The organism is Nisaea sp., assembly GCF_017640745.1.
In the GTDB taxonomy this organism is placed as follows: Bacteria; Pseudomonadota; Alphaproteobacteria; order Thalassobaculales; family Thalassobaculaceae; genus Nisaea.
Genome location: NZ_JAEPQA010000003.1, coordinates 1 through 227,802, shown reverse-complemented (window position 1 = coordinate 227,802; position 227,802 = coordinate 1). Strand labels below are relative to the sequence as shown.

Annotated in this window: 205 protein-coding genes, 2 tRNA genes and 1 riboswitch (1 of these 208 only partly in view); of the genes, 93 read left to right on the top strand and 114 right to left on the bottom strand. The window is 64.1% G+C overall.

The genetic code is table 11. The annotated features are described in order from the left end of the window. The 6 genes from JJ959_RS04215 to JJ959_RS04190 all read left to right on the top strand — a co-directional run. Positions 1-361 carry the 3' portion of an ABC transporter substrate-binding protein gene (locus JJ959_RS04215; RefSeq protein WP_292880018.1) on the top strand. 1,376 nt of this gene lie to the left of the window's left edge, so 361 of the gene's 1,737 nt are visible here — the last part of the coding sequence; the start codon falls outside the window, past its left edge; its stop codon occupies positions 359-361. A 178-nt stretch (positions 362-539) separates the two neighbouring features. Then, positions 540-1,622 carry an ABC transporter ATP-binding protein gene (locus tag JJ959_RS04210; RefSeq protein WP_292880017.1) on the top strand — a complete coding sequence of 361 codons (1,083 nt, stop codon included), beginning with the start codon at positions 540-542 and terminating at the stop codon, positions 1,620-1,622. A 10-nt stretch (positions 1,623-1,632) separates the two neighbouring features. Then, a complete protein-coding gene (locus JJ959_RS04205; protein WP_292880016.1) occupies positions 1,633-2,718 on the top strand; it encodes an ABC transporter ATP-binding protein in 1,086 nt (361 codons plus the stop codon). Then, positions 2,715-3,578, top strand: coding sequence for a sugar ABC transporter permease (locus JJ959_RS04200; protein WP_193179669.1), 864 nt, complete (start codon positions 2,715-2,717; stop codon positions 3,576-3,578). The genes JJ959_RS04205 and JJ959_RS04200 overlap by 4 nt, the downstream gene beginning before the upstream one ends. A gap of 1 nt (position 3,579) precedes the next feature. Then, positions 3,580-4,389, top strand: a complete 810-nt coding sequence (locus JJ959_RS04195; protein WP_292880015.1) for a carbohydrate ABC transporter permease — start codon at positions 3,580-3,582, stop codon at positions 4,387-4,389. 18 nt (positions 4,390-4,407) lie between these two features. Continuing rightward, positions 4,408-4,689, top strand: coding sequence for a DUF2160 domain-containing protein (locus JJ959_RS04190; protein WP_292880014.1), 282 nt, complete (start codon positions 4,408-4,410; stop codon positions 4,687-4,689). Between the two features lie 69 nt (positions 4,690-4,758). Here JJ959_RS04190 and JJ959_RS04185 read toward each other — a convergent pair whose 3' ends face one another. Further along, positions 4,759-6,312 (bottom strand): trimethylamine methyltransferase family protein, encoded by a 1,554-nt coding sequence (locus tag JJ959_RS04185; RefSeq protein ID WP_292880013.1) that lies wholly within the window; start codon positions 6,310-6,312, stop codon positions 4,759-4,761. A 267-nt stretch (positions 6,313-6,579) separates the two neighbouring features. Here JJ959_RS04185 and JJ959_RS04180 point away from each other — a divergent pair, with 267 nt between their 5' ends. Continuing rightward, positions 6,580-7,167, top strand: coding sequence for a carboxymuconolactone decarboxylase family protein (locus JJ959_RS04180; RefSeq protein ID WP_292880012.1), 588 nt, complete (start codon positions 6,580-6,582; stop codon positions 7,165-7,167). Positions 7,168-7,244: 77 nt separating this feature from the next. Beyond that, on the top strand, positions 7,245-8,069 hold the full coding sequence (locus JJ959_RS04175) for an ion transporter (RefSeq protein ID WP_292880011.1): 825 nt from the start codon (positions 7,245-7,247) through the stop codon (positions 8,067-8,069). A gap of 113 nt (positions 8,070-8,182) precedes the next feature. On the opposite strand, the gene JJ959_RS04170 is transcribed toward JJ959_RS04175, so the two are convergent. Both JJ959_RS04170 and JJ959_RS04165 read right to left on the bottom strand, forming a co-directional pair. Further along, positions 8,183-8,458 carry an HU family DNA-binding protein gene (locus JJ959_RS04170; RefSeq protein ID WP_193179659.1) on the bottom strand — a complete coding sequence of 92 codons (276 nt, stop codon included), beginning with the start codon at positions 8,456-8,458 and terminating at the stop codon, positions 8,183-8,185. A gap of 323 nt (positions 8,459-8,781) precedes the next feature. Further along, complete coding sequence (locus JJ959_RS04165; RefSeq protein ID WP_292880010.1) at positions 8,782-9,633, bottom strand: amidohydrolase family protein; 852 nt, start codon at positions 9,631-9,633, stop codon at positions 8,782-8,784. On the opposite strand from JJ959_RS04165, the gene JJ959_RS04160 reads away from it, so the two are divergent. After that, entirely contained in the window at positions 9,602-10,558 is a 957-nt protein-coding gene (locus tag JJ959_RS04160; protein ID WP_366816908.1) for an enoyl-CoA hydratase, read from the top strand. The two genes, JJ959_RS04165 and JJ959_RS04160, sit on opposite strands and share 32 nt — an antisense overlap. A 31-nt stretch (positions 10,559-10,589) precedes the next feature. Continuing rightward, positions 10,590-11,018, top strand: coding sequence for a PaaI family thioesterase (locus JJ959_RS04155; protein WP_292880008.1), 429 nt, complete (start codon positions 10,590-10,592; stop codon positions 11,016-11,018). A 6-nt stretch (positions 11,019-11,024) separates the two neighbouring features. Here JJ959_RS04155 and JJ959_RS04150 read toward each other — a convergent pair whose 3' ends face one another. The 4 genes from JJ959_RS04150 to JJ959_RS04135 all read right to left on the bottom strand — a co-directional run bounded on the left by JJ959_RS04150 (position 11,025) and on the right by JJ959_RS04135 (position 14,093). Then, entirely contained in the window at positions 11,025-11,582 is a 558-nt protein-coding gene (locus JJ959_RS04150; RefSeq protein ID WP_292880007.1) for a PAS domain-containing protein, read from the bottom strand. 133 nt (positions 11,583-11,715) lie between these two features. Next, on the bottom strand, positions 11,716-12,258 hold the full coding sequence (locus JJ959_RS04145) for a PAS domain-containing protein (RefSeq protein WP_292880006.1): 543 nt from the start codon (positions 12,256-12,258) through the stop codon (positions 11,716-11,718). A gap of 100 nt (positions 12,259-12,358) precedes the next feature. After that, positions 12,359-13,255, bottom strand: a complete 897-nt coding sequence (locus JJ959_RS04140; RefSeq protein ID WP_292880005.1) for an alpha/beta hydrolase — start codon at positions 13,253-13,255, stop codon at positions 12,359-12,361. Then, positions 13,233-14,093: an alpha/beta hydrolase gene (locus JJ959_RS04135; protein WP_292880004.1), complete on the bottom strand. Its 861-nt coding sequence runs from the start codon at positions 14,091-14,093 to the stop codon at positions 13,233-13,235. Before JJ959_RS04135 ends, JJ959_RS04140 begins: the two co-directional genes overlap by 23 nt. A gap of 228 nt (positions 14,094-14,321) precedes the next feature. Between JJ959_RS04135 and JJ959_RS04130 the strand changes: the two genes are divergently transcribed. Further along, positions 14,322-15,413 (top strand): isocitrate/isopropylmalate dehydrogenase family protein, encoded by a 1,092-nt coding sequence (locus JJ959_RS04130; protein ID WP_292880003.1) that lies wholly within the window; start codon positions 14,322-14,324, stop codon positions 15,411-15,413. 34 nt (positions 15,414-15,447) lie between these two features. Next, positions 15,448-16,119, top strand: coding sequence for a GntR family transcriptional regulator (locus JJ959_RS04125; RefSeq protein WP_292880002.1), 672 nt, complete (start codon positions 15,448-15,450; stop codon positions 16,117-16,119). Positions 16,120-16,150: 31 nt separating this feature from the next. Here JJ959_RS04125 and JJ959_RS04120 read toward each other — a convergent pair whose 3' ends face one another. Beyond that, entirely contained in the window at positions 16,151-17,134 is a 984-nt protein-coding gene (locus JJ959_RS04120; protein ID WP_292880001.1) for a glucosaminidase domain-containing protein, read from the bottom strand. A gap of 279 nt (positions 17,135-17,413) precedes the next feature. Here JJ959_RS04120 and JJ959_RS04115 point away from each other — a divergent pair, with 279 nt between their 5' ends. Both JJ959_RS04115 and JJ959_RS04110 read left to right on the top strand, forming a co-directional pair. Beyond that, the gene (locus JJ959_RS04115; RefSeq protein WP_292880000.1) at positions 17,414-17,812 is read left to right on the top strand and encodes a thiol-disulfide oxidoreductase DCC family protein; all 399 of its coding nucleotides are present in this window, start codon (positions 17,414-17,416) and stop codon (positions 17,810-17,812) included. Further along, positions 17,802-18,752 (top strand): FAD-dependent oxidoreductase, encoded by a 951-nt coding sequence (locus JJ959_RS04110; RefSeq protein ID WP_292879999.1) that lies wholly within the window; start codon positions 17,802-17,804, stop codon positions 18,750-18,752. The genes JJ959_RS04115 and JJ959_RS04110 overlap by 11 nt, the downstream gene beginning before the upstream one ends. Before the next feature lie 7 nt (positions 18,753-18,759). Here JJ959_RS04110 and ureG read toward each other — a convergent pair whose 3' ends face one another. The 7 genes from ureG to JJ959_RS04075 are packed head-to-tail and all read right to left on the bottom strand — an operon-like array spanning position 18,760 to position 23,895. Next, positions 18,760-19,404, bottom strand: a complete 645-nt coding sequence (gene ureG / locus JJ959_RS04105; RefSeq protein ID WP_292879998.1) for an urease accessory protein UreG — start codon at positions 19,402-19,404, stop codon at positions 18,760-18,762. Between the two features lie 11 nt (positions 19,405-19,415). Next, positions 19,416-20,126, bottom strand: a complete 711-nt coding sequence (locus tag JJ959_RS04100; protein ID WP_292879997.1) for an urease accessory UreF family protein — start codon at positions 20,124-20,126, stop codon at positions 19,416-19,418. Then, entirely contained in the window at positions 20,089-20,637 is a 549-nt protein-coding gene (gene ureE, locus JJ959_RS04095) for an urease accessory protein UreE (protein ID WP_292879996.1), read from the bottom strand. The genes JJ959_RS04100 and ureE overlap by 38 nt, the downstream gene beginning before the upstream one ends. A 7-nt stretch (positions 20,638-20,644) precedes the next feature. After that, on the bottom strand, positions 20,645-22,357 hold the full coding sequence (gene ureC, locus JJ959_RS04090) for an urease subunit alpha (protein ID WP_292879995.1): 1,713 nt from the start codon (positions 22,355-22,357) through the stop codon (positions 20,645-20,647). 1 nt (position 22,358) lies between these two features. Further along, complete coding sequence (locus JJ959_RS04085; protein WP_292879994.1) at positions 22,359-22,694, bottom strand: urease subunit beta; 336 nt, start codon at positions 22,692-22,694, stop codon at positions 22,359-22,361. A gap of 9 nt (positions 22,695-22,703) precedes the next feature. Beyond that, positions 22,704-23,006 (bottom strand): urease subunit gamma, encoded by a 303-nt coding sequence (locus JJ959_RS04080; RefSeq protein WP_193179624.1) that lies wholly within the window; start codon positions 23,004-23,006, stop codon positions 22,704-22,706. A 25-nt stretch (positions 23,007-23,031) separates the two neighbouring features. Further along, positions 23,032-23,895, bottom strand: a complete 864-nt coding sequence (locus JJ959_RS04075; protein WP_292879993.1) for an urease accessory protein UreD — start codon at positions 23,893-23,895, stop codon at positions 23,032-23,034. A 326-nt stretch (positions 23,896-24,221) separates the two neighbouring features. On the opposite strand from JJ959_RS04075, the gene fabI reads away from it, so the two are divergent. Together fabI and JJ959_RS04065 are read left to right on the top strand one after the other, a co-directional pair. Further along, positions 24,222-24,986 carry an enoyl-ACP reductase FabI gene (gene fabI, locus JJ959_RS04070; RefSeq protein ID WP_292879992.1) on the top strand — a complete coding sequence of 255 codons (765 nt, stop codon included), beginning with the start codon at positions 24,222-24,224 and terminating at the stop codon, positions 24,984-24,986. 313 nt (positions 24,987-25,299) lie between these two features. Beyond that, entirely contained in the window at positions 25,300-27,177 is a 1,878-nt protein-coding gene (locus JJ959_RS04065; RefSeq protein ID WP_292879991.1) for a PAS domain-containing sensor histidine kinase, read from the top strand. Positions 27,178-27,181: 4 nt separating this feature from the next. Here the strand turns inward: JJ959_RS04065 and urtE are convergent, their stop codons facing one another. The 5 genes from urtE to urtA form a co-directional block, all read right to left on the bottom strand. Next, positions 27,182-27,877, bottom strand: a complete 696-nt coding sequence (gene urtE / locus JJ959_RS04060; RefSeq protein ID WP_292879990.1) for an urea ABC transporter ATP-binding subunit UrtE — start codon at positions 27,875-27,877, stop codon at positions 27,182-27,184. 1 nt (position 27,878) lies between these two features. Further along, complete coding sequence (urtD, locus tag JJ959_RS04055; RefSeq protein ID WP_292879989.1) at positions 27,879-28,643, bottom strand: urea ABC transporter ATP-binding protein UrtD; 765 nt, start codon at positions 28,641-28,643, stop codon at positions 27,879-27,881. Further along, entirely contained in the window at positions 28,640-29,821 is a 1,182-nt protein-coding gene (gene urtC / locus JJ959_RS04050; RefSeq protein ID WP_292879988.1) for an urea ABC transporter permease subunit UrtC, read from the bottom strand. The genes urtD and urtC overlap by 4 nt, the downstream gene beginning before the upstream one ends. A 4-nt stretch (positions 29,822-29,825) precedes the next feature. After that, positions 29,826-31,484: an urea ABC transporter permease subunit UrtB gene (urtB, locus tag JJ959_RS04045; RefSeq protein WP_292879987.1), complete on the bottom strand. Its 1,659-nt coding sequence runs from the start codon at positions 31,482-31,484 to the stop codon at positions 29,826-29,828. Between the two features lie 83 nt (positions 31,485-31,567). Beyond that, positions 31,568-32,800 carry an urea ABC transporter substrate-binding protein gene (gene urtA / locus JJ959_RS04040; RefSeq protein WP_292880030.1) on the bottom strand — a complete coding sequence of 411 codons (1,233 nt, stop codon included), beginning with the start codon at positions 32,798-32,800 and terminating at the stop codon, positions 31,568-31,570. Between the two features lie 702 nt (positions 32,801-33,502). On the opposite strand from urtA, the gene JJ959_RS04035 reads away from it, so the two are divergent. From JJ959_RS04035 to JJ959_RS04025, 3 genes are read left to right on the top strand one after another with little or no spacing between them, the layout of a single operon-like run. Further along, positions 33,503-35,191, top strand: coding sequence for a methyl-accepting chemotaxis protein (locus JJ959_RS04035; protein WP_292879986.1), 1,689 nt, complete (start codon positions 33,503-33,505; stop codon positions 35,189-35,191). Continuing rightward, positions 35,178-36,017, top strand: a complete 840-nt coding sequence (locus tag JJ959_RS04030) for a protein-glutamate O-methyltransferase CheR (protein WP_292879985.1) — start codon at positions 35,178-35,180, stop codon at positions 36,015-36,017. Before JJ959_RS04035 ends, JJ959_RS04030 begins: the two co-directional genes overlap by 14 nt. Then, positions 36,014-37,099: a CheB methylesterase domain-containing protein gene (locus JJ959_RS04025; RefSeq protein ID WP_292879984.1), complete on the top strand. Its 1,086-nt coding sequence runs from the start codon at positions 36,014-36,016 to the stop codon at positions 37,097-37,099. Before JJ959_RS04030 ends, JJ959_RS04025 begins: the two co-directional genes overlap by 4 nt. Positions 37,100-37,106: 7 nt before the next feature. Here JJ959_RS04025 and JJ959_RS04020 read toward each other — a convergent pair whose 3' ends face one another. Genes JJ959_RS04020 through JJ959_RS04010 form a run of 3 tightly spaced genes read right to left on the bottom strand, consistent with a single transcriptional unit; the run spans position 37,107 to position 41,636 of the window. Further along, positions 37,107-40,301 carry an Hpt domain-containing protein gene (locus JJ959_RS04020; RefSeq protein ID WP_292879983.1) on the bottom strand — a complete coding sequence of 1,065 codons (3,195 nt, stop codon included), beginning with the start codon at positions 40,299-40,301 and terminating at the stop codon, positions 37,107-37,109. A gap of 4 nt (positions 40,302-40,305) precedes the next feature. Continuing rightward, on the bottom strand, positions 40,306-41,223 hold the full coding sequence (locus JJ959_RS04015; RefSeq protein WP_292879982.1) for a chemotaxis protein CheW: 918 nt from the start codon (positions 41,221-41,223) through the stop codon (positions 40,306-40,308). Next, positions 41,220-41,636, bottom strand: a complete 417-nt coding sequence (locus JJ959_RS04010; protein ID WP_292879981.1) for a response regulator — start codon at positions 41,634-41,636, stop codon at positions 41,220-41,222. Before JJ959_RS04010 ends, JJ959_RS04015 begins: the two co-directional genes overlap by 4 nt. Positions 41,637-41,863: 227 nt before the next feature. Between JJ959_RS04010 and JJ959_RS04005 the strand changes: the two genes are divergently transcribed. Next, the gene (locus tag JJ959_RS04005; protein WP_292879980.1) at positions 41,864-42,544 is read left to right on the top strand and encodes a hypothetical protein; all 681 of its coding nucleotides are present in this window, start codon (positions 41,864-41,866) and stop codon (positions 42,542-42,544) included. Positions 42,545-42,547: 3 nt separating this feature from the next. Here JJ959_RS04005 and JJ959_RS04000 read toward each other — a convergent pair whose 3' ends face one another. The 9 genes from JJ959_RS04000 to JJ959_RS03960 form a co-directional block, all read right to left on the bottom strand. Further along, positions 42,548-44,221, bottom strand: coding sequence for a hypothetical protein (locus JJ959_RS04000; protein ID WP_292879979.1), 1,674 nt, complete (start codon positions 44,219-44,221; stop codon positions 42,548-42,550). 323 nt (positions 44,222-44,544) lie between these two features. After that, entirely contained in the window at positions 44,545-45,528 is a 984-nt protein-coding gene (locus tag JJ959_RS03995) for an oligopeptide/dipeptide ABC transporter ATP-binding protein (protein ID WP_292879978.1), read from the bottom strand. Next, positions 45,525-46,532: an ABC transporter ATP-binding protein gene (locus JJ959_RS03990; protein ID WP_292879977.1), complete on the bottom strand. Its 1,008-nt coding sequence runs from the start codon at positions 46,530-46,532 to the stop codon at positions 45,525-45,527. The genes JJ959_RS03995 and JJ959_RS03990 overlap by 4 nt, the downstream gene beginning before the upstream one ends. Continuing rightward, positions 46,532-47,728: an ABC transporter permease gene (locus tag JJ959_RS03985; RefSeq protein WP_292879976.1), complete on the bottom strand. Its 1,197-nt coding sequence runs from the start codon at positions 47,726-47,728 to the stop codon at positions 46,532-46,534. Before JJ959_RS03985 ends, JJ959_RS03990 begins: the two co-directional genes overlap by 1 nt. A 4-nt stretch (positions 47,729-47,732) precedes the next feature. Beyond that, positions 47,733-48,743 (bottom strand): ABC transporter permease, encoded by a 1,011-nt coding sequence (locus JJ959_RS03980; RefSeq protein WP_292879975.1) that lies wholly within the window; start codon positions 48,741-48,743, stop codon positions 47,733-47,735. Between the two features lie 103 nt (positions 48,744-48,846). Next, on the bottom strand, positions 48,847-50,895 hold the full coding sequence (locus JJ959_RS03975; protein WP_292879974.1) for an ABC transporter substrate-binding protein: 2,049 nt from the start codon (positions 50,893-50,895) through the stop codon (positions 48,847-48,849). Positions 50,896-51,185: 290 nt separating this feature from the next. After that, complete coding sequence (locus JJ959_RS03970; RefSeq protein ID WP_292879973.1) at positions 51,186-54,098, bottom strand: hybrid sensor histidine kinase/response regulator; 2,913 nt, start codon at positions 54,096-54,098, stop codon at positions 51,186-51,188. Positions 54,099-54,344: 246 nt separating this feature from the next. Beyond that, on the bottom strand, positions 54,345-54,836 hold the full coding sequence (locus tag JJ959_RS03965) for a bacterioferritin (protein ID WP_292879972.1): 492 nt from the start codon (positions 54,834-54,836) through the stop codon (positions 54,345-54,347). Positions 54,837-54,963: 127 nt separating this feature from the next. Next, a complete protein-coding gene (locus tag JJ959_RS03960; protein WP_292879971.1) occupies positions 54,964-55,575 on the bottom strand; it encodes an HD domain-containing protein in 612 nt (203 codons plus the stop codon). Between the two features lie 179 nt (positions 55,576-55,754). On the opposite strand from JJ959_RS03960, the gene JJ959_RS03955 reads away from it, so the two are divergent. Beyond that, positions 55,755-56,618, top strand: a complete 864-nt coding sequence (locus JJ959_RS03955; RefSeq protein ID WP_292879970.1) for an HAD family acid phosphatase — start codon at positions 55,755-55,757, stop codon at positions 56,616-56,618. 104 nt (positions 56,619-56,722) lie between these two features. Here the strand turns inward: JJ959_RS03955 and JJ959_RS03950 are convergent, their stop codons facing one another. Both JJ959_RS03950 and JJ959_RS03945 read right to left on the bottom strand, forming a co-directional pair. Beyond that, positions 56,723-58,162, bottom strand: a complete 1,440-nt coding sequence (locus JJ959_RS03950) for a HAMP domain-containing sensor histidine kinase (protein WP_292879969.1) — start codon at positions 58,160-58,162, stop codon at positions 56,723-56,725. Then, on the bottom strand, positions 58,159-58,743 hold the full coding sequence (locus tag JJ959_RS03945; RefSeq protein ID WP_292879968.1) for a hypothetical protein: 585 nt from the start codon (positions 58,741-58,743) through the stop codon (positions 58,159-58,161). The genes JJ959_RS03950 and JJ959_RS03945 overlap by 4 nt, the downstream gene beginning before the upstream one ends. Positions 58,744-58,956: 213 nt before the next feature. Between JJ959_RS03945 and JJ959_RS03940 the strand changes: the two genes are divergently transcribed. Genes JJ959_RS03940 through JJ959_RS03925 form a run of 4 tightly spaced genes read left to right on the top strand, consistent with a single transcriptional unit; the run spans position 58,957 to position 62,311 of the window. Beyond that, complete coding sequence (locus JJ959_RS03940; protein WP_292879967.1) at positions 58,957-59,625, top strand: haloacid dehalogenase type II; 669 nt, start codon at positions 58,957-58,959, stop codon at positions 59,623-59,625. A 2-nt stretch (positions 59,626-59,627) separates the two neighbouring features. Next, the gene (locus JJ959_RS03935) at positions 59,628-60,302 is read left to right on the top strand and encodes a GntR family transcriptional regulator (RefSeq protein WP_292879966.1); all 675 of its coding nucleotides are present in this window, start codon (positions 59,628-59,630) and stop codon (positions 60,300-60,302) included. Then, positions 60,299-61,135, top strand: coding sequence for a GNAT family N-acetyltransferase (locus JJ959_RS03930; RefSeq protein WP_292879965.1), 837 nt, complete (start codon positions 60,299-60,301; stop codon positions 61,133-61,135). The genes JJ959_RS03935 and JJ959_RS03930 overlap by 4 nt, the downstream gene beginning before the upstream one ends. A gap of 9 nt (positions 61,136-61,144) precedes the next feature. Then, on the top strand, positions 61,145-62,311 hold the full coding sequence (locus JJ959_RS03925; protein WP_292879964.1) for an FAD-dependent oxidoreductase: 1,167 nt from the start codon (positions 61,145-61,147) through the stop codon (positions 62,309-62,311). Between the two features lie 4 nt (positions 62,312-62,315). On the opposite strand, the gene JJ959_RS03920 is transcribed toward JJ959_RS03925, so the two are convergent. The 5 genes from JJ959_RS03920 to JJ959_RS03900 all read right to left on the bottom strand — a co-directional run bounded on the left by JJ959_RS03920 (position 62,316) and on the right by JJ959_RS03900 (position 68,688). Then, positions 62,316-63,683, bottom strand: a complete 1,368-nt coding sequence (locus JJ959_RS03920) for a trehalose-6-phosphate synthase (RefSeq protein WP_292879963.1) — start codon at positions 63,681-63,683, stop codon at positions 62,316-62,318. Then, the gene (locus JJ959_RS03915; RefSeq protein ID WP_292879962.1) at positions 63,680-65,467 is read right to left on the bottom strand and encodes a glycoside hydrolase family 15 protein; all 1,788 of its coding nucleotides are present in this window, start codon (positions 65,465-65,467) and stop codon (positions 63,680-63,682) included. The genes JJ959_RS03920 and JJ959_RS03915 overlap by 4 nt, the downstream gene beginning before the upstream one ends. Next, on the bottom strand, positions 65,464-66,231 hold the full coding sequence (gene otsB, locus JJ959_RS03910) for a trehalose-phosphatase (protein WP_292879961.1): 768 nt from the start codon (positions 66,229-66,231) through the stop codon (positions 65,464-65,466). Before otsB ends, JJ959_RS03915 begins: the two co-directional genes overlap by 4 nt. A 117-nt stretch (positions 66,232-66,348) precedes the next feature. After that, positions 66,349-67,002 (bottom strand): PAS domain-containing protein, encoded by a 654-nt coding sequence (locus tag JJ959_RS03905; RefSeq protein WP_292879960.1) that lies wholly within the window; start codon positions 67,000-67,002, stop codon positions 66,349-66,351. A 93-nt stretch (positions 67,003-67,095) separates the two neighbouring features. Beyond that, positions 67,096-68,688: a protoglobin domain-containing protein gene (locus tag JJ959_RS03900; RefSeq protein WP_292879959.1), complete on the bottom strand. Its 1,593-nt coding sequence runs from the start codon at positions 68,686-68,688 to the stop codon at positions 67,096-67,098. 523 nt (positions 68,689-69,211) lie between these two features. On the opposite strand from JJ959_RS03900, the gene JJ959_RS03895 reads away from it, so the two are divergent. The 3 genes from JJ959_RS03895 (at position 69,212) to JJ959_RS03885 (ending at position 74,216) form a co-directional block, all read left to right on the top strand. Next, on the top strand, positions 69,212-69,805 hold the full coding sequence (locus tag JJ959_RS03895; RefSeq protein WP_292879958.1) for a TetR/AcrR family transcriptional regulator: 594 nt from the start codon (positions 69,212-69,214) through the stop codon (positions 69,803-69,805). An 85-nt stretch (positions 69,806-69,890) separates the two neighbouring features. Continuing rightward, positions 69,891-71,078 (top strand): efflux RND transporter periplasmic adaptor subunit, encoded by a 1,188-nt coding sequence (locus JJ959_RS03890; protein WP_292879957.1) that lies wholly within the window; start codon positions 69,891-69,893, stop codon positions 71,076-71,078. Positions 71,079-71,090: 12 nt separating this feature from the next. After that, complete coding sequence (locus JJ959_RS03885; RefSeq protein ID WP_292879956.1) at positions 71,091-74,216, top strand: efflux RND transporter permease subunit; 3,126 nt, start codon at positions 71,091-71,093, stop codon at positions 74,214-74,216. A 9-nt stretch (positions 74,217-74,225) separates the two neighbouring features. On the opposite strand, the gene JJ959_RS03880 is transcribed toward JJ959_RS03885, so the two are convergent. Next, complete coding sequence (locus JJ959_RS03880; protein WP_292879955.1) at positions 74,226-74,843, bottom strand: TetR/AcrR family transcriptional regulator; 618 nt, start codon at positions 74,841-74,843, stop codon at positions 74,226-74,228. Between the two features lie 154 nt (positions 74,844-74,997). On the opposite strand from JJ959_RS03880, the gene JJ959_RS03875 reads away from it, so the two are divergent. Next, positions 74,998-75,648 carry a polysaccharide deacetylase family protein gene (locus JJ959_RS03875; RefSeq protein WP_292879954.1) on the top strand — a complete coding sequence of 217 codons (651 nt, stop codon included), beginning with the start codon at positions 74,998-75,000 and terminating at the stop codon, positions 75,646-75,648. Positions 75,649-75,654: 6 nt separating this feature from the next. On the opposite strand, the gene JJ959_RS03870 is transcribed toward JJ959_RS03875, so the two are convergent. Continuing rightward, positions 75,655-76,062, bottom strand: coding sequence for a GFA family protein (locus JJ959_RS03870; RefSeq protein ID WP_292879953.1), 408 nt, complete (start codon positions 76,060-76,062; stop codon positions 75,655-75,657). A gap of 151 nt (positions 76,063-76,213) precedes the next feature. Between JJ959_RS03870 and JJ959_RS03865 the strand changes: the two genes are divergently transcribed. The 3 genes from JJ959_RS03865 (at position 76,214) to JJ959_RS03855 (ending at position 80,144) form a co-directional block, all read left to right on the top strand. Beyond that, positions 76,214-77,260: a DUF2817 domain-containing protein gene (locus tag JJ959_RS03865; protein ID WP_292879952.1), complete on the top strand. Its 1,047-nt coding sequence runs from the start codon at positions 76,214-76,216 to the stop codon at positions 77,258-77,260. 205 nt (positions 77,261-77,465) lie between these two features. Further along, entirely contained in the window at positions 77,466-79,139 is a 1,674-nt protein-coding gene (locus tag JJ959_RS03860) for a formate--tetrahydrofolate ligase (RefSeq protein ID WP_292879951.1), read from the top strand. 87 nt (positions 79,140-79,226) lie between these two features. Continuing rightward, positions 79,227-80,144, top strand: coding sequence for a methionyl-tRNA formyltransferase (locus JJ959_RS03855; RefSeq protein WP_292879950.1), 918 nt, complete (start codon positions 79,227-79,229; stop codon positions 80,142-80,144). A 94-nt stretch (positions 80,145-80,238) separates the two neighbouring features. Here JJ959_RS03855 and ggt read toward each other — a convergent pair whose 3' ends face one another. After that, positions 80,239-81,951, bottom strand: a complete 1,713-nt coding sequence (ggt, locus tag JJ959_RS03850) for a gamma-glutamyltransferase (protein WP_292879949.1) — start codon at positions 81,949-81,951, stop codon at positions 80,239-80,241. Between the two features lie 222 nt (positions 81,952-82,173). Between ggt and pncA the strand changes: the two genes are divergently transcribed. From pncA to JJ959_RS03835, 3 genes are read left to right on the top strand one after another with little or no spacing between them, the layout of a single operon-like run. Then, the gene (pncA, locus tag JJ959_RS03845) at positions 82,174-82,806 is read left to right on the top strand and encodes a bifunctional nicotinamidase/pyrazinamidase (RefSeq protein ID WP_292879948.1); all 633 of its coding nucleotides are present in this window, start codon (positions 82,174-82,176) and stop codon (positions 82,804-82,806) included. Then, a complete protein-coding gene (locus JJ959_RS03840; protein WP_292879947.1) occupies positions 82,806-83,519 on the top strand; it encodes a type 1 glutamine amidotransferase in 714 nt (237 codons plus the stop codon). The genes pncA and JJ959_RS03840 overlap by 1 nt, the downstream gene beginning before the upstream one ends. Before the next feature lie 51 nt (positions 83,520-83,570). Next, complete coding sequence (locus JJ959_RS03835) at positions 83,571-84,326, top strand: SDR family oxidoreductase (protein WP_292879946.1); 756 nt, start codon at positions 83,571-83,573, stop codon at positions 84,324-84,326. Between the two features lie 55 nt (positions 84,327-84,381). Here the strand turns inward: JJ959_RS03835 and JJ959_RS03830 are convergent, their stop codons facing one another. Next, entirely contained in the window at positions 84,382-85,998 is a 1,617-nt protein-coding gene (locus JJ959_RS03830; protein ID WP_292879945.1) for a BCCT family transporter, read from the bottom strand. 232 nt (positions 85,999-86,230) lie between these two features. Then, positions 86,231-87,172 (bottom strand): LysR substrate-binding domain-containing protein, encoded by a 942-nt coding sequence (locus JJ959_RS03825; RefSeq protein ID WP_292879944.1) that lies wholly within the window; start codon positions 87,170-87,172, stop codon positions 86,231-86,233. Between the two features lie 119 nt (positions 87,173-87,291). On the opposite strand from JJ959_RS03825, the gene JJ959_RS03820 reads away from it, so the two are divergent. Next, positions 87,292-87,567: a hypothetical protein gene (locus tag JJ959_RS03820; protein ID WP_292879943.1), complete on the top strand. Its 276-nt coding sequence runs from the start codon at positions 87,292-87,294 to the stop codon at positions 87,565-87,567. 76 nt (positions 87,568-87,643) lie between these two features. Here the strand turns inward: JJ959_RS03820 and JJ959_RS03815 are convergent, their stop codons facing one another. From JJ959_RS03815 to JJ959_RS03790, 6 genes are all read right to left on the bottom strand, one after another. Continuing rightward, positions 87,644-88,588 (bottom strand): DUF2806 domain-containing protein, encoded by a 945-nt coding sequence (locus JJ959_RS03815; protein WP_292879942.1) that lies wholly within the window; start codon positions 88,586-88,588, stop codon positions 87,644-87,646. A gap of 30 nt (positions 88,589-88,618) precedes the next feature. Beyond that, positions 88,619-89,359, bottom strand: a complete 741-nt coding sequence (locus JJ959_RS03810) for a TlyA family RNA methyltransferase (RefSeq protein ID WP_292879941.1) — start codon at positions 89,357-89,359, stop codon at positions 88,619-88,621. Positions 89,360-89,365: 6 nt separating this feature from the next. Beyond that, entirely contained in the window at positions 89,366-91,285 is a 1,920-nt protein-coding gene (gene dxs / locus JJ959_RS03805; protein WP_292879940.1) for a 1-deoxy-D-xylulose-5-phosphate synthase, read from the bottom strand. A 20-nt stretch (positions 91,286-91,305) separates the two neighbouring features. Beyond that, complete coding sequence (locus JJ959_RS03800; protein ID WP_292879939.1) at positions 91,306-92,193, bottom strand: polyprenyl synthetase family protein; 888 nt, start codon at positions 92,191-92,193, stop codon at positions 91,306-91,308. Between the two features lie 41 nt (positions 92,194-92,234). Beyond that, positions 92,235-92,483, bottom strand: a complete 249-nt coding sequence (locus JJ959_RS03795; protein ID WP_292879938.1) for an exodeoxyribonuclease VII small subunit — start codon at positions 92,481-92,483, stop codon at positions 92,235-92,237. Positions 92,484-92,562: 79 nt separating this feature from the next. Continuing rightward, entirely contained in the window at positions 92,563-93,489 is a 927-nt protein-coding gene (locus tag JJ959_RS03790; protein WP_292879937.1) for a histone deacetylase family protein, read from the bottom strand. Positions 93,490-93,736: 247 nt separating this feature from the next. Between JJ959_RS03790 and JJ959_RS03785 the strand changes: the two genes are divergently transcribed. The 5 genes from JJ959_RS03785 to JJ959_RS03765 all read left to right on the top strand — a co-directional run bounded on the left by JJ959_RS03785 (position 93,737) and on the right by JJ959_RS03765 (position 101,405). Continuing rightward, on the top strand, positions 93,737-94,864 hold the full coding sequence (locus tag JJ959_RS03785; protein WP_292879936.1) for an efflux RND transporter periplasmic adaptor subunit: 1,128 nt from the start codon (positions 93,737-93,739) through the stop codon (positions 94,862-94,864). Positions 94,865-94,868: 4 nt separating this feature from the next. Then, positions 94,869-98,063: an efflux RND transporter permease subunit gene (locus JJ959_RS03780; RefSeq protein WP_292879935.1), complete on the top strand. Its 3,195-nt coding sequence runs from the start codon at positions 94,869-94,871 to the stop codon at positions 98,061-98,063. A 234-nt stretch (positions 98,064-98,297) separates the two neighbouring features. Further along, entirely contained in the window at positions 98,298-99,557 is a 1,260-nt protein-coding gene (locus tag JJ959_RS03775; RefSeq protein WP_292879934.1) for a pentapeptide repeat-containing protein, read from the top strand. Between the two features lie 158 nt (positions 99,558-99,715). Then, entirely contained in the window at positions 99,716-100,066 is a 351-nt protein-coding gene (locus JJ959_RS03770) for a hypothetical protein (protein ID WP_292879933.1), read from the top strand. A gap of 88 nt (positions 100,067-100,154) precedes the next feature. Further along, positions 100,155-101,405, top strand: a complete 1,251-nt coding sequence (locus JJ959_RS03765; RefSeq protein WP_292879932.1) for a pentapeptide repeat-containing protein — start codon at positions 100,155-100,157, stop codon at positions 101,403-101,405. A 6-nt stretch (positions 101,406-101,411) separates the two neighbouring features. Here JJ959_RS03765 and JJ959_RS03760 read toward each other — a convergent pair whose 3' ends face one another. Next, complete coding sequence (locus tag JJ959_RS03760) at positions 101,412-102,476, bottom strand: GntG family PLP-dependent aldolase (RefSeq protein WP_292879931.1); 1,065 nt, start codon at positions 102,474-102,476, stop codon at positions 101,412-101,414. A 103-nt stretch (positions 102,477-102,579) separates the two neighbouring features. Here JJ959_RS03760 and JJ959_RS03755 point away from each other — a divergent pair, with 103 nt between their 5' ends. Continuing rightward, positions 102,580-102,993 carry a hypothetical protein gene (locus JJ959_RS03755; protein WP_292879930.1) on the top strand — a complete coding sequence of 138 codons (414 nt, stop codon included), beginning with the start codon at positions 102,580-102,582 and terminating at the stop codon, positions 102,991-102,993. Here JJ959_RS03755 and JJ959_RS03750 read toward each other — a convergent pair. Then, on the bottom strand, positions 102,978-103,460 hold the full coding sequence (locus tag JJ959_RS03750; protein WP_292879929.1) for a GNAT family N-acetyltransferase: 483 nt from the start codon (positions 103,458-103,460) through the stop codon (positions 102,978-102,980). The genes JJ959_RS03755 and JJ959_RS03750 overlap by 16 nt on opposite strands. Positions 103,461-103,951: 491 nt before the next feature. On the opposite strand from JJ959_RS03750, the gene JJ959_RS03745 reads away from it, so the two are divergent. From JJ959_RS03745 to JJ959_RS03730, 4 genes are all read left to right on the top strand, one after another. Next, positions 103,952-105,604: an ABC transporter substrate-binding protein gene (locus JJ959_RS03745; protein ID WP_292879928.1), complete on the top strand. Its 1,653-nt coding sequence runs from the start codon at positions 103,952-103,954 to the stop codon at positions 105,602-105,604. A 108-nt stretch (positions 105,605-105,712) separates the two neighbouring features. Beyond that, a complete protein-coding gene (locus tag JJ959_RS03740; protein WP_292879927.1) occupies positions 105,713-106,648 on the top strand; it encodes an ABC transporter permease in 936 nt (311 codons plus the stop codon). 14 nt (positions 106,649-106,662) lie between these two features. Then, entirely contained in the window at positions 106,663-107,817 is a 1,155-nt protein-coding gene (locus JJ959_RS03735; RefSeq protein ID WP_292879926.1) for an ABC transporter permease, read from the top strand. Positions 107,818-107,830: 13 nt separating this feature from the next. Further along, on the top strand, positions 107,831-109,894 hold the full coding sequence (locus JJ959_RS03730) for an ABC transporter ATP-binding protein (RefSeq protein ID WP_292879925.1): 2,064 nt from the start codon (positions 107,831-107,833) through the stop codon (positions 109,892-109,894). Between the two features lie 93 nt (positions 109,895-109,987). Here the strand turns inward: JJ959_RS03730 and JJ959_RS03725 are convergent, their stop codons facing one another. Beyond that, entirely contained in the window at positions 109,988-110,443 is a 456-nt protein-coding gene (locus JJ959_RS03725; protein WP_193180417.1) for a helix-turn-helix transcriptional regulator, read from the bottom strand. 503 nt (positions 110,444-110,946) lie between these two features. Between JJ959_RS03725 and JJ959_RS03720 the strand changes: the two genes are divergently transcribed. Then, on the top strand, positions 110,947-112,497 hold the full coding sequence (locus JJ959_RS03720; protein ID WP_292879924.1) for a trimethylamine methyltransferase family protein: 1,551 nt from the start codon (positions 110,947-110,949) through the stop codon (positions 112,495-112,497). A gap of 13 nt (positions 112,498-112,510) precedes the next feature. On the opposite strand, the gene JJ959_RS03715 is transcribed toward JJ959_RS03720, so the two are convergent. Then, positions 112,511-113,302: a fatty acid desaturase gene (locus tag JJ959_RS03715; RefSeq protein ID WP_292879923.1), complete on the bottom strand. Its 792-nt coding sequence runs from the start codon at positions 113,300-113,302 to the stop codon at positions 112,511-112,513. Between the two features lie 291 nt (positions 113,303-113,593). Between JJ959_RS03715 and JJ959_RS03710 the strand changes: the two genes are divergently transcribed. From JJ959_RS03710 to JJ959_RS03695, 4 genes are all read left to right on the top strand, one after another. Beyond that, positions 113,594-114,457, top strand: coding sequence for a helix-turn-helix transcriptional regulator (locus tag JJ959_RS03710; RefSeq protein WP_292879922.1), 864 nt, complete (start codon positions 113,594-113,596; stop codon positions 114,455-114,457). After that, positions 114,454-115,257 (top strand): PhnD/SsuA/transferrin family substrate-binding protein, encoded by an 804-nt coding sequence (locus JJ959_RS03705; RefSeq protein WP_292879921.1) that lies wholly within the window; start codon positions 114,454-114,456, stop codon positions 115,255-115,257. Before JJ959_RS03710 ends, JJ959_RS03705 begins: the two co-directional genes overlap by 4 nt. A 75-nt stretch (positions 115,258-115,332) precedes the next feature. Next, positions 115,333-116,037, top strand: a complete 705-nt coding sequence (locus tag JJ959_RS03700) for a glutathione S-transferase N-terminal domain-containing protein (RefSeq protein WP_292879920.1) — start codon at positions 115,333-115,335, stop codon at positions 116,035-116,037. Between the two features lie 10 nt (positions 116,038-116,047). After that, on the top strand, positions 116,048-116,596 hold the full coding sequence (locus JJ959_RS03695; protein ID WP_292879919.1) for a carboxymuconolactone decarboxylase family protein: 549 nt from the start codon (positions 116,048-116,050) through the stop codon (positions 116,594-116,596). Between the two features lie 288 nt (positions 116,597-116,884). Here JJ959_RS03695 and phnE read toward each other — a convergent pair whose 3' ends face one another. The 3 genes from phnE to phnC form a co-directional block, all read right to left on the bottom strand. After that, positions 116,885-117,805 carry a phosphonate ABC transporter, permease protein PhnE gene (gene phnE, locus JJ959_RS03690; protein ID WP_292879918.1) on the bottom strand — a complete coding sequence of 307 codons (921 nt, stop codon included), beginning with the start codon at positions 117,803-117,805 and terminating at the stop codon, positions 116,885-116,887. Positions 117,806-117,882: 77 nt separating this feature from the next. Further along, entirely contained in the window at positions 117,883-118,899 is a 1,017-nt protein-coding gene (gene phnD, locus JJ959_RS03685; RefSeq protein WP_292879917.1) for a phosphonate ABC transporter substrate-binding protein, read from the bottom strand. 34 nt (positions 118,900-118,933) lie between these two features. Further along, positions 118,934-119,794, bottom strand: coding sequence for a phosphonate ABC transporter ATP-binding protein (gene phnC, locus JJ959_RS03680; RefSeq protein WP_292879916.1), 861 nt, complete (start codon positions 119,792-119,794; stop codon positions 118,934-118,936). 272 nt (positions 119,795-120,066) lie between these two features. Between phnC and JJ959_RS03675 the strand changes: the two genes are divergently transcribed. Then, the gene (locus tag JJ959_RS03675; protein ID WP_292879915.1) at positions 120,067-120,738 is read left to right on the top strand and encodes a DUF533 domain-containing protein; all 672 of its coding nucleotides are present in this window, start codon (positions 120,067-120,069) and stop codon (positions 120,736-120,738) included. 14 nt (positions 120,739-120,752) lie between these two features. Here JJ959_RS03675 and JJ959_RS03670 read toward each other — a convergent pair whose 3' ends face one another. From JJ959_RS03670 to JJ959_RS03650, 5 genes are all read right to left on the bottom strand, one after another. Continuing rightward, positions 120,753-121,208, bottom strand: a complete 456-nt coding sequence (locus JJ959_RS03670; protein WP_292879914.1) for a MaoC family dehydratase — start codon at positions 121,206-121,208, stop codon at positions 120,753-120,755. A 10-nt stretch (positions 121,209-121,218) separates the two neighbouring features. Further along, positions 121,219-122,277, bottom strand: coding sequence for a tartrate dehydrogenase (locus JJ959_RS03665; RefSeq protein WP_292879913.1), 1,059 nt, complete (start codon positions 122,275-122,277; stop codon positions 121,219-121,221). Positions 122,278-122,414: 137 nt separating this feature from the next. Then, positions 122,415-123,650, bottom strand: coding sequence for a M48 family metalloprotease (locus tag JJ959_RS03660; protein ID WP_292879912.1), 1,236 nt, complete (start codon positions 123,648-123,650; stop codon positions 122,415-122,417). Beyond that, positions 123,647-124,039 (bottom strand): hypothetical protein, encoded by a 393-nt coding sequence (locus tag JJ959_RS03655; RefSeq protein WP_292879911.1) that lies wholly within the window; start codon positions 124,037-124,039, stop codon positions 123,647-123,649. Before JJ959_RS03655 ends, JJ959_RS03660 begins: the two co-directional genes overlap by 4 nt. Next, the gene (locus tag JJ959_RS03650; protein WP_292879910.1) at positions 124,036-125,526 is read right to left on the bottom strand and encodes a CHASE2 domain-containing protein; all 1,491 of its coding nucleotides are present in this window, start codon (positions 125,524-125,526) and stop codon (positions 124,036-124,038) included. The genes JJ959_RS03655 and JJ959_RS03650 overlap by 4 nt, the downstream gene beginning before the upstream one ends. A gap of 223 nt (positions 125,527-125,749) precedes the next feature. Continuing rightward, a riboswitch (TPP riboswitch) is annotated at positions 125,750-125,852 on the top strand. An 83-nt stretch (positions 125,853-125,935) separates the two neighbouring features. Here JJ959_RS03650 and JJ959_RS03645 point away from each other — a divergent pair. The 10 genes from JJ959_RS03645 to JJ959_RS03600 all read left to right on the top strand — a co-directional run bounded on the left by JJ959_RS03645 (position 125,936) and on the right by JJ959_RS03600 (position 135,867). Continuing rightward, complete coding sequence (locus JJ959_RS03645) at positions 125,936-127,051, top strand: ABC transporter substrate-binding protein (RefSeq protein WP_292879909.1); 1,116 nt, start codon at positions 125,936-125,938, stop codon at positions 127,049-127,051. Between the two features lie 18 nt (positions 127,052-127,069). Further along, positions 127,070-127,963: a branched-chain amino acid ABC transporter permease gene (locus tag JJ959_RS03640; protein ID WP_292879908.1), complete on the top strand. Its 894-nt coding sequence runs from the start codon at positions 127,070-127,072 to the stop codon at positions 127,961-127,963. Continuing rightward, complete coding sequence (locus JJ959_RS03635) at positions 127,956-129,611, top strand: branched-chain amino acid ABC transporter ATP-binding protein/permease (RefSeq protein WP_292879907.1); 1,656 nt, start codon at positions 127,956-127,958, stop codon at positions 129,609-129,611. Before JJ959_RS03640 ends, JJ959_RS03635 begins: the two co-directional genes overlap by 8 nt. Continuing rightward, the gene (locus JJ959_RS03630) at positions 129,608-130,327 is read left to right on the top strand and encodes an ABC transporter ATP-binding protein (protein WP_292879906.1); all 720 of its coding nucleotides are present in this window, start codon (positions 129,608-129,610) and stop codon (positions 130,325-130,327) included. The genes JJ959_RS03635 and JJ959_RS03630 overlap by 4 nt, the downstream gene beginning before the upstream one ends. A 55-nt stretch (positions 130,328-130,382) precedes the next feature. Continuing rightward, the gene (locus JJ959_RS03625) at positions 130,383-131,069 is read left to right on the top strand and encodes an orotate phosphoribosyltransferase (RefSeq protein WP_292879905.1); all 687 of its coding nucleotides are present in this window, start codon (positions 130,383-130,385) and stop codon (positions 131,067-131,069) included. Positions 131,070-131,106: 37 nt separating this feature from the next. Beyond that, positions 131,107-131,730 carry a glutathione S-transferase family protein gene (locus JJ959_RS03620; RefSeq protein ID WP_292879904.1) on the top strand — a complete coding sequence of 208 codons (624 nt, stop codon included), beginning with the start codon at positions 131,107-131,109 and terminating at the stop codon, positions 131,728-131,730. 84 nt (positions 131,731-131,814) lie between these two features. Beyond that, entirely contained in the window at positions 131,815-133,512 is a 1,698-nt protein-coding gene (locus JJ959_RS03615) for a peptide ABC transporter substrate-binding protein (protein WP_292879903.1), read from the top strand. A 7-nt stretch (positions 133,513-133,519) separates the two neighbouring features. After that, entirely contained in the window at positions 133,520-134,488 is a 969-nt protein-coding gene (locus JJ959_RS03610; protein WP_292879902.1) for an ABC transporter permease, read from the top strand. Then, positions 134,485-135,405: an ABC transporter permease gene (locus tag JJ959_RS03605; protein ID WP_292879901.1), complete on the top strand. Its 921-nt coding sequence runs from the start codon at positions 134,485-134,487 to the stop codon at positions 135,403-135,405. The genes JJ959_RS03610 and JJ959_RS03605 overlap by 4 nt, the downstream gene beginning before the upstream one ends. 48 nt (positions 135,406-135,453) lie before the next feature. After that, positions 135,454-135,867 carry a hypothetical protein gene (locus JJ959_RS03600; protein ID WP_292879900.1) on the top strand — a complete coding sequence of 138 codons (414 nt, stop codon included), beginning with the start codon at positions 135,454-135,456 and terminating at the stop codon, positions 135,865-135,867. Positions 135,868-135,880: 13 nt separating this feature from the next. Here JJ959_RS03600 and JJ959_RS03595 read toward each other — a convergent pair whose 3' ends face one another. From JJ959_RS03595 to JJ959_RS03585, 3 genes are all read right to left on the bottom strand, one after another. Beyond that, the gene (locus JJ959_RS03595; protein WP_292879899.1) at positions 135,881-136,324 is read right to left on the bottom strand and encodes a hypothetical protein; all 444 of its coding nucleotides are present in this window, start codon (positions 136,322-136,324) and stop codon (positions 135,881-135,883) included. Positions 136,325-136,593: 269 nt separating this feature from the next. Then, positions 136,594-137,388 carry an ABC transporter permease gene (locus tag JJ959_RS03590; RefSeq protein WP_292879898.1) on the bottom strand — a complete coding sequence of 265 codons (795 nt, stop codon included), beginning with the start codon at positions 137,386-137,388 and terminating at the stop codon, positions 136,594-136,596. After that, on the bottom strand, positions 137,385-137,966 hold the full coding sequence (locus JJ959_RS03585; protein ID WP_292879897.1) for an ABC transporter ATP-binding protein: 582 nt from the start codon (positions 137,964-137,966) through the stop codon (positions 137,385-137,387). The genes JJ959_RS03590 and JJ959_RS03585 overlap by 4 nt, the downstream gene beginning before the upstream one ends. 283 nt (positions 137,967-138,249) lie before the next feature. On the opposite strand from JJ959_RS03585, the gene JJ959_RS03580 reads away from it, so the two are divergent. Further along, a complete protein-coding gene (locus tag JJ959_RS03580) occupies positions 138,250-139,350 on the top strand; it encodes a lipase family protein (RefSeq protein ID WP_292879896.1) in 1,101 nt (366 codons plus the stop codon). A gap of 9 nt (positions 139,351-139,359) precedes the next feature. Here JJ959_RS03580 and JJ959_RS03575 read toward each other — a convergent pair whose 3' ends face one another. Genes JJ959_RS03575 through JJ959_RS03565 form a run of 3 tightly spaced genes read right to left on the bottom strand, consistent with a single transcriptional unit; the run spans position 139,360 to position 142,792 of the window. Next, positions 139,360-140,532 carry a M20 aminoacylase family protein gene (locus JJ959_RS03575; RefSeq protein ID WP_292879895.1) on the bottom strand — a complete coding sequence of 391 codons (1,173 nt, stop codon included), beginning with the start codon at positions 140,530-140,532 and terminating at the stop codon, positions 139,360-139,362. 26 nt (positions 140,533-140,558) lie between these two features. Further along, the gene (locus JJ959_RS03570; RefSeq protein ID WP_292879894.1) at positions 140,559-141,830 is read right to left on the bottom strand and encodes an amidohydrolase family protein; all 1,272 of its coding nucleotides are present in this window, start codon (positions 141,828-141,830) and stop codon (positions 140,559-140,561) included. 47 nt (positions 141,831-141,877) lie between these two features. Next, positions 141,878-142,792, bottom strand: a complete 915-nt coding sequence (locus JJ959_RS03565) for a ribokinase (protein WP_292879893.1) — start codon at positions 142,790-142,792, stop codon at positions 141,878-141,880. Positions 142,793-142,859: 67 nt separating this feature from the next. Here JJ959_RS03565 and JJ959_RS03560 point away from each other — a divergent pair, with 67 nt between their 5' ends. Continuing rightward, positions 142,860-144,287: a mannose-1-phosphate guanylyltransferase/mannose-6-phosphate isomerase gene (locus JJ959_RS03560; RefSeq protein ID WP_292879892.1), complete on the top strand. Its 1,428-nt coding sequence runs from the start codon at positions 142,860-142,862 to the stop codon at positions 144,285-144,287. Beyond that, positions 144,284-144,934, top strand: coding sequence for a 5,6-dimethylbenzimidazole synthase (bluB, locus tag JJ959_RS03555; RefSeq protein WP_292879891.1), 651 nt, complete (start codon positions 144,284-144,286; stop codon positions 144,932-144,934). Before JJ959_RS03560 ends, bluB begins: the two co-directional genes overlap by 4 nt. A gap of 7 nt (positions 144,935-144,941) precedes the next feature. On the opposite strand, the gene JJ959_RS03550 is transcribed toward bluB, so the two are convergent. From JJ959_RS03550 to pobA, 4 genes are all read right to left on the bottom strand, one after another. Beyond that, entirely contained in the window at positions 144,942-146,570 is a 1,629-nt protein-coding gene (locus JJ959_RS03550; protein ID WP_292879890.1) for a hypothetical protein, read from the bottom strand. A gap of 156 nt (positions 146,571-146,726) precedes the next feature. Beyond that, entirely contained in the window at positions 146,727-148,289 is a 1,563-nt protein-coding gene (locus JJ959_RS03545) for a hypothetical protein (RefSeq protein ID WP_292879889.1), read from the bottom strand. Further along, positions 148,276-149,931: a tetratricopeptide repeat protein gene (locus JJ959_RS03540; RefSeq protein ID WP_292879888.1), complete on the bottom strand. Its 1,656-nt coding sequence runs from the start codon at positions 149,929-149,931 to the stop codon at positions 148,276-148,278. The genes JJ959_RS03545 and JJ959_RS03540 overlap by 14 nt, the downstream gene beginning before the upstream one ends. A 54-nt stretch (positions 149,932-149,985) precedes the next feature. After that, the gene (gene pobA, locus JJ959_RS03535; RefSeq protein ID WP_292879887.1) at positions 149,986-151,176 is read right to left on the bottom strand and encodes a 4-hydroxybenzoate 3-monooxygenase; all 1,191 of its coding nucleotides are present in this window, start codon (positions 151,174-151,176) and stop codon (positions 149,986-149,988) included. Positions 151,177-151,330: 154 nt separating this feature from the next. On the opposite strand from pobA, the gene JJ959_RS03530 reads away from it, so the two are divergent. Next, positions 151,331-152,236, top strand: a complete 906-nt coding sequence (locus JJ959_RS03530) for a helix-turn-helix domain-containing protein (protein ID WP_292879886.1) — start codon at positions 151,331-151,333, stop codon at positions 152,234-152,236. Here JJ959_RS03530 and JJ959_RS03525 read toward each other — a convergent pair. From JJ959_RS03525 to JJ959_RS03505, 5 genes are all read right to left on the bottom strand, one after another. Beyond that, positions 152,233-154,173: a nucleoside-diphosphate sugar epimerase/dehydratase gene (locus JJ959_RS03525; protein WP_292879885.1), complete on the bottom strand. Its 1,941-nt coding sequence runs from the start codon at positions 154,171-154,173 to the stop codon at positions 152,233-152,235. The genes JJ959_RS03530 and JJ959_RS03525 overlap by 4 nt on opposite strands. A gap of 101 nt (positions 154,174-154,274) precedes the next feature. Then, positions 154,275-155,300, bottom strand: coding sequence for a glycosyltransferase family 4 protein (locus tag JJ959_RS03520; protein ID WP_292879884.1), 1,026 nt, complete (start codon positions 155,298-155,300; stop codon positions 154,275-154,277). 43 nt (positions 155,301-155,343) lie between these two features. After that, positions 155,344-156,966, bottom strand: coding sequence for a heparinase II/III family protein (locus JJ959_RS03515; RefSeq protein WP_292879883.1), 1,623 nt, complete (start codon positions 156,964-156,966; stop codon positions 155,344-155,346). A 28-nt stretch (positions 156,967-156,994) separates the two neighbouring features. Further along, positions 156,995-157,660 carry a ribulose-phosphate 3-epimerase gene (rpe, locus tag JJ959_RS03510; protein ID WP_292879882.1) on the bottom strand — a complete coding sequence of 222 codons (666 nt, stop codon included), beginning with the start codon at positions 157,658-157,660 and terminating at the stop codon, positions 156,995-156,997. 41 nt (positions 157,661-157,701) lie between these two features. Continuing rightward, on the bottom strand, positions 157,702-159,000 hold the full coding sequence (locus tag JJ959_RS03505; protein WP_292879881.1) for an RsmB/NOP family class I SAM-dependent RNA methyltransferase: 1,299 nt from the start codon (positions 158,998-159,000) through the stop codon (positions 157,702-157,704). Between the two features lie 179 nt (positions 159,001-159,179). On the opposite strand from JJ959_RS03505, the gene JJ959_RS03500 reads away from it, so the two are divergent. Then, the gene (locus JJ959_RS03500; protein WP_292879880.1) at positions 159,180-160,514 is read left to right on the top strand and encodes a methyl-accepting chemotaxis protein; all 1,335 of its coding nucleotides are present in this window, start codon (positions 159,180-159,182) and stop codon (positions 160,512-160,514) included. A gap of 26 nt (positions 160,515-160,540) precedes the next feature. Here the strand turns inward: JJ959_RS03500 and htpX are convergent, their stop codons facing one another. Continuing rightward, on the bottom strand, positions 160,541-161,404 hold the full coding sequence (gene htpX / locus JJ959_RS03495) for a zinc metalloprotease HtpX (protein WP_292879879.1): 864 nt from the start codon (positions 161,402-161,404) through the stop codon (positions 160,541-160,543). Between the two features lie 120 nt (positions 161,405-161,524). On the opposite strand from htpX, the gene JJ959_RS03490 reads away from it, so the two are divergent. Then, a complete protein-coding gene (locus JJ959_RS03490) occupies positions 161,525-161,737 on the top strand; it encodes a DUF1674 domain-containing protein (protein WP_292879878.1) in 213 nt (70 codons plus the stop codon). A gap of 35 nt (positions 161,738-161,772) precedes the next feature. Here JJ959_RS03490 and JJ959_RS03485 read toward each other — a convergent pair whose 3' ends face one another. The 3 genes from JJ959_RS03485 to JJ959_RS03475 are packed head-to-tail and all read right to left on the bottom strand — an operon-like array spanning position 161,773 to position 164,836. Then, positions 161,773-162,735, bottom strand: a complete 963-nt coding sequence (locus JJ959_RS03485) for an arginine deiminase family protein (RefSeq protein ID WP_292879877.1) — start codon at positions 162,733-162,735, stop codon at positions 161,773-161,775. Next, positions 162,732-163,892 carry a CoA transferase gene (locus tag JJ959_RS03480; RefSeq protein WP_292879876.1) on the bottom strand — a complete coding sequence of 387 codons (1,161 nt, stop codon included), beginning with the start codon at positions 163,890-163,892 and terminating at the stop codon, positions 162,732-162,734. Before JJ959_RS03480 ends, JJ959_RS03485 begins: the two co-directional genes overlap by 4 nt. 5 nt (positions 163,893-163,897) lie before the next feature. Continuing rightward, positions 163,898-164,836: a hydroxymethylglutaryl-CoA lyase gene (locus JJ959_RS03475; protein ID WP_292879875.1), complete on the bottom strand. Its 939-nt coding sequence runs from the start codon at positions 164,834-164,836 to the stop codon at positions 163,898-163,900. A gap of 192 nt (positions 164,837-165,028) precedes the next feature. Here JJ959_RS03475 and JJ959_RS03470 point away from each other — a divergent pair, with 192 nt between their 5' ends. After that, positions 165,029-165,535, top strand: coding sequence for a YHS domain-containing (seleno)protein (locus JJ959_RS03470; protein ID WP_292879874.1), 507 nt, complete (start codon positions 165,029-165,031; stop codon positions 165,533-165,535). Then, the gene (locus JJ959_RS03465; RefSeq protein WP_292879873.1) at positions 165,528-167,066 is read left to right on the top strand and encodes a HAMP domain-containing sensor histidine kinase; all 1,539 of its coding nucleotides are present in this window, start codon (positions 165,528-165,530) and stop codon (positions 167,064-167,066) included. The genes JJ959_RS03470 and JJ959_RS03465 overlap by 8 nt, the downstream gene beginning before the upstream one ends. Here the strand turns inward: JJ959_RS03465 and JJ959_RS03460 are convergent. Next, on the bottom strand, positions 166,986-167,597 hold the full coding sequence (locus JJ959_RS03460; RefSeq protein WP_292879872.1) for a LysE family translocator: 612 nt from the start codon (positions 167,595-167,597) through the stop codon (positions 166,986-166,988). The genes JJ959_RS03465 and JJ959_RS03460 overlap by 81 nt on opposite strands. Positions 167,598-167,943: 346 nt before the next feature. Between JJ959_RS03460 and JJ959_RS03455 the strand changes: the two genes are divergently transcribed. Continuing rightward, on the top strand, positions 167,944-169,341 hold the full coding sequence (locus JJ959_RS03455) for an MATE family efflux transporter (RefSeq protein ID WP_292879871.1): 1,398 nt from the start codon (positions 167,944-167,946) through the stop codon (positions 169,339-169,341). A gap of 3 nt (positions 169,342-169,344) precedes the next feature. Here JJ959_RS03455 and JJ959_RS03450 read toward each other — a convergent pair whose 3' ends face one another. Next, the gene (locus JJ959_RS03450; protein WP_292879870.1) at positions 169,345-170,838 is read right to left on the bottom strand and encodes an alkaline phosphatase family protein; all 1,494 of its coding nucleotides are present in this window, start codon (positions 170,836-170,838) and stop codon (positions 169,345-169,347) included. Positions 170,839-171,021: 183 nt separating this feature from the next. On the opposite strand from JJ959_RS03450, the gene JJ959_RS03445 reads away from it, so the two are divergent. From JJ959_RS03445 to cysE, 3 genes are all read left to right on the top strand, one after another. After that, positions 171,022-171,342 carry a helix-turn-helix domain-containing protein gene (locus JJ959_RS03445; RefSeq protein WP_292879869.1) on the top strand — a complete coding sequence of 107 codons (321 nt, stop codon included), beginning with the start codon at positions 171,022-171,024 and terminating at the stop codon, positions 171,340-171,342. A 53-nt stretch (positions 171,343-171,395) separates the two neighbouring features. Beyond that, positions 171,396-172,442: a permease gene (locus tag JJ959_RS03440; RefSeq protein WP_292879868.1), complete on the top strand. Its 1,047-nt coding sequence runs from the start codon at positions 171,396-171,398 to the stop codon at positions 172,440-172,442. Between the two features lie 173 nt (positions 172,443-172,615). Then, on the top strand, positions 172,616-173,380 hold the full coding sequence (cysE, locus tag JJ959_RS03435; protein ID WP_366816909.1) for a serine O-acetyltransferase: 765 nt from the start codon (positions 172,616-172,618) through the stop codon (positions 173,378-173,380). Positions 173,381-173,409: 29 nt separating this feature from the next. Here the strand turns inward: cysE and JJ959_RS03430 are convergent, their stop codons facing one another. Then, a complete protein-coding gene (locus JJ959_RS03430) occupies positions 173,410-174,219 on the bottom strand; it encodes an IclR family transcriptional regulator C-terminal domain-containing protein (RefSeq protein WP_193179399.1) in 810 nt (269 codons plus the stop codon). 202 nt (positions 174,220-174,421) lie between these two features. On the opposite strand from JJ959_RS03430, the gene JJ959_RS03425 reads away from it, so the two are divergent. Genes JJ959_RS03425 through JJ959_RS03415 form a run of 3 tightly spaced genes read left to right on the top strand, consistent with a single transcriptional unit; the run spans position 174,422 to position 177,631 of the window. Beyond that, the gene (locus JJ959_RS03425) at positions 174,422-175,483 is read left to right on the top strand and encodes an NAD-dependent epimerase/dehydratase family protein (RefSeq protein WP_292879866.1); all 1,062 of its coding nucleotides are present in this window, start codon (positions 174,422-174,424) and stop codon (positions 175,481-175,483) included. 28 nt (positions 175,484-175,511) lie between these two features. Beyond that, a complete protein-coding gene (locus JJ959_RS03420; protein ID WP_292879865.1) occupies positions 175,512-176,756 on the top strand; it encodes a TIGR04372 family glycosyltransferase in 1,245 nt (414 codons plus the stop codon). Continuing rightward, positions 176,753-177,631 carry a DMT family transporter gene (locus JJ959_RS03415; protein WP_292879864.1) on the top strand — a complete coding sequence of 293 codons (879 nt, stop codon included), beginning with the start codon at positions 176,753-176,755 and terminating at the stop codon, positions 177,629-177,631. The genes JJ959_RS03420 and JJ959_RS03415 overlap by 4 nt, the downstream gene beginning before the upstream one ends. Before the next feature lie 13 nt (positions 177,632-177,644). On the opposite strand, the gene JJ959_RS03410 is transcribed toward JJ959_RS03415, so the two are convergent. Together JJ959_RS03410 and JJ959_RS03405 are read right to left on the bottom strand one after the other, a co-directional pair. Continuing rightward, positions 177,645-178,877, bottom strand: coding sequence for a hypothetical protein (locus JJ959_RS03410; protein WP_292879863.1), 1,233 nt, complete (start codon positions 178,875-178,877; stop codon positions 177,645-177,647). A gap of 285 nt (positions 178,878-179,162) precedes the next feature. Further along, positions 179,163-179,249, bottom strand: a tRNA-Leu gene (locus JJ959_RS03405). Between the two features lie 141 nt (positions 179,250-179,390). Here JJ959_RS03405 and JJ959_RS03400 point away from each other — a divergent pair. Then, entirely contained in the window at positions 179,391-179,972 is a 582-nt protein-coding gene (locus tag JJ959_RS03400; protein ID WP_292879862.1) for a YqaA family protein, read from the top strand. Positions 179,973-179,978: 6 nt separating this feature from the next. Here JJ959_RS03400 and mnmA read toward each other — a convergent pair whose 3' ends face one another. The 5 genes from mnmA to JJ959_RS03375 all read right to left on the bottom strand — a co-directional run bounded on the left by mnmA (position 179,979) and on the right by JJ959_RS03375 (position 183,864). Further along, positions 179,979-181,154 carry a tRNA 2-thiouridine(34) synthase MnmA gene (mnmA, locus tag JJ959_RS03395; RefSeq protein WP_292879861.1) on the bottom strand — a complete coding sequence of 392 codons (1,176 nt, stop codon included), beginning with the start codon at positions 181,152-181,154 and terminating at the stop codon, positions 179,979-179,981. A gap of 66 nt (positions 181,155-181,220) precedes the next feature. After that, positions 181,221-181,913, bottom strand: a complete 693-nt coding sequence (tenA, locus tag JJ959_RS03390) for a thiaminase II (RefSeq protein WP_292879860.1) — start codon at positions 181,911-181,913, stop codon at positions 181,221-181,223. Further along, positions 181,910-182,230, bottom strand: coding sequence for a ferredoxin family 2Fe-2S iron-sulfur cluster binding protein (locus tag JJ959_RS03385; RefSeq protein ID WP_292879859.1), 321 nt, complete (start codon positions 182,228-182,230; stop codon positions 181,910-181,912). The genes tenA and JJ959_RS03385 overlap by 4 nt, the downstream gene beginning before the upstream one ends. A gap of 25 nt (positions 182,231-182,255) precedes the next feature. Next, a complete protein-coding gene (locus tag JJ959_RS03380; RefSeq protein ID WP_292879858.1) occupies positions 182,256-183,377 on the bottom strand; it encodes a cysteine desulfurase family protein in 1,122 nt (373 codons plus the stop codon). Positions 183,378-183,450: 73 nt separating this feature from the next. Further along, positions 183,451-183,864, bottom strand: a complete 414-nt coding sequence (locus JJ959_RS03375; RefSeq protein WP_292879857.1) for an Rrf2 family transcriptional regulator — start codon at positions 183,862-183,864, stop codon at positions 183,451-183,453. 356 nt (positions 183,865-184,220) lie between these two features. On the opposite strand from JJ959_RS03375, the gene JJ959_RS03370 reads away from it, so the two are divergent. After that, positions 184,221-184,886, top strand: coding sequence for an alpha/beta hydrolase (locus JJ959_RS03370; protein WP_292879856.1), 666 nt, complete (start codon positions 184,221-184,223; stop codon positions 184,884-184,886). Positions 184,887-184,897: 11 nt separating this feature from the next. On the opposite strand, the gene JJ959_RS03365 is transcribed toward JJ959_RS03370, so the two are convergent. Further along, positions 184,898-186,001, bottom strand: a complete 1,104-nt coding sequence (locus tag JJ959_RS03365; RefSeq protein ID WP_292879855.1) for an anhydro-N-acetylmuramic acid kinase — start codon at positions 185,999-186,001, stop codon at positions 184,898-184,900. 131 nt (positions 186,002-186,132) lie between these two features. Between JJ959_RS03365 and tyrS the strand changes: the two genes are divergently transcribed. After that, a complete protein-coding gene (gene tyrS, locus JJ959_RS03360) occupies positions 186,133-187,380 on the top strand; it encodes a tyrosine--tRNA ligase (protein ID WP_292879854.1) in 1,248 nt (415 codons plus the stop codon). 28 nt (positions 187,381-187,408) lie between these two features. Here tyrS and JJ959_RS03355 read toward each other — a convergent pair whose 3' ends face one another. Then, the gene (locus tag JJ959_RS03355) at positions 187,409-190,531 is read right to left on the bottom strand and encodes an AsmA-like C-terminal domain-containing protein (RefSeq protein ID WP_292879853.1); all 3,123 of its coding nucleotides are present in this window, start codon (positions 190,529-190,531) and stop codon (positions 187,409-187,411) included. Positions 190,532-190,698: 167 nt separating this feature from the next. On the opposite strand from JJ959_RS03355, the gene JJ959_RS03350 reads away from it, so the two are divergent. The 4 genes from JJ959_RS03350 to JJ959_RS03335 all read left to right on the top strand — a co-directional run bounded on the left by JJ959_RS03350 (position 190,699) and on the right by JJ959_RS03335 (position 197,147). Then, positions 190,699-193,695, top strand: a complete 2,997-nt coding sequence (locus tag JJ959_RS03350; protein ID WP_292879852.1) for a bifunctional [glutamine synthetase] adenylyltransferase/[glutamine synthetase]-adenylyl-L-tyrosine phosphorylase — start codon at positions 190,699-190,701, stop codon at positions 193,693-193,695. 100 nt (positions 193,696-193,795) lie between these two features. Beyond that, positions 193,796-195,634 carry a DNA helicase RecQ gene (recQ, locus tag JJ959_RS03345; protein ID WP_292879851.1) on the top strand — a complete coding sequence of 613 codons (1,839 nt, stop codon included), beginning with the start codon at positions 193,796-193,798 and terminating at the stop codon, positions 195,632-195,634. A 77-nt stretch (positions 195,635-195,711) separates the two neighbouring features. Beyond that, positions 195,712-196,173 carry a thioredoxin-dependent thiol peroxidase gene (gene bcp, locus JJ959_RS03340; RefSeq protein WP_292879850.1) on the top strand — a complete coding sequence of 154 codons (462 nt, stop codon included), beginning with the start codon at positions 195,712-195,714 and terminating at the stop codon, positions 196,171-196,173. A gap of 131 nt (positions 196,174-196,304) precedes the next feature. Then, on the top strand, positions 196,305-197,147 hold the full coding sequence (locus JJ959_RS03335; protein ID WP_292879849.1) for a flagellin: 843 nt from the start codon (positions 196,305-196,307) through the stop codon (positions 197,145-197,147). Between the two features lie 43 nt (positions 197,148-197,190). Here JJ959_RS03335 and JJ959_RS03330 read toward each other — a convergent pair whose 3' ends face one another. Continuing rightward, positions 197,191-197,742: a cytidine deaminase gene (locus JJ959_RS03330; RefSeq protein ID WP_292879848.1), complete on the bottom strand. Its 552-nt coding sequence runs from the start codon at positions 197,740-197,742 to the stop codon at positions 197,191-197,193. A 4-nt stretch (positions 197,743-197,746) separates the two neighbouring features. Then, positions 197,747-198,196: a phosphoribosyl-AMP cyclohydrolase gene (hisI, locus tag JJ959_RS03325; protein WP_292879847.1), complete on the bottom strand. Its 450-nt coding sequence runs from the start codon at positions 198,194-198,196 to the stop codon at positions 197,747-197,749. A 132-nt stretch (positions 198,197-198,328) separates the two neighbouring features. Here hisI and JJ959_RS03320 point away from each other — a divergent pair, with 132 nt between their 5' ends. From JJ959_RS03320 to JJ959_RS03310, 3 genes are read left to right on the top strand one after another with little or no spacing between them, the layout of a single operon-like run. Next, positions 198,329-199,177 carry a ferritin-like domain-containing protein gene (locus JJ959_RS03320; RefSeq protein ID WP_292879846.1) on the top strand — a complete coding sequence of 283 codons (849 nt, stop codon included), beginning with the start codon at positions 198,329-198,331 and terminating at the stop codon, positions 199,175-199,177. Further along, positions 199,174-200,982: an adenylate/guanylate cyclase domain-containing protein gene (locus JJ959_RS03315; RefSeq protein WP_292879845.1), complete on the top strand. Its 1,809-nt coding sequence runs from the start codon at positions 199,174-199,176 to the stop codon at positions 200,980-200,982. The genes JJ959_RS03320 and JJ959_RS03315 overlap by 4 nt, the downstream gene beginning before the upstream one ends. Positions 200,983-201,013: 31 nt before the next feature. Then, on the top strand, positions 201,014-202,171 hold the full coding sequence (locus tag JJ959_RS03310) for a M20 family metallopeptidase (RefSeq protein ID WP_292879844.1): 1,158 nt from the start codon (positions 201,014-201,016) through the stop codon (positions 202,169-202,171). 108 nt (positions 202,172-202,279) lie between these two features. Here the strand turns inward: JJ959_RS03310 and JJ959_RS03305 are convergent, their stop codons facing one another. After that, positions 202,280-205,864, bottom strand: coding sequence for an ABC transporter ATP-binding protein (locus JJ959_RS03305; RefSeq protein ID WP_292879843.1), 3,585 nt, complete (start codon positions 205,862-205,864; stop codon positions 202,280-202,282). A gap of 165 nt (positions 205,865-206,029) precedes the next feature. On the opposite strand from JJ959_RS03305, the gene JJ959_RS03300 reads away from it, so the two are divergent. After that, the gene (locus JJ959_RS03300; RefSeq protein WP_292879842.1) at positions 206,030-206,935 is read left to right on the top strand and encodes a LysR family transcriptional regulator; all 906 of its coding nucleotides are present in this window, start codon (positions 206,030-206,032) and stop codon (positions 206,933-206,935) included. A gap of 36 nt (positions 206,936-206,971) precedes the next feature. On the opposite strand, the gene JJ959_RS03295 is transcribed toward JJ959_RS03300, so the two are convergent. The 7 genes from JJ959_RS03295 to JJ959_RS03265 all read right to left on the bottom strand — a co-directional run bounded on the left by JJ959_RS03295 (position 206,972) and on the right by JJ959_RS03265 (position 212,947). Continuing rightward, entirely contained in the window at positions 206,972-207,583 is a 612-nt protein-coding gene (locus tag JJ959_RS03295) for a pyridoxamine 5'-phosphate oxidase family protein (RefSeq protein ID WP_292879841.1), read from the bottom strand. Positions 207,584-207,640: 57 nt separating this feature from the next. Next, entirely contained in the window at positions 207,641-208,708 is a 1,068-nt protein-coding gene (locus JJ959_RS03290; RefSeq protein ID WP_292879840.1) for an aromatic ring-hydroxylating dioxygenase subunit alpha, read from the bottom strand. 43 nt (positions 208,709-208,751) lie between these two features. Continuing rightward, a complete protein-coding gene (locus tag JJ959_RS03285; RefSeq protein WP_292879839.1) occupies positions 208,752-209,087 on the bottom strand; it encodes a TraR/DksA family transcriptional regulator in 336 nt (111 codons plus the stop codon). Positions 209,088-209,112: 25 nt separating this feature from the next. After that, entirely contained in the window at positions 209,113-210,135 is a 1,023-nt protein-coding gene (fliG, locus tag JJ959_RS03280; protein ID WP_292879838.1) for a flagellar motor switch protein FliG, read from the bottom strand. Positions 210,136-210,234: 99 nt separating this feature from the next. Beyond that, the gene (locus JJ959_RS03275; protein WP_292879837.1) at positions 210,235-211,047 is read right to left on the bottom strand and encodes a universal stress protein; all 813 of its coding nucleotides are present in this window, start codon (positions 211,045-211,047) and stop codon (positions 210,235-210,237) included. A gap of 227 nt (positions 211,048-211,274) precedes the next feature. Then, positions 211,275-212,147 carry a DUF547 domain-containing protein gene (locus JJ959_RS03270; protein WP_292879836.1) on the bottom strand — a complete coding sequence of 291 codons (873 nt, stop codon included), beginning with the start codon at positions 212,145-212,147 and terminating at the stop codon, positions 211,275-211,277. After that, positions 212,144-212,947, bottom strand: coding sequence for a fumarylacetoacetate hydrolase family protein (locus JJ959_RS03265; protein WP_292879835.1), 804 nt, complete (start codon positions 212,945-212,947; stop codon positions 212,144-212,146). Before JJ959_RS03265 ends, JJ959_RS03270 begins: the two co-directional genes overlap by 4 nt. Positions 212,948-213,096: 149 nt before the next feature. Here JJ959_RS03265 and JJ959_RS03260 point away from each other — a divergent pair, with 149 nt between their 5' ends. From JJ959_RS03260 to JJ959_RS03250, 3 genes are all read left to right on the top strand, one after another. Next, the gene (locus tag JJ959_RS03260; RefSeq protein WP_292879834.1) at positions 213,097-213,909 is read left to right on the top strand and encodes a formate/nitrite transporter family protein; all 813 of its coding nucleotides are present in this window, start codon (positions 213,097-213,099) and stop codon (positions 213,907-213,909) included. Positions 213,910-214,097: 188 nt separating this feature from the next. Continuing rightward, positions 214,098-214,487, top strand: coding sequence for a hypothetical protein (locus JJ959_RS03255; protein WP_292879833.1), 390 nt, complete (start codon positions 214,098-214,100; stop codon positions 214,485-214,487). A gap of 67 nt (positions 214,488-214,554) precedes the next feature. Next, positions 214,555-214,631, top strand: a tRNA-Arg gene (locus JJ959_RS03250). 39 nt (positions 214,632-214,670) lie between these two features. On the opposite strand, the gene JJ959_RS03245 is transcribed toward JJ959_RS03250, so the two are convergent. Next, positions 214,671-215,216: a LuxR C-terminal-related transcriptional regulator gene (locus tag JJ959_RS03245; protein WP_292879832.1), complete on the bottom strand. Its 546-nt coding sequence runs from the start codon at positions 215,214-215,216 to the stop codon at positions 214,671-214,673. A gap of 142 nt (positions 215,217-215,358) precedes the next feature. Between JJ959_RS03245 and JJ959_RS03240 the strand changes: the two genes are divergently transcribed. After that, entirely contained in the window at positions 215,359-216,102 is a 744-nt protein-coding gene (locus JJ959_RS03240) for a calcium-binding protein (protein ID WP_292879831.1), read from the top strand. A 19-nt stretch (positions 216,103-216,121) separates the two neighbouring features. Here JJ959_RS03240 and JJ959_RS03235 read toward each other — a convergent pair whose 3' ends face one another. The 6 genes from JJ959_RS03235 to JJ959_RS03210 are packed head-to-tail and all read right to left on the bottom strand — an operon-like array spanning position 216,122 to position 221,258. Further along, positions 216,122-217,012: an NAD(P)-dependent oxidoreductase gene (locus JJ959_RS03235; RefSeq protein ID WP_292879830.1), complete on the bottom strand. Its 891-nt coding sequence runs from the start codon at positions 217,010-217,012 to the stop codon at positions 216,122-216,124. A gap of 49 nt (positions 217,013-217,061) precedes the next feature. Continuing rightward, positions 217,062-218,174, bottom strand: coding sequence for a CaiB/BaiF CoA-transferase family protein (locus JJ959_RS03230; RefSeq protein WP_292879829.1), 1,113 nt, complete (start codon positions 218,172-218,174; stop codon positions 217,062-217,064). A gap of 3 nt (positions 218,175-218,177) precedes the next feature. Beyond that, positions 218,178-218,954, bottom strand: a complete 777-nt coding sequence (locus JJ959_RS03225) for an NAD(P)H-dependent oxidoreductase (RefSeq protein WP_292879828.1) — start codon at positions 218,952-218,954, stop codon at positions 218,178-218,180. A gap of 14 nt (positions 218,955-218,968) precedes the next feature. Next, complete coding sequence (locus tag JJ959_RS03220) at positions 218,969-220,126, bottom strand: acyl-CoA dehydrogenase family protein (protein ID WP_292879827.1); 1,158 nt, start codon at positions 220,124-220,126, stop codon at positions 218,969-218,971. Between the two features lie 11 nt (positions 220,127-220,137). Then, complete coding sequence (locus JJ959_RS03215) at positions 220,138-220,722, bottom strand: thiamine pyrophosphate-dependent enzyme (RefSeq protein ID WP_292879826.1); 585 nt, start codon at positions 220,720-220,722, stop codon at positions 220,138-220,140. Continuing rightward, positions 220,722-221,258 (bottom strand): thiamine pyrophosphate-binding protein, encoded by a 537-nt coding sequence (locus tag JJ959_RS03210; RefSeq protein WP_292879825.1) that lies wholly within the window; start codon positions 221,256-221,258, stop codon positions 220,722-220,724. Before JJ959_RS03210 ends, JJ959_RS03215 begins: the two co-directional genes overlap by 1 nt. A gap of 107 nt (positions 221,259-221,365) precedes the next feature. Between JJ959_RS03210 and JJ959_RS03205 the strand changes: the two genes are divergently transcribed. Continuing rightward, a complete protein-coding gene (locus JJ959_RS03205) occupies positions 221,366-222,304 on the top strand; it encodes a LysR substrate-binding domain-containing protein (protein ID WP_292879824.1) in 939 nt (312 codons plus the stop codon). A 51-nt stretch (positions 222,305-222,355) separates the two neighbouring features. Here the strand turns inward: JJ959_RS03205 and katG are convergent, their stop codons facing one another. From katG to JJ959_RS03185, 4 genes are all read right to left on the bottom strand, one after another. Then, the gene (katG, locus tag JJ959_RS03200) at positions 222,356-224,509 is read right to left on the bottom strand and encodes a catalase/peroxidase HPI (protein WP_292879823.1); all 2,154 of its coding nucleotides are present in this window, start codon (positions 224,507-224,509) and stop codon (positions 222,356-222,358) included. A gap of 231 nt (positions 224,510-224,740) precedes the next feature. Further along, on the bottom strand, positions 224,741-226,033 hold the full coding sequence (locus JJ959_RS03195; protein ID WP_292879822.1) for an FAD-dependent oxidoreductase: 1,293 nt from the start codon (positions 226,031-226,033) through the stop codon (positions 224,741-224,743). Between the two features lie 5 nt (positions 226,034-226,038). Beyond that, positions 226,039-226,800: a DUF1028 domain-containing protein gene (locus tag JJ959_RS03190; RefSeq protein WP_292879821.1), complete on the bottom strand. Its 762-nt coding sequence runs from the start codon at positions 226,798-226,800 to the stop codon at positions 226,039-226,041. Between the two features lie 113 nt (positions 226,801-226,913). Beyond that, entirely contained in the window at positions 226,914-227,693 is a 780-nt protein-coding gene (locus JJ959_RS03185; protein WP_292879820.1) for an ABC transporter permease subunit, read from the bottom strand. Positions 227,694-227,802: the final 109 nt, after the last annotated feature.

Sequence of the window (227,802 nt, the reverse complement as noted above, 5' to 3'; positions counted from 1 at the left end):
GGTCGAGTTCTACCGTTCGCCCGACCGGGTGAACTGGTCGCCGACCGGCGTGAACGTGCCCGACTATCCGAAGCTGGCCCAGCTCTGGTGGCAGCAGATCGGTGACGTCAATTCCGGTGCCTTCACCCCGCAGGAAGCGATGGACCGTCTCGCCAGCGAGATGGACCAGGTGATGGCCCGCATGGAACGCGCGGACAAGGGCGCCAACACCTATGGCGGCTGCGGCCCGCGCCTGAACGCGGAAAAGGATCCGTCCGAATGGCTCGGCAAGGGCGGCGCGAAAGCGAAGCTCGCCAACGAAAAGCCCAAAGGCGAAACCGTATCCTACGACGAGCTCGTGAAACGCTGGGCTCAGAACTAGGACCCTCTCCCTAGCTCGGAGACTCCACTCCCCGGGGCCGTATCCCTCGATCCGGCCCCGGATTTTTCTGCAAGGCCCCGCAGCGGTTCCCGAGAACCGGCTTCCGGGCTAGAGTTTCCTACATATGCGGATACGGCGGGACGGCCCGCGACGTGATCCGCCGAGCTTTCGACAGGCCATGGCACTTACACTCAAAGGCGTAACCAAGCGTGTCGGAAACGCGGTGCATATCCACCCGACCGACCTGACGTTCGAGACCGGCAGCTTCAACATCCTGCTCGGCTCTACCCTTGCCGGCAAAACCACGCTGATGCAGCTGATGGCAGGGCTCGAACGTCCGCTCGAGGGCGAGGTCTGGTTCGACGGCAAGAACGTCACCGGCATGCCCGTGCAGAAGCGCAACGTGTCGATGGTCTACCAGCAATTCATCAACTACCCGAACATGACCGTGTTCGAGAATATCGCCTCGCCGCTCCGGGTGGCGCGCGCGCCGGAGGTGACGATCCGCGAACGGGTCTGCACCATGGCGGAGCTGCTGCGCCTCACTCCGATGCTTGACCGGCTGCCCGGCGCCCTCTCCGGCGGCCAGCAACAACGCACCGCGATCGCCCGCGCGCTGGTCAAGGACGCGGATCTGGTGCTGCTCGACGAGCCGCTCGCCAATCTCGATTTCAAGCTGCGCGAGGAACTCAGGGACGAACTCCCCCGCCTCTTCGCCGACCGCAACTGCATCGTCGTCTACGCGACGACGGAGCCGACCGAGGCGCTGCTTTTCGGCGGAAACACCGCGACGCTGTTCGAAGGGTCCGTCACCCAGTTCGGACCGACCCGGCAGATCTACCGCAAGCCCAACAGCCTGCTCAGCGCCGAGGTCTTCTCCGACCCGCCGATCAACGTGATGGCCTGCGAGAAGAAAGGCGATCATTTCGAGGATGCGGATGGCGCCCGCTGGACGGCAAAGGGCACAGCCGCAGGGCTCTCCGACGGTCCCTATACCCTTGCCATCCGCCCGCACTTCGTCACCCCTGCCGCCACCGGTGCCGACCCGGTCCCGGTTTCCGGACGGGTACTTGTGACCGAGCTCAGCGGTTCGGAGAGCATCATCCATTTCGCCAGGGGCGGCCAGACCTGGGTCTCCCAGTCCCACGGCATCCACGCCTTCGAAGTCGGCAGCGAGGCGCATCTGCATGCCGATTTCTCGCAGGCCCTCTATTTCGCCCCGGACGGCAGTTTCGCCGCCGCCGGCGCAACGCAGAGCTAGGAGAGAGAGGATGGCGAAGATCACCCTCGACGATCTCCGGCACGCCTACGTGCCGAACCCGGCGGGCCCGGACGACTACGCCCTGAAGCAGCTCGATGTCAGCTTCGAGGATGGCGGTGCCTATGCCCTGCTCGGCCCCTCGGGCTGCGGCAAGACCACGCTCCTCAACATCATCTCCGGCCTGCTGGCGCCCAGCCACGGCAAGGTGCTGTTCGACGGCGAGGACGTCACCGGCCTCGCGCCGGACCAGCGCCATATCGCGCAGGTTTTCCAGTTTCCGGTCGTCTACGACACGATGAGCGTCTACGACAATCTCGCCTTTCCGCTGCGCAACCGCGGCGTCGCCGAAGCCGATGTCGACAAGAAGGTGCGCGAGATCGCGGCCATGATCGATCTCGAGGAGACACTGCAGAACCGCGCCTCGGGTCTGACCGCCGACGGCAAGCAGAAGATTTCCCTCGGCCGCGGCCTGGTGCGCGACGACGTCAACGTGATCATGTTCGACGAGCCGCTGACGGTAATCGACCCGCACCTGAAATGGCAGCTCCGCTCCAAGCTGAAGGAGCTGCACCAGCGGGTGAAGCGGACGATGATCTACGTCACCCACGACCAGACAGAGGCGCTGACCTTCGCCGACAAGGTGGTGGTCATGAATGTCGGCCAGGTGGTGCAGATCGGCACCCCGGTCGAACTCTTCGAGACGCCGAGCCACGAATTCGTCGGCCATTTCATCGGTTCACCGGGCATGAACATCCTCGACTGCGAGGTCAGGGGCGGGAAAGCTTTCTTCCAGGGACAGGAGGTTGAGGCCGCAAATGCAGGCGCGGTGAAGGTCAGCGACAGCGGACCGCTCCGTCTCGGCGTGCGCCCGGAATTCGTCAGTCTCGCCGACAGCGGAATCGAGGCGGAGGTAGTGAAGGTCAGCGACAGCGGCCGCTACCAGATCGTCGAGACCCGCGTCGGCGACGCGCCGGTCAAGCTGCTGGTGAACGAGGGCGTCGAGATCCCGACCGGGAAGACCGCCCTTTCCTTCCGCGCAGACCGGACCCGGATCTACCGGGACGGCTGGCTGGTGGCCTCGGGAGAGACGCGATGAACAAGCTGCAGAACAACAAGGCCTGGCTCTTCGTCCTGCCCGTCTTCGCGCTGGTCGCCTTCAACGCGATCATACCGCTGATGACCGTGGTCAACTACTCGGTCCAGGAAACCTTCGGCAACAACGAGTTCTTCTGGGCCGGGGTGATGTGGTTCGAGGAGATCCTGAATTCCGAACGCTTCCATGCGAGCCTCGGCCGGCAGGCGATCTTCACCGCGAGCATCCTCGCCATCGAGATGCCGCTCGGCGTCGCCATCGCGCTCACCATGCCCCGCAAAGGGCCCTGGGTCTCCGTCTGCCTCGTGCTGATGGCGCTGCCGCTGCTGATCCCCTGGAACGTCGTCGGCGCGATGTGGAACATCTTCGCACTGCCGGATATCGGCTTCCTCGGCTACACGCTGAATTCCCTCGGCATCGACTTCAACTTCACCCGCCAGCCGGAAGACGCCTGGTTCACGCTGATCCTGATGGATGTCTGGCACTGGACCTCGCTCGTCGTGCTGCTGGCCTATGCCGGCCTCAGCTCGATCCCCGACGCCTATTATCAGGCGGCGAAGATCGACGGCGCCGGAAGCTGGGCGATCTTCCGCTACATCCAGCTGCCGAAGCTGCGCCGGGTGCTGACCATCGCCTTCCTGCTGCGCTTCATGGACAGCTTCATGATCTATACCGAGCCCTTCGTCTTGACCGGCGGCGGGCCCGGCAATTCGACCACCCTGCTCTCGATCGATCTGGTGAAGATCGCGCTCGGCCAGTTCGATCTCGGCCCTGCGGCGGCGATGTCGCTGATCTATTTCCTGATCATCCTGCTCTTGAGCTGGGTCTTCTACACCGTGATGACGCGGAATGAGGAGCAGTGAGATGAACGCGAACAAAGCCGCCGGACGCGTGGTTCCGACCCTCTACATCATCTTCCTGCTGCTGCCGATCTACTGGCTCGTGAACATGTCTTTCAAGACGACGAACGAGATCCTCGGCAGCTTCACGCTCTATCCGCAGGAATTCACCCTCGACAATTACATCACCATCTTCACCGACCCGACCTGGTACATGGGCTATGTGAACTCGATCGCCTACGTGACCCTGAACACGGCGATCTCGGTCGCGGTGGCGCTGCCGGCCGCCTATGCCTTCTCGCGCTACCGATTCATCGGCGACAAGCATCTCTTCTTCTGGCTGCTGACCAACCGCATGGCGCCGCCGGCGGTCTTCGCCCTGCCTTTCTTCCAGCTCTATTCGGCGGTCGGCCTGTTCGACACCCATATCGCCGTGGCGCTCGCCCATACCCTCTTCAACATTCCGCTCGCGGTCTGGATCCTCGAGGGTTTCATGTCCGGCGTGCCGCGGGAGCTGGACGAGACCGCCTATGTCGACGGCCATGGCTTCTGGAGCTTCTTCCTGAAGATCTTCGTGCCGACCATCGCCGCCGGCATCGGCGTCGCCGCCTTCTTCTGCTTCATGTTCTCCTGGGTAGAACTGCTGCTGGCGAAGACCCTGACGGCGGTCGACGCGAAACCGATTGCCGCCACCATGACAAAAACGGCGAGTTCGTCAGGCTATGAGCTCGGCCTGCTCGCCGCCGCCGGGACACTGACCATCATCCCCGGCGCCTTCGTGATCTATTTCGTGCGCAACTACATCGCCAAGGGCTTCGCCCTCGGGCGGGTCTGAGGCAAGGGAGAAGAGACCATGCTGCTGAGCTGGATGGCCTGGACCTGGCCCACCGCCGCCTTCTTCGCCTTCGTCGCCTGCTGCCTCGCGACCATGACGGTGCTCGAACTGCGCACTCCGGGCGGCGCCCCGCGTGACGGGGTGCTCGGCCTGACGACGACGCGCGGCGACCGGCTCTTCATCTGGCTGCTCGGAAGCGCCTTCATCTTCCTCGCCTGGCTCGGGCTGGTCGGGACCGTGCTCTGGGGCCCGCTCGGGATCGCGATCGTCTACGGGGTGCTGGTGTTCCGGTACGTGTAATCCCCCAACACCGTCATCCCCTGGGTCCCGGCCTGCGCCGGGATGACGCCTATAGAGAGGTGGGTCACCTCACGGTTCCCCCGAACCGATCTCTTCCTTCCGCCGCGCCACATAGGCCTCCAGCGCCTCGCGCCGTCCCGGATCGAGCGGCGGCGGCTCGTAGCGCTTCAGCACCTGCTGCCAGATCTCTGTCGCCCGGCTGCTCGCGTCCCGCGCGCCGGCGAGTTCCCAGTTCTCATGGTTCTGCCAGTCGCTCACCAGCGGCTCGTAGAAGGCGGTCTTGAACCTGTCCATGGTGTGCGCGGCGCCGAAGAAATGCCCGCCCGGCGCGGTGTCGCGGATCGCCTCGAAGGCGAACTCGGCGTCGGAGAAATCGACCGGTTCGAGGAAAGCGGCCATGTTCTGCAGGATCTCGACATCGATCACCAGCTTCTCGAAGGAAGCGACGAGCCCGCCCTCGAGCCAGCCGGCCGCGTGGTAGATCATGTTGCCGTGCCCCATCACCGCGCCCCAGAGCGCCATCTCGGTCTCGTAGACCGCCTGCGCGTCGACGACGTTCGAGGCGTTGCAGGAGCTGGTGCGGTAGGGCAGCCGGTAATGCCGGGCGAGCTGGCCGCCGGCAAGGTTGGCCCAGGCGTTCTCCGGCGTGCCGAAGGCGGGCGCGCCTGTGCGCATGTCCACGTTCGAGGTGAAACAGCCATAGACCACCGGCGCCCCCGGCCACACCGCCTGGATCAGCGCGATGGTCAGCAGCGCCTCAGCGTTCTGTTGCGCCAAAGCTGCGGGGAGCGTCACCGGCGTCATCGCGCCCATCAGGGTGAACGGCGTCACCACCACCGCCTGCCCCATCTCTGCCAGCGCAATCGTGGCGTCCGACATCTCCTTGTCGAGCTTGCGCGGGGAATTGACATTGATGTTGGTGATCGCCGACGGGCTCTCCGCCAGATCCTCCACCGCCAGACCGCGCGCGATGGCCTGCATTTCCATCAGGTCGCGCACACGGCCGCTACCGATCGACATGCCGCAGAACATCTTGTCGGTCAGCGTCAGGTTGGCGAGGTAGGTGTCGAGATGGCGGGTGTTGGCCGGCAGGTCGGTAGGCGCCAGAGTCTGGTTGCCGAACATGGAGATCACGTTGAAGCTTTGCGCCAGCTTCATCAGTTCCTGGTAGTCGGAAAAGTTCCCCGGTCGCCGCCCGCGCAACGCGTCATGCACGTTGGGCGGGCCGGAGACCATGCCGAAATTCAGCACGTTGCCGCCGATGGCAACACTCCGTTCCGGGTTCCACGGGGTCAGCGTGAAACTTTCCGGCGCATGTGAGACCAACTCCGTCACCAGTGCCCGGTCCATCCGCACGATGCCGCTCGCTTCATCTGTCTCGGCGCCCGCCGCCTTCAGCCGGCGACGCGCGTCGGCACTCATGACCTCGATGCCGATCTCCTCGAGGATCCGCATCGAGACAGCGTGAACCTTGGCGAGCTGCTCCGGCGACATCGGGTTCACCGGGGGGAACGGATTGGCGATCCGGCCGAACGGTCTCTGGCGGTCGAGGATCGAGGGTTCGCCGCCGCGTCTGCGGCCGCCTCCGGATCGACGCCCGGACCGGCGTTCCATGCCAGGCATGGTTGCCTCCTCCCTTGCGGCGGACGGACCGCCGGCTGTTTCCGGGACGGTCATTGCCGCGCCGCCCCTCCCGGGCGAACCCGGATCACCCTTAGTATCGCCCCCCGATCCCGGACCTCTATCGTCTCTATCGGACCAAACCGGCCCGAAACGTGACGCCGATGGGGCATTCCCGTTCCGCGGTTCTGGAAATTGCCGCGCGCCGCTGTATCATCTGCCTCCCGCCATCGGGCGCGTCCGCGCCTCCGCATTCGATCAGGATCTTCCATGCCCCGTCTTCCAAAAATGACTCCGGACAAACTCGCGCCCGCACAGGCGAAGCTCTACGAGGCGATCACCGGTGGCGTCCGGTTCAAGGCGACGCCCGGTCTCGACATGATGGAGCCGGACGGGACACTGCGCGGACCTTTCAACGCCTGGCTGCACACACCCGAGACCGGCGAGGCCGCCCAGGCGCTCGGCGTGAAGCTACGCTTCGAGAACACGCTTTCGGGCCCTGAGCGCGAGACCGCGATCCTGACCGTCGCCCGGCACTGGCGCTCGCAATACGAATGGTGGGCGCACGAGCAGATCGCCCTGAAGGAAGGCATGACGCCGGAGCAGATCGCCGAGCTGAAGGCCGGCACCGGCCCGTCGGGAGAACCGGCGCTCGCCGCCATCCGCAGCTTCGTCGCCGAACTTATGGAAACCGGCGACGTTACCGACGCGACCTACGACTCCACCCATGCCTTCACCGGCGACCGGGGCATGGCCGATCTGGTCACACTGGCCGGCTATTACGCGATGATCTCCGCCAACCTCAACGTCTTCCGCGTCGACGTGCCGGAAGGCGAAACCCGGCCTTTCTCCGACTGACCCTTTTCCTCCGCCCGCCGGATCATTAAATAGGCCCGGCAACACAGCAACCGGACCGGATGGGGAGCCGTTAGGGCATGGGGGATGGACAGGGTTTTCGCGCGCGTCTGCGGCATCTGGTCGACAGCAGCGGCTTCTCCAATCTGGTGACGGTGCTGATCGTGATGAACGCGGTCATCCTCGGGCTCGAGACCTGGCCCGCCGCGATGGAAGCAGCCGGCCCGCTGCTGCAGACCGTCGACCGTATCCTTCTGATCTGTTTCTGCGCCGAACTGCTGATGAAGATGGTCGGTCAGGGGCGCGATTTCGTCCGCCAGCCCTGGAACTGGTTCGACACCATCGTCGTCGGCATCGCCCTCGTGCCCAGCACCGGCGCGCTTTCCGTCCTGCGGGCGCTCCGCGTGCTGCGGGCGCTGCGCCTGCTCTCGATGGTGCCGCGCATGCGCATGGTGGTCGAGGCCCTGCTGCGCTCCCTTCCGGGGCTCGGTTCCATCGCCGGGCTCCTGCTGCTCGTCTATTACGTCTTCGCCGTGATGGCGACGAAGCTGTTCGGTGCGGCCTTCCCCGAATGGTTCGGCAATATCGGCGCCAGCATGTACAGCCTGTTCCAGATCATGACCCTGGAGAGCTGGTCGATGGGCATCGTCCGCCCGGTGATGGAGGTCTTCCCCTATGCCTGGGCGTTCTTCGTACCCTTCATTCTGGTCGCGACCTTCACGATGCTGAACCTCTTCATCGCCATCATCGTGAACTCGATGCAGTCGATCGCCGACGACGTGGCCCGGGAGCGCTCGGAGACCGCCACGGAAGAGGTGAAGACCTTCACCCATGCCGACCATATGGAACTGCTGACCGAGCTGCGCGCGCTGCGTTCCGAAGTGCAGGACCTGAAAGGGCGGTGAGCTGCGCCGCCCAACCGGGCGGTACGCGGGCACAAAAAAACCGCCTCGCGGGCGGTCTCGAGAGATCCGGGAAACGAACCGGGCGCGACACGCGCGCCCGGTTCGAAAGAAAATCAGCCGTTGACGGCCGACTTCAGGGCCTGACCAGCCTTGAACTTCGCCTGCTTCGACGCGGCGATGTTGATGGTCTCGCCCGTGCGCGGGTTGCGGCCAGTGGTGGCGGCCCGCTCAGAGACAGAGAAAGTGCCGAAGCCGACGAGGCGGACATCGCCACCCTTTTTCAGCGTGTCGGTGACCGCATCGATCACACCGTTAACTGCCGCCTCGGCCTGAGCCTGGGTGAGGCCGGTCTTGGAGGCAACGGCCGCGCTGAGTTCGGATTTATTCATGGAACTGATCTCCCGTTATTGGATGGGCCGCAGTCTCTGGGATTCTCATTCCCGCTGCAAGCCCCGGAATCGCTCGGAAATATGAGATTTCTCGCGAGTTTCTCCGCTGTTTTTAGTCAAGCACTCGCATAAAAATAATAATCTCACAAAATCAAAGCATTACGGAGATACCGGTTAAATTCTGGATGGGGTGCACACTTATTCGCTGTAGCTGTGAAAGGCCAAAAAAACCGCACGATCACTATGCTTAACAGCGGTTTGAGGAGGTCTTCGGCGCCGATTCCGATAGAATCAACATCGAAAGCCAATGACGGCTCTCTCCATCAGATCGGAAAGTCGTAGAGTCCAGCCGGATTCTGAAGGAAGAAACGACGCCGGACGGCCTCGTCTTCGAACCATGATTCCGCAGCCCTGAACAGACCGGCCGTACCCGGGTCACGCGGCGGAGAGAGCGCCCAGGCATCCACGGTCTCATCCGTATGCAACGGGGTGTGAGGCCAGTCGCTCCCCCAGACGATCCGGTCCGCACCGATGTCCGCAATCTCATTCGCAAGATCGCGGAACCAGTCCGCATCGCCGCCCTGCGTCAGGCGGTCGACGCCCGACAGCTTGATCCAGGCGCCGCCCCCGATCAGACGCAACAGTCCGGCCCGTTCGCCCGGCGCTGCACCGGGAGCGAGAAAGCCGAAATGATCGAGCACGAGCGTGCAGGCGAGCTTCCGTTGCTGCTCCGCAAGAAAGGCGTAGCTGGATGGGCTGCAGAAGACCTGGATGTGCCAACCGCTTCCGGCAAGCGCCGAATCGACCTCTCTCAGAGACTGTTCGAGCGGACGCACGCCGCTGCGAACCGACAACATGTTGAGCCGCAGTCCGCGCACACCGGCGGCGTGCAGATCCTGGAGCGTCCGGTCGGCTATCTGTTCCGGATCGAGCACAGCGACGCCCCGCGCGCGATCTCCCATCGTCTGCAGCGCATCGACCAGGCAGGTATTGTCCGTGCCGTAGAAACTCGGCTGCACGATGACGGTGCGCGAGACCGCCGTGTCCGCCAGCGCGGTCCAGTACTCCTCCGCCGACGCCGGCGCCGGCGTGTAACGCCGCTTCGGATCGAGTCGATAGGTGCGCTCGTCGCCTATAATATGGATGTGGCAATCGATCGCTTCTTCGCGTGTCATCGCTCTCCGCCTCCCCGGTTCCGCTCCGATGCTTTCCCCGCGCCGAACACCGCAAGGTGAAATTGGCGATTATCGGCCTCGCCTTTTCACCATATTGTCTGCCGCAATCAGATTTGGAAACGCCTCGGAGAACTCCGCAATGACCGACAAGATCCTGACGAGCCAGGATGGGAATATCGCCCGCATCGTGTTCAACCAGCCGGAAAAGCGCAACGCCGTCTCGCTGGAAATGTGGGAAGCGGTGGAGAAGGCGCTCGACGCCTACAAGGACGATGACGGCGTCCGCGTGCTCATCCTGTCCGGCGCCGGCGGAAAAGCCTTCGTTTCGGGCGCGGACATCTCCAAGTTCGAATCCGAGCGCGCCAGCGCCGAAGCGGTTGCCCATTACAACGCGACGACCAAGCGGGTCTACGACAAGGTCGCCAACTTCCCGAAGCCTGTGATCGCCCAGATCGACGGGTTCTGCGTGGGCGGGGGCGTCGCGCTCGCGGTCTGCTGCGACATGCGGATCTGCGGCGAAGGCTCCCAGTTCGCTGTTCCCGCCGCCAAGCTCGGCCTCGGTTATCCCTATGAGGGCCTGCGCCGTCTGACAGGCGTCGTCGGGCCGAGCTTCGCCAAGGAGATCTTCTATACGGCGCGCCGTTTCAGCGCCTCGGAAGCCTACGATATGGGGCTGGCCAACCGGGTGGTGCCCGATGCCGAGGTCGAGAAGTACTGCACGGACTACGCGGAAATGATCGCCGGCAACGCGCCGCTCACCGTCAATGCGGTCAAGGCGATCGTCAACGAGGTGATGAAGGACGACAGCGACCGGGACCTCGACATGTGCGCCCGGCTGGTCGCCGAGTGCTTCGCCAGCCAGGACTATATCGAAGGCCGCCGCGCCTTCATGGAAAAGCGCAAGCCGAACTTCACCGGCTCCTGAGCCACATTCAGACCGAAGCGGACAGATCAGGATGAACGAAGAACGCGCACGCGAGCGCTTCGAAAAAGCGCTCGCGACCTATCGCCAGGAATTCGAGACCTTCTTTCTCGCCCGCCTGCTGGATCTCGGGTTCGAGTACGAAGAGGAGCTCTGCCGCATCAAGTTTCCGGTGGAGGAATTCCTCTTCAATCCCCAGGGCAGCCTCCATGGCGGAGCGATCGCCACCGTTATGGACATCTCGATGGGGCATCTGCTGAAGCACGCCACGGGAACCCCGGGGACGACACTGGAGATGAAGGTGCAGTACATGCGCCCCCTCACCTCCGGCACGGCCTGCTGCGAGGGACGGATCCTCCGGCGCGGGCGCTCTCTCAGCTTCATGGAATCCCGGATGTTCGACGACGACGGCAAACTCGCCGCGATGGCGACAGCGACGTGGAAAATGCCAACTCCGCGCTGACCGCCCTCAGGGGAGGCCGGCAACCGGATAAAGTTCGATGTCCGCCAGTTTGTACTCTTCGGTCATCGGGCCGCTGATCCATTCGCATTCCGTCATGCCAACCAGTCCGGTAACCGGTCCGCCCGGTATTTCTGCCAGCGGCAGCAAAATGCGCTCGCCCAACGGGATCCTGTCCGCCGGAAGATATACGAGACCTTTCATCGCGATGATCGATCTCGTCTCGACCAGGTTCATCCAGCGCTCCGTAACCCGCTCGCAGCCCTCGGGCGAGAGGATGTCCTGGAGCGTACATCCCTTGAGGTTCTTCCCGAACACGTCGCTTATTTCCTCGCCGGCAAGGCGGTAGCGGAACGTTTCGGGCGGCTCGAAATCTATCAGAAAGATCTTCGACAATGCCCACGGGATCTCGAGCGGATCGATATCACGACGCGCCGGCATCGAACGCCCATTCCGCTTCGCACACCAATACCCGAAAAGCCTCAAAATCGAGTCGGAAGTCAGGAAATCGGACACCTCCTGCGGCGACTTGGCGGAATCCTGGCTGTTTTGACGCGTAACAGTCATCGAGCTGCTTTTCAGTTTGGCTAACTGACGCGCACTCTCTTAAACCGAACGAACAAATTAAACCCATTTTTTCAGCATGCCGTCCTCGTGCCCCGGAATGCGAGAACGGGAAAATCTGAGAGCGACCGAAATGTCAGGGAATCTCGGTGGCGAGGAACGTCTTCATATCGGAGTTCCGGCGTTCCATCGGGCCGATCCGGTCGACCCATTTGGAGACGGTCATGCCGAGCAGACCGGTCATGGGGCCTTTCGGTGTCTCCGCGAGCGGCAGCAGAATACGCTCTCCGAACGCGAAGCGGTTCGCAGAGTTATAGACCTGCCCTTTCATGCAGACGACGCGGCCTTCCATAACAACCGGCAGCCACCGCGCGGTGACGAACTGGCGTCCCTGTTCCGACAGGATATCCCTCAACGTCAGTCCCTTGAGGTTGCCGTGTCCGAAGGTCTCGGCAATGTCCGTCCCGGCAAGCCTGTAGCGGAAAATATCGGGTTTCTCGAAATCGACCAGATAGACCAGCGGCAACAGCTGAAAGATCTCGCTCGGATCGATATCCTGCCGGCTCGGCGCGATCCGCCCCGATCTCTTGCTGCACCAATAATCGAACAACTGCAGACTCTGCGGTTCTTCGAGAAAGCCCGAGACCTGCCCCGGAAGTTTTCCCGCAGTCGCCGTCATCCTGCAATCCGAGTTACGAATTCATGGCCGGCACCGATTTCTTTTGGAAGCACCAAAGTATTCACCCCAATAATACCCTGATACGACTTATAGGGCATCCTCAGTCGGCGGCCAACAAGAATGGAAGAAGCTGTTCGAGAACGGTGCCCGGAGCCTCTTCGGGAAGAAAGTGGCCGCAGGGCGCCGGCCCGCCGGTCACCTCTCCGTCGCACCAGTTCCGCCAGGTATCGAGAGGATCCCTCGCCCCGCCCGGACCGCCAAACCCTCGAACACCGCCATAGAGGAAGAGCAACGGACAGGAGAGCCTGCGGCCCGCCTCGCGGTCATCCCTGTCATGGGCGACATCGATCGACGCGCCGGCGCGGTAGTCCTCGCAGGTCGCCTCGATCACCGCGGGGTCGCGCATTGCCTCGAGATAGAGTTGCATCGCATGCGCGTCAAAGAGGAACTCCGGCGCCGCCCATTTCCGCATCAGATAGCCGTAGAAGAAATCCGGATCGGCCCCGATCATAGTCTCCGGAACCGGCGACGGCTGTGCAAGGAATGACCAGTGGAATCCGCCGACCGCGCCGGCGAGATCCATTTTCTCCCACATATCAAGAGTCGGGATGACGTCGAGCGAACAGAACCGGGTCACCCGGTCCGGATGATCCATGCTCAGCCGGAAGCCGACCCGCGCGCCGCGATCGTGCCCGACAACGGCGAATGTCCCATGACCGAGAGCGGTCATCAGCTGCACGAGATCCTTTGCCATCGCCCGCTTGCTGTGGGCGGCATGATCATGAGACGGCGCCGGTTTCCCGCTGGCTCCGTAACCGCGAAGGTCCGGAACCACGACACGGAATCGCTCGGCAAGCGTCGGCGCGATCCTGTGCCAACACGCTCCCGTCTGAGGGAAGCCGTGAATCAGCAGCACAGGATCGCCCACGCCGGCAGTCCGAACGAAAATCTCGGTTTCCGCAACTGCTACCGTCTCAGTCTTGAATCCGTCGAACATCTGTCGCTCCGGCCGTTAGCGCGCCGCCAGCCCGCAGGCCGGCGATGAATTCCGTGACTTCGTCCAGTGTGATGTCCGGTGCCTCCAGGTGCGGTGCATGACGACACTCGGAAATCATCCGGATATCGACCTTTGCCGAAACGCGCTCGGCAACCACCCTGACCTGTGCCTCGGTCCCATACTGGTCCCCCTCGCCCTGCAGGCAGAGAACCGGGACGCGTATCGGGTCGAGGCAGCTCCGGATGTCCCAGGCCTTGAAGCCGGGATCGAGCCAGGCATCGTTCCAGCCCCGGAAGGCCGCGTCCACATTCCCGTGATATTTCGCCAGGCGGTCGCGCAGGTCACCCTCGGCATAGGCCGTCCGCGCCTCCGCGATCGCCACCAGCCCCATCTCCTCGGTAAAGAAATGCGGCGCCATAAGCACCAGTCCGCGCACCCGCGGATCGCGGACCTCGCCGCAATGGATCGCGGCGATGGAGGCTCCGTCGCTATGGCCGATCAGCACGCCCTCGCAGAAACCGATCTCGTCCAGAACCCCGGGGAGGACCGAGACCGCCTCGCGGGTCATGTAGTCGAGCGGGCGCGGCAGCGGACAGGGGTCGGAGGCTCCGTATCCGGCGCGGGAAAAGGCAAGCACGCCACATCCCGTGGCTTCGGCGAGACGCCGGGGGAAATCCCGCCAGAGCGCGACGCAGCCAAGCCCTTCATGCAGCAGAATCAGCGTCGGCGCACGGTCCGGCCGCGGCCCGATCGTGAAAGATTCAAGCTCGACCCCGCCGGCACTGAGCCGCGAGGACCCGCCGGCTTCTCGCCAGCGCGTCTTGCGCACCTCACCCATTGCCGAAAAGCGCCTTCACGACCGCGCCCCCTTCGAAAGACCATCTGGTTAAAATGGGAACACGCCTCCGCATCCGATGCAACCACCGGCAAGGCATGAGTGATTGATGCCGAAAGCAACAACGCTGTGCTGCGGCATCGGCTGTTGTTCATCCTCGACTAATCGGTCAAAAATAACGTACACATTAATGCATACATTATTTCCGACACCGGAAACGAGGATCAGATGATGAGCAACCGCGTCTACCGTATCGCCCTCTTCGACGGGGACGGGATCGGCCCGGAAATCATGGCGCCGACGCGCGTGTTGCTTGAAGATGTGTCGAAACGGATCGGACGCAAGTTCGAATTCGATTCCCTGCCCGCCGGAGCCCAGCATTTTGCCCGGACGGGAGAGTCCCTGCCCGAGGCCTCCATGGCGGCGGCCCGCGCCGCGGACGCGATCCTGCTCTCGGCGATGGGCCTGCCGGACATCCGCAAGGCGGACGGGACGGAAATCTCTCCGCAGATAGACCTGCGCTTCGCGCTCGGACTGTATGCCGGGGTCCGTCCGGTCAAGCTCTATCCAGGACAACGCACGCCGCTCGGCGATCCTCGGGTGTTCGAAACCGATTTCGTGCTGATCCGCGAATCCACGGAAGGTCTCTTCGCCCACAAGGACGAAGGTCAGGTCGTCGACGGCCAGTACGCGACCGAGACACTCCGCATAACCCGGCAGACGAGCGAGAAGCTGTTCGACTTCGCCTTCCGCCTCGCCCGGCGCCGGTCGGCGAAACGCGGCACCCCGGGACGCGTGACCTGCGTCGATAAAGCAAACGTGTTCCGCGCCTTCTGGTTCTTCCGCTCGATCTTCGAGGAACGGGCGAAAGCCTTCCCGGAGATCGCCGCCGACAGCGCCTATGTCGATGCCTTCGCCATGTGGATGGTCCAGAAACCGTGGGAGTTCGACGTCGTCGTCACCGAGAACATGTTCGGCGACATTCTCTCCGATCTCGGCGCCGGCATCATGGGAACGCTCGGCCTCGCGCCGTCGGCCGATATCGGCGACAGCAACGCGGTGTTCCAGCCCTGTCACGGCAGCGCACCCGATATCGCCGGCAAGGGCGTGGCCAATCCGCTCGCCATGTTCCTGTCCGCCGCCATGATGCTGGACTGGCTTTCGGACGAGCACGAGGACGGCGCGCTTGCGGAAGGCGCTCAGATGATCGAAAAGGCCGTGGCGGCGACACTGACGGACGCGACGGTGCTGACCCGCGATCTCGGCGGCGATGCCGGTACCTCCGAGATGTCCGAGGCCGTTCTGCGAGGAGTTGCCGCGTGACGCCCAATTTCTTGCCAGCCTTCCGATACGGACAATGACCGAAGACAACCATCCAAGCGCGGGCGCCAAGGCGTACCGCGCGATGAAGGAAATGATCCTCGACGGACGGCTGAAGCCATCCGCCTCATATCTCGAGACGGAACTCGCGGACTGGATCGGGGTGAGCCGCACGCCCGTGCGCGAGGCCGCGCTCCGCCTGGAGCGCGAGGGTCTCGTCAAGGTCCGCCCGCGCAGGGGGATCCAGGTGTTGCCGGTTTCCGCCGAGGACATGAACGAGATCTACCAGCTTCTGAGCGCATTGGAGCCTCTGGCCGCCCAACTCGCCGCCGAGAAAGGCCTGGACGAGGCGACCATGGCGGCCATGACCGAAGCGACGGAACGGATGGAAACCGCCCTCGAGGAGAACGATCTCGTGAGCTGGGCGGAGGCGGACGATGCCTTCCACGCCCTGCTCGTGGAAGCGTCGGGGAACGCACGACTGATCGAGGCAACGGCGCGCTACCGGACCCAGGTTCACCGGGCGCGCATGGCGACGCTCACCATGCGTCCGACGCCGCAGAAATCAACGGAGGATCACCGGGCATTGCTCGATTGCCTGCTCAACAGGGATCCGGAGGGCGCAAGAGCGGTCCATTACGCACATCGCTGCGCCGCCGGAGAGATGCTCACCGAACTGCTGTCCAGACATCATCTCGACAATCTCTGACTCTTTCCCCAACCGTCGCAGATAGTGGCGATCAGCCGGCCGCCCGCCAGACCGGAACCAGCTCGTACACAGTCCCGTCCGCCAGCTTGCTGCGGTCAAGAGCCGACAACCCGTTCACCGCGATAAGGTGCCGGATTTCCTTCACGTAAGCGGCGCCTCGTTCCGAGTAACGGGTCAGGGTCGCGGAGAGCGCCTTGCCTGAAAGCGGCTTGCCTTCCGACCGGGCAGAGGCGCGATGCTTTCTGAACTCGCGGTAGGCCGGATGCGTATTGAGGTTCCGTAGGTAGCTTCGGACGGAATGCAGCGGCGTACGGAATGCGGCGACCCTGTAATCTCCCTTCTCCACCCGCTGTTCCTCCGGGACCATGCCCTTCGGACCAAAGGTCCATTGTCCGAACAGGGCGTTGCCCTCCAGGGCAAAACGCGAGGTACCCCAGGCGCTTTCTATCGCCGCCTGGGCGAGAGCGAGCGAGGGCGGCACGATGTCGATACGCCGCTCCAGCGTCTGGAGCACCTGCTGCACCGGCACCACATCTCCGTCCATGGGGACATCGTATTTGGCGGCGAACCTGCGCAACTCCATCAGGTCCCCGGCGCCTGGTATCCGCGCATCGCCGATCCGCGCCTTCAGCCCCAGGAAGGCCTCCCGCTCGAATTCCATTTCCTCGTTTGCGATGAGGACAAGCGGCAGCACCATCTGAAAGAAGAGCCTCTTCTTATGCTCGACCGGCACTTCGTGCACCGTGACTTCGGCAAACCGCACGGGAACCTGCTGCAGCACCAGCCGCGGAACGTCCTGCTGTCCTGAACTCCAGGTCTCCTCGGTATAATTGAGTTCCGATTTGAGAGGCGCCAGATCGGCAAGAGCGACGAACTCGACCTTTTGAACCGGCCGTCCCTGATAGCTCCATTCCCAATCGTCTATCGGTTTGATGATCGGCGCTGTCCGATGAAACGCGCCACAGACCCCGAGCACGACAATTGCGGCGGCGAGCGCCAATGCGAAACGTCCCAATCTTTCACTCCATTCAACAGGCACTGCCTTGCAACCACGTCCCGAATCGTCAGGGTTCTGGCCGGGCCGGCGAGTAAAATACCGCAAATTAAGCCATTTCTAAGGCTCTCTAAGGCAGAGATAGGGCATTGCCGCAGAACGCACTCTGGCTTGGAAGAGAATGCAGGTTCTGCACGGGAGCGGATATGGATGCCGGGCGGCCAGTGAAGAACCCGTTGCCATTTCAATCCAGGCACACACGCGGGACGTATCCTGAGTGTGATTTGCACGAGAGGAAAAATGTATTCAGACCGCTGCCCGCCATCCGGAAACCGCGAGACGGTGTACTACGATGGCTCTTGCCCTCTTTGCAGCCGGGAAATCGCTTTTTACAGGAGCGTACGCGGCGCCGACCAAATCAACTGGCAGGATGTCAGCGCGCAGACGGATGACAGGGTTGCCGACGACCTTGGCCGATCTACGGCAATGGCACGATTTCATCTTCGCAAATCCGACGGGTCACTGGTGTCCGGGGCGGCGGCCTTCGGTCATCTTTGGGCAGCTCTTCCCGCGTTTCGACTGGTCGGCCGGGTCGCCTTGCTTCCTCCCGTTACTTTCCTGCTGGAAGGCCTCTACCGGATCTTCCTCCCGGTCCGTGGCGCCGTGATCAAATGTCTCCGTGCGCCAAATGAAGGCTGAGCCGAAGATTGCAATCGTCGGCGCCGGCATGGCCGGGCTGGCTTGCGCACGCCGTCTCACCGACGCCGGCCATAGCGTTATCCTGCTGGAGAAGAGCCGCGGGCTCGGCGGACGCCTTGCCAGCCGCCGGACGGAGTACGGCCCGATCGATCATGGGGCACGCTTCATCAAGCCCCGGACGTCGCAGTTCCAGGAATTCTTGGTTCGCTCGACGGCCAAAGGATCCGCCGCCCCTTGGGCGGTTCGCGGCGAAGCCAAAGCAGCCTGTTACGTCGGCCTGCCGTCGATGAACGGTCTGGTGAAACCGCTGGCAGCCGGGATCGAAATCCGGCTGCAGTCTCGCGTCACGGGTATTGCGCGAAGCGACAGAGGCTGGCAACTCGAGAGCGAGGACGGCGCCCTTCAGATCGGTTTCCAGCATGTCGTGTTCGCAGTACCGGCCCCCCAGGCTTTCGATCTGCTTGGCGATCTGAGAGGTCCATTCACAGAGCTTGATGAGGCCAGAATGTCGCCTTGCTGGGCCTATCTCGCGAGCTTTGAAGGCCGGCTGGAGGGATTGGATGATCTTCCAGAGGTTGGAGACCGCCGTATCGATTGGCTCGCGCGCGATAGCGCCAAGCCCGGGCGGAAGCGCAGCGACGAAAGATGGATTTTGCACGCCAATGCGGAGTGGAGCCGGGACCGGCTGGACCTCTCATGGGAGGCCGCGCTCGCCGAACTCCGCGATGTCTTCGCATCGGCCGTCGGACAGGCGCCGCCGCAACCGCTCTATGAGGCGGCGCATCGTTGGCGCTATGCCCTGACGGAGCGGGCGCTCGGGAAGCCGTTCGTCAGCGATGCAGGTGGAACATTGTTCGCCTGCGGCGACTGGTGCCTCGGCGCTTCCGCCGAAGACGCATTTCAAAGCGGAACGGCCGTTGCCGAAGCAATTCTTGGGTGATTACCGGTCACGCGCCGTCGCCGCACCGAGCGCGAACGAAGCCGGTCTCAAGCCCGCCCTTCTCGCGAATGAAGGCCGCAATCTCGGCAACCCCCTGGCCGTTCTTAAGCTGTGTGAAGACGAACGGACGCTCCCCGCGCTGCCGCTTCGTGTCCTCGGCCATGACATCAAGGTTGGCCCCGACCAGCGGCGCGAGATCGGTCTTGTTGATCACCAGCAGGTCGGAGCGTGTGATCCCCGGACCTCCCTTGCGCGGAATCTTCTCGCCCGCGGCGACGTCGATCACATAGATCGTCAGGTCCGCCAGCTCGGGGCTGAAGGTCGCCGCGAGATTGTCCCCGCCGGATTCGATCAGGGCGAGTTCGGCCGTCGGAAAGGCGCCGACCATCGTGTCGATGGCGGCGAGATTGATCGAGGCATCCTCGCGGATCGCCGTGTGCGGGCAGCCGCCGGTCTCCACGCCCATGATGCGCTCGGCCGCGATGGCGCCGGTCCTCGTGAGGATCTTCTGATCCTCCTTGGTGTAGATATCGTTTGTGATGACGAACATGTCCGTGGTCTTGCTCATCTCCCGGCACAGCATCTCGCAGAGCGCGGTCTTGCCCGAACCCACCGGCCCGCCGATCCCGACCCGAAGCGGTCCCGTTGCCATCTTTTCCTCCTTCACGATCTGAACAGCCGGCCGTCCATGGCCTCGTGCTGCAGTGAACTCCATTCCGCCATCAGCGCGGCGCTCCCGATATCGTCGATGCCGCTCCCGCTACTTTCCCGCCAGACGCTGTCCACCACCTGCTCCAGCGCCGCGACGGCCCGCTGACCGTCGGTCTGCCCGAGCGGAACCGCACGCACCGCCGCCGAGACGAGATTGTGCACAAAAGCCTGCAGGAAAAGCGGGCCGGCGAGATCCGGGGAGATGCCCGCGGCAGCGATCACCGTTCCATAAGCGATCGGCAGCGATGGCGATGGCGGCAAGTCGACCCGCCGGATCTCCGGCCAGGCTGCAGACACCGTCTTCAGGAAGGCTGCGCCTTGCGCTGTCGCCTCCAGACGGAGTTCCGAGGTCGGGATCAGCGCCAGCGAGAACTCCGAAAGCTGCGCCAGCCCCTCCGCATCATCTTCCAATGCCAGACGACTGGCTTCCGAAAGCAGGATCGCGTCATTACGTCCCGTGCCGAAACCAAGCAGGCCTCCGATCCAGTCCGTCAGCGTCTCCGCGTCCAGGACCAGACCGCTCTCGATCGCCCCCTCGACACCATGGCTGTAACTGTAGGCACCGATCGGAAAGGATGGGGACAGCCAGGATTGCAGGCGCAGCAGGTCCAGAGTATCCCCGCCGTCAGTCATGGTGATGACTGTGGGAATGGCTGTGACCATGTTCGTGCCCGTGATCGTGTCCGTCCGCATGGCCGTGCCCGGCCCCATGACCGTAGGCGCCGCCTTCGGGCTGAAACGGCTGCTCGCACTCCGTCACGGTCGCGCCCAATCCCCGCAACATATCGGCGATGACATGATCCGGGCGAAGCAGGATCTCCGTCTCCGAAATTTGCGCCGGCAGGTGCCGGTTGCCGATATGCCAGGCGAGACGCAGCAGATGATGCGGCGAGGCCGCCTGCACTCTCATCACCGGCTCCGGCGCGGCGGCGACCCGTACCCAGCCACTGCCGTCCTCCAGCTCCAGACCGTCCCCGTCCGACAACGCAACGGCGCGCGGCAGGTCGAGGAGCACGGAAGCCCCCTCGTCCGTCTCGAGACGGATGCGCCGGCGGTGACGGTCGTCAAAGGCAAGCGTCACCTGTCCGATCTGTTTCGTCCGGTCCCAATGTCCCGCGGTTGCCTGCGCGACGGCTCGTCCAAGGTCCGGTGTCACTGTCCTGGTCTCTGCCACGCGTCCCTCAATACATGAAATAGCGCTGCGCCATCGGTAGCTCGGTGGCCGGCTCGCAGGTCAGCAGCTCGCCGTCGGCCCTGACCTCGTAGGTTTCGGGATCGACCTCGATATCCGGCGTCGCGTCGTTCAGGATCATCGACTTCTTGGTGATCCCCGCCCGCGTGTTGCGCACCGGCAGAACCTCCTTCTGCAATCCGAACCGCGCCGCCACGCTGTCCTCGATCGCGGCATCGCTGACGAAGGTGACCGAGCTCTTGTGCAGGGAGCGCCCGTAGCTTCCGAACATCGGCCGATAGTGCTGCGGCTGTGGCGTCGGGATCGAGGCGTTCGGATCGCCCATGATCGAGGCGGCGATGGTGCCGCATTTCAGCACCATGTCCGGCTTCACCCCGAAGAAGGCGGGCGACCAGATCACCAGATCGGCGAGCTTGCCGACCTCGATGGAACCGACATGGGCGTCGATGCCCTGCGCGATGGCCGGGTTGATGGTGTATTTGGCGATATAGCGCCGGGCGCGGAAATTGTCGTTATTCCCCTTTTCCTGCGGTAGCCGGCCGAACTGGGTCTTCATCTTGTGGGCGGTCTGCCAGGTGCGGATCAGCACCTCGCCGACCCGGCCCATGGCCTGGCTGTCGGAAGCGATGATCGAGAAAGCGCCGCGGTCGTGCAGGATGTCTTCCGCCGCGATGGTCTCCCGCCGGATCCGGCTTTCCGCGAAGGCAACGTCCTCCGGAATGCTCTTGGAGAGGTGATGGCAGACCATGAGCATGTCGAGATGCTCGTCGATCGTGTTCACCGTGAAGGGCCGCGTCGGGTTGGTCGAGGACGGGATGACGTTGTCGAGGCCGCAGACCTTGATGATGTCCGGCGCATGGCCGCCGCCCGCGCCCTCGGTGTGGAACGCGTGGATGGTGCGGCCCTTGAAGGCGTTCACCGTGTTCTCGACGAAGCCGGACTCGTTCAGCGTGTCGGTATGGATCAGCACCTGGACGTCCATCTCGTCAGCGACCGAGAGGCAGGTGTCGATCGCCGCCGGCGTGGTGCCCCAATCCTCATGCAGCTTCAGACCGCAAGCCCCGGCACGGATCTGCTCCCGCAGTCCCTCCGGCTGGCTCGCATTGCCCTTGCCGAAGAAGCCGAGATTCATCGGGAAGGCCTCGGCCGCCTGCAGCATCCGCTCCATGTGCCAGGGGCCGGGCGTGCAGGTCGTCGCGTTAGTGCCGGTTGCCGGCCCGGTGCCGCCGCCCATCATCGTGGTAACGCCCGAATTCAGCGCCTCGTCGATCTGCTGCGGACAGATGAAATGGATATGCACGTCGATGCCGCCGGCCGTGACGATCTTGCCCTCGCCCGCGATGGCCTCCGTGCCCGGTCCGACGATGATGTTCACGCCGCTCTGCACGTCCGGATTGCCGGCCTTTCCGATGGCGAAGATGCGACCATCCTTGATACCGATATCGGCTTTCACCACGCCCCAGTGATCGAGGATCAGCGCGTTGGTGATCACCGTGTCGACGGCGCCGTCGGCGCGCGAGACCTGTGACTGGCCCATGCCGTCGCGGATCACCTTGCCGCCGCCGAACTTCACTTCCTCGCCGTAGAAGGTCCGGTCCTCCTCGACCTCGATGATCAGGTCGGTATCGGCGAGCCGCACCTTGTCGCCCACGGTCGGGCCGAACATGCCCGCATAATCCTGCCGCGAAATCCTGTATGGCATGTCAGGCGCCCTCCCCGGACTCTTGCGTGGCGTCCAGCGGCCCCATGACCGCCTGATTGAAGCCGTAGACTTTGCGTTCGCCCTGGAACGGAACGAGGTCGACCGTCCGTGTCTGTCCCGGCTCGAAGCGAACCGCGGTACCTGACGGGATGTCGAGCCGCCGGCCGCGCGCCGCCGCCCGGTCGAAGGACAGGCCCGGATTGGTCTCCGCGAAATGATAGTGCGAGCCGACCTGCACCGGCCGGTCGCCGGAATTCGCGACCTCGATGGTGATGGCGTCGGCGCCCTCGTTCAGAACGATCTCGCCCTCGGCAGCGATGATTTCCCCTGGGATCATGGTGCCCTCCTAGCGGATCGGGTCGTGGACGGTGACCAGCTTGGTCCCGTCCGGAAAGGTGGCCTCGACCTGGACCTCGTGGATCATCTCCGCGATCCCGTCCATCACGTCGGACCGCTTCACCACAGTCGCGCCGGCCGCCATCAGATCGGCGACGGAACGGCCGTCGCGCGCGCCCTCGACCACATAGTCCGTGATCAGCGCGATCGCCTCCGGATAATTGAGCTTAACGCCCCGCTCCAGCCGGCCGCGCGCGACCATGGCCGCGAGCGAGACCATCAGCTTGTCCTTTTCCCTCGGTGTCAGATTCACCTCAGCCTCCCCTCCGAAAGCCCGTTCAAATTCGCCATATAACCGGCAACCGCTCCGGCCGGCCGAGCCAGCGCGCCCGGGCCCTGCTCCAGAATCCCCCGACCGCCTCCCGCAGCCGCATGGCATCGCCGCCGAGCCAGCGCATCGCCAGCAGATGATCATCGATGGCAGTCACGCCCGCGCGGACGCCCGGGCCGCATTCCGCCAAGGTCTCTCGCGCCCATTCCAGATCTCCGGCCGCATCCGCCCGGGCGAACAGCGCCGTCGCGAACGAGGACACGCCGCGCATCGCCGAGGCCGGTCCGGCGGCTGCGGCCGCATCACGGAGATCGAAACGGTCGGCCCAGATCAGCTTGCCGTCACGTCTCATATCCCAATGTTCGCGGTAGCGTCCGGTCGAAACCGTCTCGCCCATCGCCGTCCGTCCGAGAACCGAGATCGCGCCCGCCAGAAGCGTCGCACTGCCAGCCAGTTCGAATTGCACGGACTGGCGGAAGATCGCGCGATCGAAAAGGATCGTACCCTGGGGCAACCATTCGAGTACCGCCCCGTCGCCAAGCCTGAATGTCAGACGATTTTCCGCCTCGGCCCCGGTCGAGCGATAGACCTTCTCGGCAGCCTGCGCAGCCACGGAAAGACGCGCGCCGGCTCCAACGTCGATCGCGGTTTCATAGCTGTCTCCGCCGACGATCCCGCCGGAGAGATTGGCGATCACCGCCGTCAGCGCCTCGCCGACGCCCGGCTTCGGGGTCAGGATGCGCAGCGGCTGGGCGAAATAGAGTTCCGCGACCGCGGACCGTCCCTCGGCACACGCGACGGAAAGACGCGCGGCCCCACGGGTCGTCGTTCGCAAACCCTCTGCGGACGCAACTGGAACGGCGATATTCACGAACGCCTTTCCCTATCCGCTACGGCCATGATGTCCCCGCACCTGCTGCAAACGCAGCGCCTCCATTTTTGCTCTTAACGGCAAGCTCCGTGCCAAACCGGCACCACAGGGGAAATCAAAGCGTACCCGCAAAAAACCTGCAACCGCCGCGCAATTCGGCCACGCTTATCGCCCAAGCCAAGGGCAACTTGCCGCAAGATGCTTAATAGTTAGGCACCCCACCTGCCCTGACGGAGAGACCTCACGACCTTTGTTACAAAGAACGTCACTTTACATATTTGTGCGCCGCATCATAATTTCGCATATGCAGCATTCGAGGTCCGGCGATGTTCTCTCTGGAAGGTACGACCGCGCTGATCATTGGCATTGCGAATGACCAGTCCATTGCCTGGGGATGCGCGAAAGCGCTGAAGGAGCGCGGAGCGGCGCTCGCCGTCACCTATCTCAACGAGAAAGCCGCGCCTCACGTCCGCCCGCTTGCCGAACGGCTCGAGGCAGAGATCTTCTTGCCGCTGGACGTGCGCGACGACGACCAGATGGACCGGCTCTTCGAGGAAATCGGCAACCGCTGGGGCCAGCTCGACACGTTGCTGCATTCCATCGCCTTCTGCCCGAAGGACGATCTGCACGGCCGGGTCATCGATTGCTCGGAAGACGGTTTTGCGACCGCAATGGATGTCTCGGTGCATTCCTTCCTGCGTCTGATCCGGCGTTCCGAACCGCTGATGAAGGATGGCGGGACCTGCATGACGGTGTCCTTTTACGGCGCGGACCGTGTCGTCGATCACTACAACATCATGGGCCCGGTCAAGGCGGCACTGGAATCGGCGACGCGTTATGCTGCCGCGGAGCTCGGCCCGAAAGGCATCTCTGTGCATGCCCTTTCCCCGGGCCCTCTCAGGACCCGCGCTGCGTCCGGCATCGATTACTTCGACGAGTTGATGAATGCAGCCGCGGAACGCGCACCAACCCATCGCCTCGCGACGATTGACGATGTCGGCGCTTTCGCGACCTTTCTCGCCAGCCGCGAAGCGGCCAACGTGACCGGCGGCATCCACTACATAGACGGCGGCTATAGCGTCGTCGCATGAGGTTCCTGCAAAACCTGGATTGCCCTGATTCGGTTTGACAATCTCGCCTCCGCATTGGTCAAAATGTCGCCGAAAGAGCCCATGGCCGAAATTCCGGCCAAAGCCAGAAACGTATTGTTTACAATTGTTCCCGCACGGTAACCGCCGTGTCCTTTCAAAGAGTTGCGGCAAAGGAGCATGCTCTGTCCCGGACATCGGACCATAATCAAAAAGAAGGCTATTCCATCTTGGACGGGGGCACCGTGACAGAGCGCGACGGGACAACACGCCGTTCGGTATTTCCGGCCCCACGCCTGCCGGAAGCATAAGGCGCATGGAAGCGAGTTCCGAGCAGCCTCAGAGCGTCAGCGTCCATCTCGCGAGGCTTGTGATTTTCTCTGCGGTGGTCCTTGGGCTGATCGTCGGCACACTCGAAGTGACGCTCGAGTACAAGAAACTCCGCACGACACTCTTCGAACATTCCGAGCAGGTCGCGAAAGCTTTCGAGGATATTGCCGCACGCGCCGCCGCAAACCGAGACAGGTCTCTCGCGGAGGAAGTCGCAACCGGACTGCTCGAATTCAAATCGATTGCTTCGGTCGAAGTGAGCGACGAAACAGGCACCGTCCTGGCCTGGAAGGAGTGCGGACAGGTCGAAGCTTTCGGAAGCTGGCTACCGTTCGAGATTCCGTCCGCGCAGCATACAATTCTTCTCGAACTCTCGACGCCTTCGAGCGGCGGTGAGGCCAAGGGTTACCTGAAGGTAACGGCATCATCCGCGCAAGCGACACAGATCTGGGCCAGCCAGCTCGGAATGGTTCTGATCAGCGTGCTATTCGGCACCGCCCTTCTCGCCGGAACGCTGCTGTTCATCACGCATCTCTATGTCAGCCGTCCGATGCTGCGCCTCGCCGAAGCGTTTCGCCGCCTCGACGTCAGCGACCCGAAGAACAGCCCCTTGCCGGATCCGGAAATGTTCCGGTTCCGCGAGTTCCGCGAGATCGCCGAAAACGGCGTCCGACTGATGCGCGACATCAAGCGGAACTCGGAAGTCCGGGACCTGACGGCGAATGAGCTTTACCGCAGCCAGAAACGGCTCCAGGACTTCGCCGAAATCTCGTCCGACTGGTTCTGGGAATCGGACCGTGACGGCGGCATCACCTATATCTCGCCAAGCTTCACAAAGACCCTGAATAAGAAGACAGGCGAGGTCTATGGACGGACAATTGCTCAGACCACGGCCGAGCCCGTCAATACGCCAAAATGGCACAAGCTCGGGGAAATCCAGCGCCAGCGCCGTCAGTTCAGGGACTTCCGATACGACATGGCAATCCAGCCGGGCGAGGTGAAGACGGTCAGCATCAACGGGCGCCCCTTCTACGACGAAGACGGCACATTTATCGGCTATCGCGGCACAGGCGCCGACGTCACCAACGAGCGGCTGATCGCCGAGGCCCGCAACGAAGCCCTGCAGCGGGCAGAACAGGCGAGCCGCGCCAAGTCCGAATTCCTGGCGACCATGAGCCACGAGTTCCGCACGCCACTGAACGCGATCATCGGCTTCAGTTCCCTGCTCTCGATGCCGGAGCTTCTGAAAGCCGGCGTCGACCGCGTCACGGAATACTCCACCGCCATCAACGATAGCGGCCAGCACATGCTGGCGCTCGTGAACGATATTCTCGACATCTCCGCGATCGAGGCCGGCAAACGCGTTCTGACTCTCGAGGAAGTCGAGATCGACGGTTTGCTCTCACACAGCCTTTCGCAGATCGAAAGTCAGGCCGGCGCCAAGAGCATCTCACTCATCGTCGAGCAGAACGCACAGGTCGGCACGATGGTTTCGGACGAGAGATCCGTGCGGCAGATCTTGCTTAACCTGCTCTCCAACGCAGTGAAATTCACCCCGAGCGGAGGGGAGATTCGCGTCACCGTCGACGAGATCGGAAAAGACATCGTATTCCGCGTCGCGGATAACGGCATCGGCATTCCAAGCGACCGGCTGCCGACCATCGCGGAACCCTTTTCGCATTCGGCGATCCACCCCCATGTCGCCAAGGAGGGTACCGGTCTCGGCCTGTCGATCGTCCGTTCCCTCGCGGTGCTTCTCGACGGAGGATTCACGATCGAGAGCGAAGTCGGGACCGGAACGACCGTAACCGTTCGCCTGCCGAAGAACGGTAGCGGCGCATCCGGCGAAGTTCAGACTGCCTAAGTATCTAAACGGTCAAATGCCCGCGCACGTCCGCCTCGGACAATGCGGACTTGGCGCCGGCCAGAACGATCTCTCCGCGGTCCATCACCGCGATTTCGTCGGCGAGATGCTGGGCGAATTCGAAATACTGCTCGACCAGAATGACCGCCATGTCGCCGCGCGAGGCGAGCAGCGCGATGATGCGCTCGATATCCTTGATGATCGAGGGCTGGATCCCTTCCGTCGGCTCGTCCAGCACCAGCAGGCTTGGCCGCAGAACCAGTGCACGGGCGATGGCGAGCTGCTGCTGCTGGCCGCCCGAGAGATCGCCGCCGCGCCGCTTCATCATCTGCTTGAGCACGGGGAAGAGCTCGAAGATCTCGTCCGGAATCGAGCGTTCTGAACGCTTGAGCGCGGCGTAGCCGGTCTTCAGATTCTCCTCGACCGTCAGCAACGGAAAGATCTCCCGCCCCTGCGGAACGAAAGCGACACCTGCCGCCGCGCGCTTGTGAACCGGCAGGGAGAGCAGGTCGATATCGTCCCAGGTGATGCTCCCCGCGCTCGGATTTTCGAGCCCGGTGACGGCGCGCATCAGGCTGGTCTTGCCGACGCCGTTGCGGCCGAGCACACAGGTGATCTTGCCGCGCTCGGCCACCAGATCGATGCCGCGCAATGCGTGGCTCGCGCCGTAATGCAGGTGCAGTCCCGATACCTTCAGCATCTCAGCGCCCCAGATAGACTTCGATCACACGCGGATCGTTCTGCACCTGATCCATCGCCCCCTCGGCGAGGACCGATCCTTCATGCAGGACGGTCACCTTGACGCCGAGCGCATGGACAAAGGCCATGTCGTGCTCGACCACGACGATCGAGCGCTCGCCCTGGAGGTCGCGCAGCAACTCCACCGTGCCTTCGGTTTCCTGATCGGTCATGCCCGCCACCGGCTCGTCGAGGAACAGCAGTTCCGGGTCCTGTACCAGCAGCATGCCGATCTCGAGCCACTGCTTCTGGCCATGCGAAAGCTGGCCCGCGAGCCGGCCCTTCTGTTCGGTCAGACCGATACGCTCCAGTGTCGCGTCGATCTTGTCCCGGCGCTCCCCGTCGAGCCGGTCGAAGAGACAGGCGAAAGGCCGCCGGTCCGACTTGATGGCAAGCTCAAGATTGTCGAACACGGTGTGATTCTCGAACACGCTCGGGCGCTGGAACTTGCGGCCTATGCCGAGGGCGACGACCGCCGCCTCGTCCCGCTTGCCGAGGTCGATGTCGCCCTTGAAGATCACCCGCCCCTCGTCCGGCTTTGTCTTGCCGGTGATGACATCCATCATCGTCGTCTTGCCGGCGCCGTTCGGTCCGATGATCGCGCGCATCTCGCCCGGATCAACCGTGAAGCTCAGATTGTTCAGCGCCTTGAAACCGTCGAAGCTGACGGTGACGCCGTCGACATAGAGCTGGGATTCTGCGTAGGAGGCCTTGCCGGTGACCGTCATTCTCCCGCCTCCTTCGCAAGCGGCCGTGTCGGTGTCGCGGCGCTTCGGGCGCCCGCCTTCGCCTTCAGCCAGTCGATCGCTCCGGGAAGGCTGCCGACGAGGCCTTTCGGGAAGAACAGGGTGACGGCGATGAACATGGCGCCGAGGGCGAAAAGCCAGATCTCGGGGATCAGGCCGGTGAGCACGGTCTTGGCGTAATTGACCAGCACGCCGCCCGCGATGGCGCCGTAGAGCGTCCCGCGGCCGCCGATGGCGACCCAGATCACCGCTTCGATGGAGTTTGCAGGCGCGAACTCGCCCGGATTGATGATGCCGACCTGCGGCACGTAGAGCGCGCCCGCGAGCCCCGCGATCATCGCAGAGAGCACGAAGACGAAGAGCTTGAAATTCTCCACCCGGTAACCGAGGAAGCGGACCCGCGGCTCATCGTCCCGGATCGCCGCGATGAGACGGCCGAGCTTGGAGGCAACGATGGCGCGGCACAGCAGATAACAACCGCCAAGCGCGATGCAGGTCGCTGCCAGAAGCGCCGCCCGCGTGGTGTCCGCCTGCAGGTCGAAGCCGAGCAGATCCTTGAAGTCGGTCAGCCCGTTATTGCCGCCAAACCCCATGTCGTTGCGGAAGAAGGCGAGCATCAGGGCGTAGGTCATTGCCTGGGTGATGATCGAGAGATAGACCCCGCTGACCCGGGAGCGGAAGGCGAGCCAGCCGAAGACAAAGGCCAGAAGCCCCGGAACGAAGAGCGCCATCACCATGGCGAACGGGAAGAGATCGAAGCCGTACCAGTACCAGGGCAGCTCTTTCCAGTTCAGGAACACCATGAAGTCCGGCAGCTCGGCATTGCCATAGACGCCGCGGTCACCGATCTGCCGCATCAGGTACATCCCCATGGCGTATCCGCCGAGGGCGAAGAAGGCGCCGTGGCCCAGGCTGAGAATGCCGCAGAAGCCCCAGATCAGATCGATCGAGAGCGCCAGCATGGCGAAGCAGAGATACTTGCCGAGCAGGCTGACGAGATAGGTCGGCACGTGCAGGGCCGATCCGGGGGCCTGCGTCAGGTTCAGCAGCGGGACCAGGATCGCGATCGCAGCAAGGATGGTAAGCAGAATGACGCTCGCCAAGCGCCCCTTTCCGGGCGCCTGCGGTTGCGGCGCGGTGAGACGTTGCAGCAGGGACATCTGATCAGCTCTCCACTGCGCGGCCGCGCAGGGCGAAGAGGCCCCGCGGGCGTTTCTGGATAAAGAGGATGATGGCGACCAGCACCAGGATCTTGCCGAGCACCGCGCCGGCCCAGGGCTCCAGCAGTTTGTTCACCACGCCGAGCGACATCGCGCCGGCAAAGGCACCCCAGAGATTGCCGACCCCGCCGAACACCACGACCATGAAGCTGTCGACGATATAGGCCTGCCCGAGGTTGGGGCTGACATTGTCGATCTGGCTGAGCGCAACGCCAGCGATCCCGGCGATGCCGGAGCCAAGGCCGAAGGTCATCGCGTCGACCCGGCCGGTCGGAATGCCCATCGCCCGCGCCATCTCGCGGTTCTGCGTCACGGCGCGCATCTGCAGGCCGAAGGCGGTCTTCTTGAGCACCAGCAGCACCGCGCAGAGCACGCAGAAGGAGAAGAGGATGATGTAGAGGCGGTTGTAGGTCAGGGTGATGCCGGCAACGGATTCCATCGCGCCCTGCATCCATTCGGGCGAGCCGACCTCGCGGTTGGTCGGGCCGAAGATCGAGCGCACGGTCTGCTGCAGGATCAGGCTGATCCCCCAGGTCGCCAGCAGCGTTTCCAGAGGCCGGCCATAGAGAAAACGGATGCAGCCGCGCTCCATGGCGACCCCGACGAGCGCGGAGACCAGGAACGCCGCCGGAAGCGCGACCGCAAGCGACCAGCCGAACAGTTCGGGCGCGGCGGAGCGGAAGCCTTCCTGAATCACGAAGGTGGTGTAGGCGCCAAGCATGACCATCTCGCCATGCGCCATGTTGATGACCCCCATCACACCGAAGGTAATGGCGAGCCCCATGGCAGCAAGCAGCAGGACCGAGCCGAGGCTGATGCCCTGGTAGAGGTGCTCCACCGTGCGCCACATGCGCAGCCGGCTTTCCATCGACGCCAGGGTTTCCTCTGCGGCTCCACGTACATTCTCGTCCGGCTCCCGCCAGACATCGCCGTCCTTCAGCAACAGCCGGGACAGCATGACTCGGCTCTCCGGATCCGTCCGGTCGGAGAGCGCCTGGACCCCTGAAAGCCGCACCTCGGCGCTTTCCGATTGCAGCTTGATCGACGCCTCGGCCAACTGCAGCGCGTTGAGCACGGCGGCATCCTGTTCCTTCGCAAGCGCCTGCTCCAGCAGGGGCAGCATCGTCTGGTCGCTCGATTTGAGCAGTCCATCGGCCGCTTCGAGCCTCCGCTGCGGATCCGGGCTCATCAAGGTCAGCGCCCCCATCGAGGCTTTGACCGAGGACCTGAGGGAATTGTTCGTCGTCACCCGCGATACATCGCGAGAGCCGACGACCCCGAGTTCCTCTCCTGTTACCGGATCGAGCAGCATCAGGCCGCCGCTCGCCTTGCGTCCGATGACGACCTTTTCGTCGCTCTTGCGGGTATAGAGATCGCGCTCGACCAGGGCCTCAAGAATGGTGACCACTTCCGGCGCACCGGTCGCGATCATGCGCTGGACCACCTCATCCTTCTTCGGGAGCGGTGCCGCGCCGAGTTCGGCGACGAGGCTCTCCAAGTCTTCGGCCGCCTGCACGGCGATCGGCGCCAGCAGCGCCATCGCTGTGAAGAGGACCATCAGGAAGCCGAAACGGAAACGGCCAGACCTGCGGCATGCGGGCATGACGATACCCTTCCCAAAAAGCTGCGCGCGCGTTGGAGGAGTGCCGGAGCGCGGCCGACTTCAGCCGCGCTCCGGAGCAGAGATTATTGCGCGGCGAAGCGCGGCTTCTCGCAGTTGCCGCAGACCCACGGATAGGTCCAGTCGGCGGTCAGCTTGGCGCTTTCCGGGATAAAGTCGGACCAGGCATCACCAACCACCACGTCGTCGGTGGCCGAGACGATCTCGAACTGGCCGTCCTCCAGAATTTCGCCGATCAGCACCGGCTTGGAAAGGTGATGGTTCGTGTTCATCACCGCGGTGCCGCCGGTCAGGTTCTTCACCTTCTGGCCGTACATCGCCTGGCGAACCGCATCGACGTCGGTGGTGCCGGCCTGCTCGACCGCCTGCACCCACATCTTGAAGCCGATATAGTGGGCTTCCATCGGGTCGTTGGTCACGCGCTTCTCGTCCTTGATGAAAGCGTGCCAGGTCTTGATGAACTCGGCGTTCTCCGGCGTGTCGACGGACATGAAGTAGTTCCACGCAGCCAGATGACCGACCAGCGGGCCGGTATCGAGACCGGCGAGCTCTTCCTCACCGACGGAGAAGGCGACGACCGGGATGTCCTCGGCCTTGATGCCCTGGTTGGCCAGTTCCTTGTAGAACGGCACGTTGGCATCGCCGTTGATGGTGGAGACGACCGCCGTCTTCTTGCCCTGGCTGGCAAATTCCTTCACCTGGGCGACGATGGTCTGCCAGTCGGAGTGACCGAACGGCGTGTAGTTTTCCATGATGTCGGCATCGGCGATGCCTTTTGCGTTCAGGTAGGAGCGCAGGATCTTGTTGGTCGTGCGCGGATAGACGTAGTCAGTGCCGAGCAGGACGATGCGCTTGGCTTCGCCGCCTTCGGCGCCGAGCAGGTAATCGACCGCCGGGATCGCCTGCTGGTTCGGCGCCGCGCCGGTATAGAATACGTTCCGTGAAGACTCTTCGCCCTCATACTGCACCGGATAGAACAGCATCCCGTTCAGTTCCTCGAAGACCGGCAGCACCGACTTTCGGGAGACCGAGGTCCAGCAGCCAAACGTGACCGCGACGCCTTCTTTCGAAATCAGCTCGCGCGCCTTTTCGGCGAAGAGCGGCCAGTCGGAGGCAGGGTCGACGACGACCGGCTCAAGCTTCTTGCCGAGCACGCCGCCCTTTTTGTTCTGATCCTCGATCAGCATCAGCATGACGTCTTTCAGCGTGGTCTCGCTGATCGCCATGGTTCCGGAGAGCGAATGCAGAACGCCAACCTTGATGGTGTCCTGTGCCTGTGCCGCGCCCGTGCCGGCCATTGCGGCAACCCCAAGGGCCGCGGCCGCGAGGGCGCCTTTCCATTTTGTGAGCTTCCCCATTGATTAGTTCTCCCAAGTCCAGGGTTGTTGTTGCACCGCACAAGAGATAGCAAGCGCTGTGCCATGCTGGCCGGACTTCAGGAACTCGCAGTAAAAGTGATTTTTTTCAGCACTCTAATCGGAAATCTTGAGGCAATTTTCAGCAGGTGCTTCGCGCAAAGACCACAAATTTTTGCACCAATATTGTGCACTGCCTGTTTTTTAACCTTTTCGTAATATTCAGCACGTCATTGACCCGAACCACTCCGAATGACATCTGAATAGCGGGGCTTCGGCTCCCGTACGGGGTTGTTGTTGCACCACTCGACCCTGGCCCGTGCGTCGCGAGGCGCACGGGTAGGTCCCTTCCAGCGCAAATTCGGCCACCCGAATGCCGCTACTTCATCCTGACTGCACCACCCGATTCGATTCCCGGCACGGATGACCTCTTAGGAGCAAATGTGCGCGCCGCATCGAATGGTGCGTGCGCAAGCAACGCTAAAGTCCTGCGCCGCAACCAGTATTGGCCGCAATTCTATGCATCGGCGGCCAATTAAGAGGCTGCACTGCGGTGATCACGAAGATATACTGGATTTCAATGTAATTTCGCCCGACAGAACGCAGGGCTGCGTGGGCCGATCGGGAAAATCAGGGGGCCACATAATGTCATTGAACTTGTCCACGAAGCTGACCGTTCTGGTTCTCTTCATGGCTGCCGCACTCTGCGGCTTCGCCGGTTACGCCATCTGGACGACCAACGCCGTCAAAACCCAGGTCGAAGAGATCACGGAGATCGACACCCCTATAGCCGCATTGATCAGCGCAGCAGTCAAAGCGCAGCTGCAGCAGGAAATGGCGCTTCAGATCGCGATCTCCGTTGCCGGACAGGGACGCACGGACGAAAGCGACGACTATCTCGCCAGATTCGCCGCCTTGGCGGCTGAGGTGGACGAGAACATGTCTGAGGTGAACAAGCTGCTGAAACCCGCCATCGATGCCGGCGGCGACCGCGGCCTCGAATACGCCGAGATCAAGAAACTGATCGAGGAAATCGAAGCCGAGCACACTGAAATGACTAATATCGGTCAGACTGTCACCACCCAGCTGCGGGCGCTGATCAAGGCCGCTGGCGAAAGGATCCCGAGACTTTCCCATCTCAGCACCCACACCTCCAAGATCGGAGAAATCCAGGCGCGCCAGGCCGGTCGCGTAGATGTGCTTCTGAAGAAAATCGAAGGGATGACTTCAGGAACCGTCGAGACGATCGCCGCCTCGGAAAGAATGGCCATTACCAGCCTCTCTATCGCCGCCGCAATTGCGGTCAGCCTCTCGCTGATCGTCGGCATCCCGATGGCATTCGGCATCCGCCGTCGCCTGAACGCCGCGGTAGCGACCGTGGACCGGTTCGCCGCTGGCGATCTGTCAGCGGACGTCCCGCTGGACGGATCGCGCGACGAGATCGGGCGGGTCATGGTGGCGATCGACAAGATGCAGAAGAACCTGCAGGACATTCTCGGAACCATCCGCACGGTTTCCGGCGGGGTGACCAGCGGAAGCAGCGAACTTCGACAGACAGCCCAACAGGTTTCCGACGGCGTCAACGATCAGGCCTCGAGCATTCAGGAAACCTCGGCGGCGATGGAAGAGATGACTGCCGGGATCCGGCAGAATGCCAAGAACGCGGAAGAGACCGAGAAGGTCTCCGAGCGCATGGCGACGGAAGCCTCGCGCTGCGCCGATGCCATGACCGCGACCGCGGCCGCGATGAAAGACATCTCGGACAAGATCCTCGTGGTCGAGGAAATCACCCGCAAGATCGAACTGCTCGCGCTCAACGCGTCGGTCGAGGCGGCGCGCGCGGGCGAGCATGGCCGGGGCTTCGCCGTCGTCGCCTCCGAGGTCTCGCGCCTTGCCGAGATCTCGAAACAGGCGGCGAGCGAAATCCAGGACGCCTCGGCGGACGGCCGCGAGGCGGCGGAAAACACCAACCGCCTGCTGAATGACCTGCTGCCGGAAATTACCCGCACGAAAGACCTCGTGCAGGGCATCACCGCCGCGAGCGAGGAACAGTCCGTCGGTGCGGACGAAATCAACGTCGCGATCCACCGCCTCAATACGGTGATCCAGCAGAACGCGGCGGCGGCCCAGCAGATGGCGGCAACCTCCGGCGCCCTCGCCGGCCGGGGCCGGGAACTGCAGGAGTCGGTCTCCCGCTTCAGGCTGAACGGTTCGCACGCTCCGGTCCCCGCGGAAGACGCCGCTGACCCGCTGCCGCCGAAGGAAAAGGGCCAGGCCGGCAAGCGCCAGGCGCAGGACGACAAGATCACGTCGGGCGACTTTGGAAAATACTGACCTTGTAGGGGCGGAGTTCGACGAGCTCCGCCGCCTCGCGCACCAGAAATTCGGCATCATCGTTCCGGCGAACGCGCAAAGCTTCCTGGATTCGCGCCTGCGCGGCTTCATGAGCATGTCCGGACACAGCTCGGTTGCGGAACTCCTGCACGAGGCCAGGAGCGACGGGCGCGAGGACCTTCTGATCAACGTGGTCGAGCATCTCTCGACCAACCACAGCTATTTCTACCGCGAGCCGGCACATTTCGAGTTCCTCGCGAAGAGGCTGCTTCCAGAACTCTCCGAGAGGCTGAAACGGGACCGCTCGCGCGATATCCGGATCTGGAGCGCGGCGGCGGCGGCCGGAGAGGAAGCCTATTCCGTCGTCATGGCGATGCGGGAATTTTTCGGCCCGCACTACCAGGATCTCGATGCCGGCATTCTCGCGACGGACATCGCGACCGCGGCCCTGCGCAGGGGAGCGCTCGGCGAATACAAGTCCGACCTGTTCCGGCACATGCCGCCGGACTGGAAACAGAAATATCTCGAGTATCTGGGCGATGACACCTACCGGGTGATCCAGGCGGTGCGGGACGACGTCATGTTCCGCTGGCTCAACCTGACCGAACCGCTCGATAAGTTACGCGGACGCTACCATCTGATACTCTGTCGTAACGTTATGATTTATTTCGACGATGCGACGAGGGAGAACCTGGTGCGCAATCTGAGCAATCTTCTGGCGCCCGGCGGATATCTGTTCATCGGCCATACCGACAATCCGGATCACGCGCGGATCTATCTCGATCAGATCCAGCCCGCCATATTCCGAAAGAAAGCCAAGACTTGAGTGCTTCCGGCGAAATCCTGGTCGTCGCCCTCGACCCGCTGCTGCGCAAGGTCGTGGCGGAAAATGTGACGCCCTTCGCCGATGGGGCCACCGTCACGTCGATCTCCCAGACCCGGGCCACGCCGGAACGCCTCTCGGGTGCCGCCATCGTTGTCCTCGCGGCGCGCGACGCGGACTTCGCGGGCTTGAGATCCGTCTTCGCGCTGGTCAAGGCGGCCAACCGCCCGACACTGCTCGTCACCGCCGGGGAAAGCAGCGAAGGACGTGCCGTTGCGGCCGACCTCAGGATCGGCGGCTCCGATCACATCGCCATCCCCGAACTGGATATCCGCGAGGAACTCCGGGCCGTCTCGTCCAAACTGGAATCGGCCATCCGGCAGGCACGGCGGGACCGTCCCCGGAACGCCCCCGCGCCGGCACAGCCGCAGACGCCACCGGCGCGCGCACCGATGCCTCCCCCCCCGGAGAAACCCCGGCCTGTCGAGGATACGAGAGTGCCCTATCTCGGAACGGTGATCTGCATCGGCGCCTCGACCGGCGGCACTGACGCACTGCTCACCGTGCTCTCCGGGCTCGACCGGAACTGCCCGCCGATCGCCATCGTGCAGCATATGCCGAAAGACTATGTCCCCGACTTCGCCAAGCGGCTGGACCAGTCCTGCCGCATCGACGTCGAACTGGCCCATGACGGTCAGGCGCTGCGCCCGGGCCTTGCCGTCGTCGCGCCCGGCGACCGGCAGTTCCGGCTGCGCAAGGGCAACAAGGGGATCTGGACCGCGCTCGGCGAGAGCGAACGGATCGGCGGACACTGCCCCGCCGTCGACGTCATGATGAAGTCGGCCGCGCAGGAACTGGGCAAGAAAGCGGTCGGTGTGATCCTGACCGGCATGGGGCGCGACGGTGCCGACGGATTGCTCGCCATGCGCCAGGCCGGCGCCCGCACCGCCGCCCAGGACGAGGAAACCTCCATCGTCTACGGCATGCCCAAGGTCGCGTTCGAGGAAAAGGCGGCGGATACGGTTCTGCCGCTACAGAAGATCGCGAGCTGGATTTCCGGCGCCACGCTTCAGCTGCCGAAATAGCCCTTCGTCAGCCGCCGGCGATCGCGATCAGGGTTTCCGGATCGAGCACGAGAAGCGGCTGTCCCTCGCCCATCACCGTCGCCCCCGCAAGCACATCCACGGCGTTCAGCGCCGGGTGCAATTCCTTCATGAAGACTTCCTGACGGCGCTTCACCCGGGAGACCGCCACGCCGACCCGGCGCTGCGGCGTACCGATGATCACCACCGGCATGGCAGACTGGTTGGCCGTGACTTCCGGCGTCTCCCAGCCGAGCATGGTCTCGATCGAGCGCACCGGCAGGAAGCCGTCGCGGTGCTGGATGCCGGCCAGTTCGCCGACTTCCTGAATTGCGCTGCGCCGCACCTCGATGACCTCGACGATGGCGCGTTCCGGTAGCCCGAGATCGCGTTCCCCGTCCGTCACCACGACGATCCGCTGCAGCGCCGCAGAGACCGGGAAGCTCAGATAGAATTTCGTCCCCTCGCCCTCGACGCTGTCGATGTCGATCGCCCCGCCCAGCCGCCGGATCGTCGTCAGCACCACGTCCATGCCGACCCCGCGGCCGGAGGTCTCCGTGACCGCCGCCGCGGTCGAGAAGCCCGGAGCGAAGATCAGACGCTGGATTTCGCGCTCCGACATGCGGGACGCGTCCTGATCCGAGATCAGCCCCCGCTCGATCGCCTTCGCCCGGATGCGTCCGGTGTTCAGGCCCCGGCCGTCGTCGGCGATCATGATCTGCGCAACGTTGCCGTTCTGCGTCGCCTCGAGCGTGAGCGTCGCCTTCTCTGGCTTGCCGAGATGCACCCGTTCGTCCGCCGGCTCGATGCCGTGGTCCATGGCGTTGCGGATCATGTGAACCATCGGTTCCATGAGCGCATCGACCATCGACTTGTCGATCTGGATATCGCCGTCCTCGACCTCGAGGTTGACCTGTTTCCCGAGGCTGCGGGACAGATCCCGGACCAGCCGCGGCATCCGTCCGAGGACGATGCTGATCGGCACGACCCGGAGCTGCAGCGTGACGGAGTGCAGCATCCGCAGCGTCGTCTCGGCCTTCGCGATCTGGTTCGCGAGCACCTTGCCGGCTTCGTCGATATGGCTTGCCGCGAGGTTCAGCCGCTCGGCCTTGCGCGCCCCGGTCTGCTTCGCGACGGAGCGGAGCTCAGCGATCGTGCTGGCAAAACCGGCTTCGGAAGCGCCCTGCTCGATGCGGGAGATGCAGAGCCGGAGTTCGGCCACGGTATCGAGGTAATTGTCCACCAGCTCCGAGGAAACACGGAGGGAACCTCCGCCGACATTTCGGCTCGGCGTTCCGCCTTCGGTCCGCTCGGCCGGCATCGATGCATCCGAGGCGACCGGCTGAAGCTGGGATTGCTCGGCCGCCAACGGCGGCGGTACCGGTGCGGCGGAAGGAGCGTGCTGCACGGACGGAGCGCTCGGCTGAGGCGGAGGGGTCTGCCGCGGCGCCTGCTGTTGCGGCGGGGGCGGCGCGGCCGGACGGGCGGCCTTCCCGACCGTCCAGTCGTCACCGATATGGAGAACGTTCGCCGGTTCTTCGGCCGCAGGCTTTGCCGGTTGCGGCTGCGGCGCGGGCTGCGCCGGAGTTGCGGCCGCCGCGGTCTGCACCGGGTTGCTCGCGAGGACAGCCCAGGATTGCAACGCCTGTGCAGCCCCGCTGATACCCTGCAGCGACGCCATCAACGGATCCGCCGAGCCCTTGATCCCGATCAGGAACTGGTAGAGCTCCGGATCGATATCGACCAGAACGCGGTTCGACATGACGCGCTCCTGGTAGATCCGTTCCATGATCTGCTGGGTCGAGGCCGGTCCGTCCGGCAGCTTGGCCTGGATCTCGAGCAGATTGGCGTTCGGTTCCTTCAGGTAATCGGCGATCTGCTGTCGCGCATCCGGCGACAGCGAGTTGAAGATTTCGTCGCCGAGCGATGTCCTGAGTTCCGCGACCGCCGCCTCGGCGTTGGTCAGCAGCAGCGCCATGCGGTCGCGCAGGCGGTCGTAGGTTTCGCGGCGCATGTCGAGCGAAGCGACGTTCAGCCCCTCGATCCCGATCACCTGGCTCTCGCGGCGAATCTCGTCGAGCACGTCGAACGCGCCGGGCCGGTCCTGCCAGCCCTCCTGGATGGTCAATTCGCTGGCGAGACGCGCCAGGGCGGAGATCCTCTGGACGCCGAGCGCACGGGCGAGGATACCGACCAGTTCCCAGTCCCGCGGTGCCCCGCCCGCAACCGACAGCCGGTCGACCACGTCGCGCGCTTCGCGGGAGATGTGCGGCGACATGGAATCGTCGACATCCTCCATCGAGATTCCGGACTCGGCGAGCTCCGAAAGCACGCGGAGCCGATGGACGAAAATGCAGAGGCCGCGGGTGAGTTCGGTCTTGTCGAGGCGTTCCGAGTCGCGCAACAGGTCGGCGACGCCATCGAGAACCGTGGCGATGCCGAGATAGCCGACCTCGTTCGCCACTTCCCGGATCGCCAGGATCGAGCTTGAGATGCCCTGCGTATCGAGACTCTCCAGTTCCGGGCTCTCGAGCGCCTCGGCAAGCTGGCCGAGTTCGCTCTTCACCACCTCGGCGAAAGGCTCGACCGTCTCCGGCTGGAACTCGGGCTCGGACGGATCGGCCGGGGCCTGCGAGACCTGCATGGACATTTGCCCGGCGGGCGCTGCGTCCTCTTCCTCCTCCTGAACCGGTGGCGGCGGAGGCGGTGCAGGCGTGGGCGCTGGCGCAGGTTCCGGAGCCGCGGCGACCGGCTGGGGTGCTGGTTGCGGAGCTGCCTGGGGCGGCTGCACGGAGCCGCCGCTCTTCAATTGCGCTTTCGCCTGCGACAGCTGCGCGACGAGATGCATGTCGGCCGGAGCGTCGACCCGGTCGCCGACGCAGGTCTCGCGCAAGGCGATCAGCGTATCCGCGGTCTGCAGCAGGAGATCGCGCGTCGCCTCGTCCGGCTGCGCCTCTCCGTTGCGGAACAGATCCAGCAGATCCTCGGCATGATGCGCGACGAGCTCGATACCCGTCAGGCCAAGCGATGCGGAAACGCCTTTAAGGGAATGCATCGCGCGGAACAGCGCGCTCATGGTCTCCGGGTTCATAAGATCGGAGGCACTGCCGGACAGCAGGCTTTCGATCTGCCCGAGATAGTCCTCGCTCTCCTGCTCGAAGAGCTCCCACATTTCCGCGCCGGGACCGTCGTCGAAACCGCTCATCGGGTCACCCTCTGCCGTCCGAGCGCACGAAATCGGGCACCGATTGCGCGATCAGTGCCGCGAGATCGATCACTTCGTGGAACGCGCCCTTGTGCGAAATCACCCGCGCCTGGGTCTCGCCAGTCGCAGGGCCGACCGGGCTCTCGTCGGAGACGATCCCCAGCACCTGTTCGGTCGCGATCGCCCATTTCTGGTCGAAGTAATTCACGATGATATGGATGGTCTGCTTTTCGAACCCGCCTTCGGTCAGGCGCAGCACCGGAAGCACGCTGCCGCTCACCTCGATCACGGAATCGAGCCTGACGCCCGGCCGTTTCGGCAGCGGCGTCGTACCGACATCGTCGATAGCGCGTTCGACCAGTCTGGAATCAACGGCATAGAGATGGTTCCTCACCGTCAGCGCCATATAGGTCTTGCGCGCCTTCTCGACCTTTTCCGTCTTGTCGGGAACGAGGCGCAGCGCGCGCTGGTCGGCGAGCAGCGGAAGCATGTTCTGCGCGTTGAACCAGCGGTCCGGATCGACCGCCTGGACGATCTTGCCGTTCTCGTCGAGATAGGCGTGCTGCGGCTGTTCGGACGCCGTCAGCCCCTTCGTCGGATGGGCGGGATCGAAATTGCGGATGCCGATGATCTTCTGCACCGCCAGACCGATGACCGCATGGCCCCGCTGGAGCACGATGCACATCGGAAGGTCCGTCTCCGGATCGTGTGCTCCTGCACGGACCACAACGAGCGGGATCGGCTCCTTCCGGAGCACCATGACGCCGATATATTCGGGATCCTCGCCCTCGATCGGCTGCATGTCCTCGATCTCGACCACCTCGCGGACGCTGGACAGCATCACGCCGTAGCGGCGGTCGTCCGACTGGAACAGCAGGACCGGAATCTTCTGGGATTCGTATACGCTCTCGACCGCGTTCATGCCGACACCTGCCCGCCCGAGCCCATCACCCGATGGATTGTCTCGACCAGAAGGTTGCCGCCGCTCGCATCGACGTCCCGGCTGACCGAGCCGGACGGCTTGCCGATCACCGCGTCGGCCCCGACCAGACGCGCCTCGACCGCTTTCGGGGAGGCCGGGTGGGTCAGAGACGAGAGCACGATCACCTTGGCCGGAGAGAGAATGCGCAGCCGGCGCAGGCACTCGATCCCGTTCATGATCGGCATCTCGATATCGAGCGTCACCACGTCCGGGTTCAGTTCCTTCGCCATGTCCACACCCTCGCGGCCGTTCTCGGCCTCGCCGACGACTTCCATGCCCTCGGCGCGATCGAGGATCGTCTTGATCGTCAGGCGCACCAGACGGGAATCATCGACAATAAGAACCTTGGCCATCAGAAAACAGCTCGCCCACAGGTGGAAACCATCCTCGAATCAATGGTTTCATGGTTCCATATCGCTTGGCCTTTGCCTACCGGCATTTTGCTTCCCGACCCTGTGATTTCGCTGATTCCGGCCTCCCGGCCATGTCCGGATTCGATCCCTGCATCAAGAGGTTGCCCTTTGGCCTGCGCCGTAGGACGATATCCGGGTACCGACAGAAGCTTTCGGACAGGCAGAAGATGACAGACCAGAACGGATCCGCGGGACTGCTCGCTTGGCACTTCGTCGACGAGGAAATGCGTGACGGGAGCCCGATCCCGCCGGACGGCGAAAGGCTGGAGCACGGCGCGCCGGTCGCGCTCTGCCAGTCGGGGCTGCACGCCTCCGAACGGGTGATCGACGCGCTCAAGTTCGCTCCGGGCAACACCATCTGCCGCGTCGAGTGCGACGGGGTTTCCGCGCGCCAGGACGACAAGCTGGTCTGCGCCGCGCGCACCATTCTCTGGCGCGTCGAGGGCGAGGATCTGCTCCGGGAATTCGCCCGCAAGGTCGCGCTGGACGTCGCCGGTCTCTGGGAAATGCCGGCCGACGTCCGCAAGTTTCTCGAATCCGGCAACGAGAACTTCCGCGTCTCCGCCCGCGCCGAGGCGCGCGAGCTTTCGCGCAAATACGTTCTGGCCGACAAGGTGACCGCGGCCGCCGCCGCGGAGGCGGCGCGTGCCGCCGCGGCCAGGACGCACGAAGCCCGCGCGACGGCGCTCGCTGCCGCCTGGGCCGCCAACAAGGCGCGCGGCGATGCTGAGACCTGGGCGCGCTATGACAGCCTCCTTGAAAGCCTCGTCGAAGCGGCGCGGACCGCATCGGGCGACGAGGATGAATGGGGCGATTTCGCCGATGAACTCGAGATGGAGATCGGCTGACCCTCAGCCGAAGAAGCCGCAGCGGTGCAGCTGCTCGTGGAACCGGCGGAGCGTGTTGACCTGATCCTGCGGATCGGGGATCTGCGACACCAGTTCGGCTTCGAAATTCGGGCGTTTGAGGTGATTGACGATGATCTGCCGGGCGAGGTTCGAGGCCTTGCCCTTCGGCAGCATTTCGGGCTGTACCATGCTGACCAGCATGAAGGCCTTGATGTGCAGCGGCTTGTCCGAACTGTCGATCTTGTCGAGGATCTTGCCGTCGACAATGTATGACGCGAGCAGGTCGTCGATCCGGCTGGTCAGCTCTTCCTTGCGCGGTTCCGGCAGGGAGCTTTCCTTGATCTTGTGGAAGATCTGCGTGACCTTCGCCATCTTCTTGTTCGGCGGCAGCTTCTCGCGCACGAGGTGGTTCAGGCTCGGGGTGCTGACGAACATCGCGTCCAGATGCGTGTCGATATCGGAGCGCAGCAGGTCCTTGCCGAGCTTGCTCTCCAGCAGCGACAGAAGATAGGCCGCCTTGCGCGCGGGATCCGCAAGCGCCGGAAGCATCGAGGCCGCCGCCTCTTTCATGCCCTTCTGGCCGCCCTTGTTGATGATGGTGGACTGCCGCGCCGTGACGGCTTCGGCCATATTCGGTCCGCCGACCATGTTGCAATCCGGAATCAGCTTGTGAAGCAGGCCGTGGAAGACTTCGCGTTCTTCCTCCCGGTCGCCTTTCGAGAGCGGGCCGATGCCTTCAAGCTGCCGCCGCACCCGGTCGACCAGCACCTCCTGGCTCTCCGGCAGCTTGCCGGCACCGATCAGCTTGTTGAGCTGAATGTTCGTGTAGTCCGGATGCTCCGGCGTCAGGTTTTCCGGCTCCTCGCCAAGCGGCTCTCCACCGGCGAAACAGATCATGGTCACAAGCGCGCTGCCCGTGTCGCGCTGGTGGCCGAGCATGTCCTTCAGAACCTCGGCATTCTGCAGGATGTCAGAGATGTAAATGTCGAGCGCCTTCATCCCGTCGGGATCGGTCACCGCGACGGCCCAGTCGATGCACTGGGCGAGCTTGCCGAGATAACTGCGGTTCTCGACCAGTTCCGTCGCGATCGCGGAACGGATCAGGTAAGCGGCGTCCTCGCCCTCCTTCACGGAGGCCTTGAGCTCGGCGATCGCCTCGTTGAAGCCGGCGTCCCGGATCCGCGGCATGGGCCGCTGGAGGGTTTTCTGGGCTGCGGCGTTGATATGATCGACGAACGCGAACAAGGTCTCGCGGCGCTCGTTCGCGTTCGAGTCCTCGAGTTTGGCCGCTTGGAAGGTCGCGACCTTGGCAACGGCGGAAAAGAGCAGCGTGCCGTCATCCAGCAGCCGTTTCATCTCGCGCGCGGAATGCAGTGCCTCGCTCGCGGTGATGTTGTGCTTGTCGAGATAGGCGCGGAACAGCCGGTTGATTGTCTGCCGCCCCTCGCCTTCATAGAAATCCGAGAGCTCGTAACAGAGCGGCGCGTCGTCGATATTCTGGATGAAGACCTTCTCTTCACCCTTCGGCTTCAGTTTTTCGAAGAGGATGTCTTCCGGCTTCAGGTCGTGGATCGACTTGCCGGTGTCCTTGATGACCCGCACGCCTTCGGTCCCGGCGCGGGCCATGACTTTCAACGCCTCCGCCTGGCCTTCGTCCTTGCTCGTGGCCGTTGCCACGATGGACCATGAGCCATCGCGAAGCGAAAGTACCTCAAAGACTGCGTTAGAGCGTCCGAACACTGTCTGTTACCCGCACTGACATTCTGTCTGTTCACCACCGACCGCTACTGCGGCGTTCTGACCCGCAAGATCAATCGATTATCGCGCGAATTTAATTCTATTCGAATCTTACCCAACTTCGGTAGCGAAACAAGCTCCAATGCGAACTTGCTGATTTCGCGAAATAAAAAATGTTTCTTCGCCGGATCGGCGGCTCAAACAGAGTGCCATAGTATGAAGATTGGGCGGCGCAATGTCCGCTCAAATCGGACCTGCGCCAGCTATTCCGCGAAGTGACAGGCGGCGAAATGTCCGGGCGCATGCGCTTTCCACTCGGGCGTCTCCGCCGCGCAGCGTGCGGTCGCGATCGGGCAGCGGGTATGGAAACGACAGCCGCTCGGTTTGTTCAGCGGCGACGGGATCTCCCCCTCCAGCTTCTGCGCCCTGCCCCGGTCGTCCGGATCGAGCGACGGGATCGCGGAGAGCAGCGCCTTGGTATAGGGATGCTTCGGCGCCGTGAAGAGCCGCCGGCTCGGCGCCATCTCGACGATCGCACCGAGATACATGACCGCAACATAGTCGCAGGTATGGGCGACGACGCTGAGATCGTGGCTGATGAAGAGGAAGGTGATGTCCATGTCCTTCTGAAGCGACTTCAGAAGGTTCAGGATGTCCGCCTGGATGGAGACGTCGAGCGCGGCCACGCTCTCGTCCGCCACCAGGAACTTGGGCTGGCAGACCAGAGCCCGGGCGATCGAGATGCGCTGGCGCTGACCGCCGGAGAAGGCGTGCGGAAAGCGTCTCAGATGTTCCAGATTGAGCCTGCATTTCGCCGCGATTTCGCGCACCCGCTCGTCGGTCTCCGCACGGGTCTTGGTCAGCTTCATGACTTCGAGCGGCTCGGCGATGATGTCGCGCACGGTCATCCGGGGGCTGAGTGCCGCGTAGGGATCCTGGAAGATCAGCTGGGTGCGTTTGCGGTAATCCTTCAGCTCTTTCTTGCCGAGCCGGCCGACATCGTAATCGACCTCCTCGTCGACATACCGCACCTCCCCTTCGGAGATCGGGGCCGCCTTCAGGATCGCGCGGCCGAGCGTCGTCTTGCCGGAACCGCTCTCGCCGACCAGCCCGAAGAACGAGCCACGCGGGATCTCGAGGCTGATATCGTCCACCGCCTTGAGGACTCCGCCGCCGCCGAAAAGGCTGCCGCCGACACCGTAATGGACCGAGAGACGGTTGACCTGAATGTGGCTCTGGGCGGTCAAGATGCGGCCTCCATATCGGGTTCGACAGCAACGCAGGCCGCCGTGTGGCTCCCGGATACGGCCACGGCGTCCGGCCACAGGCTGTCGCAGGTCCCCGGGATCATCTTCGGACAGCGGGTATGGAAGACGCAGCCCTCCGGCCGCTCAAGCGGGCTCGGGATGTCGCCCGGAACCGGCGTCAGCGGCTCGTCCAGCTTCTCGAGCTTCGGCAGCGCGTTGAGCAATCCCTGGGTGTAGGGGTGGGCCGGCGTGCGGATCACCTCGCGCACGCTGCCGGTCTCCATCACCCGGCCGAGATACATCACCGCGACCCGGTCGGCGGTCTGCGCGATCACGCCGAGATCGTGGGTGATGAAGAGGATCGCCATGCCGAACTCGTCGACCAGATCCTTCATCAGGTCGATGACCTGCGCCTGGATGGTCACGTCCAGCGCCGTCGTCGGTTCGTCCGCGATCAGCAGCTTGGGCTTGGTCGAGAGCGCCATCGCGATCATCGCCCGCTGGCGCATGCCGCCGGAGAATTCGAAGGCGTACTGGTCGATCCGCTTGCCCGCATCGGAGATGCCGACGCGGTCCAGCATCTCGATCGAGAGCTCCCGCGCCTGCTTCTTGTTCAGGGAGGAATGCAGCAGCAACTGCTCGACCATCTGGTCGCCGATCGTGATGGCCGGCGCGAAGCTCGCCATCGGCTCCTGGAAGATCATCGAGATGGCGCCGCCGCGGACCACGTTCAGGTCTTTCGCGCTCTTCAGGGAGAGCACATCGACCGGGCCGTCCTCGAGATTGAGGGTGATCCGGCTGTCCGGCCCGTAGACCGTATTGCCCGGATTGAGCTTCATCAGCGACTTCGCGGTCACCGACTTGCCGGAGCCGCTCTCGCCGACAAGGCCGAGAACCTCGCCCGAGGCGATATCGAATGAGACATTGTCGACGGTGGTGATGAGACCCTCGTCGGTCCTGAACCGGACCGTCAGGTCGCGCACGGAAAGAAGCGGTGCCGTCATCACTTGTGATCCGAATAGGGGTCGGCCGCATCGCGCAACCCATCGCCGACGAAGACAAACGCGAGCACCATGCCGACGAAGAAAACGACCGGGATGAAGTACCACTGGTAATTCAGGAGCACGTCCGCGCTGGTGACGTTCTGCAGCATCACCCCGAGCGAGTTCACCGGCTCCTTGAGGCCGAGCCCGATGAAGCTGAGCGCGGTTTCAGAGAGCACCATGTAGGGGAAGGAGATCACCAGATCGACGATGATGTAGCTCGTGAAGCTCGGCAGCAGATGGCGGCCGATGATGTGACCCGGTGAGGCGCCGCAGAGCTTCGCGGCCAGCACATATTCCTGGTTCCGCTCGGTCAGCAGATGGGTGCGTACACGGCGCGCCAGGGTCGGCCAGCCGATGAAACCGAGAATGATGGAGATGAAGAAGAAGCGCGCTTCCGAACTCCATTCATCCGGCACAAAGGCGGCCAGCGCCATGAAGAGCGGGATAGCCGGCACCGTCCTGACCGCGTCGGTGATCATCTGCAGCACGCCGTCGGTCACGCCTCCGAAATAGCCCGAGGTCCCGCCGATGATCAGTGCGAGCACAAAACTGATGAAGACGCCGATCGTGCCGACCGCGAGCGAGGTATAGATCGCGTGCAGGGTACGCGAGAAGATGTCCTTGCCGCCGTGATCGGTGCCGAAGAGATGGATCCCGCCCTCCTCGATGCCGAAGAGATGCGTGGTCATCTTGAAGCCGGGAATGTTGATGTCGAACGTGTCGCCCGGCAGATCGATCTGGACGCTGAACAGCCGGTATTCCCAACCTTCGGGGAAGAAGGTCAGGTAGCGCCGCTTCTCTGTGTTGACCGTCGTCACCCAGCGGAAATTCGTCTTGATCGAGCGGGTCCGCTCCAGCGTGTGAAGGAAGGGCCGAAGCGAGCAGCCGTTGTGATCGCAGAACATCGGGATCTGCGGCGCGCCGTTCTGATAGTCCTTGTCGCGCCCCGCGATGGTCGGATCGTAGGGGGAGAGGAACGGCGCGAAGAGCCCCATCAGGATGATCGCGATCAGGAAAGCACCGGCCACCATGGCCGAACGGTTCTTCCTGAAACGGGCCCAGACCAGCTGAGCCTGGCTGGCGGTGAAGTAGGCTTCCTTCGATTTCTGATCGGCGCTCTTGGCGGGCGGAGCGGAGACGGTTTGATCGACCATGATCTCAGCCCCCCATCACGCTCTTGCGGACGCGCGGGTCGATGATCGACAGGAGCACGTCCGTCAGGAAATTCAGGGAGACGATCGAGGCGGTCAGCATGAAGATGATCGCACCGGCGAGCTGCTGGTCGTTCGACCGCGCAAGACCCTCGAGGAGAAGCGCCCCCGCCTCCGAAAGCGTCAGGATAACCGCGACGATCGGCAGCTCGTTGAACACGCGGTTGAGGTCGAAACCGAGCGAATTGATGATCGGTCCAAGCGCATGGCGCGCGGGGTAGCGCCAGAGCAGCGCGCGTCCGTGCACACCCCTCGCCCGTGCCGCGGTGACATAGAGCTTGCCGTATTCGTCGGACATCAGCGCGCGCACGGTCTGCAGCGCGAAGGCGGTCGCCGACCAGCCAAGGATGAAGATCGGCAGCCAGGCATGAGAGAGGAAATCAAGCACCCGCTCCCAGGACCAGGGCGCATCGCGGAACTCCTTCGAGAACATGCCCGTCAGCGTGTCGCCGAAGACCATGGTCGAGAACAGCATGATCATCAGCGCGAGCAGGAAATTCGGCAGCGCCAGACCGAGATAGGAGACGAGACGCAGCCCGTTGTTGAGTGACGGGCTGGAGACCGTCGCCGATATGATCCCGACCGGCAGGGCGATCAGGTAGGCGACGAGAAGTGCGACGAAACAGATCCCGAGCGAGATCCAGATCTTCTCGCCGAGCAGCTGGTTGATGTTCACGCGCAGGATGCAGCTATCGCCGAAATCGCCGCGGAAGAAGACGTTCCCGACCCAGCTCGCCCAGCGTTGGATGTAGGGCTTGTCGAGGCCGAGGCGCTGTTCCTCGGCACGGATGTCCTCGACGCTGATCTGCTCGCCCTGGGTATTCTTCCAGGCGAGATAGCGCTCGGCGCAGTTCGCCGGCACCAGCTCCATCAGCGTGAAGACGATAAAGGACACCAGCAGCAGCGTGACAACGGCCATGGCCGCGCGCGTGCAGGCGAATTGAATGAACCGCAGCATATATCCCCACCTCCGTCGGTCTTAGATCGACCGATCTTTCGAGGTCATCGATCTAAAGCCGACGCAGGCGGGACCGGGGAATCCCGGTCCCGCCGCGCGGAGATCAGCCTTCGTCAGCAAGGAACCATTGCTGCGGACGATAGGGGTAGGTCCGGTAATATTCGTAGGACCAGGTCTTGAACTCCGGGAAGTTCTTCAGTGCATTCCGGTGATAGATCGGATTCGGAGCCTGCACCGTGCCGAGGAACAGCAGGTTCTCGGTCATGTTCTTCACCAGGCGCTGACCGATCTTGTCGTTCTCCGGCGAGCCCACCAGGGTCGACTGGAAGGCGTCGATATCGGCAAGCATCTCGTCGACATAGGCCGGCGGCTTCACACCCTTGGTGCCCTTGCTGTCGACATATTCCGCCCAGAGCATCCCCGCGCGGCCGCCGAAATAGTTCTCGAACGGCGGCTGGAACAGCTCCGAGTTGCCAAGCACGATCGCCAGCGGCTGGCCCTTCTGCCACATGATCACATCGAGCTGGTTGGAGGACTGGGCCGAACGGTACTCGTCCGGGGTCACTTCCTTGACCGTGCTCTTGATCCCGACATTGGTCCAGTGCTGCGCCACAAGCTCCGCAACCTGGCCCGGCATGCCCTGGGTGGCGAACTGCAGGTTCAGCACCAGCGGGGCACCGTTCGGAAGATCGCGCGCGCCGTCGCCGTCCTTGTCGACGACACCGACCTCATCGAGCAGCTTCTTCGCTAGGTCCGGGTCGTACTGCGCGTAGTAGGACTCCCATTTCGGATCGACGAATTTCGGCGTCGGGGAGAAGGCGACGTACTGTTTCGGCTTGCCGAGGCCGAAGAAGGCAACCTCGTTGATCTCGTCCCGGTTCATCGCGACGGACATCGCCTGACGGAACTTCAGATCGCCGAAGACCTTGCGCTTCTCCTCGTCCGGGGACGTGACGTTGAAGGCGAAGGTCGGCATCGCGATGGTCGGCTTCAGATCGACCGTGTAGCCGCCCTTCTCCTGGTTCTCGAGCAGGATCGGCGCCGACGGCAGCTGCATCGACTGCGACTTGTAGTCGATCTCGCCGTTCACCGCTTTCAGGATGCGCACCTCGTTCTCGTTGATGTGCACCTCGTCGATCTCGTTGATGTAGGGCAGCTGGTTGCCCGCCGTATCGACCATGTGGAAGTAGGGGTTCGCTACCAGGCGGCGGCCTTCGGTCGTCTCCGCGACGACGATGTGCGACTCAAGCGTCGGATAGACGCCCTTCGGCATCTTCGGCGCCTTGGCCGGGTCCGACAGCATGACGGTCGGTGTGTCGGTCCAGTCCGAGTTGCCGTAATAGGCGGAGATCACGGCATAGCCGTTCTCGTAGCCCAGCTCCTTCGCCATCTTGTCCGCGTCCGGATTGTATTTCGGATGGAACTGGCCGAGGAAGTGCTTCGGCATGAAGGGCTGCGAATAGTGCGTCGCGAAGTGGGCGAGCAGCCCCGGCTTCGGCGCCGGCAGATTGAAGACGACGGTCTCAGCGTCCGGCGTCTCGACGGTCATCCGCTCGCCGCCGACGAGGACATAGTCCTTCGGCTTCTTGATGATGTTCTCGTCGAACACCATGTCGTCGTACCAGAACTTCACATCCTCGGACGTGAAGGGCGCGCCGTCGGACCATTTGTGGCCCTTGCGCAGCTTCAGCGTCAGCTTGGTGAAGTCGGCGTTCCATTCCCAGCTCTTGGCGACGTTCGGCACGATGGTCGCCAGATCGTCGCTGTAGCGCACGAGGCTGACATGGCGGACGGAGAGGAGGTCGGAGGTCCCGGCTTCCGGAGCGTTCGACAGACCGTCGAGCACGCCGCCGTACTTGCCGATCTCACTGTAGGGCACGACCACCAGCGGCTCTTCCGGAAGGCGCTCGGCGAGCGGCGGCAGCGCGCCGTTGCCCTGGATCTTGCCATTCAGTTCGGCCGCTTTCGGATTGCCGGAAAAGGCCAGTTTGCAGCCGGCCGCGCCTTCGAACTCGGCCAACTCGTACTGCTGCGGAAAGGCGCCTGCCTTAACGCCCTTCATGTCGGCAACGGTGATCTGCGGGCAGTCGGCAAGCGCCGACCCCACAAAGGCGCAGAGAGCTACGCCGGCGAATAGAAACGATTTTCCCATGAAGTCCCCCAAGGAATTGTTCGAACCAGACCCCCCACCCGAGGCCCGGATTGATCGACGCTATTCTGCGTTCATTAATTTTGCGATGCAGTACGATGACGCTTTTATGACGTCCAGAAAAGCATGAATTGTTGCCGAACCTGTTCGCTCGCACGCGCATAGGTGATTCATTCGCGCATTTCCGCGGAAATTCAGTGTGCAGCGCAGCATTAAAAAACAGAGCCGGAATCACCCGGCCGTCACAACCGATTATTCATCCGGTCAGGAAGAAACGGCGGCCAGGCGATCGATCAGGCGCGGTCGGGCTCCGGCTCGCGAAGCTGAAGTTCGCGAGAAATCGCGCGCATGGTCTGCGCATGTGCATCCTCGAATCTTTCGAGGTCCGCCGGATTCGGTCGGCCAGCCCCGCCTTCGAGCCCCTGCTCGATCTCTTCGGCGACCCGGCTCACCGCGCCAAGGCCGAGCGAAGAAGCCACGCCTTTTACCGAATGCATCAGCCGCCGCGCCTCTTCCACCTCACCCCGATCAAGCAACCGTTTCAGGTCCGCCGGGCACCCGTCATAATCGGTTCGGAACTTTGCCAGCAACCGGACGATTGTCTCCCGCGGCAGCATCAGGCGTGCGGTGACCTCTTCCAGATCCAGGTCGACCGCGCCCTCACCGGGCTCCATCCCCCCGGCACGGGATTTCGCAGCGAATCTGTTGATCGTCGAGATGAGCTCTGCAGCCTCGAAGGGTTTGCTGATATGCGCGTCCATTCCGGCTTCCCGGCAGCGCTCCCGCTCCTCGGCAAGGGCATGCGCCGTCATGGCGATCACCGGCAGGTCCGTGAAACCCAGCTCGCTGCGGATCTTTCGAGTCGCCGTCAGACCGTCCATCTCCGGCATCTCGATATCCATCAGGACGGCGGCATATCTGTCCGGGCCCTCCCGTTCCAGGATCTCGAGAACCTGCTTTCCGTTCTCCGCCACATCCGCCGTCATGCCCGCGTTCTGGAGCACGCCGAGAGCGACCATGCGGTTCAGCTCGACATCCTCGGCGAGAAGCAGATGGATGCCGGCGGACGCCGCGCGCGGGTCGCTGCTCTCCGCCCGCAGACGCGCATGGACCGGGCGCCGATCCGAGCCGGTCTCGAAGAACGCCATCATCGTGTCGATCAGGAAGGACGTATTGATCGGCTTCTGGACGAAATGCGCGACACCGAGCACCTTGAGCTCGCCCGCGATTGCCTGCATGTCTTCCGCGGAGACCATGATGATCGCGGGCATTTGCCGCTCCGCGTTCTCCGACTGGATGCGGCGGATGGTTTCGATCCCGTCGATTTCCGGCATCCGCCAGTCCATGAGAACGACCGAATAGGGCGCCAGCGTCTGAGCCTTCCGGTACATGTCCAAGGCTTCCGCGCCGGACTCTGCCACATCGACCTTGAAGCGGAGACTGGATAGAGCCTCTCTCAGGGTCTCGCGCACCACGCGATTGTCATCGACCACGAGGACCCTCGTCGCCCGCGGATCGATGCCTTCGAAGCCGCGCCGCGGCACCGCTCCTTCGACCGGCTCGTACGGGACGCGGAAGAAGAAATGGCTGCCCTCTCCCGGGACGCTTTCCACCCCGATGGTGCCGCCCATGGCCTCCACCAGTTCGCGCGAGATGCTGAGACCGAGCCCGGTCCCGCCATGGGTCCTGGTCACCGACTGGTCGGCCTGCGTGAACGGCCGGAACAGTCGTTCCACCTGCGCCTCGGTCATGCCGATGCCGCTGTCGCGCACCGAAAACTTCAGCCATTCCCGTTCGTCCTCGACCGCCCGCGCCACATCGACGACGATCTCGCCGCGCTGGGTGAATTTTGCGGCATTGCCGACAAGGTTGATCAGGACCTGTCCCAGACGCAGCGGATCGCCGCAAAGCGCGGACGGAATGTTCCTGTCGACCGCAATCACCAGTTCGTTGGCATTTTCCTCGATCTTTGTGCTGACGACGGTCGCGAGATTTTCGAGCACCTCATCGAGGTCGAACTCGACCGACTCGATCTGCAGCTTTCCTGCCTCGATCTTGGAGAAGTCCAGAATGTCGTTGATCAGGCCGAGCAAAGAGCGGCCGGCACGTGCGACACGCGTGAGATGGTCGCGCTGATGCTCGGAAAGATCGGTCTTGAGAGTGAGGTCCGTCAGGCCGATGATCGCGTTGAGCGGTGTGCGGATTTCATGGCTCATCGACGCGAGGAACTGCGCTTTCGCCTTCTCCCCGCTCTCCGCCGCCTCGCGCAGCGCAGTCTGGGCCTTCGCCATCTCCGCCAGATGTTTGTTGGATATATTCAGGTCCGACCAGGCACGTGCCTGCGCACGATCGAGCGACAGAATCTTTGCCAGACTGAGGCCGCCGGCGGCCAGCACGAACAGCGCGAAGAGTGCGGCAATCCGCCAGTTCTCCGCATTCTCGCGGGCAACCAGGCCGGGCTCGACATATCCCACCAGACGCCAGAGCGAACCTGGGATGTCCCGGATCGCCCTGATTTCGGCGATCTCCTCGGCACTCATCGTGATATCGCGATGCGCTCCGAAGACATCCCGCGTGCCCTCTGCGCTGACCTCGATGAGATGATCGCGATCCCGGTGGATCAGGACCAGCTTATGACCGGGACTCTGATACGACTTGATCAGGGATTGCAGAATGTCGGGATAGAAACTGACGAAGAAGACCCCGTTCAATTCCTCGCTGCTGCGCCACGGCGCCATGACATCGAAGTGGTAGTTATGTGCCTGGGGATGAATGACGGTTTCGTAGCTGGCATCCAGGCCGGTCCCGAACAGGCGGGATAGATAGGTCTTGATGTTCTGCTGACAGGCGGCGCCGACGAACCCCTCCAGATCGTCGACGATGTCCACTCCCTCCGTATTCGCCAAAGTGAAAGTGAAATAGCCGGGAAACCAGCGCTCCAGACGCCCATCGATCCGGCTTCGGAGCCTCTCGTCGTCCACCGCTTGGGCGTACTCGGCAAGCAGGTCCTCATTGTCGATGGCGAAGGTTTCGATCATCCGCTGGCGTTCCGTGATGAACTGCGCCAGCGCGTTCGCCGCTTCCTGCGTTTCGGAGGTCAGGATCTCGACATGCCGGTTTTCGTTCTCGGCATTTTGACGGGCGACGAAATAGATATCCGCCCCAAGGACGAGCAACATCGTGACAGCCACAAGGGCAACCGTCATGCGCGCTCCGCCCCGGCCAGATCCAGGCTGCCTGCCGCCGCTCCCGGGCAAGGGATATTTGCCGCCCACTGTAAGGTTTTCCTGCATTCTGGACCGGGTCTCGGGATCCACACGCGTATCATAATAATAGGAACGGCCCCGCGCACCACAGGCACGCGGGGCCCTTTAGACCCAGATTAACTATGTATTCCTAACCGCCTGTTAACGACAGCAGTGAGAAGGCGACGACCGGCGGAATGCTGCGTCCTATCCTTCGTCGGAATTCGATCCCGGAACCGATATATGCTTGGCGATGTAGGCCGGCTCGCCCATGCGGCCGATCAGGTCGAGCTGCAGCTCAAGCCAGGACATGTGGCCTTCCTCGTCTAGCGCGATCTTCTCGAACAGCACGCGCGAGCCGATATCGCCCTCTTCCTGAGCCTGCGTGGCCGCCTCGGTATAGAATTTGATCGCGCCCTTCTCGTCATCCAGATCGGCCTGGAACATGTCCTTCAGGCTCTGCGCGCGGGCCGGGGTCTTGTCGAACTTCAGCTCGGCATCGCCCTTGAGGAACATGATGCGTTCGATGAAGGCATCGGAGTGACCGAGTTCTTCCTGCATTTCCTCGCGCATCTGGGCCGCCAGAAGATCGATCCCCCAATCGTCCAGAACATGGGCATGCAGCTGATACTGATGCGCTGCGGTCAGTTCCATGCTCAGCGCCTTCTGAAGGTTCGTCAGCGTCTTTTTCTTAGCCATCTCGGCGTATCCTTTCAGTATTCAGTAAAGGGATCTACAGAAGCCAATGCCTGATCATCTAAATTGTTCCATCCGTCTCTCGGCCGGCTGACATGACGTGGGGGTGTGACGAGCTTTCCACCATTGGTCAGATTGTCGCTGGCAGTCCGGTGACCTCTCCGGCCCGGATGACGGCCGGATCATAGGCCTTGCGGGCAAAAACCGCGCGCACATCCCCGACGAAGGAGTCCAAAGGGTCGCTCTGGTAATCCGGATCGAAACTTGACTGGTCCCAACGCTCGCAGAAATCGGCGCAGCTCGCGTAGCAGGGATGGTCTCTGAAGCGATCCCGCGCATCGCGGTCCCAGCCGTAGTGATGCCCGTAATAGTAGGACTGGAACAGGCCATGGTGCTCCACCACCCAGGCCACTTCCTCCCGGACGAACGGACGTAGAATTTCCGCCGCCATCCGGTCATGGTTCTGCGGCGCCAGGCGGTCCCCGATATCGTGCAGCAAAGCTGCTACGACCCAGTCGGTGTCGGCACCGTCGCGCCGCGCCCGTGTCGCGGACTGCAGGCCGTGTTCGAGCCGGGTGATCTTGTAGCCGGCGAGCGTATCGTCCGCCTGCGCCGCGAGCTCCGCAAGCAGACGATCGGCCGTTCCCGCCCGATATGGCTCTTCGAGCCGCTCCAGGAGTTCGTAGTCCTCCTTCGTCCCGTCCTTCATCTGGGTGAAGGACACGGTTTCGATTTCTGCCATCTCGCAATCCCTCCACAGCCACTGAGCCGGAAGCTTTGCGCCAAATGCGGAAAGGAGCAAGCCGGGCACGGCCGCGCGAAGATTAAACCCGCTGGTAAAATATTGCGCTTATGTGACAGCATGCCTCCGCCCGGAGGCGATGAACGGCTTCCGGCCCCGGACAGCGAAAGGGCTTCACGATGCAACGTCATTTCAGAAATACGGCGCTGGCGGGCGCCGCTGCCGTGTTCCTCACCTTCGGCGCCGCAACCGCCCAAGCCGAAGACATCCCCGCCAATGACGGCCTGAATGCGACCTACTGGATGCAGAATGCGGTCGAATACAAGGCCAATGCCTATGCGCTCTACCAGCTCGCCATGGTCCGCCTCGATCAGGCGCTGGCCGACAAGAGCTGGACCGCCGCGCTCGAGCAGACCGGCGACTATCAGTCGAAACCGCCGGCGGTGATCCTCGATATCGACGAGACCGTGCTCGACAACTCGCCGTACCAGGCCTGGATCGTCGAGAAAGACAAGTATTACAGCTCCAAGACCTGGACGCCGTTCGTCGAGAGCCAGACCTCGCGCGTCATCCCGGGCTCGCTCGAATTCACCAAGTACGCCGTATCCAAGGGCGTGAAAGTGATCTACGTCTCCAACCGCAAGGAGCACGAGGAAGCTGCCACCCGTGCCAACCTGAAGAAATTCGGCTATCCGGTCGACGAGGATACGGACGTGGTGCTGGTGCGCGGCGAGAAGGAGGAATGGAAGTCCTCGAACAAGACGCCCCGGCGTGAGGCCGTCGTTGCCAACTACCGCGTACTGCTGCAGCTCGGCGACAATCTCGGCGACTTCACCGACGAGAATGTGGGCGGCTCACCGTCCGAGCGCCTCGAGACCTACAAGAAGTACCAGGCCATGTGGGGCAAGCAGTGGATCATGTTCGCCAACCCGACCTACGGGTCCTGGGAAGGCGCCGCGATCAACAACAACTGGAAGGCTTCCAGCTCCGAGAAACGCGCCATGAAGCACGCAATCATGGACGAATGGGAAGGCCCGAAATAAGGGTCGACTCCCCGAAGCTGCGTTGCGAACAGCCCGGTCCCAGCCGGGCTGTTCGACTCCTTCCACCGCAACGCGGCGGGAGAATACAGCCCTACCGGCCCGGGTCAGAGGCTTTCCGCAGCAACCGGTTCGTTTAAGACGACAGGACGTTCGACGACGCGCGAGGCAGGGAAATGCACCGTAACGGTCGTCCCCTCGCCGACCCGGCTTTCGATAGAGACCGATGCCTCGTGCAGCTCGGCGAAGCGTCTCGACAGCGGCAGGCCGAGCCCGGTTCCTTCATGCGTGACAGAGCTGTTCTGCCGCAACTGGCCAAACGGCTGCATGACCTTGGTAAGGTCCGCTTCCTCGATCCCGATGCCGTTATCCCGCACGCCGAGATCGAGACCACCGTCACCCGAGAGAGCGGCGAAGGCAACGATCTCGCCACGCTGTCCGGTGAATTTAACGGCGTTCGTGAGGAGATTGATGAGGATCTGGAACACCAGACGCTCGTCAGCGATCAGCATCGGCAATGATGGGTCCAGATCGGCACGCAAGATCTGGCCCTTCTCCTGGGCACGCTGCCGGATCAGCAGCTCGGCGCGCTGGATCAGCCTGGACAGCTCGATCTGGCTCTCGTCGAGCTGAATCTGCCCCGCCTCGATCTTCGCCAGATCAAGGATGTCATTGATGACATGCAGCAAGTGCATGCTCGCGCTGTGGATTGCCGCCGCGTATTCGGTCGTCTTTTCATGCGAAACCCATTTCTGGTCTCCGCGTTTGACGATCTCCGAAAAACCGACGATGGCATTCAGCGGGGTACGCAACTCGTGGCTCATCAGCGCCAGGAATTCGGTTTTTGCCCGGTCGGCCGCTTCCGCCGCCGCCTGGGTCTCGCGCAGCAGATTAAGCTCTTCGTTCCGCAGTTCGATCAATTCCTCAAGGTCGTGCTCGCGCGCCTCGATGATTCGGATCAGCGAGCGCTGCCTGAAAAAGAAGAACAGCATGATCAAGAGGATCGCGCCCGCCAGGGCGGCGGAGAACTTGTAGGCAATCAGAGCCCGCTTCTCACCGGTCTGAAAGCGCACGAAGTCTTCCAGGAACGAAACCCAGATATCCTGCTCGATATGTTCGGTCTCGCGATAGACGTCGGCCATGTTCTGCTCGAAATGAGCGAGATGGCTGGCGGCCTCTTCGGGGGTCGAAATGGACTCGGTGATCTCCAGATTGCGCCGGATGATAGGAATTACACGCGACTTGAGAGCATCGTCATCAATATAGGCGCTGGCCGCGAACCCGATGGACGCCTTGCTGAAATTGACCGCCTTCTTCAGCTCATCCGGGTTCCCTGTATGAATGTAACTCAGGTAAGCCTCGTAGGCGCGACCGTTCAGCAGGGTGACCTTGAAGACATGCCGCATCGAGTCCGTCTTCAGCATCGTCTCGTCGGACTCGGCGATGCGCACCGGGATGCGGTTCACTTCCCGATAAAAATAGGCGCCGATGGCAATGAGAGAGACCGCGCCGATCAGCAGGATTGTCAGGTAGCGGCGCGGAGTCACTCGAACTTGATCTCCTGAATCATCCACATCCATTTCGGCAGATTGACCTGGTAAATCTCCTTCTCGGCGTCGAAATCCGGATAGACGATCCGGGCCGGCCCCTTTTTCTCAAGCCCGAAGCGCTCGCCTTTCCGCCGGGTGACGAAGAGGATCCTGAACTTCTGCCATTCGGCCTTTTCGAAAACCGTTCGGTAATCGTCGATCGCCGTCATGCGGACTGTCGTAACAGAGGGGTCTGCGAACCGCGCGACAAGTTTGTCCAACAGAACGCCGGAGTAGCGGACTTTTCCCTTTTCATAGGGATTGTAGACGACTTCCTCGATGGTTCCGGTTTCGTCGATTTCATCGAGAGTGACTTCATGGACGGCACCATCGACGGTCATGCCGGTCATCCGGATCGTTTCCGCCGAGACTCTACCTGTGTTCAGCACCAGCAAGGCAGCGATCGACAGAAAAACAAGCCCCATATGAATGCAACCGGGCAGCAAAGCACGATGTTGGAAGCTCATTGGCAAGGAAACAGATACCATCGGCACGCTATCCATACTCGTTGAAGACACCATCACCGACGGTGCGCGCATGGGCATTTCCGGAGGGCTCCGGGAAGCCTGGCCTTTTCTATCGCGGATTTCCTAACAAGACCTGAACGCCTGAGCGAATTGCGCCGGAATTTCGCGCTTTGGAAGCACGCGGCGAAGCGCTTTCAGACTTCTCAGGGCGTTGTTTGTCATATTGTTGACAATCCAACAAATGAGACCGATCTTCCCTGAAACGATCCCCTGTCAGGACACGAAATGCCTTCTGCCGATATCCGCTACATCTCGTTCGACTGTTACGGAACACTCACGAATTTCCGGGTCGGCGACGTTACCCGCCTGCGCTTCGAGCAGCATGTCGACGCTGCCTCCATGCCAGCCTTTCTGGAGGATTTCACCGCATACCGATTCGACGAGGTTCTCGGCGACTGGAAGCCCTATCCGGAGGTTCTGCACAGGGCCCTCGAGCGTACTTGCGAACGTTGGGGACTAGCATTCCAACCGGAAGATGCCGATGCCATCGTCGAGGCGGTGCCGACCTGGGGCCCGCACCCGGATGTTCCGGCGCCCCTCGCCCGGGTCGCCGGGAAGCTTCCGCTCGTCATCCTGTCCAACGCCGCCGACAGCCAGATCCAGTCCAATGTCGACCTGCTCGGAGCGCCGTTCCACGCGATCCTGACCGCCGAGCAGGCCCAGGCCTACAAACCGCGCCTCCAGGCTTTCGAGTACATGTTCGACACGCTCGGCTGTGGCCCGGAGCATTTCATGCATGTTTCCTCCAGCCTGCGGTACGACCTGATGTCGGCGAGCGATCTCAGGATCGGGCGGCGCGTTTTCGTCGAGCGCGGGCACGGTCCGGGCAATCCGGCCTATGGCTACCAGGCGATCCCCGATCTCGGCGGCCTGCCCGCCCTGTTGGGCCTCTAGGCATGGCGGCCTCACAGCGCATCGAGCGGGTCACGCTTCCGACACAGATCGCGGACCGGCTCCGCGCCGGCATCCTTGAAGGAACCTACGAGGGCGGCAGCCAGCTTCTGGAGACCGAGATCGCGCTCGCCTTCGGCGTGAGCCGCGGCCCGCTGCGCGAAGCGATGCAGAGACTGGTCCAGGAAGGTCTCCTGCGGAGCGAGCCGCATCGCGGGGTCTTCGTGACGGAGGTCGGCGAGGAGGATCTGCGCGATCTCTTCTTCGTGCGCGCTGCGCTTGAGACGACGGCCATCCGGAAGATTTACGAGAGCGGAGGCCGTGTGAGAACGGCCGATGAACTGAACCGCATCGCCCGGCAGATGGACAAGGCGATGAAGTCCGGCGACCGGGTTTCCGGCGGCGACCTCGATTTCGAGTTCCACAAGGCTCTGGTCGACGGAGCGGGTAGCAAACGGCTCTCGCGAAGCTATGCCTCCGTCCAGACGGAAACCCGACTCTGCCTGCATCGCCTGATGGGCGGCTACCGCAGCAGCAGGGATCTCGCCGACGAGCATTTCCGGCTCGCCGAGCTGATCCGGACGGCAGAACTCGAGGAAGTCCTGGGCGAACTCGACCGGCATTTCGGCGACCCGGCCGAGGTCATGAAGCGCGTCCGCACACGGGAGCAGCGGCAATGACCGGCCGGGAGTCCTCCTTCGATCCCGTGCGCATGGCCGATCTCGACCGGATCATGGAACTGGTCCGCGCCGTCGCCTGGCCCCACCGGCGCGAGGATATCGCCCAGTTCATCCGCCTCGGAGGCGGCCGGATCGCGCGGGACGAAAAGGGAGGTCGCGCGCTCGCCACCGGCCTCTGGTGGACGTTCGACGACACCCTCGCAAGGATCGGTCTCGTGATCGTCGCGCCGGAGGCCCAGGGACGCGGTATCGGACGACGTCTGGTCGAGACCCTCCTCGAGGATGTCTCGCCGAGGCCGATCGTCCTGCTTGCGACCGAAGCGGGGCTGCCGCTCTATGAGAAACTCGGTTTCGCCGCGTTCGACCGGTCGGTGCAGTATCAGGGCACCTACACGGGCGACCCAATTCAGGATCCGCGCATTTCGAGAGTCGCTGCCGGCGCAATCGAGGAAATCGCGGAAATCGACGCCGCAGCTTTCGGTGCCCTTAGAGGCGACATGCTGCGCGACCTCGCCGAAACCGGCAGCGTGGCGGTCCTGACCGAGAACGGGCAGATCAGCGGATACGCGATGGCCCGCGCCTTCGGCCGCGGCACCGTCATCGGTCCGCTCGTCGCGGCAACGGAGGACGATGCGCTTGCCCTCTTCAGAACCCTCGCCCGGCCGGGCTTTGTCAGGATCGACTGCCCGGCAGACGCCTCCACACTGATCGAATACCTTCAAACGGCCGGCCTGGAAGATGTCGGCGCGTCGCCGGTCATGGTCCGCGGCGGCTGGACGCCGCCAAGCGGTCCCGCCCGCATCTTCGGGCTTGCCAGCCACGCGCTCGGATAGGAGACATACATGGACAGGATCGCCGTGATCGGACGCGGCATGATCGGCAGCGCCGCCGCCCGCCACCTCGCCAGCATGACGGACGGGATCGTCCTGATCGGCCCGGACGAGCCGGCGAACTACGCCGCGCATGACGGCGTCTTTGCGAGCCATTACGACGAAGGCAGGATGACCCGGATCTCGGATGGGGATCCGGACTGGGCCGTCACATCGAAACGCTCCATCGAACGCTACGGGGAGATCGAAGCCGAGAGCGGGATCCCGTTCTTCACCAATTCGGGCTATCTCGGCATTTCAACCGGCAGCTCGGATTATCTGGACCGGGCCGAGAGCGCCGGCCGCGCCCTCGGAGCGGATCTGAAGCGGTTCGACGCGTCCGAGATCCGGTCACGGTTTCCCTTTCTCTCCCTCCCCGACGCAAGCTCCGGCCTGCATGAAGACCGGAATGCCGGCCATGTCAGTCCGCGCGCCATGGTCGCGGCACAGACGGAAGCGGCACGCAAACGCGGCGCGGAAATCGACCGCCGGCGTGTGACCGGACTTAGGGCCACTTCCGGCGGCGTCGAAATCGAGACCGACAGCGGCGCGGTTCGCCGCGCCGAAAAGGCGCTGGTCGCCACGGGTGCCTTCACCGACGCCTGCGGGCTCTCGCCGACGGACCTCAGACTGCGGGTCTTCGGACGCACCGTTTTGCTGGCCCGCATCGACGGCGAGCTTAGCGAACATTTCGCAGCGATGCCAACCATGGGACACGCCGAAAGCGGTGCCTATCTGCTGCCGCCGATCCGCTATCCGGACGGACACACCTACCTCAAGATCGGCATCGGATCGGTGGAAGACCCAAACCTCCGTTCCCTCGACGATCTGCAACACTGGTTCAAGGCCGACGGCATCGAGGAGAACCGGATCCGGTTCCGGAGCTTCCTGCTCGACCTCATGCCGCGTCTCGCCGAATGCCGGGACTGGCACAGCCGGAGCTGCGCCGTGACCTGGACCGCGACCGGTCTGCCATACATCGATCACGTGCTGGACGACCGGATCGCGGTGGCCGTCGGCGGCAACGGCAAGGGCGCAAAATCCTCCGACGACTGGGGCTGGATCGCGGCTCAGCTGATCTCGGGCTGCGACTGGGAGCACCCGATCGACCGCGCGCGTCTGCGCATTCCGCAAAGCTGACCGGTCACGCCCCGCGCAAGGCCTCGAGAAAGCGACGGCGCCAGTTCTGCAGGTCGTTCTTTCGCAGGACCGCCATCATCGACTGGTAGCGTTCGATGCGGTCGCCGAGCGGCATCCGCAGGGCCGTCTGCAGGCCCTCCATCATGCCTTCCTCGTCGAACGGATTCACGATGACGGCACCGTCGAGTTCGGCCGCGGCGCCGGCAAACTCGGAGAGCACGAGCACGCCGGGATCAACTGGATCCTGGGAGGCGACATATTCCTTTGCCACGAGGTTCATCCCGTCGCGCAGAGGTGTGACATAGCCGACCTGAGCGATGCGGAAGAAACCGGCCAGCACATCGCGGCGGTAGCTCTTGTTCAGGTACCGGATCGGCACCCAGTCGAACTCGGCGAACTGCCCGTTGATATGCCCCGCCATACCTTCAAGCACCTGCCTGATTTCGCGGTAGCTCTGGACATCGCCGCGGGACGGCGGCGCGATCTGCATGAGCGTCACGCTGCCGCGATTTTCCGGATAATTCGTCAACAGACGCTCGTAGCTCGCGAAGCGCTTGTCGAGGCCCTTGGAATAATCCAGCCGCTCGACACCGATGATCAGCTGCTTGCCGCCGAGCGACCGCACGAGCTGCCGCGCCCGGTTCGAACGCATGGCCTTCTCAGCCGCCTCCGCCATCTCGTCCGGGCGGATGGAAATGGGAAAGGCCTGCACCCGCGCGGTCTTGCCGAATGCGGTCGCCCGGTTGCCGCGCACCGTGCCGCCGCTGAGCCGGCGGACATATTCCAAGAGGTTGCGGGCGTCATTTTCGGTCTGGAAGCCGATGACGTCGTAGTCGAACAGCGCGCGGACGATCTCCTCGTGCTCGCTGCAGGCACGGAGCATGTCCGGCGGCGGAAACGGGGTGTGCAGGAAGAACCCCATACGGTTCTCCAGCCCCATGCGCTTCAGTTCCCGGCCGAGCACGAAGAGATGGTAGTCGTGCACCCAGATCAGATCGTCCGGCCTCAGCAACGGCGCCAGATGGTTCGCATAGAGTTCGTTGACCCGCCGGTAGCCTTCGGCATGGGCCCTCGAATACTGCATCACGTTCAGCCGGTAATGCAGCAGCGGCCACAGCGTCGAGTTGGCATAGCCGACATAGAAATCATTGTAGTCCTTGCGGGAGAGCGGCATGGTCGCGCGGGCGAACCGCTTGCCTTCCTCGACCGTGACGCGGATCGGCCCGTTATTCTCGATCTTCCCGTTCCAGCCGAACCAGAGCCCTTCCGTCTTCGCGAAGGCTTCCTCGACCGCGACGGAGAGCCCGCCGGCGGATGCCTTGCCCTCCTCGACCGGCGCAACCCTGTTGGAGACGACAACGAGACGGCTCAAAACGCATCCTCCCATTTCCGGCTGAGACGCATGGCGCATTTGATCATGCCGACCATGGAATAGGTCTGCGGGAAATTGCCCCAGAGCTCGCCGGTTTCCGGATCGACATCCTCGGAAAGCAGCCCGAGCTTGTTGCGGCAGGCAAGGATGCCCCCGAACATCTCCCGCGCCTCGGCTTCGCGCCCGGTGACCGCCAACGCCTCGATGAACCAGAAGGTGCAGACGTTGAACGCGGTTTCGGGCACGCCGAAATCGTCCGGCGCGATGTAGCGGAAGAGATGATCTCCCTTGCGGAGCTGCTTCTCGATCATCGCCACCGTGCCGACGAAGCGCGGGTCCTTGCCGTCATGAAAGCCGAGCTCATGCATGAGCAGCAGGCTCGCATCCATCTGGTCGCCGCCGAAGGTGGAGACGTAGCTGCCGAGCTCCTCGTTCCAGGCCTCTTCCATGATGCGGCGGCGCATTTCCGAAGCATGCTGGCGCCAGGCCGCCGCTTCCGCCGAATGACCAATCCTGTCCGCGATGCGGCCAAGCCGGTCCGCAGCCGCCCAGCACATCAGTGCCGAAAAGGTGTGGACCGAGGCGATGGTCCTGAGCTCCCAGATCCCGGCATCCGGCTTGTCGAATTTCTGCACCGCCATCTGTCCGAGCTTGGCAAGCTCGCGGTAGAGATCTTCGTTCCCGGGACGGCCGATCCGGCTGTCGAAGAAACTCTGCGCCGCCGCGAGGATGACCGCGCCGTAGACGTCGTTCTGGATCTGCGTATAGGCCGCGTTGCCGACCCGGACCGGCCCGTTGCCGCGATATCCGGCAAGTCCCTCGACGGTGAACTCGTCGAGTTTGTGCGCGAGCGAGAGGCCGTAGAGCGGCTGCAGGTCCTCGCTCCCGACATTCACGGCGATGTTGCTGATATAATTGAGATAACGTTCCAGCGTCTTGGTCGCGGAGAGACGGTTCAGGGCATGAACGACGAAATAGGCATCACGCAGCCAGCAGAGCCGGTAGTCCCAGTTCCGTTCGCTGCCCGCCGCCTCCGGCACCGATGTTGTCATCGCCGCGACGATGGCACCGGTTTCCTCGAAGGTACTCAGTTTCAGTGTGATCGCCGAGCGGATGACAACGTCCTGCCACTCGTAGGGAATGGAGAGCGCGCGGCTCCATTCGCGCCAGTAGCTGTCCGTCCGTTCCCGGAAAGTCCGTGCCGTCTCCGCCAATGAACTGGTCAGGCTTTCGTCCGGGCCGAGCATCATGCTGAGCGGCTGGTCGAGCAGGAACCAGGTCTCCTCGAGCAGGTAGGAGATCGTCGCATCCGTCGTCAGGCGCATGGTCAGATCCGGCCCGACGAAGCGGACATGGTTCGAGCCGCGCGTGATCGTCGGCCGGCCCGAGCCGTAATCGACGGTCGGGCGAATCCGAACCCGGACCTTCGGGCTGCCGGAAACCGGCCGGAGCTGACGCACGATCATCGTCGGATGGAACATCCGGTCGAAGTTGCGGAAACGCGGGCAGAAATCGACAATATCGAGAGACGCACCGTCGCGGTCGGTCAAGGTCGTAACGAGGACCGCGCTGTTTCGCTCGTAACGTTGGCTGGAGGAGGCGAAATTGGCAATCTCGACCTGCCAGAAGCCGCGCTCCGCAGCCTGTTCTTCATTTGCCAGCAGCGCCGAGAAGAACGGATCGCCGTCAAAGCGCGGCAGACAACACCACTGGATCGTCCCGGTTTCGCCAATGAGGGCGCTGATCGCACAATTTCCGATCATTCCGAGTTCGAGCGTGCTCATGAAGCGGTCCTTCTTTCGCGATCGAGGAGTTGTGCCAGCCAGTCATGGACGGCTGCCGGCGAGGCCAGTCTGTAGCGGGCTTCGGTGACGGCGTCCGCTGGTCCGACATGGATCGAGATGCCGCCACGCGCATTGCACACCCTGAATCCGTCCTCGTCGGTAACATCGTCGCCGATAAAGCAGGGGCGTCTGCCGGCGAACGGCGCGTCCGCCAGGAAGGCTTCGACCGCGGCCCCCTTGTTGGCGACGGCCGGCTTGACCTCGACCACCATCTTGCCCTGGAGCAGCGTCAGCAGGTCGCCCGCTTCCGCGACCGCGACCGCAAGGGCTTTGACAACTTCCGGTCCAAGGTCCGGCGCGGCCCGGTAATGCACAGCGATGGCTTCCCCCTTGTCTTCGATCCGGAGATCAACGTGCCGGGTCGCGAGTTGTTCCGCCGAGGCGCGCACTTTGGTCAGCGCATGTTTTAGAGCCGTGCGCTCGGGAGTATTGGGGCGGGTACCGCCGCGAAGTTCCAGTCCGTGGACGCCGGCCGCCGCGACCTGCGGCAGGGCGAGGTGACGGTCGAGGTCTGCGAGACTGCGGCCGGTGACCACAGCGAGAGCCCCTTCGGCGGCAAGGCTGAATGCGGAGAGCAGCTCCGACAGACCGTCGGAGACCCGGATCGCCTCGGGACGGGGCGCGATATCGACCAGCGTTCCGTCAAAATCGAGGAAATAGGCCCAGTCCGCTTGCGGCGGCGGAGGCAGCAGATCTTCGCTCATGACCTCGCATGTTCGGCAGGTGACGGCTCTGGATATCTTGTTAACGATACTAACAAAGAGCCGTCCCGAGGCAACCGGGCGCGGACCAGCGACTTGCCGATCGCCCCGAAAACCCGGTTATCGGTTCCGGTAAATCAGGCTTCGTGCCGCGGCTCCGTCTCCGATGTCTCGCGGCTCGACGGGAATGTTGCCAACCATGAAGCCGTCACAACCGGACTCGCGCCGGCCATAAGGCAGGATGAGGCGGCGCCACGCCTTCGGCGAGAGCCATGCCGCCGAAACATGTTCGGAGTAAATCGGCCGGCAGGTCCGGTAAGCGGCGAGATAGCACGCACGGTAGAGCAGTGCCGAAGGCGTGCCGGTCTTCAGCGCAAGGTCGGAAACGGTCTGCCCGGTCCAGTCATTGCCCGCGTAGTCGGCAATCCCGGTGCCATAGACCCGGTACCGTGCGTCGAACCCGTCATCCAGGGGCTCGAGCATCATGATGTTCCCGATTGCCTGCCTGAGTTCGAGAATGTCGATATCCTTGCGCCCTGGCAGACAGCCGAGCGTCTCCTGCAGGTTAAGCCAGTAATCGAGCAGGAACTGGAGCTTTGGCTCGGGAAGGTCGCGCTTCTCGTCGGCGAACCAGAGTTCTGTGCATCGAGGGTCTATCGCCCCGAAAGACAGGCCAGCAACGATATGCCGGGCCGCCTCATCGATCCGCTCCTTCGACGGATCGTTGAATTCGGGCTCGACGTTCTGCTCGACCCGACCACGCTGCTCGGCCAACCCGTTGCTCCTCGTTACCGCCTGGCGGGATGCGGGCGGATACCATTTCTCGACCGCCTCTGACAACACGCGAACGTTCGGGGACGAAGCAGGTCAAACGATCTTGAGACTGACTTGTACCGGCGTTTTTCCGACGACCTCGATGTTCTCGCCACGACCGAACGATCCGGAGAGAATTTTACCGGTGGCTCCAATTCTGATGCCGCTCGTGTCCATCCTGACGGACAGGCCCTTTGACGAATGATCCTTCATATTCCCCTCGAAGACCGTGCCTTCAATCTCGAGAGAGACCGGTTCGGAACGCTCGCTGCGGTCTTCGCTGCGCCGGTCGGCGCGACGGATCTTCTCGATGAAGTCCCCGCTTTCGCTTTTCAGTTCGCCTGCCTGTTCGGTGACATAGGACGCAGACTCCGAGACCATTTCCGACAATTCCGCCGATCTGGTGACGGATTCCTCGGCCGCCCGTACCGCCTGTTGCACTTCGGCCGTGCCCCGATGCGCCTCGGCGGCACTCTGCGATATCTCCCTGGTAACCGCATCCTGCTCCTCGACGGCGGCGGAAATCGCCGCGGAGGAATCTCCCACCTTGGCCATCGCGGCCGAAATATTCTCGATCCCGTTGCGGGTCTCCTCGGCGACCTGCTGCATGCCGGAAATCTGCTCGGAGATCTCGTCCGTCGCGCTCGACGTCTGGTTGGCCAGAGCCTTCACCTCGGAAGCGACGACGGCGAATCCCTTCCCGGCCTCACCCGCACGCGCGGCCTCGATCGTGGCATTGAGAGCCAGCAGATTGGTCTGTTCGGCAATGTCCTGGATCAGGCTGACGACACCGGAAATCTTCGCCGCCGCCTGATTAAGCCCTTCCACCGTCAGTTTCGTGTTGTCCACCGCCGTGGAGGCCTCGCGCGCGATCTTGTTGGACTCCGAAAGCTGGTGCGAGATCTCGCCGATCGAGGCGGAAAGTTCCTCGGCGGCGGATGCAACGCTCTGCACATTCTCGCTCGCCTGCGCCGCACCACGGGAGGCATCCTTGGTCAGTTCCAGACAGTTGCGCGCCCCCGCGGTCATGCTTGCCGATCTTTCGGAGAGCTGGGATGCCGACTCCATGAGATTGTCGGACACGCCCGTGATCGAGACCTGGAACTGATCCGAGAGCGCCTCGAGACGCTTGTGGAAATCGTTCGACTGCTCTTCCAGATAGACGGAAATGGCGAGGTCCATGTCGAGCATCACAGCCTTGTCGATCGCCTGCACCAGCGCCACCGCTTTCTTCGCCGCGCCATCACGGCGCCAGCCGGACATGCAATGCTCGATCGCAAGCCGATGCAGTTCAGTTGTTGCCGCCGCATAGCCGCCGATGTACCAGCGCGGTTCAAGTCCGAGACGATTGTGAACGCGCCCGATGCGCTGGATCGAGTCGAAGTATTCGGTTCCGAACTCCCCGGAAAAAAGACGTTTCCAGTGACTGCTCTGGCCTTCCCGCGCGTGCCGTACACGTTCGTCCGACACGAACATTTCAGCCAGTTGGGGCACGGTCAGCACATGGTCGTAAAACTTGTCGAGAATAGCGCTCAGATTCCGATCGAGCACCGGGCGGAAATCCCGCAGCAGGGCTCGCACATTCTTATCGATCTGCATGAAGGAAATGCGGTCATCGGTATTCAGCGACGCGTGGCCAATATCCATCTCGAACTCCAACCCGACGTTGATCCCAACGATTACCATTAATAGTTTCTAAAGTTTATATTTTAGTTAACGCAATTTTCATGAACTTGGAAATTAACCACATATAAAATAACAAAAATCTTCCTCACCCCGCACAAAAGATGATCGAGATCAACAACTTACAGGTGTGATTTAGAAATTATACCAATTCCGGAAAAGTGGACTTCGTATTCCGGTATTCCCGAAGTTGAACCGCCGCGATCAGACAAATCGGGCCGATCAAAACCGGCCCGAATGAAATTGCGCTTCCATGCGGACCCGGCCTTTCGAGGCCTTACCGCTAGACGTCGCCCCCCGCCGTGCAGAAGCTGTATATGCGCAAGGAGAATGGGCCGTCTGCACCGCTCTCCCGTTCTATCGGTCAAGTTCTCCGAATAGGCACATCCTGGCGTGACCAGGATCATTTTTTGCAGGTGCGAAGGTTGACTTCTGCCAAGCCATAATTATTTTCCGTCCGGTTGGAAATTAATTACCCGGAACGAAAATGGTCGGACGACCGCGAACGATCGACAGAGAAACCGTGCTGGATGCCGCCCAGACCGTCGCGGCGCGCGATGGCGCGGCCTACATGACCCTGGAGGCGGTGGCGACCGAGGCCGGCATCAGCAAGGCCAGCGTGCTATACGATTACAAGAACAAGCAGGCCCTGATGAAGGCTGTGATCGAGCGGCGGATCGCGGCGGAAGACGCGCGCATCGAGGAGATCCAGAACCGCCTCGGCCCGAATGAACCCAATGCGGCGATCCGAGCGCGCCTGATCGCTGAATCCCGCGAGCTTTCGGACGAGGATCGGGCCGTCGCCCTAAGCCTGTGCGCCTCTGTCGCCGGCGATACCGACCTCCGGGCGCCGGTGCGCGAAATGATGGCGCGGCGCGTGGCCCGCGTGCGCGACACCTCGGAAAACCCGCGTGGCGCGATGCTGGCCTTCCTCGCCATCGAGGGCCTTAAGGCGCTCGAATGGCTCAGCCTCTATGAATGGCCGAGCGACGAGCGCCGCAAGCTGATGTTCGAGATCCACTGGCTCGTGGATCAGAAACCCGAACAAATTCCCTGCGACGAGGCAACGGATTCCATCTGACATTCCGTTTCCGATCAGGGCACCAAGACAACCTTACCGGCCGTTCCGTCCTGCGATCGACCCGGCCCCCTTACAGGAGCACACAATGCCTTCCGCAAAGCACTTTCGGACCTTTGCCGTTGCGCTCTCCGCGATTCTCCTTGTCTCCGCCTGCGACGAGGCTGCGGAGAACAAACAGGCGGCTGCACCGCAGGCGCGGCCCGCAATGCCTGTCGGCACGATCGTCGTTGCCGCGGAAGACATTCCGATCGTCAACGACCTGCCCGGCCGCATCGCCCCGACGGAGATCGCGGAAGTCCGTCCGCGGGTCTCCGGCCTCGTGATCAAGCGGATCTTCCAGCAAGGCGCAGTGGTCGAGGCGGGCGACGTGCTTTACCGGATCGATCCGGCCCCGTTCAAGGTTCAGGTCGACAGCGCACGCGCCACGCTGGCCCGTGCCGAGGCAGTGCAGAAGCAGGCTCGGCTCGAGGCGGACCGGCAGAAGGAATTGCGCTCGCGGAAAGTCTCCAGCGCGCAGACGTTCGACAATGCGATCGCCGCCCTCGCGCAGGCTGACGCCGATGTCGCGGCGGCGCGGGCCGGCCTCGCGGCAGCCGAACTCGACCTGCAATATACCGAGGTCAGGGCACCGATCGGCGGGCGGATCGGCCGGGCGCTTGTGACCGAAGGCGCGCTGGTCGCGAGCACAAGCACGGAGCCGCTTGCGATCATCCGCCAGCTTGACCCGGTCTATGCCGACTTCACCCAGTCCGCCAAGCAGCTCCGCGCCCTTCGCGCAGGCATCAATGCGGGCAATGTCTCCCTCTCGGAGGACGGCGCGGCGACAATCCGCCTCAAGTTCGACGATGGCGCACCTTATCCATTGACCGGCCGCCTTCTCCTCCAGGAAAGCACCGTGGATTCGACAACGGGGCAGATCACGCTCCGCGGCGAATTTCCCAATCCGGACAACGCGCTGCTTCCCGGCATGTATGTCCGGGTGCAGATCGAGCAGGGGATCCGGCGCAATGCCGTCGCGGTCCCGCAGCAGGCGGTCCAGCGCGACACCGCCGGCAAGGCCCGTGTTTATGTCGTGAAGGACGACATGACGCTTGAGCTCCGGTACGTCGAGCTCGGCGCCATTACGGGGAATCGCTGGATCGTCGAGAGCGGCCTCGTCGTCGGCGAGCGGGTTGTCGTGGAAGGTTTCCAGAAGGTCCGTCCGGGTGCGCCTGTGGCGCCGAAGCCGTGGGAGCCGAAACCGCAACAGCAAGCCGCAGCCGGCAAGCAGTAAGGCACAGGGATCATGGCAAGTTTCTTCATCGACCGGCCGATCTTCGCCTGGGTCGTCGCGATCTTCATCATGCTGGCCGGCGTGATCGCGATTCCGTTCCTGCCCGTGGCGCAATATCCGAACGTCGCCCCGCCGCAGATCACCGTCAGCACCAGCTATCCGGGCGCCACGCCCGAGGACATGTACCGGAGCGTCACCCGTCCGATCGAGGATGAGCTGAACGGCGTGCCGGGCCTGCTCTATTTCGAGTCGACGTCCGACTCTTCGGGACAGATCAGCCTCACCGTCACCTTCGAGCCCGGCACCGACGTCGCCGAGGCGCAGGTCGAGGTGCAGAACCGGATCAGCCGTGTCGAGGCCCGCCTGCCCTCGTCGGTCTCCCGGCAGGGCATGCGGATCGAGCGCGCGGGCACCGGCTTCCTGCTCGTCATCACTCTGACCTCGACCGACGGCACGATGGACCAGATCGCGCTCGGCGACTATCTCAGCCGCAATGTCGAAGGCGAGATCCGGCGTATTGCCGGGGTCGGCAACACGCGTCTCTTCTCGACCCAGCAGGCGATGCGGATCTGGCTCGACCCGGACAAGATGCTCGGCCTCAGCCTGACGACCGAGGATGTGCTCAATGCGATCGAGGCGCAGAACGCCCAGGTCGCCGCCGGACGGATCGGCGCGAAGCCTGTCGAGGCCGGCCAGCAGATCGCAGCGAGCGTCCTGGTAAAAGGACAGCTCCGGACACCGGAGGAATTCGGCGCCATCGTGCTCCGGGCCGATATCGGCGGTGCCACGGTCCGGCTCCGGGACGTCGCGCGGATCGAGATCGGCGGCGAGTCCTACACTTCCGCCGCCAGGCTCGAGGGACAGCCCTCCGCCGCCATGGGTGTGCAGCTCACGCCCGACGGCAACGCACTCGAGACCGCAAAGGCGATCGAGGCGAAGATGGAGGAGCTGGCGCGCTACTTCCCGGACAGCGTCGAATACAAGATCCCCTACAACACCGCGCCATTCGTCGAGATCTCCATCGAGAAGGTGCTGAACACACTGATCGAGGCCATCGCTCTCGTCTTCGTGGTGATGTTCCTCTTCCTGCAGAGCTTCCGCTACACGGTGATCCCGACCCTCGTGGTTCCGGTCGCCCTGCTCGGCACCTGCGCGGTGATGTACGCGGCCGGCTTTTCGATCAACGTGCTGACCATGTTCGCCATGGTGCTCGCCATCGGCATCCTGGTGGACGACGCCATCGTCGTGGTCGAGAACGTCGAACGCATCATGAGCGAGGAAGGCCTCTCCCCGCGGGACGCCACGCGGAAGGCAATGAAGCAGATCACCGGCGCCGTCGTCGGCATCACGCTGGTGCTGACCGCCGTCTTCGTGCCGATGGCGTTCTTCCCCGGTGCCGTCGGTGTGATCTATCAGCAGTTCAGCCTGACCATGGTGGTCTCGATCCTGTTCTCGGGCTTCCTCGCCCTCTCGCTGACGCCGGCGCTCTGCGCCAGCTTCCTGAAGCCGGTCGAGGCCGGGCATTCCCACGCCAAGCGCGGTTTCTTCGGCTGGTTTAACCGGGGCTTCGACCGTACCGCACGCGGCTACAGTTCCGTCGTCGGGCGCATCGCGTCCCGCGCCGGGCGCTTCATGATCATCTACGGCGCCCTCGTCGCCGGGCTCGGCTGGGCCTGGGTGCAGCTGCCCAGCGCCTTCATTCCGAACGAGGACCAGGGCTATCTGCTGGTGAACATCCAGGCTCCGGCGGAGGCGAGCGCCAACCGGACGCTCAGCGTGATCGAGCAGGTCGAGGACGCCTTCATCGGACAGGAAGGCGTCAACACCATCGTCACCGTCTCCGGCTTCAGCTTCTCCGGTACCGGCGAGAATGCCGGCATTGCCTTCGTTCCGCTGAAAGACTGGAGCGAGCGCGGACCGGAAAACTCGGCGGCCGCCATTGCCGGACGGACCAACGGCCGGCTGTTCGGCATCAAGGATGCGCTTGTCTTCGCGCTCTCGCCGCCGCCGATCCGCGGCCTCGGCAATTCGAGCGGTTTCGATTTCCGCCTGCAGGATCGCGGCGGGCTCGGCCACACCGCTCTGGTCGAGGGCACCGGACGCCTGATGGCGGCGGCGCAGCAGAATCCGATCCTGACCGGGGTGCGGATCTCGGGCCTGCCGGACGCGCCGCAGATCAATCTCGTCGTGGACCGGGAGAAGGCGAACACCTTCGGCGTCACCTTCGCCGACATCAACAACACGATCTCGACCCATCTCGGCTCGAAATACGTCAACGACTTCCCGAATGCCGGGCGCATGCAGCGCGTGACCGTCCAGGCGGAACAGGCGACCCGCATGAAGACCGAGGAGATCCTGGACCTCACCGTGCGCAACACCCATGGCGGCATGGTGCCGCTCTCCAACTTCGCGACCGTGGAGTGGGAACAGGGCGCGGCCCAGGTGGTCGGCTACAACGGTTATCCGGCGATCCGGATCAGCGGCCAGGCGGCGGCGGGCTATTCCTCCGGCGAGGCGATTGCCGAGATGGAGCGGCTGGTCGCCGATCTCGGCCCCGGCTTCGGCTACGAGTGGACCGGCCAGTCGCTGCAGGAGATCCAGTCCGGCGCGCAGGCGCCGCTGCTGATCGGCCTCAGTGTGCTTTTCGTCTTCCTTCTGCTGGCGGCGCTCTACGAGAGCTGGTCGATCCCGCTTTCCGTCATGCTCGTGGTGCCGCTCGGGGCCATCGGCTCCGTCGCCGCCGTAATGGCCCGCGACATGCCGAACGACGTCTATTTCCTCGTCGGCCTGATCGCGATCATCGGGCTCTCGGCGAAGAACGCGATCCTGATCGTGGAGTTCGCCAAGGATCTCCGGGCCGAGGGCCAGTCGCTGCTCGATGCCACCGTCGAGGCGGCGCGGCTGCGCTTCCGGCCGATCCTGATGACCTCCCTCGCCTTCTCCTTCGGCGTGCTGCCGCTGGCGATCGCGACGGGCGCCAGCGCCGCGAGCCAGAACGCGATCGGCACCGGCGTGCTCGGCGGGATGATTTCGGCGACGGTTCTGGCGGTCTTCTTCGTGCCGGTCTTCTTCGTCTTCGTGATGAGGTTGTTCGGCCGGAAGAAGTCGGAAGAGACTGCAGCGGAAGCGGCGGAGTAACCTCCGACGTCAGTCGGGACGATCCGGCGCGGGTCGTCCCGGCAACGCCGACAGCGCCACATCAATGGTACGCATGACGGCGTCGAACTCGGTATCGGCGCGGACCATCACCGCAAGGGCGAGGACCTGACTGGAGAAGAAATCGGCCAGAGCGTCCGCGTCGGTCCCGGGCGCGAGTTCGCCCGCCTGCTGCGCCGCCCGCAGTCTTGTGCGGAACGCGTCGCGGCGTCTGCGGTCGAACTCCCGGCTGAGGGCGACCAGCGCCGCCGGCATGCTGCCGCTCTCGATCAGCGAATTCACAACAAAGCATCCGCTCGGCGTCGTCGGATCCCGGGCCGTCTCGACGATGCTGACAAAATAACGCCGCAAGACATCGCGCAGTGGATCGGATGAATTGACGAGGTCCGCCAGCGGTGATCCGCTGATCCCGTTGAAATAATGCGTCAGCGCCTTCGCATACATGGCCTGCTTGTCGCCAAAGGCGGCATAGAGGCCCGGCTTGGCCATTCCTGAGGCCGCCGTCAGATCCGACAGCGAAGCTCCTTCGAAACCCTTTTCCCAGAACACCCGCACGATGTCCTGCAGCGCAGCCTCCGGATCGGTCTTCCGCGGTCGTCCCCGAGCCATTGCAATGCCCCTGTCATACAGCCGAATTATTACCGGTCGGTACTATTTGATTCGCCGCGCACAGCCAAGCTTGAAACTTGTTCTTTTTCAGAGAGTTCGGTTTGGAATCCGTCATCACGTTGACAGGGCGCCGCTGCAATGTCCGAATGCACGTATGCCCGATCTCACCCTGACATTCGACAATGGACCGGAACCGGAGGTCACGCCCCGGGTTCTGGACATCCTCGCCCGCCGCGGTCTCAAGACGACCTTTTTCGTTGTCGGCGAAAAGCTGGAGGACCCGGCGCGCCTGGACCTTGCGCGCCGCGCCCATGCGGAAGGCCACCGCATCGGCAATCACACCTTCACCCACACGACACCGCTCGGCCAGATGGCTGACAGCGCGGAAGCGGTCGAGGAACTGAGACGCACCGACGCGCTGGTCGCGAAGACCGGCGAGACGGTGAAGCTGTTCCGCCCGTTCGGCGGCGGCGGCAAGCTCGGCCCGCATCTTATGAGCCCTCCGGTCGTCGATTTCCTGCATGACAAGGGCTATAGCTGCGTGCTCTGGAACGCGATCCCGCGCGACTGGGCCGACCCGGAAGGCTGGGTCGAGACGGCGCTGCAGCAGATCGCAGCGCAGGACCATACGCTGATCGTGCTGCACGACCTGCCGACCGGCGCCATGGACCGGCTGGAGGAGTTCCTCGACAGGGCCGAGGCCGCCGGCGTCACCTTCCGCGAGGATTATCCGGAAGACTGCGTGCCGATGGTTGCTGGGAAAGATGTCGTGCCGCTCGATCCGTTCGTCTCGGCCGCGGCTTAGACGTCTCTAGCGGTCGCTCGCCGGAAATTGCGGCACACCGTCGGCGATCTCGTAATAGTCGCCCTTGTCCGCGCAATAGATGTGCGCCCGGGTGGCGACGCCCGTGGCTCCTTCCAGCACACCGCCGGAGATCGAGATCGACAGCCCCTCGTCGCGGTCGAAGAAGATCGTCGAGCCGCATTCGCCGCAGAAGCCGCGCCGGATGCCCGGGCTGGAGCGGAACCATTTGAGACCGCGCGATTCTGTGATCGTCAGCGCGTCCTTGCGCACGTCGGTCGACGCCCAGAAATGTCCGGTCTGCTTGCGGCACATGCTGCAGTGACAGGCGACGACTTCGCCGAGATCGCCGGCCACCTCGAAACGGACCGCGCCGCAAAGGCACTCGCCTTCCCGAACCCTCTTCCCATTCGCCATGACAGGCTCCCTTCTCCATCACCTCTCAGCGCAGAAGTTCTTATTTTGTTCCCATCCTGTCAAGCACCCTCTCCGTGCCGCATCGGCAATGGACAGAAGCGCCGGCCGGGCCTAGTCGTTAATCCCTGATCATATCGCCGGGCCCGGATAGATGACGTCTTCCCTCACCCTGTTCTCCGACAATTACTACACCGCGCGTCACCGCTTCCTGACGGCCGCACGGGCGAAGGGATATCAGGTCGAGACGGCGCGGCATCCGCTGAGCGGTAACTTCCCCGCCGAGATCGCGACCGACACTGTCCGCGTCGGTCCCGAGAAAGCCCGGAAGGTCTTGTTCATTAGCTCCGGCCTCCATGGCACCGAACTCACCACCGGGTCCGGCATCCAGCTCGGTCTGCTCGACGAGATCGAAAGCTGGCTGCCCGCGGACATGGCGGCCGTCTTCATCCACGCCGTGAACCCGTTCGGCTCGGCCGCCATGACGCGGACGGACGAGAACAATATCGACCCCAACCGCAACAACCTGCTGAGCTTCGATCCGCTGCCGGAGAACCCGGACTACGATGCGCTGCACGATGCGCTCTGCCCTGCCGTCTGGGACGGACCGGAGCGCGAGGCGGCGGAAGCGCGCATCGCGGCCTATATCGACGAAAAAGGCTTCGAGAGCTTCAGCCGGAACGTCCTCGCCGGCCAGTACAGCCACCCGGATGGCCTGTTCTACGGCGGCAAGGAGCGGAGCTGGACCATCGCGAATCTCGCCGAGGTCGTCTCCCGGCACGGCGCCGGCGCGGAGCGGCTCGCGATCGTCGATCTGCATACCGGCCTCGGCGAGTATGGCGCGCTTGAGGTGATCCGCCGGGATAGCACGCCGCGTGCGGGCGCGGCCTCCTCCAGCATCCGGCATGTCGCCTGCGACGTGCTCGACGACGTCGATTGTCCGGAAGCGCCGATCAAGGTGATCCTCGAATTCGGCACTTTCCCGATCGGCCAGATCGTGAACAACCATCGGGCCGACACCTGGCTGAAGTTCCACGGCGACCTGCACACGCCGCTCGGCCGCAGGATCAAGGCGGAATTGCGCAATGCGCTGTTCTGTGACGATCCGGAGTGGCTGGAGGCCGTCTGGCGCCAGGGCGAAAGCGGCACGCGCGCCGTTCTCGACGAACTTTCAGGCACTTCCACCGCCACCGCCGACTAGGACGGTCCAATTCTGGTCGGAAACCGGACAGCCGCCGGAACGGAGCCGCGAGCAAATTTCACAGCTGCATCACGTCCATTTCCGGGGACCGAAAACTTTCGTTTACGGCATCAGGTACTTGGTATACCAATATACCAAGAACAAAGATGTCGGGCCTGTTCAAGGGCCTCGGAAGACGCATCACGCCAGGGGAGGCCTCTAGATCATGGTCATGTCTGATATCGAAATTGCCCGCGAAGCGAAAATGAAACCGATCATGGAGATCGGCGCGAAACTCGGCATTCCGGCCGAATCGCTTCAGCCCTACGGCCACACCAAGGCCAAGGTCGACCTGAACTACATCAAGACCCTGAAAGACAAGCCCGACGGCAAGCTGGTGCTGGTCACCGGCATCAACCCGACCGCGGCGGGCGAAGGCAAGACCACGACCTCCGTCGGCCTCGGCGACGCGCTCAACCGGATCGGCAAGAAGGCCATCATCTGCCTGCGCGAACCGAGCCTCGGCCCGTGCTTCGGCATGAAGGGCGGCGCCGCCGGCGGCGGCTATGCCCAGGTCGTGCCGATGGAAGACATCAACCTGCACTTCACCGGCGACTTCCACGCCATCGCGGCGGCGAACAACCTGCTCGCGGCGATGATCGACAACCACATCTACTGGGGCAACAAGCTCGGCATCGACGAGCGCCGCGTCTCCTGGAAGCGCTGCATCGACATGAACGACCGCGCGCTCCGCCAGATCGCCAACTCGCTCGGCGGCGTCGCCAACGGTTTCCCGCGCGAGGACGGCTTCGACATCGTCGTCGCCTCCGAGGTGATGGCGATCTTCTGCCTCTCGACCGACCTCGAGGACATGAAGCGCCGTCTCGGCAACATCATCGTCGCCTATACCCGCGACCGGCAGCCGATCTTTGCCCGCGACATCGACGCCAATGGCGCCATGACCGTGCTGCTGCGCGACGCGCTCGCCCCGAACCTGGTGCAGACGCTGGAGAACAACCCGGCCTTCATCCATGGCGGTCCTTTCGCGAACATCGCCCATGGCTGCAACTCCGTGATGGCGACCAAGACCGCCCTCAAGCTCGGCGACTATGTCGTCACCGAGGCCGGCTTCGGCGCGGATCTCGGCGCCGAGAAGTTCTTCGACATCAAGTGCCGCAAGGCGGGCCTGAAGCCGGCCGCGGCCGTCATCGTCGGCACCGTCCGGGCGCTCAAGATGCATGGCGGCGTCGCCAAGGACGATCTCGGCACGGAGAATATCGACGCGGTCGTCAAGGGCACCTCGAACATCAAGCGCCATGTCGTGAACACCAAGAAGTTCGGCGTTCCGGTCGTGGTCGCGCTGAACCGCTTCATCACCGACACCGACGCCGAGGTTGAGGCGATCCGCAAGGAACTGGCCTCCGAAGGCGTCGATGCTATCGTCTGCACCCACTGGGCCGACGGCTCCGCCGGCACCGAAGCGCTGGCGAAGAAGGTGGTCGAACTGGTCGACGGCGGCAGCGCGAACTTCAAGCCGCTCTACGACGAGAATCTCGGCCTGCTGCAGAAGGTCGAGGCCATCGCCAAGAACATCTACGACGCCGCCGGCGTGGTCGCGGACCAGAAGGTGCTGAACCAGATCAAGGACTTCGAGGCGCTCGGCGCGGGCAAGTTCCCGGTCTGCATCGCCAAGACCCAGTACAGCTTCTCGATCGATCCGAACGCGAAGGGCGCGCCGAGCGGCCATACGCTTCCGATCCGCGAGGTCCGGCTCTCGAACGGTGCGGAGTTCATCGTCGCGGTCTGCGGCGACATCATGACCATGCCGGGCCTGCCGCGGGTGCCGGCGGCCGAGAAGATCACCCTGAACGATCAGGACCAGATCGAAGGCCTGTTCTGATACATTTCAGGAGCGGGGACATCCGTCCCCGCTCCGTCAGTCAAGCTAGCCCGCCCGGAGCGCGCCGGGCGGCGGGGAGGGAGCGACATGCGCATTATCCTGAACGGGCAGCAGGCCTTCGGTAAGGCCGCGCTTGAGGCCATTCTGGAAAAAGGCAAGGACGAGGTCGTCGCCGTTTATACCGCACCTGACAAGGAAGGCCGTCCGGTCGATCCGGTCAAGGAAGCCGCTCTCGAACACGGCCTCGAAGTGCGCCAGCCGGCGGATTATTCCGACCCGGCGGTGATCGAGGAGCTGAAGAGCTGGAACGCCGACCTGATGATGATGGCCTATGTCATCATCTTCATTCCGGAGGAGGCGCGGAACGTGCCGAAGCACGGCTCGCTCTGCTTCCACCCGTCCCTGCTGCCGCTGCATCGCGGTCCCTCTTCCATCAACTGGCCGATCATCTGGGGCGCCAAGAAGACGGGTCTTACGATCTTCTATCCGGACGACGGGCTCGACGAGGGCGATATCTGCGTCCAGAAGGAAGTCGAGATCACCCCGGACGACACGCTCGGCTCGGTCTATTTCGACAAGATCTTCCCGCTCGGCATCGAGGCTGTGCTGGAGTCCATCGATCTGATCCGCGCCGGCAACCCGCCGCACACGCCGCAGGACGAGTCCAAGGCGACCTACGAGGGCTGGTGCCGCAATGCGGACGGCGAGATCAACTGGAACCGCAGCCAGACAGAAGTCTACAACCAGATCCGCGGCTGCAACCCGCAGCCTGGTGCCTGGACCACGCTGAACGGCAAGGAACTGCAGATCTTCGACAGCCGCCCGGCAGAAGGCTCCGGCCGCACCGGCCGCATCTGCGCCCTCACCGACGACGGTTTCGTGGTCAATGCGGGCCGCGGTGGCATCCTGGTGCAGCGCGTGCGCTATGACGGCGGCAAGAAGGTCTCGGCCAAGGAATTCGCCGCCGAACAGGGTCTCGAAGTGGGCTCCAAGCTCGGCACCTGAGGTTCATGAGTCGTACCCCCGGACCACTTAACCAGCCGGTCCGGATATCCCTCGGCCCCGCCTCCCCGGCGGGGCCTTTTTCTTGTCCGTCCGGCTAGAAGACCAGCGCCTGCCCGTCCCGGCGGGGGTCCGACGCGGCGTGATAGCTTCCGAATTCGCTGACCTGAATGGCGCCCATGCTGGCCCCGCCGGCCCAGGCGCCGACCTTCTTCAGCGGGTGTCCGAGACGGATCAGATCCCCGATCACGGCATCGCCGAGCCGGTCCTCGCCGACCATGCTTTCCGGCTTTCCCGCACTATGCGGATAGGCGGAGGTCATACCCGTCTGGATATGGGTCCAGCGCGGGGCATGGATCGCCTCCGACACGTTCAGACCGTGATCGTAGATCGCGGAAAGGATCTGCATGTTCACCTGGACCTGCACGTCGGCCCCCGGCGTGCCGCAGCAGAGGCCGAGCGCGCCGCCCGCTTCCACCGCGCGATCGAAAACCATGACCGGGTTCATCGTATGCCGGACCCGTTTGCCGGGCTGCAGCAGGTTCGGGTGCCCGGCATCGAGGTGCCAGTAATTCATCCGGTTGTTCAGCAGCATCCCGGTTCCGGGGCAGACCACCTGCGAGCCGAAATGTCCCGAAAGGCTCTGCAGCCCGTCGACCGCGTTGCCCCAGCGGTCGATGACGCAGTAATGCGTCGTGTCGGAGCGCATCTCGCCCATGCCCGATCCGGCATGCCCGGAGGACTTCCCGGCGGCGGGCGCGCGGTTCTGGAAGGCCCAGGGATCGCCTGCCGCGACCGCTTCGGCGGCGCGCTCCGGATCGATCAGCTTCGCCCGCTCGGCCGCATATTCCTTCGAGAGCAACCCCTCCAGCGGCACATCGACGAAAGCCGGATCGCCGAGAAAGGCCTCGCGGTCGGCAAAGGCAAGGCGCTTCGCCTCGACCATCAGATGGATCGCTTCGGCGGAATGGAGACCGAGCCCGGCGATGTCGAAATGCTCGATCAGGTTCAGTTCCTGCAACAGGACATGGCCGGAGGAATTCGGCGGCGCCTCATAGACCGTCTTGCCGCGATAGGTCGTCGAGATCGGCTCCTGCCACTCCATCCGGAAGCGCGCGAAATCCTCCTTCGTCAGGATCCCGCCCGCCTGCTCCGAAAAGGCGGCGATGGCGTCTGCCAGCGGCCCCTCGTAAAAAGCGTCCCGCCCGTGCTCGGCGATCAGCGCGTAGGTCTTCGCCAGATCGGGATTGCGCCGGATCTGGCCGGGCTTCAGGGGCACGCCGTCGGGTGCGAAGATTGCCGCCGAGGCGGGGAAGCTGTGCAGCAGGTCGTGCGATGCCGCCAGATTGCATTGGAAATAGGTCTGCGGAACGCCCTCGAGGCAGAGCTCGATCGCCGGCTGGATACAGTCGGCCAGAGGGAGCCGCCCGTGGCGCTCATGCGCGGAAAGCAGCGCGTCGCAGATCCCGGGGATCGAGACGGAGAGGATGCCGTTGGTCACGATCCCGTCCCGGAACCGCTCCGGCGTTGCCGCCAGCGGCGCATTGCCGGTGCCGTTGGCGATGGAAAGCGACTTCGCGTCCTTCATGTGGATCATCATGAAGCCGTCGGCCGCGATGCCGGAACCCTGCGGCTCGGCGACGCCAAGCGCGAAACCGATCGCGACGGCTGCGTCCACCGCGTTGCCGCCGCTCATCAGGATGCGCATGCCCGCCATAGAGGAGAGCGGGTGATTGGTCACCACTGCCCCCTGCGCGCCCATCCGTACCGGCGCCCAGGCCTCCGCTTTCACTCCGCCCGGAGTCTCCATCGCGATGTCTCCCGCATCTGTCCCGTGGTCCCTGTTATCTATAGCGTTGGAAACAGGCCGCTAATCGCGCGGATTGCGAACGAAACTGCATCCGGATTCGGTCCGCTCCATCCGGGAACGGCTCTCACCGCGCGGCGCCGGGTTTCCAGCGTGGCGCGGAAGCCTCATAAATGTCCTCGTGATCCCCTATCTGAAACCGGCACCTTCCGGCGGAGAACAGGAATGAAGACGGGCCCCAGCACCGCGCTCATCGTGGTCGATATCCAGAACGATTTCTGTCCCGGCGGCGCGCTTGCCGTGGCCGACGGGGACGCCGTCGTGCACCTCGCGAACCGGCTGATGGGCCAGTTCGAAACCGTTGTCCTGACGCAGGACTGGCACCCGGCCGACCACGCCTCCTTCGCCGCCAACAATCCGGGCGGCGAGCCCTTCTCGATGATCGAGATGCCCTACGGCCCGCAGGTCCTCTGGCCGACGCACTGCGTGCAGGGCACGGAGGGTGCGGCCTTCCATGCCGAGCTGGAGACCGACCGGGCCACCCTGGTCGTCCGCAAGGGCTTCCACAGCCATATCGACTCCTACTCCGCCTTCCTCGAGAACGATCACAAGACCAGCACCGGCCTCGCCGGCGCGCTTCGGGATCGCGGCATCGGGGAGATTGTCCTCGTCGGGCTGGCGACCGATTTCTGCGTCCATTATTCCGCGATCGACGCGGTGTCGCTCGGCTTCGGCGTCACCGTGCTCGAAGATGGCTGCCGGGCGATCGACCTCGACGGCTCGCTCGCCGCGGCGAAGGCGGAGATGGCCGAACGGGGCGTCACGCTCACCACCAGCAACCGCCTGAAGGCCGCCTGATGCGCATCCTGATCGTCGAGAATTTCGCCGGCACCGATATCGGCCGGATGGCGAAGACCTTCCGCGAGCGAGGCGTCAAGACGGACGTCGTTCAGCCTTTCGACGGAACGCCCCTGCCCGCGACGCCGGACAGCCATGACGGCATGATCGTGCTCGGCGGCGCGCAGGATGCGCTGGACGATGCCGGCTCGCCCTGGTTCTCGTCCCTGATGGAACTGATGCGCGACTTCGACCGGGCCCGCCGCCCGGTGCTCGGGATCTGCCTCGGCTCGCAGCTTCTCGCCCGCGCCCATGGCGGCCGCAACATCCTCGCCCGGCCGCTGGAATTCGGCTACGTGCCGATTACGCCGAACGCCGCCGGGCGCGACGATCCGCTGATGTCTCTGCTCGATCCCGCCGTTCCGATTTTCCAGTGGCATTCTGACACGTTCGAGCTGCCGCCGGGCGCCACCCTGCTGGCGACAGGCACGGAGTACGTAAACCAAGGCTACCGCGTCGGCGAGGTCAGCTACGGCACGCAGTTTCATTTCGAGGTCGACCGAACACTGGCCGAGCGCTGGAGCTCCGCCGCCGCCGCCCATCTCGACGAGCGGAAGCCCGGATGGCGCACCGCGCTCCCGGCCGCACTCGACCGGAACGAGCCGGCGGCCTGCGCTTTTTGCGACAGCTTTACCGGACGCTGGGTCGACTTTGTCGCCGCCGCGCGCACTTGACCGCGCCCCGGCGCCCGGCGAAGCTGGTCGAAAGCTTTTGAAATCAAGGCGATGAACGGCAAGGTGATGGAACGCTTCGATCTGAGAGACAAAATCGTGCTGGTGGCGGGCGCCAGTTCCGGCATCGGGGCGGCGACGGTGGAGCGCCTGCTTGCCGAGGGCGCGCGCGTGATCGCGGCCGCGCGGCGCATGGACCGTCTCCAGGCGATGGCGAAGAACCGTCCGGGCCACTGCCTGCCGCTGCAGCTCGACGTCGCCGATCCGGACTCCGCTGCCTCGCTGATCGAGCGCATGCCGGAGGGGTGGCGCAACATCCACGGTGCCGTGGTCTGCGCCGGCCACGATGTCGGCGGGCGGGCGCGCTTCGACCAGGCCGACGCCGAAACCTGGGCCAACATCATCGAGACAAACGTGAACGGCACCATCCGGGTCTGCCGCGCGGTAATCGACGGGATGGCAGCCCGCGGAACCGGTCATATCGTAACGCTCGGCTCCACCGCCGGGCTCCGAGTCTATCCGGGGGGCAGCATCTACAACGCCTCGAAATTCGCCGTCCGGGCCTTCACCGACGGCTTGCGCCTCGATTTCGGCAAGACCGATATCCGGGTGACGGAAGTCCTCCCCGGCCTCACCCGCACCGAGTTCGCCGAAAGCCGCTGGGGCGACGGCGACCGGGCGACCGAGTTCTACGACAATGCGCCGGGCACACTCGCCCCGGAAGACATCGCGGACGCAATCGTCTACGCGATGACGGCACCGGCGGGCGTCAATGTCTCGCAAATCCTGGTGGAGCCGACGCGGGTCTGAAAAAGAAGGCCGCCGGAGCTGATTGCCCGGCGGCCTCTTGTTTGGCAGGTAGGATCTACTTCGCCTTTGGTTCGCTCATCAGTCCCTTGACCAGCGAGACGCAACCGAGCAAGAGCACAAGCGCGAATGGCAATCCGGTCGAGACCGAGGCCGCCTGCAGCGCGCCGAGCCCGCCGCCGAGCAGCAGCGCGATCGCCACCATGCCCTCGAAGGTCGCCCAGAAGATCCGCTGCGGCACCGGGGCATCGACCTTGCCGCCGGCCGTGATCGTGTCGATGACCAGCGAACCGGAATCCGACGAGGTCACGAAGAAGACGATCACCAGTACGATGCCGATGAAGGAGGTGATGCCCGCGAGCGGAAGCTGTTCCAGCATGGTGAAGAGCTTCAGTTCGAGCGCCGCGTCGGCGATCTCCTGATGCCCTGCCTGGAGCAGCGACAGCGCGGTGCCGCCGAAGGCCGTCATCCAGAGCACGGAGACGACGGACGGCACGATCAGCACGCAGAACAGGAACTCGCGCACGGTCCGGCCGCGGCTGACCCGGGCGATGAACATGCCGACGAACGGCGACCAGGAGATCCACCAGGCCCAGTAGAACGAGGTCCAGCCCTGGGAGAAGTTCGCGTCGTCGCGGCCGAACGGATTGGAGAGCTCCGGCAGATACTGGAGATAGGCGCCAAGATTGCCGAAGAAGCCGGTCGCGATGGCGAGGGTCGGGCCGACCACGATGATGAAACCGAGCAACAGGATGGCGAGCACCATGTTGATCTCGGAAAGGCGCTTCACCCCGGCATCGAGACCGGCGACCACGGAAATCAGCGCGATGCCCGTGATGCCGGAGATGAGCACCACTTTCGAGGTGTCGCTCACCGGAATGCCGAACAGGAAGTTGAGCCCGGCATTGGCCTGCTCCGCCCCGATGCCAAGCGAGGTCGCAAGCCCGAACAGGGTCGCGAAGACCGCCAGCGTGTCGATGATATGGCCGGTCCAGCCCCAGACCCGCTCGCCGAAGATCGGATAGAAAATCGAGCGGATGCTGAGCGGCAGGCCCTTGTTGTAGGCGAACAGCGCCAGCGCGAGCGCCACGACGGCATAGATCGCCCAGGGATGGAGGCCCCAGTGGAAGATGGTTGCCGCCATCCCGAGACGTTGCGCTTCCGCAGCATCACCGGCCGCGCCGGCGAGCGGCGCCCAGCTGTCCGGCGCACCTGCGCCGTCCGCGACGGACGAGGAGTAATGCGAGATCGGCTCCGAGACACCGAAGAACATCAGGCCGATACCCATCCCGGCCGCGAACAGCATCGCGAACCAGCCGGGATAGGAATAGTCCGGTTTTGCTTCGGTTCCACCGAGCCGGATCTTGCCCAGCGGCGAGACGATCAGCACCAGCGTCAGCACGACAAAAACGTTCCCGGCCAGCAGGAAGAACCAGTCGAAGCCGGATGTCAGGGTCGGTCGCAGCCACCCGAAGAACGCGCCGGCCTGTTCCGGCAGGGCCAATGAATAGAACACCATCAGGATGATGCTGCCGGCAGAGATGGCGAAGACCGGGTTATGGATGTCCATCCCGAACCGGCCGATCTGCGGCTGAATGTTGTGTTGGCCGACTTCGTAGTCGGTGTCGATAACGTTCGCGTCCCCATCGGGGCCGCGATCTGCTACGTCGCTCATTTTGCCTCCCCTGGCCCGCCATTTGCTCGGCAGACCGGACTCAATTTCAGGTCAAGGTCGGGGTCCGGCACGCTGTCCGGACCGGCACGCCGCGTCCCGCGTGCTCTCTTTGCTGTCCGTCATTGTGCCTGTCAGGATGGTCGAGTCAAAAAAGCGCCTGTATCCGCATTACGACGCTTTCTCGATTTCGAGAGCCGGAATTACCCGCAAATGGCGTCTGATCTCGGTCAAATTAAGGGGTCAGGGCATTTTCGGAAAATGTTCCGTCAACGTCATATTGCGCCAATTCCGACACAACCCAGGCATCGAACGCCAGAATCAGCGAATCGGAAGCCTTCTCGCGCGGGTAGACCAGATAATATCCCGCATCCTCATCGATCCTGACGTCGGAGAGCGGAACAAGCATACCTTTCTTGAGTTCCTCGAGCGCCAGGGCCGGCCGCGCCAGGACGGCCGCCTGTCCGGCCACCGCGACATTCAGGATCGTCGCCGCATCGTAATAGACCGCCCCCCGCCTGAAACGCGTCCCGCCGGCACCGGCGGCATCGAACCAGGTGCGCCAGAAGATCGTCGTGTCCTCATGATGCAGCGGCAGCTGGGCGATCCGCTCCGGCGAAAGCGGCAAGTCCGACAATGAGATCCCCTCGCGTTCCAGCAGGATGGGGCTTGCCAGCGGCTGTGCATATCCGGGCATCAGTTTCTTCGTCACGGTGCCGGGCCAGTCTCCGCGGCCGAAGCGGAGCGCGATATCGACACCGTCCGTGGTGAAGTTCGACAGCGTGACCGAATGGTGCAGATGCACCTCGACCTCGGGCTCCAGCGCGGTGAAACCTGCGAGCCGCGGCACCAGGAGCCTGTAGGCGACCGACGGTGCGGAGGAGACCGTCAGTACCCGCTGGCTCGCATCGTGACAGATTTCATCCACCGCGCCGGCGATGGTGTCCAGAGCGGCCGATACGGACGCCAGCAGGCGACGCCCCGTCGCGGTCGGCCGGATCTTGCGCCCGACCCTGTCAAACAGCGCAAGCCCGAACCAGTCTTCCAGCGCACGAATCTGATGACTGACCGCGGCATGGGTCACGCTCAGCTCGTCCGCGGCCTTGCTCACGCCGCCAAGACGGGCTGCGGCCTCAAAGGCCCGAAGGGCGGTCAAAGGGGGGAGACGCCTGCTCATAACATGTAAATTAAAATAACATAACAGGTGAAAATCAATCATTTGTTCTCAAGCCGTTTCCCCATGATATTCCAATGCATGAAGTGAGTGATCGACACCCCAAACAGTGAGGAAAAATCATGCATAACGCTTTATATCTGCTTCTGCACGGAGCCGGCGGCCTGACCCATGACGTTACGATCTGGAAGGAATTTGCCCGCAACCAACCGCGACGCAGGAGCGCCCCCGTCAGCGTCGAAGAATCTTCGGCGCAGCTTCCCGGCCTTGGCGATGCGGCCGTACATCTGCGGCGCCTCTCACGTCAGGCCAAACTGAGCGCACAGGAATCTCAACTGCTCCGTAACGCGCTGAAGATCGTCGAGACGGAAGCGGCCGCGCGCCAACAGCCCGCATGAACCGGAAAATCGACCGCAAAACGCAAAAACGGGCATTGCTTCGCGCATTGCCCGTTTCTTGTCCGGACCCCGGAAATCAGCGTCTCAGGTTCAGGGTCCGCAGTTCGCAGAAGGGCGAATGCTTCGAGACGATGGTGTCGGACCTGCGCGCCAGGATATCCGCCTGGGCGACCGTATAGCCCTGCGCCTCGACCAGCTTGACGATCTCCAGCAGATAATCGAGATCCGCCTCGACATGCGAGAGACGTCCCGCCGCCCGCGCCAATGCGGTCCCGGCCTCGCTCAGGCGATAGCACGGCAATGTCAGATCGGCCGCAGGGTCTTCGTGACTGACGCGCACGACCTTGTCGGCATACAGCAGATTGGTCGTGAAATGGTCTTCCTTCTGCGAGCTGAAGACCTTGCTGAGATCCCGGTTCGTCCGGAGCAGGCCGTACTCCTCCAGCAGCAGGATGCAGTCGCCGGTGAGCTCCCTCTCCCCGAAGAACTCGTCGGAAAGGCGAACCAGGAAATTGTTGATGCGGAACTTCGCCAGGATCGCGACCCAGCGGATCATGGCGCGGTTGAGGGTGCTCATCACCCGGAACGTGACCGGTGGAACGGCGCCGCTTTCTTCCGCCTCCAGCGCCAGCAACGCCGCCCACATTTCCTGCCCGGCGCGGTCGCCGCAATCGGATGCGGCCTCAATGAAGCGCACGCTCCAGTCCGGATCGACATGTCCGTCCGCGTCCGCGTTGTCTTTCAGCATGGTCATGGCGAGGGAGAAGATCGCCTCGATATTCTGCTGCCGGCGGAGGTCACGCTCGCTGACGCGGGCCGCGGCGCGCTCGATAAGTCCGCTTTCCTCGCGGTCGTCGCCGGTGCGCACGGCGTCCAGCCAGCTGCGCCCGCTGGCACCGAGGCCGTAGGCGAGCATTTCGCTGAATCTGAGGCATGCGGGATCGAAAGACGTCGCCGCCGGTTTTTTCGACCGGCCCTTGGCCCGTCCCGCGGCGGAAGTCTTGCGGTCTGCTTCGGTCATGCACAGCGCCTTACTGTTACCGGCGGAAGCCTAGCACGGTTTTCGCGCGGCAATTAAGTATTCCTGATTCCCGTCAGTTCCGGAAATCGGCGAGTCCGTGGCGCCGCATACCTGCCAGCCCGCGCTCTGCTCGAGCCATCCGCTGATCTCTTCCAGCGCATCCCGTCGCGTGCGCTCGTCCCGCACGATCCCGCCGCGGCCGACCTTCGCCCGCCCGACCTCGAATTGCGGCTTGACCAGCGCGACCAGCACGGCGCCGTCGCCGGCACAGGCAAGCGCTGCCGGAAGCGCCAGTTTCAAAGAAATGAAACTGACGTCGGAGACGATCAGCCCGACCGGCTCCCCGATCATTTCAGGGGTGAGATCGCGGACGTTCAAATGTTCGTAGACCACGACACGGCTGTCGTCGCGCAGGCGCGGTATCAGCTGACCGTGCCCGACATCGACGGCATGGACACGGCGCGCCCCGCGATCGAGCAGCACATCCGTGAAGCCGCCCGTCGAGGCACCGATATCGAGACAGATCTCCCCAGCCGGGTCGATCGCGAAAAGATCGAGCGCACGAACCAGTTTCAGCGCCGCGCGGGAGGCCCAGCGGTGCGCCGTTTCGGCCAGCGTGAGGATCTGCTCCGGGGAGACCTTTGCCGCTGCTTTGGTCACCGTCACGCCGTCGACCATGACATCGCCGGCCTCGACCAACTGTCGCGCGCGGCTTCTGCTCTCGACAAACCCGCGGCTCACGAGCGCCAGGTCGAGGCGTTCGGAGGACATGACAGCTCAGGCGCGAGCGGGCGCCGAGGCTCTGTCGACCCCGAGCGCGGCCAGGGCGGTATTGGTGATCGCTTCGGCATCGAGTCCGGCCAGATGGTACTGCCGGGCCGGAGTATCGTGATCGAGGAACAGGTCGGGCAACACCATCGGCCGGACCTTAAGACCGGACTCGAGCAGACCGTCTTCCGCCAGCGCATGCAGCACCTGGCTGGCGAAGCCGCCGATGCTGCCTTCCTCGATGGTGATCAGCACTTCATGCTCCGCCGCGAGACGGCGCAGCAGGTCCCGGTCGAGCGGCTTGGCGAAGCGTGCGTCGGCGACCGTTGTGGAAAGCCCCCGCGTCGCAAGCTCGTCCGCCGCTGAAAGGCATTCCTGCAACCGGCAGCCAAGCGACAGCAGCGCGACCCTGGATCCCTCGCGCACGATCCGCCCCTTGCCGATCTCCAGTACGTCCCCCCGCGCCGGCAGTTCGATGCCGACACCCTCGCCGCGCGGATAGCGGACGGCGCTCGGCCGGTCGTCGATCGCAGCCGCGGTCGCGACCATATGGACCAGCTCCGCCTCGTCCGACGGCGCCATGATGACGAAGTCCGGCAGGCAGCCGAGATAGGCGAGGTCGAAGCTGCCCGCATGGGTCGCCCCATCGGCGCCAACAAGGCCCGCGCGGTCGATGGCGAAGCGCACCGGCAGCTTCTGGATCGCAACGTCGTGCACGACCTGGTCGTAACCGCGCTGCAGAAAGGTCGAGTAGATCGCGGCAAAAGGCTTCATGCCCTCGCAGGCCATGCCGGCCGCGAAGGTCACGGCGTGCTGTTCGGCGATTCCGACGTCGAAGCTGCGCTTTGGAAAGGCCTTCGCGAACTTGTCGAGCCCCGTTCCGGACGGCATGGCGGCCGTCACCGCGACGATACGCTCGTCCTCGCGTGCCTCTGCAACGAGAGCGTCGGCGAAAACCGAGGTGTAGCTCGGCGCGTTCGAAGCCGGCTTCTTCACCTCGCCGGTCACGACGTCGAATTTCGGCACAGCGTGATACTTGTCCGCCGCTGGGGCTCCGAACGGATGGCCGCGGCCTTTCTCGGTCACGACGTGCAGCAGCACCGGACGGTCCCGGTCCATGTCGCGGACATTGCGCAGGACGGGCAGCAGATGGTCGAGATTGTGCCCGTCCACCGGCCCGACATAGTAGAAGCCGAGCTCCTCGAACAGCGTGCCGCCGGTGACCATGCCGCGGGCGAATTCCTCGGCCCGGCGCGCGGTCTCCTCCATCGGTTTCGGCAGGTTCTGGGCAAACTGCTTGGCGAGATCGCGCAGGCTGCGGAACGGCTTCGAGGAAATCAGCTGCGAGAGGTGCGCGCTGAGCGCCCCGACCGGCGGCGCGATCGACATGTCGTTGTCGTTGAGGATGACGATCATGCGGTTGCGCAGCGCGCCCGCATTGTTCATCGCCTCATAGGCCATGCCCGCGCTCATCGCGCCGTCGCCGATCACCGCGACGACGTTGAAATCCTCGCCCTTCAGATCCCGCGCCACCGCCATGCCGAGGCCGGCCGAGATCGAGGTCGAGCTATGCGCGGCACCGAAGGGGTCGTATTCGCTTTCGGAGCGCTTGGTGAAGCCGGAAAGCCCGCCGCCCTGGCGCAGGGTGCGGATCCGGTCGCGGCGGCCGGTCAGGATCTTGTGCGGATAGGCCTGGTGACCGACATCCCAGATCACCTTGTCGCGCGGCGTGTCGAAGACGTTGTGGATCGCCACCGTCAGCTCGACCACGCCGAGCCCGGCGCCGAGATGCCCGCCGGTGACGGAGACCGCGTCGATGGTCTCACGGCGCAGATCCTCCGCCAGCTGTTTCAGCTGCGGATCTGTGAAGGACCGCATATCTGCGGGAACGCGAACTCGGTCCAGAAGCGGGGTTCTGCGGTCAGGCATGTCCAAATCAGCGCGTTGGCTTAATGCGTACGATCGACGACATAGGCGGCGACCTGTTTCAGAAGGTCTGCCCGATCACCGAATAAATCAAGGGCGCGGGCCGCCTGTTCCGCCAGCAGCTTCGCCTGCGCCCGGGCCCGTTCGGGTCCGAGAATGGAAACAAAGGTCGCTTTTCCGGCCACACCGTCCTGCCCGACGGGCTTTCCGGTGGTGTTGGAATCCCCCTCGTAATCGAGCAGATCGTCTGCGATCTGGAAGGCGAGCCCGAGTTCCTGGGCGTAGGAATGCAGGGCGTGGGTGTGTTTCTTGCTAGCGTGCCCCAGAATGGCTCCGGAGGTGGCGGCGAAGGCGAAGATCTCACCGGTCTTCATGCGTTGCAGACGGGTGATCGCCCCGATATCGAACTCCTGCTCTTCCGCCAGCAGGTCAATCATCTGACCGCCGACCATCCCTGTACCGCCAGCCGCCTTGGCGAGGCCGGCAACCAGCTGCGCGCGGACCCAAGCGTCGGAATTCGTTTCTTCCGCCGACAGCACCTCAAAGGCCAGAGCCTGCAGCGCGTCGCCCGCGAGGATCGCGGTCGCCTCGTCGAACTTCTTGTGGCAGCTCGGCCGGCCGCGGCGCAGATCGCTGTCATCCATCGCCGGAAGATCGTCGTGGATCAGGGAATAGCAGTGCATGAACTCCACCGCCGCGCCGACGCGGTATGCGCACCGCGGATCGACGGCGAAGAGCTTGGCGGACTGCTGGACGATGAAGGGACGCAGCCGCTTGCCGCCCCCGAGACAGGAATAGCGCATCGCCTCGAAAAGGCGCGCCTCGGCATCGTCGGCCTCGGGTAACAGGAATTCCATTACGCGCTCGACCTCGCGCGCGCAGCTCGCGATCGCGTCCTTAAGATCGGTCATGTCCGGTATCGGTCCTGCTCAGTCTTTGACGGAAATTTGGATCAGCTGTCGAACGGTTCGGCGGAAACCGCGCCATCGCCGTCCGGGCGCCGGATCTTTTCGACCTTCATGCGCGCTTCGTCCAGCTTCTTCTGGCAATGGGCCTTGAGTTCCGCTCCGCGCGCATAGGCATTGATGGCATCGTCCAGGGTGCCGCTGCCGGATTCGAGCTTGCCGACGATCGCTTCAAGCTGTTCCAGCGCCTGCTCGAAGCTGAGGGCACCGATTTCTGCGGATGTATTTTCGCTCAAGAGGCATCTCCTTCGGACCGTTGCCCGACAATAGTTCCCGCCCGCCCCCGTTACAAGGCCGGGCGCCCCGATCGGACAGTCAGGCTTTCATCAGTGTCCGGACATGCGCCGCCGTGGAGTTCGCCAGCGCCTCGAGGTCGTAACCGCCCTCCAGAACCGAGACGATCTTCCCGTCGCAGACGAGATCCGCGACACGCATCAGTTCCTCTGTCACCCAGGCGAAATCCTCCTCGGTGAGACAGAGCGAGGCGAGCGGATCGTCGATATGGGCATCGAACCCGGCCGAGATCATCAGCAGCTCCGGCTGGAACTCGATCAGTTTCGGGGAAATGATCTCGGAGATCGCCGCGCGGAACTGCTCGCTGCCCGCCATCGGAGGCAGAGGCACGTTGCAGATGTTGCCTACGCCGCGCTCGGTCTGCTTGCCTGTTCCCGGGAACAGCGGCGTCTGGTGGGTTGATGCATAGAACACGCCGCCGTCGGCCTCGAAAATCGCCTGGGTTCCGTTGCCGTGATGAACGTCGAAATCGACGATCGCGACCCGGCGGAGCCCATGTACGGCCCGCGCCTGTTCCGCGCCGACCGCGACCTGGTTGAAGAAGCAGAACCCCATCGGCGTCCGCGGCTCGGCATGGTGTCCCGGAGGCCGCATGGCGCAGAAGGCGTTCTTCGCCTCGCCGCCGAGCACCGCGTCGACCGCGGCGCAGGCCGCACCGGACCCGCGCAGGATCGCGTCGCCGGTGCCGGGCGTCATCACGGTGTCGCCATCGAGATGCCGCTCGCCGCTGTCCGGAACGGCATCGAGGATCGCCTCGACGTAATCCAGCGGATGCGCGCGGGCGATCTGCTCCACCGTCGCTTTCGGCGCTTCGCGGCGTTCGAGCGCCTTGAACTCATCCGCCTCGAGCGCGTTCAGAATGGCCTTCAGACGGGCCGGATGCTCCGGATGCATGCGGCCCGGATCATGCCCGAAACAATCCGAATGAGTGAAAAGCATCGTCGTCATTTCCGTCCCTCCCCAACGTTACGCAGGCTTCCACGACGGACAATGCCGCGCCGTCCGTTCTTAGCAAGAACGCCGCTGAACCTTCCAGCGTCAACTTGCCGCGATCCGGAACGGATCCATCTTAGATTCGATTGCGATAAGGACTGGCGCCCGGCAAGATAAACGTTACTTCACTAATAACCTTTTCCCGGGCGAAATCACCGACACGGGTCGCTTCAACATTTTGGCGTCGGAAGGCGTGTGCACAATGCCGTCTGTCTTGAAGTCTTTGCGCCGCGGCATCGTCCCGGCTTGCCTTTCGCTCTCCATCATCGTGCTTTCTGTTCTGCCCGCATTCGCCCAAGGCAAGGCGAGCCCGGTCGAAGTCGACGAGGTTCGCGAGGAACCTCTGACGCAAACGGCGCCCGCGACCGGCCGTTTCGTGGCCCTCGAACTCGGCCCTGTCGCGACCCGGGTGGCGGAGCGGGTCGAGGAGGTTTCCGTGCGCGCAGGGGACAGGGTCGAGAAAGGCGATGTGATCGCGCGTCTCGCCGACAGCCGGCTGCGGGCCGAGCGCAGCCTCAGGGCCTCGGAAGTGAAAAAGGCCGAGGCGCAGCTCGCACGCGCATCCGCAAATCGGGCCAAGGCCGAGCAGACCCTGGCCCGGACAGAACAACTCCGGGGCTCGAACGCGTTTCGCAAGAACGCCCTTGAGGATGCCCAGCGGGATCTCGAGGCGGCGACGGCGAGCTTCGCCGAGAGCGAAGCCGAAATGGCCCGCGCGCAAGCGGAACTTCAGTTGGCCGAAATCGCGCTCGCCGATGCCAGCATCCGGGCGCCCTATTCCGGCGTCGTCCTCGCCCGACATGTGGTCGCCGGCGATCATGTTCAGGTCGGCGGTGCGATCGTGACCCTGATGAACGACGAAGCGCTGGAAATCGAGGCCGATGTGCCCGCACAACGGCTCTCGGGTCTCGCGCCGGGCGTCGTCGTCGGCGCGCAATTGCAGGATGGAAGGCGGATGAACGCGGCGGTCCGCGCGATCATCCCGGAAGAAAACCCACGCACCCGGACCCGCGCCGTGCGCTTCACGCCGGAGCTGTCGGAAGACGCGGTCCGGATCGCCGAAAACCAGGGTGTCACGGTTTTCATACCGGTCGGTATGGAGCGCACTGTGATCAGCGTTCACAAGGATGCCCTGCTGCTCGACAGCGCCAAACCCCGCGTCTACCTGGTGCAGGACGGCAAGGTCCAGCCGCGCACGATCATCATCGGCGAATCCCTGGGTAACAGGTTCGAGGTGCTGGAAGGCCTCGCCCCTGGAGACAAGGTCGTGATCAAGGGCAATGAACGTCTGCGCCCGGGCCAGCCCGTGGCCGTCCAGGTGAAGGGTTAACGCCATGAACGGCCTGATCCGGGTCTCGATCGACCGTCCTGTCGCCGTCGTCGCCGTCGTGCTGATGGTCGTGATGTTCGGCTTCGTCGCGCTGCTGAACATCCCGATCCAACTGGCGCCGGACGTGAACCGTCCGGTGATCACCGTGACCACGGAATGGGCGGGTGCCGCGCCGGCCGAGATCGAACGCGAGATCATCAACCGGCAGGAAGACGAGCTGCGGGGCCTCGAAGGGCTTGAATCGATGATTTCCCGCGCCGAGGACGGCCGCGGGCGGATCGAACTCGAATTCACGCCGGGCAACGACATGGACAAGGCCCTGCTGCTGGTCGCCAACCGGCTCGACCGCGTCGGCGGCTATCCGGACGAGGCGGACGAGCCGACCTTCCAGACATCCGGCTCGGAAGACAACGCCATCGCCTGGGCCGTGATCATGCGGAACGAGGGCAACGAGGCTCCGATCCACACCTTCGGCGATTTCGCCGAGGATTTCGTGAAATCGCGCATCGAACGCATCCCCGGGATCGGCGAGGCGCGGATCTATGGCGGTGCCGAGCGGGAAATGCAGGTCGTCGTCGAGCCGCAGCTGCTGGCGCAATACCAGCTGACCATTCCGGACGTGCTGCAGGCGCTGCGCGAGGCCAATGCCTCGATCTCCGCCGGTGCGGTCGAGGAAGGCAAGCGCCGGTACGTGGTCCGCACCGAGGGCGACTTCGAGACCATGGAGGACGTCCGCCGGGTCGTGCTGCGTTCGATCGAGGATCCGATGACCGGACGCGTGGCGCGCGTCACGGTCGCGGACGTGGCCGAAGTCCAGATGGGCTACAAGGAGCCGGTCGCCCGGATCCGCCAGTTCGGCATCCCGGCCCTCGGCGTGCCGATGTACCGCGAGACCGGCGCGAATGTCATCGAGGTCATGGAGGAGGTCCGCGCGACCCTGAAGGAGCTGAACGAGACCCTTCTGCCCAGCCGCGGGCTTCGCATCGTCCAGGTCTATGACGAGACAACCTATATCGATTCCGCGATCGACCTCGTCCGCCAGAACATCTGGGTCGGCGGCCTGCTCGCCGCGCTCGTGCTCTACCTCTTCCTGCGCAGCGGCAGCGCGACCCTTGTGGTGAGTCTCGCCATTCCCGTGTCGGTGATTGGGTCCTTTGTCGCGATGGCGGCGCTCGGCCGCTCGATCAACGTGATCTCGCTCGCTGGCTTCGCCTTCGCCGTCGGCATGGTGGTGGATGCCGCAATCGTCGTGCTCGAGAACATCTTCCGGTTGCGGCAGAACGGCTTCGACCAGCGCGAGGCCTCCTACCTCGGCGCGCAGCAGGTCTGGGGCGCGGTGCTGGTCTCCTCGCTGACCACGGTCATGGTGTTCATCCCGATCCTGGTCATGGAGTTGGAAGTCGGACAGCTGTTCCGGGATATCGCGGTCGCGATCTCGGTCGCGGTCTGTCTGTCCCTGGTGGTTTCGGCCACCGTGGTGCCTGCTCTGGCCAGCCGTCTGCTCAAGAAGAACGTCACCGAGATTTCGGCCTCGCGGCGGATCCCGCTGCTGGACGGTTTCGCCAGCGGCTTCGTTGCCGTTGCGCTCAGGCAGACGCGGGCAGTGGTCCGCAACCGGACCTTTGCGATCGCCGTCATCGCGGGCATGACCGGCAGCGGCATCGCGGTCACCTGGGCCATGCTGCCGCAGCTCGATTATCTGCCGGACGGCAACCGCAACCTGATCATCGGTTATGTCCAGCCCCCGCCCGGCTACAACCTCGACACCATGGCCGCGATCGCCCAGAAGCTCGAGAACACGACGAAGCCGCTCTGGGATTTCGAGGGAACGCAGAGCAACGCCGAAGACGGCACGCCGATGCTGTCCCGCTTCTTCTTCGTCGCCTTCCGCGCGAACGTCATCGTCGGTGCCGCAGCCGTCGATCCGGCTCAGGCGAAGGCGCTGATCCCGGTGCTGCGGCGTTCGCTTTTCTCCGAGCCCGGAACCTTCGGCTTCTTCAGGCAGACCTCTCTGTTCGGCCGCGGCGTCGGCGGAACGAGCGCGATCGACCTCGATATTTCGGGCGGCGAGCTGGAGGAACTGGCCGAAGTCGCCCAGACCGTCTTCCAGCGGGTGAACGAGGCCTTCCCGCGCGAGGAAGGCACACAGGTTCGCCCGCAGCCCTCGCTTTCCCTCGGGGCACCGGAAGTCCGGGTGCTGCCGAACAGGACTTTGCTTGCCGATAACGGCGTCACCGCGCGCAATCTCGGGGTCACGGTCGACGCCTACAATGACGGGGTGCGTGTCGCCGAAATCACCGTGCAGGGCGAACGGATCGACCTCACGCTGCAGGGTCCGGAGCGGCATATCCTGGAAACCCAGGGTGTGCGCAATCTTCCGGTCGTCACCAGCGAAGGCACGATCGTTCCCGCCGGCTCGCTCGCCGACGTGGTGGTCACCACCGGACCGACCGAAATCCGTCATGTCGAGCGGCTGCGCACCATAACGCTCATCGTATCCCCGCCGACCGGCATGCCGCTGGAAGCCGCACTCAACCGGATGCGCGACGAAGTGATCACTCCGTTGCAGGAGGAGGGTCTGCCGCCGGGCGTGAGCATCCGGATGTCCGGTACGGCCGACAAGCTGGCCCAGACCTGGAACGAGATGGTGCTCGATCTGATCATGGCGCTGGTCATCGTCTATCTTGTGATGGCCGTGCTGTTCGAGAGCTTCTTCTATCCGCTGGTGATCATCTTCTCGGTGCCGCTCGCCACCGCCGGCGGGGTCGTCGGCCTTGCCACTCTCAATATCTTCACCAGGCAAAACCTCGACATGCTCACCCTGCTGGGCTTCGTCATTCTGATCGGCATCGTGGTGAACAATGCCATCCTGCTGGTCCACCAGACGCTCTATCATATCCGCGAGGAGAAAATGGAGGCCGGCACGGCCATCATCGAGGCCACGCGCAACCGGATACGGCCGATCTTCATGTCGACGCTGACCAGCGTTCTCGGGATGCTTCCGCTGGTGATCTTCCCGGGCGCCGGCTCGGAGCTTTACCGGGGCCTGGGTTCGGTCGTGATCGGCGGGTTGGCGCTTTCCGCCCTTCTGACGCTCGCGATCATCCCGCCGCTGCTCTCCCTGACGGTCGGGTTGCTCGAATCAGCGCCGCGAACCGGGCCGGATACGGAGACTGAGGCAAAGCAGGCGGCCGAGTAACGGCAGCGCGAAACAACCGGTGTTTATGCATCGCATTAATCATTTATTATGCGATCGAAAGAGACTGTATTCCGGGTTCATTTTTCTTGTAAGCCGGGCCTTTGACTTGCAGGGGCTCCCTCTCTTCGTGCTTCCACCCCGGTCATCTGGCGGCTATTGTTCCGGGTGAATTTCGAGTTACTTGGACCCGCCCCGGGACAAGGGCCTCACTAGAATGGGACATGGCTCACCGAGATGACGCCGCAGGAAATCGCTACAATCCTCGACGAACATGAAAAATGGCTCAGCCGGGCGCATAGCGGAGCGCGGGCGAATCTCGCGCGCGCGAACCTCTCGGGCTTCACGCTCGAGAAGGTCAATCTCAAATCGGCCAAGCTGTCCGGGGCCAATCTCGAGAAAACAATTCTTGCCGGAAGCAACCTCAGCAACACGGATCTGTTCTGCGCCGTGCTCGACGGTGCCGATCTCCGCAACGCCGACCTGCAGAACGCCGATCTCCGGGGCGCCAGCATCCGCAATGTCGCGTTCAAGGGCGCCAATCTCGTCGGCGCGGATTTCCGTGGCGGAACCCTCATGTTCGGCTCGGACGACGAAGACGGCGAGCGGAAAAGCCCGACCTCGAACCAGCAGGGTGCCGATCTCAGCTATTCCGCCATGCCGAACGCGCAGCTCGCGGGCGCGCATCTTGCCGGAGCCAATCTCTCCGGCGTCAATCTGCGCAAGGCAGACCTGAAGGGCGCCGACCTGTCCGGCTGCATCCTGGTGGAAGCGGATCTCTCCGGTGCCGACCTGCAGGATGCGAACCTCAAGGGCGCTATCCTCGACAACACCATTCTCAAGCACGCCAACCTCTCGGGCGCCAATCTCGACGGCTGCGACCTCTCGGCCGCGGACGTGACCGGCGCCAACATGGTCCGGCACGAGGACTCGCTGCCCTTCGAGGTGCGCGAAGTGCTGAACATGCACTATGTCTGGATCCGCGAGGACGGCCGCCTCGGCGACCGCGCCATTCTGAAAGGCACGGACCTGAGCTTCATCGATCTTTCGGCCGTCAACCTTTCCGGCGCCGATCTGCACGGCGCCAATATCAGCGGCGGCAACCTTTCGAATATCCTGCTGGTGATGTCCGATCTGTCCTCGACCAACCTCAAGGGCACCAATCTCAGCGGGGCGACGCTCGAGGGCATCAACCTCGCCAATGCCGACATGACAGAAGCCGATCTTTCCAACGCGATCATCGCGCCGGTGGATCTGAAGGACTCGAAAGGCAAGGTCACCGGGCGCAAATGGCCTGCGAATCTGTCCGGCGCCAAGCTCGTCCAGGCCAACCTGAAAGGCGCAGATCTGCACAATGCCAATCTGGCCGGAGCGGACCTGACCGGCGCCAACCTCACCGGAGCCGACATGAGAGGGGTCAACCTTACCGACGCCGTGTTCCAGCCGGAGCAGCTCGACTCAGCGAAAACGGATCATAAGGAGAAAAACTCCGACTGAGGATTACGGTCGGCGCGACTTTTCCGAATCGAGCCGCCAATCAAAGTCCCGATGGAATTTCCCCTTGACCCGCCGGCCCTTCGCCATGCGAATTCAGGTTTGAAGGCACATTCCGGCTATCGATTTCACCGCGACCGGTAGGGAACCACCCCGTATTGATGAGTGAAGAGCAAAAAGCAGAGCAACTCGCCTATCTGAGCGAGGAAATAGAGCGTCTCATCGATCGTGTCGCGACGGATGTGCGAGAACAGCGGGGTGAGCATGAAGAGCAGCGGGCCAGCAGCTTTGTGATTTACCTGCTCAGGAACTCCGACAAGTCTCCCATGGTGAGCCTCCGGCTCAGGGAGTCCGGAATAGCACCTGACGACATCAGCGGGACAGACGGTTTTTCGGCTCTGAAGCACTATTGCGAACGCCTCAGTCTTCACGCCCGCGTTGAGGATACCATACGCCCGTCCCGGGAAATTGCGGATCCATGTCTCGGAATCATCGTGGACGGATGGCAATGATGGTGCCTGACCTGTTAGAAGCCTTGTACAATGCAGCGACGTGTCCGCTTTGCGGCGGCCCCGTATGTTTTGAAAGTGGCCGGAGCCGATGACGCCGGACGATATCCTTAAAGCGATCGAGAGCCACGAGCAGTGGCTAAAGCGGAAGCCGGGCGGAGTCCGCGCGGACCTATCGGGTCTCGACATCACGGGCTTCCAGCTTGCCCGCGTGAACCTGCAGTCTGCGCGGCTGTCCGGGACGAATTTCTCGAACACGTTCCTGTCCGGGGCCGATCTCAGCTTTGCGGACCTGTTCTGCGCCAATCTCGACAATACGGATCTCTCGAATGCGGTGCTGATGCGTGCTGACCTGCGCGGCGCCACAATCCGCTCGTCAAATCTCGCCGGCGCCAACCTGAAGGAAGCCGACATGCGCGGCGGGGCGATCATCAACGATCTGACCGGCGAGCGTCCGACCTTCATCCGCGCGGACATGTCCTCCTCGACGATGGACGAGGCGGATATCAACAACGCCAATCTTTCGGGCACCGATCTTTCCGATGCCAGCATGATCGGCGCCAACCTTGAGAATACCCTGCTCTGCGGCGCCAATCTCTCGGGCGTCAATCTCGAGAATGCCAATCTGACCGGTGCGGATCTTTCCGGCGCCAATCTCGCGAAGGCGCGGATCGTCGGCGCGAACCTGAAGGGTGCCAATCTGCGCGGCGCGCTCGTGTCCGAAACCAGCTTCGCCAATTCCGACCTCAGCAGCGCCATTCTGGAGCGGGTCAATCTCTCGACCGCCGATCTCTCCGGCGCCCAGCTGGTGACCGAGAGCGGCGACCGCAGCCGGTCGCTGCGCGACATCGTGAACGACCACGAGCTCTGGATCCGCGAACAGGGCCGCGGCGGAACACGTGCGCAGCTCGCCGGCGCGACCCTCCGGGACGTCGATCTCTCCGATATCAATCTCTCGGGCGCGGATCTGCGAGAGGTCGATCTGACCGGCGCCAAGATGCGCCGGACGCAACTCGTGATGACCGACCTGACGGGCGCGAAACTGACCAATGCGGACCTTCGGGACAGCGACCTTTCCGGCGCCAAGCTGATAGGCGCCGACCTGACGGACGCGCAGCTGAACGGTGCCCTGCTCTATCCGGTGGAACTGAAAGACGCCCACGGCAATCCGACCGGACGTTTCTGGCCCTCGGACCTGGAGAGCGCACGGCTGCGCAATGCCGACCTTTCGGGCGCGCGTTTCAAGGGGGCAAACCTCGCCGAGACGGACATGAAAGGCGCCCGGACCCAGGGGGCCCAGTTCACCGATACCGCACTCGACAAGGCCCTGATGGATCCGTAACGGCCCTCAAGCCGCCGCCATCACCGCTTTCAGCGCAGCCAGCGCCGTCTCGATTCCGCTCCGGTCGACATCGATATGCGTGACGGCGCGCATCCGCCGCGGCCCCATCGCCCCGATGCGGACCCGGTGCTGCCGCATGAGCCGCTCCGAAAGTCCGGCCGCATCGAAGGCCGGCGTCGTCACGTCGAAATAGACCATGTTCGTCTCGATCTCCGAAAGCTCCACGCTCAGCCCCTCGATCGCGGAAATCCCCTCGGCGAGGGAGCGGGCGTTTGCATGGTCTTCTGCAAGCCGCTCTATGTGATGGTCGAGTGCGTGGACTCCGGCGGCCGCAATGATGCCGGCCTGCCGCATCGCCCCGCCGAACTGGTGCTTGAAAAGCCAGCTCCGCTCGATGAACTCCGCACTGCCAGCGAGCACGCCGCCGACCGGGCAGCCGAGCCCCTTGGAAAGATCGATCCAGAGGGAGTCGCAGAGCGCACCGTATGAGGAGGCCGGGGTTCCGGACGCCACCACCGCATTGAGCAGGCGCGCACCGTCCATATGGACCTTCAGGCCGTGGCTGCGGGCGCAATCGGCGACCTCCTTCACCGTCTCCAGCGGCCAGACCGCACCACCACCGAGATTGGCGGTGTTCTCGATATTGACCAGACGCTGGCGCTGGCCGTGATGGCCGCGCGGAACACGGATCACCGTCTCGAGATCGGCGGCGGTGAAGATGCCGCGCCTGCCCCTGACGGTCCGCACCATGGCCCCGGCGAGTGCCGCCGGACCGCCGGCCTCGAAATGCAGCGCATGGGCGCTCTCGTCGAGGACGATCTCCTCGCCCCGGTCGACCCAGACCCGGTAGGCGATCTCGTTGCACATCGTGCCCGAAGGCAGAAATACGGCCGCTTCCTTGCCGAGCAATTCCGCCACCCGCGCACAGAGCCGGTTGACCGTCGGGTCCTCCATCGCTTGCTCGTTGCCGACCTCCGCTTCGGCCATCGCCCGGCGCATCGCGGCGGTCGGACGCGAAACCGTATCGCTGTAGAGATCGACGGCCGGCGCCACGATTTCGTTTGCTGTCATTTGCTGTTCCCCCGGGAAGACGGCGAGCACGCCTATTGAATGGTTACGGTGACATGCCAAACTAGAAGGCGGCAAGCGACGCCGCAAAGGAACAGGATTGCACATGGCCGATACGAATTCGAACAGCGGGCGGGAGGTGACCCGGCCGAGAGTTCTCCCCTTCTCGCTCGGGCTCTCGGAGAACGACCGGCTCGCTGTTCACATCGTCTACGGCCTCTATGGCGCCGCGATCGTCTTCGGCGTTCCCTCGGTGCTCGGCGTGATCCTCGCCTATCTGAAACGGTCGGATCTCGAAGGCACGCCGCTCACGGGGCACATCACGTGGCAGATCCGGACTTTCTGGATCCAGCTGATTGCCATCGTGCTGGCCGCGGCCTTTACCGCGACCTTCGTCCTCATTCCCCTCGCCTGGCTCGTCGGCGGTCTTGGCTGGCTCTGGTTCGTCTACCGTGTGATCAAGGGCTGGATCCGTCACTCCAACGATCAGGACATCAAGGACCCCTACGCGTGGTTCTGATCGTCGGCCCACTGTCCCAGTAGCTTTACCATTAGCGACACCTCCTTCGTGCCGCCTTCCGTTTCCTGGCGCCCGACCTCCTCGAAACCGTAATTGCGGTGAAACCGCATTGAGGCGTCGTTTGGCGGCCGGACATTCACCTCGCAGGTCAAACGGTCGGCCCGACCGGCGGCGAAACCGGTGAAATCGTCGTAGAGCCGGCGCCCGACGCCGCGGCCGCGCGCGTCGGGCGACACCACGATCCGGTCGACATAAAGGAAGGACGTGTACCGGGCGTCAAACCAGCGATAGTTGAGGCTGTCATAGGGGCGCCCGGGCAGATATCCGATCAGGAATCCCATGACTGCATCGCCGTCCCGAGCCACCCGGAAGTAATCCGCCGCCTTCAGGAACCCGGCGAAGCCGTCGAGATCGACGCTGTTGACGTGCGGCACCTCCGCCTCGTTCAGCAACCGAAGAACGGCCATGTCTTCCCTCTGAGCGTCTTCAACGCGCATCGAATGTCCTTTTTTGAACAGTTCCCTGGAACAGGATTCCTCTTTCGATATCAGCCCCGAAGACCGTCCGCATCCCGAAAAATCGCTGTCCGATAAAATCTTTGACATCCGCTTTGCCGGTTGCCCATGATGAGTGACATTGAATGAAACGCAGCGTCCGGGCGGCATGTTCAAGTGAATACAGTCGCTGTTCGGAAAGAAGAATTTCTGCGTATCAAATCGAACGGGCGGGGATAATACGTAACCAACAAAGCCCGCATCTTGCGTTCGATTATCAGGGAACTGCTTCGGAGGCGAAATGCCAGTCTGAATGTTCACGATTTTCTGAACATTCGTGGCGACGTCATGTTTCATCTTTCGCCAGAATGTTCTGAAAACGACACTTTAGCTGTCGCAATCAGGGCATTATGATCCGGGCGAGCCAGATTGGAACACGCGCCAGAAAAACAGGGAGACTTGGAATGAACAGGGATTTGAAAGATCGCGCTGGGCGGCCGCTGAACAGCGCAGTCAGCGCCTGGGCCGCCGAGACCAAGGCCGGGAAGATGGACCGGCGCGAATTCCTCGCGCTTGCAAGTGCGTTCGGCGCCACCACGGCGACGGCCTACGGCATGCTCGGCCTGAGCGCTCCGGCGAAAGCGCAGGGCACCCCCAAGAAGGGCGGAACGCTCAAGGTTTCTATGAGTGTTCGCCGAGTGGTTGATCCGCGGATCTTTGACTGGTCCGAAATGGGCAACGTCGCACGCCAGTTCTGCGAGAACCTCGTCTCCTACACCTCGAGCTACACCTTCGAACCGGCACTGCTCGAGGGCTGGGAGGTCAATGCGGACGCGACCGAATATATCCTGAAGGTCCGTAAGGGCGTCACCTGGAACAACGGCGACGAGTTCAACGCGGACGACGTCGTCTACAACATCAATCGCTGGTGCGAGAAGGAAGTCGAAGGCAACTCGATGGCCGGCCGCATGGCGACCCTGATCGACGCGAACACCAACAAGGCGCTCGCGGGTGCGATCACCAAGGTCGACAGTCATACGGTCAAGCTCACCCTGCCGAAACCGGACATCAGCATCATTCCGGGCATGGCCGATTACCCGGCGCTGATCGTGCACCGTGACTTCGACAAGAACGGCGCCGATCTTTCCAAGAACCCGATCGGTACCGGCGCGTTCGAACTCGACAATCTCGAAGTCGGCGTGACCGCCCGATGCGTGCGCCGCAAGGACGGCAAATGGTGGGGCGGCGAGGCCTATCTCGACGCCATCGAGTGGACCGACTACGGCACCGATCCGGCGGCGGAAGTTGCCGCGTTCGAGGCTGGCGACGTTCACACCAACTATCAGACCACGGCCGATTTCGTCGAGATTCTCGACAGCCTCGACCTGAAGAAATCCGAGGCGGTCACGGCGGCCACCATCGTTGCCCGCATGAACGTGGCCAACAAGCCCTATGACGACCAGCGCGTCCGTCAGGCCCTGCAGCTCGCCGTCGACAATTCGGTGGTGCTGCAGATCGGCTACGGTAATGCAGGCACCCCGGCCGAGAACCACCATGTCGGTCCGATGCATCCGGAATATGCCAAACTTCCGCCGATCAAGCGCGATCCGGATGCGGCGAAGAAGCTTCTCGCGGATGCCGGTGCAGCCGATTTCGAGCACGAGCTGATCTCGATCGACGACGACTGGCGCAAGAACACCACCGACGCCATCGCCGCCCAGATCCGCGACGCGGGAATCATGATCAAGCGAACGATCATCCCGTCGAGCTCGTTCTGGAACAACTGGACGAAATATCCGTTCTCGACCACGAACTGGAACATGCGCCCGCTCGGCGTGCAGGTCCTGGCGCTGGCCTACCGCTCAGGCGAGGCCTGGAACGAGGCCGGCTGGTCGAACGAGGAATTCGACAAGAAGCTCGACCAGGCTCTGGCCATCGCCGACGCCGATAAGCGCCGCGAGGTCATGGCGGAACTGGAGAAGATCCTCCAGGACTCCGGCATCATCATCCAGCCGTACTGGCGCTCGCTCTACAAGCACATGACCGAAGAGGTCCAGGGCGACACCATGCATCCGACCTTCGAGATGCATTTCAACGAGGTCTGGCTGGACGCCTGATCCACGGCAAGGGCCGTCCTTTGCAACGCGGGGCGGCCTTTCAACTTCCCGCAAGGAAGACTCTAAGGGCCCGCAAGAGCCCGCCCGCACGACGCAGTTGGGGGCGATATGCTGCAATTCATTCTGAGACGTCTGGCGGTCATGATCGTGACGATGATCTGCTTGACGCTCGTGGTGTTCTATCTGGTCAATCTCGAGCCGAACCTTAAGAAACTCGCGCTCGAACAGAACAACAACCGCATGACCGAAGAAGCGGTCGAGAGCTGGCTGGAAAAAGAAGGCTACAGACGCCCCCTGCTGGAACGTTATGCGGAATGGATCGGCAATGCGGCGACCGGCGATTTCGGCCAGTCAACGCGCTTCCGCAAGCCGGTCGACGAAGTTCTGGGGCCGCGTATCGGCTATACCGGCACGCTGATGTTCTGGGTCATGATCACCATGGTCCCGACGGCTCTGCTCATCGGCGTGCTCGCAGGCATGCGCGAGGGCTCGAAGACGGACCGAAGTCTTTCCGTCGTCTCCATCGCCTCGACGGCAACGCCGGAATATGTCTCCGGCATCCTGTTTACCGTTCTGTTCGCCTCCTGGCTTGGCGTCCTGAAGGGCGTCTCCAAGGCCGGCGGCATCGATTTCAACAATTTCGCCCTGCCCGTCATGACAATGGCGATCTACGGCATGGGCTATATCGCGCGCATGACCCGGGCTTCCATGGCCGAGGTGATGACCGCGCAGTATATCCGCACCGCGCGGCTCAAAGGCCTCTCCTTCCGCGCCCAGGTCCTACGCCACGCGCTCAGGAACGCGCTGATCGCTCCTTTCACCGTGATCATGCTGCAGTTCCCCTGGCTGCTCACCGGCGTCGTCATCGTCGAGAAGCTCTTCAACTACAAGGGCTTCGGATGGACCCTGGTGGAAGCCGCCGACAACAACGACATTGACCTGCTGCTCAGCTGCTCGCTGGTCTCCGTCGTCGTCGTGCTGCTGACACAGCTCATTTCCGATATCGGGTACGCCTATCTCAACCCGCGCATCCGCGTAAGCTGAGCGGGAGAGACAACATGTTGGAATATATCGGTTTCTTCGATATCTGGGCGACTGTCATCGCCCGCTTCTGGCCGGTCTGGCTCTCCCTCGCCGTGATCCTCGGCGCCAGCTATCACTTCCGCCGAAGCCTCAGCCTCTACGGCCGCCTATTCGATAGCCGGATCGGCATGGTCGGGCTCGTCATCGTGCTGTTCTGGATCCTGACGGCGATCTTCGCGGATATCGTCGCGGTGTTCGATCCGCTGCAGCAGTTCGCCATGCTGAAGCGCAAGGCGCCGGGCGTGATCGATGCCGAAACCGGCCAGGCACTGCTGTTCGGGGCCGACAATCTCGGCCGCGACCTGTTCAGCCGGATGGTCCACGGCTCCCGCTTCGTCCTGGTGATCGCGCCGGCGGCGACGCTCTTCGCCTTCATCGTCGGCATCACCATCGGTCTTCCGGCCGGCTATTACGGCGGCAAGATCGATGCGTTCATGTCGTTCCTCGCGAACCTGGTGCTCGCCTTCCCGGTGATCCTGCTGTTCTACCTGCTGGTGACCCCGGGCATCCGCGAGACCCCGATCCCGATCGCCATGGCGGGGTTCTTCTTCATCTTCCCGATCATCTTCTTCGGCGTCCTGTTCTACAGCCGCTACGCGACACGGCCGGGCCTTCTTGCCGTACAGTTGGCCGGGACATTTCTGGTCGGCGGCTGGCTCTATTCCGGACTGGTCTTCAATGCCGATCCGCTCGGCATCATCACGCTGGCGCCGAACGAGCTGAACATTTTCGCTTCCGTCGTCTTTGTGAATTCGCCGACGGTGTTCCGCATCGTCCGCGGCATCACCATGGACATCAAGACGCGGGATTATGTGGCGGCGGCCCAAACACGCGGCGAGAACGCTTGGTACATCATGCTCTGGGAGATTCTGCCGAATGCCCGCGGGCCGCTGATCGTCGATGCCTGCCTGCGGATCGGATACACGACGATCCTGCTCGGCACCCTCGGCTTCTTCGGCCTCGGCCTGGCGCCCGAGAGCCCGGACTGGGGATCGATGATCAACCAGACCCGCGCTTTCATCCGGATCGTGCCGACCATCGCCCTGCCCCCGACCCTGGCGCTCGCCATGTTCGTCCTCGGCCTCAATCTCCTGGCCGACGGACTGCGCGAGCAGTCGCTGAAAGATTGAGGAGGAAACGGAGATGACCGAACCGATCCTCGAGATCTCGAACCTCTCGATCTCCTTCTTCGTCCGTGCCGGAGAGATCCCGGCGGTGATGGATTTCTCCTGCAAGGTGATGCCCGGCGAGGCGATGGGGCTAGTCGGCGAGTCCGGCTGCGGCAAGTCCACCGTCGCCCTCGGCATCATGCGCGACCTCTCGAACCGCGGAAAAATCACCGCCGGCTCGATCAAGTTCAAGGGACGCGAGCTGACCACGATGAGCGAGAAGGAGCTGCGCAAGATCCGCGGCTCCGAGATCGCCATGGTGTATCAGGAGCCGATGGCGAGCCTGAACCCCGCGATGCGGGTCGGCCGGCAGCTCATGGAAGTGCCGATGCTGCATGCGAACGCCTCGGTCGACGAAGCCTACGACCAGGCGCTGGAGATGCTGCAGGCGGTCCGCCTGCCGGACCCGGAGCGGATGATGGATTCCTATCCGCACCAGCTCTCGGGCGGGCAGCAGCAGCGGATCGTCATCGCCATGGCGCTACTCTCGAAACCGGCCCTGCTGCTGATGGACGAGCCGACCACCGCGCTCGACGTCACCGTCGAGGCCGGGATCGTCGAACTGGTGAAGGAACTCGGCCAGCGCTTCGGCACCTCGATGCTGTTCATCTCGCACAATCTCGGCCTGATCCTCGAGACCTGCGACCGGATCACGGTCATGTATTCGGGAGAGGCCGTGGAAACAGGGAGCGTGAAGGACGTTTTCGACCGGATGCGGCATCCCTATACCCAGGGCCTGTTCCGCTCGATCCCGCTGCCTGGCGCCGACAAGTACGCGCAACCGCTGGTCGCCATTCCCGGCCAGTTGCCGCTGCCGCACGAACGTCCGGACGGCTGCAATTTCGGCCCGCGCTGTTCGTATTTCCAAGCCGGCAAGTGCGATGCGGGCGATATCAGAATGATCGACACCGGGATGGCCGACGCACATTTCTCCAGATGCGTCCGGGTTTCGGAGATCGACTGGAACGCGCCGCTGAAGCAGGAGAACACTGTCGAGGCAACGGAACCGGGTGAGACGATCCTCCGCATCGACGGCCTGAAAAAATATTACGAGGTCGCGGCAAACCAGATGTTTGGCGGCGGCGAGACCCGCGTGGTCAAGGCGAACGAGGAAATCACCTTCGATGCGCGCGAAGCGGAGACCGTCGCCATCGTCGGCGAGTCCGGCTGCGGCAAATCCACCCTCGCCAAGATCCTGCTTGGCCTTGAGACGGCAACGGAGGGCACGGTCTCTCTCGGCAGCACGGAGATCGGCAGCACCGATATCGGAGACCGCGACACCACCACCATCAGCTCGATCCAGATGGTGTTCCAGAACCCCTTCGACACGCTGAACCCAAGCCACTCGGTCGGCTCGCAGATCGTCCGCACGCTGGAGCGCTTCGGCATAGGCAAGACGCCGAAAGAGCGCGAGAACCGGATGCTGGAACTGCTCGACCTGGTGAAGCTTCCGCGCGAATTCGCCAAGCGGATGCCGCGTCAGCTCTCCGGGGGACAGAAACAGCGGATCGGCGTCGCCCGGGCCTTCGCCGGCGCCCCGAAAGTGGTGGTCGCGGACGAACCGGTCTCGGCGCTCGACGTGTCGGTGCAGGCGGCGGTCACCGAACTGCTGATGGATATCCAGCGCTCGTCCCGGACGACGATGCTGTTCATCAGCCACGACCTCTCCGTGGTGCGCTATATCGCGGACCGGGTGATCGTCATGTATCTCGGCCATATCGTCGAACAGGGCACGACCGAGGAAGTCTTCGCGCCGCCCTATCACCCCTATACGGAAGCCCTGCTTTCTGCGATTCCGATCGCCGACACCAAGGTGAAAAAGAAACATATCGTGCTCGACGGAGATATCCCCTCCGCGATGAACCCGCCGAGCGGCTGTCCGTTCCAGACCCGTTGCCCGCACAAGCACGAAGTCCCCGGCAATCGCTGCGAGACCGAGCTGCCGGAGAGCCGTGCGATAGACGGCGGGCACCGCATCAAGTGCCACCTCGCGGACGAGATCCTGAAAAACATGGAGCCGGTGGTCGCACTCGGCTGAGCACGGCATTCTCCGGCAAAGAAAAAGGGCGGTCCCGAGGACCGCCCCAAATCAACTCTTCCATGGCCCCCGAAAGGCCCCATGGAACAACCGTCAGACGTTGCCCGGCAGAGCCTGGGAAACGGACTTCACCATCTCGGTGATGCGCTTGCGCACGCCGACATTGGTGATGTTGTAGTACGCACGCACGAGCTCGAGGGTCTCGCGCCGCGCCATCGGATCGTTCGGCTTTTCCTCGTATTCCGCGGTCACCGACCCCCCACGCACCTTGCGCGGAGAATTGGCGGCGGTGTCGTCCGTCATGTCGTCGAAGAAAAAGCTGACGGGCACATCGAGGATCTGCGCGATGTCCCAAAGGCGGGACGCGCTGATCCGGTTGGAGCCGCGTTCGTACTTCTGGACCTGCTGAAAGGTAATGTTCAGCGCCTCACCCAGCTGTTCCTGGCTCATGCCAAGAAGAGTGCGGCGCAACCGGACCCGGCGCCCGACATGGACGTCGATCGCGTTATTGTTGGTCACGCGAAAGTTCGGGTCGTCATTGCCATTCATTGCTTGCTTTGCTGCGGCCATTATCAGTCTCTAGCAGTTTCAGTGAAGTTGATGCCCGGTCGAAAGAATCAAACATAAGACCGAGCGTGGCGGGTTTCTACAACGCCCCGGCGATTTTTCCAACAAAAACTAAAGGATTCGTAGAATATTATTTGGTGACATCGAAGTCAAGATTAATTTCAATTAACTAATTTTCTTAACCACGATTAACAAAATACAGAGTAGCTCAAAAGTTTGTAGAATTACGTTTAATTTATTCTTGATTTGTCACGGTTCCGCAATGAATGGGCCGGTATAGCCCGAAACCGCCGCAAGTATAAACAAAAACGAAAGAGCACCCAGGGGAGCGATCCGCGACGCCGGCATTGAACCTGTGCACCCCCTCGTCCCAAAAGCGACGATCAGTACGGACGTTCTGTCGCCGCACCGCTAGACAAGAGGCGCCCCAAAAGAGGCACCATTACGGCAACAAGGGGATCATTTGAGGACGAGGAGGGCACACAATGGCAGAAGCCCGCGGCCGGACGAGACGGCGCGAACGCACGCGGAACCGCCCGGGCGGCGAGAGCGCGGACAATCGAATCCGTCAGGCCCCGTGGCGGCATCTCCGCTCGCCTTACCCACCGCTGCCACTGATCTCCGAAGACCAGCTCGACGCCATTCACACCGCCTCGCTCCGCATCTTGAGCGAGATCGGGATCGACTTTCTGGATCCGGCTGCCCGAACGCGTCTGAAGCAGCATGGGGCGGAGGTGACCGAAGGATCGGAACGCGTCCGCTTCGACCCGGACATGGTCCTCGAATACATCGCCAAGACGCCTTCCGAATTCACCCTTTACGGCGGACGGCCGGAGCGAGACATCATCTTCGGCGCGAACAACATCAATTTCTGCTGCATCGCCAGCGCGCCCTTCTGCAGCGATCTCGAAGGCGGACGGCGCGACGGCAATTACGCCGACTTCAACAATTTCTGCCGGCTCACCCAGAGCGCGAACATCGTCCACATGTTCGGCGGCTATCCGGTCGAGCCGATCGACCTGCCGCCGGCGACGCGGCATCTCGACTGCCATTATTCCTTCCTGACACTCTCGGACAAGGTGCATCACGCCTATTCCCTCGGCCGCCAGAGACCCTCGGACGCCATCGACATGCTCTGCATCGCGCGCGGCGAAACCCGGGACAGCATTGCCGCGCGGCCCGGCATGCATACCATCATCAACACCTCCTCGCCGCTCCGCGTCGACACGCCCATGCTGCAGGGATTGACGGAAATGAGCACCTACGGTCAGGCGGTCTGCGTCACGCCTTTCACGCTGGCCGGCGCCATGAGCCCGGTCACCGTCGCCGGTGCCCTCGCGCAGCAGAATGCCGAAGCCCTCGCCGTCATCGCCTTCACCCAGATGGTCCGCCCCGGTGCCCCGGTGATCTATGGCGGCTTCACCTCCAACGTGGACATGCGCAGCGGTGCGCCGGCCTTCGGAACACCCGAATATGCCAAGGCGGCCTTCGTCGGCGGCCAACTCGCGCGCAGGTACGGCCTGCCCTACCGCTCGACCAACGCCAATGCCTCGAACGCGCCCGACGCACAGGCGGCATGGGAATCGATGATGTCGCTCTGGCCGGTCATGCTCGGGCACACCAACATGGTGATGCATGCGGCGGGCTGGCTCGAAGGCGGGCTCACCGCGTCCTTCGAGAAATTCGTCATCGATCTCGAGCTTCTGCAAGGCATGGCCGCCTTCCTCGATCCGCTTGAGGTCTCGGATGCGGCGCTCGCCCTCGACGCCATCCGGGACGTGGGTCCGGGCGGCCATTTCTTCGGCACGGCGCATACGCTGGAACGCTACGAAACGGCTTTCTACGAACCGCTGCTTTCCGACTGGCGCAATTTCGAGAGCTGGGAGGAAGCCGGCAGCCCGGACGCGACGACACGGGCGAACCGGCTCTACCACGCCATGCTTGAGGCCTACGAGGCCCCCAAAATAGACCCGGCGGTCGACGAGGAACTGAAAGCCTTTATCGCCAAGCGGCGCGAAAATCCCGGCATCGAATAACAGGTGCATCCATTCAGCGAAACGGATGCACCGGGCTTTCCTTCATGCGGAAGAGCCAGCGCCGGGCAATCTCGCGATATCCCTGATAGACACACCCTCCGCCAGACGTAGCGCCGAGGCGCCGGACCGCCTCGTACTCCGGCAACCGATACCAGGGAAGTCCGGGCCTCGTGTGATGGGCGACATGCAGATTGTTGTTCAGGAACAGCAGCGCGAAAGGCGCCTCCGCCTCCACGATTGCGGTCCGGCCGTCCGGCTCGTGCGCCGCGTGGTGCTCGGCAAAGGAGCGCAACAACAGCAATCCCGTCCCCGGATAGGCAAAGCAGAGGATGTAGGTAAATAGCGGCATCTTGCAGACCAACAGGAGCCAGGCCAGCAGCACCGCGACGCAGCAGAGATGCAGCCCCCATGCCGTCCAGCGGCCTCCGCCGCGTAGAAAGGCCGCCGCCTCGCGGCCGAGGAAGAGCGCGGAGACGAACAGAGGCCCGATCACCAGCCGCCCCGCGAGCGTGTTCACCGCGCGATGCAGGAGACGCCGCGGCGTCGAATAAAGCGCCCATTGGCCGCGCGTCACATAGAAGGACTCGGGATCCTCGATCGGGTCGGTGAGAAACTCGTTCGCGTGATGCTTCAGATGACTGTCCCGGTAAATCCCGTAAGGCACCCAGAGCATCAGAGGCAGGCCTGCAAGCAAGGCGTTGAGCCGGCCGATCCGGGTCGGATGACCGTGGATCGCTTCATGCTGGTAACTCGCATGCCAGGCAACGAGGAACGCTCCCGCCAAAGGGAGAAGCCATCCCGGCATATCGGCATGCCAATAGGTCACGGCCGCGAAGAGACCGTGAATGAGAAACCAGAGCAGGACAGTCGGCCACTCGACAGGAGGTATGGGGCGCCTCTCGCCCCCAAGACACCGGGCCGTGACGTTCCCTTCGAGAGGCAATCTGTTCAAGGATCTTTCAAGCATGCGGCCACGCTAGGCCCGTACGCCGCACTGCAACAACAGGCGTTTGCGCTATTTTTGCCCCATTTGTTGACTAATCGCTTCTTATGGTGATAATTTTCAACACCGCTGAATTCTTGCCCTGAGACGCCCTTGGACCGTCGAGACACCGTAGAGATTTTCCGCACCCGGCTTGCCGAGAGTATGGAGCGCGCCGGAGTGAACCGGTCCGGGCTGGCGAAGCGCATCGGCGTCGACCGCTCGACGCTGTCGCAGCTGCTCTCGGCGGAGAACGACCGGCTGCCCCGCGCCGACACCGTGGCCGCCATCGCCGCCGCCCTGCAGGTCAGCCTCGACTGGCTGCTCGGCTTGACACAGCAGGAACAGCTCGGCGCCGAGATCCTGCAGCGTTCGCTCCACATCACGGAGGCCTCGCGCGCGGCGGCGGACCGCAATATCGCGGAATGGCATGCCGAAGCCGTCGGCTACAAGATCCGCTATGTGCCAGCGAACCTTCCCGATCAGGTGAAGACGCCGGAGGTACTGGCCTACGAACACGGAGCCGTCGAGGCCTTCGAGCGCGACAGTGCGATCGAACGGACGGAGGAGCGGCTCGCCTATACCCGCCGGCCTGAGACCGACATCGAGATCTGCATGCCGAGGCAGGCGCTCGACGATTTCGCCCGCGGCGCAGGTATCTGGTCCGAACTCGCGCCGGGCCACCGGCTGGCTCAACTCGAACATATCCTGAGCCTGCACGAGGAACTCTATCCGAGCATGCGGATCTATCTCTTCGACGGGCGCGTGGTCTATTCCGCACCGCTGACGATCTTCGGACCGCTGCGCGCCTCGCTCTATCTCGGGCAGAGCTTCTTCGTCTTCAACACGACGGAGCATATCCGGACCCTGACCCGCCATTTCGACCAGCTGATCCGCGACGCCGTCGTGCAAAGTCACGCCCTGCCGGACTATATCCGCGGACTGATCCGTACGTTTCCCGAAGGCACAGCTGAATGATCGCCTCTCTCGACATGTACGACCTCCCCGAGATCCGGGAGGCGACCGACGCATGGTGGGCCGCCCTCGCCCGCGGATTCGAGGCCGAGGGGATAGCCGGCATACCGCAGAAGCGGACCCGGTTTGCCGAAGAGAGCGACGCCTGGACGCGTCCCGATCTCTTCTTCACCCAGATCTGCGGCTATCCGCTGCGCAAGTTTCACAGCCGGGCCCTCACGGTCGTCGGCACGCCCTGCTACGCAGCCGAGGGCTGCACCGGTGCGCGCTACAGCAGCGTTGTAATCGTCCAGCGCGGCGCCGGGATCAGATCGCTCGGCGCACTGAGGGGACAACGTCTCGCCTATAACAATGCGCATTCGCAGTCGGGGGTCAGCGCCGTCCGCGCACTGCTTGCCGAAAATGGCGCCGGCCCTGGGTTTTTCGGCGATGCGATCCGGAGCGGCGGGCATCGAATGAGTGTCGCACTGGTCTCGTCCGGAGAAGCCGATACCGCTTCGATCGACTGCGTTACCTGGGCTCTGCTGCTGAAACATGCGCCAGAGGAATGCACGGAAGTCGAAGTGCTGGCGCGGACGCCGGACGCCCCCGGCCTGCCCTATGCCGTTCCGGTCGGAACGTCTCCCGGGGTTCTTGCAAAGATCCGCCGGGGCCTCGCCCGCGCAGTCGCCGATCCGGCCGCCGCGGACGCACGCGCAGCCCTGCTGATCGACGACGTCGCGCTCCTTTCCGATCACGATTACGTGGAAATCGACGAAATCGAGACCCGTGCCGCCGCACGAGGGCTGCCTTCCCTCTTCTGACCTTGTTGCCTCATGCAAGGCGGGGCAAGATCCGCCGCGACAAGAAGACAACGCCCAGAGGGAGGGAGCCTCGCCATGGCCATCACATTCTACGATCTGTCCGCCAAGAACGGTGCCCGCTTCAGCCCCTTCGGCTGGCGCGCCCGCATGGCGCTCGCGCACAAGGGCCTGGAGGCCGGCGCGACGGTGGAACATGTGCGCTTCGGGGAGAAGGAAAAGCTCGAGTTCAGCGGCCAGAAGCTGGTCCCTGTCCTGCAGGACGCGGACACAGTGGTCTGCGACAGCTGGGACATCGCCTGCTATCTCGAAGACAAATACCCGGACGCTCCGAGCCTCTTCGGTGGCGAGGCCGGCCGCGGTGCGGCGATGTTCGTCAACGAGTGGGCAAACCGGGCGATCAACCCGCTGATCGCCGGCCTCATCGTCCATGACGTCTATCTCGCCTGCGACGAGCGCGATAAGCCGTATTTCAAGGAATCCCGGGAAGCGCGCTTCGGCAAATCTCTGGAAGAGGTCCAGAAGGGCCGCGAGGACCGTCTGCCGGACCTCCACAAGGCCCTGGCGCCCGCCCGCGCAGTGATCGAGAAGCAGCCCTATATCGGCGGCACCGGTCCGAGCTATGCCGACTATGCGCTCTTTGGCAGCCTGATGTGGGCCCGGATCTCCAGCTCTTTCGAGCTTCTCCCTGAGAGCGACCCGCTCTGGGCCTGGCGCGAACGGCTGCTCGACGCCCATGACGGCGCCGCCCGCAAGGAAAAACCCTGCGCCGACGCTGCCTGAGGAGTGAGAGATGACCCGCGTTCCCGCCCTCAAGCCCGAAGACATGGATGACGCCCAGCGCGCCATCCATGACGCCATCCTCAACGGTCCGCGCGGCAGGGTGGAAGGCCCGCTGAAGATCTGGCTGCACAGCCCGGCACTGGCCGACAAGGCACAACAACTCGGGCAGTTCGCCCGCTTCGACAGCTCGCTCGAACCGCGGCTCTCCGAACTTGCGATCATGGTGACGGGGCGCTTCTGGGGCGCGCAGTTCGAATGGTCGGTGCACAAGCCCTTCGCGCTGAAGGCGGGAATTTCGGAAGCGGTCCTGGATGCGATCCGGGACCGCCGCACCCCGCCCTTCGAGAAGGAGGACGAGCGCGTTGTCTATGACGTCTCGCGGGCCCTGCACGAAACCCACAGGATCGGCGATGCGCTTTATGCGGAGGCGCTCAAGGTTCTCGGACAGAAGCGGCTGATCGATCTCGTCGGCGTGCTCGGCTACTACACGCTGATCTCGATGACGATCAACGCCTTCGACGTCCCGCTTGAAGGCGACCAGGTAGCGGAACTCGACTGAGTTCCGCGGCCTACGGCACAACTTTCGAGATTCAGGGCAAAACCGTATTAAATTATTTTTCGAAATCAGAATTGGTTAACATTGCGTTAACCTGACCCACCCGCTATCCTGTCACCATTGGATAGGAGGCGGACAATGACTACCGTTTCGATTGTACTTCTGACGTGGTGCGCCGTCGCCGTGATAGGCGGAATTCTTCTCGGCCGGGGGATCCGGGAGAACTGAGCCTCGCTTCGCTCTGCGCGCCCGGACTCGTAAAAGTAGCAGATTACTCGCACCGGCCTTTGGTCAAACAGGCCCTGTTCTCAGTACGATTTCAATCCCGATAACGATCGCGGCCAGAAAGGCGAGATAACCGGCGAACCGGATATGTTCCTCGCCGTCGATCACCACCTTGCGCAGCCGCGCGCCGAAAATATCGAACAGAGATACCGTCAGCAGGATGATCAGCAGGATCGCCGCACCGGCCGCATAGTCGAAGCCCCTCAGCGCTTCAGAAAGCGACATCCCGATTCCGCCCGCTCCGACAATCCCGAGCACCGTCGCCGAACGCACGTTGGCCTCGAAGCGGTAGAGCGAGAACGAGATCCAGAGCGGCAGCACCTGCGGGATCACACCGTAGATAATTTCCTGCAGACGGGACGAGCCGGTTGCGCGGATGCCTTCGACCGGCCGCGGATCGATCGCCTCCACCGCCTCCGAGAAAAGCTTCGCCAGCGTGCCCGTGGTGTGGATCGTCAGGGCCAGCACGCCCGCGAGCGGGCCGAGCCCGACGGCCGCGACGAAGATCAGTGCGAAGACCAGTTCGTTGATCGCGCGGAAAGCGTCCATCAGCCGGCGCACCGGAAAATGCAGCCAGGCCGGCACCAGATTGGCCGAGGACATCAGGCCGAACGGCACCGCGAGCAGGACCGAGAGGAACGAGCCCCAGACCGCCATCTGAACGGTCTCCAGCATGAGATCCAGATAGGTCCGCCAGTAGCGGAAATTCGGCTCGAAGAAGTCGCCGAGCAGCATCGCCATATTGCCGCCGCCGGTGAGAACCTCGCCGATCCGGTGCATGTCCGACGGCACGAAGCTCCAGACCAGCATGACGAGGAAGGCACCGCGCAGGAGCCAGTCGAAGACCTGTTCCTGACGGGTCCGGCCCGGAACGTCGATCTCCGCGAGACGGGGTGCGGCGGCGACACCTGCGGCAAGGTCTGTCATGAGCTGGCTCCTGAAATGAGAGCGGGGGCCGCCGGCCCCCGCTGGTGAACGGCCTGGAGATATCCGGGCCGACGGGATTACATACGCGGGCGAGCAGCCGCCGCGGCACGGATCGCCTCGAGTTTCTTGTCGATCGCGGCGATCTTTTCCTTCTTTTCGCCCTTCGACATGGTCTCGTCGCCCTCGATGGACATACGCTGACGGATCTGGTCCATCTCGTAGAACGGCCAGAGCTGGGCATTTGAGGACGGCACGAACGGACCCATGTCGATCATCGCCAGCGTCTCGCGCGCATTTGCGACTTCAGCATCGGTGCCGAGGCGGCCGTAGGTCATGAAGAAGGACATGATCCTGGCCTTCAGATCCTTGTTGAGTTCCGGGCGCCAGGCCATCGGATCGGAGGCGATCAGCGGGGAGCGCCAGATCTCCTTAACCTCGGCGAAGAGCTCCGGGCGGGCCTTCTTCAGGCGCTTGTAGAGGCCGCCGGAAGAAGCGACCGCCGCATCGACCTGCTTGGTCGCGACGGAGATCAGGTTGGTCTCATGGTTCGCGTTGCGCACCGTCTTGAAGCAATCCTTCGGGTTCACGCCTTCCTTGGCGAAGACAAACGTCGAGGGCACCAGGAAGCCGGAGGTCGAGTTCGGGTCGCCGAGACCGAAATTCAGGGTCTTGTCGCATTTCATGACGTCTTCGTAGGTCAGGCCGGAGTCCTTGTGCGTGACCATCACCGACCAGTAACCCTGGTCGCCGTTGGACTCGGTGGTCTGTGCGAAGATCTCGGCGCCGGCGCGGTCGACGGCGACCATGCCCGACTTGTTGCCGTACCAGGCGATATCGACCTTGTCGAAACGCATCGCCTCGATCACGCCGGCATAATCGGCTGCGAAGAACGGCTTCACCGGCATGCCGAGCGAGCTTTCGAGCGCCTTCAGGAACGGCCCCCACTTCTCGCGCTGGGCGGAACTGTTCTCGGTGGCGATGATCCCGAAATTGATCTCTTTCGGGTTCTCCCGGTCGGCGAAGGCCGGGACGGCGCTCGTGGCGAGGCCGGCGGCCAGCACCGCGGCGGCGGTCAGGCGGGTCATGATGGTCATCGGATCAGCTCCTCTTGGCTGCTGGGGGCATGTCTCAGGCGGAAGCAACGAGACGCTGTTCCGCCTGCTCATGGGCGGCCGCGAAATCCTCAGCATCGGGGAGGATGAGTTCCTCGCTCGCCTCGCCATAGATTTCGCGAAGAAAGTCTGTGGTCAGGTCGTGCGACGGGCCGTCGAAGACCACGCGGCCGTCGCGCATCGCGATGGTGCGCCTGCAGTAGCGCCGGGCGTATTCAACCTGGTGTAGGGAGACGAGCACCGCCGTCCCCTCGCTGCGGTTGATGTCGGAGAGAATCTCCATCACCCGACGGGCGGAAGCCGGATCGAGCGAGGCGATCGGCTCGTCGGCGAGGATCGCTTCAGATTCCTGAACCAGACAGCGGGCGATGGCCGCACGCTGCTGCTGGCCGCCGGAAAGCGTTGCGGCGCGCTGGCGCGCGGTGATCTCGATCCCGACACGGGAGAGCGCCTGCATCGCGCGCTGCTTCTCCGGATGGGAGAACTGCATCAGCGTCCCGCGCCATTTCGGCATACGGCCGAGCCGGCCCGCGAGCACGTTGGTCAGAACGGTCAGCCGCGGGACCAGATTGAACTGCTGGAAGATGACGCCGAGGCGCCGCCGTATCCGCGCGACATCGCGCGAGAGCTTGCCGCCCGCCTGCACCTGCTCGCCCAGCACAGCGATCTCGCCACCCTCCTCGCCCCTGTTGGCGACGACGAGGCCCGCAATATGACGGATCAGGGTGGATTTACCGGAGCCGGAGGCGCCGATCAGCGCTACCATCTCGCCGGCACCGATCTCCACCGAGACGTCGACAAGCGCGCGACGGCCGTTCCCGAAGGTCTTGGAGACGTTCCGGACCTGAATGGCTGGATGGTTCTGAATGTCTGTCATGCGGCCCCTTCCCGAGGACCGCGACATTACTCAGATGATTTGACCGGCACGCCGCAGGAACATGACCGTTTCGGGACTCGCAAATGACAGTAAATCCACAATTTGAAACCGAAGAGTCGCCATGCGGTCACGATCGGCGCCCACCCCATTGAGACCAAATCCTCCTCTCCCTATCTGAACACCGGTATCGACATCAGAGGTGAGGCATGAATCCGCAGACTCTTCTTGAACAGTTTCTTGGCTCCAATGCAGCGCAATCTGCAGGAAATGCAGTGTCCGGTGCGCGAGACAAGCTCGCCGGCAGCGGAATGACCGGCGTCGCGGGAGGACTCGCCGCCGGCGGCCTGCTCGGCGTCCTGATCGGCAACAAGAAGATGCGGAAAAAAGTCGGGAAGGTCGCCGGCGGCGTGGTGGGCTACGGCGGTGCGGCCGCGCTCGGCGCCCTTGCCTACCGCGCTTATCAGAACTGGCAAACCGGACAGCAGGCGGCGCCGTCTCCGGCGGCGCAAACCGCCCAGCCCGCGCCGGTCACTGCATCTCTTCCGCCGGACTCGGCTTTCCTTCCCGCGAACGCTCCGGCGAGCGACGGCCGCCCGTTTGAACTTGCCCTGGTGCTCGCCATGATCGCGGCGGCGAATGCCGACGGGCATATCGATGCGGAGGAGCAGAAGCGGATCTTCGAGCGTGTGAGTGCCGCCGAACTTGATGCCGAGGATAAGGGATTCATCTTCGACGCGTTGAGCAAACCGCCGAGCCTGCAGGACATCTCGACGTTGGCCAACGGTCCCGAGCAGAGCGCGGAGATCTATCTCGCCTCACGGCTCTCGATCGACCCGGACCATCCGATGGAGCGCGCCTATCTCGAAGCGCTGGCCGCACGCCTCGCGCTTCCGGCCGACCTCATCGCGCATCTGGAGGCCCAAGTCGCGGCTGCGGAGGGCTAATCCGCCGCGTCGGCTCAGGCGGCCCCCTTGCGCCCGACGATCTGCGGGCACTCCATCGTCATGACCGCTTCGTCGTGCTGGTTGTAGGTCGTGTATTTGAAGCGCACGAAACCGCGGTCCGGCTTGGAACGCGACTCCCGCTTCTCCAGCACTTCCATCTCGACGCGCAGCGTGTCGCCCGGGCGCACCGGCTTCAGCCAGTGCAGATGGTCGATGGTGCCGGCGCCGAGATTGGTCGCCTGAAGCCCGTTGGCCTGCCAGGCGAGGCGGAAGCTGACCGCCAGCGTCTGGAAACCACTGGAGATGACCCCGCCGAAATGGCTCTCCTCGGCGTCCGGGACGCTGATATGGAACGGCTGCGGGTCGTACTGCCAGGCGAACTCGATGATCTCCGCTTCCGTCATCGTCTTGCGCTGGGAGCCGAGGACCTGGCCGATTTCCAGGTCCTCGAAATAGACGGGGTTCTGCATCGCCCGGGCCTCAGATCGCCGCGGCGATGGCGTCGCCGAGATCCTTGGTCGAAGCCTGGCCGCCGAGATCCGGCGTCTTCGGCCCGCCGCCCGAGATCACCGCCTCGCAGGCCGCGACGATGGCGTCGGCCGCTTCCTGGTGGCCGTGATGCTCCAGCAGCATGGCGCCGGACCAGATCTGCCCGATCGGGTTGGCGATGCCCTTGCCGGCGATGTCCGGGGCCGAGCCGTGCACCGGCTCGAACATGGAGGGATATTTCTTCTCCGGATTGATGTTGGCGGACGGCGCGATGGCGATCGAGCCGGCCACCGCCGGGCCGAGGTCGGAGAGGATGTCGCCGAAGAGATTGGAACCGACCACGACGTCGAACCAGTCCGGATGCAGGACGAAATTCGCCGTCAGAATGTCGATATGATACTGATCGGTCTTCAATTCCGGGTATTCCTTCGAGATCGCCGCGAAGCGCTCGTCCCAGTAGGGCATGGTGTGGATGATGCCGTTCGACTTGGTCGCTGAGGTTACCTTCTGCTTGCCCGTCCGGCGGCAGAGCTCGAAGGCGTAGCGCATCACCCGGTCGGTGCCGAGCCGGGTGAAGACGCTTTCCTGCATCGCCATTTCCCGGTCCGTGCCCTCGAAGAGCCGGCCGCCGATGGCGGAATACTCGCCCTCGTTATTCTCGCGCACGACGTAGAAATCGATATCCTCCGGCGTCCGGTTCGCGAGCGGGCAGGTCATGCCCTTCAGCATGCGGATCGGGCGGAGATTGACGTACTGCTCCATCTCGCGGCGGATCGGGATCAGCAGCCCCCAGAGCGAGACATGGTCCGGCACGCCCGGAAAGCCGACGGCGCCGAGGAAGATCGAATCGAATGCCTTCAACTGCTCGATCCCGTCGTCCGGCATCATCTTGCCGGTCTTGTGATAGCGCTCGCAGCTCCAGTCGAACTCGGTGAATTCGTACTCGATGCCGAACTTGGCACCCGCCGCCTCCAGGACCTTGATGCCTTCGGGGATCACTTCCCAGCCGATCCCGTCTCCGGGAATGACAGCGAGTTTCAGTTTCGACATTTGGGCCTCCTCCGCCTCATCCGTTTGTTTGGCCGGCATGATAGGCGGAGGATACATGATCCCGAAAGCGTCTCGGTGACGCGGGCTGTCTTTCCGGAGCGGAACAGCGCCGCCGGAGTGCCGGCACCGCCGCGCACCTATTTTTTCGCGTAGGTCTTGAGCAGTGTCTTGGCCTCGACGCTTGCCATGAATTTCCGGTAGAGCTCGGCATCCGCCTTCGGCCCCTTGCTCTTCTTGACCCCGAACTTTGCGGCGCCCCGCTTGTAGTGCACGGCGAAGTAATTCGCCATGAACTGTCCGCGCGCCTGGCCCGAGCGGTGTGTATGCTCCGTCTCCTCCTTGACGGCGAGCACACTGTCCTTCATCGCGCCGCCGAAGCCGTAAGAGTCCTGATCGCCCTCCTGCTTGCTGTCGGAGCCGCCGAAGCCGGAGAAGAAACTGGCAAAGGACGCTCCGCCTTCCTTGCCGGTCTCGGCATTCTGTTCTTCCGCCGTCTGCGAAGCAGCGATCCGCTGATCCGCATTTTCCATCGAACGGCGCACCGCCATGAAGGACATGCCCTTGGTCTCCCATGCCGAGACGGTATCGAGCGCGCCGGTCACATCCTTCGCGCCATAGCCGCAGCTCCGCAGGATATCCGCGCCGAGCATGTCCGCCTGGTCCTCCTGGAAGCGAAGCGCCGCGTTCTTCATGCGGTCGCCTTCCATGCCGATGCTGAGCACCGCACTCGCGTTCTTCAGCCCGGAGAACAGATTGCTCCCGACGGAACTCAGAAATCCGCCGTTCTGAACCTTGGCGATCCGCTGCTCGACATCCTTTATCGGATCTTCGTTGTGCTGCATCACCACATGCGCATATTCGTGCGCGATGAAGAACAGGATGTGCTCGGGGTCCTTGACCCGCGCGAAGAGCCGCGGATCCACCAGGATCAGCCCGCTCTTGCGTGCCTCGAGCACAAGCGCTCCGCTCTCGTCCTTCGGCCTGTGGGCGATCTTGAAATCGACAGCGACGCGCGGCAGGTCCGTCTCCAGCCGGTCGAGGCAGGCGCCGAGCAGCTTGCCCAGAAATCGCTCGGCTGCAGGTGCCGGGATGATCACGTTCCCGCTCTTCAGCGCGTCGATCTCGTCCGCTGCGCGCATTTTCTTCAGCGCCGCGGGATCAAGATTCACATGGCTGAACATCTCGCCATAGACCCGGATCAGCCGGTCTTCCGGCAGCTCTTGATCGAGAAGCTCCCAGCTTTCCTTGCCGTTTTTCTCGACCTTGACCCACCGGTCGCCGGTATTTTCGTCGGTCCAGATTTCCTTTTCCGCCGACGGGGCCGAAACGGCCGAGCCGATCAGGATGGCGCATGCCAGAATCGCGCCCCTCATTGCTTCGAACATCCCGCGCCGAAGCCGCGCCCGGTGCCGCTCGCCGCCGCCGAAGCGGAGGTAACCTTGGTGCGGCAATTCTTCTGGAACTCCTCATCGAGATTGGTCTCGACATCCTCCGCATAGATCAGGAATTTCCCTTCGCCGGGGATCTGGATCACATAGCCGGCGCCGTCGCCGACCGAGTCCTCGATGGCGATATGCTTGCCCTGGAGTTTGACGCGAAGGACGGATTTGACCGGTTCCTGCGTCTCGGGATCAAAGAGATTGAGTTCCTTGGGAATGACTTTCGAAACATGCGTCAGCTTGCCCGCGGCAACCGCGCCGGTGGCAAGGAATGTGGCGGCCACGATCCCCGCGGCCATGCGGGTGAATATGAAGTGCTTCATAATGTTTCTCCGGATAATTGGCGACCGGCCGGACGCACGACGGAAAGCGCCGTCGCCCGGAACAGAAAATCTTCCAGTCGTTTCAGGTAATAAGATCCCGTAAGACCACGGGCGGCCGCGATCAGGCCGTAAAGCCCGAACAGATTGGCCGGGGTAAGGCGCAGCCAGAAAACCTGCGCGATCGCAATCAGGATGAACACGGTCAGGTAGAAAGCGTTGGCGGTGCAAAAAATCACGAAGCGGCGGCGCAGGGGCCGGTCCTTGCGACCGAGAAACCGTCCCTCCGCAAACGACGCAAATGCATGAATGGTCGCCAGCAGGACGAACACCACATGCTGGACAAAGCCGGTATCGATCGTCAGGGACCGGAAAGACTCCGGCAGGTAAGGCACGGTGAGATCGAGCCGGGTCCTCAGATAGTCGCTACCATGGAGACGCAAGTTCTCCAGAGCCATCGCGTGGCGATATCCCGAGGAAACCGGCGGATTGACCGGCGGATCGACAAAAGCCGAAACCCCGAAAAGAGCCTGGCTGTAGATCACGTCCCTCCCGGCGATGCGGTCCTCCAGCTCGACGGCGAATGCGTCCCTCATATCCGCAGAAAAACCGTCGCGAAGCAGGTTCGTCGTGGATATCAGCGGCATGTAGGGACATGTTTCGTCGGGCCGCTCCCCGAACATGATCAGCTTGCCCACGGCGGCTTTCAGGACATCCCACTGGCTCTGCTTCGCCGCCGAGTATGTGCAACCTTTCAGAAATTCGTTCTTTTGCGAAGGGACCAACCCCCATTCGATCTGCATCGGTTCCCGGAAACCATCATCGAGCGCAAGAAATGCGTCCGCGTTCGCTCCGCAATCGCCGGCGAGACAGGCATCCCTGTAGAGACTGAAAGCAGGCGACAACAGGTGCCCGTCGCGGAGGTCGTAGGCGAGTTCCCCCAAGGGCGACGGATCAAGCCGCGTCGAAACCCCGATCGTGAGATTGCGCAGCTCCTCCCGCTGCTTCTTCCATTTCAGAACAGGTACATAGACCGGCACCTTCTCGGCCGCATAGCGCCGGAGAACCGCAACGAGGTCCTTCAGAGAGGGATCCCCGCGCCGGTCGATGAAGAAAAAATCGACGAAGACGGCTCGCGGACCGTAATTCAGTATTTCACCCAGAATGCGCGCATGATTGCCGTAGGCGATCGGCCAGAGCCAACCGTGCCGGTCGAGATCTTCGTCATCGACAAGCACCAAAGGCACGCTCTCACGCTCGGACGTGTCGTGAAACGGAGAGCTCAGCTGGTTCACAAGCTGGTAGGTGAGGCGGGAGGCGACCGGCCCAAGTCCGAAAAAGCCGGTATGCAAACCATAGAGGCCAAAAGCCAAAATCAGGGAGAGCCGGATCAGTCTCCTGTCGAGCCAGCGCGGGCACTTCGCCGGAAAACGGGGAGGATAGTCCTGCAGCAATTCAACGAACAGCGATCTGGTGACACACAAAGACATATGCACTCACCTTTCGTGAGCCCCTTTAACACTCTCCTCAATTTTTCCGCGCATATAAGGTTAACAAATCATGGCGAACTCGAAAGAACTTTCTCTTTCAACTTTCGGAAAATCCGCTCACTTTCTTTGCAAATCAATGCGATAAAGCCTCAAAAAATTTCGGGCCGCCGGTATCCCGCAGGGTGCTCCTTGACAAATCCCGGGGCCGTCCGCAGGTTGGGCCAAAGTGATGCTGGGGTGTTCCGGAGACCGATCCGGAACTGAGAGGATACCCATCGAACCTGATCCGGGTCATGCCGGCGCAGGGAGACGTCACCGGATCCGTAGACCGGGTCCACCCGTCGCATTTCCTCTCTCCCCGGTCGTGATGCAAGCCGTTCGCGAGAACGGACCGATTGGAGTGCCGGGAATGTTCCTGAAGAAGACTGCCATCGCCCTCGCCGCCATCCTCGCGGCCGCCGGCGCGGCCCGCGCCGAGACCGTGCCTGTGCTCGTCCCGATCACAGGGTTTCTTTCGCTTGAGGGGACATCGCAGCGCAACGGCGCGGTCATGGCCATCGATAAACTGGGCGCCGCGGAAGGTCTCGAAACCGAGGTGACCGATACCGGAACCACGCCGGAAGGCGCGGTCACCGCCCTCCGCCGCGCGCTCGCAGGAGAGCCGAGCGCGGCAATTTCCTCCATGCTCGGTACGCAGATGCTGGCGATGATCCCGATCGCCGACCGGGCGGGCGTGCCGCTGCTCACCGTCTCCGGTACGGCGAAGATCACGGAACTCGGCAGCGCGAACGTCTTCCGCTTCTTTCCCGGTGACAGCGTGGTGAAAGTCGCGCAGGCGCGATATGCGGTCGAGAAACTGGGCGCCAAGCGACCCGCCCTGCTCTATCAGACGACCGCCTACGGCCAGAGCGGCGCGGCGCACCTGAAGAAGATCCTCTCCGGTCTCGGCGCGCCGCTGGTGTTCGAGGAAGCCGTCGATATCTCAGTCAAGGACATGCTGCCGGTCCTGACGCGGATGCAGGCGGCTGACCCTGACATTCTGCTGTTGCATCTTCATTCGGGCTCCACCGCTCTCGTCATCCGCCAGGCGCGGGAAAGCGGCAACATGCTCCCGGTGGTCGCCGGCTCCGCGATGCACCAGCCGACCACGGCCGCGCTGCTGGAGGCGTCCCAGCTCAAGGGCGTCTGCGCCGAAAGCGCCTCCTCGCCGATTTCCGAAGCGGCCGGCCCGGTTGCCGACTTCACTGCCGAATACCGCGAGCGTTTCGGCATCGAGCCCGACGCGTTCGCATTGGCACAATATGACGGTGCCGCCATGCTGGTCGCCGCCAAAGCCGCCGGAGCAAAAAGTGCCGCAGAGGTGCGCGACTGGCTCGCCGCCAACAGCTTCGACGGGCTTGCCATGACCTACAAGTCCGACGGCACGGGCAACATGGCGCATGACGCGGTCGTGGTCTGCTATGACGGCAAGAGCCGCGTGCCGGCGATCGCAAGCCGGTACGAGAATGTCGACGGCTCCAATTAAAGAGCCGAGACTTCCCGCATGACGTCTCTCGCCCTCGCGCAGATCCTGCTGAACGGCCTCGCCCTCGGCGCGGCCTACGCCCTGATCGCGCTCGGCTTCGTCATCGTCATCAACGCCGTCGGCGCGGTCAATTTCGCCCAGGGCGAGCTCGTGATGGCAGGCGGCTTCGCCGCCATCGCGATTGCGCCCCTGGTCGGCGATGCCGCGGGGCTCCCCGGTCTTTTACTCCTGCCTCTCGTGATGCTGCTGATGGGCGGGCTCGGCGTCGGATTCGCCCATCTCGCCTACTTCCCGCTTCGCAAGAGACCGCGGGTCGCCGTCTTTGTCAGCACCATCGCAATCGGCCTCGTCCTGCAGCATCTGGCAAACGCCGTCTTCGGCGCCGCGCCGCGCGTCGGCCCGCCGCTGATCGCGGGCGACGGTCCGGTCGTCGGGGGGCTCACCCTTTCACTGCAACAGCTTGGCGTTCTGGGAAGCGCCGCGCTGCTGGTCTCCGCCACCGGCCTCTTCCTCGGCAGGACGCAGACCGGGCGGCGGATGCGGGCGGTGGCACAGGATCCGGAGATGGCCGCCGCCATCGGCATCCGCCCGGCACGCATGATTACCCTCTCCTTCGCACTGGCCGTCGCGCTCGCCGGTGCGGCCGGCCTGCTGCTCTCGAACCAGTTCTTCGTGAGCCCGAACGACGGCGGCCTCTTCATGCTGAAGGCCTATATCGCGGTGACCATCGGCGGATGGGGACGGCTCGACGGCGCCGTGCTGGGTGCCCTGCTGATCGGCCTTTTCGAGACCCTGGTCGCCGCCTTCACCTCCTATCTCGTCGCGGAAGCCCTGCTTTACGGCGTTCTTCTCGCCATGCTCGCCTTCCGCCCAAGCGGTTTGCTGCCGGAACGGGCCCGCACCCGTGTCTGACCGCCGCTCCCTGCTGCTCCTCGTCGGCGGTGCCGCGCTCACGGTCTATGCTGTGGCTTTCGCCGGCAGCTACGGTCATGACGTTCTCACGCGGGCCGGGATCTACGCCATCGCGGCGATCGGCTACCAGCTCGTCTTCGGCCGTCTCGGCGCGCTTTCCCTCGCACAGGGATGCTTCTTCGGACTCGGCGCCTATGCGGCCGCCCTGACCGCGCTCGATCTTGGCTTCGGCTTCCCGTTTACCGTGATTGCCGGAACGGCCCTGCCGGTCCTGCTGGCCGCGCTGATCGCGATCCCGGTGCTGCGCCTCGCCTCGCATTATTTCGCCCTCGCCACCCTCGGCATCGCGCAACTGACGCTCCTCGCGGCAATCAACTGGACCGAGGTGACCGGCGGCGCCAACGGCCTCTTCGGCATCCCTCAAATCTCGATTGCCGGTCTTCAGATCGGCTTCGGCCTGCCGCTGACGGCCTTTGTCTGGACCTGCGTTGCCGTTTCGCTCTGGATCTCGCACCGCCTCACCGCGGGGAGGCGCAGTCTCGCGGTCGAGACCTTGCGTGCAGCACCCAGTGCCGCGGCCGCCCTGGGTATCGACGGTGCCGCGATACGCTTCCGCTTCTTCCTCGCCAGCGCCGGTTTCGGAGGTTTCGCAGGCGCATTGCAGGCCCACGCGGTCGGCGTCGTCTCGCCCGACGTGCTGTCCTTCCACATCCTGGTCCTTCTGCTGGCGATGACGGTGATCGGCGGCCGGGATTCCCCATTGGGCGCGGTGCTCGGCGCGCTGCTGCTCGTGCATCTGCCGGAATGGTTCCGGGACTTTGCTGATTACTATCTCGTTGCGTACGGCGCGGCCTTGCTCGGAGCCATCATTTTCCTGCCAAACGGTCTCGCCGGATTGCTGCCGGAGAGACGGACGCCCAGGAGCGAAGCGAAGCTACCGGCCCCGCACCCCCGTCGCGACGCGGCGCTCTCTGTGGAACATGTTACAAAGCATTTCGGCGGTGTGGCGGCGCTGGACGACGTATCCATTTCCGTCGCTCCCGGCGAGATTGTCGGGCTGATTGGACCGAACGGATCCGGCAAGACGACGCTGGTCAACCTCATCAGCGGGATCGAGAAACCCGGCTCCGGCCGTATCCATTTCGGCAACGAGGATCTGACAGGCCGGTCCCCGGAAAGGATCGCCCGCACCGGGATCGTCCGGACCTTCCAGCACCCGCAGATCGCCCCCGGCCTCACCTTGGGCGACAGCCTTGAAGCGGTCGGGCCTTGTGATACGGAAGCGCTGCTCGCACGGGTCGGGCTCGGCGAGCGCGCCGGCGATCTCGCCGGAAGCCTGCCGCCCGCGGCACAAAAGCGTCTCGAGATCGCGCGAGCGCTCGCCACCGGTGCCTCGCTGCTCGCGCTCGACGAGCCGGCGGCAGGGATGAACGATATCGAACGCGCTGACCTCGCCCAGCTTCTCAAGGCTCTCGCCGCCGAAGGACATGCGATCCTGCTGGTCGATCACGCCATGGACTTCCTGCTGCCGCTCGCCGACCGAGTGGTCTGCCTCAGCGCCGGCCGCATCGTCGCGGAAGGGACGCCGAAGGAGATCGTGCAGGATCCGCGCGCCATCCGGGCCTATTTCGGGGAGAGCCCGTTATGAGTGCCGCGCTGCTTGAGCTTCGCAACGTCTCTGTCCTCAGAGGAGGCGGCATCGCGGTCGACAAGCTCGATCTCTCCGTCTCCGGCGGAGAGATCGTCGCATTGCTCGGCCTAAACGGCGCCGGAAAATCAAGCCTGCTGCGCGCCATCATGGGCCTGGAACAATCCGAGTCCGGTGCAGGGCGGTTCCGGGGCCGCGATCTCGGAATGCTTGCTACAGCCGACCGGGCCCGGCTCGGTATCGGTTACTGCCCTGAAGGTCGCCGTCTGTTCCCGGGCATGACTGTCTCGGACACACTGCATGCCGCGTGCCGTGCCCCGGCCCGAGAAAGAGCGGAGCGGATCGCGGAGATCACACGCCTGTTCCCGCTGCTCGATTGCATCCTGAAGCAGGACTGCTGGCGTCTCAGCGGCGGCCAGCAGCAGGTGGTCGCCATCGCCCGCGCGCTGATGTCCGCCCCGGAGATCCTGCTGCTCGACGAGCCCTCCCTCGGCCTTGCGCCGGTGATTTGCCAGGAGCTGTTTCCTGCGATTCGGCGTCTCGCCGACCACGGCGCTGGCGTCCTGCTGGCGGAACAGAGCCTGACCCACGCACTGTCGATCGCCGACCGCGTTGCCGTGCTGCACAGGGGCCGGCTGGTGCTCGACGCGCCGGTCGGCGGGGTCTCTCACGACCGCTTGAAACATCTCCTGCTTTCCGAGGGTGAACACGGCTGAGGCTTCGTCTATGCTCCGGGCGTTTCAAATCGCCTGCCTTGGGAGCCCCCCGTCGATGGACGAGAGCCAGACCCCCGATTTCCGCCAGAGCATCGCCGAGACCGCAGCCAATATTCTGCTCGAGATCGAGGCCGTGCATATTCGCCCGGAAGAGCCCTTCACCTTCACCTCGGGACGCCTCAGCCCGGTCTATGTCGATTGCCGCAAGATCATCTCCTTCCCCCGCGCGCGGAAGAAGCTGATGGAGATGGGCGTCGAGCTGCTGGCCCAGAAGGCCGGGTTCGAACAGTTCGACGCGGTCGCCGGCGGCGAGACGGCGGGCATTCCGTTCGCCGCCTGGATCGCCGACCTGCTCGGCCTGCCGATGCTCTATATCCGCAAGAAGCCGAAGGGCTTCGGCCGCAACGCGCGGATCGAGGGCACCTTCCCCGAGGGCGCACGCATCCTCCTGGTCGAGGATCTCGCGACCGACGGCGGCTCCAAGCTCTCCTTCATCGACGCGATCCGCGAAGCCGGCGGCGAGGTCGCTCACTGCTTCGTCGTCTTCCACTACGGCAACTTCCCCGAGAGCACCGCCTCGATGAAGGAAAGGGGCGTCGATTTGCACGGGCTCTGCACCTGGTGGGATGTGCTCGCCGCGGCCGAGAAGCGCGGCTTCACGGCGGCACAGCTCGCCGAGGTGCGCCAGTTCCTGCGCGATCCCGACGGCTGGGCCGCATCCCGCGAGACAATCGAAACCTGAGCAAGACAAGAACAAGCGAGGCGCCGGGAGGGCCGAGATGCTGAAGATTCTGGGACGCAACAATTCGAGCAACGTGCAGAAAGTGACCTGGCTCTGCGGCGAGCTTGGAATCCCAAACGAGCGCGAGGATTACGGCGGTGCCTTCGCCAACACGAAGGACGACTACTACCTCTCGCTCAACCCGAACTCCCGCGTGCCCACGATCATCGAGGACGATTTCGTGCTCTGGGAGTCGAACGCCATCGTCCGCTATCTCTGCAACAAATATTCGAAAGGCGAGATGGCGCCCGCCGACCCGCGCGACTATGCCGATGCGGACCGCTGGATGGACTGGAAGCACACTACGCTCCTGCCCCTCATCACGCCGATCTTCTGGGGCCTCGTCAGGACCCCGGAGGCCGAGCGCGACTACGCGGCGATCGATACGGCGCGCAAGGGCATGATCGACATTCTCTGGATCCTGGAAAAGCGCCTGACCGGCCGTGACTACATGATGGGCGACCGGCTGACGATGGCCGACATCCCGCTCGGCATGAATATCTACCGCTGGCTGACCCTGGTCGAGGACCGCCCGCCGATGCCGGCGCTGGAAGCCTGGTACGCCCGCATTGCCGCACGGCCGGCCTTCAAGGAGCATGTGCTCGACATACCGCTGACCTGAAGCGGCAGCGGCTGCGGCGCTGGAAATCATCGGCGCCGCTTCCTATCCTCAATGGAACCCTGACCGAGAGATGGAGGCAGCCCGATGCGGCGTCCGATCAGACTGTTCGTGCTCTGCCTGATTGCCCTCGCTGCATCCCTTCACCTGCCCCGTCCCGCCGATGCCCGCGAACAGCTGGTCATCGGGATGACCCAGTTCCCGACGACGCTGAACCCGATGATCGACGCCATGCTGGTGAAGAGCTACGTGCTCGGCATGGCGCAGCGGCAGATCGCCATCTTCGGCCATGACTGGGAACCGGCCTGCCTCTGGTGCACCGAACTGCCGACCTTCGAGAACAAGCGGGCGAAGCGGTTTCCGGTACTCGACGCGGCGGGCAACCCGACAGGGCGCGAGGGCGTGCGCACGACCTACACGATCAAGCCCGGTGCCTTCTGGGGCGACGGCACGCCGATTACCACGGCGGACGTGCTCTTCAGCTGGGAGGTCGGCAAGCATCCGGAGACCGGCGTCTCCGACATCAGCACCTACCAGGACATCGCCGAGATCGAGGTCGAGGACGAGCGCACCTTCACCTTCGTGCGCAACAAGATCGACTACCGCTACAATACGCCCGGCGATTTCGACCTGCTGCCGGCCCATCTCGAACGCGACGCCTTCGCCGTGCCGCGGGACTACAAGAACCGGACGCTCTACAAGACCGACCCGTCCAATCCGGGGCTCTATAACGGCCCTTACCGGGTCTCGGAAGTCAGCGAGGGCGCTTATATCGTGCTGGAGCGCAACGAGCACTGGCAGGGCAAGAAACCGGCCTTCCAGCGTATCGTGGTGAAGACCATCGAGAAGACCGCGGCGCTCGAGGCAAACCTGCTCTCAGGCGCGATCGACTATATCGCCGGCGAGGCCGGCCTCACCCTCGACCAGGCGCTCGGCTTCGCAAAAAGGCACGGCGACGCCTTCGACGTGATCTACAAGCCCGGCCTGATCTACGAGCATATCGAGCTCAATCTCGACAATCCGATTCTCGCCGACATTCGCGTCCGCCGCGCGTTGCTGCATGCGATCGACCGGCAGGCACTCTCCGACAGGCTCTTCGCCGGCAACCAGCCGGTCGCCCACGGCGCCGTGAACCCGCTGGACTGGGCCTATCATAAAGACCTGCCGAAATATGCCTTCGACCCGGAACGCGCCAAGGCTCTGCTCGCGGAGGCCGGCTGGACGGAGATGAAGGGCGGCGTCCGCCACAGGCCCGACGGCACCAAGCTCAGCCTTGAGATCATGACCACCGCGGGAAACCGGATCCGCGAGCTGGTCGAGCAGGTGCTGCAGAACTACTGGAAACAGGTCGGCATCGAGGTGACGATCCGCAACGAGCCGGCCCGCGTCTTCTTCGGCGAGACCGTGCGCAAGCGCAAGTTCCCGGCGATGGCGATGTTCGCCTGGCTTTCGGCTCCGGAGGCGCTGCCCAAGACCACGCTCTATTCGACCTCGATCCCGACCGAGGCGAACAACTGGTCCGGCCAGAATGCGACCGGCTATGCCAATCCGGAGATGGACCGGCTGATCGACGCCATCGAGGTCGAGCTCGACCGGGAAAAGCGCCGCGCGCTCTGGGCCGAGCAGCAAACCCTCTACGCGACGGATCTGCCGGTGCTGCCGCTCTATTTCCGGTCGGACGCCTATATCCTGCCGAAATGGCTGAAGGGGCTGCGCCCGACCGGGCACAAATACAGCTCCACCTACTGGATCGAGCAATGGCGCGACAGTACGGACGCGAACTGACCCGCGCATGACAGCGTTCCTGGTCCGCCGCCTCGGCCAGGCGCTGCTCGTGCTCTGGCTGATGTCCTTCGTGACCTACGGGCTGCTGGTGCTGATGCCGGGCGACCCCGTCGACCTCATGATGGCCGGCGACCCGAACATGACTGCCGCCGACGTCGTGCGGTTGAAGGCGCTCTACGGCCTCGACCGGCCCTTCCTGGAGCGCTACGGCGCCTGGCTCTCCGCTGCCCTGCAAGGTGATTTCGGCTATTCCCGCCTCTTCGCCGCACCGGTCACGGACGTGCTGGCGCCGCGGCTTCTGAACTCCCTGCTGCTGATGGGGCTGGCCTTCGCCCTGGCCGTCGCGATCGCCCTGCCGGCAAGCGTGCTCGCGGCGCGAAACCCCGGCAGCCTCGCCGACCGGGCGATCAATCTCTTCTGCTTCGCCGGCATCTCCGTGCCGCCCTTCTGGCTTGCCCTGCTGCTGATACTCCTCTTCGCCGTGACGCTCGGACTGTTTCCGGCGAGCGGCATGGCGACCATCGGCGACGGCGGTATCGCCGACCGGGCGGCGCATCTCGTGCTGCCGGTGCTGACCCTGGCAGCGGCCAGCATCGCGCAATATACCCGCCACGGAAGGGCCGCGATGGTCGAGGTGCTGCGCGAGGACTACATCCGCACCGCACGGGCCAAGGGTGCCAGGGAAGGCGCAGTCCTGTGGCGCCACGGGTTCCGAAACGCGCTGATCCCGCTGGTCACCATCATGGCGCTCGATTTCGGCGCCCTCTTCTCCGGCGCGCTCATCACCGAGACCATGTTCGCCTATCTCGGCATGGGCAAGACGATCTACGACGCGGTGATGGGCAACGATTTTAACCTCGCCCTCGTCGGCCTGCTGCTGGCGACCGCCGTCACACTGGCGGCGAACATCGCTGCCGACATCGCCTATGGCCTGATCGACCCGCGCATCCGCCTCACCGCGAGGGCCGGGTCATGACGGCGGGATATGCGATGCACGGACGTCGCGGTCCGTTCGGCCGACTTCTCGCAAACAGCGCTGCGGCACTGAGCCTTGCAGTCCTGGCGGTCATGATGCTCGCCTGTTTCGCCGCGCCTCTTTTGGGCGCAATGCTCGGGCTCGACGCCACCACGCCGGACCTCTTCAACATTGCCGCACCGCCCTCCGCCGCCCACCCGCTCGGCACCGACGAGATCGGGCGGGACCTGATGATGCGCCTGCTCGAAGGCGGACGGGTCTCGCTTACCGTCGGGCTCGCCGCCGCGCTCAGCGCCAGCGCCATCGGCACCCTGCTCGGCCTGCTCGCCGGCTGGCGCGGCGGGGTACTGGACGCGGTACTGATGCGGCTCGCGGACGGCGTGATCTCGCTCCCGCTCCTGCCCCTGCTCATCGTCCTCGCCGCGATCGATCCTGAAAAAGCCGGCCTGCCTGCCGCACTCGTACAATCCGAGAGCTTCAGCCTCTACCGGATCGTGATCATCATCGCGCTGGTCGGCTGGACGACGACGGCGCGCCTCGTGCGCGGCTCCGTCCTCAGCCTGCGCGAGCGCGAGTTCATCGAGGCCGCCCGCGCCCAGGGCCTGCCGCCGTTGCGTATCCTGTTCCACCACCTCCTGCCCAATGCCGCCTCGCCGATTCTGGTCGCCGCGACACTCACCATCGGCAATGTGATCCTGTTCGAGAGCGTGCTGAGTTTCCTCGGCCTCGGCGTGCAGCCGCCGATTCCGAGCTGGGGCAACATGCTGACCGGGGCGCAGGAACTGATCGCGACCGCGCCCATGCTCGCGGTCTGGCCCGGCCTGCTGATCTTCGCCGCCGTGATCGCCTTCAATTTCCTCGGCGACGGGCTGCAGGAGGCGCTGGATCCGCGTGCCATCCAACGACGGCACCGGTAGGGCCCGCATCGCATTGACGCCCCTCCTCCCCCTCTCTAGCTTGGATCCATGAACCGCTCGCGCGCCCTCACTCTGATGCTGCTCTTCGTTGCAACGCTCGGCCTCGCGGCCTGCGAAGAGGCGCCGCCGACCGTGGTCAACCGGCGTGACGCGAAACCGCCGCCGGGCGACGGGCAGACCGGCGAGGTCTGCGTGCTCGTTCGCAACCGCACACCCTTCACCATCACCGGGCGGGTGCAGCTGAAGACCCGCGAGCGCACCAGCTTCCGGCTGTCGCGCAGCGGGCGCACCCAGATCTGTCTTGTGGGAACACTCTATGGCGGGGACACGGTCTCTCTGGTGGTCACCAACTTCATGACCATGCCGCTGTTTTCCTGCTATGTCCGCTTCGACCAGTCGGTCGACATCTATGCCCGCCCGCATCCGGACGGCGGCTGGCTCTATAACGCGCCCTGCGTGTGAACCAGTCGGGCGGTCAGGACACCAATTCGGGCTGCCGCTGCATAGCCTTCACATGGCGGCGCATGGCCTGAATCACCGGAAGACCGCCGAGAACCATGATGTCGACCGGGGTCTTGCCGCGGAACGGCGCGTTGCTGTTGCCGGTGGTCGGCCAGGTCTCGGCGGCCTGCTCGTCCATCTTTTCCTTCAGGTCGCGATAAAGCGCGACCAGATTCGACGTCCGCTCGAGCTGATCGACGGAGAGTATGCCCTGCCAGTTGCCGTCGCTCATCGCGGCCCAGGTGCCCTCGTCGACATTCATCAGCTTCGCGGCGGCGCGCGGGGGAACTTTCCAAAGATCGAACAGGCTCGCGATCGTCCGCACGGCGACAGGCGTCAGCTCCTTGCGTTCCTTGTCGCGATGAAACCGGCCCTGCGCTCGGCCGTCCTTGCCGGATATATTACTGGTTGCTTCCATGTCTCAAGATCCCTAGCCAGCTCATGCACACGGAGTTCACTCCCAGGTGCCATTCTGCCTGTTTTGGCGCTTTCGCCATTCAGCCAGATTTATATTGAAATTCATACTACCGGCGTAAAATGCTATTTGAAAAGCGAATAATATCTTGCACTTCTGCTGTATTTTAATTGATTTCCGTTGCCTAAAATTAGAGAGATTTTTGTTTTAAGACATGCACTTCAGGACCTATCTTCACAACTGATCGGCAGAATCACATTCTGAGGAAAGGCTTACTCGGAAAGCCGGTCGAGACGCAGCCGATGGCGCGTATCTGTGAGGCGCCGAAGCACGGAGAAAACCGCGATGGTTACGCCAATCCCTGTCGCGCCGGAAATCAGAAACATTACCAGTAATTGATATTTCACCGCCTCGACCGGGTCGATGCCGGCGAGAATCTGCCCGGTCATCATCCCCGGAAGAGAGACGAGGCCGGTTGCCGCCATTGCGTTGATCGTCGGCGTCAGCGCGGTCCGCAGCGCCGCGCGGGTCATCGGAAGGACCGCCCGGCGGAAGCTGCGCCCGAGAACGAGCTGCGCCTCGACGGCGGCGCGGCCGTCGCCAAGTGCGGCGGTGATCGCCCGGATCGCGAGCGCGACCCCGGTCATGCAATTGCCGAGCACCATTCCAAGCAACGGCAGGAGATAGCGCGGATGGTACCAGGGATCGGCCGCCACCTGTGTCGTCAGAGCAAAGCCCATCATCAGGAGAACCGCGAAGCACATGGCGCCGGCGCCGAGACCATAGCCCCAGAAGCCCTTCAGCCGGCAGTCCTGGCGCGCCATTGCCTCGTAGCCGGCAAAGCCGAGCATGGTGAGCACCGCAAGGCCGGTCCAGAACGGCGACACCGTACTCAGGAGGAAGTCCAGGATCACGCCGATGAGCAGAAGCTGCACCACCATACGGACCGACGCGATCAGCAGACTGCGCGCCATCCCGAGCTCGAAAGCGACGGAGACCGCACCGTTGATCAGAAGGAGCAAGGCCGCAAAGGCGAGATCGGTGTAGGACAGCACCTCGTAGTTCATACCACCCGCTCCTCGACGAGGCGGCCGTCCTCAAGCCTGTAGCCCCGAGATCCGACGCGCGAGAACTGCGCCTTGTCATGGGTTACGAAGAGACAGCAGCCTCCGGCCGCGCAATGTTCCGCGACCAGCGCTTCGACTGCGGCCGTCGCGGCCTCGTCAAGCGCTGACGTCGGCTCGTCCAGCAGAAGGCACAGAGGTTTGTTCTCGAGCAGGCGCATCAGGCCGAGCCGCTGTCTTTCACCGGTCGAGAGCCGAGAGACGGACCAGTCGCCGGCAGCGGGATCGATGCCGAGACGCTCCGCAAGATGCCGGCAGGCGTCCCAGTCCGCGAAATGCGCGGCGACCCGGTCCGCCCACCAGCCAGGTTCGGCCGGCAAATAGCCGACCTCGCGGCGCCAATCCGGCGCCGGCATACTCTCGCGATCGCGCCCGTCGAGGGAGACCGTTCCTTCGGCGGGATCGAGGTCGGCAATGGCGCGCAGCAGCAGGGATTTCCCGGAGCCCGACCGGCCGCGCAAAACGACTGTTACACCGGACGGCACATCCAGATCGACCGGCCCGACATGCAGGCTCTTCAATCCCCGCAGAGTAAGCAGCGCACAGGCCTCCCTCCGGTTTTCCGACCCGCGTTCGGGTCACATTGGCACAATCCGGAACCTTCAGGCCAACGCCAACCTTCTCTCCTTGCCTGAACAGGTCAAAGTCCGTGCCCTGCTGCGGTGAGCGACGGAAGAAAAGCGCTTCTCTCCTCTTGGAAAAAGTCTCTCCCGGGAAAATTTGCAATCCTCCATCCGGGGAATATTATAGGGCACATTATTACTTTTGATTTTATTCACGTCATTTCATACGAGGAGCGATTTTATGGCTCACGAAACGCTCAAGAGCGACCTTCTCAGATTCTCCGATATGAAACCGCCCGTTCGGCGCGCCGCCTATAGCGATCGCACCGCCTGGCTGATGGCCGTGCTTTCGGAACTCGCCTATCTCCGCTTCGATGAGGAGGACGAGGACGCGATCATGAGCCTCGCTGTCGAACTGGCCAAGCTGACCGATCAGAACAGCATCGCGGAAAGATTGCGCGGTCTTGCCTTGTCCTTCAGTCCGCAGCGGGACACCAAGAACGAGATCCTGCGATCGGTGTTGGCAGTCGGCGGGTTCGAACTTGTCGGGATCATCTTCAACCGTGAGACCGACACCCAGGGCTTCGTCGCAGCACGACGGCCCGAGAACGATGTCGGAATGGCGGTGATCGCCTTCCGCGGCACCCAACAGACCAAGGACTGGATGACCAATCTCAGCGCGTCCGCCACGGGCGTGATGCATCTGAAGAATGGTCGCGAAGTGAAGGTCGGCAATGTCCACAAAGGCTTTGACGCGGCCTTTAAATCGGTCGAGGAGCAGATCAGGAGCTATGTCGAACAGGTCGCCGACCTGCCCCTCTATATCACCGGACACTCCCTCGGCGGCGCGCTCGCGACACTTGCCACCTGGTATACGAGCGGCGACAAGCTCGCGGCCTGCTACAGTTTCGGGGCGCCGCGCTGCGGGGATGACGGCCTGGTCAGCGAATTCCGGACACCGATCTACCGCATTGTAAATGGAGCCGATCCGGTTCCTTTCGTCCCGCCGTCCAGCATCAGCATCGATATCGCCAAGGCCCTGCTCAGGGGGATCGGCATGTTCTTTTCTCCGGCGAACCGGTTGGCCAATCTCGTGGTACGCAGCCAGCGCTTCCGCCATTACGGCTACCAGCGCTATCTGAGCATCTGCGATCCGGCGGCGGACGGCACCTATCCAGACCTCAAGAACGAGTTCGGCATCAGTTCCCTGGAACGGATCTATCGCTACGCCCAGCGCCTCCTGAGAGGCGAGGCATCGACCCAGAGACGGATCGACCGCTATCACGACATCGCGGAGTACCGCTCGAAGCTGAGAGAATTCGCACTCCGCCGCCAGACCTGACGGGCCCGATCAACCCGCCCGCAGCAGCCTGTCCTCGACGAGCTGGCTCCAGTAGCTGGCGCCCCAGGGCAGGGCCTCGTCATTGAAGTCGTAACCGGCATTGTGCAGCATCTTGCCTTCGCCGCCGCCGCCGTTGCCCATCCAGATGTAGCAGCCCGGCTTCTTTTCCAGCATGAAGGCGAAATCCTCGCCGCCCATGCTCGGGGTCGGATCGCGGACGACCTTCTCACCGCCGACCAGACGCTCGGCGACATTTGCCGCCATCTCGCTCTCGGCTTCGGAATTGACGGTCGGCGGATAGCGCTTCTCGTAGCGCAGCTCGGCCGTCGCACCGAAGCCGGCACAGACGCCATCGATAATCTGCTTCATCCGCGGCTCGATCATGTCGCGCACTTCCGGACGGAAGGAACGGGTCGTGCCGGCGAGTTGCACCATGCCCGGGATGACGTTGTAGGCATCGCCGCCATGGATCTTGGTGACCGAGACCACCACCGCATCCATCGGATCGACATTGCGGCTGGCGATGCTCTGCAGCGCGGTGACGACCTGGGCCGAGACCAGGATCGGGTCGATCCCGAGATGCGGCATCGCGCCGTGACCGCCGACCCCCTTGATGTCGAGCTCGAACATGTCATAGGCGGCCATCATTGCGCCAGCGCAGACCGCGACTGTGCCGACCGGCATGCCCGGCCAGTTATGCATGCCCCAGACAGAGTCGACCGGAAACTTCTCGAAAAGCCCTTCCTCGACCATCCGCTTGCCGCCGCCCTCGTTCTCCTCCGCCGGCTGGAAGATGAACTGCACGGTGCCCGAGAAGTTCCGGGTCTCGGCGAGGTACTTCGCCGCGCCGAGCAGCATGGTTGTGTGCCCGTCATGGCCGCAGGCATGCATCTTTCCAGGATTCTCGGAGGCGTAGTCGAGGCCGGTCTGTTCCGTAATATCGAGCGCGTCGATATCGGCGCGGAGGCCGATAGCGCCGCCCTCCCCGTTGCCCTTCAGCGTGCCGACCACGCCGGTGCCGGCCAGACCGCGATGCACCTCGATCCCGAAACTCTCGAGCTTCTCGGCGATGAAGGCGCTGGTCCAGTGTTCCTCGTAGGCGGTTTCCGGATGGCGGTGCAGCTCACGCCGCCAGGCGGTCATTTCCTCGTGGAACTCGGCAATGCGGTTGTTGATGGGCATCAGAAGACTTCCTGCTCGGGACCTGATCAGAAGGCCGCGTTGGCGGCCGAGGTAAAGCGGAGAACATTGTCCGCCGGGCTGCGGGTCTCGTGCACCGCATCGTCGGTCTTGATGCGGGCCGGGACACCGTTCTTGATCACCATACGGTGGTTCGCCCGATCCGCAACCCGCTCGATGTCGGCGAGCGGATCGCCGTCTACGATCAGCAGGTCGGCATGCATGCCCTCCGCCACCGTGCCGCGGTTCTCCAGCCCCATCAGGTCGATGCCGTTGCGGGTGGAGAAGACGATCGCGTCCATCGGCGCGATGCCGATCTCGACCATGTAGCGCAGCTCCAGCGCGTTCTCGCCGTGCCGGTTGAAGGGCGTACCGGCGTCGGTGCCCATCGCGATCTTGCCGCCGGCATCGTAGAACATCTTGATCGACTGGATGTGCCGCTCCTGGACCCGCATGGCCTTTTCCACCACATGCGGAGGAATCCCGTTTTCCTTGTTGGCGACAATATTGCGCACCGCCGCGAGTGTCGGGACGAGATAGGTCCCGGCCTCCAGCATCTCCCTCAGACACTCGTCCGTCATGAAGATGCCATGCTCGATCGAAGCGACACCCGCGCGGACCGCATTCAGGATGCCAAGGCTGCCCTGGGCGTGGCTCGCAGACCTTTTGTGGAATCGTTTGCCCTCAGCGACGCCGGCCGCCATCTCCTCGGCGGAGAAATGCGCGTCCTCCGGGCTGACGCCCGGGGTCATCACCCCGCCGGTGGCCATCAGCTTGATCAGGTCCGCGCCGGCATGGATCTGCTCGCGCACCGCCTTGATCACCTCGTCGGTACCGTCTGCGATGCGGCCGTTGCGGTTGCCGTGTCCGCCGGTCATGCAGATCACCCGGCCGGAGCAGAGAATGCTCGGGCCGATCTGGGCGCCGCTGTTGCAGGCATCGCGCACCGCTAGCTCGAGGTAGTCCTTGCCGCCGCAGTCGCGCACTGCCGTGATGCCGCTCATCAGGGCCTGCTGGGCGTGCTTGAAGGCCGCCATGGTGATCTGCCCCGGCGTCATCGCCGACTGCGCCGCAACTGGGTTGCCCTCGCCGCCCATGGTCAGATGGACATGGCAGTCGACCAGCCCCGGCAGCAAGGTTCCTCCGGTGAAATCGACCCGGAAGCCGGCAAATCCCTGGAAGCGGTCGAGCGGCGCCAGTTCCGCGATTCTCCCGTCCCTTACCATGACCCCATGCTTTTCGAGCCGGGCTCCGGTTCCGTCGAGCACGGTTCCGCCTTCGTAGAGCGTTTCCTTGACCATCGATATCCCTTACCGGGCCGTTCTGAGCCCGCGTTGCTGCGTCGTATTTAAATATGAACCACGGAAGGCAGGTCGGCCAGAGCCGCGTTGATCCGCGCCTCAGTCAACTCTGGAGACTGGGCGCCTGGCAAGGTGCAAATGATCCCGCTGGCGGTCGTGGCCCGGCGAACCGCCTCGATGAGGGTCTCCCCCCGGTCCAGAGCGGCGGCCAGCGTGCCGCAGAAGGCATCGCCGGCGCCGACCGTATCTACCGGCACGATCGGCAGGGCCGGCACCTGGAATGTGCCGCCTTCATGCGCCACGACCACGCCGGCCGCTCCGATCGTCACGATCCCGGTGCCCCGGCATAGCGCCGCGAGGCCGCGCGCGAGATCGGCGTTTTCCAGACCGGCGCTGTTGCCGAGCAGGCCCAGCGCCTCCTCTTCATTGGCGATCAGGATATCGACATCCGCCAACGCCGCGCGGGAGAGCGGGCCGAGCGGGGCGTCGTTCAGGATGACCCGGCAACCGCGCGCTCGCGCCCGCTGGATAGCCGCCTCGGTATCCGCCTGCGGCAATTCCATCTGCATCAGCAAAGTGGTGTGCGGCCCGAGCAGCTCTTCCGCGAGCCAGTCGGCGGACGCTTTCATGTTGGCGCCGCTGGCGACGAGAATCTGGTTCTCGCCGCTCGCCTCGACAGAGATCACCGCCGTGCCGGTCACCCCATCGACCACATGAACGTGCGATACGTCGACTCCGGCCGCCGTCAGCGCGTCGAGGCAGGGCGCCGCATTGGGGTCGCGGCCGACAGCCCCGACAAACCGGACATCGGCGCCGTCCCGTGCAGCGGCGGTGGCCTGATTCGCACCCTTTCCGCCGGGGCAGAAGGTGTATGCGTCGGTCAGTACCGTCTCGCCCCGGCGGGGCAATTTGGCGAAGGAAAAGAACAGGTCGGCGTTTATCGATCCGAAGACGACGATCATGGTCTGCTTTCGTCTGGCGCTCTGTGTTACTAAGCCATTCTTGATACAGAATTGGCGCGGTCTGCACATGATTTATCCCGTCATCCTCTCCGGCGGCTCCGGCACCCGGCTCTGGCCGGTCTCCCGCGCGCTCTATCCGAAGCAGCTGCTGCCGATGCTGAGCGAGCGGACCATGCTGCAGGAAACCGCGCTGCGATTTCCGGAAGGTGCCGGTTACGGCCCGCCCTCGGTGATCTGCAATGCCGAGCACCGCTTTGCCGTCGCCGAACAGATGCAGGGCATCGGTGCCAAGCCGTCCGCCATCCTGCTGGAGCCGGCCGGACGGAATTCCGCCCCGGCCGCCGCCGTGGCCGCGCTGCATGTCGCAAGCGTCGATCCGGAAGGCCTCGTCCTGCTGCTCGCCTCCGACCACCGTATCGAACGGCCCGACGCCTTCCGCGCTGCCGTCGAGACCGGCGCCGTCGCCGCGCGGGCCGGGCGTCTCGTCACCTTCGGGATCACACCGGACCGGCCTGAGACGGGTTACGGCTACATTCACCGGAACGGCCCGCTCGACGGCATGGACGGCTGCTACGGGATCGAGCGTTTCGTCGAGAAACCTGATCTTGCGACCGCGGAGAAGTATCTCGCCGCCGGAGACTATTTCTGGAACAGCGGCACCTTCCTCTTCCGGGCCCGCGACTTCCTCGCCGAGCTCGGGCGGCTGGCACCGGAGATCCTCGACGCAGCAAGGGCGGCTCTCGACAAGGGTGTCTCCGATCTCGACTTCCGCCGCCTCGACGCGGACGCCTTCGGCAAGGCGCCCTCGATCTCGATCGACTATGCGGTGATGGAGAAGACGGCCCTCGGCGCCATGGTGCCGCTCGATGCCGGCTGGTCGGACGTCGGTTCCTGGAGCGCGCTCTGGGCCGTGCAGGAGAAGGATGCAGAGGGCAACGCCGTCCAGGGCGACGTCTGGCTGCACAAGAGCCGGAACAACCTGGTGCGCGCGGAATCCCGGCTCGTCACCGTGATCGGCGCCGAGGATCTTGTCGTCATCGAATCCCCTGATGCCGTGCTCGTCGCGGCCATGGGCGCCGACCAGGACGTGAAGCTCGCCGTCGAGGCACTGAAGGAGGCCGGGCGCCCGGAGGCGATCAGCCACGCCACCACGCACCGCCCCTGGGGCAGTTACCGAAATATCGACAGCGGCGACGGATATCAGGTCAAACGCATCACCGTTTCCCCCGGCGGCCGGCTTTCGCTGCAGAGCCACAAGCATCGCGCGGAGCACTGGACGGTGATCTCCGGCAAGGCCCGGATCACCCGCGGCCCGTCGATGGAGCGGCTCGACGTCATGCATCTCGATGCCGACCAGTCGGTCGACATTCCGCTCGGCTGGATCCACCGGCTGGAAAATCCCGGTACAGAGCCGCTCATTATCGTCGAGGTGCAATCCGGCTCCTATCTCGGCGAGGACGATATCGAACGCTTCGATGACCAGTACGGACGATGACGGGCGGCACCTCATCGCCCGAATTCGACGCCGCGTTCCGGGAAAGACTCGAAGACCTGCTGCGCTGGCGCCGGGACGTGCGGGAGTTCCGCACGGACGCTCTGCCAGAGGGCATGCTGGAAAGGCTCGTCGACCTCGCCTCCCTCGCGCCCTCGGTCGGCTACAGCCAACCCTGGCGCTTCGTCTCCGTCGTCCATCCTGCCAGGCGGTCGGCGGTCCGGAGCTCTTTCGAAGAAGCGAACAGGAAAGCGCTCTCCGGTTATGAGGGCGAGCGCAAAAAGCTCTATGCCACCCTCAAGCTCGCAGGACTCGACAAGGCCCCGGTCCAGCTTGCGGTCTTCACCGATCACGGATCGGAGCGCGGCCACGGCCTCGGGCGCCAGACCATGCCCGAGATGCTCGATTATTCCACCGTCACCGCGATCCACACCTTCTGGCTCGCCGCCCGGGCCGAGGGCATCGGAGTCGGCTGGCTTTCGATCCTCGACCCGGAAGAGATCCGGGATGAACTCGAGGTGCCAGTGGACTGGTCCCTCACCGCCTATCTCTGTGTCGGATATCCCGCACAGGAGGACGACCGGCCGAAGCTGGAGCAGCTCGGCTGGGAGGAAGAGGCACCGGAAAGCCGCCGGCTCTTGAAACGCTGAACCCGGTTCAATCTCGCGTGCGGAACCGGCTCGCCTGCACCACGGCGATCGCGGTCAACGGAATGACCACCGTCAGGACGGCGACGGCGATCAGCAGATAACCGAGTTCGCTGTAATCCGCCGGCACCTGCACCTCCCCGGTCGTCCGGTCCTTCACTTCCCGGGTCACCAGAAAAATCTCGTTCATGTATTTCGTCCCCATCGCCCTGGCCGAGAGCGCGAGGTTCACGAAGGAGGCCATCACCGCAAAGAAGGTCGCTTTCAGATGTGGCGGTGCGTTGCGGGCGATCCAGGCCAGCATCGGGATCATGGAGACCTGGGCGAGCGGCGACTCGATCGCCGTGTCGAGAATGGCGATGAACCGGGCATCGACGATTCCGCCTGTCAGCGGCGCCGTCCAATCCTGGATACCGTAATAGAGCCCGATATTCGGCAGCGACAGGATCCCCGCGAAGACCGTCAGCAGCGCGACGATATAGGCGATCGACCGTGATGCCATCAGCGGCCGGAGCACGACCATGCCGACCAGCGCAAGCAGGGCGCTGATAAGGGTCAGGACGGAGATGAACTGCTGATCGAAGCCGAGCTGGTCGATCTCGAACCAGGTCGAACCGGGGCCCGGCCCCGGGACCGCGCGAAAGAAGAAGACTATGGTCGAGGTTCCGATCAGGGCGAGGCGCTGCGGCGGCGCAAGCTCGGGCAAGAGCCGCGCGATCAGGAAGCAGACGATCGCCATCGAGCCTGTAAAGACGATCTCCTGAGAGAAAGCGAGATCGCTGAGGCCGACGGTGATGGTGAAGGCACCGAAAGCGAGGCTGCCGCCGAAGATCCACCAGTTCGGCGTTGCCTCCCCGTCCGGACGGAACAGCATCTTGTCGACCTCGGCCCGGTCGACGCCGGCGGAGATCAGGTCCTTCGCGCGGCGACGCAGCATCATGCCGCCGAGAATCACCCCGGCGACCGAGATCGCCGGCACGATGAGCGCGATCAGGTGGATGTCGGCATAGATGACCGCCTTCTCCGCCTGGCTCATCGAGCCGACGCCGTCGAACATGGTGATATTGACGATCGCAACCAGCGCCAGTCCGCCGATCAGGGCGAAGCGGCCGAGCATCTGCATCGTTGTATGCATGGTCTTGATCGCTTCTTCGGAAAAAGCCTCGCCGTTCTCGTCCAAGACCGGGACCGCCTCGACGGTCATGGCATCGGCGACCGCGTCCTGCAGAACATAGCCGAGCGGCGACAGCAGGACGCTCAGCACGAACCAGGCTGTCGCAGGCATGATCGCGGTCATTTCGGCGGTATGCGCGATCAGCCCGTACATGATCAGCAGGCTGGCAGCGATCAGTCCGGCGCCGAGATAAACCAGCGCGCCCTTCCATTTCCAGATGATGTCGACCAGATGGCCGACCGGCATCTTGAGCGCCCAGGGAATACCTGCCCAGAAGCCGAGCCCGGCCAGAAAGGCCGCCGAGAGATCGAGATATTCCTTCACGAAGAAGGTGCCGACGATCGAGGTCAGCCCCGAGATCCCGTAGGCGAGATAGACCATCAGAGGCGGCAGATAGGACCAGCGCAACTGCTCTATCAGCCCGGCGAAGACGTCATGCATCCAGTTCGTGCGGGACGAGATCACGTGATTGCCTCCTGGCTGTCATTGTCGGCTCCTGTCCGGAAGCCCGGACCATATCATCCCGTTTGAGTGCCGGCTGTTTCAAGGTGCTCGATGAAAACTGCCATGGTCAGAATGGCGGAAATGCGGCGTCACCCTCCGATTTCGGCATTCCTGCAATCACCGGCCCGCAGACAGCTCCGCGAGTGCGACCCCGAGGTCCTCGAATACGGGTCGCCAATCGCCCGGAACCGGCTGGCGGAAAAGCCTGGCACGGGAATAGAGCGGGCTGTCCGATCGCTCCCGGAACCAGAACCAGCTGCAGCCGAAACCGGTCGGCAAGAGGACCCAGAGCGGGGTCTCGGTGCATCCGGCTATATGCGCCGTCGTATTGGCGACCGTGATGACCAGATCCAGATCCACGATGGTTTCCGCGAATGCCAATGTCGGCCCAAAGGGCTCGAAGCCGGGTATGCGCTCCACCTCCGGAAATCTCTCGAGTTCCGTTTGCTCTTCACCGTATTGAAGCGAGAAAAACCGGCAGCCCGGCTGTCTGAGTAGCGGGGCCCAGTCGGCAAGCTGCGTGGATTTGAGCGCGCCGACCAGCGAGGCGTCGGACTTCCAGGAGATGCCGATCTTGAGAGGACCGCCGCCGCTTCCGGCTTTTCGAGGGAGCGACCGGTGTCCGCCCGGGCAGGCAAGGTCCGCCGGCTTTACGGAAAAAAAACGGCCGGCGAATTCCAGCGGATAGGCGGTCACGGGTTTCCAATCCGGGTCGGCCGGATCCTCTTCCGGCAGAGTGGCGCGTACACGAATTTCGGGATGCAGGCGGGAGAGCAAGGCGACGTTGCGTCGGTCCACGACCGCGATCACCCGCCCCGCCGCCTGCCGCGCACGCTCCAGAAAGACTGAGAACAGCAGCTCATCACCGACCTTGTCGACACTCCAGAGCAGCAACGCACCATCCGGTACCAGACTGCCGTCCCAGCGCGGGAGACCGTCGATCGGCGGCTCCCACTCAGGCAGGCGAAAGCGCTCCAGCCGGGGCCAGCCTTCGGCCAGATGGCCGTCGCTGAGCAGCGCCCGGCCCAGTTCCCCCTGCGCCTCCCGGCTCGTCGGGTTGACCGTGACGGCCCGGCGGAACCAGCGCGCCCCCTCCGCCGACCGGTCCTGCTTGCGTTGCCAGAGCCCCATGTTCCGGAGTGTGCCGAAATCGGAAGGACTGACCACGAGCGCGCGCGAGAACGCTGCGCCGGGATGCGCGCCATCCGTCAGCAGACCCTGGATCCGGGCAATCTCGCCCAGCGTTCCAGGATCGAGCGGTCTTGCGGCACTCGCCCGCCGGAGCAGGGTCAGCGCGGCCCGGTACTTCTCCCTGCGGACCTCCAGGTTGGCCAGATTGAACTGCCCTGCCCCCTCACTGGGCGAGACCAGCACCGCCCGCCGGAGCGCATCGCGATCGCCCCCCGCAAGGCCCTGGAGCGTGAAGAGTTCCTTGAGCAGCGGAACGACAACAGGACGCGGGATAGCTGTGCGCGCCCAGCTTGCGGAGCGGCCCGACAATGCGGCATTGCCGAGACGTCCGGCCGAAAGGCTGAAGAAGTAGCAGCCTATCGGGTCGCGCGGGATGACGAGGAGAAGCTTACGAGCAAGTCCTCGGCAGGCGTTCCAGTCCCCCGCAACCGCATGCTCCGAGGCAGCCCGGCGCCATTCATCGGTCGGCGGGGTCTCAGGTACCGCCATGCCCGAACAGCATGGTGATGTTGATCCGCCGATGGATATAGCCGTCCTTGAAGGTGAAGCGGTCGGTCTCGTGGAACAGGCGGGAGTCGAACAGAAGCGCCCGGTTCTCGCGGTTCGGAACCCGGATAGGGTTGTTCCGGTCCTCGCCGAGCGCCGCGTAGATCTCCTCCGCCGGAGCCGTGTTGTAGCGCTGGAAAGTCCAGTCCTTCGGCGCCGGCTTGCGGAAGACCAGCAGCCCGCCGGATTCAGGGTCCAGGTTGGACTCGGCGTGATTGATCCAGAAATTCACGTTCACGGCCGCGAAATCGGCATGCGGATTGATACCCGACATGTGCTGGTCGTACTTGTAGGCCCACATCAGCTTGAGTCCGTGCGGCCCCAGAACGCGCGGCATGCGCTCGCGCAGACCGCGGCCGATGGCGAAGAGCAGCGGGTCGTTGAAGCCGGAGCGATAGTAGGCGCCGAGATAGCCCGCGCCCTTCAGCTGATGCCAGATCGTGGACTCGAAGCAGAAACGCCGGATGGCGGCGAGCGCCTCCTCGTTCAGCAGTGCGTCGATCGCCACCGCCTGCGGCGCGGCATCCAGATAGCTTTCCTCGATCGCGGACCAGTCGAGATCCGGGTTCATCGGATCCGCGTCTTCCCAGCCGGTCGCGGCAATATGGACGAAGCGGTTATAGGAACGCGCGATCCTGCCATAACGCGCATCGTCCAGCTTGAAGGAGATCGCGTCGCGGTCTTCCGGGCCGAGAGTGTCGAGAAGTTCCTGATAGGTCTTCCATTCGTCCCGGTATTCGGGCGGCAGAACGCCCCGCTCCGTCAGGTAGCGGTACTGCTCGGCATCGTGCTTCAGGCGATGGCGGGCGCAGGTCCGGTCGACCGGCACCACCGGCTCGGCGGGCATGTCGGCATAGGCCGGCGCATCATTCAGCGGCCGTCCGTGAACAAGACGCGCGCGCCGTGCGTACGGCTCTGCCGCGTCCTCAAACCGGTCGGACTCGATCAGCGTCACCCCGAGATTGAACCAGAGGTCCGGATCGTTCGGATGGTGCTCAAGGATATTGCGGTAGAGCCTCTCCGCCTCGGCGCCGTAGCCGTTTTTCAGCAGATGGTGGGCGCCGTTGATCGAGGCGGCGCGATCGGTCGGATCGGTCGCCATGAGCCGGGCAACAGCCGCCTCCACGCACGGCGTGTCGCCCGCCTTGCGGGCCGCTTCGAGCATCAGACCGCACTGGCTTTTCGGCTCGAGGCAAAAGGCCAGTTTGGCCGCGCGCAACGCAGCGGCGGGATCTTCGCTTGCTGCGGCAGCCTCGGATGTGACGACATAGGGGCCGCTACCGTCCGGAGCGAGAAGCGCCGCCCGCCGCGCGGCGGTTCGCGCCGCCTCCGGTTCCCCGGCGCGGTGTGCGGCGAGCGCGAGGTTCGAATGCACCGCCGCAACACCCGGCAAGCCGCGGGCGGCGGCCCTGTAGGCTTCCGCGGCCTCCGCGTTGCGCCCCTGCTTCAGCCGGATAATCCCGAGATAGAACTGCGCCGCGGGCTGGCGCGGGTTCGCCTCGACAAAAGCCACGAGACCGGGCTCGGCGGCGTCCGTCTGACCCGCCTCGACCATTTTCATCAGCGCATTAAGATCCTCGCTCATATTCGGTTATTAGCGCGGATACAGCGCAACGCCAACTGGCGAAAGAGCGCAGCTTCAGGCAGCCCCGGTCCAACCGAAGGGAAGCCCGACATAGTTCTCCGCGATGGTTCTGCGCCCGGCCTCGGTGCCGGTGAAGTAATCCAGATCGGCGAACTGCACTTCCTCGTCGAACGCGTTGGCGCCCGGGTCTTTGTGCAGCAGACGGGTCATGAACCAGGAAAAACGCTGCGCCGCCCAGATCCGCTTCAGAGCGAGCGCCTCGTATCCGTCGAGCTGCGTGGTGTCCCCGGACTTGAAATAAACCGCAAGGGCATCGCTCAAGAGCTTCACGTCGCCGGCCGCGAGATTGAGCCCCTTGGCCCCGGTCGGCGGCACGATATGCGCGGCGTCTCCTGCCAGGAAAAGGCGGCCGTGGCGCATGGTCTCGCACACGAAGCTCCGCATCGGGGTGACGTCCTTGCGGGTGATCCGGCCCTCGTTGACGCGGAAACCGTCCTTCGCCTCGAGGCGCCGGTGCAGTTCGTCCCAGACCCGGCTGTCCGGCCATTCGTCCAGATTCTCTTCCGGATCGCACTGCAGGTAGAGGCGGGTGACCTCGGGCGAGCGCATGCTGAACAGCGCGAAGCCGTTGTCGTGCCTTGAATAGATCAGCTCATCCTGCGCCGGTGCCGCGTCCGCGAGGATGCCCAGCCAGGCGAAGGGATACACCTTCTCGAACAGCTTCAGCTTCGCTTCCGGAATAGACTGGCGGGCGACGCCGTGGAAGCCGTCGCATCCGGCGATGAAGTCGCAGGCGAGCGTCTTCTGCTCGCCACCGTAGATGAAGCTGAGCGACGGGCTGTCGCTCTCGGCGCCGTGGATCGCCACATTTTCGGCTTCGAACAGGATCTGGCCGTCGAACTCCTTCTTCAGCCTGATCAGATCCTTCACGACCTCCTGCTGGCCGTAGACCGTGACCTTCTTGCCGCCAGTGAGGCTCGGGAAATCGATGCGCCGTTTCTCGCCTCGGAACAGCATGTCGATGCCTTCATGCGGCATGCCTTCCTTCGCGAGGCGCTCGCCGGCGCCCATCGCGTGCAGGAATTCAACGGCGGGATGTTCGAGCACGCCCGCACGGATCCGGCTCAGCACGTAGTCTTCCGAACGCTGCTCGAGGATGACGGAGTCGATTCCGTGCTGGCGGAGAACCTGGGCCAGCATGAGACCGGCGGGGCCGGCGCCGATGATCCCGACTTGTGTCTTCATGGTCGTTTCCCCTGCATTTTGACGTTTGTCAGTAATCTAGAGGGGCATCGGGAACGCCAGAAGAGCAGGACGGGACAAATTCTTGCATTTTTCGGCCAAAGACGACTTTATCGAAACGCTCATCCCTTGGCGGCGGCACTGACAGGCACTGCGCATGAACCTCGTTCCGTCTTTCACACTCTACGCCGACAGCAGGTCGAACGTTCCACCTCGGTTCATCCATATCGAGACCATTTCGGTGCGCAGCCGGGTCAACGATTGGATAATCCGGCCACACCGGCATCCGGAACTCTTCCAAATCCTGCTTCTGACACGGGGCGGCGCGGAGATGCGGCTGGAAAGCAATACAGCCCGCCTCGACGCGCCGACGCTGACCGCAATCGTTCCGAACGCCGTGCATGGCTACGCCTTCCAGACCGACGCCGAAGGGTTCGTGCTCAGTGTTTCGGACGCTTATTTGCGGGACCTGCTCCGAGCGACGGGCGATCAGGAGGCGACTGACGCGGCTGCATCGTCGTCGATCATTCCGCTTGCCGATTGGGGGGATGTTGCGGAGAACATCCGGGCCGCCTGCGAGCGCATTGCCGCCGAGAGCCAGAGCCTGCGCACGGGAAGCCAGGCGCGGAGCGGCGGAGATCTGATGCTGATTTTCGGATTGCTGGCCGAACTCGGTCCAGAAGGCCGGGGCAGCGCATCCACCGAGCGAGGCGCAGATGCCATCCTGTTCGACAGGTTCCGCCTGCTGGTGGAGGAGCGGTTTCGCGATCAGCTCTCGATCAAGGACTATGCCGCCGCCCTCGCGACCTCGGAGCGCACCCTACGGCGCACGGTGAAGGCACGCTCGGGTCAGTCCCCGCTCGATATCCTGCGCCAGCGGATCCTGCTGGAGGCGCAGCGCGACCTGCTCTATTCCGCGATGTCGGTTTCCGAGATCGCCTACGGCCTCGGCTTCGAGGACCAGGCCTATTTCTCGCGTTTTTTCGCCGGCGCGACCGGGCAGAGCCCGAGCCGGTTCCGCGCCACGCACAAGAGCGGCTGGACCGGCACGGTCACCGACTAGGCGGGGCGCGCGGCGCCTTCGACCGCGGGTCCGCCAGAAGAACCCTCGGCCTTGCCGGAGAATTCCGGCACCAGCCGTGCCAGCAGCGTCAGCACCTGCTCGCCATTCCGCTGGCTGCCCGCGCTTTCGATCTCGTCCAGCGCACGGGACAGCACGGCCAGATCGGCGGTGCGCGGAGACGCCGTGCGGATGCCCTCTATCGCCGTCGGCCGCAGCGACTCCGCGTCGTGGAACAGCTCCTCGTAGAGCTTCTCGCCCGGACGCGGCCCGGTGAAGGCGATCGCGATGTCCTTGTCCGGTGTGAAGCCCGAAAGCCGGATCATCTGGCGGGCGAGATCGACGATCTTCACCGGCTCGCCCATGTCGAGCACGCAGATCGCGCCGCTTTCCCGCGCATTTCCGTCGAGGCCAGCATCGATCGCGGCCGCCTGCAGCACCAGCTCGACGGCCTCGCGAACGGTCATGAAATAGCGGGTCATGTCCGGATGGGTCACCGTCACCGGGCCGCCACGTGCGATCTGCCGGCGGAACAGCGGGATCACCGAACCGGTGGAGCCGAGCACATTGCCGAAACGGACGGTGACGTAGCGCGGACCGCCCTTCTCCGCCTGCTCGCGATCCTTCGCCTGGCAATAGGCTTCGGCGGAGCGCTTGGTCGCGCCCATGACATTCGTCGGATTGACCGCCTTGTCGGTCGAGATCAGCACCATTGCCTTGACGCCGTGCCACGCCACCGCGTCGGCGACGTTGCGGGTCCCGATCACGTTGGTCATGACACCGTCGACCGGGTTCGCCTCGACCAGCGGCACATGCTTCAGCGCCGCCGCGTGGAAGACGATATCGGGAGCAAAATCCGCGAAACAGGCATTCAGCGCCTCGACATCGCGGACGTCGGTCAGCAGCGCCCGGCGCGGCAGGTCCGGGAAGCTCTCGGAGATCTCGAGATCGATCTGGTAGAGCGGAAACTCGCCCATATCCATCAGGGCCAGTTCCGACGGTCCGAGCGCGGCGATCTGGCGCGACAACTCCCCGCCGATGGTTCCCCCCGCCCCGGTCACCAGAACCCGCCGGCCCCGGATCAGGTCGGAAACGCCCTTGCGGTCGAGCACCTTCTGGGGACGGCCGAGCAGATCCTCGACGCTGACCGAGCGCACCGTCTCCGCCTCGCCGTCGGCTCCCTCGAGCGTGCCGAGCTTGGGCATCCGTCCGACCGCTAGTCCGAGCTCGTTCGCCTTGTCGAGCAGCTCGCGCACCACCGCCCCGTCGATAGACTGCCGGGTGATCACCAGGCGCTGCGGCGCGGTGTCCCTTTTGCGCAGGCCCGCAACAACCTCTTCGAGTTCCTTCAGCGTCCCGAGCACCGGCACCCCGCGGATCGCTCGTCCGACCCGCCCGCCGCGATCGTCGACGATCCCGACCGCGCGGTACGGCGCGTCCCGCTCGCGGCCCATCTCACGAATGAAGGCGTCGGACCCGTCGCCCGCTCCGACCAGCAGCACCGGGACCCGGTTCGCCGCGTTGCGCTCAAAGAGGCTGGAGAACGCGCCATCCTTGACCAACCGGTAGGCGAAGCGCGGCCCGGCGAGCAGCAGGGTCAGAACGAAGAATTCGATGACGAGGAAGGAGCGCGGGAAATCGTCGAGCCGGGTCGCAAGGAACTGCACCGCGAGAAACAGCGTGATGCAGAGCACGACGGCCCGGACGATCCGGCTGAGATCGCTCATCGACGAATAGCGCCAGACCGTGCGGTCGAGACGCATGGAGAGGAAGACAAGCGCGGACACGCCGGTGAAAGCGGCAAGGCCGAAGACGACGACCTCGCGCGGCCAGACCAGGATGTCCTGGCCGAGACGGAGCGTCAGCGAGATCAGGAAGGAGAGCGCCGCCATCCCGACATCGTGCAGGTAAGTCAGAAGACCGCGTTTAGACCCGAACATCGTACCCGCTCATCCAATCTCGCGCCCGGCACCGGGCGCAATCATCCGCAAACCTAAACCAGATGGGCCGCCCCGTCTTGCCCCGGTTGACCATCTCCGGGTCACTCGGCGGTTTCCGGTTTCGCAAGTCCGCGGCGAAACAGCAGGCATAGCGCGACGACGGCGGCATATCCTCCAAGAAGCGCAGGCAGCGGAGAATCCGGCGCGGCGAACAGGGCGAGCAGCACCAGAACCGTGTTCAGGACGGCGATGGCAAGACATGCCCCTGCATGGCTGAAACCCTTCTGCGTCGCCTGCTGATAGAAATGCTGACGGTGCGCTTCGAAGACGTTCTCCCGCCGCAGCAGCCGCTTGCCGAGCGTGAAGGTCGCGTCGAAGAGGTAATAGGCCGGTAGCAGCAGCGCCGCCGCCCAGCCTGCAAGCCCGTCCGAGGCTCCGGCCGTCTCCAGCAGCATCCAGCCGATCAGAAAACCGAGCGGGATCGAAGCGACGTCGCCGATGAAGATCTTCGAGGGCTGCCAGTTCCACACCAGGAAACCGGCGATCGCGGCCACCATGGCGAGGGCCGGAACCTGCAGCGCCGCGGCAGTCCCGCCGAGCAGGACAAGGCCGAGAATGCCGCCACCGATGCTGATCGTCTCGACTCCGGTGATCCCGTCGATCCCGTCCATGAAGTTGAACAGGTTGACGAACCAGAGCCAGGCGAAACCGGCGACCGGCAGCTCGAGCCAGACCGGCAGAAGGCCCCCGGTGAAGCCGCCCTCCGGCACCGTCACCCAGAGACCTCCGGCAACGCAGAGCGCCTGAATGACGAGACGGAGGCGTGCCGGCAGGTTCTTCAGATCGTCGACGAAGGAGAGTGCCGCGAGCGCCAGCGTCAGGCCCGCGACAACGAGCGCGGTCGCGTCCAGGCTTCCGGAGATACCGGCCCAGCCGATCCAGCCCGCCAGCATCACCGAGACCACGGCGATACCGCCGCCGCGCGGCTTCGGCACGTCGTGGCTGCTCCGCTCGTTCGGCACGTCGATGACCCGCCGCCGCGTCAGCAGGGAGATCAGGATCCGCGTTCCGATCAGGGCGGCGAGAAAAAGGATCGCGAAAAAGACAATGGCGGAAAGCGGTTGCATGGGCGCCCTTATACCTTCCCGCCGGTGATGGGGGCCAGCCGCATCAACCGGCCGCCTTGCCGTCTTCCCGCTGCAGGGCCCAGCGCATGGTCACCTCCCCGCTCGCACGGATATCGGCCAGCGGCTCGCGGATGACGAGTTGCTCGCAGCGCTGGAACTTGCCGTCCTGGCCGAAATAGACGCTCTCGTTCAGCGCCAGCCCGCGGTCGCAGCGCAGGCGCCAGCCGGAGCCGCTGGAGAGCCGGATCAGCGCCGCCGTCCCGCTCTGGATAATCGAGGCGCGGACTTTCGGATGCAGATGCAGGCGGATGCAGGCCTCGGCGGGAATGTCGCCTGGATCGCCGGTATAGAGCAGCTTGTCCTCGACCCGGATATCGTCGCCGCTACGCGCGAGATAGACCCGGCGGAAATGCTTCAACCCGTGGGTCGGCAGGTAACCGTCATGCTCGGCCTCGACCAGCATGTCGCCGTCCTGGTCCATGCGCCGCGCCGCAACCTTGCCCGGGCGCTTGCCGACGGTCCCGTCGCTCTCGATCTCCGCCGCGTTGCGGTCGTCCACGACCAGTGTCGAATGCGCCGCCGTGGCGCGCAGCACGTTGTCCCATTTCGGATCGGCGGGGCTGGCGCCGCAATTGACGATCATGCGCTGCTTGCCGACGCTGAGCTCGAAGGAGAGCAGTCCCGCATGGGCGGCATGGTCGGCGGAGGACGGCTTGCCGGTATCCATGATCAGGCAGGTGCGCCCGGCGATCAGCCGCTCGAACCCGCTCTCCGGTGCGGAGAGCTGCGACTTGCGCTTGTTTTCGGCCTGCGCAATGAGGCTGTCGATGAACCCGACCGGCCCTTCGGTCGCATGGTTGAAGACCGCGAGCCCGCCGTCGCCATGGCGCAGCATCCGGAGCATCGCGGTCATCGAAGAAATCCGCTCGTCCAGCATCTCGTCTTCCAGCCCGGCGAGGCGGAGCGCCCGCCGGATCTCGACCAGATCGGCCAGTACGGAGACCTGCAAAGCGGGCGAGCGAGAGATGTGACCACCGTCTGCACGGACCTGCCTCCCCAGTTCCCGGTGCAGCCAGTGCAGCGCCTGCGCAAATTTCCCTTCGCCCTCGCCGACCACCGCCATCGCCGCGAACAGCCCCTTGGCCGCGAGCAGGCGGCGTGCGCCGGGCGCGGAGGCCTCGATATCGCCGGAGAGGTGACGGTACTGGCGCCCGACCGAGTCGAAGAAATCCGCCCGGAAGGCATCGTCGCCGGACGCGCCGAAGAAGTCGTAATTGCCGATCCAGGCCGCCAGCCGCGCGCCGAGGATGTCCGGACGCCAGATCAGCGCGTCCCACTCGTCATGGCGTTCGAGCCAGCCGTCGACGAGCTCGCGCGCCCGGAGCCGCGCCGCCTCGCCACCGAGATCGCGGAGGTCGCGCAGCCAGGAAAATCCGTGCAGATGTTCGAGCGCTCCCGGCTCGCCCGGCTCCCGCGCCCAGGCATCCTCGCCGAGCGCGATCGTGCCCTGGGTATAGGGCATACGCCCTTCGAGGATCGCGCGGCCGCCGTCGGCGTCGCCGGGAAGATCGTCGGAGAGCCGATCCCTGAAGCCGATGAGAGGTTTCGCCCCGAGACGCCAGCGGTAGATCGGCGAGGCGAAGTAGAGTTCCTTCAGTGTGCGCATCACAGCCCCCAAAAGGCCCGGCCGATCGTCAGCCCGCCCCCCGGATCGCCGCGATGTTCGCAGCATAGGCCTCCGGTCCGCCCTTGAAAACGGCGGTCCCGGCGACGAGCAGGTCGGCCCCCGCGGCGATGCAGCGCGGTGCGGTTTCCGCCGTCACGCCGCCATCGACCTCGAGGTCGATGGTGCGGCCGGTCGCGTCGATGCGCTTGCGAATCGCCTCGATCTTGGCGAGCTGGCTGTCGATGAATTTCTGTCCGCCGAAGCCGGGGTTCACCGACATGACGAGGATCAGGTCGCAAAGGTCGATCAGGTTGTCCACGACCTCGACCGGGGTTCCCGGATTGAGCGAAATCCCCGCCTTCTTGCCAAAGGACTTGATCAGCTGCAGCGTGCGGTGGGTATGCGCGCCCGCCTCCGGATGCACGGTGATGATGTCGGCGCCCGCATCGACGAAAGCCTCGATATAGGGATCGACCGGAGAGATCATCAGATGCACGTCGAAGGTCTTCTTCGTCACCCCGCGCACCGCCTTGGTGACCGCCGGACCGAAGGAGATGTTCGGCACGAAATGACCGTCCATCACGTCGACATGGATATAGTCGGCGCCGGCCTTGTCGATCGCCTCGATTTCCGCCCCGAGCCGGGCGAAATCCGCCGCCAGGATCGAGGGAGCAATTCGCGTTTTCTGCTGCATGGCTTTCACCTATCAGGTTGCCCGGCGGCGGACAAGGGCGGCTATCTCTTCCGGAACCGTGCGATGAAGAACCCGTCGAAACCGCCGAGTTCCTTGCAGAGATGGGGACCGGTGCGGACGTCTCCGTCCGGCGTGATCAGATCCCCGAGCCCGCCGAGTTCCGCCGCCGTCACTGGGTCGCGCTCCAGCGGCAATTCCTTCAGAGCGCGGGCGACCTGGACCTCGCCTTCTTCCGCCTGCATCGAGCAGGTGCAATAGACCAGCCTGCCGCCGGGCTGCAGCATCTCCGCCGCCTTGGCAAGCAGGCGGAACTGCAGATTCGTCAGCTTGGCGAGATCGCCGATCCCCTTGGCATGGAGAATGTCCGGATGGCGCCGGATCGTGCCGGTCGCCGTGCAGGGCGGGTCGAGCAGGATCGCATCCGGCTGATAGGGCGGCTTCCATTCGGTGACGTCGGCCGCCGCGATGCCGGCGCGAAGGCCGAGGCGGTCGAGATTGCGCTCCAGACGCTTGAGACGCTTCGGAGAGCGGTCGACGGCGAGCACGTTCGCGCCCATGGCGGCGAGCTGCAGCGTCTTGCCGCCGGGCGCGGCGCAGAGGTCGAAGACCCGCTTGCCCTCGATGTCGCCAAGCAGCTTCGCCGGCAGGGCGGCGGCGGCGTCCTGCACCCACCAGGCGCCCTCCTCGAACCCCGGCAGACCGGTTATGGCGCCGTCGAACTCACGACGCAGAGACCCGGTCGGCAGCAGGACCGCTTCGAGTTTCTCGGCCCAGAGGTCCGGATCGGCTTTCACCGATATGTCGAGCGTCGGCGCCGTCAGGGACGACTCCGCAATCGCATGCGCAATATCGACACCATAAGATGTCTGCCAACTCTCGATCATCCAGGGCTGGTAGTTGAGCTCCACCGGCAGGTCGGCGAGCCGTTCGCGGCCCTCCTTTGCCGTCCGGCGGAGCACCGCGTTGACCAGGCCCTTGAATTTCGGGTGTCCCCGGCTCTCCACCAGCGTCACCGCGCTGTCGACAGCAGCATGGGGCGCGACATCGAGGAACATCAGTTCCCCGACCGCGAGGTGGAGAATGTCGCGCACGGTGCTGGTCTTACGGGGTAACGGCTTCTCGATGAAACTGTCGATCAGCGCGTCAATCTGGCCGAGGCGGCGCAGCGCCACGCCGACGATGCTCCGGGCAAAGCCGCGGTCACGCCGGGGCAGCTTGTTCAGCCCGTCATGCACCGCGATCGCATCGTCCAGCGGCGTGTTCTTGGTCAGAACCGCGCGGAGCAGATCGAAGGCGACACTTCTCGCAGCGGAGACATCCTGTTTGCGTTCGGTTTCCATCAGTGTCGGATAATGCAGATTGCGCCCGGCAGGCCAGACATTTCGCGGCAAACCCGCTATGCGCGTTCGCGGGACCAGTTCCGCTTGCGGATAAATCTGATCATCTTCAGTTCGTTCGCACAAATTTAACGTTCCCCGTAAAGTATGCAGAACGAATTAAAATCGAAGGCGAGAAAAAAATGGCTGCCGATACCGTCACGCTCGACGACGCCACCCTGATCCCGGATGAGTTCATTGACGCTCTGCTGACGCGGAAGGCCGACCTGCTTGAGCCTTATCTCGGGGACCGCACGGCTGAAGTCATCACCGCGCTTGGCGGTTCTTTCAACGCCGAATCCCAGCTCGAAAAATGGGTCGAGATGTCGGTCACAGCCAACCAGAGCGTCCGGCAGGTCGCCGAAATGACCCGCTCGGTGCGTGAGGTCGACGACCGTACACAATCGATCGCCGCGGCCGTGGAAGAGCTTTCCGCGACGGTGCAGAGCATCAGCGCCACGTCCGAGTCGGCGGCCGACGAGGCCAAGGAAGCCGTGCAGGTTTCGGAAGCCGGGAAACGGGCGACGACCGAGGCGGTGTCGGCGATGGGCGCTGTGTTCGAGGTCGTGCAGTCGGCGGTCGAGAAAGTCGAGGCGCTGGCCGAAGCCTCCAACAAGATCGGAGAGATTGTCTCCACTATCGAAGCGATCGCGAAACAGACGAACCTCCTTGCCCTGAACGCCACAATCGAAGCGGCCCGGGCAGGCGAAGCCGGCAAGGGGTTTGCGGTCGTCGCGGGCGAGGTGAAGAACCTCGCGAACCAGACCGCAGGCGCAACCGAAGACATCCGCTCCCGCATCGGCGAGCTGCGGTCGGAAATGAACGTGATCGTCGAGGTCATGCGCGACGGCGCGGAGAAGGTCGAGGGCGGACGCACCTCCATCGACACCGCCGGCTCCGAGATGGAGCGCCTTGCGGTTGGAATATCATCGGTCACCGACCGCATGGAGCAGGTCGCCGGAATCCTGATCGAGCAGGAAGCCGCCACGAGCGAGATCGCGAGTGGCGTTTCGGTCATCGCAAAGATGAGCGCAGAGAACGTCGAGCTCATCGACGGTGCGATCAGCACGCTCGAGAAGACTGCGCCGATCGTCGCCAAGAGCATCGATGAATTCGTGAAGCTCGGGACCCCGAACGCGACCATTCATGCGGCAAAGTCCGATCACATGATCTGGATGCGCCGCCTTGCCCAGATGATCGTGGGCAGAACCCAGCTGAACCCGAAGGAACTTGCCGACCACCACAGCTGCCGCCTCGGCAAATGGTACGATTCCCAGCAGGACCCGAAACTCACCGGCCATCCGGCCTGGAAAGCCCTCGTCGGGCCGCATAAGGAAGTTCACCGCGCGGGCATTGCCGCCGCCGAGGCCTTCAATTCAGGCAATCTCGACAAGGCCATCCAACTCGTTCACGAGGCCGGAATGGCTTCCGACGATGTCATGCGCCTGCTGAACGACCTGACGCCCAAGCAGTCTTAAGACATCGGCCTTAAGACATCGGCGCTTCAGCCCCAAGGCCCCTGCACCGCACCGCGCGTCCCGGCCATCCGCTCGAGCGCCGCGATGCGGTTCCGGGTGTTCGGATGGGTGGAGAACAGGTTGTCCACCGCATGGGCATGTAGCGGATTGATGATGAACATGTGCGCCGTCGCCGGGTTCCGCTCGGCGGCGTGATTGTCGATCGCCTGCGCCCCCTTCTCCAGCTTGGCCAGCGCCGAGGCGAGCCAGAGCGGCCGCCCGCAGATCTCGGCACCGATCCTGTCCGCTTCGTATTCCCGCGAGCGGCTGATCGCCATCTGCACCAGCATGGCGGCGATGGGCGCGAGGAACATCATGGCCAGCGTGCCGATCAGCCCCATCGGATTGTTCCGGTCGTTGCCGAAGAACAGCGCGAAATTGGCCAGCATGGAGATCGCGCCGGCAATGGTCGCGGTGATGGTCATGATCAGGGTGTCGCGGTTCTTCACGTGGGCGAGCTCATGCGCCATGACGCCCGCCACCTCCTCGCGGCTCATCAGCTCGAGCAGGCCCCGGGTCGCCGCGACGGCGGCATTCTCCGGATTGCGCCCGGTCGCGAAGGCGTTCGGCTGCGCCTGGTCGATGAGATAGACCTTCGGCATCGGCAGCTCGGCGCGCGCCGCGAGGTCCCTGACCATATCGTGGAACCACGGCAGGTCGCCGCGCTGGATTTCCCGCGCGCCGTACATGCCGAGCACCATCTTGTCGGCATTCCAGTAGGTGAAGAGATTCATGCCGGCCGCGAAGACCAGCGCCATCAGCATGCCCGCCTCGCCGCCGAGCAGATAGCCGACGCCGAGAAACAGCGCCGTCATCCCGGCCAGAAGCAAAGCAGTGCGCGCGTAACCCATTTCTTCCTCTGATTCCTTGCCAAATGATCCGGAGAGCCCTCTGGACCGATTGATAGGTGGGAACGGCTATCGCCCGATCAAGACTTGGCGAGGCGCAAACGAGAGCGCATATAAAGGTGCATGAGCGAGAAGAATCGAAGCTTTACCGAAGTCACGGTCAAGGGTGCCGGCACGACTCGCAAGGTGCTCGACGCCTCGGAATTCGTCGTTCCGGCCCAGCTGAAGCCGGAGACGAAAGGCGCGCCGAACGCGGAAGAGATCGGCGGCTATGACGGGCCGGAGCCGACACGTTTCGGCGATTGGGAGCACAAGGGCCGCACGACGGACTTCTGAGCCGCGCGGCCGCTTGTTTCAGATCCTTTGGCAGATCAGCCAACCGCCTCGCGGTGGATGACGCCGGTCAGGCAGCCCATCGCACCCGCCGCCTTCACCAGCTCCGAGCAATCGACCGTGATGCATTCCACGCCCGCATCCTCGTAGACCTTCTGCACCGCGTCGTACCCGGCGCACATCAGGATCTTGCGCGGGCCAAGCGTGACGATGTTCATCGCCCGGTTCAGCTCCAGATCCGGGCCCTCCGGCAGCCAGATCACCTTGTAGCCACGCTCCTCCAGCGTCCGCACCGTCGCATGCGGCGTGCGGCGCCACCAGCAGACCGCCAGGTCCTTGTCGATGATCCGGAGCAGGCCCATGAAATGCATGCAGCCGAACGGCATGTCGACCGGAATGGTCTCGATCTCCATGTCGGCCATCAGGTCGTCGATCTGCATCGCCGCCTCGGCGTTGGTGCGCTGGCCGAGACCGATCATCACGGTCTCCGGATCGAGCCACATCAGGTCCGCGCCCTCGAACAGCGCGTCGCCGCGCAGGGTCCGGAGGATCGGCACGCCGATATCCGCGAGCCGCCGGGCGACCAGCCGCTCCTCGCCCGCGCGCACAGTCGAGGCCGGACGGGCCAGGATCGCGCCCTCGGGCGTCATGACGAAGAGATCGGCGCAGAACATCTGGTTCGGCGAGGGCGTCGCCGGCGGGTCGACATAATGCACCTCGACGCCGTTCGCCCGGTAGGCCTCGGCGATCGCGTCGTGCTGCGCCCGGGCGAGCCCGAGATCCACCGGCGCCAGCATCTGCACCGCGTCCGGATCGTTGTGCGAGATATCGAGCTCCGCGCCCGGGCGATGCATCAGCACGCTCTTCAGCGGCGCCCATTCCGTATCGATGCCCGAGGGCGCCCAGAGATCGCCGATCTCCTCGCGGTGAGTGCGCTCGCGGCCGGACCAGCCGGGGCCGCCATAGGCGGAGGTGTTGAACAGACCCTTCCGGTCGCTCATGCGGAATCTCCTCTGTCTTCGGGCACCGGGCGGAGAGATGCCAGGACGGCCTCCGTATCCGCTCCGAGGGCCGGAACAGGTCGGCGGAGCCTCGCCGGTGTGTCGGATAGCTTGACCGGGAAGCCGGTCATGCGAATGGTGCTACCATCCGGCTGTTCGACATCCAAGACAAGATCCTGCGACAGCACCTGCGGGTCGCTGAAGACCTCCTCGAGATTCATCACCCGGCCGCAGGGACAGCCCGCCTTGTTGATCGCCGCGATCCAGTGATCGACGGTCTGCTTTTCCATCGTCTCGTTGATCGCCGCGTTGAGCGCCGGCCGGTTCCGCATCCGGCGCTCGTTCGTCGCGTAATCCGGCTGCTCCAGCAAATGGCCGAGCCCGATGCAGTTGAGGAAACGGACCACGAAGGCATCGTTCGACGGAGCCACGGCGACCATCCCGTCCGAGGCCCGGAACAGGCCGTACGGCGCAACGATCGGGTGATCGTTGCCGGTGCGCTTCGGGACCTTGCCCGTCGCGAAATATTCCGCCGACAGATACCCCATCATGCTGATCAGCCCGCCGGTCAGCGAGGATTCGACGCGCTGTCCCTTGCCGATGCGACCGCGTGCATGCAGCGCCGCGAGCGTTCCGAAGGCAGCATAGAGCCCCGCGATCAGATCGCTCATCGGCGGCGCCGCCCGCATCGGGTCTTCGCCGTCCGCCCCGTTCACGCTCATGAAGCCGCTCATGGCCTGGGCGATGAAATCGAAGGACGGCCGATCGACATATGGTCCGGTCGAGCCGTAGCCGTTGATGCTGGTGACGACCAGGTTCGGGTTCAGTTCGTCGAGCCTCGCCTGGGTAAAGCCCATCTTGGCGAGCACGCCCGGGCGATAATTCTCCACCAGGACGTCTGCTGTCTCGATCAGCCGCCCAAGCGTCTCCTTGCCCTCCTCCGTGTAGAGATCGAGCACGACGGAGCGCTTGTTGCGGTTGAACTGGGCGAAGTACCAGCTCACGCCATGCTTGATGACGCCCTGATCACGGACCGGGTCGCCGGACGGCGTCTCGACCTTGATCACTTCGGCGCCCATATCTGCGAGCAGCTGGGTACAGAACGGTCCTGCCAGAATGCGGGTCAGATCGACGACCCGGATATCGGAAAGCGGCATCGGGATCAGCCCACCGCCGTCTGCACATCCCCCATGCCATGAAGCTGCAGGCGCGGGCCTGCCTTCATCACCTGGCCCGGCAGCGGATGATCCAGCGCCTCCTCGACCTCGCTCGCGATATGCATCAGCTTCTCCAGGTCGATACCGGTCTCGATCCCCATCTCGTGCATGAGATAGACCAGATCCTCGGTGCAGATGTTGCCCGTCGCCTTCGGCGCGAAGGGACAGCCGCCGGCACCCCCGAAGGAGCTGTCGTAGTGGGTCACGCCCTCGTCGAGGCCAGCCACGACATTCACCAGACCGATGCCGCGCGTGTTGTGGAAGTGCAGATGGATCGGCAGGCTCGGCACATGTTCCTTGAGGTAGCGCACGTTGCGGGAGACCAGCGGCGGCGTCGCCATGCCGGTGGTGTCGCCGAGCGCCACGCTCTGGAAGCCGAAATCGACGAAATGCTTGGCGATATAGCCGAGCCTCTCGGCCGGCACATTGCCTTCGAACGGGCAGCCAAAGGCAGTCGCGATCGCCGCCGAGACGGGGATCTTCGCCTCCTCGGCGATCTTCGCCACCTGGGCGAAGCCGGCGAGCGACTCGTCCGTGGAGCGGTTCACGTTCTTTTGATTGTGGCTCTCGGAGGCGGAGACAAAGACGATCATCTCGTCCACGCCGGCCTCGGCGGCGCGGATCGCGCCCTTCACGTTCGGGACGAGAGCCGCCAGCACGGCGCCCTTGGTGCGGTCTATGCCGGCGAGGACATCGAGCACATCTGCCAGCTGCGGCACCGCGCGCGGCGATACGAAGGAGGAGAACTCCATGCGCTTCACGCCCGCGTCGATCAGCTCGTTGATCAATTTGATCTTGAGCTCCGTCGGGACGAATTTCGGCTCCGCCTGAAGGCCGTCGCGCGGCCCGACTTCCGTAATTTCCACCCTGGTCGGCCTTGCCATTTCCTTGACTCCTGTCGCCTGTGTCGCACCGGTTCCCGGTTTCGGGCGGCATCCTAACGGATTTCGCCGCCCGATCCAGCCGCCGCGCGGGAACAATTGCCGTTCCGAGCGGCGGATGAGAAACGGCCGGGTTTAGGAATTGGTAACGAAATGCGCGGATATTGTTTTTGCAAACGATTCGCGGGACTTCGCATGAAGTGCAACAAGAGCAAAGCCCTTCAACCAATTGACCTGAGACCGCTGGCGCTCGCCGCGCTCATCGCGGCGCTTTTCTGGTGCGCCCAGGCTTTCGGCGCGACTCCGTCCCGCAATCTGAGCGAGAACGGACTGGCGCTCCGCGGCTACGATCCGGTCGCCTATTTCGTCGTCGGCCGCGCCGAGCGCGGCGACGCCGCCTTCGCCGCGACCTACGAAGGCGCAACCTACCACTTCGCCTCGGCGGCGCGCCGCGAGGCCTTTCTCCTCGAGCCGCGCCTCTATGTGCCGAGCTACGGAGGCTTCTGTGCCTATGGCGTTGCCGTTGGTCAGAAGTTCGACGGCGACCCCGAAGTGTTCCTGCTGGTCGAAGGCAAGCTGTACCTGCAGCTCGATCGCGCAACACAGGCGCTCTGGAAAGCGGATCTCGACAAAAACATCGCGATCGCCGACCGGACATGGCCCGTGATCGCGAAGATCCCGGCGGCGGTTCTGAATGACTAATCCGCCCGCCTCCCGTCCGGGGCATCAACCTGTCCTCAAATCGATCAGCACGCGATACCTGACGCGGTTTGTGCCGATCATCGTGGTCGTTTTCGCGGTCCTCATCGCGATTTACGGAACCATTACCTATCGTGAGTCGAAGGCCGACCTCGCCGCCAAGCTCGATACCCTGCTGGCCCGGCAGTCGCTTTTGCTCGGGGAGGCCGTCGCCAACCGGCGCGACGACCGCATCGGCCTGCTCGTCGCACAGACCATCGCAGACCGGGACGTCGCGACCATCGCCGTGCTCGACAAGAATGGCAACGTGCTGAACAAGTACGGCTCCATTCCGGACCGGGCGGACGCCCTTGTCGGGCGTATGGCGATCAATCACATGAGCGCGGACAGCTACGAGCGGGTCGGAACGCTCATCGTCAGCATGAGCGACGGGCCGGCGATCGCCAGCCTGGTCAATTCGCTGGTCTATATTTCGCTACTCGGGCTCGCTCTGATCGGGTCCGCCGCGGTCGCGGCGCATCTCGTGCTCCGCGCAACCGTCAGTCAACCGCTCGACATGATGCTGAACGCCATCCATATCCAGCGCGACAGCGGGGCGCGGATACCCATCGACTGGGAAAGCCAGGACCAGATCGGCCAGGTGGTGGCGGCCTACAACGCGCTGCAGAGCCGTCAGACGAAGACCGAAGCCGACCTGACGCGGCTGCGCGACAAGGCGGAACGCGCGCATCAATCGAAATCCGACTTCGTCGCCCGCGTGATCGACGAGATCCGGACCCCGCTCAACTCGATCGTCGGATTCTCCGAGATCGTCAGCACCCGGCGTTTCGGGCCGGACACGATACAGCGTTACATAAGCTATGCGGGCAACATCAACCAGGCCGCCCGCCATCTCCTGTTTCTGATTGAGAACGTTCTTGAGCTCACCCGGCTCGAAGGCGGCGAAGTCGAGCCGGTCTTTGTTCCGACGCCAGTCGTCTCGATCCTGCGCCGCGCCGAGGCAAACGCCGCGTCTCTCCCGCGTAACCGCGATGTGCGCCTGCGTGTGACCGGCGGCAAGTCGGACCGGCCTTTGAACGTCGACGAAGGGCTCATGGTATCCCTGCTCGGGAAACTGCTCGAGAACGCGCTGCGCCACACGCCCGAGGGGGGCAAGGTGGAGCTGTCATACGAGGTCAGACCCAGCGGCACCGCATGCTTTACCGTGACGGACCCGGGCCCGGGAATGCCCGAGGAAGAGGCTCAGCGCCTGTTGATCCCGTTCGCGGCATCGCGCGAATTCGAGGACCGCGGCTTTCACGGCTCCGGCCTCGGCCTGCCGATCTGCAAGATCCTCGCGGAGCTGCATGGCGGCGCCATCGAGATCACCAATCTCGCGGCCGGTGGCTTCGCCGTGTCGGTTCTGCTTCCGCCGTCGCGGACGATCGAGATCGAGGCAAAGCCGTCCGATGCATCAGCGCGTGGCGATGAAAAGCCCCGCACCGATCATCACGCCGCCGGCGCTCCTGTTCAACACCTGAACGGCGCGGGCTGAGCGGAACAGTTTACGGGCCCGCGCGGCCATCAGGCCGTAGAAATTGTTCACCACCACGATGGCCGCGACCACGATCCCGGCAAGGATCGCGATATCGCTCGCGACAAGTGCGTTGAGATCGACGAATGTCGGCAGCAACGCGCCGTAGAACAGGATCACCTTCGGATTGCCGAGCGTAATCAGGATCCCTGCCATCACCTCCCTGAGCGGGCCTTTGGAGCCGACCGGACGCGCGTCGAGCGGGACCGGCTTCGCCAGCCAGAGCTTCGTTCCGAGCCAGAGCAGATAAGCCGCCCCCACCCACTTCACGACGAAGAACACGTCGCCCAGCAATTCGGCGACGATCTGCAGGCCGAAGATGGCGAGCATGAGAAAGATCAGATCGCCGATACAGACGCCGATATTGTACTGGAAGCCGCTCCAGAACCCATTCGCGAGAGATTTCGCAATCGTGGTCAGCATCGAGGGTCCGGGCGTCAGGGTCAGGATGACCATGCCGAGCGCGAAGGCGAGCGCGGTTTCCAGTGTCATGGGTTGGCTCCGGTCGGAGGAGTTGGAGGGGCTACGGGTGCCGCCCGGCATCGGTCGATACCCCGCACCTGCATAACAGGCGCTCGCAGGAGGAAAGACAAGCGGCAAACGGCTCCACCGTTGCCGATGACGCGGGATTCCCGGGAAGTCACTGAAACTCCGCCGCCCCCGTGTGTCTGCCCGCGGAACGCCTCCCGGCCGGGTTGACCACCCCTCACCGGAGGCGTAAAGACAGCTTTATGGAAATCAAGCTCCAGGCCCTACCGCCACGAATGTCCGAATAAGCGGCCGCGCTACGCGGTTTCCGCCCGCCGATTTTCGTCCATTTTCGCCTGAGCTTTTTTCCATGTCCGATTTCTCCACGATCACTCCTGCCCGCACGCCGTGGCGCCATGAACTTTCGGCGACCTTGAAGCTCGCCTGGCCGCTGGTTCTGACCCAGCTCGCCACCATCGCGCTCAACACCATCGACGTCATCATGATCGGCTGGCTCGGCCCGGACGAACTGGCCGCCGCCACTTTGGCAACCTCCACGATCTTCCCGCTGGTTTTCTTCGGCATCGGCCTGCTTGCTGCGACTGCCGCGATGTTCAGCCACGAGATCGGCGCCATCCATCTGCGCGGCGTCAGGCGGACGCTGCGCCAGGGTTTCTGGGTCGCGATCACCCTCTGCATCCCGTGCATCGCCCTGCTCTCGAATGCGGAAGCCCTGTTGCTTCTGATGGGCCAGGACCCGTGGCTCGCAACCACCGCCGACAGTTATGTCGCGTATGCGAAATGGGGGCTGCTGCCGCTGATGTGCTTCACGGTGCTGCGCAATTTCGTCACCGCCCATTCCCGGCCGCGTTCCGCGATGGTGATCCTGATCCTCTCCATCGGTCTCAACGCCGTGCTGGATTACGGCCTGATCTTCGGCAAGTTCGGCTTTCCGGAATTGGGTCTGGTCGGCGCCGCCATCGCCACGGTCGCCGTGCAGTGCTTCATGTTCCTGGCCCAGACGGCCTTCGTGCTGACCGACCGCAAGTTCCGGCGCTACAACCTGTTCGGCCGCTTCTGGCGTCCGGACTGGCACCGCTATTTCGAGATCCTGAAGATCGGCGTGCCGATCGGCCTGACCGTTCTCGCCGAGGCCGGGCTGTTCGCCGCCAGCTCCTTCATGGTCGGCCTGTTCGGCCCTGACCAGCTCGCCGCGCACGCGGTCGCGCTGCAATGCTCCTCGGTCGCCTTCATGGTGCCGCTCGGCGTCAGCCAGGCGGCGACCATCCGTGTCGGTCTCGCCATGGGCCGCAGGCGGCTGCACGACGCCCTGCTCGCCGGGCGGACATCGGCCTGTGTCGGGGTCGGTTTTGCCGTTGTCGCCGCTCTCACCTTCTGGTTCGGAAGCGAGATCCTGGTCGGGTTCTATCTGCGCCTCGACGATCCGGAGAATGCCGACGCCATCAGGTTGGCCGTCCTGTTCCTCTGGATCAGCGCGGTATTCCAGCTCGTCGATGCCGGTCAGGCGGTGGCGGCAGGCAATCTGCGCGGCCTCAAGGACACCACGATCCCGGCGATCCTCGCTCTCCTCGGCTACTGGGTCTTCGGGTTCTCCGCCGGCGCCCTGCTCGCGTTCGATTTCGACCTGAAGGGCGCGGGCGTCTGGAGCGGGCTCGCGGTCGGCCTCACTGCCGCCTGCTTCGCGCTGATGATCCGCTTCGAGGTGCTGATGCGCCGGGCGATCGCGGGGCAAGGCGCACCGGCCTGACCGTCAGGCGGTGCGCCGGCCACCGCGCAGATAGTGGTTCGGCGCGCCCTCGACCTGCGCAACCCGGAGTTCCTGGGCATAGTCGCCGCGCTCCGCGCGCAGCAGCATTTCCTGCCAGAACGGCGGACGGGTCTCGATGCGGAAGGCTTCGGCCAGCACCCGCCCGGTCATGCTCGCAGGCGCCTCGACCTCCAGCGCCACCAGCATGGTCGGCACGATATCGACCAGCCCGGTCGGCGTTTCGACCACATGCGCCTTGCGGAACAGATCGCCTCCGGCGGTCAGAAGATTGTTCAGCTCGTGCTGGTGGAGCCCGCCATGCATGCCGCCGCCGACCGCGATGTCGCCGTTGTCGGCATAGGCCAGTCCCGGATAACCATGCGCGTTGGCGCCGTCCGAGGTGCGCAAAACCATGTAGAGATCCGGCGCCCGGCTGCCGGCGACATTGATCGCGCTCATCGGCAGCGCGCCCTGCCGCTCCTCACGGCTGAAGACCAGTCCGCACCAGTCCTGCCGGATCAGCCAGCCGAAGACCTGCTCCGTGATTTCCGGGTCGCGATCCCGAATGCTGATACCGCCCGCATAGCTCCGCTTGACGACCACATCCACATCGGGCCCGATCGCCCGGCCGACGCGGAAACCGGCCTTTGCCAGCTCGTCGGCGACATTGATCTGTCCCGTAACGGTGATCTGGCCGTGGTCGGAGGCGGCGACGATCTGCCAGCCGTCCTCCCGGCCCTCGGCCTCCCACCATTCGAGAATCCGGCGGAAGGCATCGTCCACCGCCTTGATCGCCCTGAGGCTCTCCGGCGAGCCAATCTCCCGGTAATGGAAACTGAGGTCCGGCTCGTTAAACCAGACGACCTGGACGTCGGCGTCATGCTTCGGGATGAACTCCTCAAGCAGCACATTCGCCGCATAGTCCATCACCGCGACGTTTGGGAACTCTTGCTTGGGCACCGGACCGAAACGTTCGATCACGGCGTCGAATTCAGCCGCCGGGCTGGAAATGTCCGCGCCCCAGATCGAGAAAACCGGCTGGCCCTGGGCTGCTGCGCCAAGGTTCAGCAAACGCGCGTTGCCGATCTTGCCGGTTGTGACCACGGCGTATTTCCGTCCCGCCTCGTGCAGGATCTCGCCGATATTTCGGGAGCCCTGCAGACGCCCGTAATGCTTCGCCGCCGCCGACATCTTGGCGTCGTCGGAGGTATCCATGGGCCCGTCGAAACCGAGATCCGGATCGTAGAAGCTGTTGCCCATGATCCCGTGGCCCGGGCGCTGATTGTCGCCCGCCGGATGCAGCGCGGCGTGGCCCGGAAAGGAACCGGTCACGAAGCTGGAGACCTGCACCCGCGTTTCCACCGGAAAGACGGAGGCGCTGTTGGGAAAGTCCGTCCAGGACTGACGGAAGCCGTGGATCGCCGGCGCTGTGTCGGCGCGCACCATGTCCCGGCGGAGGCCGTCGAAAAGCACGAAGAGAAAACGCGGCCGCGCCATGGGAAACCCTCATGAGAAACCGGAGAACAATGCGGCATTCTCCACCCGCCTCTGAGGTCGGGCAAGATGCCTAGACGTGAAAGCTGCGTTACGGAATGCGACAGGATGGTTGCGGATTTATATCATTTCGATAAGTCTAGAACAATCGTTGACACTGCCACTATGCGGGATTAGATTGGCGACATGGATATCGAAACCGCATCGAAGTGCCTCTCCGAACTGGGCAACCCGCACCGGCTGGAGGCGTTCCGCCTGCTGATCAAGGCCGGGCCCGAGGGCGTGTCTGTCGGCGATATTCAGAGGCATCTCAACATCCCGAAATCGACCCTCTCGCATCACATCTCGCACCTGGTCTGGGCCGGTCTTGCCCGCCAGGAACGGGAGGGACGGGTGCTACGCTGCACGGCGAATTTCGAGCTGGCCGATCAGCTCGTCGCCTATCTCTGCGCGGAATGCTGCAGCGGGCTCGATGTTGTGCCGATGGAAGAACAGGAAGGCGCCTGAGCCTTTTTATTTGAGCTGATAATTCGACAATTCTGGAATCACGGGACACGATCATGACCACCGCAGAACTGACACGTTCCCTCTCCCTCCGCTTCGGACGCATCGACCGGGTCTGGATCGCCATTGCCCTGATCTTCGGCGCACTCGCGCTTCTGACGCCCCCGCAGGTCCCGGCCAGCGCCCGTTTCGCGATCGATGCGCTTGTTCACATTGCGCCCTATCTCGCGGTCTCGGTCGCTGTGGCAGCCTTCGCGCGTGCCAGCGGGCTCGATCACCAGATCGGCCGGGCCTTCTCCGGCAATGCCACGCGGGCCATCCTGCTGGCGGCCGCCTTCGGCGCTCTCTCGCCCTTCTGTTCCTGCGGCGTGGTACCGATCATCGCCGGGCTGCTCGGTGCCGGTGTACCGCTGGCACCGGTCATGGCCTTCTGGCTCGCCTCGCCGCTGATGGATCCTGAAATGTTCATCCTGATGCTGCCGGTGATGGGACTTGAATTCACCGTCGCGAAGATGCTGGCCGCCTTCGGCATCGGCGCCGTCGCCGGTTTCACCACCCACCTTCTGATCAAGGGCGGCGCCTTTGCCGATGCGCTGCGCCCGCAACTGACGAAGCGCTGCGGCTGCAGCGCCTCGAACGCCCTCAAGACGGAAAAAATCGTCTGGTCCTTCTGGTTCGAGCCCGAGCGCCGCTCCGCCTTCACCGGCGAGGCAAAGACCACGGGGCTCTTCCTGCTCAAATGGCTGACCCTCGCCTTCGTGCTCGAGAGCCTCATGGTGCGCTACGTCCCGGCAGACCAGATCGCGGCCTATCTCGGCGGCGGCGAATGGTGGACCATTCCGGCTGCCATCCTTGTCGGGGTACCGACCTACCTGAACGGCTACGCCGCGATCCCGCTGGTCGGCGGTCTGATGGACCTCGGCATGACGCCGGCGGCCGGCCTCGCCTTCATGATCGCGGGCGGGATCACCAGCATTCCCGCGTCCATGGCGGTGTTCGCCCTGGTCCGCGGCGGCGTCTTCGCCTGGTACCTGGCGCTCGGTCTGCTAGGGTCGCTCGCCACGGCCTACGGATTTGCCCTCTATCTTGCGATTTCGGCATGATATCCTTGCATCTAGCCCGTTATTGCTTCAGCAAGCGACGTGCTTACTTGAGCAGACACCGCCGGGCTCCTGACGGGCCCGGCAGCCAACGACGCCGCAGTTGCGGCGGGGAGGACTGAATGGTGGACGTCAATCCGAGACCTAAAGCGGTCCTCGACCCGGTCTGGAACGACATGTTGAGGGACGCGGCGGCCTGGGCGGACCAGGAGTCCGCGCTGGCGAGCTGGATGCATGCCAGCGTCCTGGATCAGCAGACTTTCGAAGACGCGCTTTCCTATCTGATCTCGCAGAAGATCGGCGGGCCAGAAATGAGTGATCTCTCGGTCTACCAGGTCGTGCACAGCGCCGTGCTGTCCGATCCAAGGATCGGCGAGGCGGCCCGGGCGGACCTTTCCGCCACTTACGAGCGCGACCCCGCCTGCACCAGCTATCTGGAGCCGTTCCTCTATTTCAAGGGCTTCCATGCCCTGCAGGCCTATCGCATCTCCCACTGGCTCTGGGGCCACGGGCGCGAATATCTCGCCAAGTATTTCCAGAGCCGAATCGCCAGCGTGTTCGGCGTGGACATCCACCCGGCCGCCCGCATCGGCAAGGGGATCATGGTCGATCACGGTACCGGCCTCGTCATCGGCGAGACCGCGGTGGTGGAGGACGGTGTGTCGCTGCTGCATGCGGTCACCCTCGGCGGTACCGGCAAGGAAACCGGCGACCGGCACCCGAAGGTCCGCCGCGGCACCATGATCGGGGCCGGGGCGAAGATCCTCGGTAATATCGAGGTCGGCGAATGCTCCCGCGTCGGCGCAGGTTCCGTGGTGCTGAAGAACGTGCCGCCGAACACCACCGTCGCCGGTGTGCCGGCGAAAGAGGTAGGCACGGCCGGCTGCGAGCAGCCGGCCCTCTCCATGAACCAGCAGTTCCTCGAGGAAGATTACGACTGACCTGCAGTCGAACCTGAGCGCGAATGCGCTCAGGCTGCCTTCTGCGGCCAGATTCCTCCAAGCGCGGCGGTCGCCTCGCGGGCGACCGAGCACACGATCTTTCCGAGCTTGTCGATGCGCTCGTCGGTGATACGCGCGGTCGGGCCCGAGATCGAGATCGCCGCCAGCGGCTCGCTGTGGTGGCCGAACACGGCCGAGGCGACGCAACGCAGCCCGACCGAATGTTCCTCGTTATCGACAGCGAATTCGACGTCGCGGACACGCTGGAGTTCCGCTTCCATCCGCGGCAGAGCATCGATGGTCCGGCGCGTCTTGTATTCCGCACTGACCCGGGCCAGCAGCTTCGACACCTCGTCGGTCTTCATCCGCGCCAGCAAGGTCTTGCCGACGGCGGAGCCGGCGATCGGCACGCGCGCGCCGGGCTTGGCAAAGGCCCGCATCATCTCGCGGCATTCCACCTGCGCCAGATAGACCATTTCGTCATGGTCTCGCACCGCCAGATTGACGGTCTCCCCGCTCTCCTCCATCAGGCGCCGCATATAGGGACGGGTAATCGCGACGAGATCGCGGGTCCGCAGAAAGGCATTGCCGACGGCGAAACACTGCACGCCGATCTGCCAGGCTCCGCGTTCGGTGTCGAAACGGACATAGCGCTCCTGCTGCAACGTCGTGAGCAGCCGGTGCACCGTTGAGGGTGGCAATGTGACGGTGTGGGCAATCTCTGTCAGGGTCATGCCGTCCTCGTCCGCCGCGAGCGCATTCAGAACGCTTATAGCGCGCGCGACAGACTGGATCTGGCCTGACCGTTCTGCATCCGATCGCTTCGGAGATGCGGTCATGTGCTCGTATGTTTCCCTAGCTTTGTATACAATTTTTGCTGGCGCGACTTTACTGCCGACGTCCGGTTTTGAGTCATTCTAAGTTTCCGCATGGTGGGATACAATTGCATTTTTGGAATGAATGGTTCTCATTTGAGTTTGCCCCGCCGACAGGGCTGCGCTAAGCCGGGTCAAGCAGAGCCCGGGAGCTGACGATAAACCCATGCGCATTCTCGTAACCGGCGGCGCCGGCTTCGTCGGCTCAAGTCTCGCCCTCGCCTTCAAACGCGACAACCCGACCGCCGACATTATCGCCGCCGACAACCTGAAACGTCGGGGGAGCGAGCTCAACCTGCCGCGCCTTAGGGACGCGGGGATCCGTTTCGAGCATGCCGACATTCGCGAGCCGGAAGACCTCGCGGCGCTGGGACCGATGGATCTGCTGCTGGAATGTTCGGCCGAACCCTCGGTCCAGGCCGGCTATTCCGGCAGCCCGGCCTACCTGCTCGACACGAACCTCCGCGGCACGCTGAATTGCCTGGAAACCGCGCGGCGCCACGATGCCACCTTCGTTTTCCTCTCCACCAGCCGGGTCTACCCGATCGATCCGCTGCGCGCCTTGCCGCTGACAGCGAAAAACGACGCTCTGACGATCCCCGGCGGGGCGAACGGTCCCGGCTGGTCGGCACACGGCATTGCCGAGGACTTTCCGCTCGACGGGCATCGCTCGCTCTACGGAGCCACGAAACTCGCCTCTGAGCAGTTCATCGAGGAATACCGCGCCGCCTTCGGCCTCAAGGCCGTCATCAACCGCTGCGGAGTGCTTGCGGGACCGTGGCAGATGGGCAAGGTGGACCAGGGCTTCATGTGCCTCTGGGCCGCCCGACATCTCTATGGCGGCAAGCTCAGCTACAACGGCTTCGGCGGTCTCGGGCACCAGGTCCGCGACGTATTGCATGTCGCCGACCTCTACGATCTCCTCGTTCGCCAGCTTGCCGACCTTGAGACTTCGGCCAAGGGGGTATGGAATGTCGGAGGCGGCGCCGCGAACGCCACCTCGCTCCGCCGGCTGAGTGCGGCATGCGCTGACCGCGCGCGCCGGGAGCTCGAGATCGCATCGCATCCGGACACAAATCCGGCGGACATTCCCTGGTTCGTTACCGACGCGCGGCGCGCCGCAACTGCCTTCGGCTGGACACCGAAGAAATCTCTCGACACCGTGATCGACGAGATCTTCGATTGGCTGGAGACAGAGCGGGAAGAACTTCAACCGCTGCTATCCTGAGGAGAGGTTTTTGGCGGAATCGGGATCCATGAACCGGCTCGGAGAAGCACAGCTCCTGAGCATCTTTGACCCGGAACGCGTGACCCGGCTGATCCAGATCGTCGCCCCCCATCTTGCGGGAGCTGGCTGCTCCGTCCTGCATATCATGCCGCTGGCCTGGCGCATCGGGCATATTGCCATGGAACCTCACGCGCTCTGGGAACTCTACGGAGAGTCCCACGACCGCATGGTCCTGCTCTTTCCGGACAGCCGCGTGGCTCCCCACAGCCTCGGCATGCGCGCCGTCCTCGATCCCTACTTCCGGATTCAGGAAACCAACGAACCCGGCATCATGATCATGGGTCATGTGAATGCCGGAATTCTCAATCTGCAGGGGCTTACCTGGTATCAGCGCGGACCGAGCGGAGTTCTCGACGACTATATCAAACAGCTGAACCGGACCGGCGCGCGTCCGCGACATTTCCAATCAGCTCCGGCGGTACGGCAAGTAGCCCGCACTTTCTGCGAGAAGCGCGGAATTGCGGATAGCGACCGCGTGGTCGTCCTGAATGTCCGGGACCGGAACTTTCTCCCCGACCAAACCATGCATTTTTATCGCTCCGCCGATATCGCGACATATGTCCCGGCAATCCGGCATCTGCTCGAGAAGGGTTACTGGGTGCTGCGTCTCGGCGTCGACGGCTCGGTCGCCTGCCCGATCGACGACCCGCGCTATATCGAGGTCTGGCAGGAGCCGGATTACACCACGATGCTCGATCCGGGACTGATCGCGCGCGCATGTTTCGGGATCACCTGCTCGTCGGGACCGGAGGCCGTTTTCCGCGTGCTCGGCGTCCCGCAGCTGTTGGTTAACTGCGTCATGCAATGCGAGATGTGGACAAATCCAGGCGACCGGCTGCTGTTCAAATCCTATCGCACCGTTGACGGCGGCAAACCGGCCCGGCTGGCCGCCCTGCTGGAAAGCGGTACCGCTCTTCATGCCGATGCCGAGGCAGTGGAACGGTGCGGTTATGTCGCCGAGGACAACAGCCCGGCCGAGATCCTCGCGGCTGTCGAAGAGATGGATGCAACGATCGGGACCCACGAGACAGGGTCACCCGACGCGGAACGCTTTCTCGAGATCGGCAGAGCGTACCAGCACTTTCTGGAAGAGACAGGCCATCCGCGCGACCCGCGCACCCTGACAGCGCCCCTTACACAGTTTGCCTACGCTTTGCCCTGGACGCGACTCTCCGTGGCCAACAACAGCTCCAACCCGGATTTCCTTGAATGACGTTCCTGTCGCAGATCGTGGCGCCGATGATCTTCGTGATCCTCTGGAGCTCTGCCTTTATCGCCGCCAAATTCGGCGTCGCTCACGTCGAACCGTTCACCTTTCTGACCAGCCGTTTCGGTTTCGTCACTGTGATCTTTGCCGCCATGGCCCTGGCGGCGAGAGCCCCCTGGCCGCGCTCGCCACGGGCGTATTTCGACATCGCAGTGGTCGGCCTCTTCCTGCACGCCTTCTATCTGTCGAGCGTCTTCATCGCCATCCGGGGCGGGATGCCCTCGGGTCTGGTGGCGCTGGTCTCGGGGCTGCAGCCGGTGCTGACAGCGGTCGCCGCCGGGCTCTTCCTAGGCGAGCCGCCCAGTATCCGGCAATGGGTCGGATGTTTCGTCGGCTTCGCGGGCATGGTGCTCGTCCTCTCTGACCGGATCAGCGTCGAGGGCGTCACCCTGCTCGGGATCGGGTTTTCCGTTCTGGCCCTGGTCTCCATCAGCTTCGGCACGCTCTACCAGAAGCGCAACGCCGCCAAGATGAACCTCCTGACCGGAAACGCTGTGATGGCTGCCACCGGCTGCCTTGTCACGCTTGCCGGCGCCGCACTCTTCGAAACCATGCAGCTGGTCTGGGAGCCGGCCTTTATCGGCGCCTTTCTATGGCTCTCTCTCGCCGTTTCGCTCGGCGCCTTCTCGCTTCTGATGATGCTGATCAAGCACGGACAGGCGACCAAGGTGGCGAGCCTGTTCTATCTCGTACCGCCGACGGCGGCCGTCATGGCCTATATCGCGTTCGGGGAGGAGATCAGCGTACTTGCCGGCATCGGCATTCTGGTAACGGCAGGCGGCGTGGCGATGGTGGTGCTGCCGCAGGCGAAACGCGCCTGAACTCTTACGGCGATCAGGAAATCAGCCGTCCGGCGTCCTCGGTCTCGACCTGTTTCTGACCCTTCTCGACCCGGCGCGCGAGTTCCACATCAAGTTCCTCGGTCGACCAGGAATGCATGGCCGAGACAATTTTGACACGGGCCCGTTCAATGCTCGCCTGGGTATCGAAGCCGTCGTCCGGGTAGAGTTCCTTGTGCGGGATGATCGGCAGGAAATTCATCACGTAGGCAACCGCCTTGTCGCGGTGTTCAACGTTGCCCGCGACCTTGCAGTCCTCCGCGTCCGCCTCCGTCCAGCGTTCGATCAGGCTTGCCCAGCCATCGAGTGCATAGGCCACATCCCGGCGCAGCTTGATCAGGTAGGAGACGTTCGCGTCCTGCTTGCCGAAGACATTGGCGAAGCTGCCCAAGAGGGAGTCCAGCGTCACGATGCGCTCGTCGACATACATGATGGTCTGGTCGATCACCTGAAGGAGGATCTCGGCGGTGGCGCCGTACTCTTCCGGCTTCTGCGCCAGATAGGCGGCAACGGATTTGCGGAACTCCATCAGGTTCACATGCTCGAGAAACAGATGCCCGTTGGTGCGGTCCTTCTGCGTGCCCTTCACGGTACCAAACGGAGTGATCAGTCCAACCAGCGGCTCGAGCCATTCGCGGACATTCTCGACACTGACCCCGCTGCGCTGCGAGGCGAAGAGAAACACCCGGTCGATCAGCATCTCGAGATCGAAGTGGGTCTTGGATTCCTCGGCGGTCATCAGTTCGACGAGCGTCTTGGTATTGGCATTCGCCATCACCGGATCGCCCCGTTCGATGCCGCATTCCCGCATCAGCTGCGCGATACAGGACATACGGACGACTTCCTTGTCCTCGCTGTCCTGCTTCGCCTGGGCCTGCGCCTTGGCCCGGATGTCCGGGTCATCCGAGTGGGCGGCGTTGATCTTGTTCACCAGTTCGCGGACCTGCAACGGGTCGATCCCGTTCTTGCCGACGATCCCAGGAATGCCGTCGTGCAGTTGGCGGTCGCGATCGTTGAGCGGAACAAAATCGGGCAGATCCTTCCACGGCACGACCATCAGCTCGCCGCGACGTCCGCCGCCAAGGCTGGGGATCACGGCTTCGAGAATTCGGTCGTTCCCGTGCTTGTAGATACGCGCGCGCGTATGGCGCAGCGACTCGTTTGCCGTGAAAGGCACCGTCGTTCCACGCCGTTCAAAGGTCTGCGCGACACTGATATTGTTCGCCATTCGGCGGCGTCCCGAGCATCTGTGTAAGCTGTAATTACGGCAAAAATTCTCTGTTTTTGCAAGAATTTAGAACTATGTGACCACGAGCTGGTTAAAGATTGGTTACCGCTCTCTGCGAAAACGCGTTCCCGTGAGCCAGTCCGGCGACGTCGTGTCGGCGCGCAGACTGTAGCTGTACACCGGGCCGTCGCGTGATCCGCCTCGCCACATTTTTCCCTGGTTTCTTCGGGCTCGCGATTGTGCAAGAGCAGCAATCGGCGCAGTCGCATTCACGGAATATCCGAATGGTGCCCCCGGGGAGACTTGAACTCCCACTCCGTTGCCGGAAACAGATTTTGAGTCTGCCGCGTCTACCGATTCCGCCACAGGGGCCCCGCCTCGGCGAGGAGCGCGCATCATAGCCAAACGTCTTGCCCGGTCAATCGCCAAGCGGCGGCCTTGCGCGCTGCCGCCGGCGGCTGATAAAGCGAAGCGGAGACGCGCCCGTTCCGGCTTCAGGACAGTAAGGACGACATGCTGCAAGCGACCTACGACCGACTGATGCGGGCCGCCGCCCACAGGCACGCCAATTACTGGCTGGCGCTGATTTCCTTCATCGAAAGCTCCGTCTTCCCGATCCCGCCCGACACGATGCTGATCCCGATGGTGCTGGCCGACCGCAGGAACGCCTGGCGCGCCGCCGGCATCTGCACCGCCGCTTCGGTGCTCGGCGGATTGGCCGGCTATGCCATCGGCGCCCTGCTTTACGAGGCCGTGGGTCTGCCGTTGCTAGAATTCTACGGATATGCGGAGAAATTCGCCGCCTTCACCGCGCAGTACAACGAGTGGGGCGCCTGGATCGTTTTCGGCGCGGGGATCACGCCGTTTCCCTACAAGGTGATCACGATCGCCAGTGGGGTGACCCATCTCGATCTCGCGATCTTCGTCATCGCCTCAGTCCTGGCACGCGGTATCCGCTTTTATCTTGTCGCGGCGCTCTGCTGGCGCTTTGGCCCGGCGGTGCAGAAGACGATCGAGAAAAACCTCGGGCTCTGGACCACGGCCGCCTTCCTGCTGCTGGTCGGAGGCTTCGCGCTTGTGAAATATCTCGGATAGACGGGATCAGGCCGCTTCGGCGCGTTCTTCCGTACCGGTGATCCAGCCGCCGCCGAGCACCCGGGTGGACTCGCCCGGTGCATAGAACACAGCCGCCTGACCGCGCGCGATGCCGTGCTGCGGGGTATCGAGAACCACCCGGCCCGATCCGTCCGCATCGCTGTAGAGCCGCGCAGAGGCCGGTCTGGAGGCCGAACGCAGCTTCACCTCGACGGCCACGCCCTCGTTGCCCGGCAATGCGTCACCGAGCCAGTTCAGCTCTCCGACGAACACGGTATCGCGCCCGAGTGCCGCACGCGGGCCGACCACGACCTTTCGCGCTGCCGGATCGAGCCGTACGACGTAGAGCGCCTCGGTATCGCCGTTGCCGTCCTCGTCCCGGCGCCCGCCGATGCCGAGGCCTTTGCGCTGGCCGACCGTGTAATGGATGATCCCCTCGTGCCGCCCCAGCACGGTGCCGTCGAGATGCACGATCTCGCCCGGCTCCGCGGCGCCCGGACGCAGCTTCTCGACCAGTTCGGCATAGCGGCCGTTCGGCACGAAGCAGATATCCTGGCTGTCCGGCTTGTCCGCGATGGCAAGACCGAAGCGCCGCGCATGTTCGCGGGTCTCTTCCTTCTCCATCCCGCCGAGCGGGAAACGGAGAAACTCGAGCTGTTCGCGCGTGGTGGCGAAGAGGAAGTAGCTCTGATCCTTCTGCGGATCGATCGCCCGGTGCAGCTCGGCGCCGCCGGCCCCCTCCTCCCGGCGCACGTAATGACCGGTGCAGAGTACGTCCGCCTGAAGATCCTTCGCGGTCGCCAGCAGGTCGCGGAACTTGACCGTCTGATTGCAGCGCACGCAGGGGATCGGCGTCTCGCCGCGCAGATAGCTGTCGGCGAAATCGTCGATCACTTCCTGACGGAAGCGGCTTTCGTAATCGAGCACGTAGTGCGGAAAGCCAAGCTTGTCGGCGACGTTCCGCGCGTCGTGGATGTCGAGCCCTGCACAGCACGCGCCTTTCTTGGCGAGCGCGGCTCCGTGGTCGTAGAGCTGCAGGGTGATGCCGACCACGTCATAGCCCTGCTCCGCCATCAGCGCCGCGGTCACGGAACTGTCGACGCCGCCTGACATGGCGACGACGACCCGCGTATCCTTCGGGGCCTTTGCAATTCCGAGCGAGTTGAGCTTCGTGGCGGTCATGATGGGCGCAATATAGGAAAAGCCGCGCCGGAGACAAGAAATCTCGGCGCATGGCAGCCAGCAGGATTACGCCCCGGCGGCACTCAGCCCCATTTGCCAGAAGTCCCGTTCCAGCACGGTCGCCGCATCGAAGGTCTTCGAGAGTTCGCCGAAGCGCGCCTCGCCCCCGCGCCGCTCGGCAAGATCCTCGATATGCGCGGCGGCGCCGCGGGCGACGTCGAGATACTCCTCCCCCGAATACATCTCGATCCAGGCGAGATACGGGTTTCCCTCGCGCTTCGTCTCCGGATCGGCGGCAAGCCTTTGCCCGATGACTCCATAGCCGACAACGCACGGCGCCAGCGCGACATGCAGATCCAGCACGTCCCCTGCCATGCCGCGCTCCAGCACGTAGCGGGTGTAAGCCATGCAGGCCGGATCTTCGGGAAGGGCGGCCATCTCCGCCTCTGAAAGTCCCCAGCCGGCGCAATATTTGACGTGCAGCTCCATCTCGACGTCGAGAATGCCGCTGATCACGGCGGAAGCCGCGCGCATGTCCTCAAGACGGTCGGACTTGTAAACCGCAAGGCCGTAGGCGCGGGCGAAATGGATCAGGAAGAGATAGTCCTGCCCGAGATAATGCCGGAAGGCCGCTTCCGGGAGCGTTCCGTCCGCCATGCCGGCGACGAAAGGATGTTCGGTATAGGCCGACCATGCCCCAGAAGCGGAACGGATCAGGCGATCGAGATAACTTCCCTCCGGAACGAGCGCAGCGCTCATGCCGAGCCGTCCGGCGGCAGGGCGACGACCAACCCGTCGAGCTCTTCGGTGATGCGGATCTGGCAGCCGAGACGCGAAGTGTCGGAGAGATTGAATGCGAGATCGAGCATGTCTTCCTCGTCGTCGCTCGGTGCAGGCAGCTTGTCGAACCATTCCGCCGCGACATGGACGTGACAGGTGGCGCAGGCAAGGCACCCCTCGCAGGCCCCCTCGATATCAACGTCGTTCTCGCGTGCGATCTGCAACAGCGTGTACCCAAGCGGGGCATCGACTTCCTGCCGGGTGCCGTCGCGGCCGATGAATGTCATGCGGGGCAAGTTTCTCTCCGTTGCTCTCTCGATCTCAGACGGATCGCTCTGTGTCGGCTGACGCGCGGTTGTACAAATCGCACCATGCGTCGACAAGCCTGTCGACATCTCCGTCAATGCTTTCCCAGCCAAGGGAAACGCGGATCGCCGTCTCGGCGTCGGCGGACCCCGGGTCCATCGCGTCGAGCACGTGACTGCGGCGGACCTTTCCGGAGGAGCAGGCCGAGCCCGAACTGACCGCGATACCGGCAAGATCGAGCGCGATCACCTGGGTCTCGCCGCGCACGCCCGGAAGCGAGACGCAGCTCGTATTCGGCAATCGCGGGGCATCGGCGGAAAAGATCCGTGCACCCGGCCCCGCGGCCCGGACCGCGGCCTCGAAACGGTCACGCAGAACGGCGACGCGATCCCAGTCGGCCAGCGTTTCGCGGGCGGCTTCGGCAGCAGCGCCGAACCCGACGATTCCGATCTTGTTCTCGGTCCCGGACCTGCGACCCTTTTCCTGTCCCCCACCGGACTGAACCGCCGCGAGGTCCAGCCCTTCTCGGACATAGAGGGCACCCACTCCGGCAGGCCCGCCGATCTTGTGCGCGGAGAGCGACAGCAGATCGAGGCCGGCGGTGGCGACATCGAGCGGAAGCTTGCCGGCAGCCTGCACGGCGTCACTGTGCAGCAGCGCGCCGAACCTGCGGGCGATGGCGGCGATCTCCTCGATCGGCTGCAGGGCTCCGGTTTCATTGTTGGCCCACTGCACCGAGACGAGAATCTCACCTCCATCCGCCTCGAGCACGGAGCGGAGGGCGTCGAGATCGAGGATGCCGTTCGCGTCGACGGGAAGCCGGACCGCGTCCGGAACCGCCGCGAGGACCGCTTCATGCTCCACGGTGCTGGTCACGACCCGGCGGCGGCCCGCGCCTTTGAGCGCCAGTGCAGAGGCCTCTGTTCCGCCGCTCGTAAAGACGATGGCCTGCGGCGCGGCGCCGATCAGGGCGGCGACCTGCGCGCGGGCCTTCTCGATCGCGGCCCGCGCGGTCCGCCCCGGCCCATGCACCGAAGACGGATTGCCGACCGTCCGCATCGCGTCCGACATCGCCTCTATGGCAACGTCCCGAAGCGGCGCGGTCGCATTGTAGTCGGCGTAGATTGCTGCAGGCATGGGAGATCCGGATCCCGGTGAAACGCACAGCCGAGATAGGCAGACGGAACAATCCCGTCAAGAATCTCCGGAGTTAATGGGGTATTCGCCCCGAGACGATATCGTCGACCGTGACCTGATCGAGATATCCGAGCACCTGACGTCCGACCTCCTCCCAGAGCGGTTTCGTCGGATCGTCGGCACAGCCCCTGGTCGCGAACATCCCGTCGTCGTCGCTGTTGCCGCGCACCGGCTGCTCGATCGCCGTCATCACCTCGGAGACCTTGATCTGGTCCGGCTCTATCGCAAGCAGATAGCCGCCACCCGGCCCTCTGACACTGCGAACGAACCGCGCCTTGCGGAGCTGTGCAAACATCTGTTCGAGATAGGAGACTGAAATTTTTTGTCGCGAAGCAATCTCGGCCAACGAGACCGGACGGCCATCGTCGTGTCGCGCAAGATCACATACCGCCATTACGGCATATCGCCCCTTAGTACTGAATTTCACTTTATATGACCCCCGTGCCGAACACGTTACCCATCGCCGTTCCCCCAACGACGGCGATCTTTTCAGCAGAACGGGGTCCCATCCGTTCAGTACCCTTGGACGACCGAAGAACTCGGCCGTCCGTAGCGTTGAGCCATGCTTCCGTTTCACAGCAGCAATGCTACACTTGAACTCAACAGCCTGAGTGGGCTAAAGCCAGACTCCGACTGTCAGAATGAGATTACAGCCATCGCGCAATGAAAGTAAACCGGGATAGCGGCGGTTAATTTCCGGGTCGCGGAAAGAAAACCATTGCGACTCTTAACCCCTTCCCGGAACTGGAAAAACCGGCCTGCCGGTGTTGAGGAACGGATCGAATGCCTGAAGTAATCATGAATGGTCCCGAGGGGCGTCTCGAAGGACGTTACGTCCACAGCAAGAAAGAGAACGCGCCCATCGCCCTGTTGCTGCATCCGCATCCGCAGCATGGCGGAACCATGAACAACAAGGTCGTCTATTCCCTGTTCCAGAACTTCGTGAATCGCGGTTTCTCGACCCTGCGCTTCAACTTCCGGGGCGTCGGACGAAGCCAGGGCGTGTTCGACCGCGGCGAGGGTGAGCTCAGCGATGCCGCGTCCGCGCTGGACTGGCTGCAGACCTACAATCCGAACGCGCCCTATTGCTGGATCGGCGGCTTCTCCTTCGGCGCCTGGATCGGCATGCAGCTGCTGATGCGCCGGCCGGAAATCACCGGCTTCATCTCGATCGCCCCGCCGGCCAACATGTTCGACTTCAGCTTCCTCGCCCCCTGCCCCTCTTCGGGGCTGATGCTGCACGGCGATTCCGACGATGTCGTGCCGCCGGACTCGGTGAAGAAACTGGTCGACAAGCTCTCGACGCAGAAGGGCATCACCATCGACCATGTCCTGGTGAAGAACGCCGACCACTATTTCGGCAAGCATCTCGACGAGGTGAACAAGATCGTCACGGACTATCTCAACAAGTCGCTGCCCGAGACCGAACAGCTGGTCGAAGCGAAGTAAACCCCGACGGCTCAGTCCGGCCGGTGCAACGTGCCGCCTGTCAGCGGCGCGGGAACGCCTGTTGTGCCCGGAAAGGTCAGCGGACGCCCGAGCACGCTGCGGATCGCCAGATAGGCGAAAGCCTCGGCTTCGACCGCGTCACCGTTCCATCCGAGGCTGTCCGACGGAACGATCGGAGCGTCGAGCCGACTGGCCAATTCCCGCATCAGGGTGACATTCCGGCGGCCGCCGCCGCAGGCGATCCACTGTCCCGGCGGATGCGGGAACCATTGCTGCGCCGCAGCCACCGCAGCCGCGGAGAAGGCGGTCAGCAGTGCCGCGCCGTCCGCATCGGAGAGATCTTCGACCGCTTTTGCCGTACGTGCCGCGAAATGATCGCGATCGAGTGACTTGGGCGGACGCCGCTCGAAATAGGGATCCGCGAGAAGCTCGGATAGCCGCTCCTCATCGACCCTGCCCGCCGCCGCGAGCGCTCCGTCCAGATCGCACTGCGAGCCGAGACGCCGGCGCACAAAATCGTCGACCGGCGCGTTCGCAGGCCCCGTATCGAAGGCCAGCATGGCTTCGGGACCGGCTTCCTCGCTGCCGTCTATCCAGGTGACGTTGCCGACACCGCCGAGGTTCAGCACGGCGACCGTCGCCCCGAGCGAGCGGGTCAGCGCCCGGTGATAGACCGGCACCAGCGGTGCCCCCTCCCCTCCGGCCGCAACGTCCGCCAGCCGGAGGCCGAATACGACGGGCCGCCCCGTGACCCTCGCCAGTAGATCCGGTGCGCCGATCTGCAGCGTCCGGCGGAGATGCGGCTCATGCAGGATTGTCTGACCGTGAAAGCCGATCACGTCGACTGCGCTGGCAGGACAGCCCTCTTGCTCCAGCAGGCCGGCGACCGCTTCCGCATGGCGCTCCGTCAGCTCCCGGGCAAGTTCAGGGTCCGCCTCGGAGGTGCCAAGAATTGCTTTCAGACGGTCGCGGAACGCGTCCGAATAGGGCAGGCTGAAGAACCCGAAGCGGCGCACGCTGCCCTCGCCGTCGCTCTCGATCAGCGCCGCATCGACCCCGTCCATCGAGGTTCCGCTCATCAGTCCGATTGCCTTGAATGTCTTCTGCCCGTTCACCCGAAAGCCTCATTGTCCGAAAAGCCGTCCGTGCGCGCATCCCACAACGGCGGTTCCGGTTGAGACGCCGCAGGCCATGTGCTAAGTCCACGCCCCTTGGATTCTGACACATCTTCACCGGGAACACGACCATGAGCCAGTTCAAGTCGGGCTTCATGCAGACCATGACCGAGCGCGGTTTCGTGCATCAGTGCACCGATGCCGAAGCGCTGGACGAGCTGCTGACCAACCAGGTCGTGACCGCCTATATCGGCTTCGACTGCACGGCGGACAGCCTGCATGTCGGAAGCCTGATCCAGATCATGATGCTGCGCCACCTGCAGAAGTCCGGGCATCGCCCGATCGTCCTTATGGGCGGCGGCACCAGCAAGATCGGCGACCCGTCCTTCAAGGACGAGGCGCGCAAGCTGCTCTCCGACGAGGATATCGAGCACAACAAGAACGGCATCAAGAAGGTCTTCCAGAAGTTCCTGACCTTCGGGGACGAGGCCAGCGATGCCATCATGTGCGACAACGCGGAATGGCTCGACGGACTCGAATACATTCCGTTCCTGCGCAAGATCGGCCAGCACTTCTCGGTCAACCGGATGCTGAGCTTCGACAGCGTGAAGCTGCGCCTCGACCGCGAGCAGTCGCTGAGCTTCCTCGAGTTCAACTACATGATCTTGCAGGGCTACGACTTCCTCGAGCTGCGCCGGCGCTACGGCTGCCAGCTGCAGATGGGCGGTTCGGACCAGTGGGGCAATATCGTCAACGGCGTCGAGCTGACTCGTCGGGTCGACCAGCAGACCGTCTTCGGGCTGACCACACCGCTGCTCACCACCGCCTCCGGGCAGAAGATGGGCAAGACGGAGAAAGGCGCCATCTGGCTCAATAAGGAGCGTCTCTCGCCCTACGATTACTGGCAGTTCTGGCGCAATACCGAGGATGCCGACGTCGGCAAGTTCCTGCGTCTCTTCACCGAGATGCCGCTGGACGAAATTGCCCGGTTGGAAAAGCTCGAAGGCGCTGAACTGAACGAGGCGAAGAAGGTTCTCGCCAACGAGGCAACGACGCTGCTGCACGGCAAGGACGAAGCCGATGCCGCCGCCGAGACCGCGCGCAAGACCTTCGAACAGGGCGCGCTCGGCGAAGGTCTGCCGCGCGTTCCGGTCGAAGCATCCAAACTTGCGGAAGGGTTCTGGATCGTCGATGCCCTGCGTCTCGCCGGTTTTGCCGCCTCCAGCGGCGAAGCGCGCCGGCTGATCAAGGGCGGCGGCGCCAGGGTGAACGACGTGCAGGTGACGGACGAGAACCTGAAGCTCGGCAAGGGCGACATCGCCGACGGCGTGATCAAGCTCTCCTCGGGCAAGAAGAAACACGTCCTGCTGGAAGTCTGATCCAGGCCTCCGGCCCGCGCCGGGGAGATCAGGGGCTGCGGTCCTGCCGCGGCGGTTCGGCCGGCTCGGGATCCTTCGGGCGCGCATCCTCCAGACGGAACAGATTGCGGAAGATCCCCGGCGTCAGCGCCGTCAGCGGGTTCACCGTGACTTCGGGCCGCTGGATCGGCCCCTTGACCGAGAATTCGGAGGCGAGGAATCCCTCACCCTCGCCGCCCGTGAGCAGGGTGCCGAGAATGGGGATCGATCCGAGGATCTGGTTCAGCACATAAGCAGGCACGACCATTCCGGTCAGGTCGCTCTCGTCGATGACCCGGTCGATCTCCCCCGAAGCCGAAATCCCGAGCGACGGTCCCTGGGCAAGCAGACGGTCGAGGACGAGCTTTTCGTCGCCGACATGCATGTTCACATCCAGCCGGTCGAAATGAACGCCGCGCCCCTGCACGACCGCCGGCAGCCCGGTGATTGAAACGGCGCTCAACAGCTGCGCCATGACAGGCGCTTCGACCAGATCGAAATCAAGCACGGTGAGCGCAACGTTCCAGCCCCGGCCGCCGTCCCGTTCCTCCATCTCGCCCGAGGCCACCAGCTTGCCGCCCGAGATCGAGTCAAATCCCTCGAACGCCTGCATCACATTGCCTGCGTTCTGGGTGTTCAGGTCGAAATGAGGGGTGCCTGAGGCCGTACTGTAGAGAAGATCGGCGGACTCATTGCCGATCAAACCGTTTGCCGCGAGCGAGAACCGCCCCTTTCCGTCATCCTCGATCAGCAGGGTCACGTCCTTCATCGGCTCCAGCTTGCCGATAAGGACCTGATCGATCCGGGCGTTCACCACGAGGGGAACCTTTGACGGCGCGGACTCCTCGTCGAACCTTTCCACCACTTTGCGGAGATCGGCGAAGGGGCCCTGCACATTCGCGGTGTAGCCGCCCGCCCCGTCAGTCGCGATGACACCCGAGAGGTCGGTCCTGCCAAGCTGCAGCTGGTCGACGGTGAAACGGGTCGGTCTCAGGGTAACTTCGGAGAACTCCACCGATCCCGACGCTGCCAGATCCGCGGTCGCAACGCTGAACTGGTCGATCGCGACGACGGCATCGTTCCGGGCCCGGATCTGTGCCCGGAAGGTTCCGGCAGCACCGGCAGGCTTCTCCCAGCCGAGTTCGTCGACCTTGAACTCGGTTTTCTGCAGCCCCATGACCAGATCAACCCGCGTATCGCCGTCGCGCGGCTCCTGTATGGTCGCGTCGAGCTCGACCTCTCCCCTGGCGAAACGGCGCATGTCGAGGCCAAGCTGAGCGATTTTCTCCACATCCGGACGGACGATCACGTGGGTCCGGCGGCGAATCTCCGCCGCATCCTCGAAGGATTGCAGAAAGGCGATCTGGGCCGGCTGCCCGGAGAGATCGCCGGTGCCGTCGAGCAGCATACCAGTCTTGTCGAGATCCAGAGTCATGGCGCCGTTCTCGAATGGCAGCCGGGTCGTCCGCGTCGGAAGCGAGACCCCGGTGAATTGCCCGGAGGCCTGGAGTTCGACCATCTCGAAGGTCATTTTTCGCCGCAATGGCATATCGAAGCGCATGATTCCAGTGCCCGTGCCGCCGACTTCCTCCGGCTTGAGGCCGAGCGCCTGCGCGTACCCGAACGGTTCGGTATCGAGAACGCGGAGAATTTCCGAGATCGGGCCGTCGATTTCGGCCTCGATGCTGGCAAAATCGTCGCTGACCGTATGGATCCCGGTCAGGGAAACATCGGCGCGCTTCAGCTGAATGTCGCCGAGATGTCCCTCGGTCACCTCCGCGTCGATGCGTTTTTCCGTGAATGTGGCGCGCCCGCCGACCTCCAGGGCGGGCGGAAGCGGCCGGAGATAATGCACCGTCACGCCGTCAAAGCTCATGAAGCCTTCGAGCGACACGTCGCGCAGGCGAGTCTTCTCGCCTACCTCCAGATGCCCGTCGAGCGTGGCGACCATCTCGGTGACGGTTCCGGACAGCAGGTTGCCGGTCGTCCAATCCCGTGCCAGTTCGAAGAGATCCGCGGGCCATAAATCTTCGATCTCATCCACCGGCATGCCGGTGACCTTGGTCCGCAGTTCCAGCTTGGGAGCCGCGAGATCACGCAGGGAGCCACTCAGCATGGCGGTCATCCCGCCCCGTTCGAGGACGAAATTCCGCAGCATGACGGCGTCGTCATGCGCATCGTAGCCGACCTGGAAGCGCAGGCTGTCGTAAGGAATCGGCGCCGGCAGCACGGATCCGAAAGCGACCTCTCCCTTTGTCGTGGTGGCGATCACGTCCACGTTGAGCAGCGAGCGGAAATCCGCGAGCGAGAAGGCGATGCTGCCGCTGAGACGGCTCGACACGGTCAGGTCCGCCGGAGAATGCGGCAGATGCGAAAGTACGAGATCAGGCGCCAATCCCTGGAACAGAACCGAGCCGTCGAGCTCACGGCTGCGGAAGAAATAGTTTCCGTCGCCCCGGATCTCCACGGTCTCGTCGCCGAGCGTGAGATCGGCGCGGGCTTCCACGCGCCAGCCGTCGCGTTCCCGCGCAAACACGCTGTCGAGGCCCGACAGACGAAGATTGTCGAACGTGCCGGCGCGGTCCGTCATGCGGACGGTCGCGCGCCGGAGCAGGAACCGCTCCAGCCGCTCCAGACCTGCAAGCCCCGCGGCCCCGTCTCCGGTCGGTTGCTGAAGGATGGAAAAGAGATCGCCCGCGATCGCGCCTCCGTCACCGGGTGCGGCGCCATAGAGCTGGTAGGTCCCGTCGGAGCGGCGCTCGAGATTGAGAACCGGCTGGTCGACGGCGATCTGCACGGGCGCGATCTCGCCAAGCAGAAGGCGCGGGCCGGAGAGAGCGATATCGGCCGACGGGGCGAAGAGAATCACGCCGCCTGCGTCATTCTCGAATTTGAGGCTGGTGACCCTCACTTCGAAGAGCCGGCTCCAGCCGCGCCACTCCATTCGGAGCTCGCCGATCGTCGCCGTTCCGAGATCGGCCGGCGAAATCGCCGCCGCGACCCGATCCTTCAGAAACTCAAGCTGGATGGGCTGTGTGCTGGCACGCCAGAACACCAAGGCCGAGAGGACGACGATACCCGTAAAAACCGCGGCAACGACTTCCAGGGCAATCTTGGTGGTTCTTCTCAGCACGCGGGGCACTCTTGGCTCGGGGTCATTCCGCTTAACATAGGGCGCCGGACGGCGCGACGCCAAAGAGGCGCCACTGGAACAACCCCGGGACGCCCCAGTCGGTCCCGGTTGACGCGGGCTGTCCCGGTGCGCACCCTCCGATGGATAATATTGCAGCGGGGGCACCGGTGTTTCTGGACCAAATCACTTATTTTCCGACGGTCACGGACAGCGAGGCCGCCCGGATCGGGCTTGAGCGCTGGTGCGAGCAGCCGGGGCTGACGGGCGACGACGCTCTTGCGGCGCGCGTAGCGGCCCTTGCCGAACATCGGAACGGGACGCCGCTGTTACAAGGGCTGTTCGCAAACAGTCCCTACCTTACCCGTCTGATGATTCGGGACATCGAGTTCGCCGCCGACCTTCTGGAAAACGGCCCGGACGCAATGGAAGTCCGGCTACAGGAACGGGCGGCCGCCCTTGACCCGCTCGCAATGGATACCGTTGCTCTGATGTCGGCCCTGCGGGTCCTGAAGCGGCACTACTCGCTGACGACGGCGGTCGCCGACATCACCCGTGTCTGGCCGCTGGAGCGCGTGACCGGGGCTCTGAGCGAGCTTGCCGACATCGCGATCGCGGCGGCCTGGCGCCACGCTCTCGGGATCGAGGCGCGTGCCGGCAGATTGCCGCTCGACGCGGACGGACCGGGGGACATCCTCGACGGCTCCGGACTGATCTGCCTCGGCATGGGCAAGCTCGGGGCGAAGGAACTCAACTATTCCAGCGATATCGACCTGATCGTCTTCTACGACAACGAGCTGCCGGCCTATGCCGGGGTCGAGGAACTTCAGAAGCATTTCGTCACCATGACGCGCCTCGTCGTCCGGCTCCTTGAGGAGCGGACACCCGACGGCTATGTCTTCCGCACCGACCTGCGCCTGCGCCCCGATGCCAGCGCGACGCCGATCGCAGTCTCAGTCGCCGCGGCCGAGATCTATTACGAGAGTCTCGGCCAGAACTGGGAACGCGCAGCCATGATCAAGGCGCGCCCGATCGGCTGCGACATGAAGGCGGCGGAGATGTTTCTCTCCCTGATCCGCCCCTTCGTCTGGCGCAAGCATCTCGACTTCGCCGCGATCGAGGACATCCATTCGATCAAGCGCCAGATCGCCGCGCACAAGGGCGGCAGCAAGATCAAGGTAGAGGGTCACAACGTGAAGCTCGGACGAGGCGGCATCCGCGAGATCGAGTTCTTCGTCCAGACCCAGCAGCTGATCTGGGGCGGGCGGGACGCGCGTCTGCGCGGCAAGAAGACCGCCGAAGCGATGCAGGCCCTGGTCGATCTCGGCCGCGTCAAGGCGGACGTCGCCAAGGCGATGATGGATGCCTACCGCTTCCTGCGCACGGTCGAACACCGCCTGCAGATGGTCAACGACGCGCAGACCCATTCGCTTCCGGAAACCACGGACGGGCTCGCAAAGATCTCTGGATTCCTCGGCATCGAGGAGGTCGACCGGTTCCGCCGCGAACTGATCCACCAGCTCTCCACCGTGGCGCATCATTACCGGAACCTGTTCGAGGAAAGTGCGCCGCTATCTTCCGATGTCGAGGACGCCGGCAGTCTCGTTTTCACAGGGGTCGAAAGCGACCCCGAGACGCTTAAAACCCTTGAATCTCTCGGCTTCGAGGACCCGGAATTCGTCGCCACCCGGATCCGCACCTGGCACCATGGGCGCTACCGGGCGACCCGGAGCGAACGCTCGCGCCAGATCCTGACCGAGATCGTCCCGGCGCTGCTCACATCGTTCGGAAAGGCGCCCGAGCCGGATACCGCCTTCCGCCGGTTCGACCGGTTTCTGGAAGGACTGCCCGCAGGCGTGCAGCTCTTTTCTCTCTTCCAGGCGAATCCGCCGCTGCTCGAGATGCTGGCGGACATCATGGGCATGGCACCGTCGCTGGCACGCCAGCTCGGCCATCATCCTTCCCTCTTCGAAGGCGTGCTGACCCACGATCCCTCCGCCAAGCTCGGCGACCGGGACAGCCTCGAGGCGGAACTCGAGCGCGATCTCGCGGGCGCCCGCTATTACGAGGACGTGCTCGACATCGCCCGGCGCTGGATCAACGACCAGCGCTTCCTGGTCGGCATCCAGGTCCTCCAGGGCCGGGTTCCTGCAACCCGCGCGGCCGAATGCCTCTCCGATATCGTCGATGTGGGGATCCGTGTGCTGCTGCCGCGGGTCGAAGCGGAATTCGCGCTCCGGCACGGACGCATTACCGGCTGTCCGCTCCCCGCACTCGCCGTCATCGCCTACGGCAAGCTCGGGGCGCGGGAGATCTCGGCCGGATCCGATCTCGATCTGGTTTTTCTCTACGACGCGCCGTTCGACGCCGAGTCCGACGGCGAGAAGCCTTTGCCGGCCAGTACCTATTTCACCCGCCTCGGCCAGCGCCTGCTCGCGGCCCTGACCGCCCAGACGGCGGAGGGAGGACTCTTCGAGGTCGATCTGCGCCTGCGCCCGAGCGGGAACAAGGGCACGATGGTGCCGAGCCTCGAGGGGTTCGAGAAATATCACCGTGAGGAAGCCTGGACCTGGGAGCGCATGGCGCTCACCCGCGCCCGGGTAGTCGCGGCCTCACAGGAAATGACCGCCAAGCTCGATACCCTCTTCGCGGATCTGCTCACCGAGGAGCGGGACCGGGAAAAGCTGCTCCGAGACGTGGCGGACATGCGCGAGCGGATCGCGAAGGAACATTCCAGCGCCTCCCATTGGAAGATCAAACATTGGCGCGGCGGCCTCGTGGACCTCGAATTCATGGCCCAGTATCTCCTCCTGAAACACTGCCGGGAGCATCCGGAGCTGCTGACCGGCAATACCGCGGACGTTTTCGACCGTGTGGGCGATGCGAAGCTCCTTGAGCGGGACCTCGCCGACAAACTCGCCGGCACCACCCGGCTCTGGCGTGCGATCCAGTGGATCCTCAGGCTGACCGTGGACGAGAGTTTCGATCCGGAAACCGCGCCCGCCGCATTGAAGGCCCGGCTCGCCATGTCCGCCGGAGTCAGCAAGTTCGAGGATCTGGACAGAATCATCGAGAAGCGCGGGGCCGAGGTGCGCGACGCTTTCAGGACCCTGATCGAGGAGCCCGCCGCCGCTCTGCCGCCGGTGGATGCGAATTCTGCGGAGTGAACGGAGGGACGGTTGCGGGATGACGGTGCCTCCTGTACCAAGAACACCAGATCTTGACGGTTCCCAGGCCGAACCCCACCAGACTTGGACCTACACTCCAATGATGCATGCCGTCCGCCCGGACCCGGAAAGCGACAAATACCGCGTTCTGAAGGATGTTTTCGGGTTCGACGGTTTCCGGCCGGGACAGGAGCCGGTGGTGGACGCGATCCTCGGCGGCAACAACGCCCTCGCAGTGATGCCGACCGGCTCCGGGAAATCGCTCTGCTTCCAGCTTCCAGCGCTGGTAAAGGGCGGTCTCACAATCGTCGTTTCCCCCCTCGTCGCGCTGATGCAGGACCAGGTGGCGGCCCTGAAACTGGCGGGCGTGCGCGCCGATACGATCAACTCGGCGAAGGACCGGGCGGCCAATGTCGCGGTCTGGCACAAGGTCGCCGCGGGCGAGCTCGACCTCCTCTATCTCTCGCCCGAACGGCTGATGACGGACCGCATGCTGGCGGCGATCTCGAAGCTGCCGCTCTCCCTTCTGGTCGTCGACGAGGCGCACTGCATCTCGCAATGGGGCGCCTCCTTCCGACCGGAATATGACGATCTCGCCCGCCTGCGAACCGTCTTCCCGAATGTCCCGATCGCCGCCTTCACGGCGACCGCGGATCAGGTGACGCGCCTCGACATCGCCGAGAAGCTCTTTGCCGGGAAAGCAGAGATCTTCGTGCACGGGTTCGACCGGCCGAACATCCGCCTCGACGTCGCTTTGCGCGCCGACTGGAAGGCGCAGGTTCTGGATTTCCTCGAAACCCATGCCGGCGAGAGCGGCGTGGTCTACTGCCTCTCCCGCAAGAAGACGGAAGAGATCGCAGGTTTCCTGCGCGAGAAGGGCTACAACGCCCTCGCCTACCATGCCGGCATGGACAAGGAAGAGCGCGACCGCAACCAGGACCTCTTCATGTCGGAGAGCGCGGTCATCATGGTCGCGACCATCGCCTTCGGCATGGGGATCGACAAACCGGACGTCCGCTTCGTGCTGCATACCGACATGCCCGGCAGCGTCGAGGCCTATTATCAGGAATTCGGCCGCGCCGGACGCGACGGGGCGCCCGCGCACGCGCTGATGCTCTACGGTCTCGACGATATCCGCATGCGCCGCATGTTCATCGATCAGGAGCACGAGGAAGGCGACCGGCGGCGCCGCGAACACAAGCGCCTCGACGCGCTGATCGCCTATTGCGAGGCGCCGGAGTGCCGGCGCCAGTCGCTGCTGCGCTATTTCGGCGAGGAGTCGGAGCCCTGCGGCAATTGCGATGCCTGTCTCAACCCGGCAGAAACCGCCGACGGCACCGAGGATGCAAAACTGGCCCTGAAGACGATCCAGGAAACCGGGGAGCGCTTCGGCACCGTGCATATCGTCGACGTGCTTCGCGGCGGAAATACCGAACGCATCCGCAAGTTCGGGCATGACAAGGTCTCGACCTACGGCGCGGGCACGGCGCATGGGGCGAAGGACTGGCAATCCCTGATCCGGCAACTGGTGGCGGGCGGCTTCCTCGATCTCGACATCCAGGGCTTCGGCGGCTTGTCTGTCAGCGCCAAGGGCAAGGCCCTGCTCGGCGGGGAGGTGGAATTCCGCTACCGCCAGGACAGTCTCCGGCGCGAGCGCAAGGCGAAGACCGCGCGCTCGACCGCCGCACCGACCGAATCCATGAGCGGCCCGGAGTTGCGCCTCTTCAAGGCCCTGAAACAGCTACGCTCCGAGATCGCGCGCGAAGGCAACGTGCCAGCTTATGTCGTCTTCACCGACCGCAGCCTCGCCGACATGGCGGCCAAACGGCCGACCTGCAAGGAGAGCTTCGCCTCGATCCATGGCGTCGGGCAGGCCAAGCTGGAGAAATTCGCGGCGCCGTTCATCGATCTGATCCTCAGCGAGGAGGCGTCCGCCTAGCCCCTCTCTTGACGGCGGCCCCGAGCGCGCCAGATTGCCTCCTGTCCTTACTGCAATCCACAATCCGGAGAAGTTTCATGGCCGATGTCGGCGACAAGGCACCTGATTTCAACATGGCCACGGATGGCGGCGGGACCGTCTCGCTCGCCGGTCTGAAGGGAAAGAAGGTCGTCCTCTATTTCTATCCGAAGGACGACACCCCCGGCTGCACCAAGGAAGCCTGCGCGTTCAGGGATGCGATGCCGGACTTTTCCGGTATCGATGCCGAGATCATTGGTGTTTCCAAGGATCCGGCAGCCAAGCACGACAAGTTCAAGGCGAAATACGATCTGCCTTTCACCCTCGCGTCAGACGAGGACAGCGACGTCTGCGAGCGCTATGGAGTCTGGGTCGAGAAGAACATGTACGGCAAGAAGTACATGGGCATCGAGCGCGCCACCTTCCTGATCGACGGCGACGGCAAGATCCGCAACGTCTGGCGCAAGGTGAAGGTCCCGGGCCACGCGGACGAGGTCCTGGCCGCCGCGAGGGAAATCTGAGGTAAGCCACCGCCGCGCCGGGTTTTTTCCTCCCCGGCGCGGAGCGCGGTTTCCTGAAAATCCGGCCGCCATTGAATATCCCATAACTCAAATACGAATTTGGCACAGTCATTGCTTAACGATTCGTCGTTATGATCTCTGTGCTCACAAATCCGCCCGCGATGACGGCGCTCAGAAACCTGACCGGCATCCAGATGGCCAAGGACAGGGTGCAAAACCATGTCTCTACCGGCCTCCGTGTCACCGGCGCGGAGGAGGACGCTTCCAACTTTGCCATCGCACAGGGTATCCGGACGGAACTCCGGGCGATCGATGCCGTCATCAAGGGTTTGAATAACGCCAAGGGCGTCGCACAGGTCGGAATCGCCGGGGCGACGGCTGTCTCCAACCTGATGACCGACATTCGCAAGAAGATCACCGAGGGCGCCAACCCGGGCAACACGACGCAACAGCAGCAGATCCTGCAGAACGACTACAGCGACATGATCGCGCAGATGCGCCAGATCCTCGAGAACTCCACCTTCAATGGCGAGAATATCCTGATCGAGGTCGCGATCCCGTTCAATCTCGCGGTCGGTACGGTGAACGACATCAATGTGCTCTCGAATGTCGACGGGAGCACGCTGACCGTGCGCGGCCAGCGTATCGACGTCAGCTATGCACGGCTCGCCAACGAGGACATCAGCACGCCTGCAAATGCGCAGACCGCCCTCACCGTCTGGCAAACCGCGATGACGGATATCGGCACGGCTCTCGGCCAGCTCGGTGCCGACGCGCGCGCACTTTCCCTACAGACGAATTTCCTCGAGAGCACGCGGGACGCCGTCGATGAAGGTCTCGGCAATATCGTCGATGCAAACATGGCCCGCGAGAGCGCCCGCCTGACCGCCCTTCAGGTCCAGGAGCAGCTCGCCGTCCAGACCCTCGGTCTCGCCAACCAGCGCCCGCAGACGATCCTCGGGCTGTTCCAGTAAAAATCTCCGAAAGGCATCATACCTGCGACGGCAGGTAGGCGGCCTAGAGACGGAATCCGTAAGGCAGCAGACGGTCGATGTCGAGAATGTCGGCGGTGAACTCGTCATCTCCGGTATCGACCAGGATGAGGGCCGCGTCACCGGCCTCGTTGCGGTCGATGAATTCCCGCATCACCTGGCGGCAGATACCGCAGGGCGATCGCTCCTGCAGCGGGCCGCCCAGACTGTCAGCCGTCGAGAGGGCGAGGAACCGGATCTTGCGGAACCCCTTCGCCGCCGCCGCGTGCAACGCGTTGCGCTCGCCGCAGACCGTTGCGCCGTAGGAGGCGTTCTCGATATTGGCGCCGGTGATGATCCGTCCTTCCGGATCGTCCGCCATGATCACGGCGGCGCCGACATGGAAATGCGAATAGGGCACATGGGCCTTTGCCGCCGCCGCGCGCGCCGCCTTCACCAGGTCGCGCAGCAGCGCGGGATCGGCCATGACCCGCTTCTCGGGGATCCTCACGCCTGCGACACGAAAGCGTCCGGCCTCCGTCTCGATCACCCGGTCCTCGGCCTCAATCTCCGGCAGAACGATTTCGATCCCGGCCATGGGCTCAGCCCTTCTTTCCGTAGACCGCGTCGGGATCGTACGCCTTGCCGTCCTTCACCACCGACAGCACCGCTCTGCCATCCTGGACCGTCGCCGCGCGGTAGAAGCAGCTGTCGTAGCCGACATGGCAAGCCGGCCCGGAAAGGACCCGCAAGAGCACCACGTCCTGATCGCAGTCGGTCCTGAGCTCGACGACCTTCTGCACATGACCGCTGGTTGCGCCCTTGTGCCAGATCTCGTTCCGCGACCGGCTCCAGTAAACCGCCTCCCCGAGTTCAAGCGTTCGGGCGAGCGCTTCCCTGTTCATGAAGGCGAACATCAGGACCTCGCCGGTTTCCGCATGCTGGGTAATGCAGGGGATCAGGCCGTCCGCATCGAATTTCGGCTGGAAGGCACTGCCTTCCTCGATCTCCGCCTTGCTCCCGCGCGCGGCAAACAAGATGTCTGCTGTCATGACACATGCTCCAACTGTCCGGACCGGTTATAGGCCGTGGCGCGCGCCGGCCGCAACGTCACCGAAAGTGGACCAAAAGGGCTGCGAGCGCGTAAAACCATCAAGAGGGAAAGCGATAGGGACCGCAACGGCATGTCCGAGGCAAAAGATTTCACCACACTGGCAGAGGCGGCGGTGGCCGTGCTCGAGACCGCCGATCCGCGCGAAAAGGCAAGACTCGGCAGGGCCGCCGTCGCCGCCTGGCGCGAGGGCGCCTTCGAAGGTATCGGCAGCGCCGCGGCGCCGGAACGCCCTGGCCGGCCGGAAACACCCGCCCTGCGTCCGCCGCGCGAGGTGCCGAAGCGCAAGATCACCGAGGCGCCCGCGGGCCGGATCGCCCTGCTGCATGCGCTAGCCCATATCGAGCTGAATGCCGTCGACCTCTCCTGGGACATGATCGCCCGCTACACCGATCACGACCTGCCGGAAGGCTTCTACATCGACTGGATGAAGGTTGCCGACGACGAGTCGAAGCATTTCCTGATGATCTCCGACCGGTTGGAGGAACTGGGCTCGCATTACGGCGCGCTGAATGCCCATGACGGGCTCTGGCAGGCCGCAACGGAGACGGCGGACGACCTGCTCGCCCGGCTCTCCATCGTACCGCTGGTGCTGGAGGCGCGGGGGCTCGACGTGACGCCGGCGATGATCAAGAAGATGCGGGAAGTCGGCGACGATGCGAGCGCCGCGATCCTGCAGGTGATCTTCGACGACGAGATCACCCATGTCGCCGTCGGCAAGCGCTGGTTCGACCATGTCTGCGACCGCGAGGGCAAACCCCGGATCGAAACCTGGCAGCACCTTGTGCGCACCCATTTCCGCGGCGGCGTGAAGCCTCCCTTCAATGTCCCGGCCCGCGAACTCGCCGGTTTCGCGGCCGCCTTCTACGTACCTCTCGGCGAGGAGTTCCAGGCGCAGCAGGATAGCGGACGGGACGCGTGAACAATCTGCTCTCCCGGGAGTTCGTGCGGCATTTCGAGGCGCCGCGTGAGCTCGTGTGGGAAGCGCTCGCTGACACCAAGCGGTACAACGAATCCATCGGGCTGCCGAAACACGAGATCCGCGAGGAGACTCAGCCGGACGGCAGCGTCCGCTTCTTCGCCACGGCGAAAGTCGGCCCCGTCACGCTGCACTGGGAGGACATTCCCCAGGAATGGGCCGCCGGGCGCTGGTTCCGGCACCGGCGCCTGTTCCTGAAAGGTCCGCTCAAGCAGCTCAACGTCTACGTCCGGTTCGAGGACGACGGTGCCGGCTGCACCGTCCGCTACCGCATCGAGGTCGAGCCGGCAGGGCTGCTCGGCAGACTGATAGCCCGCAAGGCCGTCTTCGCGGCGAGCGAGCGCGATTTCTTCCGTGTCGCCGACCAGGTGGAAGCCTGGGCGCAGGAACGGGCGGAAACGCCCTATCCGACCGAACCACTGACGCTCGACGAGCCCCATACCCGGCGCCTCGAGACAGCGCTTGGCCGCCTCGACGCCTCGCGCTACGGGCACGGTCTGGGGCGCAAGCTGGCTGACTGGCTGCTCTCGGCGCAGGAAATCGACCTGATGAGCATCCGGCCTCTGAAGCTCGCCCGGATGTGGCAGGAAGAGGAACGCCATGTCATCGAGCTTTGTCTCGAGGCGGTGAAGGACGGATTGCTGGAGAGCCGCTGGGACCTGCTCTGCCCGCGCTGCAAGGGCGCCAAGCTTTCGGAGGCCAGTCTCGACGAGTTGCCGAAGGGTGCGCACTGCGCCTCCTGCAACGTCAGCTACGACCGGGATTTCGCCCGCAATGTGGAGCTGACCTTCCAGCCTGCGGCCAGCATCCGCAAGGTGGTGCATGGCGAATTCTGCCTGTTCGGCCCGATGTCGACACCCCATGTCCGGCTCCAGGTCCGCGTCGCGCCCGGGGGCAGCGAAAGCGTCGAGACGGTGCTCGCGCCCGGCTCCTACCGGATCCGCACCCTGGAGCCCGGGCCGGAACGGATCCTCGACTATTCGGGCGGCGGCTTTCCCCCGATCACGGTCGATGAGGAGGATATCTCCGTCGGCAGTGAAGCCGCCGAAGCCGGCACGGTCCCGCTGCGAAACCGCTGCGCCCGTCCCCGGGTCGTCATCGTGGAGGCGCGCGACTGGGCCGAGGACGCGCTGACCGCCCACCGCGTGACCACCATGCAGGCCTTCCGCCACCTCTTCGCCGAAGACGTGCTGCGCGGCGGCGACGAGGTCGGTATCTCCCATATCGCGCTGATGTTCACCGACCTGTCCGGCTCGACGGCGCTCTACGAGCGGATCGGCGACGCGCCGGCCTACGGTCTTGTGCGCGAGCATTTCGACTTTCTCTCCCGCATCGTCCGCGAGCATGACGGCGGCGTGGTGAAAACCATCGGCGACGCCGTGATGGCCGCCTTCACCGAGCCGGAGAATGCGCTCGCCGCAGCCCTCGACATCCGCGCCCATGTGCGCGAGTTCAACCGCCAGCACCGGACCTCTCCGATCGGCCTGAAGCTCGGCATTCACGCGGGTCCGTGCATCGCCGTGACACTCAACGGACGGCTCGACTATTTCGGCGGGACGGTGAACATGGCGGCCCGCCTGCAGGGCGAGGCGCGGCCGGGCGAGATCGTCCTCAGCGAGACCATTGCGGCCGATCCGGCGGCGGCGGACATTCTGAATTCGCAATGGATGGAGCAGGATCGCCAAGCTATAAGAGGCTTCAGCAATCCCGTCAGTTTCCGGCGGCTCCCGCCGGAAGACGCAGCATAAAACCAGCATACCAACGAAAGGCCGCGCGCCCATGAGCACGGACTCCAGCGCCCAATCCAACACCCCGAAAATCGAACCGGAAGAGATCCTCGACGGCATCCTCGACTGGGTCGAGGCGGAGAGCCCGACCACCGACGCGGCGGCGGTCAACAAGGTCGCGGACAAGGTTCAGGGCCTCTATGCCGGCCTCGGCCTCGCCATCGAACGTACGGCGGGCCGGGACGGCTATGGCGACATCATCCGCGCCCGCACCGAGAACGCCTCCGGCGAGAAGGGCATCCTGGTGCTCTGCCATATCGACACGGTGCATCCGGTCGGCGTGAAGGAGGGCGAGCTGAAGATCCGCCGCGAGGGCGACGAGGTCTACGGCCCCGGCATCTACGACATGAAGTCCGGCGCCTACCTGCCCTACTACGCCTACCGCCACCTGCAGCGCCTCGGCCGGACGACCAGGCTTCCGGTGACCTTCCTCTACGTCTCCGAGGAGGAGGTCGGCAGCCCGATCTCCCAGGAGATCATCGAGGAAGAAGGCCGCAAGGCGAAATACGTGCTGGTCACCGAGCCCGCCCGCGACGGCGGCAAGGTCGTGGTCTCGCGCAAGGGCGTCGGCCGTTTCGTGATGAAGATCACCGGCCGCCCGGCCCATGCCGGCGCCAAGCACGAGGACGGCCGCAGCGCGATCAGCGAGCTCGCCAACCAGATCAAGGCGATCGACGCCATGGTCGATTACGAGCGCGGCATCACCACCAATGTCGGGCTGATCAGTGGCGGCACCGCGGTGAACGTGGTTGCGCGTGACGTGGTCGCCGAGATCGACCTGCGCGTCCTGACGAAAGAGGACGGCGAGGAGATGACGGCAAAGATGCTCGCCCTCAAGGCGCAGAATCCGGACGTCACGGTCGAGGTCACCGGCGGCATGAACCGCCCGCCCTTCGAGGCGACGCCGGAGAGCCTGAAGCTCTTCGAACATGCGCGGAAATGCGCCGCCGAAGCCGGCCTGGAGCTCGAGGCCACGGTCACGACCGGCGGCGGCAGCGACGGTAACTTCACCGCCGCCCTCGGCGTCCCCACCCTCGACGGCCTCGGCGCCGACGGCGCGGGTGCCCATACGCTCGAAGAGAAGATCTATTTCTCCTCGCTCGAGCCCCGCGCCAAGATGTGGGTGCGCCTGCTGGAGACGCTCGAGTAGTTTCTCCCAAACCGTCATCCCGGCCGCAGAGCCGGGACCTTATCGAACACCGCGCTTAGCCGTCGAGAGGTCCCGGATCAGGTCCGGGATGACGATCTCAAGTTTGAGCTACTCCGCCGCCACGGCCGATGCGAGCTGGTGGGACACGAGCTTCGCGTAGAGCCCGCCCTTCGCCACCAGATCCTCGTGCGTCCCGGTCTCCATCAGCGCGCCCTCGCTCAGCACCGCGATCAGGTCGGCGTCACGGATGGTGGAGAGGCGGTGGGCGATCACCACCGTGGTGCGGTCGGACTGCAGGCGGTCGAGGGCCACGCGAACCGCGCGCTCGTTCACCGCGTCGAGATGCGAGGTCGCCTCGTCGAGGATCAGCACCGGCGCGTCCTTCAGAAACGCCCGGGCGATGGCGACGCGCTGGCGCTGGCCGCCGGAGAGGCTGGTCCCGCGCTCCCCGACCGGCGTGTCGAGCCCGTCCGGCAGCATCGCAACCAGATCCTCCAGCGAGGCATGGCGGACCGCCGCCTTCAGCTCCTCCTCGCTCGCGCCGGGCTTCGCCAGCAGGATGTTGGCGCGAAGCGTGTCGTTGAAGAGATAGGTGTCCTGGGCGACCAGCGCGATCCGGCTGCGCAGCTCGTCGAGCCTGTAGTCGCGGAGGTCGGTGCCGTTCATCAGCACCCTGCCCGCGTCCGGATCCCAGAAGCGCATGAGCATCTGCGCCAGCGTGGTCTTGCCGGCGCCGGACGTGCCGACCAGCGCCACCGTCCTGCCGGCCGGGACCTCCAGCGTGAAATCGCGGATCGCGCGGCGGTTCTGCCCCGGATAGCGGAAATCCACCTTCTCCAGCGCCAGCGAGACCGGCCCCTCCTTGGCGGCCACACCCGGGCCGTCCCTCACCGGCACCGGCTCGTTCCAGAGCCCGTAGACCCGGCGGGTGGAGCCGAGCGTGTCGGCGAGCTGGCGGCCGATCTGCGCGATCTCGGAGACCGGCAGGAAGGCGGCCATGGCGAGGATGGTCAAAAGCGGCAGCACGCCGGCATCGATCGTGCCCGCAGCGGCGAGCGCGGCGCCGGTGACGACGATGGCGAGGCCGCCGAGGCCGGTCAGCGCCTCCAGCAGGCTCTGCTGCGCCGTGAGTTCCCGGAAGAACGGCAGCCTCAGATCGATATGGCGTTGCCCGAGTTGGTCCAGCTTGTCGCCGCGCTCCGCCTCCTGCTGGAAGGCGACGATCTCGCCGAGCCCCTGCACGCTGTCCACCGCGAAGGCACCGAGCTCGCCCGAAGCCTCGCGCGCCTCCGAGCCGAGCCGGTCGACCCGGCGGCGCATCAGGAACGGGCTGATCCCAACCGCCAGCAGGAACGGAATGAGCGCGAGCGCCAGTGTCGGGCTTTCCGCCCCGAGCCAAAGCAGGACGCATCCGGGCACGAGGATGGCGACGAAAGCGGGCGCCACGGTGTGGGCGAAGAAATACTCGACCAGTTCGATATCGTGCGTCACCAGCGTCATCAGGTCGCCGGTACGCCTCCGGACGAGATAGGCGGGCGCGAGGGCGTCGAGCTTTCGATAGGCCTCGACCCGCATCTCTGCGAGCAGCCGAAAGGCCATGTCATGGGCGAGCCAAGACTCCAGCCAGTGCAGCACGCCGGAGAGCGGCGCGACCGCCGCGAGGCCCCAGAGGTACGGCGTGAAATCCTCGCCGTTCTTGAGCGCCAGCACGACGAGCGCGCTCAGCACCCCGACACCGATGAAACCGACCACACGGAGCACGCCGAAAAGGAAGGTGAAGATCAGCCGGCCCTTCCAGGGCATGATCACCTTCATCAACTCAACCACGACCTCGAACCAGCTGAGCCCCTCGGCCTTGATGATGCCCTCGGTCGGCGCCTGCACGGCCCCGCCCGGAATGTCGGAGAGCGTCTCGGTGGCAGGCTTCGGCGCTTCCTCGCGGACCACCGGTTCGGACTTCTTCGCGGCGGCAGCCTCTCGCGCCTGCTCCGCCATCAGCCCCGCATAGATGCCGCCCGCCTTCATCAGCGCGGCATGGGTTCCCTCCTCTACCACCTTGCCGTGGTCGAGCACGAGAATGCGGTCGCAATCGATCACGCTGGAGAGCCGATGCGCCAGGACCAGCGTCGTCCGTCCCTTCATCAGCCGGTTGAGCGCATCCTGGATCACCGCCTCGTTCTCCGCGTCCACCGCCGACAGCGCCTCGTCGAGCACCAGGATCGGAGTGTCGCGCAACAGTGCCCGGGCGATCGCCACGCGCTGGCGCTGGCCGCCGGAGAGCTTGATGCCGCGCTCGCCGATCACGGTGCGGTAGCCGTCAGGCAGACCCTCGATGAAATCGTGGATATTGGCGGCCTTCGCCGCTGCGACGACGGCGGCGTGATCCGCACCGGGATCCCCCATGCGGATATTCTCCTCCACCGTGCCGTGGAAGAGGAAAGTGTCCTGGTTGACCACGGAGATCATCGAGCGGATCTGCTCAAAGGAAAGCTCGTTCAAGGGCTTGCCGCCAAGCAGGATACGGCCCTCGACCGGGTCGAAGAAGCGCAGCAGCAGGCGAACGACGGAGCTCTTGCCGCAGCCGCTCGGGCCGACGAGGCCGATGCGCTCGCCCGGCTTCACGGCGAAGTCGAGACCGTCATGCACGGTGCGCTGGTTGCCCGGATAGCGGAAGCCGACCTGCTCGAAGGCGATGGAGGGTTCGAGCCTGGCATTGGCGGCGCCCAGCGTATCCTCGACGTCCGGCTCACCGTCGAGCACCCGGTAGATGCCCTTGGCGGCGGAGAGGCCCACCATGCCCTCGTGCAGCACGTTGCGCAGCTCGCGCATCGGCCGGAAGACTTCGACCCCGAGCATCAGGATCACGAGCAGCGAGGTCAACTCAAGCTGTCCCTCGGTCACTCGGAAGGCGCCGAGCGCAAGCGCCGCAGCGGCACCGCAGGCGATGGAACTGTCGGTGATCCCGCGGGCGAGGACATTGCCGCTCAGCACCCACATGGTGCTGCGAAAGACTTCGCGCGCCTTCACTTCCAGAATGTCGCCGCGCGCCTTGCTTTGCCCGAAGGCCTTCAGCGTGGCGAGGCCCTGCAGGCTGTCGAGGAACTCGGCCGCGAAGGAGGCATAGGCCTGCTGACGGCGCCGGGCGCTCTTCTCGTTCGAGCTGTGCCAGAGCGAGGGAGCGAAGACCGCGATCAAGGCGAAGGCGAGCATCACGGCCGCGACCGGCAGATCGATCCAGGCGACGAAGACGAAAATCAGAACCGGTGTCAGCAGCGAGACCGCGAGCTGCGGCAGGTACTGGCCGAAATAGACCTCGAGCCGATCGACCGCGTCGGTCAGGGCGAGAGAGATCGTTCCGGAGCGCTCGCGGCCGACATAGGCGGGACCGAGGCTGGCGAGTTTGTCGTAGACCTTGCGGCGGAGACTGATCTGCACCTTGGCCGCGGTCTCGTGCGCCACCATGTTGCGCCACTGCTCGACCCAGCCGCGGGCGATCATCACGAGAGCGATACCGGCGATGGCGGGCCACAGCTCCTGCAGCGACTTTCCGGCGAAGACCTGCCCGATCAACCAGCCGAGCAGTCCGAGGCGCGCGACGCCGAGGCTGACCCCGAGCAGGCCGATGAGGATCGCCCAGGAAATGCGCCCGCGGACGCCTTCGGTAAACTGCCAGAGCCGGGTCTCGAAATGCATCGCTTGGTCCCCTCGCGATAGTCCGGACACAAGAAAGCCATCGCCCGGAAATCCAATCGCAATCAGATTATCGGAAAGATAATTTTCCGGGACTGGATAATTTTTGCATCGCAGCGAACAAATTTGTACTGCCTATTTGCGAGCCGCTCGCAGTAATCTGCGCCCATGTTGACCGACTGGGACGATTACCGGGTCTTTCTGACCCTCGCGCGCGAACGCAGCCTGACGGCGGCGGCGAAAGCGCTGAATGTGAGCCACCCGACCGTGGCGCGGCGGGTGAAATCGCTGGAGGACGCGATCGGCGCCCGGCTGTTCGACCGGCTGCCGGACGGCTATGTCCTGACCCCGGCGGCGGAGCAGCTGCTGGCCGATGTCGAGGCGATGGACGATGCCGCGCAGGCGATCGAGCGGCGCAGCCTCGGCCTCTCCGACACCGCGCGCGGCACGGTCCGGGTCTCCGTCGGCGAGCATATGATGCAGTTCCTGACCCGGCATCTCGTCGAGCTGCGCGACCGCCTGCCGGAGATCGAGATCGAGTTCCACGTCACCCACCTGATGGCGAATCTCTCGCGACGGGAGGCGGACATCTCGATCCGCGAAGTGGTGCCCGATGCGGCGGATCTGGTGACGAGGCGGATCGGCCGCTTCCGATACGCGGTCTACGGCACGCCTCAGCTTGTCGGACAGATCGGCAGCTCCAGAAGAGACGCCTTGAACGGGTCCCTTGCCTATCTGCCCTGGATCGGTTTCGACGAGGAGCATCACTACATGCCCGGACAGGCCTGGATCCGCCGCCTGCTGGGCAACCGCGCGCCGGCCATCCGGACCAACAATGGCAACAGCCTGCATTACGCCGTCTCGTCGGGTGCCGGGGTGACCGTGCTGCCCTGCTTCATCGGCGATATCGACCCCAATCTCGTCCGCGCGACGCCGGTGCTGGAGGATGTGATCGCCGACCAGTGGATGCTGGTCCACCGCGACCTCCGCACCCTGCCCCGCGTCCGCGCGATGATGGACGAACTGGCGCGGCTGTTTCAGAAGGAAAAAGGGGTGCTTGAGGGGGTGGCCTAGTTTGCCCCTGCGCCGGGATGACGACGCCGATTTGGCTCAGTACAGAGCTTCCTTGTAGCGCGCGACCATCTCTTCCTGGCTCTCGACCGGCATGTCGATGCCGATCTGATCCTTGATCATCTGACCGAGGCTCGGCAGCACGGAACGGTCGTTCACCGCCGCGGGGTCCCAGAGGCGGGAGCGCATCAGCGCCTTGGCGCAATGCAGGAAGGCGGTGTCGATCGCGATCCGGATCACGGTCGCCGGCAGCCGTTTCTGGACCTCGAAGCCGGTGCGCAGCTCCTCGTCGTCGCGCACCTCGGCCCGGCCCCGGATCCGCAGGGTCTCGTCGACGCCGGGCACCAGGAAGATGACCGAGACGGTCGGGTTCTCAAGGATGTTCTGCAGGGAATCGAGGCGGTTGTTGCCCGGCCGGTCCGGGATCAGCAGCGTCTTGTCGTCCGGCATGGCGACGAAGCCGGGCCCGTCCCCGCGCGGCGAGATATCGACCACGCCGTCCGCGTTGTGGGTCGCCAGCAGCAGGAAGGGCGAGAGCTCGATGAAGCGGCGGCAATGCTGGTCGAGAACCGGAATCTCCTTCTGCCGCGCCCGCTCGTGCACGGGTTTGTAGATGGCGCGCAGCGCCTCGACGGTCTCGATCTTCGCCATGATTTTCGTCCGGGAGTGATTAAGGAGCGGCCATGCTGCGCCGCGACCGGGCCGAGGTCAACTCCGCCAGCGCAGCACCGTGTCGCGCACCGGATTATCGAAGGCCCCGCCCTCCTTGCGCCAGGTCTCGAAGGATTTCTTCAGGCGGAAATACCATTTCGCCTGGATGTCCGAGTCGTTGATCAGCATGAGCTGCGGGTTGAAGGCGAGCCCGCGCTGCTGCTTGACCACCACATCCCTGTCCTGCCCGAGAAAGCGCTTCACCAGCGGGATCAGCAGCGGCTTCAGCGGCGAGAGCCATGGCGCCGTCCAGTAGACCATGTGATGGACCTCGGTCTGCATCGGGCCGATCGGCGTCACGCAGGTCAGGTTGCAGAGCTGATAGCGCCCGGCGATGATGTGCTCTACCCGGATACCCGGCAGGCGGAAGCGGATCTCGGTCGTGATCTCGCCGCCGAGGATCTTGTAGGCGGCCGCGTTCTTCGACGGCGGATGGCGCTTCATGGCGAAACCGAATTCGGACGGGCCGAACTCCTTGGCCTTGTCGTGCATGCTCTTCTCGTCGCGCCAGAGGATGCTCTTGTGCACATAGGGCCCGTGCGCCGGATCCATCAGGCCGATGACCGCATGGTCGATATGACATGGGAAGTCCATGCTGACCTGGATGTTCGGTACCCCGGCGAAATCCGGAATGTCCGGCAGTCCCGGATCCGGCAGGTCCGACGGCAGCGACTTGGCATCGGGCCGGGCCATGAAGATCCAGAGCCCGCCATGCTTCTCCACCAGCGGATAGTTCCGCACCCGGATCCGGGTCGAATCGAAATCCTGCTCCGTCGTGATCGACGGGATCAGCGTGCAGGTGCCTTCGCAGTTGAAGCGCCAGCCGTGATAGCAGCACTCGACCTCGTCGCCCACCATGCGGCCGTCGGAGAGCGGGATGCCGCGATGCGGGCAGATATCGCGCAGCGCATAGGCCTTGCCGTCCGCCTGGCGGGCGATCACGACCGGCTCGCCGAGAAGCGTCTTCGCCACCATCTGCCCCGGCTTGAGCGCCGATGCCGGCAGGGCGAAATACCAGAGGTCGCGTAGAAACCCGTCGTCGGTCTTTTGGCTGAGATCGTTCATGGGGCCGGAGAGTGCCAAGGGCGCCGCGGCCCCGCAAGCACCATCATTTGCCGGCACAATCGATACAGGTCGTGACCGCCGGATCGAGTTCGAGGCGCTTCAGGGGAATTTCCTCGCCGCAGGAAACGCAATAGCCGAACTCCGCCTCCTCAATCCGCTCGAGGGCGGTTCTGATGCGCTGCAATTCGAGCCCGCGCCGGCGTTCGGTTTCCTTGGCCATGGCCTGTCCCTGCAAGGCGTCCATCCGCGACAGGCGTCCGACCCGCGCCTGGTCCAGCTCCACCGGTTTCGCGGAGTCGGACGCCGCTTCCATCACGGACTGGATTTCCGCCCGCCGGGCGAGAAGACGTTCGCGGAAATGGTCGAAATCGGACCCCATGACGCCTCCGGCACCCGACAGCGGATCAGTAGACCAGCTGGTCGTCGCCGCCGGAGCCTCCGATGACGAGTTCGCCGCGGTCGGCCAGATCCTTCGCGGCTGTCACCATCGCGGTCTGCGCCTCTTCCACGTCCTTCAGCCGCATCGGCCCGAGCGACTGCATGTCCTCGCGCAGCAGCTTCGCCGCACGCTCCGACATGTTCGAGAAGAAGAGGTCCTTCAGTTCCTCCGAGGCGCCCTTCAGCGCGATCGTCAGCTTGTCCTTGTCCACCGCCCGGAGCAGCGTCTGCACGCCCGCCGGATCGATCCGCGCCAGATCCTCGAAGGTGAACATCAGGCTGCGGATCTTCTCCGCGCTGTCCTTGTTGCGCTCTTCCAGCGCGGAGAGAAAGCGGCTCTCCGTCGCCCGGTCGAGATGGTTGAAGATCTCCGCCATCATCTCGTGCGCGTCGCGCCGGTTGGTGCGCGCGAGGTTGGACATGAACTCGGTGCGCAGCACGCGCTCCACGTCCTTCTCGATCTCCTTGTTCACCGCCTCCATGCGCAGCATGCGCATGACAACTTCCATCGCGAAGTTCTCCGGCAGGATGGAGAGCACCTTGCCGGCATGCGCCTGGCCGATCTTGCCGAGGATGACGGCGACGGTCTGCGGATATTCGTTCTTCAGGTAATTCGCGAGGACCTGCTCGTTCACGTTTGCGAGCTTGTCCCACATGGTGCGGCCGGCCGGACCGCGGATCTCTTCCATGATCTCGTTGACGCGATCGCCGCCGAGCACCTTGGTCAGCAGACGCTCGGTCGAGTCCATGGAGCCGACGAGGGAGCCGGTGGAGGAGACCTGCTCGGCGAACTCCACGAACAGCCGCTCCACGATGTTGGAGCTGACCGTGCCGAGTCCGGCCATGACCTGGGAGACTTCCTTGATCTCCTCATCGTCGAGCAGAGCAAAAATCTTGGCCGCCTGATCTTCCCCAAGCGACATCAGAAGGATCGCGGCCTTCTCCGGTCCGGTAATGCCCCGGTAATCCTCACGGACCCGCATGCCCATGGTGGGAGCCCTCTCTCAGATCAACCCATGCGATTGGGAATCATAACAAATCGGAGCGGCTCATCATAGTCCGGCTCTGACGAACCGGTCCCGCCAGGATCAGTGCGCGAAGATGACCGGGATATCCGATTGCTCGAGCACCTGACGGGTCGCGCCGCCGAAGATCAGCTGCGTCAGGCGGCTTTGCGTATAGGCCCCCTTCAGCATCAGATCGGCTCCGAGATCGCGCGACAGTTCCACCATCTTCGCGCCCGGTCCGTTCGGCGCGTCGGCCTTGTGGGTCGCGGCTTCGATCCCGTGACCGGCGAAATAGTTCTGCAGCGCCTTTCCGTCCGGACCGGCCGTGTACCAGCCTTCCAGCTCGACGATATGCACGGATTTCGCCGCCTTCAGCGCGCCGAGGCTCTGGCCGATCAGGCGCGCCGTCTCGGTGCTGCGGTTCCAGGCGATGACAACGGTATCGCCGAACGGCTTGCTCCAGCCTTCCGGCACCAGCATGACCGGCCGTCCGCCCTCGAAAAGGGCCATCTCGAAGAGTGTCTGCCAATGCGGGCTCTTGCTCGCCCGCGCCACCACGGTGATATCGAAGACCCGCGATTCCTCGCCGATCTGACGCCAGTTGGAAAGCCGTTGCATGTCGACAGAGATCCGGGACGCGAGGTCCGCCGCGAGTCCATCTTTCAGGGTCGCGAACTGACCCTGTGCCTGCTCGCGCTGAGCCGCGACCTCCTCGTCGATGCCCTCGTAGGAGACAACGCCGCCGCTCATCGGATCGACGATCACCGGATCCGGGAGCCGGGGATAAAAGAGGGCCGTGACCTTACCGTCGAACCGGCTCGCGAACTGGGCGGCCGCCGCGACCGGCGTGACATCGGCATTGTCAGACCCGAACGGGAGAAGGACTTGTTTCATTGCATGCGTCTCCTTGCCAGACCGGTTGTGCTGCGGCGGTGATGCCTTTGAAAGACAGTAGCGCGTCAAGAGCGAGGGCGGGACAGAATTTCGTCCCAGTGGAAAGAGCCCCCACTCAACCCGATTGCGGCGGCAAGATCAAATCCGGACTGAAAATATGTTCTCGCCTGCCCGTGATGGACCAACGCGAAGCCTCCCCCGAATGTTCCGGCGTGCAAAGCGGACCCTCAGATCTTTCCGAGGCTGCCGGTCGCGTCGTTGAGCGACCAGTCGAACGCGTAGTCGAGAACGAGGTCCTCGCGCAAGAGCGGCCTCAGCCCCGGCAGAGCATAGAGCCTCAGATGTGCCAGGACCGCCTCGCGCGTGCCCCCGAAATCCTCCGCGTACCAGTCGTAGATGGCGGACAGCATCGCCTTGCCGTCGCCGACCCAGACGCCACGCGGATGATTGACGAAATCGAGCGCCTGCTCATCGAGCAGCCTGTCGACATTGGTCCCGGTAAAAGCCTCGCCGAGCAGACCAGGCGACCCGATGGCACCGTAGCAGAGGCCGTAATGCACCCGCCCGTCCCGCCAATAGGCACGCAGGATCCGGTCGCGGATATCGGCGAGGCTGAGGCGCTGCCTTTCGACCTCGACGATCGGCCGGTTCCAGGGCGTTCCGTCGCCGAAATCGATGTCGCGGATCGAGAGCACCAGATAGGTCCGCTCGATCAGGCGGACCACCAGCGCATTGTGAAGGTTCAGCCAGAAGGCATATTGCTCAGGACGGTCGAGACTGCCGACCGGGGTTGCGGCAAGCAGCGCGAGATATTCGTCGAGCAGTTCCAGCTCGGCACTCGCCACCTCTCCGTAGGGCAGCAGCGGCACCCGGTCCGAACGCAGCCGGCGATAGGTTCGCAGGAATCGGTCCCAGAGACTGTGATCGACCAGGCGCTGCGAGCCGGGGCTGTGCGCCCGCCAGTGTTCCAGCGGCCGCACCGGACCCGGCCGGAAGGGACGGTCCGCGCGATAGGCGCCGAGACCGGAGCAGCCACCGAGCGCCGCCGCCATCAATCCCGCCAGCACCTGCCTGCGGGCCGGCGCGCGAGATCCGGTCATGGCGAGATGGTCAACCGGACCTCGCCCACGCCCTCGACCCCGTACCGGAATGCCTCCCCAGCCGCCGGAAATCGCGTCTTCATGGTCGAACCGGTCATCACGATCATGCCGGCCGATAGCGGACGGCCCTGCGTCCCGAGCTCGTTCGCCGCCCAGGCCAGCGCGTTCAGCGGACTGCCGAGCGCCGCCCCGGTGGTCGCCGTCTCGACCTCGCCATTCGCCTCGAGCCGCGCCGGGGTGGCGGCAAGATCGAGCCCACGCCAGTCTGCGACCGGCGTGCCGAGTATGACGCCCGCGCTCCAGGCATTGTCGGCAACCAGGGAGAGGGCATCGAAATTCTCGTAGACCGCGTTGCGGTCCTCGACCAGTTCGAAGGCGGGAATCACCGCATCGACGAAGGGCGCAATGCTTTCGGCGTCATACCGCGCCGGTGCCGCAGGCACATCGCGGCCGAGCCGGAGCGCCAGTTCGAACTCGATGCCGACGCGCTGGAAGGTGGCGAGAGAGATCGCCGCCGAAGAGGCATGCACCGTGTCGTCGAAGATGGCGCCGAGCAGCGGATGGCCGACGCCGACGAAATCCTGCATCGCCTTGGAGGTCAGAGCGATCTTGTAGCCGGCGATCCCGGCGCCCGAGGCCTCCCGGCGCTGGGCGATGAAAGCCTCTTGCGCCCGGTAGGCCTCTGCCATGTCCGCGAGCGCCAGTTCGCCGGTCAGGGTGTGGTAGGGCGTCCGGGACGCATGTTCCGCCAGAAGATGCCTGGCGATCGCCCGTTCCTTTTCGATAGTCCCGCCGGTCATGCTCGGTCCCTCCATCGCGCGCGCGTGGCGGCAGTCTCTCCGATCCGGGACCGCCCCACAAGCCCGGCCGCCGCTTGACCCGCGGCCCGGTCATGTCACTCTTCGGCAAGGGAAGTCATGTGCGGACGTCTGGATATGGGGGAGTGAAGATGGCGCAAGAGGAAACCGGGTCGGATGCGCAGCCGTCGGCCTTCGAGGCCCACACGCCGGCAAGGATCGCCGAGCTCGTCGAGACCTCCGGCGTCGGCAAGGCGCACCTCCCGGCCCTGAAGATCCTGCTCCTCGCAGTCCTCGCCGGCGCCTTCATTTCCTTCGGCGCCATGGTCTTCACCGTGACCGTCACCGGGAGCGATCTCGGTCTCGGCCCGACCCGGCTGCTCGGCGGCCTCGCCTTTTCCCTCGGGCTCGTCCTCGTCGTTGTCGGCGGCGCCGAGCTCTTCACCGGCAACAGCCTGATGGTGATGGCCTGGGTCGACGGAAAGATCGGGATATCCGCGCTCGCCCGGAACTGGGGGCTGGTCTATCTCGGCAACCTGGCGGGCGCGGTCGCCACCGCCTTCATTGCCTGGCGCGCCGGCGTGCTCGAGATCGGCGGCGGGGCGGTTCTGGAAACCGCCTCACGCATCGCCCTTGGCAAATTCGAACTTTCATTCGAACAAGCTTTCTGGCGCGGCCTGCTCTGCAACGTTCTGGTTTGTCTCGCGGTCTGGCTCTGCGTCGCGGCCCGGTCGGTGCCGGGGAAAATTCTCGCCATCCTGTTCCCGATCAGCGCCTTCGTCGCGATCGGCCTCGAACACTCGATCGCGAACATGTACTTCCTGCCTCTGGCCGCGTTTGCAGGCGTTGCCGAGGCGACGATTGCAGCAATCGCCGGCAATATCCTGCCCGTCACCCTCGGCAACATGGTTGGCGGCGGCGGATTCGTCGCCTTCATCTACTGGATGATCTATCGCCGCCCGTAGCCCATTGCCGTCTACCTTTGCGGTAGTTTTTCAGAGACACAGGTCGCTCGCGCCGGACCGTCCAAAGCGGCGAACGGAAAAACAAAGCGCAACCAGTGCGCATTTTTTGCTGGAAACCGAATTCATCCGAACCTAAGTTAACAACGTTGATGTGCAACGATTCCTGTGAGGATTCAGGACCGACGGATATGGTCATCAAGGGCAAGGTCAAGAAATCGATCAAAAAACAGCTTCGCGAGCAGGGCTACGCGGAGGTGGACCTGACGCTCGACCAGATCCAGAAGCTGCACCTGATCAACGACGATCGCGGCACGGACCGGCAGAACGACCGCTTCTGGCGCCTGGTGCGCGCGATCCGCGACCACGGCTACGCCTCCTCCGACCCGCTCCGCATCTTCTATCTCGACGACAGTTTTGTGCTGGTCGACGGCGGCCACCGCCTCTCCGCCGCCCGCAAGGTCGCCGAGGAGTGGCTCTCGAACCTGTTCCGGGAAAAGGTGCATTACATCAGCTGCCTGGTGACGCCGGGTCCGCTTGAGAGCGTGGATCTCAACGACAACCGGGCGCCGGCGGAATAAGCGTTGCAGACGATCCCGCTCCGCCATTGGCAAGCGCGGAACGGTCCTGTATCACTTCGTCCCGTGCGACCCCGTAGCTCAGCAGGATAGAGCAACAGATTCCTAATCTGTAGGTCACAGGTTCGAATCCTGTCGGGGTCGCCAGTTTTCCGCCATTCCGCCCCCGTCAGTCCGGACCGCTCCTCACGTCTCCACGTTCGCGACGTCGATGAATTCGTCCAGCACGCTGCTCATCAGCTCGGTGCGCGACGAGACGCCGATCTTGCGGAAGATCGAGGAGGACTGGGCCTTCACCGTTCCGGGAGCGGTGTTCCGGGCGCCCGCGATGTCGTTGATGCTGAGTCCCTTGATGATCAGGAGCGTCACGTCCTTCTCGGCGGGCGTCAGGTTCCAGCCGTCGAACTTCTCCGACAGGACCTGCTCGAAACTGCCTCTGAGCGAGGCGATGGTCTGCTGGTTCCGGTCGGTCTCGCGGCGCAGGAAGACGACATAGCCGCGGAGCAGCCAGGCACCGTAGCCGAGCCCGACGACAGCCAGGATCTCGAAGGCCAGATGCACGGACTCCCCGGTACCGTATCCGCTGCCTTCGCCCAGATGCTCCCGGAGATCCCAGACGACATCGAAGGCGAAGAACAGCATGCAGGCCAGCAGGCTCGCGGCAGCGGCAATCACGGCAGTGGTGCGCGGGTGGGACTTGCCGGTCGGTTCGGGCCGTTCTCCAGTCTGCAAGACGTCCTCCGTCGGTCATACGACTTTGGATTATGCCCCCGGAACCGGCGGCAAACAAACCCGCGTCCAATAGAGGAGCCGGACAGATCGACGCATCTTCCTCCCAACACTGACAACGAATGTCCGCAGAGAGGAGAACGCCATGTCCGGCTACGAACAGTATGAGGACGAACTCTACCGCTTCCACCTCGAGGATCACGACGAGCATGACAGCTACGATGACCACGATGATGAGGACGACGATCATCACCGGGACGACCGCGAGGACGACAGGTCTCACGCAGAGGATGATGACATCTCCGGCCACGACGGCCATGACGAGCTCCGCGGCCTCGACGGCGACGACAGCATCCATGGCATGGACGGGAGCGACCTGATCTATGGCAACCGGGGCAACGACCACGTGTACGGCGAGAATGGCGACGACGTCATCTTCACCGGGCAGAACGACGATATCGCCGAAGGCGGTGCCGGCAACGATGTGATCTACGGAAATTTCGGCAATGACAATCTGATCGGCGATGCCGGGAACGACTGGATCCACGGCGGCCGCGATCAGGACACGATCTCCGGAGGTGACGGCGACGACACGCTGAACGGCGGTGTCGGCAACGACCTTCTCATCGGCGGCACGGGCGCGGACGTCTTCACCTTTTCCGGCCGTTCCGGCAACGACACCATCTTCGATTTCAATGCCGCGGAAGGCGACAGGATCGTCTGGGTCCGCACCCCGGATCAGGCGCAGACCTCGGTCGAGGACCTGCTCCGGACCGCGTCCCAGACGGAGACGGGCGACGCCGTCGTCGCGCTCGGCGACGGCAATACGGTCACGCTGATCGGTGTCGCGCCGGCAAACCTCGCCGCATCCGACTTCCTGCTGGTCTGATCGGCGCCCGCCTCGCGGTTCAGAGACCGTTGAGGCGGCCGAGCACGTCCATCAGCTTCGGCACATGGGTCTTGCCCTCGCCCTGGGCATTGGCGAGGGCATAGATCTGCTGCACGGTCGCACCGATCGGGGCCGTCGCCCCCGCATCCGCGGCGACGCGGTTGTAATAGGAGACGTCCTTCAGCGCGTTCTCGATGGCGAATTGCAGCCCGCTCGCATCGCCCTTCAGCGGCCAGTCCATGACCTTCTGGAAGAGCGCGTTGTTGAGCGCGCCGGCGGAGATCAGCTCGTGCAGGTCCTCCACGCTGACGCCCGCCTTGCGGGCGGTCGTCACCGCCTCCGCGAAGAGCGCGACCATGCTCATGGACATGAAGTTGTTGATCAGCTTGAGACTGTGCGCGGCGCCGAGCGGCCCGACATGGAAGATGTTCCTGCCGAAACAGGCGATGGCGGGGCGCGCCGTCTCCAGAACCTCCTCCGGGCCGCCAACCAGCACGTTCAGCGTCCCGGCCTCAGCCTCCTTCGGGGTCATGGTGAGCGGCGTGTCGAGCATCCGGACACGCTTTTCCGCCAGCGCAGCGCCGATGCGCTTCGTCTCCATCGGATCGGCCGTGGTCGAATCCGCGACGATGAGGCCCTCGCGCGCGCCCTCGGCGACTCCACCCGGTCCGAGGACCACCTTGTCCACCACCGCCGAGTTCGGCAGGCAGAGGAAGACGATGTCGGACGCCTCGGCCACGACGCGGGGCGTCGTCGCTTCCATCGCCCCGAGCGAGACCAGATGATCGATCGGCTGCCGGTTGCGGTTCCCCATAACCGTCAGGGGAAAGCCCTTCTCGACCAGATTCTTCGCCATGCCGTGCCCCATCAGCCCGGCGCCGATGAAGCCCACACGCAGTTTTCCGCTCATGCCGTTTCCCCCGATTTTGATTGGGAGGCAGCTTAGCGGCTCCGAGGAATTAGGACAGCCCCGGCGCGTCTCCCACCGCCGGCACCGGACCGTAAGCCCGCTCCGCACCGACAAAGATCGCGGCGGGTGCCGGATAGGCAACCGGACCGTTCGGCGTGTCCACGGTGATCCGGCGGAGATGCGGGTGGCTCGAGAGCGCGCCGGTATCGTTGACGCGCGCGAAGGCAATATCCGCTGCGTCGAGTTTCGCCTCCAGCGCCTCGACCGGCAACTTTCCGAACACGCCACCCACCAACGCGTCGGTTTCCGCCCGGTTTTGCACCCGCGCGACATTGGTCGAGAAGCGCGGGTCGGTGATCGCACCCTCGTCTTCCAGCACCTTGCGGCAGAGCACCGCCCATTCCCGCTCGCTCTGGATCGAGATCAGGACCGAGGGACCGTCCGCCGTCGGGAAGACGCCGTAGGGCGCGATGGAAGGATGCCGGAGGCCGAGCCGCTTCGGCGACTTGCCGCCCTCATGGTTCAGCAGCGGCACCGTCATCCAGTCCGCCATGACGTCGAACATGGAGATCCGGATATCCGCCCCCTCCCCGGAAATCGAGCGGGCGATCAGCGCTTCGAGGATCGCGGCATGGGCGGTCTGCCCGGTCGCGATATCGACGATGGAGACACCGACCCGCGCCGGCTCCTCCGGACCGCCGGTCACCGAGCAGAGCCCGGACTCCGCCTGGATCAGCAGATCGTAGGCCTTGCGCGCAGCAAGCGGTCCCTCGTCGCCGTAGCCGCTGATCGAGAGGGTAATGAGCTTCGGATAGGTCCGGCGCAATTCCTCGACCGGAAAGCCGAGGCGGGCAAGAGCTCCCGGCTTCAGGTTCTGCACCAGCACGTCGGCCTCTGCGACGAGTTCGCGGAACGCCTCTTTCCCATCGTCCGCGGCGAGGTTCAACACGACCGATTCCTTGCCGCGATTGAGCCAGACGAAATAGCTGCTCTGGCCCTTCGCCACATCGTCGTAGCCGCGCGCAAAATCGCCCTCCGGCCGCTCGATCTTGATCACCCGCGCGCCCGCATCGGCGAGCCGCGAGGTGCAGAACGGCGCCGCGACCGCCTGTTCCAGCGCGAGCACGGTCAGGCCCTTGAGGGGAAGTGTTCCTGCGGTCACGGACTACTCCAGCTCAAGTTCGCGGCGGCGGCGGATGAAGGGCGAATAAACCGGCGCCCCCGGAACGATGCGGCCATCCTCGCCCCACTCTGCCTTGCGGTTGAAGGGGATCACCGGCCGGCCGTCGAGTCCGGTCAAAGTCATCTTGAAGTCTTCGGCGACTTTCTTCAGACGTGCCTCGACCGTAGCCGGGTCCGAATATCTCAGCCCAGCCTCGACGCCGTAGGCCACGAAATGATCGAGCACCGTGTAACCGAGATAGGCGAGGGAGAAATTGACCGGCCACAGCATCAAGTCGATATCGCCGCTGCGCCCGTCATGCTCGTAGGTCTCGCGGCTGGTCCCCACCGTCACCGACAGCATCGCCCGCTTGCCGACAAAGCGCCCGTTCTCGAAGCGCTTGGTGCTGGTATAGGCCTCGCCATAGGCAAAAACCCGATCCATCCATCCCTTCAGCATTGCCGGCGGCAAATGCCACCACATCGGATACTGGAGGACCAGAAGGTCGGCCGCTTCCATCCGCTCCAGTTCCGCCGTCACGTGCTCCGGCAGGGTACCGTTCGCCGAGGCGTGACGCTGCTCGGCCTGCACGTCGAAGCGCGCCGGGTTCAGCGGGTCGGCGAAATGCTCCGGCCGTTCGGACGGATCGAAGCCCATCGCGTAGAGATCGGAGACCGTCGCGGTCCAGCCCTCGGCCTCCAGCGCCTCGACGCCGGACCGAACGAGATGCGCGTTGTAGGACTGAGGCTCCGGATGCGCGAGGACGAAATGGGCGTGCATGAGGTTGCCCCCCCTCAGAACGAACGCGGCAGGCCGAGGATATGCTCGGCGACGTAGCTCAGGATCAGGTTGGTCGAGATCGGCGCCACCTGGTAGAGCCGGGTCTCGCGGAACTTGCGCTCGACATCGTATTCGCAGGCGAAGCCGAAGCCGCCATGGGTCTGCAGGCAGGCGTTGCCCGCCTCCCAGGAGGCCTTCGCGGCGAGGTATTTCGCCATGTTGGCCTGGGCGCCGCAGGGCTGGTGCGCGTCGAACAGGCGGCAGGCCTCGTAGCGCATCAGGTTCGCGGCCTCGATCTCGATATGCGCCTCGGCAAGCGGGAACTGGACGCCCTGATTCTGCCCGATCGGCCGCCCGAAGACGACGCGGTCCTTGGCATAGGCGGCCGCCTTGTCGACGAACCAGTAGCCGTCGCCGATGCATTCGGCAGCGATCAGCGTGCGCTCGGCATTGAGCCCGTCGAGGATGTATTTAAAGCCCTTGCCCTCCTCGCCGATCAGGTTCTCCGCCGGGATCTCCAGATTGTCGAAGAAGAGCTCGTTGGTCTCGTGGTTCACCATGTTCGGGATCTGGCGCACGGTCATGCCGTTGCCAATCGCCTGGTGCAGGTCGACGATAAAGATCGACATGCCTTCCGACTTCTTCTTCACCTCCTCGAGCGGCGTGGTGCGCGCGAGCAGGATCATCAGGTCGGAATGCTGGATGCGGGAAATCCAGACCTTCTGCCCGTTTACCACATAGCGGTCGCCCTTGCGCTCCGCCTTGGTCTTCAGCTTTGTGGTGTCGGTGCCGGTGGTCGGCTCGGTGACGCCCATGGACTGCAGGCGCAACTCGCCGCTCGCGATCTTCGGCAGGTAGAGCTTCTTCTGCGCCTCCGAGCCGTGCCGGAGCAGCGTGCCCATATTGTACATCTGGCCGTGGCAGGCGCCGGAATTGCCGCCCGCGCGGTTGATCTCCTCCATGATGATGGAGGCTTCGGTAAGGCCGAGACCCGACCCGCCATATTCCTCGGGGATCATGGCGGAGAGCCAGCCGGCTTTGGTCAGCGCGTCGACGAAGGCTTCCGGATAGCCGCGCTTTTCGTCCACCTCGCGGTGATATTCGGGCGGAAACTCGGCGCAGAGCGCGCGGACGGCGTCACGGATGTCCTGGTACTCGTTGGCGGCAGACATGGCCTCTCCTCTCAGATCGTGGAATGGCCGAGGGCGGCCCGGAAACGGTTCTTCACATGGACCGCGTCGCGCGACGGCAGGACGCGCGGCAGCTCGTCCGACCCGATCTTGAGAGCGGCGAAGGAGGTGCCCGCCTTCTCGTGCATGCGGGTGCGCAGCGCGGCAACACCGTCCATGTCCTCGATCACCCGGGTCCAGGGGAAATTGGCCGCCTCGGCGAAACGCGCCAGTTCCAGCCCGTTGCCGGTATGGCTCTTCTGCATCCCGGTCTCGCCGTAATGCCCGTTGTCGAGCACCGCGATGGTGAGGTTCGGCGGCAGCTTCTGGCCGATCGAGGCAAGCGCGCCGAGGCCCATCAGCATCTCGCCGTCACCGGTCAGCACCAGAACCGGCCTGTCCCGCTGGGTCATGGCGAGGCCGAAACCGACCGTCGCGGCGCTGCCCATGGCGGCCCAGAGATAGTAGTTGAGATCGTTGTCGCCGGCGGCCATGGCATCGTAGCTCGGCGAGCCGAGGCCGGTGACGACGAGCAGGTCGCCGCGGTCCTGCAGGAGAGCCGCCGAGGCGGCGCGGCGGTCGAGGAGTTGCTTGCCCATCACTTCACCCACTTCTTCTCACCGATGAGGCTCTGCCCGAGCAGAACGGCCGTCGCCTCATCCCCGTTGAAGGCCATCGTGGCCGCGCCGTGCACCAGATGCGGCACGTCTTCCGGCTTGTCGGCGCGCCAGGTACGGACGCCCATCAGCTTCAGCGCCGCTTCCGTTGCCTGCCCCATCGGGTTCTGCCACGGATTGAACTCCGCCCAGTCGCCCCGCATCGTCACCAGCATCAGCAGCGGAAAGCGCGTCATGGTCTGCAGCGCGAGCGTGTTGAGGCAGTTGCCGACGCCGCTCGACTGCATCAGCAGCGCGCCCCGCTCGCCGCCGAGATGGGCGCCGAGCAGGTAGCCGATGCCCTCCTCCTCGGTGGTCAGCGCCAGCGAGACGATACCGTTGTCGAGTTCCGCGGCGCGGATCGCGGCGGCATGGCCCGCGTCCGGCACATAGACCAGATGGCGGACATCGAAGCTTTTCAGGATCGGCAGGATCTGGTCCTGCCAGGACGGGGCCTTCTCGGCCGGAACTGCGCTCATCTCGCCTCCTCGGACGCGATCATTGTCGGTTCCACCTGAGTAAGGCTCTGCCGAGCAAAATACGAGAAGCATATTTCTTATTCAGATATGCCATGATTATATAGATAATGGATCTGAAGCAGCTGCGCACCTTCCTCACCGTCGCCGAGACCGGCAGCCTCAGCCGGGCGGCCGAACGGCTCAACATCGCCCAGCCCGCGCTCGGCCGGCAGATCCGGCTTCTGGAGGAGGAACTATCGGTCCCGCTCTTCACCCGGCACGGACGCGGCATGATGCCGACGCCCTCCGGAGAGCTGCTGGCCGACCGGGCGACGGCAATCCTCCGCATGGTCGAGGATACCCGCGCCGCGATCTCCTCCGACGCCAACGCGGTAAAGGGCACGGTGAGCCTCGGCGTGCCGCCGACCGTCGGAGAGGTCATCGCAGGCCATCTCGCGGAACGCTTCCTCACCGACTATCCCGAGGTCACGCTGCGCATCGTGCCCGCCTTCAGCGGCTACCTGCTCGACATGATCCAGCGCGGCGAGGCCGATCTCGCCGTGATGTACGAGACCGGCGCGGTGCTGAATGTCCGCTCCGAGCCGCTGATCGAGGAAACGCTCTACCTGATCGGTCCGCCAACCGCTGCGACACCGGAGCCTGCCGAGTTCCGCTCCCTCGCCGGCAGGCCGCTGATCCTGCCCGGCCCGCGCCACGGGCTCCGCAAACTGCTGGAGGCGGCGGCGCGCGAGCATGACATCGCACTCCGGGTCATCGTCGAGGCCGATGCGCTGCAGACCCTGAAGGACCTCGTCGTCCGCGGCCTCGGCTACACGGTACTGCCGCTCGCGGCGGTGCATGCGCAGGTGGAGGCGGGAGAGCTTTCCGCCATCGCGATCCGTTCGCCGACCGTGACCCGCAAGATGGTGCTGGTGCGCTCCCTCGCCCGGCCGGAAACCAACGCGGTCCGCATCTTCGCCGACACTCTGAAAGCCGAGACCGCGGCAATGGTCCGGCAAGGCATGTGGGAAGGCAGCCTGCTGTTCGACGGCACGCCGCCCAAATAGAAACGGCCCGGCCGAATGGCCGGGCCGTCCCCTCTAGATGTCAGTCCGCTATCAGATGTCGAAGCGGCCCGCGTCCATCACCTTGGTCCAGGCCGCGACGAAGTCCTTCACGAACTTCTCCTTGTTGTCGTCCTGGGCATAGACCTCGGCATAGGCACGGAGGATCGAGTTGGAGCCGAAGACGAGATCCATGCGGGTCGCAGTCCACTTCACCGCGCCGGTCTTCCGGTCCTGGATCTCGTAGGTCTTACCCTTCGGAACCCACTTGTAGGCCATGTCGCACAGGTTGACGAAGAAGTCGGTCGTCAGGGCGCCTTCCTTGTCGGTGAAGACGCCATGCTTGGTGCCACCGTGGTTGGTGCCCATCATCCGCATGCCGCCGACGAGGCAGGTCATCTCCGGACCGGTCAGGCCCAGGAGCTGCGCACGGTCGAGCATGATCTCTTCCGGGCTCACCACATATTCGGCCTTCTGCCAGTTCCGGAAACCGTCCGCGAGCGGCTCCATCGAGTCGAAGGAGTCGGCATCGGTCTGCTCCTGGGTCGCGTCGCCGCGGCCCGGGGTGAACGGCACCGAGACGTTGAAGCCGGCGGCCTTGGCGGCCTGCTCGACACCAACGTTACCGGCAAGGACGATCACGTCGGCGAGGCTGGCGCCCGCTTCCTTCGCGATCGGCCCGAGCACGGAGAGAACCTTCTCGAGGCGCTTCGGCTCGTTGCCGTCCCAGTCCTTCTGCGGCGCGAGGCGGATGCGGGCACCGTCGGTGCCGCCCCGCATGTCGGAGCCGCGGTAGGTCCGGGCGCTGTCCCAGGCGGTGGCGACCATCTCGCCCATGGAAAGACCGCTGGCGGCGATCTTCGCCTTGACCGCACCGACGTCGTAGTTCTTCGAGCCCTGCGGAACCGGATCCATCCAGACCAGCTCTTCGGACGGCACGTCCGGACCGAAGTAGCGGGCTTTCGGGCCCATGTCGCGGTGGGTCAGCTTGAACCAGGCGCGGGCGAAGCAATCCGAGAAATAGTCGAAGTCCTTGTAGAACTTCTCGGAGATCTTCCGGTATTCCGGATCCATCTTCATCGCCATGTCGGCGTCGGTCATCATCGGCATCTTGCGCACCGACGGGTCGGACGCGTCGACCGGCATGTCCTCTTCCTTGATGCCGATCGGTTGCCACTGGTTGGCGCCGGCCGGGCTCTTGGTGAGCTCCCACTCGTAGTTCAGCAGCAGGTGCAGATAGCCGTTGTCCCACTTGGTCGGGTTCGCGGTCCAGGCACCCTCGATACCGCTGGTGATGGCCATGTTGGCCTTCGCAGTGCCTTTCGGGTTGGTCCAGCCGAAGCCCTGCTCCTCGAGGCCCGCCGCTTCCGGTTCGGCGCCGAGCGCGCCGGCATCACCGGCACCGTGCGCCTTGCCGACCGTGTGGCCGCCGACGGTCAGAGCGACGGTCTCCTCGTCATTCATCGCCATACGGGCGAAGGTCTCACGCACCTGGGCGGCGGTCTTAAGCGGGTCCGGCTTGCCGTTCACGCCTTCCGGGTTCACGTAGATCAGGCCCATCTGGACCGCGGCGAGCGGGTTTTCCATGGTCGACGGCTTGTCGACGCTGCCGTAGCGGGTGTCGCTCGGCGCCAGCCATTCCTTCTCGGCGCCCCAGTAGACGTCCTTTTCCGGGTGCCAGATGTCCTCGCGGCCGAAGCCGAAGCCGAAGGTCTTCAGGCCCATCGACTCGTAGGCGATGGTGCCGGCGAGGATGTAGAGGTCGGCCCAGCTGACCTTGTTGCCGTACTTTTTCTTCAGCGGCCAGAGCAGACGGCGGGCCTTGTCGAGGCTCGCATTGTCCGGCCAGGAGTTCAGCGGCGCGAAACGGATGTTGCCGGTACCGGCGCCGCCCCGGCCGTCGGCCAGACGATAGGAGCCGGCGGAGTGCCACGCGAGACGGATCATCAGGCCGCCATAGTGACCCCAGTCGGCCGGCCACCACTCCTGGCTCTCGGTCATCAGCGCGTGCATGTCTTTCTTCAGCGCCGCGATGTCGAGCTTCTTCAGCTCTTCGCGATAGTTGAAGTCCTTGCCCATCGGGTTGGACTTGGTGTCGTGCTGATGGAGGATGTCCAGGTTCAGCGCCTTCGGCCACCACTCGGTCGGCGACATTTTCGCCTCGGTATTGCCACCGTGCATCACGGGGCAGGTTTTCATCTCATTCATCGGAGACCCTCCCATCTGGTCAGGATGTAGCTCACAGGAGGTGAGCGCGAATTATAATCATTCTAAAATGCCGTTTTCGCCGCCGAGCGCAAGGGGGATGATTCACTTTTTAGAGAGATTCTGAACTGGCTCAGAATTCAGGTCTGTTCGGCTCGGCGTCGATGCATCGCACGAAGCAGTCGCGACATGGTTTCGACGATTGAGCGGCGACAGCTTACGGCAGTTAGTCACTCATCCACGACGGCGCAAGTCCCGCGCGTCCTGCAAGGACCACCAGCGCGTCATCAAATCGGCGGCCATGCGCGAGAACGGCTTGAACGGCACCTTTGCAAACGGCAGATCGTCGAACGCGGTCTCTGCGTCCTTCTCTCCCAGTATGCGGCGCGCGAGCTTTGCACCGAAATAGAGGCTGCGGGTGACGCCGGAGCCGCAATAGCCACCGGCAAGCCAGACTCCGTCCTCGAATCCGAGATGCGGTGCATGGTCGGGCGTGTAGGCGACGTCACCCGACCAGGCATGGCTGATGCCGACATCCTCAAGCTGCGGGAAGACCCGCAGGATTGCCCTCTTCGTCGCGGCCGCCCGCTCATCCGCGCTGCAGCCGGGACCGCCCATGCGGCCGCCGAAGATGAAGCGTTTGCCATCCGAGGTCGGCCGGTACCACATGAAGATGCGCCCCGACTCGCCGAACATACGGCCTTTCGGCGACAGCTCGGCCATCCGCGCCGCAGGGATTTCCTCCGTCGCGACCGCGCCGGTCTCGATCTGGACCACGCGGCTGTGCATTGCATCGGTGCGACGGTCGGCATAGGCATTGGTCGCGACGACGACGTCACGCGCCCTGACGATCTCACCGCCGCATCTGAGCTCGGTCCCCTCGCCGTCCCGCCGGATACCGGTAACGGGCGTTTCCGGGAACAGCTGCACACCCGCCTCGAGCGCCTTGGCGGCAAGCGCGACGACCAGCTTGCGCGGCTGAATCCCACCGTCACGCTGATAGACGACGCCACCCCGATAAAAGTCGGAACCTATCTCGGCGCGCTGGTCCGCGGCGGATATCATCTCGAACGGTAGCCCGACCGCCTTGTTCAGACGCTCGCATTCCCGCGCCATCGCGTCGTAGTCCGCCACCGTCCGCGCGCCGCGGAACCGTCCGCGCATCTGCAGGTCGCACTCGAGTTTCTCGGCACCGACGAAAGCCTCGAAATGATCGAGCGCATTCATCCCCTCCTGCATGATCGCGTAGGCTTTCGTCTCGCCGTACTTGGCCGTCAATCCGGTCATGCCGAGCTTGTGGAAGCTCGGGCCGACCATTCCGCCATTCCGAGAGGAACAGCCGTGCCCGATCTGCCCGGCCTCGAACAGAGCCACCGATCGGCCGCCACGCGCGAGATGGATCGCCGTCGAGAGCCCGGTAAAACCGCCACCGACCACCACCACATCGATTTCCCGCGGCGGCCGGGCGGCCGGCACGTCAAGTTCCGGCGCCCCCGCTTCGTTCCAGTAGACCCCGTGCTTGACCATGGCCGTCAGCCTTTCACCGTCCAGCTTTCCCGGCTCCGCGCCGTCGGAAACCGGTCCTGCAGACCGAGTTCCTCGATCCGCGCGATGCTGGCGTCGAACAGGCTGCGCATCACCGGCATTGTGTCAGGCCGCAGCGCGACATTGCGGATCGTGTCCTCACGGTCCTTGTAGGACTCGTAGAGCGCGCGGAGGTCGGCCACCGCGTCCGTCCCGGAGATATCGATCCGGAGATCGTAGGTGTCGATCTTGTAGTCTCCGGAAACCTTGAGCGCCGCCGAGCGCAGCGGTCCGAGGATTTCGCCGCCGGCATCGCGACCCGCCTCGAGTGCCGCCATGAGTTTTTCCGCGAGCGGCGCGGCCGGATCGCGGGAGAAAGCCACGACCATGCGCTGGGGCACATCCGGATTGTCGAGAATATTGCCGAGGGCAAGACAGTTGCGGCCCACCGCATGGGCATAGATCGAGTACATCCGCCGGCCGTGATAGAAGGCGGCGCGTCCCTCGCTGTCGAGCGCGCCGACCTGCCGCCATTCGATGTCGTCTGTCGAGGCGCAGACCTTGGCGACGACACGGTCCGCCGACTCGCCGTCTGCCAGCATCGAGATCCCGAGATCGCCGAGCCGGCTGTCGGTGCGGTGCTGGGAGAGCATGGCACCGCGCCCGTGCGCCAGCCGGACGCAGCGCGAGCCGACGGCGAGGTCGGAGGTCGTGATCGCCGCACCGTAAGCGCCCGTGCGCTCGCAGCGGCCGATGATCGAAAAGGTCATGTCTCTCTCCCCGCGCCCGCCTTCACCCGAAGGATTCGAGGCGGCGCGTTCCGTTTTTCGGCGAAGCCGCCGGGCTTGTCACGCATGGGACCTTCCGGAGCGCGAAATCCGCGTCATGCGATCCGTCTGCGCAGCACAACCACGGCGGTTGCCGCCAGCGTGATCATGACTAGGAAGGTCGAGACGGCGGCGATGGTCGGATCGATATTCTCCTGGATACCTTCCCAGATCACCTTCGGCAGCGTGTTCACCGCGCGCACGGTGATGAACAGAACGCCGACGATCTCGTCGAAGCTGACGATGAAGGCGAAGACCGCGCCGGTGAGCATGCCCGGGCGGGCCGCCGGCACGACGACGTTCGTGACCGTCTGCCAGACCGAGGCGCCGAGGCTGCGTGCGGCCTGCGGAATGCGCCGGTCGAGATTGGCGAGGGCCGCGAAGACCGAGATCGAGACATAGGGCAGCGCCAAGAGCGTGTGCGCCAGGATGACGCCGGTATGGGTGTCGATCAGGTCGAGCTTCACCCAGAAGCGGTAGAAGCCGAGCGACTGAACCACCGGCGGCACCAGGATCGGCGTGATCAGCACCCAGCGGGCGATGGTGGCCGCCCGGTCCGAGAGGAACCAGCAGCCGATGGAGAAGGCGGTGCCGAGCACGGTCGCGGCCGCGGCGACCGCAAGACCGACCCAGATGCTGGTCCAGGTCGCGTGCAGCCATTCCGGCGAGGTGAAATAGGACTCGTAGTGCTGCAGCGAGAGATGCTCTTTCGGCAGGCCGATATAGCTGGTGTCGGTCAGCGACACCGGCACGACCACGAGCAGCGGCAGCACGAGGAAGGCCAGCACGAGCCAGGCGCCGGTATTGAAGAAGATGCGGAAGGTCGAGGTCTTCATTACTGGCGTTCCAGCAGGGCGGATTTGAGGTTCACGAAGCGCGCCGCCACCAGCAGCACTAGCGCCGTCGCCACCAGCAGGGCGACCGAAAGCGCGGAGCCGAGCCCCC

Excerpts from the sequence above, each read along its gene's own strand:
- JJ959_RS04210 (WP_292880017.1), top strand. The coding sequence starts at position 540 with ATGGCACTTACACTCAAAGGCGTAACCAAGCGTGTCGGAAACGCGGTG.
- JJ959_RS04205 (WP_292880016.1), top strand. The coding sequence starts at position 1,633 with ATGGCGAAGATCACCCTCGACGATCTCCGGCACGCCTACGTGCCGAAC.
- JJ959_RS04200 (WP_193179669.1), top strand. The coding sequence starts at position 2,715 with ATGAACAAGCTGCAGAACAACAAGGCCTGGCTCTTCGTCCTGCCCGTC.
- JJ959_RS04195 (WP_292880015.1), top strand. The coding sequence starts at position 3,580 with ATGAACGCGAACAAAGCCGCCGGACGCGTGGTTCCGACCCTCTACATC.
- JJ959_RS04190 (WP_292880014.1), top strand. The coding sequence starts at position 4,408 with ATGCTGCTGAGCTGGATGGCCTGGACCTGGCCCACCGCCGCCTTCTTC.
- JJ959_RS04185 (WP_292880013.1), bottom strand. The coding sequence starts at position 6,312 with ATGCCTGGCATGGAACGCCGGTCCGGGCGTCGATCCGGAGGCGGCCGC.
- JJ959_RS04180 (WP_292880012.1), top strand. The coding sequence starts at position 6,580 with ATGCCCCGTCTTCCAAAAATGACTCCGGACAAACTCGCGCCCGCACAG.
- JJ959_RS04175 (WP_292880011.1), top strand. The coding sequence starts at position 7,245 with ATGGGGGATGGACAGGGTTTTCGCGCGCGTCTGCGGCATCTGGTCGAC.
- JJ959_RS04170 (WP_193179659.1), bottom strand. The coding sequence starts at position 8,458 with ATGAATAAATCCGAACTCAGCGCGGCCGTTGCCTCCAAGACCGGCCTC.
- JJ959_RS04160 (WP_366816908.1), top strand. The coding sequence starts at position 9,602 with ATGTGGCAATCGATCGCTTCTTCGCGTGTCATCGCTCTCCGCCTCCCC.
- JJ959_RS04165 (WP_292880010.1), bottom strand. The coding sequence starts at position 9,633 with ATGACACGCGAAGAAGCGATCGATTGCCACATCCATATTATAGGCGAC.
- JJ959_RS04155 (WP_292880008.1), top strand. The coding sequence starts at position 10,590 with ATGAACGAAGAACGCGCACGCGAGCGCTTCGAAAAAGCGCTCGCGACC.
- JJ959_RS04150 (WP_292880007.1), bottom strand. The coding sequence starts at position 11,582 with ATGACTGTTACGCGTCAAAACAGCCAGGATTCCGCCAAGTCGCCGCAG.
- JJ959_RS04145 (WP_292880006.1), bottom strand. The coding sequence starts at position 12,258 with ATGACGGCGACTGCGGGAAAACTTCCGGGGCAGGTCTCGGGCTTTCTC.
- JJ959_RS04140 (WP_292880005.1), bottom strand. The coding sequence starts at position 13,255 with ATGTTCGACGGATTCAAGACTGAGACGGTAGCAGTTGCGGAAACCGAG.
- JJ959_RS04135 (WP_292880004.1), bottom strand. The coding sequence starts at position 14,093 with ATGGGTGAGGTGCGCAAGACGCGCTGGCGAGAAGCCGGCGGGTCCTCG.
- JJ959_RS04130 (WP_292880003.1), top strand. The coding sequence starts at position 14,322 with ATGAGCAACCGCGTCTACCGTATCGCCCTCTTCGACGGGGACGGGATC.
- JJ959_RS04125 (WP_292880002.1), top strand. The coding sequence starts at position 15,448 with ATGACCGAAGACAACCATCCAAGCGCGGGCGCCAAGGCGTACCGCGCG.
- JJ959_RS04115 (WP_292880000.1), top strand. The coding sequence starts at position 17,414 with ATGTATTCAGACCGCTGCCCGCCATCCGGAAACCGCGAGACGGTGTAC.
- JJ959_RS04110 (WP_292879999.1), top strand. The coding sequence starts at position 17,802 with ATGAAGGCTGAGCCGAAGATTGCAATCGTCGGCGCCGGCATGGCCGGG.
- ureG (WP_292879998.1), bottom strand. The coding sequence starts at position 19,404 with ATGGCAACGGGACCGCTTCGGGTCGGGATCGGCGGGCCGGTGGGTTCG.
- JJ959_RS04100 (WP_292879997.1), bottom strand. The coding sequence starts at position 20,126 with ATGGTCACAGCCATTCCCACAGTCATCACCATGACTGACGGCGGGGAT.
- ureC (WP_292879995.1), bottom strand. The coding sequence starts at position 22,357 with ATGCCATACAGGATTTCGCGGCAGGATTATGCGGGCATGTTCGGCCCG.
- JJ959_RS04085 (WP_292879994.1), bottom strand. The coding sequence starts at position 22,694 with ATGATCCCAGGGGAAATCATCGCTGCCGAGGGCGAGATCGTTCTGAAC.
- fabI (WP_292879992.1), top strand. The coding sequence starts at position 24,222 with ATGTTCTCTCTGGAAGGTACGACCGCGCTGATCATTGGCATTGCGAAT.
- JJ959_RS04065 (WP_292879991.1), top strand. The coding sequence starts at position 25,300 with ATGGAAGCGAGTTCCGAGCAGCCTCAGAGCGTCAGCGTCCATCTCGCG.
- urtE (WP_292879990.1), bottom strand. The coding sequence starts at position 27,877 with ATGCTGAAGGTATCGGGACTGCACCTGCATTACGGCGCGAGCCACGCA.
- urtD (WP_292879989.1), bottom strand. The coding sequence starts at position 28,643 with ATGACGGTCACCGGCAAGGCCTCCTACGCAGAATCCCAGCTCTATGTC.
- urtC (WP_292879988.1), bottom strand. The coding sequence starts at position 29,821 with ATGTCCCTGCTGCAACGTCTCACCGCGCCGCAACCGCAGGCGCCCGGA.
- urtB (WP_292879987.1), bottom strand. The coding sequence starts at position 31,484 with ATGCCCGCATGCCGCAGGTCTGGCCGTTTCCGTTTCGGCTTCCTGATG.
- urtA (WP_292880030.1), bottom strand. The coding sequence starts at position 32,800 with ATGGCCGGCACGGGCGCGGCACAGGCACAGGACACCATCAAGGTTGGC.
- JJ959_RS04035 (WP_292879986.1), top strand. The coding sequence starts at position 33,503 with ATGTCATTGAACTTGTCCACGAAGCTGACCGTTCTGGTTCTCTTCATG.
- JJ959_RS04020 (WP_292879983.1), bottom strand. The coding sequence starts at position 40,301 with ATGAGCGGTTTCGACGACGGTCCCGGCGCGGAAATGTGGGAGCTCTTC.
- JJ959_RS04015 (WP_292879982.1), bottom strand. The coding sequence starts at position 41,223 with ATGAACGCGGTCGAGAGCGTATACGAATCCCAGAAGATTCCGGTCCTG.
- JJ959_RS04010 (WP_292879981.1), bottom strand. The coding sequence starts at position 41,636 with ATGGCCAAGGTTCTTATTGTCGATGATTCCCGTCTGGTGCGCCTGACG.
- JJ959_RS04005 (WP_292879980.1), top strand. The coding sequence starts at position 41,864 with ATGACAGACCAGAACGGATCCGCGGGACTGCTCGCTTGGCACTTCGTC.
- JJ959_RS03990 (WP_292879977.1), bottom strand. The coding sequence starts at position 46,532 with ATGACGGCACCGCTTCTTTCCGTGCGCGACCTGACGGTCCGGTTCAGG.
- JJ959_RS03985 (WP_292879976.1), bottom strand. The coding sequence starts at position 47,728 with ATGGTCGATCAAACCGTCTCCGCTCCGCCCGCCAAGAGCGCCGATCAG.
- JJ959_RS03980 (WP_292879975.1), bottom strand. The coding sequence starts at position 48,743 with ATGCTGCGGTTCATTCAATTCGCCTGCACGCGCGCGGCCATGGCCGTT.
- JJ959_RS03975 (WP_292879974.1), bottom strand. The coding sequence starts at position 50,895 with ATGGGAAAATCGTTTCTATTCGCCGGCGTAGCTCTCTGCGCCTTTGTG.
- JJ959_RS03970 (WP_292879973.1), bottom strand. The coding sequence starts at position 54,098 with ATGACGGTTGCCCTTGTGGCTGTCACGATGTTGCTCGTCCTTGGGGCG.
- JJ959_RS03965 (WP_292879972.1), bottom strand. The coding sequence starts at position 54,836 with ATGGCTAAGAAAAAGACGCTGACGAACCTTCAGAAGGCGCTGAGCATG.
- JJ959_RS03960 (WP_292879971.1), bottom strand. The coding sequence starts at position 55,575 with ATGGCAGAAATCGAAACCGTGTCCTTCACCCAGATGAAGGACGGGACG.
- JJ959_RS03955 (WP_292879970.1), top strand. The coding sequence starts at position 55,755 with ATGCAACGTCATTTCAGAAATACGGCGCTGGCGGGCGCCGCTGCCGTG.
- JJ959_RS03945 (WP_292879968.1), bottom strand. The coding sequence starts at position 58,743 with ATGCGCGCACCGTCGGTGATGGTGTCTTCAACGAGTATGGATAGCGTG.
- JJ959_RS03940 (WP_292879967.1), top strand. The coding sequence starts at position 58,957 with ATGCCTTCTGCCGATATCCGCTACATCTCGTTCGACTGTTACGGAACA.
- JJ959_RS03935 (WP_292879966.1), top strand. The coding sequence starts at position 59,628 with ATGGCGGCCTCACAGCGCATCGAGCGGGTCACGCTTCCGACACAGATC.
- JJ959_RS03930 (WP_292879965.1), top strand. The coding sequence starts at position 60,299 with ATGACCGGCCGGGAGTCCTCCTTCGATCCCGTGCGCATGGCCGATCTC.
- JJ959_RS03925 (WP_292879964.1), top strand. The coding sequence starts at position 61,145 with ATGGACAGGATCGCCGTGATCGGACGCGGCATGATCGGCAGCGCCGCC.
- JJ959_RS03915 (WP_292879962.1), bottom strand. The coding sequence starts at position 65,467 with ATGAGCACGCTCGAACTCGGAATGATCGGAAATTGTGCGATCAGCGCC.
- otsB (WP_292879961.1), bottom strand. The coding sequence starts at position 66,231 with ATGAGCGAAGATCTGCTGCCTCCGCCGCCGCAAGCGGACTGGGCCTAT.
- JJ959_RS03900 (WP_292879959.1), bottom strand. The coding sequence starts at position 68,688 with ATGGATATTGGCCACGCGTCGCTGAATACCGATGACCGCATTTCCTTC.
- JJ959_RS03895 (WP_292879958.1), top strand. The coding sequence starts at position 69,212 with ATGGTCGGACGACCGCGAACGATCGACAGAGAAACCGTGCTGGATGCC.
- JJ959_RS03890 (WP_292879957.1), top strand. The coding sequence starts at position 69,891 with ATGCCTTCCGCAAAGCACTTTCGGACCTTTGCCGTTGCGCTCTCCGCG.
- JJ959_RS03885 (WP_292879956.1), top strand. The coding sequence starts at position 71,091 with ATGGCAAGTTTCTTCATCGACCGGCCGATCTTCGCCTGGGTCGTCGCG.
- JJ959_RS03880 (WP_292879955.1), bottom strand. The coding sequence starts at position 74,843 with ATGGCTCGGGGACGACCGCGGAAGACCGATCCGGAGGCTGCGCTGCAG.
- JJ959_RS03875 (WP_292879954.1), top strand. The coding sequence starts at position 74,998 with ATGCCCGATCTCACCCTGACATTCGACAATGGACCGGAACCGGAGGTC.
- JJ959_RS03870 (WP_292879953.1), bottom strand. The coding sequence starts at position 76,062 with ATGGCGAATGGGAAGAGGGTTCGGGAAGGCGAGTGCCTTTGCGGCGCG.
- JJ959_RS03865 (WP_292879952.1), top strand. The coding sequence starts at position 76,214 with ATGACGTCTTCCCTCACCCTGTTCTCCGACAATTACTACACCGCGCGT.
- JJ959_RS03860 (WP_292879951.1), top strand. The coding sequence starts at position 77,466 with ATGGTCATGTCTGATATCGAAATTGCCCGCGAAGCGAAAATGAAACCG.
- JJ959_RS03855 (WP_292879950.1), top strand. The coding sequence starts at position 79,227 with ATGCGCATTATCCTGAACGGGCAGCAGGCCTTCGGTAAGGCCGCGCTT.
- ggt (WP_292879949.1), bottom strand. The coding sequence starts at position 81,951 with ATGGAGACTCCGGGCGGAGTGAAAGCGGAGGCCTGGGCGCCGGTACGG.
- pncA (WP_292879948.1), top strand. The coding sequence starts at position 82,174 with ATGAAGACGGGCCCCAGCACCGCGCTCATCGTGGTCGATATCCAGAAC.
- JJ959_RS03840 (WP_292879947.1), top strand. The coding sequence starts at position 82,806 with ATGCGCATCCTGATCGTCGAGAATTTCGCCGGCACCGATATCGGCCGG.
- JJ959_RS03835 (WP_292879946.1), top strand. The coding sequence starts at position 83,571 with ATGAACGGCAAGGTGATGGAACGCTTCGATCTGAGAGACAAAATCGTG.
- JJ959_RS03830 (WP_292879945.1), bottom strand. The coding sequence starts at position 85,998 with ATGAGCGACGTAGCAGATCGCGGCCCCGATGGGGACGCGAACGTTATC.
- JJ959_RS03825 (WP_292879944.1), bottom strand. The coding sequence starts at position 87,172 with ATGAGCAGGCGTCTCCCCCCTTTGACCGCCCTTCGGGCCTTTGAGGCC.
- JJ959_RS03820 (WP_292879943.1), top strand. The coding sequence starts at position 87,292 with ATGCATAACGCTTTATATCTGCTTCTGCACGGAGCCGGCGGCCTGACC.
- JJ959_RS03815 (WP_292879942.1), bottom strand. The coding sequence starts at position 88,588 with ATGACCGAAGCAGACCGCAAGACTTCCGCCGCGGGACGGGCCAAGGGC.
- JJ959_RS03810 (WP_292879941.1), bottom strand. The coding sequence starts at position 89,359 with ATGTCCTCCGAACGCCTCGACCTGGCGCTCGTGAGCCGCGGGTTTGTC.
- dxs (WP_292879940.1), bottom strand. The coding sequence starts at position 91,285 with ATGCCTGACCGCAGAACCCCGCTTCTGGACCGAGTTCGCGTTCCCGCA.
- JJ959_RS03800 (WP_292879939.1), bottom strand. The coding sequence starts at position 92,193 with ATGACCGATCTTAAGGACGCGATCGCGAGCTGCGCGCGCGAGGTCGAG.
- JJ959_RS03790 (WP_292879937.1), bottom strand. The coding sequence starts at position 93,489 with ATGACGACGATGCTTTTCACTCATTCGGATTGTTTCGGGCATGATCCG.
- JJ959_RS03785 (WP_292879936.1), top strand. The coding sequence starts at position 93,737 with ATGCCGTCTGTCTTGAAGTCTTTGCGCCGCGGCATCGTCCCGGCTTGC.
- JJ959_RS03780 (WP_292879935.1), top strand. The coding sequence starts at position 94,869 with ATGAACGGCCTGATCCGGGTCTCGATCGACCGTCCTGTCGCCGTCGTC.
- JJ959_RS03775 (WP_292879934.1), top strand. The coding sequence starts at position 98,298 with ATGACGCCGCAGGAAATCGCTACAATCCTCGACGAACATGAAAAATGG.
- JJ959_RS03770 (WP_292879933.1), top strand. The coding sequence starts at position 99,716 with ATGAGTGAAGAGCAAAAAGCAGAGCAACTCGCCTATCTGAGCGAGGAA.
- JJ959_RS03765 (WP_292879932.1), top strand. The coding sequence starts at position 100,155 with ATGACGCCGGACGATATCCTTAAAGCGATCGAGAGCCACGAGCAGTGG.
- JJ959_RS03760 (WP_292879931.1), bottom strand. The coding sequence starts at position 102,476 with ATGACAGCAAACGAAATCGTGGCGCCGGCCGTCGATCTCTACAGCGAT.
- JJ959_RS03755 (WP_292879930.1), top strand. The coding sequence starts at position 102,580 with ATGGCCGATACGAATTCGAACAGCGGGCGGGAGGTGACCCGGCCGAGA.
- JJ959_RS03750 (WP_292879929.1), bottom strand. The coding sequence starts at position 103,460 with ATGGCCGTTCTTCGGTTGCTGAACGAGGCGGAGGTGCCGCACGTCAAC.
- JJ959_RS03745 (WP_292879928.1), top strand. The coding sequence starts at position 103,952 with ATGAACAGGGATTTGAAAGATCGCGCTGGGCGGCCGCTGAACAGCGCA.
- JJ959_RS03740 (WP_292879927.1), top strand. The coding sequence starts at position 105,713 with ATGCTGCAATTCATTCTGAGACGTCTGGCGGTCATGATCGTGACGATG.
- JJ959_RS03735 (WP_292879926.1), top strand. The coding sequence starts at position 106,663 with ATGTTGGAATATATCGGTTTCTTCGATATCTGGGCGACTGTCATCGCC.
- JJ959_RS03730 (WP_292879925.1), top strand. The coding sequence starts at position 107,831 with ATGACCGAACCGATCCTCGAGATCTCGAACCTCTCGATCTCCTTCTTC.
- JJ959_RS03725 (WP_193180417.1), bottom strand. The coding sequence starts at position 110,443 with ATGAATGGCAATGACGACCCGAACTTTCGCGTGACCAACAATAACGCG.
- JJ959_RS03720 (WP_292879924.1), top strand. The coding sequence starts at position 110,947 with ATGGCAGAAGCCCGCGGCCGGACGAGACGGCGCGAACGCACGCGGAAC.
- JJ959_RS03715 (WP_292879923.1), bottom strand. The coding sequence starts at position 113,302 with ATGCCGGGATGGCTTCTCCCTTTGGCGGGAGCGTTCCTCGTTGCCTGG.
- JJ959_RS03705 (WP_292879921.1), top strand. The coding sequence starts at position 114,454 with ATGATCGCCTCTCTCGACATGTACGACCTCCCCGAGATCCGGGAGGCG.
- JJ959_RS03700 (WP_292879920.1), top strand. The coding sequence starts at position 115,333 with ATGGCCATCACATTCTACGATCTGTCCGCCAAGAACGGTGCCCGCTTC.
- JJ959_RS03695 (WP_292879919.1), top strand. The coding sequence starts at position 116,048 with ATGACCCGCGTTCCCGCCCTCAAGCCCGAAGACATGGATGACGCCCAG.
- phnE (WP_292879918.1), bottom strand. The coding sequence starts at position 117,805 with ATGACAGACCTTGCCGCAGGTGTCGCCGCCGCACCCCGTCTCGCGGAG.
- phnD (WP_292879917.1), bottom strand. The coding sequence starts at position 118,899 with ATGACCATCATGACCCGCCTGACCGCCGCCGCGGTGCTGGCCGCCGGC.
- phnC (WP_292879916.1), bottom strand. The coding sequence starts at position 119,794 with ATGACAGACATTCAGAACCATCCAGCCATTCAGGTCCGGAACGTCTCC.
- JJ959_RS03670 (WP_292879914.1), bottom strand. The coding sequence starts at position 121,208 with ATGCAGAACCCCGTCTATTTCGAGGACCTGGAAATCGGCCAGGTCCTC.
- JJ959_RS03665 (WP_292879913.1), bottom strand. The coding sequence starts at position 122,277 with ATGTCGAAACTGAAACTCGCTGTCATTCCCGGAGACGGGATCGGCTGG.
- JJ959_RS03660 (WP_292879912.1), bottom strand. The coding sequence starts at position 123,650 with ATGAGGGGCGCGATTCTGGCATGCGCCATCCTGATCGGCTCGGCCGTT.
- JJ959_RS03655 (WP_292879911.1), bottom strand. The coding sequence starts at position 124,039 with ATGAAGCACTTCATATTCACCCGCATGGCCGCGGGGATCGTGGCCGCC.
- JJ959_RS03650 (WP_292879910.1), bottom strand. The coding sequence starts at position 125,526 with ATGTCTTTGTGTGTCACCAGATCGCTGTTCGTTGAATTGCTGCAGGAC.
- JJ959_RS03645 (WP_292879909.1), top strand. The coding sequence starts at position 125,936 with ATGTTCCTGAAGAAGACTGCCATCGCCCTCGCCGCCATCCTCGCGGCC.
- JJ959_RS03640 (WP_292879908.1), top strand. The coding sequence starts at position 127,070 with ATGACGTCTCTCGCCCTCGCGCAGATCCTGCTGAACGGCCTCGCCCTC.
- JJ959_RS03630 (WP_292879906.1), top strand. The coding sequence starts at position 129,608 with ATGAGTGCCGCGCTGCTTGAGCTTCGCAACGTCTCTGTCCTCAGAGGA.
- JJ959_RS03625 (WP_292879905.1), top strand. The coding sequence starts at position 130,383 with ATGGACGAGAGCCAGACCCCCGATTTCCGCCAGAGCATCGCCGAGACC.
- JJ959_RS03620 (WP_292879904.1), top strand. The coding sequence starts at position 131,107 with ATGCTGAAGATTCTGGGACGCAACAATTCGAGCAACGTGCAGAAAGTG.
- JJ959_RS03615 (WP_292879903.1), top strand. The coding sequence starts at position 131,815 with ATGCGGCGTCCGATCAGACTGTTCGTGCTCTGCCTGATTGCCCTCGCT.
- JJ959_RS03610 (WP_292879902.1), top strand. The coding sequence starts at position 133,520 with ATGACAGCGTTCCTGGTCCGCCGCCTCGGCCAGGCGCTGCTCGTGCTC.
- JJ959_RS03605 (WP_292879901.1), top strand. The coding sequence starts at position 134,485 with ATGACGGCGGGATATGCGATGCACGGACGTCGCGGTCCGTTCGGCCGA.
- JJ959_RS03600 (WP_292879900.1), top strand. The coding sequence starts at position 135,454 with ATGAACCGCTCGCGCGCCCTCACTCTGATGCTGCTCTTCGTTGCAACG.
- JJ959_RS03595 (WP_292879899.1), bottom strand. The coding sequence starts at position 136,324 with ATGGAAGCAACCAGTAATATATCCGGCAAGGACGGCCGAGCGCAGGGC.
- JJ959_RS03590 (WP_292879898.1), bottom strand. The coding sequence starts at position 137,388 with ATGAACTACGAGGTGCTGTCCTACACCGATCTCGCCTTTGCGGCCTTG.
- JJ959_RS03580 (WP_292879896.1), top strand. The coding sequence starts at position 138,250 with ATGGCTCACGAAACGCTCAAGAGCGACCTTCTCAGATTCTCCGATATG.
- JJ959_RS03575 (WP_292879895.1), bottom strand. The coding sequence starts at position 140,532 with ATGCCCATCAACAACCGCATTGCCGAGTTCCACGAGGAAATGACCGCC.
- JJ959_RS03570 (WP_292879894.1), bottom strand. The coding sequence starts at position 141,830 with ATGGTCAAGGAAACGCTCTACGAAGGCGGAACCGTGCTCGACGGAACC.
- JJ959_RS03565 (WP_292879893.1), bottom strand. The coding sequence starts at position 142,792 with ATGATCGTCGTCTTCGGATCGATAAACGCCGACCTGTTCTTTTCCTTC.
- JJ959_RS03560 (WP_292879892.1), top strand. The coding sequence starts at position 142,860 with ATGATTTATCCCGTCATCCTCTCCGGCGGCTCCGGCACCCGGCTCTGG.
- bluB (WP_292879891.1), top strand. The coding sequence starts at position 144,284 with ATGACGGGCGGCACCTCATCGCCCGAATTCGACGCCGCGTTCCGGGAA.
- JJ959_RS03545 (WP_292879889.1), bottom strand. The coding sequence starts at position 148,289 with ATGGCGGTACCTGAGACCCCGCCGACCGATGAATGGCGCCGGGCTGCC.
- JJ959_RS03540 (WP_292879888.1), bottom strand. The coding sequence starts at position 149,931 with ATGAGCGAGGATCTTAATGCGCTGATGAAAATGGTCGAGGCGGGTCAG.
- pobA (WP_292879887.1), bottom strand. The coding sequence starts at position 151,176 with ATGAAGACACAAGTCGGGATCATCGGCGCCGGCCCCGCCGGTCTCATG.
- JJ959_RS03530 (WP_292879886.1), top strand. The coding sequence starts at position 151,331 with ATGAACCTCGTTCCGTCTTTCACACTCTACGCCGACAGCAGGTCGAAC.
- JJ959_RS03525 (WP_292879885.1), bottom strand. The coding sequence starts at position 154,173 with ATGTTCGGGTCTAAACGCGGTCTTCTGACTTACCTGCACGATGTCGGG.
- JJ959_RS03520 (WP_292879884.1), bottom strand. The coding sequence starts at position 155,300 with ATGCAACCGCTTTCCGCCATTGTCTTTTTCGCGATCCTTTTTCTCGCC.
- JJ959_RS03515 (WP_292879883.1), bottom strand. The coding sequence starts at position 156,966 with ATGCGCACACTGAAGGAACTCTACTTCGCCTCGCCGATCTACCGCTGG.
- rpe (WP_292879882.1), bottom strand. The coding sequence starts at position 157,660 with ATGCAGCAGAAAACGCGAATTGCTCCCTCGATCCTGGCGGCGGATTTC.
- JJ959_RS03505 (WP_292879881.1), bottom strand. The coding sequence starts at position 159,000 with ATGGAAACCGAACGCAAACAGGATGTCTCCGCTGCGAGAAGTGTCGCC.
- JJ959_RS03500 (WP_292879880.1), top strand. The coding sequence starts at position 159,180 with ATGGCTGCCGATACCGTCACGCTCGACGACGCCACCCTGATCCCGGAT.
- htpX (WP_292879879.1), bottom strand. The coding sequence starts at position 161,404 with ATGGGTTACGCGCGCACTGCTTTGCTTCTGGCCGGGATGACGGCGCTG.
- JJ959_RS03490 (WP_292879878.1), top strand. The coding sequence starts at position 161,525 with ATGAGCGAGAAGAATCGAAGCTTTACCGAAGTCACGGTCAAGGGTGCC.
- JJ959_RS03485 (WP_292879877.1), bottom strand. The coding sequence starts at position 162,735 with ATGAGCGACCGGAAGGGTCTGTTCAACACCTCCGCCTATGGCGGCCCC.
- JJ959_RS03480 (WP_292879876.1), bottom strand. The coding sequence starts at position 163,892 with ATGCCGCTTTCCGATATCCGGGTCGTCGATCTGACCCGCATTCTGGCA.
- JJ959_RS03475 (WP_292879875.1), bottom strand. The coding sequence starts at position 164,836 with ATGGCAAGGCCGACCAGGGTGGAAATTACGGAAGTCGGGCCGCGCGAC.
- JJ959_RS03470 (WP_292879874.1), top strand. The coding sequence starts at position 165,029 with ATGAAGTGCAACAAGAGCAAAGCCCTTCAACCAATTGACCTGAGACCG.
- JJ959_RS03465 (WP_292879873.1), top strand. The coding sequence starts at position 165,528 with ATGACTAATCCGCCCGCCTCCCGTCCGGGGCATCAACCTGTCCTCAAA.
- JJ959_RS03460 (WP_292879872.1), bottom strand. The coding sequence starts at position 167,597 with ATGACACTGGAAACCGCGCTCGCCTTCGCGCTCGGCATGGTCATCCTG.
- JJ959_RS03455 (WP_292879871.1), top strand. The coding sequence starts at position 167,944 with ATGTCCGATTTCTCCACGATCACTCCTGCCCGCACGCCGTGGCGCCAT.
- JJ959_RS03450 (WP_292879870.1), bottom strand. The coding sequence starts at position 170,838 with ATGGCGCGGCCGCGTTTTCTCTTCGTGCTTTTCGACGGCCTCCGCCGG.
- JJ959_RS03445 (WP_292879869.1), top strand. The coding sequence starts at position 171,022 with ATGGATATCGAAACCGCATCGAAGTGCCTCTCCGAACTGGGCAACCCG.
- JJ959_RS03440 (WP_292879868.1), top strand. The coding sequence starts at position 171,396 with ATGACCACCGCAGAACTGACACGTTCCCTCTCCCTCCGCTTCGGACGC.
- cysE (WP_366816909.1), top strand. The coding sequence starts at position 172,616 with ATGTTGAGGGACGCGGCGGCCTGGGCGGACCAGGAGTCCGCGCTGGCG.
- JJ959_RS03430 (WP_193179399.1), bottom strand. The coding sequence starts at position 174,219 with ATGACCGCATCTCCGAAGCGATCGGATGCAGAACGGTCAGGCCAGATC.
- JJ959_RS03425 (WP_292879866.1), top strand. The coding sequence starts at position 174,422 with ATGCGCATTCTCGTAACCGGCGGCGCCGGCTTCGTCGGCTCAAGTCTC.
- JJ959_RS03420 (WP_292879865.1), top strand. The coding sequence starts at position 175,512 with ATGAACCGGCTCGGAGAAGCACAGCTCCTGAGCATCTTTGACCCGGAA.
- JJ959_RS03415 (WP_292879864.1), top strand. The coding sequence starts at position 176,753 with ATGACGTTCCTGTCGCAGATCGTGGCGCCGATGATCTTCGTGATCCTC.
- JJ959_RS03410 (WP_292879863.1), bottom strand. The coding sequence starts at position 178,877 with ATGGCGAACAATATCAGTGTCGCGCAGACCTTTGAACGGCGTGGAACG.
- JJ959_RS03400 (WP_292879862.1), top strand. The coding sequence starts at position 179,391 with ATGCTGCAAGCGACCTACGACCGACTGATGCGGGCCGCCGCCCACAGG.
- mnmA (WP_292879861.1), bottom strand. The coding sequence starts at position 181,154 with ATGACCGCCACGAAGCTCAACTCGCTCGGAATTGCAAAGGCCCCGAAG.
- tenA (WP_292879860.1), bottom strand. The coding sequence starts at position 181,913 with ATGAGCGCTGCGCTCGTTCCGGAGGGAAGTTATCTCGATCGCCTGATC.
- JJ959_RS03380 (WP_292879858.1), bottom strand. The coding sequence starts at position 183,377 with ATGCCTGCAGCAATCTACGCCGACTACAATGCGACCGCGCCGCTTCGG.
- JJ959_RS03370 (WP_292879856.1), top strand. The coding sequence starts at position 184,221 with ATGCCTGAAGTAATCATGAATGGTCCCGAGGGGCGTCTCGAAGGACGT.
- tyrS (WP_292879854.1), top strand. The coding sequence starts at position 186,133 with ATGAGCCAGTTCAAGTCGGGCTTCATGCAGACCATGACCGAGCGCGGT.
- recQ (WP_292879851.1), top strand. The coding sequence starts at position 193,796 with ATGATGCATGCCGTCCGCCCGGACCCGGAAAGCGACAAATACCGCGTT.
- bcp (WP_292879850.1), top strand. The coding sequence starts at position 195,712 with ATGGCCGATGTCGGCGACAAGGCACCTGATTTCAACATGGCCACGGAT.
- JJ959_RS03335 (WP_292879849.1), top strand. The coding sequence starts at position 196,305 with ATGATCTCTGTGCTCACAAATCCGCCCGCGATGACGGCGCTCAGAAAC.
- JJ959_RS03330 (WP_292879848.1), bottom strand. The coding sequence starts at position 197,742 with ATGGCCGGGATCGAAATCGTTCTGCCGGAGATTGAGGCCGAGGACCGG.
- hisI (WP_292879847.1), bottom strand. The coding sequence starts at position 198,196 with ATGACAGCAGACATCTTGTTTGCCGCGCGCGGGAGCAAGGCGGAGATC.
- JJ959_RS03320 (WP_292879846.1), top strand. The coding sequence starts at position 198,329 with ATGTCCGAGGCAAAAGATTTCACCACACTGGCAGAGGCGGCGGTGGCC.
- JJ959_RS03310 (WP_292879844.1), top strand. The coding sequence starts at position 201,014 with ATGAGCACGGACTCCAGCGCCCAATCCAACACCCCGAAAATCGAACCG.
- JJ959_RS03305 (WP_292879843.1), bottom strand. The coding sequence starts at position 205,864 with ATGCATTTCGAGACCCGGCTCTGGCAGTTTACCGAAGGCGTCCGCGGG.
- JJ959_RS03300 (WP_292879842.1), top strand. The coding sequence starts at position 206,030 with ATGTTGACCGACTGGGACGATTACCGGGTCTTTCTGACCCTCGCGCGC.
- JJ959_RS03295 (WP_292879841.1), bottom strand. The coding sequence starts at position 207,583 with ATGGCGAAGATCGAGACCGTCGAGGCGCTGCGCGCCATCTACAAACCC.
- JJ959_RS03290 (WP_292879840.1), bottom strand. The coding sequence starts at position 208,708 with ATGAACGATCTCAGCCAAAAGACCGACGACGGGTTTCTACGCGACCTC.
- JJ959_RS03285 (WP_292879839.1), bottom strand. The coding sequence starts at position 209,087 with ATGGGGTCCGATTTCGACCATTTCCGCGAACGTCTTCTCGCCCGGCGG.
- fliG (WP_292879838.1), bottom strand. The coding sequence starts at position 210,135 with ATGGGCATGCGGGTCCGTGAGGATTACCGGGGCATTACCGGACCGGAG.
- JJ959_RS03275 (WP_292879837.1), bottom strand. The coding sequence starts at position 211,047 with ATGAAACAAGTCCTTCTCCCGTTCGGGTCTGACAATGCCGATGTCACG.
- JJ959_RS03270 (WP_292879836.1), bottom strand. The coding sequence starts at position 212,147 with ATGACCGGATCTCGCGCGCCGGCCCGCAGGCAGGTGCTGGCGGGATTG.
- JJ959_RS03265 (WP_292879835.1), bottom strand. The coding sequence starts at position 212,947 with ATGACCGGCGGGACTATCGAAAAGGAACGGGCGATCGCCAGGCATCTT.
- JJ959_RS03260 (WP_292879834.1), top strand. The coding sequence starts at position 213,097 with ATGGCGCAAGAGGAAACCGGGTCGGATGCGCAGCCGTCGGCCTTCGAG.
- JJ959_RS03255 (WP_292879833.1), top strand. The coding sequence starts at position 214,098 with ATGGTCATCAAGGGCAAGGTCAAGAAATCGATCAAAAAACAGCTTCGC.
- JJ959_RS03240 (WP_292879831.1), top strand. The coding sequence starts at position 215,359 with ATGTCCGGCTACGAACAGTATGAGGACGAACTCTACCGCTTCCACCTC.
- JJ959_RS03235 (WP_292879830.1), bottom strand. The coding sequence starts at position 217,012 with ATGAGCGGAAAACTGCGTGTGGGCTTCATCGGCGCCGGGCTGATGGGG.
- JJ959_RS03225 (WP_292879828.1), bottom strand. The coding sequence starts at position 218,954 with ATGCACGCCCATTTCGTCCTCGCGCATCCGGAGCCTCAGTCCTACAAC.
- JJ959_RS03220 (WP_292879827.1), bottom strand. The coding sequence starts at position 220,126 with ATGTCTGCCGCCAACGAGTACCAGGACATCCGTGACGCCGTCCGCGCG.
- JJ959_RS03215 (WP_292879826.1), bottom strand. The coding sequence starts at position 220,722 with ATGGGCAAGCAACTCCTCGACCGCCGCGCCGCCTCGGCGGCTCTCCTG.
- JJ959_RS03210 (WP_292879825.1), bottom strand. The coding sequence starts at position 221,258 with ATGAGCGCAGTTCCGGCCGAGAAGGCCCCGTCCTGGCAGGACCAGATC.
- JJ959_RS03205 (WP_292879824.1), top strand. The coding sequence starts at position 221,366 with ATGGATCTGAAGCAGCTGCGCACCTTCCTCACCGTCGCCGAGACCGGC.
- katG (WP_292879823.1), bottom strand. The coding sequence starts at position 224,509 with ATGAATGAGATGAAAACCTGCCCCGTGATGCACGGTGGCAATACCGAG.
- JJ959_RS03195 (WP_292879822.1), bottom strand. The coding sequence starts at position 226,033 with ATGGTCAAGCACGGGGTCTACTGGAACGAAGCGGGGGCGCCGGAACTT.
- JJ959_RS03190 (WP_292879821.1), bottom strand. The coding sequence starts at position 226,800 with ATGACCTTTTCGATCATCGGCCGCTGCGAGCGCACGGGCGCTTACGGT.
- JJ959_RS03185 (WP_292879820.1), bottom strand. The coding sequence starts at position 227,693 with ATGAAGACCTCGACCTTCCGCATCTTCTTCAATACCGGCGCCTGGCTC.